Origin of the sequence: Clostridium sp. UBA7791, assembly GCF_002480755.1 — a bacterium.
GTDB lineage: Bacteria > Bacillota > Clostridia > Clostridiales > Clostridiaceae > Clostridium_J > Clostridium_J sulfidigenes.
The window spans coordinates 96,675-283,005 of sequence record NZ_DLCT01000011.1 but is presented as its reverse complement, the minus strand read 5'-3'; the positions used below and the strand labels follow the sequence as shown (position 1 = coordinate 283,005).

The following is a 186,331-nucleotide window of genomic DNA, read 5'->3' as shown; positions in this document are numbered from 1 at the left end:
CAGTTCCGCCACTCCAGCATTTGTGTCATCACCTTTCAGCGACAATATTTATTATATGGTATATTATTAACTATGTCAACAGTATTTATATAGTTTTTTATATTTTTTATTTATTTCTTCTTCACTTATTATAACTAAATGTTAAAAAAGCTAGGGTTTAATTTAACTGACATTAAAATAAATAAGAGTGCTTAAAAAGCACTCTTTAATCCTTTCGGTATAAAGCTTAATTATATCCTTTTCTGCTATATCCTCTACCTTTTCCACCATCTTGGTGTTTTTTAAGATCTTGAAATCTTTCTTCACTATCTTTTAAGAATTTTGACATCCTGTCTTCAAAACTTCCTGAACTTGTAGTTTTAGATTTTTCCTTTTCCCAATCTATATCTACGGGTTTAAAAGATTTTTTTGGTGTACCAGCTTGCTTTATGGATAAGCTCATCTTACCATTATCATCTACAGAAATGACTTTAACTTTAACCACATCATTTTCTTTTAAATGATCATGTACATTCTTAACAAATACATCAGATACTTCCGATATATGAACTAAGCCTGTTTTCCCTTCCACTTCAACAAATGCACCAAAGTTTGTGATATTAACTACTTTACCTTCTATAATGCTTCCAGCCTTTAAGGTCATATTGAAAAGACCCTCCTTAAATTTATAATTTAAATTTATATATACTATAACTAATAATAATTAGTCATAGTAATTTTCACTTTATTTACTGTCTATTACAGGAGATTCTCCTTCTTTAATTAACCCAAGCTTTTCCCTTGCAAGTTTTTCTATATACCGACTATCTTGTGATAGTTTAATCTCATCCTGTAACTTTTGATTCTTTTCTTGTGCTGCTTGTAACTCCGAAGTATAGTTATCAATATCTTTATGTTGTCTAAACATTATTATTTGTTGATTTATAAATGTAAAGCCTACGTAAAGAGCTATAAGTAAAAGACCTATCTTTTTTATGCTGAATTTCTTCATATCGATTTTCCTTCCTTATTACAAATAGTAACATGTCATAGGTTTTATTTTCAAGTAGTCAAATTAACCTATAGCTATATTGTAATTTGAATTTTTATTTTCTTCAACCCTTAATATTATAAATTTTATATTTTTTTTGTTATTTTGCTGAAAATAATTCTTATAGGATAGAATATATAATAAAATATTACTCTAAAAAACGTTAATATGGCATTTAATATGCTTCCGTATGCTAATATAAATATATTACTAAATAGTTTAAAGTATATAAATAATCCAATTAAATTATATACAAACACATTAAAGCTCATGTAAGCATAGTTTGTATACATCATAAAAATAAATACTATAATGCCAGTTAATATCCAGAATAGCATATCCTGTATTGCTGTTATGATGGTTCCTGGCTCTTCAAAACCTCTTATTACTCTATATACATCAAAGAAAATACCAACTAGCATTCCACTAAGTAAGGAGAATATAAACAATGCTATTTGCCTACCCATATCAAATATCATAACTCAATCACCTAAATATTTTAGAAACAATGCTATTTCGCTTCTTTGGTCTCTTTTCTTCACTTGTATATACTACATAAGATATTTTCCCCGTTATTACCACATCTCCATTTTGAACATCTAGCTTGGTCATCTTTAACTCTTCACCTCTGATATCCATATCTCCCAACACAGTTATTATAAGTATCTGTTCATCATTGAAGCTTAATATTTCTAAAACTCCATCTAAAGTCATCTTTTTTCTATTTTCTAACGCAATAAAACTCTTTTTATTTTCTAATGACATATCTTTATTTGGTTCCATAATATCCCCCTTAAACCTAAAAATATATTAGCTTTCTATAAAGATATATTCATTAAAAAATATTTTATGCTTCTATTTATTCCTTATCCTCTTCCCCACTGATTATTTCATACATATTCTTAGCCTCTTCTTTATTAACATGATTAGCAATATTTATAATTCTCGCTTTTAATAATTGATTAGCAAATTGAATTTCTATTATATCATCTTCTTTTATAGTAGTACTTGGTTTTGCTACTTTTCCATTTATGGATACTCTACCATTTTCACATACATCTTTAGCAACAGTTCTTCTTTTAATTATTCTAGAAACCTTTAAATATTTATCTAATCTCATAGTTGCCTCCTTAAACTATATAAAAATTTTAATGAAATTATACTTTATCCTGTATCCCTTTGAATAGAAGAAAAAACCCAGAACATTTCTAGGCTTTTTCAAGTAATTATTTATTTACTATGTCTTTAAATTCTTTTCCAACTTTGAAAACAGGAACTTTAGATGCTGGTATTTGTATTTCTTCTTTTGTTCTTGGATTTCTTCCTACTCTAGCAGCTCTTTCTCTAGTTTCAAAAGTACCAAATCCAACTAGTTGAACTTTCTCTCCACCTTCAAGAGCCTCTTCAACACTCTCTATAAATGCTTTTAATACCGCCTCGTTATCTTTTTTTGTTAGTCCTGACTTTTCAGCCATTTTTGCTATTAATTCTGATTTGTTCACAATAGTACCTCCTTAATGTTAATTTTACGTAATTTATATTTTAATTACATAAAATAATACTTACAATATTCTTACAAGTTACCTAGAATCCTTCTTTTTTTTGAAAAAAATTTATCTTTTTGTTGATAAATTATACTTTTTAGATTCACTCCAAAGGGTTTCCATTTCTTCTAATGTCATTTCTTTCATGTCAATACCCTTTTTAATGCCAGATTCCTCAATAAATTGGAAGCGTTTTATAAATTTATCTATAGTATAATTTACTGCAAATTCTGGGTCAATGTCAAGAAGTCTTGCAATATTTACTGTGGCAAAGATTAAATCTCCTACCTCTTCCTGTATTTTTGACACATCTGAATTTTTATATACATCTTTTATCTCTTGTAATTCTTCTATAACTTTCTCCATAGCTAGTTCTACGTCATCCCAGTCAAACCCTACCTTACCAGCCTTTTTTTGAACCTTTTCTGCTCTAATAAGTCCGGGCATACAACGTGGAACATGTTTTAATTCATCGGTATAGCTAGTAAATTTCTTTTCTTTAACTTTAATTTCATCCCAATTCTCCAATATTTCATCTGTATTTTTAACTCTTACATCTGAAAATATATGTGGATGCCTACGTATCATTTTTTCAGTTATAGCTGCTACTACATCATTTATGTTGAAATAACCCTCCTCCTTACCAATTTGAGCGTGGAATATTACTTGAAAAAGTACATCTCCTAACTCCTCAATAAGTTTATTATCGTCCATTTCGTCTATAGCTTCAATAACTTCATAACATTCCTCAACTAAACCTCTTTTTAAAGATTCATGAGTTTGTTCTAAGTCCCACATACATCCATTTTCACTCCTAAGAGTAGACATCACATTAATTAAATCCTTAAAATCTTTAGGACCTTTAAGATCTTTAGGAATATATATGGAAGTTAAGTAATCAATATCCTCTTGTCTATCTAAATCATATAGTTTAATTTTTCTTATACTTTCTTCTCCTTGTATGCCTGCTGCTCTTACAAAGTATATATCACTATCATCACTATAATATTCACATAGAGCTAACTTCACTTCAGAAGCAATAAATTTGTTATACACCTGGGTTATTATTACTCCTAATCTCTTATCCATAACCTGTTCCCTTATATCAAAGGCATCTATTATTTTTACCCCTTCTATTGGATCAATCCTTAAGCTCTCTATAACTGCATCTACAAAGCTTACTGATGGCATTAATCTAGCTTCTATTCCATTCTCCTTGCAGAGTTCTAATAATATAGTTACAGATTTTTCTGCAACTAAGGGATGACCTGGAACTGCATATACTAAGTCTCCTTCTTGCTGATAAATTTTTATAAGATCCTCTGCAATTGCCTTGTATATATGATCAAAATTATTATATTCTTCATAAAAATTATCATAGGTATTAAACTTTACACCCATAGATTCTAAGTATTTAACATTAGGATGTTTTTCTGTTCTAAAGTATATATTTTTATTACTTTTCAAAATTTCTAGTACACCTATGGTTAAAGCATCTTTAGAACCAGGTCCTAAACCAACCACTGTAATCATTTGAATCTACTCCTCTTTTAGTTTTTAATGAGCTTTCCCTTTATATCTTCAATGGTAAATATTTTAAATACAATCGATAGTATTCCAAATATTACTACACCAAGGAAAATAGCTATTAAGCAAGATATTCCATTACTCTGTGTATAATTATAGACATTATTATATATAAAAACAACAGATATTATCATAATTAATGACACAAATAAAGGTTTTATAACTACTTCATATATGTTTATCTTTACTTTGAGCAATTTTTTAACCTCTTTCAAGTTTAAAATGCTAGTTACTGCATATCCAACTATACTTCCAATTATTGCACCATATATATTAAATCTAGAGTTACTTACTAAAACATAGGTAATGACTACCTTAAATAGACACCCTATAGCAAGATAATATACCGGTTTCATATATCTACCACAACTTTGTAAAAGCGATGTAGTAGTCTGTGTTATTATAATTAATGGTATTGATAAAGATAATAATTTAAGTATTTCATGCCCTGCTACATCCCCCATAAACACTAATCCCATAATAGGTTTTGAAAGATAAAATAACCCTAATGCACTTGGAATACCTATAACAAAAGATAACTTAAATACCATGTTTACCCTTCTGTATAATTCATTTTGATTATGCATAGAATATACCTCTGATATTATAGGTACTAAAGCTGAACATAGAGCAATAGAAAGTGCCAGTGGGATATTTTGAAGAGTCATAGCCTTACCTGTAAATTGACCATATAATATGGCACTTTCTTGAATAGTATAACCTGCTAACAAGAGTCTTTGAGGTACTATTATAGAATCAATTAAAGCCATAATAGTTCCAACTGCAGCTCCTACGGATATAGGAAATGCTGCTTGTACTAAGTTTGATAGTATTTTATTACTCCTTTTCACTTTTAATTTATAAGACTTTGATCTAACAAATAAATATTTTATTACCAAGTAAATGCTTCCCAGCAATCCTCCAGCTACCGTTCCAAATGCGGCTCCTGCTGCTGCATATTCAATTCCTTTAGGAAGTAATAAATATGCACATATAACGCCAAAAACTACCCTACCTATCTGTTCTATAATTTGAGATATTGCAGTATTATTCATATTCTGAAGTCCCTGGAAATATCCTTTAAATGTACACATAATACATACAAATATAGGTGCTGAAGATATAATCATAAAGGATTGATATGACTTATTATCCCACCTTAAGATATTTATAATATTATCTCCAAAGTACAACATTAAAAATGATATTATTATCCCAAGTGGAATCATTATTTTAAGAGTATCCTTAAGTACCTGTTTAACAGCATTGGTATCGTTGCGTGCATTATACTCTGATATTAATTTTGACATAGCAATAGGTACTCCTGATGCTATTGCTACAAAAGTCATATATATAGGGTATGACATCTGATAATATCCCATCCCTTGGTCACCAATTAATCCTTGTATTGGTATTCTAAAAAACAAACCTAAAAATCGTGCAAAAATAGTAGCTATTCCTAAAATCATAGTTCCTTTTAAAAGCGATTGTTTTTTCATACTTCCTCCTAAAATACTTTGTATAGTTAATAAGTATTTTGATGAGAAACATTTTATTACTTAATGCATATAATATATACCTAATATCAATTAACTTTAACTTCTTTAACAATAAAAAATCTGCCATAAGATGTGATTAATATCAATCCTATGGCAATAATTACATATTATACTCTTTATTTAATTTTATCTTATAGATATTTATGCTTTTTAACATTTACTGTTCCATTTGTTTTCCTAAGAATGAAGCTGCTGTTTCCGCAAGCTTTAACTCTAGTTCTCCAAACTTTACATTTTCTTTTGAAACTATAATTACTGTACCTACAGTATCTCCCTCTGCAATTATTGGTGCTACAACTTGTGTTGTATATTCATCTGCTGTCTCTCCATCACATATAGGTATTAGTCCCTGAGAGTTTTTATCTAGAAGAGTAGCCTTACGCATTTCCATAATTTTATCTACTTCATTACTAATCTTTTTATCTAAATAATCTTTCTTTGTCCCACCACTTACAGATATGATTGAGTCTTTATCACAGATTATCACTATATTACCAATAGTTTGATGTAGCGCTTCACTATATTCCTTAGAAAACTCACTCAATTCTTCTATTGGTGAATATTTTTTTAATATAACTCCCCCTTCTCTATCTGTAAATATTTCCAGCGGATCTCCTTCTCTAATTCTTAATGTCCTTCTAATTTCTTTTGGTATTACAACACGACCTAAGTCATCTATTCTTCTTACTATTCCTGTAGCTTTCATTAAATATCCTCCTTATTTATGTAAATAGTATTAATGCTATTATTATCCTTCTTAACTCAAATTTTATACATCCTAGAAATTTTTTCATTAATAAAAAATAAAAAAAGATTAATGCCAAATATGACATCAATCTCTTTCTACCAATTATTAACTTAGTTTATCTTCATATAATTTTATTTTAGCTTCTTCTTGCCAAGCAGTTACTTTTTCTACCCACACATTATATTTATTTTGTTCTAATAGAACATCCTTAATCGCTCCTTTAACATCTTCTAAAGGCTTAACAGGATACTCTTCTTTATCTAAGCACTTTATAACATGAAATCCAAATTGAGTTGATATAGGAGCCTTAGTATATTCCCCTTTCTTAAGACTTATAGCTGCCATTAAGAAAGTTTTATCATACTGATTGCTAGTATATTCAATCCAATCTAAGTCTCCACCTTTGTCCTTTGTAGCATCTGTACCTTTTTCAGTAGCAAGCTTAGCAAAATCTTCACCTTTATCTAATCTTGCAATTACGTCTTTAGCTTCTTCTTCTGTCTTAACTAGTATGTGTGCTGGCCTAACTTTATTAGGACTTTCAGTATATGAATTTGGATTACTATCATAATAAGTCTTTATTTCATCATCTGTAACAGTAACATCTTTAACTACCTCTTCATATACAGCATTAGATATTACTGCTGGTTTTAATTCTTCTAAGAAGCTCTCTTCTGTAACTCCAGCTGTTTTAAGAGCACTTTTATACTCTTCATCAGTTTTAAAGGATTTCTTTATCTCATCAAGTTTCTCTTTAGCCTTAGTCTGAACTTCTTCATCAGAAGGCACTACTCCAAGCTTTTCACCATTATTTTTTATGACAATATCATTAACCATAGTATCTAGTATACTTAATCTTTGCTTCTTTATATATTCCATAGCCTCTGAATTTTCTTTATAATTTTCTCCGTACTGAGCCTTTACTTGCTCATAAACCGTACTTAACCTACTGTCCACTTCTCCTAAGGTTATCTTTTCTTTATAAACCTTAGCAACTACTGTCTTATTAATACCTGCCTCTGTTTTTTCTATCATTCCACACCCCACTGCTGAAAGCATTAGTGTAGACGCCATTAGACCAGCTAAAATCTTCTTTAATTTTATCAATTTATTATCCTCCATTCGGTTTTTTTAGTTATTATTGCTATTCAATTTTACCATAAAAATACTATTAAATAAATAGTAGCTAAATCTATTTACTCATTGTTGATAAATCCTTAATAATATTTATAAGTATATCTAATAGCTCCTTTTTATTAATATCCTTACTCTTATACACTAGAACTGGAACATCTCCCATTTTAAATGTGATTTGTCTCTTATAATTGTCTAGTATATATTTTACCATTTCAGAAGTTAAGTATGACTTGTCTTTAAAGGTTATCTGTACTTGAATTCCAGTATCCTTTATCTCTAAAACCCCAATTTCTCTAGCAATTGCCTTTAAATAAGCTATATTCATTAAATTATAAACACTTTCTGGAATATTAGAGTATCTATCTTCAATCTCCTCAATAACCTCTAACATATGCTCATAGGATTCAATAGATGCAATCTTTTTATATACTTGAATTTTTTGAGTTTCATCCTGTATATAGTTACTAGGAATATATGCATCAATTTTCATATCTACTGTAGTTTCAATAGGTTCCTTATCTACTTCACCTTTTACAATGCTTACTGCATCTTCAAGCATTCTGCAATATAAGTCATATCCAACAGCAGACATATGACCACATTGAGCTGCTCCCATTATATTCCCTGCACCTCTTATTTCTAAATCTCTCATAGCTATCTTTAATCCTGAGCCTAATTCTGTAAAGTCTTTTATTGCCTTTAATCTTTTTTCTGCAACCTCTGTTAAAACCTTATCCTTAGTATAAGTAAAGTAAGCATATGCTATTCTATTGGTTCTCCCTACTCTTCCCCTTAATTGATATAGTTGAGATAATCCCATCTTATCTGCATTTGCTATTATCATAGTATTTGCATTCTGAATGTCTATACCAGTCTCTACTATAGTTGTACTTAAAAGTATATCGTATTTTTTATCTACAAAATCTATAATTACCTTTTCCAATTCTCTTTCGGTCATCTGACCATGACCTATAGCAACTCTAGCTTCTGGGACCAACTTTTGCAAATATGTTGCCATATCACTTATAGTTTCAACCCTATTATATACAAAAAATACTTGTCCTCCCCTGTTCATTTCCCTAATTATTGCATCTCTTATAAGTTGATCATTAAATTCTACAACGTAAGTTTGAATAGGATATCTTTCTTCAGGAGGAGTTTCTATTATACTTATATCCCTAACTCCTGTTAAAGACATGTGTAGGGTTCTAGGAATAGGAGTAGCACTTAAAGTTAATACATCTATGTTTTTCTTTATTTCCTTAATCTTCTCCTTGTGACTAACCCCAAATCTTTGCTCTTCGTCTACAATTAATAAACCTAGATCCTTAAATACCACACTCTTTTGAAGCAACTTATGAGTACCTACTATAATATCTAAATTTCCTTCTCTTAGAGCATTTAAAGTTTCTTTAACTTGAGACGCAGTTCTAAATCTGCTAATCATTCCTATTTTAATAGGAAAATCTGAAAACCTTTTTAACATATTTTTATAGTGTTGCTCTGCTAGTATTGTAGTAGGTACTAATATAGCTACCTGTTTTCCATCCATAACACACTTAAAGGCAGCTCTAAGCGCAACCTCGGTTTTCCCATATCCAACATCCCCACAAAGAAGCCTATCCATAGGTTTATCGCTTTCCATATCTTTTTTAATATCTTCAATTGCAGTTAACTGATCCGGGGTTTCCTCATATGGAAATTCTCCTTCAAACTGACTTTGCCAAGGGGTGTCCTTGGCATATTTATGCCCCTTTAAAGTATTTCTGATAGCATAAAGCTTAACCAAATCTTCAGCAATATCTTCAACAGATTTTTTTACTTTACTTCTAGCCTTTGCCCATTCACTTCCACCTAATTTATTTATTTTGGGTGATTTGCCTTCACTGCCAATATATTTTTGTACTAAATCTAATTGCTCTACAGGGACATATAAAGTATCTCCTGAATTATATTCTAAAACCAAATAATCTTTTTTATTTCCCTGTACATCTAATTGATTAATACCCTTATATACACCAACTCCATGGTTCACATGTACCACATAATCACCAAGCTTTAAATCAGTAAAGCTTTTTATTTTTCCTGCACCTTTTTTAGTAGTTCTTCTTGTGGCTTTCCTCTTAGATTGACCGAAAACTTCGGAGTCTGATATAACACATACCTTTAAATCAGGATACTCAAATCCTTTAATAGAACTTCCAAAGGTCACCACTACTTCCCCTTGCTGAATGCTAGAAACTAGGTCTTTATAAGTAGCTTCTATCCCTCTATCTCTTAAAGTGTCAATTAATCTTTCTCCCCTTGTTCTTGTACCAGATAAAATTAAAGTTCTATATCCTTTTTTCTTTTTCTCTATTATATCTTCAATAAGCATGTCTAACTGTCCATGATAATCATGAATTGTAATCTGAGAAAATGCTATTAAATTTCTTGGTTTTAATGCATTAGAAGCAGTTCCTAAACTCTGTAAAGTTATAGTTTTACTCACTTCTAAAATTTCTCCAATCATTTCTTTAGGTATTAGTAGTTCTCCTTGTTTCGGTAAAATGTTACCTCTACTTAGAAAATTTTCATAATTCTCTTCAAATTCAAAGTATACACTATCCAACTTACCCATAGCCCTATTTACATCATCCACTACAACTAAACTATCCTTAAAGTAGTCTAAAAATGTAGTTTTATTTTTATAAAAATAAGGAATATAGCTATCAATAGTTTCAAAGGTCCAAGTTTCTTCAAGACTCTCCAAATTTGTCTTAACCGTAGAATTTATTCTTTCTAAAGCATCCTTATCTTTAGATTTATTAAATCTTGATATAGCTCCATCTAATTCCTTTCTAATTTCTTCTTTTGCAAGATTTATAACCCCTTCTGTAAGAATTATCTCTTTAGCTGGAAATATTTCTACTTTATCTACTTTATCTATACTTCTTTGATTGTCTTTATTAAAAGTTCTTATGGAATCAACTTCATCATCAAAAAGCTCAATCCTAAATGGCATGCTACTAATAGGAGGATAAACATCTATAATCCCCCCTCTAACTGAAAATTGACCTATGTTTTCTACAACACTACACCTTTCGTAACCACATTGTACAAGTTTTTCGCTCAACTCTCTTATGTCTATGGTACTTTCTAAAGAAATTTCAAATGAAAATTTCTTGAATAGCTCTACAGGAGCATAGGATGCTGCTAAAGCCTCGATAGAAGTTACAACAATACATTTTCCCTCATGAAGAATCTTATTTAATACTTTCAGCCTCTCCCATCTCAAGTCCCCTGATACAGCTTCTACATTGTAAAAAGTTACCTCCCTCGTAGGAAAATAATATACATCATTACAATAAAAGCTAAGATCTTCATATATGTTTTTAGCTTCCATGTCATTATGAGTTAGCACTAGCATACTTTTTTCTATATCTTCATAAACACCATATAGCAAGTAGCTCTTACCAGATTCCGAAAGACCATGTATGCCTAATGGATACTTTTCCTCATTTATATATCTCTTTATATCTCTATATTCACTACTTAACTTTAAAGGTGTCATTACTCCTTTTAGTCTCAAAATATCACCTCTTAAACTATTTACTACTTTCCTGCATTAAAAGAATTAAATTTATTCATTGCTTGATTAATTCCTTCATTTATGATCACTGATACTGCATCCACTGCTGCCTCAAAAGATTTTTCAATAATCTCTCTATCTTCATTAGAGAATCTTCCTGTAACAAACTCAACTAAATCATAGGCTGGCTCTCCAATTCCAACTTTAATCCTTGAAAAACTATCAGTACCTAAATGAGAAATTATATTCTTAATACCATTGTGACCGCCTGCACTTCCTTTTCCCTTTATTCTAAGTCTTCCAACTTCTAGACTAATATCATCGTATATAACTATAATATTTTCTACTGGTATTTTATAAAAGTCTATTATACTTCTAACGCTTTCTCCACTTAAATTCATATAAGTTTGAGGTTTTAAAAATATAACCTTTTCATTGGCTATACTACTCTCACCGTATACTCCTTTAAATTTTGTCCTATTTATACTAAAGTTATACTTTTTTTCACACATATCAACTACATCAAACCCTACATTATGTCTTGTTTTATCATATCTATCTCCCGGATTTCCTAATCCCACAACTAAATACATAATTACCTCCAATATATTCTATAACATAATATCTCTTAACATAAAAATAATCTTCTTTGACTATTATACTAGAAGTTTTACCTAAAATAAAATAAAAGTAGCATCCCTAAATGCTACTTTTTATATATTACTCTGAAATCTTTATTTTAAAGTCAACATAATCACCATTTTTGAATACTTTATATTTTATTGTCTCTCCACTTTTAAATTTACTCATTATAGAATTTATGTCACTGACAGTATTAACTTTCATACCATTCACTTCAACAATTATATCTGTTGGCCTAATTCCAGCTTCATAAGCTAAACCATTTCTTGTAACTTCCTTTGCATATACTCCATCAATACCATTTTCACTTTGGGAAATAGCCTCTTCCCCATAAACTCCCATATGGTTAATAAGAGAATCTTGCTTATCTAAAATTCCATAGGTAATAGGCTCTAGATCCTCTGCGGAAATATAAAAACTATTTTTTAAAAATTCATTGTGATATGTCATAGTAGTATTATTTACTCCTATAAGTTCTCCATCCAAATTACATAAAGCTGCTCCAGTATTGATAAACTTAGGAATAACTGAAGTCTTTATCATTCTTAAAGACTCAGCTACTTTAGTTTCTCTATTTTTAAATACTATATTTTCTCTAGTATTTAACACCGTACTTACCTCTATATTTTCATTAAAAGATTTACCCAGAGGATTTCCTACACTAATAACTCTATCTCCCTTTTCAATCTTAGTAGAATTCTTAGCTATAGTCATAGGTTGTAATGCATCTCCATTTATTTTAATCATAGCAATATCATAAATACTATCAAATCCTATTATAGATGCATTATATACAATGTCATTGTGTAACTTCACTTTAACACTGGTTGCATCCTCAATACCTAAATAGCTAGTTATAACATATTGTCCATTTTCTATGACAACGCCTACTCCTACATTAGTTTCTTTTATACACTTATCATCTGCAATAACCTTAATAACTGAAACAACAGATTGGGCTGCTTTGTGAGCAGCTGATTGAAGCTTTGAATTAGTGGTATTAACTTCTTCGTCTTTATTATTACCTTGAACATAATAATTTTCGTTTTCAGTGTTTACCACTAAAGCTGTAACAGCCCCACCTAAGGAGGCTACAAATAAGCAAAATATAGTAATTGCAACAATTTTACCTTTACGTCTTTTCTTAATTTTGTTAAAGGTTATTTTTGCTTTAACATCCTTATAATCATCATTAAAATTGCTCATAATAGCCTCCTTCCTCTTAGCTTCTTAAGATTATTACATACTCTTCTTTGCTAATTGTAAAGTAAATATAAATTCAACTCCATTTTCTTTATTACACGCCCATATTTCTTCATCATGTAAGCTAACAATCTTTTTAACTATAGAGAGCCCTAATCCTGTACTCACTTTTTGTGTTCTTGATTTATCAACTTTATAGAATCTTTCCCAGATATGTTTAATATCTTCTTCATCTATATTAGATCCCTCATTAAAAATTGATATATTAGCCTTCTTACCTTTTTTTCTACAGGATATTTGTATCAATCCATCTTCTTTTCCATATTTAATAGCATTATCTAAAAGATTAGTTATAACTTGTGTTATTTTATCTCCATCTGTAAGTACCCAGAGTTCACTTCCTTCAAAAAATACCTGTACATCCAAATTTTTATTTCTTATTCTATTTTCATTTCTCAATATGCATATTCTCACTATTTCATTAATGTCCACAGGTACCTTCTCCAGCTTATAAGTACCCGATTCCACTGCTGATAAATCAAGTAAATCATTAATAAGTCTTGTTAATCTTTGTATTTCTTCATAGGCTATATTTAGATAATACTTATGCTTTTCATCAGGAACTACTCCATCTAAAATTCCACCTATAAATCCTTTTATAGATGTCATTGGAGATCTTAACTCATGAGAAACATTTGAAATAAACTCTTTTCTATTTTGTTCTACCTTTTGTAGCGAGTCTGCCATCACATTAAATGCATTTGCAAACTCCTCCATTTCATCATCAGAATGAATTTCAACTCTTTTATCTACATCTCCTTGAGCTATTTTTCTTGCAACCCCACTCATTTCTGATAACGGATTAACTATCATCTTTTGAGAAAAATAATAAATTACGATACAAGAAGCAATTACAGCGAAAACTGCAGATAACCAAATAATTTGATAAACATTAGAAAGTGATTTATCTAAAATATCTGTTGATACACTAAATAAAGTGGCTCCCATAGATTGCCCTTTAGCATCTTTTACAACTTTCATCATAACGTATACTTTCTCATCCATATAAACTCCATACTCATTAAAAGCATCTATATAATCACTATTGTTTATATTTTCCAAATCATCATGAAAAATCTGTTTCCCTATGAGTGGAGTATATTTAATGTTAGTAACTGAATAAACATATCCATTACTATCTACGAGAACTATATCATCATTTATATATGTTGATATAAACTTTATATTTGTAGTTAATTCTTCATATGATGATGCCCCAGTTAAATATTTTGTTGCAATACCTTCAATTATATCTGCCTGTCTAGTAAGATCACTTTGTCTCGTCTTTATAAAATAATCTTGAAACCAAAAGGAAAGAAATGCAGCTAAAATAGTAAAACTTACTGTAATTATAATGGTGTAAGTAACAACCATTTTAGAAAATAAGCTATTTTTCACCATCTATTTCACCTCAAATTTATATCCAACTCCCCAAACAGTTTCTAACTGCCAATTATCTCCTCCTGATACTTTTTCTCTTAATCTCTTCACATGAACATCTACAGTTCTTGAATCTCCTGGATAATCATATCCCCACACTTCACAAAGCAGTTGTTCTCTTGTAAATACTCTGTTTTTATTACTTGCTAAGAAGTGTAATAATTCAAACTCTTTAGGTGGCATTTTAATTTCATGTCCCATGTATGTTACATTATATGAATTTATATCTATAACTAAATTATCAAAGGTTAATGTTTCTTTACTATCACCCTCTGCAGTATATCTTCTTAGAACAGCCTTAACTCTAGCCATAAGTTCCTTAGGTTCAAAGGGTTTTACTATATAATCATCTGCTCCAAGCTCAAGTCCTAAAACTTTATCAAAAGTTTCTCCTTTTGCAGTTATCATTATAACTGGTGTTTCATTATCCCTTCTTATCCACTTTAGCACATCTATGCCATCCAGGTATGGTAACATAACATCTAAAAGCACTAAATCAGGTTTATAACTAGTAAATGCTTCTTGAGCCTCTCTTCCGTCATTGGCCACCTTAACATGGTATCCTGAATTCTCCAAATACATCTTTATTACTTCACATATATTTTTATCATCATCAACAACTAATATCTTTCCTAAATTACCTTCCATTGATATCCCTCCTAAATACTTAAGATATTTTATTTAATTTACGAATATAATTTCTACATAATATCTTTTATAATATTATATAACAATAACTTTAAGTCCAAGTATTTTCTCATTAAAATTAATATTTTTAACAAAATATTTATAAAGTTATGGTGAAAACATTCCTTTTTATACTAAAAATAGGGGAAGAAAAACTTCCTCCCCTAAATAAAACCAAATTACTGTCCAAACTTATTATGAATACATATAATATTTAATATTATTCATCAAAAAGCTTGCTTACAGAAACTTCTTCATATATTCTTCTAATAGCTTCTGCAAATAACGGTGCTATAGATAATATTTTTATCTTATCAAGCATTTTTTCTTGTGGTAGATGAATACTATCAAGCATAACTAGCTCTTTTATCACCGATGCTTCTAGTCTTTCTATGGCTGGACCAGAAAGTACAGCATGTGAACAACAAGCATATACTTCAGTAGCACCCATTTTAACTAAAGCATTAGCACCATTACAAATAGTTCCAGCTGTGTCTATCATATCATCTATTAGTATAACCTTTTTACCTTTTACTTCACCGATTATATTCATAACTTCAGCTACATTAGCCTTTGGTCTTCTCTTATCTATAATAGCTATTGGAGCGTTTAGTTTATCAGCAAACTTTCTTGCTCTTGTAACACTACCAAGATCTGGTGAAACTACAACTACATCATCACAATCTTTAAATCCTTTTTCTATAAAGTAATCACTTAGTATTGGTGAACCCACTAAATTATCAACTGGAATATTGAAATATCCTTGTATTTGAGCTGCATGTAAGTCCATAGTTAAAACTCTATCTGCTCCTGCTGCTGTAATTAAATCAGCAACTAATTTTGCTGTAATTGGATCTCTTGCCTTTGCCTTTCTGTCTTGACGTGCATATCCATAGTAAGGAATAACCGCCGTTATTCTTCCTGCTGATGCTCTCTTAAGTGCATCAATCATAATTAAAAGTTCCATTAAATTATTGTTTACTGGGGCACTAGTTGGCTGTATAACAAATACGTCCAGTCCTCTAACAGTTTCTCCAATATTTACCGCAATCTCACCATCACTAAAAGTAGTAACTTGACTTTCTCCAACAGAAAGCCCTAAGCGGTTTGCAATATCAGCAGCTAATTCTGGATATGAGTTTCCTGCAAAGATTTTAATGTTTCTTCCATGGCTTATCATTTATGTAGTCCTCCTAAAATTTTATTTGTTTTTATTTTTATCATATACCCAGTTCTCTTTATTTATTTGCCTAGCTCTTGCTATAGCTAAGGAGCCCTCTGGTATTTTCTCGGTTATTGTTGATCCAGCTGCAATATAAGTATTATCTTCTACCTCAACTGGTGATACTAAGTTAGTATTACATCCTATAAATACATTGTTTCCAATTGTAGTTTTATATTTTGCTTTTCCATCATAATTTACTACAACAGTTCCACACCCAAAATTACATTTTTCTCCCACTTCTGCATCTCCTATGTAAGTTAAGTGAGATACCTTAGTTCCGTCACCTATTGATGATTTTTTAATTTCAACAAAATCGCCTATCCTTGCATTTTCACCTATAGTTGTTTCTGGTCTTATATACGCAAAAGGTCCAACTGTAGTATTATTTCCAATCTTACTGTTTAATACTACAGAATTTTCTACAGTTACATCATCACCAATTATACTATTAGTTATTCTGTTATTTGAGTATAATACGCAATTTTCACCAACTACCGTAGTTCCTTCTATGATATTCCCTGGATATACAACCGTATCTTGACCTATAATTACATCACATTCTATATAGGTGCTTCTAGGGTCCATAATTATAACACCATTATCCATATGGTTTCTATTTATTCTACTTCTCATTATATCATTAGCAACAGAAAGCTCTACCTTTGAATTTACTGCTGTAATTTCTTCTACATCAACAGCAATAGCTCCAACTTTCTTACCTTCATTTTTTAATATTTCTATTACATCTGTTAAATAGTACTCACCTTGATTATTATTATTATTAAGTTTACCTAAGGTATTTAATAATATGTCTATATCAAAACAATACATCCCTGAGTTAATTTCATTAACTTTTACTTCTTCTTCATTACAATCCTTAAACTCTACAATTTTCTCTACTTCTCCTTGAGAATTTCTAATTATTCTTCCATACTTTAGAGGGTCACTCATTATAGATGTCAATATTGTAGCACTACATTTTTGTTCTTCATGATATTTAGTAAGCTTTGTAACTGTTTCTTCTGTTATTAGAGGCCCATCTCCAACAAATATAGATACTGAACCTTTTTTACCTTTTAAAAATTCTTCTGCACACATTACTGCATGCCCAGTACCTAATTGTTCTTCTTGAACTGAGTAGAAAATATTTCTACTTTCAGTGCCTTTTCTAACTTTATCAGCACCTTTTCCAATAACCACACTTACTTCTTCTACTCCGGACTTTCTTATATTATCTATAACATGGTTTATCATTTCTTTTCCACAAACTTTGTGTAGAACCTTAGGAGTATTAGATTTCATTCTTTTACCTTCGCCAGCAGCAAGGATTATAGCACATTTATACAATTCATACACCTCTTCATTTAAAATGTAATTAGTCTTTCCTGATAAATTATTCTATAATAATTTAAAACTAATATTTATTAAATTTTCAATATTAATCTATCATATTTATTATTTTTATATACTACTTCTATACTATTATATTGAAACTGTTACACTTTTTCAACCAAAGTATATTTTTTACATGAAAATATATATTAACGATATACTATTAACGATACACAAAATAAAAAGGAGTGCTACGCTCCTTTTTATAATTAGACTATTTCATCTTCTACTTGCTCTTCATTTTTTACTTTTTCATACTCGTCAAGTATAGATTTTTGAATTTTCTCTCTTGTTTCTGTATTAATTGGGTGAGCTATATCCTTAAATTCTCCATCAGGAGTTCTTCTACTAGGCATAGCTATAAAATTACCACTTTGACCCTCAATTATCTTGATGTCATGAACCACGAATTCATTATCTAAAGTTATAGATACTATAGCTTTCATTTTTCCTTCTGTGGTAATTTTTCTAATTCTAACGTCTGTAATTATCATGAAATTCCACCTCCAAGATGTGCTTTCATGTATTATTCTACTAATGCATTGTAAATCCTTCTATTTGTCGAAACATTTTCCATATTTTTTTGTAACTTATTCGTTTTTTTCACTAGATGGACTAACAATCGCAATTCCATCTTCTCCAATACCATAAAAATTTACTAATGAAATATAATCATCTACCAGCTTATCCTTAACTTCTACATTATCTATTAAAAAACCACTACCTAATAATTCACTATCAAATTCACTTAAAAGCTCTTTAATTCCCTTTGCAGTTCCTCCACCTCTCATAAAGTCATCTACAAATACACATCTGCTACTTCTCTTCATAGACTTTGTTGATAATGTCATAGTTTGAAGTCTATTGCTTGAACCAGAAGCATAATTTATGCTTACTGTAGTACCTTCTGTATACTTAGTATCATGACGTACTGTAACAAGCTGAACTCCTAATTGTTTTGCAACCTCATAACCTAATGGAATACCTTTAGTTTCTATTGTAACTACATAATCCACGTTCATATCTTTAAATTTACTAGCTAATATTATTGCTGAATTTTGAATAATACTTGGATTATATGCTATATCTGTTATATATAGAAAATTACCCGGAACAACTCTAGATTGCTGTCTTAGTGCTTCACACAAATCTTCTAAAAACTGTTTTCTATCTTCATTTGATTTTTCATTTATAAATCTTATTCCACCTGCAGCACCTGCTACTGTTTCTATCTTTCCCATGGATAAACCTTCTATTACTTCTCTAACTATAACAATATCTTCACTAATAGTAGATTTTGCTGCATTGAATTTCTCTGTAAATAAATTTAAAGTTATAACCTTATTAGGATTTTCTGTTAAAACTTTTGTTATACCAATAACCCTTTGGTTTCTATTAAATTTATGCTTAATTTTCTCCATACAAACTATACCTTTCCGAATTTTATCTTTATTTTTGCCTTTATTATTCACCTTTATTCTATCTGTTTTATTACTATATTACAATTACTTTTTTTATTTTCTTTAATATACTATTTAAAACAATATAAATTCATCTTTTATGTTAATCACAGATTAATTAGCAAAAAAATATCCTCATTGTAAATAAAAAGAGCTACTTCAAAATAAAGATTAAATAAATCTTCATTTTGAAATAGCCTTTAATTTCAATATTATTTTATAATATCTATCAACTACATGCCACCATTTTCGAAGTCAAAGGATTCCTTTTTGTAAATTCATTAGCTTCTTGTATATTTCTAGCTTTAAATAAAAGTTTTCCTCCATTCTTATTTAAAACTCCACCACAAAGCATGTATTTCTGACCACCTATTTCTTTATCATCTTCTAAAAAATTTATACCTTCAAGTCCTTGCCCATCTGCCTTATACTTTAACTCAATGAATAAATCTTTGTTTCCCATTCTTTAACCCCCATATCTGTTCTCATATTTACATGATATCGAACATACGTTCAATTGTCAATATTATTTTATTTCATTACTAAAAATTATTATCAATACCTTTTAATTCACTGCATATCTCTTTATCTTTAAATATGTATATTCAAAAACAAATAAAATATAACTACTATTTTACATATAACATTGATAATATCTCTCCTTTGACTTATACTGAAAACGTATAATACTACTAAGAAGTTACTTGTGGGGTGATTTTATGTTTATTAAAAACTATGAACCTATGAACGAAAACTTATGGCAAGGAAGAATAGACAGTGACGATAATTTTGATGCTTTTAGATGGCATCAATGGATAACACCTCTTGATCTTCGAAGAGATGATCTTGAGCCTCTTGATGGACTAAATTTTGCACTTTTAGGCTTTTGTTGCCATGAAGGTGTAAAAAAAAATAAAGGTCGTATAGGTGCCATGAATGGTCCTATATCCATCAGAAAAGAGCTTTCAAATCTACCTTGTACTTTTAATCAATCGGTAAAAATTTTTGATGCCGGAGATATCATAGTTGAGGACATTTCTCTTGCTGAAGGGCAAAAGCTTTTAAGCGACTGCGTGTCTAAGTTACTAGATCTGAATATTTTTCCTATAGTTCTAGGAGGAGGACATGAGACAGCCTTTGGGAACTATAATGGGGCTCTATCTCATCTGGATAAAATATCTTGTAAACCTCGAATCGGAATTATAAATTTTGATGCTCACTTCGATCTTAGACCATATAATAACGAGGGAAGTTCTGGAACTATGTTTAAACAAATCTCTGATATTTGTCATGATAAAAACATGGATTTCTCCTATTTCTGTATTGGGATACAACAGCACAGCAATACAGTGGATCTATTTAAAACCGCTAAAAAACTAGGTGTTCAATACACCCTTGCGAAAGACATCCTATATAGTGATGGTTGGCAACTTTTAAGAGAGCTAAATACCTTTATGAGAAACCAAGATTATATATATGTAACTATTTGCTCAGATGTATTTTCTGCCTCTTTTGCACCAGGGGTTAGTTCTACGCAAACCTTAGGTCTAAACCCAGAAATAGTTATAAAACTACTTAAACATATTTTAAAGTCAAATAGGGTTATAACCTTTGATATATGTGAAGTGGCACCTAGATTTGATAAAGATAATATCACTTCTAACTTAGCTGGAGTAATCATCTTCTCCATTGTTAATACTCTTTGCAAATTACAAAACTTACAGCACAACTTTTTAACATAATTACATAATAAAAAAAGTCCTTAGTCTAAACTAAGGACTTTTTCACGATTATTATAGGGACTTTAAAATAGATTTGGCAATTTACAAGCTAAATTGCCACAATAAATATTCAAACTCCATACCCATGATATCATTCTCTTCACAAGTATTGAGCATTTTATCCTCTTCTTCACCATTAATATTCAGTTGCCAATTTACATATTCTCTCAGACCAATTGTTAACATTTTAACACACTCCTCCAGAAAATTTCTACTAGCCTTATGGCCTAGTAGTTATTGTAATTGATATTAAATATACATACACTTAGAAAACATCTATTATTTCCACTTAGATACTTAATAAATATAATTAGTTATTATACTTAAAAACCATCTCTAACTTTGTTTTTATTTTAACATATTTATTTCTATCCGAAAAGCCTTTTTCTGAATTTTCTTTTAAATTTTTTGGATATTTTCATTCATTTTTCCTATAGATATATAATTTACGAAGCTTTCTAAAATATATGTGTTTTTTATATAGATTTTTGTATATAATTTATATTAGGTATTCATTTATTTTTATACACATACAATGGTTATTAGGTTGATCTATAACTATGTTTTAATATACAAATTCATGAATGTAGTATTATATTTTATATAGGAGTTGTTATTATATGAGTTTTGATTTTTTACAAGATAAAAATAAAAAAGTTCACTTTATTGGTATTGGTGGCATTAGTATGAGTGGTCTTGCTGAGATTCTACTTAAAAACGGATATACTGTATCTGGTTCAGATATGAAAAATTCAAATATGGTTGAAAAACTTAGAAATAAAGGTGCATATATATATATAGGACACAGTGCAGATAACATACAGGATTCAGATTTAGTAGTATACACTGCTGCTATCAGTGATGATAATCCTGAGTTTCAAAAGGCAATTGAACTAAACCTTCCTATGATGGATAGAGCTGAATTCTTAGGCAGAATTATGCTTGGCCATAAATATAATGTAGCTGTTGCTGGTACTCATGGCAAAACAACCACAACTTCAATGCTTGCCCACATTGTAATTAAAGAACAAGTGGATCCTACCATATTAGTAGGTGGAGAATTAGATGTTATAGAGGGTAATGTTCTTGCTGGAAATAGTGATTACTTTGTTACTGAAGCTTGTGAGTATAAAGGATCTTTCTTAAAATTTCATCCTTATATAGGAATTATATTAAATGTAGATGCAGACCATTTAGATTTTTATAAGGATATAAATCACATAAAAGATACTTTTAATAAATTTATAGATATCATACCAGATGATGGTTTCCTTGTATGCAATAGTGATGATAGTAACGTTTCTGATATATTAAATAATCATAAATGTACTATAATGACTTACGGAATAAATAATGGTGAGTATAAAGCTAAAAATATAACTTATAATTCTCTTGGTTGTGGTTCTTATGATTTATATAAAAATGACCATATGTTATTTCCTATAGCCTTAAATGTGCCTGGAGAACATAATGTGCTTAACTCTTTAGCTGCTATATGTACATCCTTAGCTCTTAACATTTCTAATGAATCTATAATTAAAGGATTATCTAATTTTGGAGGAACTCATAGAAGATTTGAATTTAAGGGTTCTAAAAATGGTGTTACTGTAATAGATGACTATGCTCATCATCCAACAGAAATTCAAGCTACTCTTAGTGCTTGTAAAAATTATCCTCATAAAGATTTATATGTGGTATTTCAACCTCATACCTACACTCGAACTATAACTCTTTTTGATGACTTTGTAAGAACCTTCAATGGAGTAAAGCATTTATTATTAGCAGATATATACGCTGCTCGTGAAAAAGATACTGGAATTGTTAACTCAGTAAAGTTAGGCGATGCTATAAGACTTACAGGAGTTGATGCAATAAACTATCATAGCTTTGAAGAAATAGTTAATCACTTAAAATCAAAGGCCAAAGATGGTGATCTTATTATTACCGTAGGTGCTGGAGATATAAATGTTGTTGGTGAAATGTATCTAGCTAATTAATTTTATCTTATACCAATTAATATAGCTATCCTTTAATTAAGATAGCTATATTTTTAATATATAAACGAGGTGACAAAATGAAATCAAACTTTAATAAAACTGTGTACATAGTTAATGCCTTTACTCACAATGATATGGGTGGAAACAAGGCTGGTGTAGTTATTGATTGTGATGACTTATCCTCTAATGACATGGCAGCTATCGCAAAAGAAGTAAAACTTTCCGAAACTGCCTTTGTGATAAAATCAAAATGTGACGATTATGACTATGAGGTTAGATTTTTTACCCCTTCAACAGAAGTTGATTTATGTGGTCATGCTACCATCGCCACTTTCTATACCTTAGCTAAATTAGGCTTTATCAAACCAAGTACAAGTCCAGTAAAATTAAAACAAAAAACTCTTGCCGGTATTTTAGACATAGAAATTTATTTTGATAATGAAAAAATTGCCTATGTGCTTATGACTCAAACTAATCCTAAGTTCTATTCATATATTGATGATGTAAAAGAACTTTGTGATATATTAGGAATAACCTTAGAAGATGCTGGAATCCAAGGTCATGCATTAAGACCTATGATAATTTCTACAGGGCTTAAAGATATAATGTTCCCAGTTAAATCTCTAAATGCTCTAAAAAGAATAAATCCAGATTTTCAAGGCCTAAAAGAATACACAGATAACTTAAATTTAGTAGGTCTTCATGCCTTCTCTTTAGAAACTGAAAATTCTAAAAGCACTGTTGCAACTAGAAATTTCGGTCCTAGTGTAGGTATCGATGAAGAAAGTGCTACTGGCACATCTAATGGCGCATTATGTGCATACATAATGAAACATAACATACTTGATTTTAAAGATAAACTAACCATATGTTGCGAACAAGGTTATTACATGAATAATCCAAGTGAAATCATCTGCACGGGTGAAGCTATTAATAATGACTATTTAATAAAAGTTGGTGGCATAGGAAGTATAGAAAAAACTATAGAGGTGACTTATAAATAGTCACCCCTTTCTTTTTTTACTTAAATAAAGATTTTAAATTTGATCTCTCCTGTTGTATCTGACTTTTTACATTTGATGATGGATTAAACAAAGAGTCATACCTAAATAGTAATATTCCTTTGTACTTCTTTAACTTTCTTGAAGCTTCCACCTGTCTTTTTAATATATCTGTACTATTTCTCCACTCATCCTTTCCATTACCTGCCCAAGTATCTTCACTACCAACTTTATATACAGATAAACCTATATATAAATTTACTGTAGATTCAGCAACAAGACTATCAAACTCTTCAATAACTTGTTGAAAATTGCTATTATCATTTAAAAAGCCATAATATATTTGTGGACAAATATAATCAATATATCCAGGGTTTTGAATCCACTTCTTCACATCAATAAATTGGCTATTATAGTTATTATCCATAGAGCCTTGTGGACTTATTCCAAAGACTACCTCTGGGCTTATCTCTTTAACAATTGAATAAACCTGCCTTACGAGAATATTAACATTTTCACGTCTCCAACTCTCTAAATCTAAATCTCCTCCTGAACTTGTATACTCGCCATAAGCTTTACTATCTATAGACACATCACTAGATGGATAAAAATAATCATCAAAATGTATTCCATCAACTTCATAGTTCTCCACTATTTCTTTTACTCCATTCACTATAAGTTGCCTAACTTCTTCTTTGGCAGGATTATAATATATTCCACCATTACATTTTATTATATTATCACTACCATCTTTTATCCATTTGCTAGCAGGATTCTCCAAAGACAGTGGCAACTTAACACTATCACTTCTAACTCTATAGGGATTAATCCAAGCCTCTACTCTTATATTTCTTAAATGAGCTTCCTCTATAATAACTTGAAGAGGATCATATCCCGGAGCATTACCTTCTATGCCCGAACAATATATAGACCATGGATAATATTTAGATTGATATAAGGCATCAGAAAAAGGTCTTACATGTACAATTAAAGTATTCAACCCCATAGATTCTACATTATCTATTGCTTGTGATATATTTTTTCTAAATTCATTTTCATTTTTCCCCTTAAGCATAGCTGATAAATCTAAATAAGATAACCAAATTCCCTTTATCTCATCATAATTTATAATTTCTCTTTCTTTATTAATTATTTCATGGCTACTATTATCAATATTATCAAAGCATATAATCCACACTAATCCCAAAATAACTAATATAATTACTCCTAAAGTAGCAAGATTCATTTTATTCATTTATGCTCCCCCTTAATTTAAGAATAATATATACCTATGCTCATAATCTAATCTATAGAATTTAATTATAGTAAATATATCTATTTATACCTGGAAAACTTCTTCCAAAGTTCATCAACTTCACTTTGCTCTAAAAAACTAGATAATATTCTATAATCCCTTTTCCCCACGTAAAATATAATCCCTTTATTATCCCTCATTGCTTTATTTACATCTCTAAAATAAAGAGTTTTTGGTTTTTCATTCATATTGTTATTTATACAAAATTTATCTTTATATACTTTTATATATTTAAGCTCATCAATGCTTCTTACTTTTTTAGTAACAAGACCTGTAACTATTAATCCTACTATAAAAAACACTAATAAAAATCTCCCATAAAAAAGATTGTTCCTTATAAATAATCCTATTGTAATTATGAGTAAAAGACTCGATAAAAGTATACTATTAGACAATTGCTTTCTCATATATCTTTTAGAAGCCTCACTAAACCTATATTCCTTCATCTTTTGTACTCCTCCTTTTTTTAATGACAATAATATTATGTAAATATATATTAAACTTTTTGTATTCAGTAACATCTTTTATTATTTACAATATACTGATTTTATAATACCTTTTATTGGTCTTTTAAAAATAATATATAATATCGCAAAACTTTTTGCATAAAATATGTTGACAACCTATTAAATATATCATATAATAATTTTTGTCGGCGGGGTGTGGCGCAGATGGGAGCGCGCGTGGTTTGGGACCATGAGGTCGCAGGTTCAATCCCTGTCACCCCGACCAAAAGGAACATGAATGTCATGTTCCTTTTTATTTTACTATATATGTTTTTATTTACTATAGGAAGATAGTGTTTTGTAACTAGACCTTAAATCTGCTATAAGAACAATGTCTTTTTTTAATAATATATCATTTGGTGAAAATTATATGCATTACTAAAGAAACAATATATATTAATATTATAGTTGTATGAAACTTTCTTATTTGGCCCCTCTTATCTCTATAAATAAATTTATTTATAATTCCAGTAGCTACCATTATTAAAACACACACAAAGGTTGCAATTCCCCAAAAAGAAAAACTTTCCTTATAATTCATTATTAACATATGAATTATTGAAGAAATAAATGCACCCACTCCAAACACCCCATGGTTTTCTTCTAAAACATTATTTATGTTAATAGTTTTATTTATTATGCCTCTATGTTTTTTCTTTGACAAACCTTTAATAAACTTATTATAAAACCCTAAAGATACTACTCTTGACAATGCTCCTAAAGTAAATATAACCGAAATAACCCCCCAAAACTTACCTAAAAGATCCATAGTTTCCCCCCTTTATTTTACTAATACATTATATGTTTTTAATTTTATTACATTCTTTCTTATTACTTTTTTATTAGTAGTAAAAGGTAGTTTCCACATTATATTCATTACTCTTTACATTAAAAGTTTTATTTGTTATGTTAATATGCGGGGGTGATAATATATGTTTAAAAATATAGACGCTGCAATTTTTGATATGGATGGTACTATAGTTGATTCTATGTGGGTATGGAATAAAATCGATACGGAATACCTAGCTAAACATAATTTAGATGTGCCTCCATCATTAAATAATGACATTGCTCATCTTAGCTTTAATGAAGTAGCTATTTACTTTAAGAATTCCTTTAATTTACCTTATACCTTAGAAGAAATTAAAGAGCATTGGAATGACATGGCTTATGAAGCTTACTGTAATAAAGTGAAACTAAAGCCTGGTGTTAAAGAATTTTTTAACCTACTTAAAGAAAATAATATAAAAATTGCATTGGCTACTAGCAATAACACTTTACTTTTAGAAGCTTGCTTAAAAGCTAATGGAATATATGAATATTTTGATACAATAGCCTTAACTAATGAGGTAAAAAGGGGAAAAGATTTTCCAGATGTATATCTTCTAGCAGCAAATAAATTAGGTGTTTCTCCTGATAAGTGCATGGTTTTTGAAGACTTACTTCCAGCCATTCAAGGTGCTAAAAAAGCTGGTATGAAGGTTATAGGCGTATATGATGAACATTCCCTAGAGCAGCACAATGACATGAAAGCTTTAGCTGATGATTTTATATTAGATTATGTTAGTTTTTCTTTAGCTATATAATAATTAAAGGTAGTCTTAGTAAGAATTAAATTATCTTCTAGGACAACCTTTATTTCTTTTATGTATATTTTAATTCACAATAGGACCGGTTTCAGCATTTATCAGCTGAATTAAATCCCTTGGTCCTATTTCTACTTGAAATCCAATTTTACCACCACTTACAATGATTTTATCTAGATTCAGGGATGAATCATCAATTACAGTATTATAATTTTTCTTCATACCTATAGGCGAGCATCCACCTCTAATATATCCCGTTATCTTAAGCATATCACTAACTTTTATCATTTCTACTGACTTTTCTCCTACACGCTTTGCCGCCGCCTTAAGATTCAGTTCCTTTGCCACAGGAACTACGAATACATAAAAATCTCCACTATGGCCTTTTGTAACAAGAGTCTTAAATACATTCTCTACTGCTACTCCAAGTTTATTGGCTACTGATATTCCATCTACAGCACTATCCTTAACCTCATATGTATATATATTATAATTTATATTACTATTATCTAGTATCCTCATCACATTAGTTTTAGTATTAGCCATTTATTCATCAACTCCTCACATAGAATTATATCACTAAACTTTTACTAGTTTTATTAATATTACTTATTAATTTTACTAAGTCTATTTCATAAATAAAAGGAATATATTTATACTACCAAACTCTTTTATGGAGGTACATTCGTGATAAAAACTTTTTTCATTTATGTCCTACTTCTTACCTCTGGTGGATTAGGAATTTTATATTATCTTTTAAATGATAAATATAACAAACAAAATATTCAAGTAAGGGTTCTAACAAAACAAAATAATAGTTTAACATCTCAATTAAACACTATTAATAAGCCAAATGAAACTTTAAAAGTTTACTCTAGACCTATTAGATTTAATACTGGTGAAACAATAAAACGGTGCTCTCTTTATATCTCACCTCTCAGTAATAGTCCTATACTCCGCTCCATCCCATCTAACTCAAGGGTAGCAATTCTTGATGGAGTTGAAGCTTTAGAAACCTTATGGTACGAAGTACGCCTTATAACCTCTGACACAGTAAATACAAAGGGTTTTGTTAGACAAGAATTGATTAAAGAACTTCAAATTATAGAAACTCACATTATAAAAAATTAAATCTTTCTCTAAAAGAAATCAAATTATTCATAGTATTATTAAAATTTTTAAAAACAAAACGACCAGGATATACTTGGCCGTTTTATTCTTTAAAATTATTTATCCATATATTCTCTTGTAGGTGGTAGATCGTTTTTAGCTCCTTTAGTAAATAGCATTTGATGTAAATCTACAACTCCATTATTAAATGAAGCCGCACAAGAACATAAATATATTTCCCACATTCTTATAAATCTTTCATCTACCAATTTTTTAATTTCATCTATATTATCTTGAAAATTTTTATACCAATAAAGCAATGTTTTCTTGTAATGAAGTCTTAAACTTTCTACATCTATAGTACAAAACTTATGCTCACAAGCAGTATCCATTATTTCTCTTATACTAGGAATTACACCGCCTGGAAAGATGTATTTTTTAATCCATGGGTCTCCTTGAGATTCATGGATACTACTTATATAGTGTAATAAAAACTCACCTTTAGGATTTAATACTTTACTTACATTATCAAAGAATAAACTGTAATTTTCTCTTCCAACATGCTCAATCATACCAACACTAACTACTCTATCAAAGGTCATACCTGAATCCTTTAATTTTCTATAGTCTAAAAGCTTAACTTGTAGATACTCCCTTAGGTTTTCCTTCTCAATTAGCTCTGAAAACCCCTTATATTGTTCTTCACTAAGGGTTATACCAACGCCATGGATTTTATATTTTTTAGCAGCTTCTACTAATAAATACCCCCAACCACATCCAATATCTAATAAGCTCATACCTTCCTTTAAATTAAGCTTATTAAGTATATGATATATTTTATTCATCTGAGCTTCTTCTAATGTATCATTATCATTTTTAAAGTAAGCGCAAGAGTAACTCATGGTTTTATCAAGCCATAACTTATAAAAATCGTTTCCTATATCATAATGAGAACATACCTCCTCCTTTTGATGCTTTAAAGAAGTAGAAGTATGCAGTAGCTTTTTAAGACCTTTTATATCTAAGGTAAACTTATCTATGTTACTTAATAGCGTATCAAGAGCATAGTATAGATCTCCTTCTATTAAATCTATATCTCCATTCATATAAGCTTCTCCTAAAGCGAGAGAAGTACTTTTTAGCAAATCAGTTTTATTAGGTAATTTTCTTATAACTATCTTAAACTTAGGTTCACCTTCACCTATAATAAATTTCCCTTCGTCCTTATATTTTACCGAAAAAGGAACTGTATCAAACTGTTTTAAAAATCCTTCAATTAAACTTTTTTCTATTGCCATAATTTCCTCCACTAATTAACAAAATCTTTTTATATTATGGACAATATTTTCTATAAGAATACAAAGGTTACTTATTGTTCACAAATTCCCTTTTGGGATTCCTTTCTAATTTTTTTAAGTGCTTTTTTAGAACCTCTTTCTATATCATGTTCTAACTTTCTTTCCTTATAAGCTATAAAAATCTGATTTAAGTCATAACCTTCAGGATATAACTCTGTAGCACTAACCTCTAGCTTTAACCTCTTATAATTCACTTCAATAAAATCACCATCTAAAAATACAATTATATTATTAAATTCATCTTTTTCTTTATATACAACCCCTGGTAACTTCTTATCTAGAACAATAACCCTATCACCTTTTTCATAGTTATAGGATTCTTCACTATAATTATCAACTTCTTTATTTCTATTAATCTTGCTATCTCTTAACAATTCATAGTTATAACTTTTAGTTTCAATATATTTTCTTGTTCTATCTATTATTTTATCAGCTATACCCATTTTTTTTGAAATATAAAGGGCATTACTATTTCCACTCTTCCCAATAGAAATCTTATATAGTGGATCTAAGGTCTCTCTTTGGAATTCCATGGCTGCATTTTCAAAATCAGGATGATTCTGAGAAAAGTTCTTAATCTCTCCATAATGAGTAGATGCTATGGTAATGCATCCTTTATGATAAAACTCCTCTAGTATCGCAATAGCAAGTGCTGCTCCTTCATTAGGTTCTGTACCACTTCCTATCTCATCCAAAAGAAGAAGGGTATTTTTATTACTCTCCTTTAAAATTCCACTAAGATTCTTAACATGAGATGAAAATGTACTTAAAGCGTTTTCCACACTTTGATCGTCTCCAATATCCACAAATATTTTCTCAAATATGGCTATTTCGCTTCCTGATTCAGCACCTATATGAAATCCACTTTGCGTAGCTAATGTAAGAAGTCCCACTGTCTTTAACACCACTGTCTTCCCCCCTGCATTAGGTCCAGTTATAATCAAGGTTCTATAATCATCCCCTATATTAAAATCTAGCGGAACGGCATTTTTAATTAATGGATATCTACCCTTAATTATATTTATATATCCATGATTATTTAGAATTGGCTGTATTCCATCTATATCTTTACTATATTTTGCTTTTGCTATAATCATATCATATTCTGCAATGACTTCTATATTTATCTTTAACTCTTTAATCCTCTCAAATATCATATCAGTTAATGTTGCAAGTATTCTATACTCTTCCATGGCCTCTTCTGATTTTAGTGTAGTTAACTCCGTAGTATACTTTGATACAGAACTTGGCTCTATAAATACAGTAGTCCCTTTAGAAGACACTTCTACAATAGATCCTTGAACTTGATTCTTATAGGAAGCTTTTATAGGAATTGTATATCTACCATTCCTTTGACTTATAAAAAATTCTTGAATATATTCTTTATTGGCACTACTTCTTATAAACTTATCTAACCTTTCTTTTATCTTTTCTTCACAACTTTCTATATGTCGTCTAATTCTCTTAAGTTCTTTACTAGCATTAGAATCCACTATGCTTCCTTTAATTGAAGTCTCTATTTCCTCTTCAATATATTTTAATTCTGTGATACTTTTACCATAAGCACTTAAAGTTGGCGCATATCCTTCTTTATCTTCTATAAAAATTTTAACCTTTCTGCATCCACGCAAAAAATTATCTATTGTTGTTAGCTCTGATGGTTCAAGCACTGAGCCTTTTTCAATCTTATCTATCAAAGGAGCAATATTAAATATTCCCTTTAATGGCATGTGATAAGAAGCATCAATAAGGTTTCTACCTTCAGATGTTTCCTCTAACATTCTTTTCACTTGCTTAATATTATTACTAGGTTGAAGTTTATCTAGTAACTCTCTTCCTAATCCACTTACACAATAAGATTTAATAATTTCTTTTATTTTATTATAATGTAATTTTTCCAATGTACTAATATTCATTTTCACGATTCCTTTACTTATTATTAAGTCCATGAAATCCTTCATAGATTTCCAAAATAAAAAAAGCCATGGATACTCCCACAGCTTTAAACTTGCCATTAACAGAGATAGCTATAGCTATCCTAAGGTAAATTTCGTGGACTTGTATCTTTAATAGTTTTAATTAATCCCACAACAAATAAAGGTATATACTACCCAAATTTTTAAGATTAATATTTAATTACTATTTTAAATACTAGACACTCACAAAAATACCTCTCTCTCATTTTCGAAATCTATGTAACTTAATGTTAAAGCATTATTTATAAAAAATCAATACATTTTTTAAATCAAATATATCCATTAATAAAATATTTTCTTTTCCATTGTTTTACTTATATGTAACATATGCTATAATAATTTTATTACTTGTATTTTATTGAAGGAGGGTTAAGTATGTTATCACTTACATTTTTTATATTTATGCTAATATCACTAGGATTTCTAATATACTTTAATTATCATCCTCATGGCTATAAAATGCCTATAGTTAAGACTATTACTAGTCTATTATTTATTGCTATATGCGTATCTAGCTATAAAATTCTTTACTTCAATACCCAATACTTCATATTTATACTTTTTGCATTAATAACATCTTTAATTGGAGATGTATTCCTTGCCTTTAATACTAATAAAGATGATGAAGTAAGCAAAATGTTTGTATATGGATTAATTAGTTTTTCTATTGCTCATATATTCTTTTCTTTAGCCTTTGCTACTCTTACCCCTGTGCTAATTTGGCATGTTCTATTATTTATTCTAATTTCAATAATCTCTATTCTATTTTTAAATCTAATAAAAGGCTTTGATTTTAAGGGAGCCTATAAACTAGTTGTTACTTATTCAATTATAATTAGTTTTATGGTTACAAGGGCATTATCATTAACTCCCTTAATCCATGAAAACTTTTTAAGTACTATACTTATAATTATAGGTGCATGTCTCTTCTTTTTATCTGATTTAATTTTGTGTTTTATATACTTTCATAAAAAATCACCATCTTACATGACAGCATTGAACTTGTTATGTTACTATGTAGGACAAGGTCTTATAGCTCTTAGTTTAGCTCTATAACAGCTTTACAACATAAGCAGTATAAATTCTATAAATAAAAAATAGATATTAGTATAGTTTTATTAATATCTATTCTTTATTTGCTCCAACCTATGTATATATTCTAATTTTCTTTATCCTATTCCTATCTATATCTTCAATTATAAATCTATAATTACTATAAATTATTTCTTCGCTTATATTAGGGAATCTTCCTAGCACACCTATTATAAATCCACCTATGGAATCAAATTCCTCGGACTCAATTTTTGTTCCTATAAGTTCATTTATATCCTCTATTCTAACACTTCCTTCAACTATATACTCATCTTCCTTTACCACATATATTTCTGGTTCTTCATCATCATATTCATCACTTATATCCCCAACTATCTCCTCTATTAAATCTTCAATAGTTACAATTCCAACGGTTCCACCATATTCATCAAGGACTACTACCATATGCTGCCTATTTTTATTCATATCTTTAAATAGCTCTGTAACCTTTCTAAACTCATAGGTATAGGTTATTTCCCTCATATAGTTTTTCAAACTAAATCCCTTAGTATCTTCCATAAATATAATATCCTTAACATTTAATATCCCCACTATATTATCTATAGTATTTGAATATATAGGTATTCTTGAAAACCCTTCTTCCTTTATAACTGAAATAATCTTATCCAAACTTTCCTCTATATCTAAAGCTATTATGTCTACCCTTTGAACCATAACATCCTTTGCATAAAGGTCTCCAAATTGAAATACATTATGAATCATATCCTTTTCCTCTGACTTTAGTATACCTTCCTCTTCACTAACGTCCACCATAGTTTTTAATTCATCTTCTGTTATAAATGGTTTATTACTATCACTTTTCCCTCCAAGTAATTTTATAAAGAACTTTGATATTGTAGTAGTTATGATAACTACTGGTTTAAGCATCTTACTTACAATAAATATTGGATTTGCAACTCTTAGTGATATTTGCTCAGAATTTTGTGAAGCTAAAGTTTTTGGGGTAATCTCACCAAAAATAAGTACTACTATAGTCATTATTATAGTACTTATAGCCACACCTCTACTTCCAATAAGATTAATAGCTAAAACCGTTGCTAAAGAAGATGATGCTATATTCACAACATTATTCCCAACTAAAATTGATGCTAATAAGCTACTAGGATTATCAGTTAATTCCTTAACTCTATTAGATCCCTTTATGTTTTCCTCTACCATATGTCTAACCCTTATCTTACTAATAGACATTAAGGCAGTTTCTGATGCAGAGAAAAAGCTAGATAGTATTATTAATATTATTAATCCTATAATCTGTATATATATTATTGAACTCAAACCTACTCCTCCTCTCACTTAACTAATATCTACTTCAATTGATATTAAACAAAACTTTAAAAGTAGTAATGAAATAAAATATATATCTTAATTATGCTACATTTCACTCTAAAATATTATCTAAAAGGTTTTATAAGAAAAATATATCTTTTAATAAAATATATTTTTAAAAATCATAATAAAGGTGTCACCAATATATTAGAATAATCATAATATGTAGTATGCCTCTAAGGTATTGGAGGGAAATAAATGAGTAATATGTATAGTAACTATAATAATTATAATGATGCTTATGAAGACTATGAGAATTATGAATGTTATCCTAACTATTCTAATTATGAATATGATGCCAATGATAACTATATGAACCACAATAACTGTAGTAATAATTCTAATGACTCTTGTAGACACAAAGAGCAAACCCATGTTCATGAATATACTGGTAGTACAATAATAGCTTCTGAAGATTGTTCAGTTCATAACCATCGATTTGCTGGGGTAACTGGTGAAGCTATTCCTTACCGTAACTCACACGTCCATAAGCTTCAAACAAATACTGATTTCTATGATCACTTTCATGAAATTTGTGATACAACTGGACCAGCTATTCCGGTTGGCAATGGAAGACATGTTCACTTTGTAAAAGGAAGAACTTCTGATGAAGATGACCATACTCATAAATATATGTTTGCGACTTTAATTGAATCACCAACTCTTTGTAACCACAAAAGATAATATATAAAGTTATTTAACTTAAAATAGAATAACTACAACCTAGTAAATTCCAGGTTGTAGTTTAAATAATATTCTCTATACATACTCTAGCTTCATAAGATTCCCTTTTACAATTTGTCCCCCCCAGGTACTTTTAAAGGAATGAAACTAGAGTTTATACAACCCAAAACTTATTAAAATCCCTGTAATATAGTATTGCAGGGATTTTATTATACAGACTATTCATCAATAATCTTTGTACTACATAGGATTTGGGGACTTTATTTATAGCTTCTCTTTATTAATTAACTTATTTATCGAATCCTCTACTCGTTTTTTTCGTGTTTCTTCCTTTTTAGCAGAATCTATATAATCCACATATTTCTTCTGATTAGAGTAAGATAAACTATTCCAAAAATCATATACTTCATTAGATTCTTCAATTCTTATTTTAAAATCTTCAGGAAGATTAATTTTTCTTTCTTCCTCATCCTTTTCAACTGTAACTTTAACATAATCTCCAATATCTTTATTTATCTTTTTTCTTATATCTTTAGTTACACCTATTATGTGGCACTCTGTTCCCATTTTAACAATAGATCCCCTATATGGCACCCCATCAAAAGTAGCTTTAACTTTAACCCTCTTAGCTCCAAAAATTTCTTCTACATTAAAAGGTATCTCTATATATGCTCCACCTTTTCCCATTGCTTCTTTAAGTTGTCCTTCAAACTTCTCCATTATATTATTCTCCTTTATATATGAAATAAAATATTCACTATAACTTCGATATGTTATAACATAATATACTAATTATAATAAAATCTCACTTAGGAAACTATACAAATATTCATATAGGAAACTATTTACATATAAGCCTATTTAACTATATAACTAGTTAACTAGTTGTTTTATTCATGCGGGTTTCTGGGATTTTGCTGTTTTATAACATGGTTAAATCCATGTTATAATAGGGATAATATTTAATACTCTTCTTACCTATTTAACTACTATAAAATAGCCTAGCTAAGATAAATGAAATTATTATTCTACTTATCCTAACTAGGCTTATTAAATTAAAATATTATTTACATAGATCAATAATTACTTGAGTAAATATTTTAGCACTAAGTAGAAGTTCATCTACTACTGCAAACTCATCATCCCCATGTAAATTATTATCAGTACCTGGCATTGTACATCCAAAAGCTACTCCATTATTAATATGGTGAACATAGGTACCTCCTCCTATGGCTATACATTCTCCCTTTTGTCCACTATATTCTTCATAACATTTCAAAAGAGTTTGTATAAACTCGGAGTTTTCATCAACATGATGAGCTGGGAACATATCATCCCTAGATAAGATTATATTATCCTTTGCCATATTGTCTCTTAAAACATCACGCACATTTTCATTAGTTGCACAAAGTGGCGCTCTACAATCAAAGGTTCCGCTTAACTCTGAAGTAGTATATTTAAATATATTTAAAGTTATAGTTAATTCACCAGATAAATCATCACTCATCTTAACACCACAAGCTTCCCCCTTGAAATCTCCATGTGGGAATAACTTACTAACAGCACATAGCTTCTTAAATCCTTCACTATTAGCGCATGGCATAGATGTAAGTAACTGTAACATTCCTGTAAGAGCATTATTTCCATTTTCAGGAGTAGACGCATGTGCTCCTGCTCCCTTGGCCTTAATAACCCAGCTTTCACCGTCTTTATCAAAGGTGAATTTTAAATTTGTGCTTTTTGCTGCATCTATACAATATTTATTTATTTCTTCCTCTGAGAAGCCTTCCACAACTGCAATTGCAGTGTCTGGAACTACATTAACCTTAACTCCACTTGTCATAGAAACTACTCTTGGTAAATTGTTATCTTCTTCAAACTTACTTTCAAAGGGACTATGTAGTCCTCCCTTTTCAATATTTATAACAGGAAAGTCTGCATCAGGTGAAAAGGTCATAGGTGCTTCTTTCTCTTTTTTATAGTAATATGCTATATCAGAACTTCCACATTCCTCATCTGTTCCTAATATAAGACGAACATTTTTACTTAAAGGTATATTTAAATCTTTAACAGCCTTTAAAGCATATAAAGCTGCTAATGCTGGTCCCTTGTCATCAGCTGAACCTCTTCCATATAATTTACCATCTTTCATTATTGGCTCAAAAGGTTTTGTAACTGTCCAATCATCACTAACCGGTACTACATCTAGATGGGCTAAAATATCTAATTGCTTTTCTTTATCATTAAAATCAATAGCTCCTACATAGTTATCATAATTTGTAGTATTAAATCCCATACCTTCTGCTAGCTCTAAAGCAGCCTTAAGAGCCTTTGCTGGGCCCTCTCCAAAAGGCATATCTTCTTTAGCCTCTGATCTATCACTTCTTATTCTTATTAAATCACATATGTCATTTAACATTTCATCCTTATGATTGTGAAAATATTCTTCTATTTGATTTTTATACATCCAAATCCCACCTTTATTTTAAAATTTAACTATAATTCCATTCTAATACTAAAATTGTTTTATTTCCATAGATGTTACAGTTAATTTACGCTTTTCGTTTCTTACAAATTTATTAATATTTATTCTATATCCTATAAATATAAAATATAATATATATAATAAGATATATAAAGTAACTATCTAGATTTTATTATATAGATAGTATTACTTACATTTTAAGTATAAGGAGAATTTAACATGTCAAAGAAATTTTTTAAAAAATTAGCTATGACTATAGGTATTTTAACATGTATATCTATACCTACAACTGCTTTTGCAGATATTCATGGTGAATATCCAAGTGGTGAAATTCTAAGCTTTGGTTCTGATTTAAGTGATAGTCAAGAAGCTCAATTAAGAAAGTACTTTAAAGCTCCAGACAATATTGAAGCTATATATGTAGACAGTAAAATGGCACTAAAACAATTTGGTCTTGATGAAAAAGAATTAGCCAATTTTACAGGTGGATGGTATTCTAGTGCCTATGTTAAGCTATTACAAAAGGAAAATGGCGTAACAGTAAACTCTTCTAACTTAACACTAGTAACTAATGATATGCTTGCAAATGCATTAATTACTTCTGGAATATTGAATGCAGAGGTTACAGCCTCAGCTCCTTTTGAAGTAACTGGAGAATCAGCTCTTGCTGGAATCCTTGCTGGTGCTGAGAATATAATGGGTGGTGAGTTATCTACCTCTAATAAAAAAGCAGCTCAAGAGGAAATAGACGTATCCCTAGACTTAGCTGAAGAGATAGGGGATACAGAAGCTTCTGCAATTATCAACGAAGTTAAAACAGCTGTTATAAAAGACAAGCCTTCTAGCGAAGAGGAAATTAAAGAAATTATTGAAAAAGTTGAAAAAAAATATGATGTAGATATAAGTGCTACCATTCAAAACAATATGGTTGCATTAATGTCTAATATAAATGACCTAGACTTAGATTATTCTAAACTTAAGGATACCTTAGACAAAAGTGCATCTAAATTTAAAGATGAAATGGAAGCTCTAGGAAAAGAACTTAAGGATTCAGGCTTCTTTGATAAACTATTTAGCTGGATTAGCGATTTCTTCAGTTCACTTTTTAACTAAAATAAAGATTTAATTAAAAAAATAAACCGTACCTTTTAGGGTACGGTTTATTTTTTTATAATTTGTTAGTAAACTCTATCATATGATTATATAATTTATCTATGTTATCATGGTTATCCACGTAGAATTTATATAGTTCATTATAGGATACATTTTTTATAGTTTCTTCACAGTTTCTAAATCCTTTTAAATAGTTATAAAACTCAGATGATATTTGTGGTAAAAATCCAGCATCTACTGAGTTGTCTATACTTACACTATATAAATTTTCATTATAAGGCTCGCTTATAGTCACTAAGCATTTACTCATATATTTTCCTAAAAGCTTTATAAAGTTAGTAAATTCCGCCTTAAAATTTCCTTCTGAAGTATCTGGTTTTTCATTATTCCTATCTATAATATTATCTAAGTTTTTTAAAACCTTTGGTATTTCTGATATAACTAATAATAAACTTCCCTTATCAAATTGTGCTCTTTTCATATACACTCACTCCTTACTAATAATTTAAATTTATTGCTTTATTAATGGCAAATTAAAAAACCTCTTAGCTACTAAAACTAAAAGGTCTTAAATCTTATCTATCATAGATTAAATCACACCCTTCCATCTCTCGTAGAATTATAGTGTAAAAAATAGGCAGGTGTTCTGACTCAAGTATCATTATTTTCTTCTGCCTTCCCATAAAAACAGTGGCATATTAGAAGAAAACTCCTCTCTTACAGCGGCGGGACCGTGTGGGATTTTCACCCAGCTTCTCTTTTAATCAGTTATAGGAAAATATAACCGAACCCATCTTCCATAATATTCAATTGTTACTATTATATTATACCCTTCTAATTTTCATGTCAAACCATTAATTATTGCCCTAACCATTGTTTTACCTTCAAATTAGAAGTTTTAGTAGTTCTTTTAATGTTTATTGCTGAATATCTAATTTTAACTAACTATTTCTAATATTATCTAACATATCTTTAATCTTTTTATCACTATATTCTTCTAATTTCAATAGCTCATCATATGGATTTCCATCTAAACCTAAGTGTTTTGCAAAAGCCGGTTCTGTTTTCAATCCATTTTTCTTAAGGATAACAACCTCTTCTCTAGTTCTTTCTCCACCTAATCTAAGTATTCTATCTTCCACTACCATATGCCTATAACCATTCTGTTTACAACTATCCAATGACTGAGCATATATTTCTATTTCAATATCCTCCACATAAAAGTTTACAGTTAATATTGTCTCATTATCTGTACTATTATTACTTATATGAAATTTACTGAACATAGAATACCTATCTTCTACTATCTTCTGAAATTCCTTAAAATCATAAACTTCACATACTATATCTAAATCACTGTTTTCTATATCAATATTAATAGGTATAGTCCCTACTAATATTGGATTAAACTTTCTTAAAACATTAAATATATCTAGCTCCTTAAGTACCTTATATGAATTTTGTTGTTTTCTATTACCATGTTTAAGGTAGTTTATATTTATAAAATCTTTATTGTTCATATTAATCTAATTTTCATCCTTCTCTAGGAACTTTTCACTAATAAAAGTTGCTACACCATCCTCATCATTACTTCCTGTAATATGTGATGCACATTCTAAAATTTCTTCAATTGCATTTGATACTGCTATGCCTTGTCCACAATGTTTTATCATTCCTAGGTCATTAATATCATCACCAAATGCAGCTACCTCTTCTAGGCTTATATTTAAATATTTAACTATTTCGTTAATGGCATTAATTTTTGTTGCCTCTCTATGGGCAAATCTACACCAATCTTCTCCAACGTAAGTTAGAAAACTACATTGTGGATATTTAGAGGCTAGCTCCTCTGCAGCTTTACTCTCGAAAACCTCCACAGTTATTTTATAGGTCATACATTTTAGTGACTTGGAATAATCATTATATTTAGCATGAGTATAATCTTCACCGAATTTATTTATCTCTTCACTATTGGAATAATATCCACTTTCAGTTTCAACAGTTATTTCACCAATATTTGAACTCATCACACAATCTTTAATTAGGGAATCAGATACCTGTGCTGATAACATACATTTATAAATAACTTCATCTTTGCACTTTGCTAATGCTCCCCCATTAGAAATTACAATATCAGGATTAATTAATTTAATATAATTTGCAGCAGCTTGCTCTGAACGGGCTGTAGCTATAGCAATATATACTCCCTGATCCTTACATCTTCTTATAACATCTAAACTATAGTTAGAAATGCTTTTATCCGTCCTTAAAAGGGTTCTATCTAAATCAGTTATAATCAATTTTATCTTCTTCTCCATATTAATCCCCCAACTAAATTAATTTTCTTTATTAATGCTTAAATTATAGTAATTTAAATCCTCTCTTTTCTCCCATCCCATGGATCTCCAAAACCCATTCCCAACTTCATTATTAGTAAATACAACTAGTGCAGCTTTATTTATTCCTTCGCATTTTAAGGCATTAATAACTGAATTGACTAGCTTTTTCCCAATACCTTTTCCTCTGTATCTCATATCTACAGCAGTATGATAAACATATCCTCGTCTACCATCATGTCCACATAATATACTTCCTACTATTTTACCATCTTCTTCAGCTATAAAATTAGTAGTAGGGTTTCTCCTTAGAAATTTATCTATACCTTCTTTAGAATCATCTAAATTTCTTAGACCCATTCCAGGGGTAGAAGTCCATAGTTTAAAAATATCCTGGTAGTTTGAAATTTTCATTTCTACTATTTCCATATTAAGAACCCTCCATATTTTTTTACTACCTTATTTAAATATGTATAATACATCTCAACACTAATTATCTTAATATAGCTTGAATCATATTTCTTTTATCTTGATAATATTCTTTGCTCTCTTTAGACATTTTATTATAGCTTCTTTCAAGTTTGCTTTTAACAAACTCTAACCCATCATCAATATTCAGTTTTCTTTGAACAAATGCCAAATAAAATAGTGATGGCAATGTATCGTAATGAGAAATAGCATCAGCATCAGCAACGCATATTTCTTCCTTAGTTGTTTTTTCTTTTAATACACTTCCACGGTGATTTAATATACATAATTTAACTAACTCAATTTTATCTGTTGGATAATTATATGATTTTAAGATTTTCTCTGCCATATTTGCACCATGAATATGATGATTTTCGTATAACTTATAATCTGTGATTGAAGCTATATCATGCAACCATCCTGCAATTTCGCATACCTCAACATCTGCTTTATATAGTGTAGCTAATTCAACTGCATTATTCGCTACGCTTTCAATATGTTCATAACTTCCAACACCAAAAAAATTATTTGGACTTTCACATCTTCTTTTTACATCTTCCTTTATCTTCTCAATTATATTCCTTTCCATTTTTCCTCCATTCACCAAGCTACATCACTTATTAAAATATAATACTATTCAATTATCAAAAATCTATTTACTTAACCTTATCTACAATTGTAAAATATCTAAATTATCTTCTTGATAATATGAATTATATATAATTCTACTGCTCATTTAAATAATTATAATACATTTTATACATAATTATCTAGTTATTCTAAAATTATCTTTAGTATATTTTATAAACTTAAGACGAAAATTTTTTCAATAGTTATTTTTACAATATGACTAATGCTGCAATAAAACTAACCCAACTCATAATATTTTTTACTTTATGGAAGAACATTTAGAAGATTATAAATATGAAGTATGTTACCCGTCATGAAAAAAGGTACTGGGCAAATATCTACTACTGCTTCTGCTGTAAATGTGCAAAATTATGTAAAGTTATCAGAAGAGAAAATTCATAAAATAATGACAGAGAACCAATACAAACTTAACTTATCAGAAAAACAAAAAATAAGATGGCATAAAAATGCATTTATTTGGTAATAAAGTATTATTTCGTTAAAAAAACGCCGCTAAATTATCTTTAGCGACGTTTCTATTTTTAAAATGTTATTAAAATCCTATTTTACAGCTTCTTTAGAAGATGGAAGAATTACTTCAACCTCAGAATGTGGACGTGGGATTACGTGAACTGATACTAATTCTCCAACACGTTGTGCAGCAGCAGCTCCAGCATCTGTAGCAGCTTTAACAGCTCCAACATCTCCTCTAACCATAACAGTTACAAGTCCGCCTCCAACATATTCTTTACCTATTAAATATACGTTAGCTGCTTTAACCATAGCGTCAGCTGCCTCAATTGATCCTACCAAACCTTTTGTTTCTATCATTCCTAATGCATCGTATTTCATTTTATAATCCTCCTAAATATCTTTTATTTATATTATAATTTTTAATTATAACCACTTATTTTGTTACTTTTTTTACTTTACAATTGTTACTTTTGACTTTGAGTTAATGCCCATTGCATTAGCCTCTTCTATATCAAGATGACATTCAAGTTTTGAAGCATCATTAGCTCTAATAGCTACATTACTATATATTCCGCCTCTTAAATCGTCAAATTTTATACATACTGTATCTCCATCACAAACTCCTAAGTTTTTAGCATCTTCAGGTGTCATGTGAATATGTCTTTGTGCAACTACTAAGCCTTCTTCAATTTGAACAGAGCCTTTTGGTCCTACTAATGTAATCCCAGGAGTTCTGCTTAAATCTCCAGATAGTCTTACATTTGATGCTGCTCCAAGTTTAATGCAATCTCCATTTAATACTTCAACCTGAGTCTTACTTCTTACAGGTCCAAGGATTCTAACTTTCTCGATTGCACCTTTTGGTCCGCAAATTGTTACAAGTTCCTTGCATGCATATTGACCTGGTTGAGATAAGTCTTTAAGTTTTGTAAGACTATAATCTGTACCAAAAAGACTCTCTAAATCCTTTTGTGAAAGATGTACATGTCTATTGGAAACTCCTACTGGAATCTCAGATGAATTTCCCTGAGATGCAGTTTTTTGTCTATCGTTTTTCACAGCTTCTAGTAAAAGCTTTAATACTGCTTCACAATTATCCATTAGTTTGCCCCTTTCATAGCGGCAACTATTTGATTAACTAAATCTAAAAGCTCTTCATTTTTTGTGCTATCAGTATTGCATTCAGTGCAAGTATTAGTATTGTTAACGCAAGCGTTATCTTTATTTAAAGCCGCTGCAGCTGCTGCAATTTGAGCTGGACTCATATTCATAAGTTGATTTTGTACGCTGTGACAATTCTCAGCAGTTTTTATGCAGTTGAAAGTTGGGTCATTAGATGCTAATGTTGCGCAGTCTTTTAGACCATAAGCAACTCTCTTAATGTTTATAAGGTGCTCAGGAGTAACATTTTCAGATACTGAGCTTCCTCCCCATGTACCACAACCTAAAGTGAATGAAGGATTAAGACCTGTGCTTGCACCTGTTCCACCTTGTGTTCCACCAGTGTTAACAAGGATACGAGAAGCTGGCTTTTTAGCAAACTTCATAACTATATCTTTATTTTCAGTATGGATACTCATTGTGTGACCAATTCCATTTTGAAGTAATTCAATACTTAAATCACATGCTTGGTAACAATCTTTTACTGTATAGAATCCAAGAACTGTTGTAAGTTTTTCAAATGATAATGGATTACCTTCGCCTACTCCGTTTTGTCTTCCTATAAGTACTTTAGTTCCTTGAGGAATTTCAATTCCTGCAGCACTTGCAATAACTTGTGGACTTCTTCCTACAAATTTAGCATTCATCGCATGTCCATTTTTGAATAATAATTTACAAACTTTATCAGTTTCTTCTTTAGTCATGAAGTATCCACCATGCTTTTTGAACTCTTGAATAACTGCAGCTTCATTACATTCTTCACAGATTATTGATTGTTCTGATGCACAGATTGTACCATTATCAAAAGTTTTACTTGCCATAATATTTCTAACAGCTTGTTCTATGTTGGCAGTTTTTTCTATGTATGCTGGAGAGTTTCCTGCACCAACACCTAGAGCTGGTTTTCCTGCACTATAAGCAGCTTTAACCATTCCTGGACCACCTGTAGCTATTATTATAGCAACTTCTTTGCTTTTCATTAACTCATTTGTAGCTCCAATTGAAGGTGAAGTTACACATGTTATAACATTCTCTGGTGCACCAGCTTCAACAGCTGCATCGTGCATTAATTGAGCTGCTTTAATTGTACATTTTGCAGCAGATGGGTGTGGTGAGAATACTATAGCATTACGAGATTTAATTGAAATCATAGCTTTGAAAATAGCAGTAGAAGTTGGGTTTGTTGAAGGTACTATACCCATAACTAAACCAACTGGCTCAGCAATCTCTATTATCTTGTTTACCTCATCTTCTCTAATTATATCGATAGTTTTCATATCTTTAATTGATTCATATAGTATAGTAGCTGCTAAATGGTTTTTAAAAGTTTTATCTTCAACTTTACCAAAACCAGTTTCTTCAACTGCCATTTGTGCTAAACAAACTGCATTTTCTTCTGCAATTCTAACCATGTTACGTAAAATTTTATCGATTTGCTCTTCAGTATAATCAGCAATTTTATTAGCTGCTACCTTTCCAAGTCTAGCAAGATCTCTCGCTTCTTGTATTGAACGTAAATCTTTATCAAAGTTCTCCATTGGTCATTACTTCCTTTCGTAAACCTTACAATATCTAATTTTTCTCGTAATACAACTTGAATTTAGCAAGTAATTGATTTTTACCTGCTTTTGAAATTACTCTACCTGTAATTCCAAAATCTTTATATTCACGAGCTAGATTTCTAAGCTTAACTACCTTTAGCTTAGATAATATTAAAACGGTTTTTTCAATACCATTTTTAATAACTAAATTATCTACATCATCTTTATGTAGATTCTCTAAACTTCCTTTATGAAGTTTATCTAAATCATTGTCTAAAGCATCACTATTTTGAATTTCTTCAACTTCTTCAGTTTCTTGAATTTCTTCTACAACTTCTAAGTCTTCTGCATCTTGGATCTGCTGAGTCTCTTGAATCTCTTCAGGTTCTTCAACTTTTTCATCAGATACTAAAGCCTCTTGAGTTTCCACTGAAGATTTAGATCCAATTATGCTTTCCAACTCCTCATGAGGACGTGGAATTACATGTTCTGATACTAAAGCTTCTTCATTAAGATTTTTAACAGCTGCTACTCCAGCTTCTATAGCTGCTTTTACTGCACCTACATCACCTGTAACTGCAATTGTAACAAGACCGCCACCTACATAGGTCTTTTCAATAATACTTACATCTGCGGATTTCACCATTGTGTCAGCTGCCTCAATAGATGCAAGTAATCCTTTTGTTTCTATTAAACCAAGTGCTTGCATAGGTCAATCCCCCTAATTTATAAAAGATCTGCCCAGTTAGCTGGATATGTTGTGTAGAATACCCTTGCTTTATCTGGAGAACCCCAAACTACTTTAGAACCAGATGGAACAAATAGCACATCTCCAGCATGAGCTGTATATGTTTTTCCATTGATTTCAACTGTTAAAGTTCCCTCGATAACATAGTCAATCTCTTCATAAGTTAATTCCCAATCAAATTTTGAATTTTCAATAACTAAAAATCCAGCACTCATTTTTGATTCTTCTTTGCTTACTAACTCTTGAAAATAAGCTTTTGCATTTGGATTTCCAGTGTCGAATACGTCCATTTTTACTGTTTTTCCTCTAACAACTTTAAGTCCATTAGGATCACTTTCAGCTTCAAATAGAAGATTCTTTGGTTTTAAGCATTCAAGCATTTCTTGTAAAAGACCCTTGTCCATCATTGCTCTGAAGAAATTAAGCATCATTTCACTATCCATACCTTCTATGCTTGGGACCTTTTTAGCTTCTAAAGTCTCTACCTTAGGTGCAGGAGCTTCTGTAGTAAATAGTATTTCATTGTTCTTTGCAAGATCCTTAGCTGATGGTGTAATTATTTCACTACCATCTATATAAAATACTTTTTCACCCTTTAATATTAATTGTTCAATATCTTTTGCACAGATTAATTTTTTCATATTTTCACTTCCTTTCAAATAATATTGGTATCTATAAAAAACCTAAAATCCTATGATTATTTTTAAGAAAGATTGTGTTTAACCAAAGTTACAATCATTATCAACTATTCCAACAACAACTGCATCTACAGGTATATTATCATCGCCTAACATTCTACGAGCAGATGATCCAGTACTAACGATAACTCTATCACCAATACCTGCACTGATATTATCAACAACAATAAATCTACGTCCTTCATCTACTCCACCAATTTCCTCAGCAAGCATAAACTTAAGTCCGTTAAGTGATTCAGCTTTTCTAGTTGCCCATACATTATCAATAAGTCTTGCTACTATCATATTGTTTTTCCTTCTTTCATTTTCAGTTTAATCTCATTTATTGCAGATTCAACTGATGATGTGTCGCCAAAAATTCCAATTAAAACCATATGTTGGGGACATGTGCCCTTTATATCTTCAACAGTGACACCAGCACTTTTCTCAGCAATATCTGTAGCATATATCATATCGATAAGTTTGCCTTGAACAAGTCCTATTGCATCAACACCGTCTAATTTGGTTTTACAATTTCCACCAATTCGTCTTATAAGAATATCTTTAGTGCTCTGGGAAGGTGATTTTATAATTCTAAAATCCACTTTTAAACACTCTCCTTATTATTCCATAATATCTTGTGTACAACTTAATGCTATTCCAAGTGGTGTAACAAACATAGGATTCTTAGGTTTGTGAGTATAAACTCCAGTCTGTTTCTGAATAATTTCTTCAATTCCAGTCAAACAACAAGTACCACCAACTAAAGAAATCTCATTCACATCATGATTCTTGATATGCTGGTTAATAATTGATGACACCTTTTCAACTACTGGCTTTAACACAGGTAAAATTTCCTTGTGGTTTTCATTATCTCTTTTAAACTTATCTGCCTCTTTAAAAGGCATTCCATAAGCACCAGAAATAACTAATGAGAAATGAGTACCTCCTGTTGGTTCATCAACAACATAAACAACCTTTCCATCTTTTAAAATTGATATTCCAGTTGTACCACCACCGATATCAACAACTGCACCATTTTCAATTTTAAGTACAGCATTGGCAGCAGTAGGTTCATCTAACAGATTTGTTAATTCAAATCCTGCTGACTGAACTACATTTTTAATTGCTCCAGAATCTAAAGCATCTGTTCCAGGTGGAATTGCAGCAGCTGCATAAAGAAGCTCTGTATTCAATTTTTCCTCAATTTCCTGCTTAAGTTCTCTAACAATTCTTATGGCACCAATATAGTCTACAACCATACCATCACGAACCACATCTGCATACCTATACGCACCAGCCACCGGCTTATAGTTTTCATCTAAAACAGCCAATACTACACAAGCAGTACCTAAGTCCACACCTGTATAATAAACAGAAGAACCGTTAAGGATTGGCTTTTCTATAACCTCTTCAAAATCTTGAACCATCTTATCACAATATTCAAAAGTTAATTTTTTCTTTGACATTCTTTTCCTCCTACTGCTGAACAAATCAATTGAGACAGCGAATTAATTATTGAATTAGTGTTCTCCATAATTCTATTTTTTAAACCGTCATCATCATTTTTGTAGGTATCAATTATATCAAATTGTAATTCTCGCATAGCACAACGTAGTGCGTTCATTTTTAAAATTGCATTGCTTTTTTCAAGCTGCATATGAAATTCTGTTATTTCAAAACAATCATCAAGGTCAGTCATGAAATTTAATGGATTAATTCCAGTGCATTCTTTGCAGCAAATAGACTCAAGAACACCTTTTCCTTCCACAACATTTCTGATGTTTGATATTTTTCTACCTAAATTCATAACATTTTGTGCTAAAATGATATCTTCTCTTAATATTTCACTACTAGTAACAAGAAATACTGCCTCCATAGATTTCAACTTACAACAAAGTTTCTTCAAATATAAATTAGTGTTTCTCTCTGGTTTTACTGCTTCAGTCTTATTTTCTTGAGAAACATTTTTATCTTTTTTAGAATCATTATTATTCATTGTTATTCTCTTATCAGACAAATATTGAGCTGCTCCAGGTGTAAGGCGCTGTCCTTGTTGTAACTTGTAGGTATTAAAAGGTTCTTTTCGATATAAATCTCTCAAATACTCTTCGGTAATAAATTTCATCATTGACCTTTACTCCTCACCTTTTTCAAATAAATACTTTTTCAAAGCATCAATTCCTGTTGCCATTGGAAAACTAATATTAAAATATGGCTTTGATACTCCTATGTTCTTCAACTGTCGTAAACATTTTTCTTCATTTTCAGGTATCAAGTCACATTTTGTAATAACTCCAATCACCGGGCATCTAAAAGACTTTGCAAATCCATGGGAGTATATTTCATTGCAATTAGACTGATCAACCAATATAAGCACATGAGATGCATCTTGAGCTGCTGCTATTATATGCTTGTACATCCATGAATTTTCTAAATAAGCACTTGGAACATCAATAGTGTTTTTACCATAAATTAAATCTGGTGTTCGTTTTAGCGGACCATCATAATTATTTAGGGCATTAACTAATGTGGTTTTACCACATCTTGAAGGTCCAATTACCATTATGCGCTTTTTTCTCATGTCCTTGTAATGGGTGCCGGAGTAAATCCAAGCATATCTCTTAACGTATCGTTTACTGCTCCAAGTGCTGTTTCCACACTTTGAACATCGCCATTTATTACAACAGAACCTGTAAAACGATCAAGAAACCCAATTTCAACATTAGAAGACTTTGTAGCAATATCTGCTGCTATTATTGCAGTTTCATATGGAGAAAGAGTTAAAATCCCTATAGCTCCTTTTTCATCGATTCCAAGACGTTCATATATATCAGACATAGGTGACGCAATGATATGTGCTATTGTAATCTGCTTTCCTGGCACTGACTCTTGTATAACACGCTGTATGTTTCTATCAAGAAAATCTCCCATAAACCTTACCTTCCATCTTATTATCTATTTGAAAATTATTTAATGACGGATTACTTTTACATGTAAATCGTACTTTTTAATCCATCCTTCTATTCTATCTAAATCTTCATTCTTTAAACTTGGATCATCCTTTATAGGATATTCCATTCCTAATTGATTGTATTTATTTACCCCCATTTTATGATATGGAAGTAAGTCAATCCCTTTAAAATTTTTATAATCTTTGTATGGTGTTAAAAACTCCATAGTCTTTTCAATCTCATCTTGAGAATCATTTATACCTTTAAGTAAAGGCATACGAATCTTAACATTATATTTGCGGCGAAGTAGTTCTTGCAGATTTTCTAAAATCTGTTCATTCCTCACACCTGTTAACTGAAAGTGTCTATCAGAATTAATATGTTTAACATCAAATAGGAATAAATCTGTAAACTCCGCAACCTTAAGTACTGATTCAAGTTTTGCATAACCACAAGTTTCAATTGCAGTATTTATTCCTGATTGCTTACATGCCATTAACAGACTGCAAGCTGCTTCAGGCTGCATTAAAACTTCACCACCGCCTAATGTAACACCACCACCAGAAACTTCATAAAAAGTTCTATCTTCCTCTACAATCTCCAAAAGTTCCGAAATAGTTTTTACTTCTCCAACTATTGTTAAAGCAGATTTAAGACAAGCTTCTTTGCACTTACCACATCCGATACAATCAATATCACGATTAACTTCGTGCTTTAAAGTTTCATTAGATATGGTATGTATTCCAACAGGACAAACAGAAACGCAAGCCCCACAATTAACACATGAATTACTTTTAAACATAACTCTATGCTTTTTAACTAGTCCTTCAGGATTTGCACACCATTTACAACGAAGAGGACAACCTTGAAAGAATATTAAAGTTCTTACTCCATCTCCATCATACATGTTATATTTCTGTATATTAAAAATCGTCGCTTTTCGTTCGATTATACCTAAGTTTTCATTACTCATATTTTTCATTCTCCAGTTTCATTACCTTGATTTTTAATATATATCTTATTTATAATCTGTAATCTACAGAACACTGCTGCAGATTACAGATTTTATACAATTTTTTTAATTAAAAGTGTGTAAGCACAGTTCTGCTGATAATTTCATCTTGAACGTCTTTGCATAACTCAACAAAGAATGCACTATATCCAGCAACACGAACAATTAAATCACGGTATTGCTCTGGGTGTTTTTGTGCTTCAAGTAATGTTTTGTTATCTAAATAGTTGAACTGCATTTCTCCAAGCTGAAGGGCACATGCACTACGTAGTAATGTAATGATTCCATTTTCACCTTCAGGTGTATCAAGAAGACCCGCTACTAACTTGAAGTTATGAACCATACCTATATTCATATCCTCGCAAGACATTTTAGAAACAGATTTAATTATAGCAGTAGGTCCTTTAAAGTCAGCTCCTTGAGTTGGACTTATACCATCTGATAAAGGCATCCATGCTCTACGTCCATTTGCTGTAGCTCCTGTAAGTTGTCCAAATGGAGTGTTGTTTGAGATTGATAAAGTACCATGGCTAAGAACTGAATATAATGTCTTATACTTACGATGTTCTTGCTCAGTAAAGTTAATTAAATCCGCAGCAATTAAATCTGCATAATCATCATCGTTACCATACTTAGGTGCTTCTAAACAATCTTTTTTAAGTTGTTCATATCCAACGAAATCAGCTTTTAAAGCTTCGTTCATTTCTTGTAGTGTATATTTTTTATCTTCAAATACTAATTTCTTTATAGCTGCCATAGAGTCTGCATAAGTAGCAAGACCACTCCATACTACTCCTGGTCCGAAGTTATACATAGCTCCGCCTGCTTCTACTCCTCTACCATTTTCCATACATCCTTCATACATCATAGACATAAGTGGTTTTGGTGCAAGGTCTCTGTGAACACGTTGAGAAATTACTGTAGCAACACTTGTCCATTTAGTAATGAATTTAATTTGCTCTTTAACAGCTGCTTCAAATTGCTCGTAAGTTTTGAAGTTGCTTAGATCTCCCATATCTGGGCATACTTGCTTACCATACCATAGTGGTACACCATGGTTAAGAGTAAGTTCTATACATATAGGCCATTGAGTATATCCTGTAGAAGTCCATTGATATAATCTTCCTGACTTCTGTGGCTCAACACATCCCATTAAGCAGTAATCTCTTGCATCTTCTATAGAAACACCTTTAGCTAACATCATTTTTATATGAACGTCATCAAAGTGACATGCTGGGAATCCCATACCTGCACGGATAACATCAACTATCTTTTTAAGATACTTTTGAGGTGATGCTTTGTGTATACGACAAGCTAAAGTTGGTTGATATATCTTAACATGACGAACTGCATCCATTAGAAGGTATGTTAATTCGTTTGTAGCATCTCTTCCCTCTCTAGTAACTCCACCTAAACACATGTTAACGAATGGTTGGTAACCTGCGAAGAATTTAGAAGCTCCTTCACTTGTAAGCCACATCATCTCAGACATTTTTATAAGCATACAACCAGATAACTCAAATGCTTCAAAATCAGTCATACGACCAGCTTCAATATCCGCTTTGTAGAATGGGTACATATATTGGTCAACACGTCCTATAGACATACCTGTTTGGTTTTCTTCAACTACAAGTAATGATTCTATAGTCCAAACTGATTGAATTGCTTCCCAGTAAGTGCTTGGCTTATGAGCTGGAACTCTAGCATTTACTTCTGAAATTTTTAATAACTCAGCTTTACGAGTAGGATTAGTTTCTTTTGCAGCTAATTCTGCAGCATAATCTGACATACGTTTAGCGTATATCATAACACCCTCTGCAGTATCGATTAGAGATTTGTAGAAGTATATTTTTTCCATATCTTCTGGTCTTTCATAGCTAAGGTCAGCTAATTTCTCATTACATTCCTTTACTATGTCAAGCATACCTTTTTTCATTAAGATAACGTCGTATCCTGGGTTAGAGTCTCCTCCTCCATTTAATGCGTGGTATGAACAATCTGATACGAAAGATTCTCCAGAAAGTTCCCATACTCCAGCTTCTCTGTATTGACTCTCACAGTATTCATCAATTGATTTACCTTCCCAGAATGGGAATAATTCTTCACGCATGATCTTCTTATCTTCTTCTGATACGTAGAATGGGTCTTGAGCACGAGTTCCTATTGTATCAAGTTCGTCTCTCATCCATCTCCAAGATATATCAGGAGAGAAAGATCCAGCACGTGGTTGTCCATTTGGTGCACCAACGATAAGTTCATTATCTTGAATTACTAATGGTGCAGTTTCACAGCAACGCTTGAAAGACTTACCACGTAAAATTGCCTTAGGTATACCAGGGTTTTCTTTTGCTATTTGAGTAATAACTCTTGCTTTGTGAGTAGTGATTGTTGGTACATGAGTTAAGTATTTTTCCTTTAACTTAACTAAACGCTCTGTTATTCCATCTGGAATTTGACCATTATTGTCACACACAACACAGCTAGTAGTTGATTCATCCTTTGTTATTTCTTTGGAAACACTAGAAAACATCTTCATTAAACTAGCACGTTCTTCATCAGACATGTTTTGAGTTGCTTCCATAAACTTATTTGAAAATTCACGAATATCCAATTTATTCCCTCACATTCTTTAATATATTTCATACATTTTGTATGACCTATTATTTTAAGTCATTTAAAACTTTTTTCAAAATACTCTCTAATAGCTTAACACTATCAATTTCATTTGCGTTTAATTTATCTTTTAAAACTTCATAGTTGGAATCCTCTTTATTGTCCATCATGCCAACAATTTCATCTGCCTTACGAACCCCATATCCAACTTTACGTACATATATTAGGTTCATAGGTGATACATTATCTGAAGTCATTCCATGCCCTGCAGATCCACTGCCTAGAGTCATTGATGGAAACAAGTTTGTGGTTGCTCCCATACTTCCAAAAGTTCCTGGAGTGTTAACAAGTACTCTTCCAACAGGTTTTTTTAATGCAAATTGACGAATAACCTCTTCATCCTTTGAATGTATAATAAGTGTATGTCCATGTCTCTCACTAAGTAATAATTCTATACACTTTTCACAAGCATGCATCCAGTCATCTTCTATATAAAAAGCTAAAACAGGACAAAGCTTTTCTCTTGAATAAGGATTTTTTTGAGATACAAATTTTTGCTGAGAAATAAGAACTCTTATATTTTCAGGAACACTGAAGCCAGCCTTTTTAGCTAAAAATTGTGGCGTTCTCCCGATCATATCCATGTCAGAACTTCCATCTTTGTAATATAAGATTGATGCCAATTTTTCAGCTTCTTCTTCTGTCATAAAGTATCCACCATTTTTAATAAGTTCTTGTTTTACTTCAGCTACTATACAGCTATCCACAACAATTGATTGCTCAGCAGCAGATACAACTCCATAATCGAAGCTCTTACTATCAATAATATCTTTAGCAGCTTGCTCAATATCAGCAGTACGTTCTATAAATGCTGGACCATTTCCATTGCCACCATAAATTACTGGTTTGCCGGACTTATAAGCTGCATCAAGCATTTGTGGAACCCCTGTATTCATTATTAGTGAAGTATCTTTATGATTCATAAGTTCTAATGAACCACTTGAAGTCACTGTATGCAAATATGCAAGTGCACCTTCTGGAAGCCCTACCCCTTCTCCAGCTCTAATTAAAATATCAATTGTTTTAGAAATTGTATTTTTAGCTCCTGGATGAGGTGAAAATATAATTGCATTTCCTGACTTAATTGCAATTAAGGCTTTATATATTGTTGTAGAAACAGGACTCATTGATGGAGAAAAGGCTATAATAACACCCATTGGTACTCCTATATCCTTTGTCTTGTTCATTTTATCTTCACTAATGACACCTACACAATTCATACCCTTAAGTCTATTTTTCAGATACTTACACACAAAGTGATTTTTAATATGTTTATCTTCCCACTTTCCACATTCAGTTTCCTCATTAGACATTTTTGCAAGTTCTTTTAAATGTTTTTCAATCTCTTCGGTCATACGTTCAACTATCTCATCAAGTTTTTCTTGTGGGAAAGCTGCTAGTTTTCTTTGTGCCTCACGAGCATTTTCAACAAGAATTCTCGCTTCCTGCATGGAGAGTAAATCATTATCAATAATATTCATTTTTCTCTCTCCTTTTTCTTATAAAAAATTTTTCTATTTATTATTCTGTTACAAGATTTGTAATTGCATAACGTTTTATTATTTTTTCTAGATCTTGGTGTGGTCTTGGAATAACTATTGAACTATAAAGGCTTCCACCTTCCATTCCTTCAACTGCTGCAACACCAGCATCTACTGCTGTTTTGCAAGCACCAACATCACCACGAACTAAAACAGATATATAACCTGACGCAACGTTTTCATATCCTATTAGTTCTACATCTGCTGCTTTGCACATAGCGTCTGCTGCTTCTAAAGCAAAAACCAGACCAAAAGTTTCGATTAATCCTAAAGCTTCATATCTTGACATATGTAAATCATTTCCTTTCTATGCTTTATGCGTCGATATCGTGTACTGAAACGATATCTCCAACTTCTTTAATAGGACGTGGCATAACATTGTGTGCTGTTAATTTACCAATTGCTGCCGCTGCTTCAGCACCTGCTTCTACAGCAGATCTTACTGCACCAACATCACCTTTTACCATAATAGTTACAAGTGTTGAACCAACATTTTCATATGAAATCAATTCAACATTAGCTGCCTTAAGCATTTTGTCTGCAGCCTCAAGTGCAGGAACCAATCCTATTGTTTCTACAAGGCCTAAAGCCTCATCTCCATAATATCTCATTACTAATTCCTCCTTCCTATTTTTAGCTCAATATACTTTAGCTTAACTACATAACTTCTATATATTATATTTATGTTTGCATGCATCTTTTGTTTGTTCTTATATATTGATTATATCCCTTACCCTTTGGGGGAAAGTCAATATATTTCTTGCATTAAAATTCTTAAATATTTTTACAAGAAATTATGCTGTTAAGAGTAAAGTCTTTTCTTAATGTTTAATAAGAATAACTATTTTACTAAATTCATAAGAGATTTTTCCTTATAAGCATTACCCTATGGGTAATGTTAAAAATTAATCTCTTATGTATTTGTTAATTGTTGCTGCACCATCTTCATGGGCATGATAATAAACCTTTAATTGGTTGTTTTTATCTAATTCAAATCTTGTTTCCTCAATAAGACCATTTGCTTCTGCTGTCATTAACGCAGTAATTACAGCGTTCTTTTTTAAAGCTTTAAAATTTCCATATTGTCCCTTTAACGCTTCTATAACGTCATCTGCGCAAGCTTCTTCTACTTTAGTGAAATATTTTAATATTGCATAATTAAGCGGCTTCATCTATTTTATCCCCCTCTTTTTTTCCTCTTAATAAATCAAGTGGATTCATAGATATTGTAAGGATACCAAACATCATTATTACAGCTCCAATCCAAGCAACTGAAGGTAATGACCATCCATCCATTCCACCATATACTCCTAATAACAATAAGCAGAATAATGGTCCAAAGAATGAATATGTACCGTTACATGCAGTTCCAAGCCCTGCTCCACACATACTGTTTCCAGCATACCATGTCATAAATGTGATAAATGATAAAAGACCACTTAATGCAAACCAAATCATTGCAGGACCACTTGTAAATGCTTGTATAGCAAGGTCAACAGAAATGTTCATTCCACCAGCCATAATTCCAAAAACAGGAACTAAGATGAATAAATTTGCTATACCTGATGTAACTTGACGAATACAAATACCAATTTCAGGATCGATCATTGATGTACCATATCCAGCTACACAACCTTCAAATCCCCATGCAAGAGCTGCAATAATAGCTATTAAAATACCAATTAAAGTACTTGCTGAAGCTCCACCACTAAAGCCTGTACTACCAATTAAGAAACTAGCAAATACACATACTGCAATACCTAATGCCATACGTTTATTTAATTCCTGCTTATATAAAATTTTACCTAATATAGCAGCAATAGCAGGGCAAAGAGCTGATATTGGAACAACTATTGGTCCAGCCATTTGAAGAGCTATAACATAAGCAGTACCAGCTATAGGTCCTCCAATAAGAGCTGCTAATATCATAATTCGTCCCGGAGTAGTGTTAATGCATCTTACAAAGTCTTTAAATTTACCTTTTACTAATGCAAATGAAATCGCCCAAACTGCACTACATGTATCATTTATTGCATTACCAAGTGCAGCAAGTAAGTATGCTATAACAAATGCTGATAAACCTGCTGAATTAATGCCATACCAGTCACCCCATACTCCTTTTGTCATACCCATAGTCAGAAATGCTGTATATAACCCATAGGTAAGTCCTGAAAATAAAGCTAGAGATATACCCTTTTTGAAGAAATCACTTGATAATTTCTTCTTTGCAGCCATAGCTTGTGGGCTTACTGCTTTTGAAACTTCCTTCATAAAATAAAACTCCTTTCAATTAACCATATCTTTTGTATATTAATAAATAATTATGGCTCATCCCTATGAAACATAAATTATAGCAATGAGCCTTTTAATTAATTAATTCAAAAAATTTTTTTAGTCTTTTATATATTTGTTGATTGTAGCAGCACCATCTTCGTGGGCTCTATAATAAACTCTCAACTCACCATTTTTATCTAATTCAAATCTTGTTTCTTCAATGAGACCATTTGCCTCCGCTGTCATTAACGCCGTAATTACAGCTTTCTTTTTCAAAGCTTTAAAGTTGCCATACTCTACTTTTAGAGCATTTATAACATCATCAGCGCAAGCTTCATTAATTTTTGTAAAATATTTTAATATTGCATAATTAAGCGGCTTCATTATCTTATACCTCCTTCTTTTTAAACAAATCCATTGGATTCATAGCTATTACAAGGATACCGAACATCATTAATACCGCAGAAATCCATACGATTGGAGGTAATGCCCATCCGTCCATACCGCCTATCACTCCAAGAATTATCCAACAGCAGAATGGACCCCAGAAGGAATATGTACCATTACAAGCCATACCAAGAGCAGCACCACACATACTATTACCGTTATACCAACTCATGTATGAAACAAAAGCACAAAGACCACTTAGTGCAAACCATATCATTGCAGGACCACTTGTAAATGCTTGACTAACTAAATTAGTTGAAAATTTAATCCCATCTCCAAATATCATTCCAAATAAAGGTACTAATATTATTAAGTTTGAAAGCCCAGATGTAGCTTGACGAATTGTAATACCAATCTCTGAGTCAATCATAGATGTACCATATCCAGCTACGCAACCTTCAAATCCCCATCCAAGAGCTGCAATAAATGCAATACAAATTCCAAGGAACATTCCAGCTGGAGCATCTCCACCAATACTAGTACTTCCAATCATAAAGCTAGATACAACACAGATGGCAATACCAAGCATCATACGTTTGTCTAGTTTTTGTTTGAATAATATTCTTCCTAAAATAGCACCGATAGCTGGACAAAGAGCTGTAATTGGAATAACAATTGAACCCGCCATTTGTAAAGCCACAACAAAAGCTGTACTTGAAATTGGTCCTCCGATAAGAGCTGCCAATATCATTACAGCACCTGGTTTGGTTTTAAGACATCTGAAGAAATCTCCAAGTTTACCTTTAACAGTTGCATAAATCACTGCCCAAACAGCACTACATGTATCGTTTACGGCACTACCAAGGGCACCAAGCACATATGTAATAACTACTGCTGATAAACCTGCTGTATTAGCACCATACCAGTCACCCCATACTCCTTTAGTCATTCCCAAGGTTAAAAATGCTGAATAAAATCCATACATAAGACCTGAAAAAAGAGCAATTGAAATACCTTTTTTAAGGAAATCAGATGATAATTTGTTTTTTGCAGTAATGGCTTCTAAACTTACCGTTTTCGAAACTTCCTTCATAAAATAAATCCCCTCCACTTAGTTTGATAATAACTTTTAAATTTATATTACTAAATAAAAATTTACAATGAGTACGTTTTGTGATTGTTATAATTTGGGATATTTCATTTTAAAACTATTGAATAACTTTTCATTTGATATCTTGTGGTTATTTTATTAACAATTAAATTATATGCCTTTCCCTATGGGGTAAAGTCAACATGTATTTGTCATCAAAATTCAAAAAAAATTAACACAACTAACTTAATAAATAATTATAAGTTAGTTGTGCCAGTTGTTTTAAGTGCTAAATACTAGTTTCCGTCAATATCATGGAGTAGAAATTTTATTTTATAAAAGAAATATATGTATTTTTTTCAAAAGATATATTTGTATTTTTTTACAAACCGAGTTTTATCGACATTTTATCCCTTACCCTACGGTCAACGTTTTCAGTATTTTCAGTTTAATGAATCTATCTCTTTCTTCTAATTTTAATCAAAATTTCCGTTACAAACTTGTCAGTGTTTTTAGTTGTCCAATAATCTGTTACATATCTTTCATAAGATTCTTCAGAACATATGTAATCATGTTCCTTAGCCCATTCTTTTATTTTTTTATATGTTTCATTAATTGTTTCATGAGTACCTATATGATAGCAAGAAGCTGCTAACCATCCACCAAATTCAATACTTTCTTCGTCCTTACACTTTAAAATAGTCTCTTGCATTATTTTCATCTTACTACATTTCCCATTAATCTTATCCTCAAAAGATGGAAAACATATAATTACAGGACCTGTTATTGCATTATTTATACTATCAATATAATTGTTAAACTCTATGTTAATTATACACTCCATATAATCATAATTAAAATTTTGATTTAAGAATATTAAATTGCGCTCATCAATATATTTTATAGAGACATCACAAACATTATTTTCAATTACCATCTGTGCCTCAACTATAAGTGCATGCCAATCTCTTACAGATCTTATCTTTAAATTTATTTCCTTTTCAAGTTCTCTTAATTCATCAATTTTTGTTCTAAAACTTTTATCAAAAAAATCATAAGTTGTTCCTTGTAAAAAAGCTCTCATTTCTTCTAGCTTAAATCCACTTTGCTTATAATATTTTATTACTGGTACAGATAGTAAGTTTTTCTTGCTGTAATATCTATAGCCACTTTCATCAGCTACTTTATCAGGTGATAATATACCCATTTTATCATAATATCTCAGTGCTTTTTTTGTTATTTTACATATCTCTTCCACTTTTCCTATGGAATATAATTCTTCTCCCATACTAAGTTCACCTCTTTTATAATATTTTTAGCCGTTTTTAAAATCTAAATCATTTTATTCCAAAGATTTTAAAACTTTATTAAAAAGAATTTCCCCCACTAAATGTAAAGAATATAAGGAGGAGTCCTTATAAGCATTAAAAAATAACTTCACCTTTTTAATATTTATAAACATTTTAAATTTATTCTAAGAGCCACGAACTCTTTGCAATTTTCAAAATGTTTATCATAAACTTATATATAATAAAAATCCTAATGAAATTTTAGCTAATTGTTATATCAAACTTTTTGTATAAATAAATGGATATTATTATGATTATGATGAGAATTATAAATACTTAATTATGTGATTTTGAATAAACAGAGTTTGATAATATTCAAAAATAATTGAAGAATAATATTTAACCTTAAAATGAATATTTTACCATGTGAAATTAAAGAAAAAATATATTATTCGTATAAACAATATTACATATTATAGTCAAACTGTAAAGAGGAAATTTATTACATCAAACTAAATGTATAACATTCCATCCTAAATTTAAGGAGTTTAGCAGAACCAATAAAAAAACCACCCATTAATGAGTGGTATAAAATACAAAATTTTATCCAAAAACTTTTTCTAAAATTTTTGATAAATCTTCTCCTGTTACTTCTTTAGGATTTGCTGTTGTACATATGTCATTAAGAGCTGCTTTAATGATTTCTTCTTTTGATGCTTCAGCTAGTTCCATATCAGCACCTTGTTCCTTTAATGTTGTTGGAATCATCAAAGTCTTTTGAAGTTCTACAATACTTTTAATTAAATTATTAACACCAATATTTACATTTGGTGCATGCAACTTCAATAATTTGGCAACTCTTTGATACTTTTTAGATGCTATGTCATATTCTACATTGAAAGCACCCTTATTTAAATTGGCATTATATTCTATTACATAAGGAAGTATCATTGCATTACTTCTTCCATGAGAAATATGTAATTTCCCACCTACAGCATGAGCTAAACTATGAGTAATTCCTAAGCCAGCAGCATTAAAAGCCATTCCAGCAAGACATGATGCATTGTGCAGCTTTTCTCTTGCCACTACATCATTTCCATCAGCATAAGCTAGTGGTAAAAATCTAAAAGCTAAAGTAAGTGCTTTCTCTGCAAGAGCATCTGAAAAATCAGTAGCATTCTTTGAAACATAAGCCTCTAAAGCATGTGTAATAACATCCATTCCTGTATCAGCAGTTATAGCCTTAGGTACAGATTTTACTAGTTCCGGATCAAGAATTGCAACTGTTGGAAGAAGAGATTTATCTGCAAGAGCATACTTTAACCCTTCTTGTTTATTAGTTATTACTGCATATTCAGTTACTTCAGACCCTGTACCACTTGTAGTAGGTATAGCATAGAATTCTTCTATAGAAGAAGCTCCACCAGTAATTTTTTTTGCATATTCTCTCATAGCTTTAGCTCCATCAATTGATGAACCTCCACCAAGAGCTATCATAACCTGAGCATCACAATTTTGTAATTTCTGAATGCCTTCAGCAATAACTTCTACAGATGGATCAGGTACAATATCACTAAATACAGCTACTTGACAATCAACAAGCTTTTGCTTTACTTTCTCAGCCATACCTGATGTTTCCATGAATTTATCACATACAATTAGCACTCTTTTATTCTTGATTTCATTTAGTTTTTCTAAAGAGCCTTGTCCAAAATAGACCTTTGTGTTAATACTAAATTCTTTCATATACAATCTCTCCTATTTTAAAAATATTCAAGATATGAATGAATTAGTTTTCTTTACTTTAAAATAAAATTAACCCACAATTATAACAATCAAAAAAGTTTATAATAAACTTTACTTGATTCATTATATCAATAATAAAATACTATTGCAACAGAAGGTTCGGTCAGTTTCAGTAAAGTAAAGTTTTTCAAGTTAACTTCTTAAAAATATAATAAAAATTATATTTTTTAATTATAAAAATATAAAATACTAACAATTATATTTCTACCACTTAACATTAAAAAACAAACTTTTTTAATTTGTTATTTACTTTACTTAACGTAGATACAAGAATTTTTAGGATACTTGGTAAAAATAAAGAAACTACAAAGCCCACAGCACATAATACAAATATCTTATATTTAATAGCATGTCCAATATAAATTTGATATCCATGGATAGCAGATATAGCTATAGCTGCTATTATTATAATCTTAGATGCAATCCAAGATATTATATTTAATATTTTACATAGAAATATTATTATGGATAATATAACTACCACAGGCATGAGCAATATCTTAAGTGACAATTGAGTAAGGGAAGATTCACTACTCTTTTTATTACTTCCTACTTTTCTACTACTATCCCTTTTACTTTGTTTTTCAGATTTAATATTGTCTCTATCTTCTGTAGACTTCTTTTTAGATTTTTTTTGTTTTCTTATTGATGTACTCTTTGAAGATGATCTCCCCTTTTCTTTACTAACTGTAGATTCTTGTTCATATTCATTAAAACTTTCATAGCTATTACTATCATTTTTATGAAAATTATTATTTAAATCTTTCACTTGATTATCTATAATCACAGTTTGCTGACTTTTATTTTTTTCTCTCTCTTCCTTTATTTTTTCATAAGCTTCATCAAATACTTTTATAAAGGATTTTGCTCTTTTTTCATCTTCTATCTCTTCTTTAAATTTATTTATCCTATCTTCATAAGCCTTTGTTATCTCTTCCATAGATGTATTTTTATCAACACCTAAAATTTTATAATGTTCCATATCTCTCCTTCTCCAACTATAAGTTTAATTTTTTCATTTGTAATCTAATATTTCAAAATCGAAGTAGTCTAAATATTACTTAATTATCTAATACCTTATTTTTAGTTTATTAGTATATTTATAATTCTATCTTCTTTAAATACAGGATTTCTTTTAAAAATCTCTGCCAAGGTGTCTATATTCTCCTCTAAATGTTCAATGTCTTTAGAATATGTATGACTCATATCTACCATATCCTCATCACTAAGCTCTCCACTTTCTATCCACCTTACTACACATAACTGTTTAATCATTAAATAACTCACCACGGCAGTCTTCACTTTAGCAGCCACATCATAATCAAAGACAGCCTTCATAAAGTATCTAAACACAAAATAAACTAATATATTTTCAAACTTATACATATTATCTTTATAAAAATTGTTAAATTCCTTATATTTATCTAGATAAATATCTTTATTCTCAGCACTACTCTTAATATAAGATAACACCTTATCTAAGCCTAAGGGATCATTGTTATTTATATGCTTTAAGCCTTTAAATACATAAAAATACTCTTCTATATCAGTATACCATTGTTCTTTATCTCTAATAGTTTTATTAAGATCATCACTAGTCTTGTTTATAAAGTTTTTATCCATATATCTTTCTTTAATGGTCTTTAAACTAGTTAGATCGTCCTCATCTATCTTATCCTGAACTTCCTTTGCAAAGTCAAGAATTATAGCAGCTCTTATATTTAAATCAATACTACGATTCTGAAGTATATTAAAAATTATACTTCTGCACTGCATAAGGTCGATAAATAGCATGGCATCAATATCGTTATAGGAAGTTATAAACTCATCATTTTCACTTAACTCAAATTCAACCTTATTAGAATCACCTAGTATTATCCTTGCTGCCTCTGGACAGGAAAGTGATATACCTATTTCTCGTAAGTTCCCGAACTCCTCCATATACCTAGGATACTTCTTGCAAGTATAGCAAAGACCATCTTCTCCAAGTTCATTATATATATCACATAATTTGTTTTCATTTAGAAAGGCACAATTTCCTTTTTTCAATACAAATATATTGTCTTCTCCATCATTGACTATCTCACTTCTTAGTCTTTCTCCAAAGCTACCACTAAGATTTTCATAGTAATCATAAGTTTCTTTATCAATAACAATTTCCCAACCAGCACAACATGTATCCTCACACTTGTCTGCTATACATTTGAATTTATTAAGATATTTTGGTACTCTTATTTTCATTTTTCACCTCAAAGTTTTTATTATATATTTAAGGTATCTGAAAATAAATAATAAGTCAAAGATGGGAAGTATATTTTGAGTTAGACAAGGAAACAGGTTCCGCAGATAGTAGCACTATCTAAGGGTTCTGTTGACGCAGTATAACACAAAATAGACGAACATTCTGACTTATTTATTTTTCGAAGATGCCTTATGTTAAATTCTATTTTATCATATTCTCATAATTTTATATTGTAAATATGCTTTTACTTATTCTAACATCATTCTTTTCTTCTCACACTCTTATTTTTTTAAAAAATATACTTTTATCAAAAACTATATGCTTTAACCTGAATTATTCATAGAAAAATAAAAACCATGCATAGCTTGATACCTATATTTATTAACATTTTGCTTTTCACCTAAAAAATGATGAAAATATAGAAAAGGAGTCCCTCCTTTGTTATGGTTAACTTGCAGAAAAACACTTAACAATGGAGAGACTCATATGAATAGTTTAATAGAAAAATATGTGAATTAAACAAGAAAATTAAATTTAATAATCTATAGCGGCTAAGATTGTTACTGGCTGTAGATATATACCATTTAAACTATGCAGTAGTTGTCCTTATATAAATAATTTTAGTGAATAACTCAAGTTAATATATTAAAATATCTTATTAACCGATTAAAAAATAAAGTTATAAATAACTATAACAAATAAAGTACTAAATAATGTTCCAATTAAATAATACTCACCAAATTCTGCATCCTCAGAAATCTTATTATATCTAGCAATTGACTTTGCTGTTAAAATGAATCCTATAGCCGAGTATTGATTACTATATAAAAACATAGCAATTATTATACGTTCTAAAAAACCTATAACTGCGCCATTATTATTACCATTGTTAGCAACGCTGCTATTGATACTATTGTTAACTACCGAATTATTACTAGTAACTAAGTTTCCCTTAGGCTTACATTCTGAAAATATTATTTTAAAAGTTATATTTGCCGGCTTATGCATACATAACACCATCAATGCCCATTTTAAAACCGTTAATCCATCGATACCCAATATATTATATCCAATATACAATGTATCTATTGGATGATATAAATTCTCCCTAAAACAAACTATTACGGCTATAAGTAAAATTATATGTACAACTTGATCAAATATATATACCATCCATGATTTAATATACTTCTTTACTTTATTCTTTTTACATGCAGTATGAAATATTTTTAAATATCCCTTATATAAATAATATTTTACTACATCGATCAATAAATGAGCTAAGCATAATAATAGTATTAATCCTGTTATCTTATAACTTTTCTTAAACAAAAGTAAAATTAAAATAAATGGAATGCTATAGAATACTGAATGTTTAAATACGCCACCTATTTTTTCCTTCTTTAGCTCTGACATTTCATCATCTTGCAAATAATAATCCCCAACCACATGTGCTATCAAGCACAGTACAATAAATTTAATCTGCATATTTATATTCTCCCCACACTTCCATCAAAACTCTATTCAAACTATGTTTTACATAAATATAATTATAATATCCTGAGCTCTTTAATCTCCTTTGTACGCTTGATTGAACTAAATTTAATTCATTAGCAATTTCCCTTTGAGTTTTATTTGAAAACATTATTTTTTCAATAAGCTCTCTTTGCTTATCTGTCCACTTCTCTTCTATAAAGTAACATAAGCATAAATTATTATTAATTAAACTAACTATATCAGTTTTATAAATCGAACTAACCCCTATATCTGTATTATATTGTGATTTACTGTTTGTTTTATTTAATATTTTAATCTCCTCTATCATTTTTCTAGCATAATGATATGCTGGACCGTCAGCCCCTAATGCCATCTCTTTATTTATATTAGTATCAATATTACCAATCCCAACTCCAAATCTAATTTTTATAGGATACATTTTAAACTTAATTTTATCAATAATATCAAATAAATGAATAGGATTACTTAATAAACCTTGAAATTCATCTCCTAATGTAATAATAAATTTTGCAGCAATGTTTCTTTCATATTCAATATTTATATCTTTTAATATATGATTTAATTTTTCCTGAGCTTCATTTCTATTTAATATCTTTTTTGACTCAACTATATCACCTATAATTGCAAAGTACATGCTTATTACCTCATAATTTCTTAAATATTTCTTTAATTTTAACATTTATTAGATACTTTTTCAATGATGATGCATTTACAATAGCATCATCCCTTTTGATGCACTCATAATAGCATCATCACCTTTGATGCACTTATAATAGCATTATTACTTTTGATGTACTTATATTATATTCTACATTTTTCCTTTTTGGGTCCACCAATTTTACTTATTCAATATTTTAAAATTTAAAAAATGAGGTGTAAAATAACACCTCACCTAACAACATAACTTTAAATATGCATTATACAATCTTCGTCGTCCAATCCTCACAGTTCCATATATCTGTTACTACATCTTTATAAAACTCTGGTTCATGGCAAACTAGTAATATAGTTCCTTTATATTCTTGTAATCCTCTCTTTAATTCATCCTTTGCTTCTACATCTAAGTGATTGGTAGGCTCGTCAAGGATTAGTATATTGGTTTCCCTATTTATAAGCTTTGCAAGTCTTACCTTGGCAGCTTCTCCTCCTGATAGTACCATAACCATGCTTTCTATATGCTTAGTAGTTAAACCACACTTAGCTAAGGCTGCACGGACTTCGTATTGAGTGCAGCTAGGGAATTCCTTCCAGTATTCTTCTATACAAGTATTTTTATTTCCTGATGCACCTTCTTGCTCAAAGTATCCTATTTGTTGATAATCACCTAGGGTAACTTCTCCACTTATAGGTTTTATGTCTCCCATAAGGCTCTTAAGTAGAGTTGTTTTTCCAAGTCCATTGGCTCCTACAAGGGCAATCTTTTGTCCTCTTTCCATAGAAATATTAAGAGGCTTTGTTAATGGACTATCATATCCTATAACCAAGTCCTTAGTTTCAAAAATAACCTTACCTGATGCTCTTCCTGTTTTGAAGTTAAATGTTGGCTTTGGCTTTTCCTTAGAAAGCTCTATTCTATCTATTTTATCCAACTTCTTCTGCCTTGATTTAGCCATGTTAGATGTAGCAACATTGGCTTTATTTCTTGCAACAAAATCTTCAAGTTTTGCAATTTCAGCTTGTTGCCTTTCATATGCTCTTTCAAGCTGTTCTTTTTTTGCTTCATATATTCTCTTAAACTCTTCATAGTCTCCTACATATCTACTTAACTTTCTATCTTCCACATGGTATATAAGATTAATTACAGAATTTAAGAAAGGAATATCATGAGATATTAGAATAAATGCATTTTCATAGCTTTGTAGATATCTCTTCAGCCACTCTATATGTGCTTCATCTAAATAGTTTGTAGGCTCGTCTAGAAGTAATATGTCTGGAGTTTCAAGTAGAAGCTTTGCAAGTAAAACCTTAGTTCTTTGGCCTCCACTTAAAGCCGTTACATCTTTATCTAGCCCTACATCTAAAAGTCCTAATCCCTTAGCAACTTCTTCAACCTTTGCATCTATAACATAAAACCCGTTATTATCTAGCATATCTTGAATAATAGCAGTTCTTTCTAATGCCTTATTCATTTGTTCTTCGTCCATTTCACCCATTTTCCCATAAAGTTCATTCATTTCAGTCTCTAAATCAAATAGGTATTTAAATGCATCTCTTAGTACATCTCTTATAGTTAATCCTTGTTCTAAAGCTGCATGTTGATCCATATATCCTACCCTCACATTATTAGACCAAATTACTTGGCCTTCATCAGGCATAAGTTTACTAGTTATTATATTCATAAAAGTAGATTTACCCTCACCATTAGCTCCAATTAAACCTACATGTTCCCCTTTTAATAGTCTAAAGGATACATCTTCAAATATTGCTCTATCCCCAAAACCATGACTTATATTTTTAACTGTAAGTATACTCATACATTTTCCTCCTATATCCTTCTGACTATCACCATTAAATGGTATGCGTTAAAAAAATTCAAACCAAGAATATTATACTTTACTGCCAAAGATTTTTCTATGGTAAAAATTAAATAATTTATTTGCAAAATCCTCTCTATAAATTTATACTATAAGAGGTCTAAATAAAGTTTAGGAAATTTAATTTTTATATAGAACAATTTTAAATTTGACAATATAAATTATTATTAATAATTTATTGTTTTGATAATAGGAGGATGTAAATGGCTTGTAAATTCTATCTACTAAAGGGAAAAGGAAAAAGTGTGGAGAATGGTCACCTTTGGGTTTACTCTACTGATATAGAAGAATATGATGGTGAATATGAAAATGGAGACATTGTAGAAGTATATAATTGCAGAGAGGAATTCATCGGAAAAGGTTATATTAATGATGTTTCTAAAATTACTATAAGAATTATGACTAGAGATATCAATGAAGAAATTGATGAAGAATTTTTTAGAAAAAGACTTAGAGCTGCATGGGAATACAGAAAAAAGATAATAGATACTTCTAGCTGTAGGTTTTTGTTTGGAGAAGCTGATTTTGTACCTGGACTTATAATTGATAAATTAGAAGATTACTACGTTATTCAATCTCTAGCTCTAGGCATTGATAAATATAAAGATATCATTGTAAAAATTCTAGTAGAAGAATATGGTGCTAAAGGTATTTATGAGAGAAGTGACGCTAAGGTTAGAATCCTTGAAGGCATGGAACAGATTAAAGGCTTTTTAACCGAACCCTTTGATACTATGATTCAGATAGTTGAAAATGGCGTTAAGTACTATGTTGATGTTGAAAATGGGCAAAAGACAGGATTTTTCTTAGATCAAAAGGAAAATAGAGCTGCTATACATAAGCTTTGCAAAGATGCCACTGTGCTAGACTGCTTTACTCACACTGGTTCCTTCGCATTAAATGCTGGTGTTGCTGGTGCTAAATCAGTATTAGGAGTAGATATATCAGAGCATGCAGTAGAATTCTGTAGACGTAATGCAGAGCTTAATAATCTACAAGATGTAGTTAAATTTGAATGTCACAACGCCTTTGATGTACTTCGTGAGTGGTCTGATGAAGGCAGAAAATATGATGTGGTTATCCTTGACCCACCAGCCTTTACCAAATCTCGTTCTACTATAAAAAGTGCTACAAGAGGATATAAAGAAATAAACCTTCGAGGAATGAAATTAGTTAATAAAGGTGGTTATTTTATAACATGTTCATGTTCTCACTTTATGAATCCTGAACTGTTTAGAGATACCATTGCCAGTGCAGCTAAAGATGCAAGGGTTACCCTAAGACAAGTAGAATTTAGAACTCAAGCTCCTGATCATCCAATTCTTTGGAATAGTGATGAATCATACTACTTAAAATTTTATATCTTCCAAGTGGTTTAATTATTTATAAAGAGCTATATAATTTATAATCTTATTTGATTTATAAATTATATAGCTCTTATATTTAAATCTTCTTTACTCTTTCTTTTGACTTTGTTTTACTAGTTGGTTAGCATATACACTAGCCCCAGTAACTAAAACACCCTGAATTATTGCATCAGCACTAAAACTGTGCATAACTCCCATAGATAACAGTATGCCTACAGGAAGCAAAATTACTGGTATATATTTATCATTTATCTTCTCTATTCCTTTTAAAATCATACCAATTATATATAGCACTGGTATTAGTATCAATGCATTCTCTGTAATATAACTAAAGAATTCCATAAATATTCCCCCTTTATATATTTTATTCATTTTATCCTTACATGAGTACATTATTTTATATAAATTCAATAAAATTTTAGTTATTTACTACTAGGTATACTTATGCATATCACTTATGATTTCACTTATTTTTACATATTGTAATTTTATTCTTTGATTTTCTTAAATTATAAGGATAATGAGATATAAATTTGTTGTACAGTTTTTATTGAATGTTAGTTCTAAAAGTGTAACAATAATAATATAGTAATATTTGGTAAAAGGTGATGTTATGAAAGGCTTATCCATTCTAAGATTTGTTCAGATTGTTTTTTGTTTCCCTATAATAATATTGTTTGCTACCTCTAAAATGAATGGTATTGAGCAAATTATTTTCATAGCTCTCTTTACCTTATATACTGTAGTATATGAAGTTATATTTTTAACTTTAGCTAAAAGAAAAAGAACTACTAAAAGCAGCAGTTCTTAAAATAGATTTCTAAGCCTCAGTAGGAGTAAAACTCCCTCTGAAGCTTAGAAATCTGTTCATTAATATATCTTTATTTCTCCATCCTTGTATTCTGGAACTATATTTATTAAATCCTTTGAAAGGCAATATCTTAAATCTTCATTATACCTGAGATCCTTCATCCTTTTATAATGAAGTGCATCTTTTACAAAACTTATTATACTAGGATTATTTATATATACATATTCTGAAGTTTTTGCTATATCTGTTAAGGTGCAATGGTTTTTCATTATATCTCTTAAACAGTTGATTATATACCCACTTGTTATAAAGTCATCCATAGAGAACTCTCCATCGGTTCCTGCATTTACAAAGGTTACATCCTTATTTAACTTAGCTAATTTTTCTGCTACTACTCTTCCATTTATTAAAGCACCTATAAATATCTTCTCTGCTTCCTCACTATTTTTAATAGCTCTAGTCCCATTTGTGGTAGTCATTATAAGACTCTTACCTTTTACTATATCCTCAATGTAGTCTAAAGGTGAATTGGAGAAATCAAATTTATCTATTTTTATTCCCCCTCTTTCTCCTCCTAAAAGATATTTATTTTTATCTTTACTTGCAATATCTATAGCTTCTTCTATCTCTTTTACAGGAATTATTTTATCACAACCATTATTTAATGCTGTAACCATTACTGAAGTTGCTCTTAAGACATCAATAACAACCACTATCCTATCTTTAAATTTTTCTGGCTTAATATGTTGTGCAGATATAACTACATCAATATTCATGTACTATTCCCCCCTGATTATACATTTAATTAAATCAATCTTCTTTATAATATTTTCCTTGATATAGGTCTTCAGTGACTAACTTATTATCTATGGCGTTTAAGACTTCCCACTTTTTCAAACTCCACATAGGACCTACTAATAAATTTCTTGGAGCATCTCCTGTAAGTCTATGAATTACTATATCCTGTGGTAACATTGTTATAGCCTTAGTTACAAGTTCAATATATTCATCCATTTCTAGTAATGTAATCTTGCCTTCATCTAACAGCTTTTCTAGCCTTGTATTTTTCATTACATGAAGAAGGTGAATCTTAACTCCTTTTATGGGAAGCTTAGAAATATACTTAACGGTTTTTAACATATCCTCTTTACTTTCTCCTGGAAGTCCAAAGATTATATGTGCCACCACATCTATTTTCCTTTTATGTAGTTCCTCCACTGCTTTTTTAAATATTTCTAACTTATAGCCTCTATTTATAAGGGTAGCTGTAGTATCATTGCTAGTTTGAAGTCCAAGTTCTACCCAAGTATATACCCTTTTTGAATAGTCTTCTAATAATTCTAACACATCTTCTTCTAAACAATCTGGTCTTGTAGCAATGGCAAGTCCAACCACATCCTCTTGTGTTAATGCTTCATCATATTTTTTCTTTAATACTTCTACAGGCGCATAGGTATTTGTATAAGCCTGAAAATAAGCTATATACTTACCATCTTTCCACTTTTTATTCATCATTTCCTTTATATCAACAAACTGCTCAGTTATAGATGATAACCTATCTCCAGCAAAATCTCCTGAGCCACTCTCAGAGCAGAATATACACCCACCTTTTGATAATTTTCCATCTCTATTAGGACATGTAAATCCACCATCTAATGATATTTTAAAAGTTTTTTGTCCATTAAACTTTTTTCTTAAAAAATAATTTAAATTATGATATCTCTTTCCATTAAAATCTTTTCTCATTTCTAATCTTCCTATCCTATTCTTCTGTTATCTATTTTAAATATATCCATATAGTAATCTTCTATATTCAATTATAGTTTAACTCTTTTATCTTTCAAAATCCACTAAGACATCTTCAAAAAATAAACAACTCAGAATGCTTGTCTATTTTGTGTTATACTTCTCATCTTTGACTTATTATTTATTTTCAGATACCTAAATGAAAATTTACTAACAATACTTTAAAAAGTTTTCCACATATTAATAGTTTTCCACATATTCTTGTGTGGACTTCAATATAAATATACAAGCTATCATAATTTGGGGGGATAACTTTGAAGAATCTTAAATTAATTTTTCAAGCTGCCACTGTTTTTATTGGCACCATTGTAGGAGCAGGCCTTGCTTCTGGTCAAGAAATAACTCAATTTTTTTCTACCTATGGGTTTTCAAGTTTTTATGGACTTCTACTCTGTGCAGTATTTTACATAATAATAAGTTCCATTATAGTGTCTATAAGTTTAAAATATGACTTAAATTCTTATACTGATTTTATAACCCTTGTAAGCCCTGGTTTCTTTGGAAAAATAACAGATTATCTTACTAGCTTCTTTTTAATCTCAGGAGCTGCTATAATTCTTGCAGGTAGTGGTGCTTTACTTTATCAACACTTTGGAATTCCAAGACTTGTTGGAGTGTTTGTAATGGCTGGAATTGCACTTATTACCTTATTAAATGACACTAAGGGCCTAATAGCTATTAATTCCATAATAGTACCTAGCCTTACTACTATAATTATTACTATATTTGTCCTTTATCTTCTCTTTTCAAAGGATACTATATCTATGGACTATATGAAACAAGTACCAGTATACAAAAACCTTATTATAGATAAACAGTGGATTATATCATCACTTCTCTATGCAGGATTTAACATGTTATCCTGTAGTGGAGTTCTTGTTCCCATTAGTAAAGAAATCAAAAATAAACGCCTTATTATTTCTGGATTAACCATTGGGGCTCTTGTCCTTACTCTACTTGCTTTCTTAATTAATTCAATGTTAATGGCAAATATACCTGAAATCTTTAAATATGAAATTCCACTACTCTTTGTAGCTAGTAAGTTTATCTCTTTAATGCAAATTCTTCTTTTATGTATTATTTGGTGTGAGATGTTTTCTACAGAAGTTTCAGATATATATAGTGTTGGTAAGACCCTTGAAAATAAATACAACATCCCTTATAAGAGAGGTGTTATACTCATTCTTTTAATAGCCCTTCCTATATCTCAAATAGGCTTTAAACAGCTTATAACTTTCTTATATCCCGGTTTCGGAATAGTTAGCTTAGTATTTATAGCTCAATGCATTGGGTTCTACTTTAAAATGAATAAGGTAAAAAAATAATTAAAACTTATATAGGCTACTTCACTTTTTGCTCCTCTTTAATTATACTGATGTTATATAAGATTAACACTACTATGTTAGTAGTGTTTATTTACTTTCAAATATAAATATAGTATTTGCTATGTTTACTATGTAAGGAGATAATTAATTATGAAAGATTTGACTGCTCTCAATAATTGTAATATATGCCCTCGTAATTGCGGTATAAATCGAAACTCTGCAAAGGTAGGCTTTTGTAAAAGTGGAGCTAAAGTAAAAGTTGCTAAGGCCTATGGTCATATGTGGGAAGAGCCCTGTGTGTCTGGCACTAATGGTTCTGGTACAGTTTTCTTTTCAAATTGTAACCTTAGATGTGTATTTTGCCAAAATCATGATATTAGTCAGTCTGACATAGGTAAGGAAGTTTCTATAGAAAGATTAAGTGAAATATTTTTAGAGCAACAAGCTAAAGGATACCATAATATAAACTTAGTTAACCCTACTCACTATATACCTCAAATAATAATTGCTTTGGATAAAGCTAAAGAAAATGGACTTAATATCCCTGTAGTTTATAATTCCAATGGCTATGAAAACGTAGAGAGCATTAAAGCTCTTAAAGGATACATAGACGTATATATTCCTGATTTAAAGTATTTTAATGATAAATATGCAATAAAGTATTCTTCTGCTCCTAACTATTTCACCATAGCGTCAAAGGTTATTGAGGAAATGGCGGATCAAGTAGGTATTCCAATATTTAATGATGAAGAAATTTTAATTAGAGGTGTTATTATAAGACATCTAATGCTCCCTGGACTTTTATTCGATTCAAAAAAAATAGTAGATTACATATATAAAACCTTTGGAGATTCAATATACTTAAGCCTAATGAATCAGTATACACCTATGTTTAAAGCAGCAGAATATGATGAAATTAATAAACCTCTTAACCCTAGTCATTATGACTCTTTAATAGATTACTGTATAGATTTAGGCTTTAAAAATGCCTTTATCCAAGAATGTGGATCTAACTCAACAGTTTATGTCCCAGATTTCAATCTGCAAGGGATTTAAAACTCTAATATTATAAAGCTCTTTAACCGTAATAAAACTAAACAAATAAAAAGCATTCTTAGGTAAAATCTCATGAACTTTACCTTAAGAATGCTTTTAACATTAATTATACATCTAGTGTACTTCTAAAATATTCTGTAATTCTTTGAACCTCACCTATAGCTTCTGTAAGTTTAATCATTTCATCAGTATAGGTATTTACACTGGCACTAACTTCTTGAGATGATGCAGAATTTTCTTCTGCAATAGCTGCTAATGATTCCACATTGTCATACATTCCTTCTATAGCTTTAACTTCTCTACCTAAATCATTGATTGTAGTAATCATTGATTCTGATACTTTATCAACAGCAGTAGTCGTACCCGCACTTATATCTCTAATTCTTTCTAATCCATCAGTTTGTTTTTCAAGGGCTACATACTGTTCATCTATGCTATCTACAGTATATTTAATATCCTCTGCAAATTCTTTAAGATTTAAATTAATTTCTTCAACAGCATCTTTAGTTTGTTCTGCAAGCTTTCTTACCTCTTCTGCAACAACAGCAAAACCTCTACCATGTTCTCCAGCTCTAGCTGCTTCTATAGAAGCATTTAATGCTAAAAGATTTGTCATGTCGGAAATTTGAGCTACTATTGATACTATATTAGTAATATCACTAGCTTTATTGTTTAACTTTATTCCAGTTTCTTTTACTTCTTGGAACTTGTCTAATGTTTTTTGAATATTATTACTTACAGTCTTTATCTCATCAAACCCAGCAGTAATTTTCGTTATAGTATCTTCCATAGCTAATTTATTTTCATTTTCACTGTTTACTAAGTTATTTAAAGCTCTAATATTATCATTCAATCCTGATGCTACTCTTTCTGTATTGTTGGCTTGGTCCACACTAGTTTCTGACATTTGTTCTACTACTGTAGATATTTCTTTAGATGAGCCTTCCATTACATTTGAAATAGCTTTAACCTTATTAAGATATTCTACCATCTCACTAACATTAGCATCAAACTCTGTCATATCCATTGAAGATATATTAGTTCCTGATTTTATAACTTCATATAATCCTTCAAGCTCATCCTTGGTGCTAATAACATCATATGACCTTTCCTTATCTTCTTTTAATCCAGCGATAGCTTTAACAGGTCTTAATAATAAATATGTACCTATAAAGGTTACTACTGTAGCTACAGCTGTAATTTCTAAAGCTGGAACTATACTTTTAATTCCAAGTATTAATGTTGATCCAATAAGAGTTAATATAAAAGTAAATATGGATGCCTTAACTGATAATGATTTTACAAATCCAAGTGATAAGATTTTATTAAATCCATAACTTTTTTTGCTATTTATTTCTTTTTCAAAAGTCACTTCCACTTTCATCACATCTCCAGACTTTTCTAAAATTTCATACTCTAATTGTTCATTAAAATATTCAAAAGTTCCTTCAAGCATACCTAAGAAATAATCAAACATCTTTCTTTTAGATGAATAAGTCATCACCGCTTTTCTTTTAGATGTCTGAACAATATCTACTGCTGGAGGCTTAGCGCCTGAAATTTTCTTAGTTATTGCTATATGTATATCATTTAGTGATTTTAAAAATTCATATGCACTTCTCTTTTTAAAGTATACTGGATATACATTAACAAAGGATTGTATATTGTCTTTTCCTATATCATTCCATAATTTCTCTTTAGTTAAACCTCTAGCTTCTGATAGCTTTGAAATAAACTTAGCTATTACTTTGTCGTCTACTTCTTCTAGTGGAGAAAATATCTTATTTGTCTCCCATCCAGCATGGTTCATAGCTTCATTTACTTGTGAATCATTATAAAGTTTTCTACAAGTATTTAGCCATATTGATACAACTGTGCCCTTCATAATTAATACCCCTCTTTTCTATGGCTATAGTATATTAGCACTGATTTGGCAATTCAAAATAGAATCTTACACCTCTTTTGGTATTTTCAACTCCACATTTACCTTGGTGCAAATCTACTATATTTTTAACAATTGATAGTCCAAGTCCTGTACCACTATCTTTCCTATTTCTTGACTTATCTATCTTATAAAATTTATCCCATATCTTATCAATTTCTTCCTTATTAATAAGCTCACCTGTATTTTCAAAAGATAACTTAGTCATATTCCCCCGTGGGTACATTTTAACAAATATACTTCCCTCACAGGGAGTATGCCTTATTGCATTCGTAAGAAAATTGGTTATTACTTGTTCTATCTTAAATGCATCCCCATAAATTTGTTTCTCATATAGATTCAAATCTATTTTTACATTCTTATTATCGATACTATGATGTAATTTCTTTACAACATTTTTCACTAAATTATCAATAAAAAATAATTCTTTATTAAGGATTACCTTTCCACTTTCCAAAGATGATATTTGAAGCATATCTCTAACTAAATTACTCATCTTATCAGATTCTTCTATAATTACATTTAATGATGAATTCATATTGTCTTCTAAAAATACGCCATCCTTAATACCTTCTGCATATCCTTTTATTAAAGTAATAGGGGTTTTTAATTCATGAGATACATCTGCTATAAATTCTTTTCTCATAATCTCAATTTCTCTTTCTCTGTGGATATCATTTTGTAGTTTTCTATTAACTTCTTTTAATGAATTTAAAGAATTATCCAAGTTTTGTCCTAAAAAATTTAATGTTTCCCCAAGGTTTCCAATTTCATCTTCATATACCATAGTGCATCTCTGACTAAAATCCAAATTACTCATTCTTACAGCCACTTTATTTATTTCTCTTAATGGCTTTGTAATAAACTTCGAATAAATTAATGCTAATATAACTATTACTACTATAGCCCCTAAGTAAAAATACTTATAAAATATCCCTATAACCCCCATGGCTTCTTTTACATATTGTAAAGATGTAAATCCTACTATTATATTATTCTCATGTAGAAGTGCAGAAGCTAAATATTTAGTGTTCTCGCTGTTCTTAAATGAAATAGTTACCTGTTTTTTATTAATCATCTCGTTTAATAGTTCCGGATCTGTCTTTATAGTTTTAATAACATAATTAAAAATTTCTGTATTTTTACTATCTATAGTTTCTGAGTCAGTTTTAAAGGTCACTATAATATTATTTTCTGTGTTTACCACTCCTATAGATGTGTTATAATTATTCTCAAACTTCTTAATACTCTCTATTATTTCCCTTTCATCCTTTGGATTACTTAGAGTATCCCTAAACTTTATCACATTGCTTTTAATATCATTTTCCTTTTTATCATTATATATCTTTTCAAACAATATTCTCTGACTTAAAAGAGTAATAGTCAAAAATGCTATAAACACCACAGTAGTTACAACAAACATTTTCAATGTAATGCTTCTTTCTATATTTCCCTTTATCTTTTTATAATAGTTAATTATTTTATTCATACTAAACCTCTATCTTATAGCCAAAGCCTCTTACTGTTACTATCACTTTATTCATGTGCTTTAGCTTCTCTCTAAGTCTCTTAATCGTAGTATCAACCACACGTATATCTCCTTCAAAATCATAACCCCATATTTTTGTAAGAATTTGCTCTCTAGTAAGAACTATATTTTTGTTTTTCAGGAAATATATAAGCAAAGAAAATTCTGTTGGTGAAAGATTAATTTCTTCATCACTTACCATAACTCTATGACCTTCTTCATCTATATAAAGATTGCCTATCACAATTCCCGTACTTTTATCTATACTACTTCCATAGCTCCTCTTTATTAATGCTTTAATTTTAGCTACTAAAACCTTTGGACTAAAGGGCTTTGTTTCATAATTATCTGCACCAAATCCCAATGCTAAAAGCTTATCTTCTTCCTCTTCCTTTGCACTAAGCATTATTACTGGTATATTCCATCTATTTCTTATAACCTTTAATGTCTCAAATCCATCCAAAACAGGCATCATTATATCTAGTACCACTAAATTTACTGATTCATTCTCTATAATCTCAATAGCTTCTTTACCATTAGAGCTATGTAATGTTTTAAATCCTTCCTTTTTTAAGTAAGCTTCCAAAAGGTTTCTAATATTTTCTTCATCATCAACTAATAATACCTTTATATTATCCATATCCGTAACTCCTTGTATTTTTCTTCTTATCAATAATTATACCTCATTTTATACTCTATAATTATTTACTTGAATATTTTATTAAAATATTTTCTGCATGTTGTTTTTATACGCAAAAATGAACTCCGAGATAACTTCGAAGTTCATTAATAGATTATATACTCAATTTTTAGGATATTTAATTCTAGGTAAATCCGGTGCATCTTTATATGGCCAATGTGGAACAAAGTATGAATATTCAATTTCTTCCTCATGAACACTTCTTAATTCTGCGATTTTAGTTACTCCTGTATATATAGCCGAAATCTTATACCATGTAGCATAATCTACTTCACCTGTCTGCGGAAGACCAAATACCTGTTGAAATACTTTTACTTGATTGGCAGTTGTAGAACCATACTTTCCATCAATAGCCACTTTAGGTATTAGAGGATAATTTTGTGCTATTCTATTTAAAAAGGTTTGAGTGGTTCTAACTGGCTCTCCACTGGCTCCCTGTCGTAAAGTAAAACCTGGATATGACCTTGGACTTCCAGAAACCTTTTCAGCTCTTTCAAGAACTATATCACTTCCATAGAAATTTCTTAATATATCATATGGAATCCATCCTTGAGCCCCTAAATCCTTACTGCCCCATTGAGTAAGCCATCCTGGGCACTGAACATTTCTACCATCACAGTATTGTGTAAGTAAAGGTTGTTTAGCTCCAGACCTCTTTACATAGGTAGCAAATAAATCATCTACTATCCTACTTATGTTATCAAATATGTTTCTTCCGTAAACAAAAGCTTGATCATAGGCTGTAGAATTTGTTACGTCAAAATTAAACCCCTTACTTCTATACCATTCTGTGTATATTCTATTTAAAGTAAATGAAATGATACAGTATACATTAGCTCTTATAGTTGCCTCTGGCCAAGTTGCATAAATTTCACAGCTTGCTACATTTTTTATATAGTCTGTATATGGAACAGTATAATTTGGTGCTGCTGTATTAGTTGGTGCCCCTGCATGTACGATTATAAACTCTGGTACAACTGGCTCTGGCAAAACTACAAAACCACTTGGTGGAGGTGGCAAAGCTTTATTAGGGTCCTCAGGTATCTTAGGTGGAAAATCACCAAATTGAACATTAGGTGGAATCTCTATAACCCTGACTACCTGTACATCTTCATCCTCTGTGATCTCTCTATTAAGACTTGTTGGAATCAGATTACATATCTGTAACGCTGTTTGTCGCGGCAACACTTGGCATCCTCTTATATTTATTTCATCAAAGCCTTCTGCCGTTACATCTATATCATAAAGGGCATAAGGTATAAGGGTATTATCTGGATTTAATGACCTTTCTATTTCTGGAGTTTCTAATTCTATAGTCTCCGTTTGTCCCTCTGGATTAGTAGTTAGGGTAGTAACTTGCTCTCTAGTTTCTCCATCTGTTCTTGATACCGTAATATTGGCATTACTTATTGGTATAGCTGTATTTACTCTATACACTTGAACCTGCAACCTACCTATGTCTGCCATAAATTTCTCCTTAAAATAATACTTCAATATATATATTATGATGACTATCATAGAAAAGTTACATATTCTTTATAGTAAAATTGTAATTTATTCCTACCTTGAAGCTACTTCATTATTCCATACCCTAAGAGCTCCTGCAAGACATAAAGTACCATATCCCCAACTATTATTAGGATACTGTACATCTACTCTACTTCTATTGGCTCCTTTTAATAAAAAGTATTTTACTCTTTCTCCATACAAATAAGGATCATTTCCTTCTATAATTCCAAATTCCATTAAAAGTCCACATGCCCCTGCCACCTGAGGTGTAGCCATTGATGTTCCTGACCGTGGCTCAAATCCACCTCCCGGAGTAGATGATTCTATATTTTCTCCAGGTGCCACTAAATCAGGTTTTACAGGGTTTAATTCAGCATTTCCTCTTCCAGAGAATGGTGATATAGTAGAGTTTATAAAATTATAACTACCAACGGTTATTACATCTGGTACAGTTCCCGGTATACCTAATGTATTAGCAGTACTAGGTCCTAAGAACCTTGTAGCAATATTTAATCCTTCTGCAATAGGTAACCACATATCATAGCTTCCTAGAACATTTTCATTAGTAGTCATGTTCATAGTCCATATTCCACTAGCTATGGTTTCTTCTCCTACCCCTGAAAGTACAATTATTATTTCGCCATCTATACTAAAAGGTGTTGGCCCTGTATTGAATACAAAATACTCAGTATTACCTATTCTTCCTTGATTTAATGCATTAGTTAATCTTAATTCACCACTACTAGTTCCACTTGGTGATATAAGATTTAAGTTAATATCCTTTAAAAATGATTTAAATAATTGTATTATTAATATTCTCTCATCTATTCCAACATTAAATCGTATTTCTTGTTCTCCAACCAGTTCGCCACCAACATGGTGTGCTCTATCCCCTTCATTTCCTGCTGCTACAACTATGTTAACTCTTTGCACTGTAGAAACTATACCTATATATTGCTCTAACAAACTATTTCCAGTATGTGCTCCATCATTCGTGCTAAAACTTATGTTTATAACCAGGGGCTTATTTAATTCATAAGCTTTATCAATTAAGAATTTAATCCCTCTCATTAACTGGGTACTTTTTGCTCCCTGTCCTCCTATCTCTCTTGTCATTTTAACCATGGCTATAGAACTTCTAGGAGCTACCCCATAAAATCTCCTTGGTATATTCCCTCCAGCACATGCTATACCAGCCACATGAGTACCATGACCTGCTCTATCAACGTGAGGTACTAATGAGTATGGGTCTGGACTTCTTAAAGCTGCATTTATCTCTTCTCTTGTATAAATCCTTCTATTTTCATATAAATCATAAATAAAATCAATCCTTGTATCTCCATTGTCAAGTCTAAATGATTGATTTACATAATCTATTCCAGAATCTATGAATCCTATAAGTACCCCTTCTCCCTCTAATCCATAGTTAGTATTTACTTCTGTTATACATGAAGCTCTATTACTAGGTTCAAAGGATAAATATAAATTTTTAGGTAACTCTATATAGTTGATTTCTCTTATTCCTACTAGCTTTTCAACATCGCCTCTTGGTATAGTTATAATTCCATAACCGAAATCTAAATCTTCAAAGGTACCTCCAATAGCATTTATTTTCTCTTCCATTACCTCTGGAGTCCCACTATAAAGTATAATTAATTCAATGTTAGTTTCTTCAACATCTCCAATTCCATATCCATATATAATCTCATTTCTTATACTCTCTGGTACATTTATAAGTAAATTTAATAATCCATCAGCCTTTTGCACACCCATACCTCCAAATTCTTATATAGTTATAGTATGAATGTATATTAAAAATGTTATTAAATAGATTATAGTTGAACTTCTAATCTATTTAACTTTGCAATAACCTTTACCTCTTTAGGATGAGCTGTTTCTGTACGAACCATATTTTTATTACTTATTATTAAAACTTTATTACTATCTAGCTTCTTTAACTGTCTTATCACTCTTTCTCCATTTACATCCATGAGATATATCTTATTATTTTCTATTTCAGAAGTTAGGTTAGCAAATGCTAAATCTCCTTGACAAATTCTAAATCCTAATAAATCATCGTTTTCAATTTTAATATATAGCACCTTATCCTGAGCATATCCTTCTATTTTATTTGATATAACAGGTAACTCTTTTTTTCCTATAGGCTTGTTTAAATCATAGCTATAAATTCCTACAGACTTAAGAACAGAACTAAATGCATCATTCCATACTTCATTTATAGTTTCTTTTACTTTATTACCCTTCGCTACATTATGTGTCTTTAAATTACTTTCTGAAGATTTTCTTTCTTCATAAGCTATATTATCAAACAGCGTAGTCATTTCTGCAAGATCTCCACCTAAAACCTTACCTACTCTTTCTATAAACTTTTCTTCTACAACTTTTCTTCCATTCTCAACATCATTTATATAGTTTTCTGATACTCCAAGCTTCTTAGCAAGTTGCTTTTGAGTCATTCCCTTAGCATTTCTTCCTTGTTTAATTCTTTCTCCAACAGTACTCATTCTTAATTATCCTCCCTGTATCTCCTTAATCTAAATAGAAATCCTCTAGTCCTAGAGGATTTCTAAATTATTAGACTTAAAAATTATTTTTGATAATATTGTCTCTCTTTTACTAAATGATCTATCAATTCATGAAGAGTCATTTTAACAGAATTGGGTGTAGTAGACGCTAATATTGGTTTTGCACCTAAAACTTCTCTAACCTTTTTAACAGCTTGTTGAAGATAAACACCTAAAAATCCATTAAATATAATAACTTTTTCTTCAGGTAGTTTAGTATCACTATCTGATAAGCTCTCTTCTTTTAATATATGCTCTAAAGTATATTCTCCCATATTTTCATTTATTGATACACATGGTTTTATACATATATCTTTGAATTTTATATTTAGTTTATCTATCTCTTCATCATTAAGCCCATAAGCTATGATTAATCTATCTTTAAGTATATTCATATTAAATACCTTCCATTATAATTTTTCTGGTTCTCCGTAGTTTACATCAAAAGTTTCTACAGTTACAGATTTTATAACTTGATCTTCATATGGTCTATCTCTTCTATCTGTTTGAGAGCTTACTATTTCATCTGCTACATCTTGACCGTCTATTAATTTACCAAAGGCAGCATAGCTTCCATCTAGGTGTGGTGCATCTGCAACCATTATAAAAAATTGAGAACCCGCTGAATCTGGATGTTGAGCTCTAGCCATTGATAAAACACCCTTAGTATGTTTTAAATCATTTTTAAATCCATTTCCACTAAATTCTCCTTTAATTGAATATCCTGGTCCGCCCATTCCTGATTTTTCTGGACAACCGCCCTGAATCATAAAACCTGGTATTACTCTATGGAAAATTAATTCATCATAAAATCCCTTATAAGCTAAGTCTATGAAGTTTTTTACTGTATTGGGAGCTATTTCAGGATATAATTCCGCCTTCATTATTTTTCCGTTTTCCATTTCAAAAGTTACTATTGGATTCATACATCTTCCTCTTTTCTTTCTTTATATTATTTATTCTTTAATTATTTTTATGTAATTTATTATACTGATGATAAACAGAGTTATTTGCTGTTTTTATCTGCATCAAGCAACTTATATGACAATTCTATTAAATTTTTATCATCTTTAGAATTATATATTTTAACAGTACCTTGTTCATTATTAGTATTTAATAAACCTTTTTGATCTAACTTACGCTTCAATTGTTTTACTGTTCCTAAACTACCATCTATAATAGCAACATCATCATTTATAACATTCACTAATGCTTCTTTAATAAATGGATAATGAGTACATCCAAGAACCACAGAGGACACTCTCTCTTTAGGTACATCTTTAAACCTATTTCTTAAATACCCCTCTACAACTTCACCCTTAATATTTCCACCTTCAATAATTTCCACCAGACCATCACATGGCATTGAAATAATGTCAGAAGCCTTATTATATCTTTCTCTTAGTTTACTAAATTTATTCTCAGATAAAGTCATTGGTGTAGCCATTATTACTATTATTCCGTTACCATAATTCTCTACTGCCGGCTTTAAAGCTGGCTCTATTCCAATTATGGGGATTTCTTTATAAATCCTTCTTAATTCATCGATTGCAATACTAGTAGCAGTATTACATGCCACTACTATAGCTTTCACATTCATAGAAATAAGCTTATCTACCATATTAAAGGTTAACTTTCTAACTTCCTCTGGAGTTTTCACTCCATAGGGTGCATTTAAAGAATCTCCTATATATATGTAGTTTTCTTTAGGTAGTAGCTTCACTGCTTCCTTTAGGACACTAATACCTCCAACCCCTGAATCAAAAAATCCTATACTAAAATTAGTTTTGTCCATACTTCATTACACCACACTACTTAGTTTTTAGATATTTCTTCATATATCCTATAACTATAATACTACAGCTAAAAGATTATTAAAAGTATGAGACATGCATTATGTAAAAATATAGTTAAAAAAGAGCATTGTTTATGACTAATTTAGGTCATCTTACAATACCCTTTCTTTAATTAATTTTACAGTATCCTCACTATTGTATTACTTCCTTAATCTTTTCTTTAATATACTCTATTATTTCTATATCTCCAATAGTTGCTTTACCATCCATTAAATCAATCTTTATTCTAAAGAAATTTATAACTAACTTATTTCCTGAGATTATATATTCATCAGAATGTAATGGTGAGAAAATAACTTCTACTTCATCATAATTATGTTTATTTTCTACCTTCTGAAATTCACTTGCTAATGAATCTAAATTTAATACTTTTAGTGGTGCTGCCATTGCATGTGTAAATTCTAAGTCTTCCATCATCCACATATTGTTATTCCAGAACTTCTTTTCTTTTTTAGTCCCATCAAAAGGCTCTCTATTTTTTATAGCGCTTAAAGCACGTCTTACAGATTCTCCATTAAATTCATCATCATAAGCAACAGTTAATCCTGGCATTTTTGCTACATCATAGAAAAATGATTCTGCAATGTTATCCTTTTCAGATGCTGCTTGCCAATAATAAAGCATTGCTTCTACTGCTTCTAAATTTAATCTCACTCTACTTAACATAAAATCTCTCCCTCTCATAATCAGATTAAACCAAACTTCACAGATAATTATACACCATGGCTTAGTAAGTTTCTACGGTTTACATTTTTCTTATTTGCATTACCTAAATGGCTTTTTAATCATATATTATATTAAACTCTTATAATTCAATAAGAATTCATTTTCAAGCGAGGTGAATTTCATGAAAAATGCATCAGTAAAAATCACTTTAAAGCTATTTATCTGTGGTGTGTTGTGGAGTATTCTAACTTTAGCTATATCAGGGATATTTACACCACTAACTAACTTTTTTTTAAAAGATATTATATTTGTAGAAGGCTTAATCATGTTATTAATGTCTATTACATCAGCTATAAACAGTAAATCTTTAGGTATGTCCTATTATATTTTAAATGAAATATATTCTAAATATATGGACAATAAAGCTTTTACAAAAGATAACATTTTTAATACCCTTAATAATATAAATTTCCATCTTTTCTTAAATTGGATTTCTATAGCTATAGGTGGCTTTATAAACATTCTGTTGATCTTTATTTTATAAGTATTATTGAGACTATAAAATAAAAAGGTAGAGTAAACTTAAATAAATTATTTACTCTACCTGTATTTATAAAAAATTTGTTACTATTTTAAGACTTACATAGGTGTTAGCTAGTAGACTTAATTAACCCTACAGCCTTCCCAATAATATAAGCATTATCCTCTTTAATCTCTATAGGATAGTATTTATCATTTTCTGGCATTAATACTGCCTTATTTCCTTTTAACCATAGCCTCTTAAGGGTAGCTTCTCCATCTATACTTACAGCAACTATCTCATTATGATTTGCCATAGTTTGCTTATTTATAACTATATAATCTCCATCTTCAATATTAGCATTAATCATACTATCCCCTTTAACCTTTAATATAAAAGGTTGTTGTACACCTTTAAGCCAATATATAGGAACATTAAATTGACCTTCTATTTCATCATTAATAGAAATAGGTTGCCCCGCAGCAATCTCATTGTACACTGGAACTTTATTTATTTCCTTATCTCCGATTATCTCACTAGTAGTGTTATGGTTTAAAATAACTTCATTATAACTACTAGTATCTATGGCAAAATCATGAGATATATTATGTTTTAAATCTACATATTTATAGGTTTCAATATATTCATTGTTTTTAACCATTTTATCTTCCTTCAACTCTTTATTAATTTGTTCTTCGATAGTTTGTTCTATAACTTTTTTAGTCACTTTTTTCTTTGATACTTTACTGCAATTAATAATCTTATATTTATTACTATCAAAAATAGTAACATCCTTATTTCGTTTAAAGTATTGGAGCCAAGGTTTTGGTGTGTCAATAGGATTAATATTTTTCACCAAAATAAAGTTACTATAAGTAAAATCTTTTAAAAGTCCACGAATAAATTTTACTTCTTCAATGGTTAACTGTTCTACATTATCTATTATTATATGTGCATACTTTAAATCTTTAAGCTTATCTATATTATCATAAACAATTTTAAACTCATCTATATAATCAATTAGTCCATTTTCATCCATGTAGTTACAATACCATAAATATAATTTATAAATAGCTTCTCTACTATTAGAATTCTTCCGTAATGAAAACCCTCTTTTTTTCCTATTTAAATTTTGATATTCTTCAACGGAGCTTATATTCAAATGTTTTATATAGAAAATTTCATCGAATAAAAAATCTATATTTTTTGTTAATATAACTTTATTTATTCTTCTTTCCTTCTGTCGCAATTCTCCAATTCCTTCTAAAATGAAAGCCTTTGTCACATCCTTATTGCAAAACCTTTTACCTTTCAACGGGTTGCTTGATGTTATATACTGGAAACATTTATTTATTAATTGTTTTTTACTGCAGATCTCAACATTATTATTTAAATATGTAAAGAACGTATTATTTCTATTTACATCTAGTTTTGCCTCTTCTAAAGTATCCCCTAAAACCTCATTAGATATAAACAATATATTTTCATTTTCTCTAATGCAATAATTATCTTGTAAAAATATAGCTCTTGATAAAGCTGCTCTAGTTTTCCCTATACCTTCTTTGCCATTGATTATAAAAAATCTATTCTTCTTATCCTCTTTGAATTTACTTAAAGCCTGTTTAATATCCATAAAGTCACCTCCATTCACTGTCTATTCCACTAAAATATATAATTAATATATCTTCTTTTACTACATTTATAATATACCTCATATTATATCATAAACTCTCATATTCTTCCTAAAAAAATAGTAGGTCATCCCTACTTGTTAGACTAAAATGTAATAATGAGTTATAATGTTAAATAATAACATGTATTGGAAGTGATATATTGTCTAAAATCAAACTTAACTATATTAAAGAAGACTCTAAACGAGATAATGAAAGGGTACGTAACTTCAAGTCTATTAGACGGTTATTTGATATCAGACCTAAAACTGAATATTTTCTAGATGAACAAAGTTTCAATGATTTAGATATGAATAGAGTTTATGAAAATTTCGATAGAACCTATAGTAGTGCAGGAGAATCTGCTTTATATTCTATGATAAGGAATATTATTATAGATGAAAAAGAACTTAACAGAAGAAATAATATAATTAGCTTCTTTAAGGATAATGAAGATAAAAAATGCCAGGTTCAAATGCATTTTTTTAATATGGGATTCGATAATAAAGACTGTTTTATAGAAATGCTAGAAACATATCTTAAAGTTAATAAGAGTAAATATTACCTATATACTTTCTTAGGTAAATTTCTTCCTATATTAATAATACTTATATCTATAATGACCAAAAATCCTAAGTATATGTTTGGTTTTGCTATAATTTTATGGGTTAATGCATTTATAAATATGGCTGAAGCTAAAAATATTAAAGATAAAGGATTATTATACCTACGAAAAATAATTGTTGCTGCAAAAAAGTTGAAAAATCTTAATATTTCCGAACTTAAGGACTATAAATTGCAAATAACCAATATCCTAAACAATATAAAATCTATAGATAGGGGAACTAGACTTGTTGGATTTACCACCATGTTTGAAGGTTTCTTTGAGTTCATCTCTGTACCACTTTTATTAGAAGAAGCCGCTTACTATAAACTTAGTAGTGAACTTAAGGAGAAAAAGAATTACCTCTTAGACTTGTATTACATAATTGGAGAAATTGAAGCTTTAGCATCTGTAGCAAGCTACCAAAGTGGACTTGATACACCATATACTAAACCAAAATTTTATCAGGAACTAAAGTTAAATATTTCTGAAGGAATTCATCCCCTTGTTAAGAATCCTGTTGCAAATTCCATTAATATTAATAAACATGGTATCATTCTTACTGGTACAAATATGTCTGGAAAATCAACTTTCTTAAGGATGCTAGGAATTAACATAGTATTTGCACAAAGTTTCAATTTTGTACTAGCTGAAAATTACGAAGCTAGCTTTTTCAATGTTGTATCTTCAATTAGTCCAAGCGATGATGTAAATGCAGGAAAAAGTTATTACATGGCAGAGGCTGAATCCATCCTTAGAATTATAAAAGCTACTGAAAAGCCTCTTCCTATTTTCTGTGCCATAGATGAAATTTTTAGAGGTACAAACCCTGTAGAAAGAATTGCTTCTTCCGCTGAAATTCTAAAATATATTAACTCTAAAAAAGCAATTTCTATAGTTGCTACCCATGATAGGGAACTAGCTGATATTCTTAAAGATTACTATGATTTCTTTTATTTCAGTGAAGATGTAAATAATAGCGAAGGACTTTCCTTTGACTACAAACTGAAACAAGGAGTATCTCAAACAAAAAATGCAATAAAACTTTTAAAATATATTGGATATCCAGATGAAATTATAGAAAATTCCTTTGAAAGAGCAAAACATATAGAAGGTTTTATATAACAATAAAACATGGGAGGACGCTAAAAAGTGACCTCCCATAAAATTTACCTTACTTTATATTTTATGTATATGCTTATTTAATAATTGTAAATCTGCTTATCTTGTCATCTTTCTAACTAAAGTAGATGTCAAAATTCCTATCATTATAATTCCTATAAGTATTTCTACGCTGCTTAGTATAACCCCCATTATATTATATGGCAATAAATCACCATATCCTACTGTAGAAAATGTAACTAAACTAAAGTGAATACAATAAATTATATTTTTAAATAGCATTTTAACAGAAAAATCACCTGCTAATCCACTAATTCCAATTACTCCGCTGGAGCAGTTTATACCAGTAATCATGTATAATAAAGCAAATATCAAAATTATAATTAAAGATAACATAAAGCTTCTATAAGGCTTTTCGCCATAACCACATACTATATTGGCTACAGAAGAATAAAATTTCTTTCTACCTTTAAGCGTCCTATGAAAAGCTAACTTACTTTGATAAAAACACCTACCATATCTTCCGCCTACATGATTTCTTAAATATTGTTCACCAAAATCCATGTAACTAAAACTAATGTTTAGATAATTACAATTACATATGCAATTACTTGATTCTTTATTATTTCTACAGGTATTATTTTTTTTCATATCCTTATAGTTGAATTTTCCTATATAAGAACCATAATTAAGCTTAGTATAAGATTTCTCATTAATAAACTTTATATCCATGGTTCCTTCCATATCTTTTATTATGCAGTCCATTAAATTACAATTATCTATAAATCTAACCTCATCATAACTATTTCTTACAAAATTACAACCTTTCATAAAGCTATTTTTAAAATCAACCTTATATAATGAACATTCCTTTATATATAAAGATGAAAAATTACAATTATTAATATATATTTTGTCTAAAATACAATTATTAAACTCCAAAAAATTTCTTAAATTTATCTTTCCTCTAATAAATCTACAATTTATGAACTTACAATTAATAAATATAACATTTGAAAAGAAATTATTTTCAAAATTCATATTTTTAAATTCACAATTACTATAACTTACATCCTCTAACTTAATATTAATATAATCTAATTTCGTATTCCCATTAAGTTTTAAATTTTCATAATTAAATTTTAAGATTTTATCGTAATCAACGTATTTACTACATTTCACAGTATAATAACTACTCATATATACTCCCACCACAATTTTAATAGTATTATTTTATGGAAATGTATTTATTATATTCTCTAAGATAATAATAAATGTATTAATAATTAATACAATGTTAAAAATATTCTATTATCTATCTAATTTTCATGATATAATTATTCTGTCGATATATATACTTTCTTGGGATACTTGCTCAAATACTTTATTCCAAGTCAATTAAATATATTTTAAAATCAAGTATAGATATGTTAGGTGATTTGTATGAATGATAAATATGTACTCTCCTGCCAAAGAAATAAATTTATATATGTGTTAGTGAATTTAGCTTTAGGCATAGTTATGTCCTTTAACTCTATCACAGTTTTTGCTACGCCATCAAGTGATACTGATCAATCCCTTTTAAAGTATAAAGAGGTATTAATTTTATCTTCTCAAAGTGAAAATGAACTCTGGGAATCTTATCTCCTCGATAATCTCAAAACTTCACTAACTTCAAGCGACTTAAATATTCATACACGAACAGAATTCCTATCTATAACAAATGATGACAAATCCTATTTAGATAAGCAAGCTGACCTTTGGTCATTAAAATATGAAAATACTAAATTTGATTTAATTGTTACTCTTGATGATGAATCTTTAAATTTTGTAGGAAATTATTACAATACTCCCATGTTTAAAAATGTACCTGTGGTATATGGCGGTATTAATGATGTTAGCAAGCTGTCTTCCTATCCATTTAATAATTTTACTGGAGTAATGGAACCAGTTAATGTCCGTACCCTAGTTGATTTGATTTTACATACAAATCCAAATACTTCTGAAATAAATATTTTATTGGATAATACTATAGAATCTAAGTATATAGAAAACCAAGTAAGAGATACTATTCCCTATTATACTAATGTGTTAAGATTTAATTTTATAAAAAGCGATTATATTGATGATTTATGCTATAAATTATCTCAATACCCTAGCAATACACCTTCAATAATTGTTGGTAATTTCAAAGATACTTCCAACATTATAATTTCACCTAAGAACACAACACATATTATAAAAAACTATTCTAATGGTCAATTATATACTTTTAAGGAAACTTATGTTGGAAATGGAGCTATCGGTGGACATATATTATATGCAAAAAATCACAGCAAAATCATTTATGAAACTGCTATTCGTGTACTAAATGGTACAAAACCAAATGATATCCCAAGTATATACGATCCTGGTAGTACCTTGTTATTTGATGCATCAGAAGTAACAACAAATAATATATCTCGTTCTTCTCTTCCCGAGAATGTTGTATTTATAAATGATAGTTGGATAAATAAAGGCGTATCTCTAGGTATAGTATTTCTTTTACTTCTAATTTTGCTAGTATGCATGATAATGTTAGCTATTCAAACAATCCAAAAAACAAATAATGCAAAAAATATGATTGCTGCAAAAAAAAGATATGATGAACTTCTGATAAGTGATAAAATTAAAACTGAATTTTTAGCTAACTTTTCTCATGAAATACGTACTTTGCTTAATGTTATACTATCTGGGTTACAACTTTTAGATATATATAAAGATAACGGCAAACTTACTTTTGCTAATAAAGATGATGAAGTTAAACTAATATATATACGTCAAAATGGATTTCGACTACTTAAGCTTATAAATAATCTAATTGATATGACAAAAATTGATTCTGGGTTTTATCATGTAGAATTTGAAGTTAAGAATATAGTAGAAGTAGTAGAAGATATCACTATGTCTGTACTTGAATATGCATCTGCTAGAGGAATTTCCATAGTATTTGATACTAACGAAGAAGAGGTTTATATGCCACTAGATTCTGAAAAACTAGATAGAATTATATTAAATCTTCTTTCAAATGCTATTAAATTTACCCCTAAAGGAGGATGTATATACGTAACTTTAAAATGTTTAAAACACTCCATATCTGTTTCAGTAAAGGATACTGGAATTGGAATTCCTAAAGATAAGCAAAGAAGCATCTTTGAAAGATTTACTCAAGTTAAAAATGAAAAATCTAAAAGTGAAGAGGGTAGTGGTATAGGTCTCTCTTTGGTAAAATCTCTAGTAGAACTTTTAGATGGTTCCATTATCCTTAAAAGTGAACCAAACAAAGGTTGTGAATTTATATTTACTCTTCCTATAAAGGAAGTTGATAGGGCCGCTTTAGATGTGGAAAATCATATATCACAAAATATTACTAATAATAGCGAGAAACTCATGGTAGAATTTTCTGACATAGACTCTAACATAAACATATAATAATATCATAGATTAAAAAACTCAGTTAACGTAATTATCATTACATTAACTGAGTTTATTTAATTTCAATAATATTTCAAATTACCTTACTCTATTTATAACATCTTGCACTGCAGAAGGATTTATGCCTCCTCCTATCTCGTATACTAAGGATGCTTGTTTTGTACTTAAAACCTGTTTTTGATTGTTACTTAGTTCAGTGTCTACAAGCACTATGGGTGTCTTTAATTTTGCCGCTAATGGACCTGATGTTAATGCATCTGCTAATACGTCTCCCTTAGTAACACTAATCCCAGATTGAACTGAGTTAGTATAAAACTTTTTAATCACAGCTGCATTTGTATCATATCTATTAATACCTGCAACTCTATTTCCACTTACATTTGAAGATGTTATGGAATTCACCTTAGATATTACAGAATCACCTATAATCACTGTACCACCTATAAAATATGCATTTTGAAGTTTCTCTCCTTTTAACCATTCAAAAGAAGAATCTTTTAAAGAATTGGTTTCTGATAAAATTATTGGTTGTCTCTCTTCTCCAGCCTTTGCTGATATAGATAGGGCATCTGCTTCTCCATATCCATAACATATATAAGCTTTATTTGTATCAATTATAGTATCTAATCTTTTTGCTACTAAAAGAGATGTGTCATATCTAGTTGAACCACCTAATCTTTCAACTGTTATGCTAGATTTTATACTTTTGATTTCATTAATTAGCTTATCATAAAGTACTCCTTTTCCACCAATTAGAATTACTTTGGATGGATTTAATCTCTTTAATTCAGTTTTTGTACTTTCAGGTAAAGTGTCCGCACTTGATAAAAGTATTGGAGCTCCATAAGCCGATGCTAATGGAGTTGCTACAAGACCATCAGCATTTGCATAACCATTTACTAATAGCACAGTATTTGCGCTACTCCAACCTTCTTTACTTACCTTTACTGATGTTTCATATCTATTTAAACCCTTAAGTTGTTTATGTGTAACTTTATTTAACTGTTTTAATTTTGATTGAAGTGTACTATTTTCAGATATAAATTTTGCTCTAAAATATATATTTCCATCTACTTCTGAATTAGCTCTACTATAATTTACTTGTTTTTCTATTTGATTAGCTACCTCAGTTTTAGAAACATCATGTCCAATATAAAGTTTAACATTAGTTCCTTTAACTTGCTTTGCCCACCAATCTACAAGGGTTCCATAAGGAGCTGCACTATTTTCAAAAGCCCAATATATTTGTGGATTTATATAGTCAACCCATCCATTCTTTATCCATGCTACAGAATCACAATATATATCATAGTAGCTTTGTCCACCATTTGTAGCTGAACCAGCCGGATCACTAGATGCATTTTTCCATATTCCTCTTGGACTTACTCCAAAGGATACTGATGAGTTTATACTATTAATTTTAGTATATACCTTCTGAATTAATGTATTGACATTAGCACGTCTCCAGTCATCTTTATTAATTCCATTACCATACTTACTGTAGCTAGTATCATCATTAAAAGATTTACTTGGATAGAAGTAATCATCAAAATGGATTCCATCTACCTTGTAATTTTTCACTACTTCAGCTACAGTTTCTACTAAATAATTTACCACCTGTGGATTGCCTGGATCATAATATAATGCATTGTTATAAGCTATAGCCCAGCTAGGGTTCTTCCTAGCCATATTATTTGATGCTAATGCATTTACGTCTGTACCAGAAGTCGTTATTCTATAGGGATTAAACCAAGCATGAAACTCCATTCCTCTTTTATGAGTTTCTTCAATCATAAATGCTAATGGGTCATATCCTGGATTCTTGCCTTGAGTTCCAGTAAGTATGTCAGACCAAGGATTAAGACTAGAATTATACAAAGCATCTCCCTTAGGTCTTACTTGTACTATAACACTATTTAATCCTGTTGCTTGTAGCTTGTCCAATAGTGTTATAAACTCTTGTTTTTGTTGAGCCTGATTATTTCTAGAACCAACAGTTGGCCAATCAAGGTTCCAAACAGTGCTAATCCATGCGCCTCTCATCTCTTTAGTATCTGCAAAAGCAGTTGTGTTCATAACAGCAAATACTAAAAACATGCCTAGTAAACCAGTTAATATCTTTTTCATACTTCCTCCTTTATTCTTATATACAGTTTTTATACTTGTCCATATATTATTATTAACGCCCTTATACTCTTAAAGTTTATATTAATTCCTAAAAAGTAACAGATAATTCATATATAAACAGCTTATGTATATAACATTAGACTTTATAAAAAATACTACCTCTTAATTTTAAAATTAAGAGGTAGTGTTTTTATTTTATTTTAAAAGAACTTTTTAAAGATACTATTCTGTTAAATACAGGTTTATCATCTGTAGAATATTTAAAATCCACATTAAAATATCCATGTCTAAAGAATTGGAAGCTTTCACCTAGTTTTACGCCCCTCATATTATCTTCAACATAACCTTGTAATACTTCTAAGGAATTTGGATTAACACATTCTAGAAAAGTTTTGTTTTCATCAATTTCTTCATCTTTTATTAAAGGTTCATATAATCTAAATTCTGCTGGTATAGCAGAGCTAGCATCTACCCAATGTATTGTACCCTTAACTTTTCTACCTGTAAATCCTGTTCCACTCTTAGTTTCCTTGTCATAAGTACAATGAATCTCAACAACCTTTCCAGATTCATCTTTTATAAAATCATTACACTTTATAAAGTATGCTCCCTTAAGTCTAACTTCATTTCCCGGAAATAGTCTGAAGTATTTTTTAGGTGGCTCTTCCATAAAATCTTCTTCTTCAATATATATTTCTCTAGAGAATTGTACCATTCTTTTTCCCATGGATGGGTCATCTTGATTATTTTCAATCTCTAACATTTCAACTTCACCCTCAGGGTAGTTAGTTATAACCACCTTTAAAGGCCTGATAACTCCCATGGTTCTTGGTGCTTTAGTACTTAAATCTTCTCTAATAAAATGTTCTAATAATTGTTCATCTACAGTACTATCATTTTTTGCTACCCCAATTTCTCTACAGAAGTTTCTTATAGCCTCAGGAGTATAACCACGTCTTCTTAATCCAGCTATAGTTGGCATTCTTGGATCATCCCATCCATCAGCAATACCTTCATCTACTAAAGCTTTAAGTTTTCTTTTACTCATTACTGTATTAGTAATATTTAATCTTGCAAATTCTATTTGTCTCGGAGTACTTTCCATTTCACACGCTTCTACTACCCAATCATAAAGTGGTCTATGATCCTCAAATTCTAAAGTACAGATTGAGTGAGTTATGCCTTCAATAGCATCTTCTAGGGGATGTGCAAAATCATACATTGGATATACACACCATTTATCTCCTGTATTATGATGTGCTGTATGAGATATACGATATATTATAGGATCCCTCATATTTATATTTGGAGAGCTTATATCAATTTTAGCTCTTAAAACCTTCTCACCATCCTTAAACTCACCCTTTCTCATACGATCAAACAAGTCTAAGTTTTCTTCAACGGTTCTATTTCTGTAAGGGCTTTCTTTTCCTGGTTCTTTTAAACTACCTCTATATTCTCTTATTTCATCAGGAGTTAAATCACATACAAAAGCTAATCCTTTTTTAATTAAGAGTACTGCCCTATTATACATTTCCTCAAAATAATCTGATGCAAAGTATAAATCATCCCAGTCAAATCCAAGCCATTTTATATCTTCTTTTATAGATTCAACATATTCAGTATCCTCTTTAGTAGGATTTGTATCGTCAAATCTTAAGTTTGTCTTTCCATTAAACTCATCTGCTAACTCAAAGTTTAAAACTATAGATTTTGCATGTCCTATATGTAAATATCCATTTGGTTCTGGTGGAAAACGAGTAATTATATTGTCATGTTTCTTGCTCTGTAAGTCATCCACCACTATTCTTTTAATAAAATTTGAAGATGTATTTCCTATATTTTCTCCCATAATAATCACTTCCTCTTATTATATTTTATTTAGGTTATTATCAAATAATTTAATATAATGGCATTCATATACCTTCATTATCGAAACATAATTCATATTATCAATAAATTATCTAATTATTTTGACTTACACAACCTTAAATATATCATAATTTGCACTTTTTTTCTATTATCTTTAAAATTATAGTACAATAACTTCTATTTTAAACTATAACCTATTATTCCTTATTGCAACTAGGCTTATACCTATACAAGTAAAGAAGAAAGTGATTCCTTATACATTACATATTGAAGATGTAATGCTCTAGTTAAAGCCACATATAGCAACTTTTTATCTAAGACTTCATTCCTATACATATCTTCATCACAATTATAAACAATGGTTGCGTCAAACTCTAACCCCTTGGTCATATAGCTAGGTATAAGTAAATTATCTATATCTAATTTACTTTGACTCTCTTCTATCAGTTCCCATTTATATTTGGACTCCTTCTTAAGCCTTTTATGTAATTCCTTGCATTCAGTATAGGTTTTGCAAATTATAGCTACAGTTTTTTTATTCTTACTATATATTTCTTCTAATAAAGAATCAATAACTCTTATTTCTTCATCTTCTTTAGCATTAATAACCCTAGGTTCATCTCCATGTCTTAATATAGGAAGAGCTGGTTTTATATTTAACTTTTGCTTTTCTAATACCCTGTTTGCAAACTCTATTATTTCTACTGTAGACCTATAGCTTTGGGATAAAGTTATATAAGTGGCATCTTCGCTAAATACCTTTTCTACTAAGCTTTCCCATGAGTTAATTCCTTTATAATTATAGATTCCTTGCCCTAAATCCCCAACTATAGTCATGGAGTTATTCTTCGATATTTCTTTTAATACATTAAATTGCATAAGACTATAATCTTGTGCTTCATCAATGACAGTATGAATATAATTCTCTCCTACTACTCCTTCTAACTTCAATTGTAAGTATGTTAATGCCGTTAAATCATCGCAGTCTATATTTTTAGTGGCAATATTATTATTTATTTCATCTCTCATATAGTCAGCTAACTTTTTAGGTAAGCAATTATCTGTTACAGATGAAAATGCTTCTTCATCATTATATAGATTTATATAACTATCTACTACACTTATCTTCTTCCAACTACCAAAGAACTCCTTTAATGCCTTACTCCCTTTAGTTTTTAGTCCTGCTATAAGCTCATCTCGTTCATCATAGGTTTTAATTATCTCTTTTCTCTTATCTTCCTCTGATATGTCTTTTCTATCCTTTATATCTTTTATCTTAAAAAAGTATATATTTTCTATCTTTTCTTTAATTTCTTCTATTCGGTTTTTCAACTTACCTTTAAAGTATTTATTTATTTCATCTTTTCTTTTGTTAATAGGTAAATTTTCTAAATCCTTTATATATAGTCTTTTTATTTCCTTTGCTGAAAATAAAATGTATTCATCTACTAATATATCCTCTACTTCAGAACTCTTTCTTTCTAAATATTTTATAAACCTATCCATAATGGTTTTATAGGTCATTGTCCCTTTTATCTTGCTAGATGCAGTAATGTATTTAATTTCTTCCTCATCCTTACATTCCATTATATGTGCAAGCTTTTTATCCTTAGTTATTATTTTATATTTAATGTTTAAAATTGCACTGCAAAGTTCCTCAAAGGTTGACTGTTTTACATTACTAACTCCTAAGTTTGGTAATATATCTGATATATAGTCTAAAAATAATTGGTTTGGTGCAACTACTAGTATGTTTCTATTGTTCATTTCATCTCCATAGGTATACACTAGGTAGGCTAATCTATGTAATGCTACAGTAGTCTTTCCTGACCCTGCGGAACCTTGAATAATTATTGGTTTATTTTTATAGGCTCTAATAATTTCATTTTGTTCCCTCTGAATTGTATTTACTACATCCTTAAGCTTTTTACTCATATTTTCTTCTAGATTTATCTTTAAAAACTCATCTACTAGTTCTTCTCCATCTTCTGATACTGGAACTATTAACTCATTTACTCCCTCATCAAAGATATTTACTATTTTTCCATCTTTAACTTGGAATTTCCTTTTTAATAATAGGTCTCCTTGAATTTCTCCCATGGGGGCAGTATAAGATGCTGCTCCAAAAGTTCCACTATAATATAAATTGGCAAGAGGTGCTCTCCAATCAATGACAACCTCTTCGTTTTTAACTTCATCTATAAGTCCAAACTTACCAATATAAAAGCTTTCTACATCTCTTATCTTTTCCTTGAAATCAATTCTTGCAAAGTATGGATTATCTTTACTTTCATTATACTTATGCAAATCTTTATTTGCGAAGTCTTGAATATTTTGGGCTAAAATTAGCTCTGTACTAAAAGTACCCCTTGAAGATTTTTTAAGAGTTGCTACTTTCTTTTCATACTCTTCACACTTTTTCTCAGTGTTTAAAAGTTGTTCTTCTATCCATTCCTTAGTACTACTGAATTTCATTTCTTCCTTCAAAGTCTCTTCTCTATTAATTGTCATTGTTTTTCACCTCTCACTTCTTATATTTTTGAAAAAATATAGAGGAAAAACCCCTTGGATTCTCCCTCTTTGCTTATAATGTAATATTTTTTGCATTAATCGTATAATTTTCTAAGAGCTTATCATATCATAATGAAATATTTCTTTGTTTATGAGTTGCCTATATATTATACATTAAATTTTTACAAATTCATAGAAGTTTTTAAATATTTGTTATCTATTTAAGTTTAAATGTCTTAGGTGCTAATTTATAAACTAATATTAATGCTATAATCATATATATTACAGTGAATATGATTACTCCTATACTAAACATATAGGAAGAGCTATCAATTCCTGAACACATATAACAAACTACATACATTACTGTATTAATTCCTCTGAATAGTGGACTTTTAACCTCTAAGTTAGCAGTATATGGCTGAATTATATAATATATGGCTAAATGATGTATAGAAAAAAAGCAAGCCAAGGCTATTATACTTAAAAATAAATAACTTAATTCTAATATTGCCTTAGGGTCTCCAGATGCTATTAGTATGAAAATTATACAACAGCAAATTACTAAAGCAGGAAGAATATTAAAAACAACTACCCTTTTTAACCTAGATTTAAAATTAGAAAATATAGCTTCTCTTTGTCTATAGTATCCATATCTAAGTAAGCTTATATCACAATTAAAAAACATAGCCTTACAAATTCTTTCTGTAGTAGATAAAAAGTACATTACAAATATCCAACTAGAAGTTTTATTCTTGAAAAAATCTATAATACCCCCTTTATCACTTGGTTTCCACAATACAAATCCAATGGCAACTATTGTTACTATAAGGCTTCCTATAATTATATATTTTGAAGACTTTGATAAAAGTTTTTTGTATCTTTTGAAAAATATAGCATTAAGATATTCATAGCCTTGCTTATTTTCATAGATATTGGAATTCAAGTCTTCTACTTTTATCTTCTTCTCGTTTATTTCTACATCTTTAAACTGAACATCTTTTACTAATTTCTGTTTCTCTAAAATATTATCCTTAGTGCATATAATTTTACTAATATCCTTAAACCTTTTGTATTTAAAGATATATCTAAGAGATAAAACTGACAATAAAAATAATAGGATAATAATCCTGTAATCATATATCCACCTATGAAGTCCTATATTAACATGAAAAAATAAAGGAACATAGGCTAGTAAAGGACAAATAATCACCAATGTCCCAATAAATATATCCATATTTGATATCATCTTGTTAAACCTACTAAATACAAATAAATGTATAAACTCCCATATGAACCTAATGAGTATAAACTCAAAGGTCAAAATTAATCCCTTTACTGGAGAAAACAGTACCATCATCACGGGAGTAAAATGTATAAAAGCTAAAATTCTGGTATAAACCATTTCACTTATAAAGTACTTTTTAGCATCCACCCTCATTAATCTTATCATGTTGAAAGGTTTTTCATCTCGTGATATTAAAGTAGTATTTATAATGGGTCCTAGAATAAAGCTTAAAATAAAAAATATTTGAAGAGCTACTTCCTGTAAATTTCCGCTTTCCTTTGAGAGGTACAGAGCAGGAAGTGCTATCATCACACCAATATAAACAGCTTTTTTAATAAAGCCAAATAAAAAAGACATTATTTCAAATATAATTCCAAGAGTAATTTTAGCCTTTGTTTTACTGTAAAGACTCTCTGGAACTTTCTTACCTATTAGCGGAATCCTCTTGATGAAATATATGAATGTATTTGCACCTTGTGCAAAGGAGAATTTGTATGTATTAGTAAAAGTTCTAATCATAATTGTCCTCCTTTAAAATTTCCATGATGCTTTCCTCAAACTTTCCACTTTTTATAAGTTCACTTGGAACTTGCTCTAATATTCCATGATTAAGAACTACAATTTCATCACATAAATCCATGGCAAGTTGTAGTATATGGGTTGAAAATATAATTATATGCTCACTCTTTATTTCCTTTAATAAATTTTTAATTTCTAGCGCCACAATTACATCAAAAGAACTTAGTGGTTCATCTAATAAAATTACAGGTGGTCTACTTATTAAAAAGCATAGCATCTGGAGCTTGTTCTTCATTCCGTGAGAATAAGTTTTAATTAATCTATGACTATCAGCCTTAGATATTTTTATAATATTTAAATATTCCTCTACGGTCTTAATGTCATTAATCTTTTCCTTATTTATATCTATATAGAATTTAACAAACTCATAACCTGTTAAAAACTCTGGTAATACTGGATCTGCAAAAACAAATCCTATATTAGAATAATCTAACTCTCCTTCATTACCCAATCCATTCTCTAAGATGACCTCCCCTGAATCTTTGCTTAGCTCTCCACTTATACAATTAAATAAAGTAGTTTTACCTGCACCATTTCTTCCTAATAGGCCATATATCTTTCCTTTTTCAAAGGTAAAAGATGCTCCTTTTAACACCACTTTATTTTCAAAACTTTTTTGTATATCCTTTAATATTAACTCCACTTTTCTCCCCCTAATCTTCTCAAGCCCGCATGGGCAGAACAACTATTTAACTATATAAATATTTATATAGGAAAATTTTTTCATATATCCTATTAACTATTAAATCACATATTTTACAAATTATCTATTTAAAATTGTAGGTTATTATGAAATAATAGGATAAAGGTTATTCTTATATTATAATTTTCTAAGTAATAACTTAGAATCAAGAATAAATGTTAACTAAGCTCGTTTATGAACATTTTACTTTTAAGGAGTTGTATTAAATGGAGAATTTAGAGAAATTTCGAAACTTTATGAAATCTAGCTTTTCAACAGAAGAGGATGAAGGGGAATATGAGTTATCTGATCAACAAAAAAAATTACCTCAACCACCTTTACAAAAACCATATGATGAAAATGATAAAACTATAGACTTGCCTGAGGTAACAGATAAAATTTTAGTTAGATCTAATATCCTAGACATTATAAATCAAAGGGAAAGTCATCGTAAATTTACTGATGATAATCTAAGCTTAGAGGAGCTATCCTTTCTTCTTTGGTGTACACAAGGTGTAAAAAAAGTTACTGCTAATAACTATGCAACCCTTAGAACCGTACCTTCTGGTGGTGCTCGTCATCCCTTTGAGACATACTTAGTAATAAATCACATTAAGGGCATTAAGAAGGGCTTATACAGATACCTTCCCTTACGCCATAAATTACTTCTTATATTAGAAGATTCTACTTTATCATCTCAACTTTCTGATATAGCTTGTGAACAAACCTTTGTTGGCGATAGTGCCGTAACCTTTATATGGAGTTGTATTCCCTATAGAGGCGAATGGAGATATCTAGATGCTGCCCATAAAGTTATGCTACTTGATGCAGGTCATGTATGTCAAAACCTTTATCTTGCTTGCCAAGCCATAGATTGTGGTACCTGTGCTGTAGGAGCCTATGACCAAAAGCTTATAGATAAATTTCTTGGATTAGATGGCGAAAATGAGTTTGTAGTTTATGTAGCTCCCGTTGGTAAAGTAAGTAAATAGTTCAAAAATAGTATACCATATTTAACAAAATCTAAAGGATAGCTTAAGTAAAATTTAAGGTGTCCTTTTTATATAAATCAACCATAATTATTAATCATAATTGACATTTATAAGGTGGCATTAATACTTTCTTTCTACATATAAAATGTATCACAATTTAGTATATTGAAATAATTCTATATTTTCTTTTAATATATTCAAAGATATTTAAATAAAATTCAACTTATATTTGACATAAAATTATTATGATGATAACATTTATTAGTACTAATAAGATTTAAACTGTATTTAAATACATATTTATTATGAAATATTAATTAATTCAGCTTATCTCTCTAGGATCATTATTCACATGAATTTATATATTAATTACCCATTTTAATTTAAAATGGCTAATTTTTCTGCTTGATATATCATAATATTTTTTGTATCATATACAAGGTTAATACATAGGACAAATCCAATTGAGGTATAGGTTAAACCCTTCACTTCAATTGTTAAATAAAATTAAATAAGAATATATAGGGGGACTTTATTATGAACAATCTTATCTATGTTTGTATAGTTGCTGGATTGCTTGCTTTAATCTCTGCCTTTTTACTACTATCAAAAATTAATAAAAGTAGTGAAGGTACAGATAGAATGAAAGAAATCGCTTCAGCTATCAGTGAAGGTGCTACTGCTTTCTTAAAGGCAGAGTACAAAGTATTAATCATTTTCTGTGCTATTATTTTTGTATTAATTGGTGTAGGAATAGGTAGCTGGGTTACAGCTGTTTGCTTCTTAGTTGGAGCATTATTCTCAACTCTAGCAGGTTATGTTGGTATGCATACAGCTACTAAAGCCAATGTAAGAACTGCTGAAGGTGCTAGAACATCTGGTATGAGTAAAGCACTTTCAATTGCATTCTCTGGTGGAGCTGTTATGGGTCTGTGTGTTGTAGGTCTTGGACTACTAGGAGTAAGTGTAGTTTACTTTTTTACAAATAATATAGAAGTACTTACTGGATTTAGTTTAGGAGCTTCTACTCTAGCTCTTTTTGGACGTGTTGGTGGTGGAATATATACTAAGGCTGCTGACGTTGGAGCTGACCTTGTTGGTAAGGTTGAAGCTGGTATACCTGAAGATGATCCACGTAACCCAGCAGTAATCGCTGATAACGTTGGTGATAACGTTGGTGATGTTGCTGGTATGGGTGCAGACTTATTTGAATCATACGTTGGTTCTATCATATCTGCTATTACACTAGGTGTAGTTGCTTTTGGATTAAAGGGAGCTATTTTCCCACTTATAATATCTGCAGCAGGAATTTTCTGTTCTATAATAGGTATTGTGCTTGTAAATAATAGCAAAAGCCAAAATCCACATAAAGCTTTAAATAGTGGAACTTACTTAGCTAGTATATTAGTTGTTATATCTTCTGCTGTACTTAGTAAAAAATTCTTTGGAGATTTCTTACCATTCTTCGCAATAATTTCTGGAATTATAGTTGGTTTATTAATTGGTAAGTTAACAGAAGTATACACTTCAAGTGATTATAGATCAGTTAAGAAAATTGCTGAACAATCTGAAACTGGTTCTGCAACAACAATAATATCTGGACTTGCTGTTGGAATGGAATCTACAGCTCTACCTATAATATTAATTGCTATTGCTATACTAGTTGCTTATTCATTCTCTGGATTATACGGTATTGCTCTTGCAGCTGTTGGAATGTTATCAACTACTGGTATTACTGTAGCAGTTGATGCTTATGGTCCAATTGCTGACAATGCTGGTGGTATTGCAGAAATGTCAGGACTTGATTCATCAGTTCGTAAGATTACAGATAAATTAGACTCTGTAGGTAACACTACAGCTGCTATGGGTAAAGGCTTTGCTATTGGTTCTGCAGCTCTTACTGCATTAGCATTATTCGCTTCTTACTCTCAAGCTGTTGGATTAACTACTATCGATTGTTTAAATCCTAAAGTAATTGTTGGATTATTAGTTGGAGGTATGCTTCCATTCTTATTCTCAGCATTTACAATGGAATCAGTTGGTAAAACAGCTAATAAAATGATTGTTGAAGTTCGTAATCAATTTAAAACTATTCCTGGTATTTTAGAAGGTACAGGAAAACCTGACTATAAAAGATGCGTTGAAATTTCAACAGCTGCAGCATTAAAAGAAATGATGCTTCCTGGAGTTATGGCTGTAGCTTCACCATTAGTAATTGGTATATTACTTGGTACTGAAGCTTTAGGTGGACTTTTAGTAGGATCTCTTGTTTCTGGAGTTATGCTTGCTATCTTCATGTCTAACTCTGGTGGTGCATGGGATAACGCTAAGAAATACATTGAAGAAGGTACTCACGGTGGTAAAGGCAGCGATGCTCATAAAGCTGCTGTTGTTGGAGATACTGTTGGAGATCCATTCAAGGATACATCAGGTCCATCAATCAACATATTAATAAAACTTATGACAATTGTTTCTTTAGTTTTTGCTTCACTATTTGTTTCAATAGGTGGACTTTTATAGAAATCTAATTATAAGTTAAAATATTAAACCTCTTATTCTAGAATTATAATTCTAGAATAAGAGGTTTTTTCAATTAAATATCTTGATTTCTAATCTAAAAATTCTCCATCATATTCTTCTAAGAAAGAATGTTTTTGTCCATCCTTTTGCCAACCTAAAATTGCATCCATATTTACATTTTCAGCAGCCTTAAATATAGATTTATCAACATCTTTAAAATTCTTTTTCATTTCTTTTATCATATCCTTTATTTCATGTCTCTTGTTACCAATCTTCTTTGCTGCGACCATGCATGCACAGTTAAGAGGCCATATACCACTGCTTTGTATAAAGTTTTCTATATAACTTTCCTCAACATAATAAAGAGGACGTATAAGCTCTAATCCTTTAAAGTTGGTTGCTTTAAGTTTGGGAAGCATAGTTTTAAAAGTTCCTCCATAAAGCACATTAAGCATTGTAGTTTCAATAACATCATTAAAGTGATGTCCTAATGCTAGCTTATTGCATCCAAGCCTTTCAGCTTCAGAATATAATGCACCCCTTCTCATCCTAGCACACATATAACAAGGATAATCCTTTGCTATCTCATCTATAATGTCAAATATTTTTGAATCAAAGGTATGTATTGGTATATTTAAATAATTACAATTATCCAATAAAAGCTCTTTAATCTGTGGATGATATCCTGGGTCCATAGCAATAAATTCTAATTCAAAATTTACTTGCCCATGACGTTTTAACTCTTGAAATAACTTAGCCATTATTATACTATCCTTACCTCCAGATATTCCAACAGCTATCTTATCTCCTTCTTCTACTAATTTGTATTCTCTAATAGCCTTAATAAATTTAGACCATACTGATTTTCTATATTTTTTAATTAAACTTCTTTCTATTTCTTCTAATGGCTTTCTTTCATTAAAAGGGACTAATATTTCACAACCTTCTCCTGCTACATCACTCATTTATTTCACCTCGTATATTTTTTAATATATGTACTTTACATATTTCTAATATTAAGTTTATACTTTTACACTATAAACTTACTTTGATATTATAGCACCTTTATAAATTTTTGTCTTGGTACTTCAATTAAATTAAATACCTATGTCTAGGTATAATACAAATATTAGTCAGCTTAAATTTTCATTTTATAAATACATTTTTTTAAATATTAAACTTGTAACTACTTTTAATACTATAGAATACTATAAATAGATAAACAATTTTTAGGAGCTGTAAGTTTATTAATGGGTAACATAAATATGTATAGGCAGGCTAACCCATGTAAAGACGCCTACCTTAGTGAAGATTATATAAGTCTATTTGTTCAATATGATAGAGATCTTGTTAGTGAACTTAATGACATAGAATACGCCTGTGCTTTTAGAGTATCTGATATAGACTATATTGTGTCTGTAAGAACTATTAATTATGATGATTTTATCCGCAACTTTAAGGATAAATTCACCATAGATGTTAGTTTTCCTTATACTTTATCAGCTGTACAACCAATAGATGCTGCTAATATAACACAATTTCATGGAGAAACATTTTTAAATCTTACAGGAAAAGGTACAATAGCTACAATTATAGATACTGGAATAGATTATTTAAACCCTCAATTTCAATATCCTGATGGTACTACAAGAATTGTGGCAATATGGGATCAAACCATTGAAAGTAATGTAGCTAATAATGACCCTATAGCCTTTTTTGGCACTATTTATAGTCGTGAAGATATCAATAGAGCTATTCAGACATCTATTCAAGGTGGAAATCCATATGACATAGTTCCTTCAAGAGATGAGTTAGGTCATGGCACAAATATGGCTGGTTTAGTTGGGGCAAGAGGATTGAATGGCGTAATAGGTGGGGCTCCTGACTGTGAATTTCTAATTATAAAGCTTAAAGAAGCTAAAACTAGCAATCTTAAGTTGGTAGGAGTTAATAATAGAAGAAGTACTCCAATTTTTGAAGGTATCGATATTTATCTTGCCACAAGATTTACTATAAATTATAATGATGTAAACTTATTAAAACCTATGAGTATTTTATTATCTACTGGAACAAATTGGGGTGGTCATGAAGGTTTAACTTCCATAGAGCAGGACATCGATTTTTTTTCAACTAGAAAGGGTCTCGTGTTCGTAACTAATACTGGAAATCAAGGTGCTAGTTTAACTCACGTCTCTGGTAGGTTTTTAAAAAGCAACTCTCTAGAGATTATAGAGTTTATTGTAGGCTTAAATGAGGATAACTTAGTTCTTATGCTCTGGATTCAAAGGCCAGATAAAATATCTATAGCTATAATTTCTCCTAGTGGAGAAATCGCCGAACCAGTACAACCTGAACTAGTAGGTACAGAGTTTGAACAAGTTAACCTAATCCTTGAAAGCAGTGTAATTAATATAGCCTTTACAAGTGCTGAATTTGCTAGTGGAAATGAATCTGTATATATAACTATAACGAATCCTAAAGATGGACTTTGGCAACTACGGCTTAAGGGAGACTATATAGTTAATGGTGTCTACAATATGTGGCTACCTCAAAGACCTCTTATACAGTTAACTACCAGGGTAATTAATCCTAGCCCTTATACTACATTGCAAGCCCCAGCCAACGCAAGAAAATCTATAACAACATCCTTCTACGATCAAAATAATAACACCATAGCTGTAGAATCTGGTAGAGGATTTACTGCTGACAATAGAATTAAGCCTAATTTAACTACTGGTGGTGTTATGGCCTTAACCACTGGACTTAATAATGAAACCATTTTACTTACAGGAGGTTCAGTAGCTGGTGCAGTACTCTGTGGTGCTACTCTTCTTCTGCTAGAGTGGGGAATTGTCCTTGGAAATGACCCTAATATATATGGACCTACTGTTATTTCTTATTTCACCAGAGGTACTAGCAAAAGATCAGGTGATATATATCCTAATCCTCAATGGGGATATGGAATGTTAAATCTTCAGGGCTCCTTTGAAAATCTTAGATCATCTTCCCTGGTTAGAAATTCTAATAAATTCATTACCCCAGGAGAAAATCACCTTCCATTTAACTTTTCTATAAGAATTTCCAAACAATTATATAGAAAAATAGATGAGCTATATAAGGAGGATGTGTAATTTATGGATATTAAGAATTTAAGAGAAACAGCCCCACAAGTAGATATTCCATTACAATACAGTAGATTTACAGTTTACTATAGTGGAGATATAACTAGTGCTACTTCTTCCATTCCTCAAATCAACGTTGTAGTACTAACTCCATATATAGCAGCTATATTTGTAGAGCCTGGATATGAAAATTTACTTATAACTATACCTAATATTAATATAATTGAACCTTTCAATTACTATATACTTACACAACTATCACCCTTAGAAACTTCTAACATAATTCAATTCACCGAAGGCAACCCAATAGATTTAACTGGAACTGATGTAATTGTGGGTACCATAGATACGGGCATCGATTATTTAAATGTAGAATTTACTAGAGAAGACGGTACCTCTAGAATATTATCTATTTGGGATCAAACAGATAATACTGGAACGGCACCATCTGGAATTAATTATGGCAGTGTATATTCACAAGAACAGATAAATGCAGCTATTAAATTAAATAGGGAGGGTGGTAATCCTTATTCCATAGTTCCAATGATAGACACTAATGGACATGGAACTCAATGTGCAGGTATAATTGGAGCTAGAGGTTATGGTGAAATTAAGGGCGCAGCACCTAATTGTGATTTTATAGTAGTTAAACTACTACCGACAAGAGAGTTAACAACTTCAATAGACCCGTCACTACCTACCATTCCAATTTATCGTAGTCCTGATATATCTACAGCTATGCTTTATCTCTTACAGCAACGTTATATATACCAAAAACCCATGGTAATATTTTTACCTATAAGTAGTAATCAAGGTGCTCACAATGGTACCAGTACTCTTGAAGAGCTCATTGACTACTACTCTTTTTCCTCTAATGTCTCCTTTGCCGTAGGCACTGGTAACCAGGGCAATTCAGAAACTCACGCCTCTGGTTACATTAATAACACTGGTGAAACTTCATCTGTTGAATTTTCTGTAGACCCAAATCAAAACGATTTAAATATATCTATATGGTGCACGTATCCAGATAAAATATCTTTGGGGCTAACATCTCCTAGTGGGCAAGTAATTTCTAGAGTTCCTGTAAAAATTGGTCTAACTACAACTCTTAATTTTTTATATGAAAATACCACTACTAGATTAATTTACTATTTCCCTGAAATTATATCTGGAAATCAGCTAATCTTCTTGTCATTTTCTAATATTGCCGCTGGTATATGGACTATAAATCTGTTCGGTGATTATATAGTAAATGGATCTTTTAACGTTTGGCTTGATCAAAGGCCTTTATCCAAGCCTGGTACAGCACTACTAAATCCTGATAATTTTACAACCCTTACCATACCTTCTACGAGTAATCTAGCTATTACTACTGCATTTTATAATCAAAATACCAATACTATAGGTTCAAATTCTGGAGTTGGATTCACCGCAAACAATAAAATAAAACCTGATTTAACCTGTGGTGGAATAAACGTATCAACTACAGGCTTAAACAATACTATCACAACTATTTCAGGTTCCAGTGCAGCCACAGCAGTATTAGCTGGTGCTATAACCCTATTTTACCAATGGGCTGTAACTGATGGAAATATTCCTATATTGTCTTCTGAAAGTATAAAAACTTTTTTAATTAGGGGAACTAGAAAAAGACCTAATGAAGCATATCCCAATGAATTTTGGGGTTATGGTATTCTCGATATGCGAGGAGTCTTTGATGCTATTAGGGGGATTTATGCTCAACAGGATCAACTTGCCCCCCCTATAGTTATAGAACCTAGGCCTGTTAGTCTTTCAAGATACTGTTATGATAATATAGAAACATATCTGCCTTATGATTTATTTAGAAGACTAAACTATACCAAGGAGTTTTTATTTTAATTGTAACTACTTTATATTGTTTAGATTAATATAGATAGATAAACATTTTTAGGAGATGTAATGTTATTTCTTATTAATTTCTCAATAATAGTTCCTAATCAATCATATAGAAGAATAGATGAGTTATATAAGGAGGATGTGTAATTTATGAATCTTAAGGATTTAAGGGAAACAACTCCACAAGTAGATATTCCATTACAATATAGCAGATATATAGTTTACTATAGTGGAGATATAATTAGTGCTACTGCTTCTATTCCTCAAATCAGCGTTGTAATACTAACTCCATATATGGCAGCTGTATTTATAGCTCCTGGATATGAAGATTTACTTATAACTATACCTACTATTAATATAATTGAACCTCCCAACGACTATATACTTACACAATTATCGCCTTTACAAACCTCTAATATAACCCAATTTACTGAAGGTAATCCTATAGATTTAACTGGCACTGGGGTAATTGTAGGTACCATAGATACAGGTATAGATTATTTAAATGTAGAGTTTACTAGAGAAGACGGTACCTCTAGAATATTATCCATTTGGGATCAAACTGACAATAATGGAACTGCCCCACCTGGAATTAATTATGGTAGCGTATATTCACAAGAACAAATAAATGCAGCTATTAACTTAAATAGGGAGGGTGGTGATCCCTATTCCATAGTTCCAAGGATAGACACTAATGGGCATGGAACTCAGTGTGCAGGTATAATTGGAGCTAGAGGTTACGGTGAAATTAAAGGTGCAGCACCTAACTGTGATTTTATAGTAGTTAAGCTAAGGTCTATAAGAGAGTTAACAGATATAACAGATCCGTCACTACCTGGCATTCCAATTTATCGTAATACTGATATGGCTACAGCTATGCTTTATCTCTTACAACAACGTTATATATACCAAAAACCCATGGTAATATTTTTACCACTTAGTAGTAATCTAGGAGCTCATGATGGCACTAGTGCTCTTGAAGAGCTCATTGACTACTACTCTTTTTCTTCTACCGTCTCCTTTGCCATAGGCACTGGTAACCAGGGCAACTCTGAAACTCACACCTCTGGTTACATTAATAATACTGGTGAAACTTCATCTGTTGAATTTTCTGTAGACCCAAATCAAAATGATTTAAATATAGCCCTATGGTGTGCCTATCCAGATAAAATATCTTTAGGGATAACTTCTCCTAGTGGTCAAGTAATTTCTAGGGTTCCTGTGAAAATTGGTCTAACTACAACCCTTAATTTTTTATATGAAAATACCACTACTAGATTAGTTTACTATTTCCCTGAAATTATATCTGGCAATCAGCTAATCTTCTTGTCATTTTCTAATATTGCCGCTGGTATATGGACTATAAATTTGTTCGGTGATTATATAGTAAACGGTTCTTATAACGTTTGGATTGATCAAAGGCCTTTATCTAAGCCTGGTACAGCACTACTAAATCCTAATAATTTTACAACCCTTACCATACCTTCTACTAGTAATCTAGCTATTACTACTGCATTTTATAATCAAAATACCAATACTCTAGGCTCAAATTCTGGAGTTGGATTCACATCAAATAATAAAATCAAACCTGATTTAACCTGCGGTGGTATAAATGTATTAACTACAGGATTAAACAATACCATCACAACTATTTCAGGTTCCAGTGCAGCCACAGCCGTATTAGCTGGTGCTATAACCCTATTTTATCAATGGGGTATAACTGATGGAAATATTCCTGTATTGTCTTCTGAAAGTATAAAAACTTTTTTAATTAGAGGAACTAGAAAAAGACCTAATGAGGCCTATCCTAATGAATTTTGGGGTTATGGTATTCTTGATATGGTTGGAGTGTTTGATGCTATTAGGGGTATTTACGCTCAACAAGATCAAATGGCATCCCCTATAGTTATAGAACCTAGGCCTGTTAGTCCTTCAAGATACTTTGATGATAATGTAGAAACTTTTCTACCAGTAAGTCTATTGAGTAGATTAAAGTATAATGAGTAGGCTCAAATTAATAAAATAATTAGTGTCCATCACTTTTTATTTCCCAGTGAATAACAAAGGTTAGTATAGCTCTAAGTAATATTATTGCAGCTAATATGTACATCTCATCAAAATTTCTTACTATTACAGTTTTTAAAATCTCTGCAGCCAATTTAAACTCAAGTGCAAGTGCTAATGCTTGTGCAAAATCTACCTTTATAGAACAATTAATTGGTTTAAATAAGCTTAGAATATATCTATAAAATGCCTTCATTCCAGCTACTAGAATTACTGTAGTTCCCATTAATTCTAACAATGAAATAACTCTAGGTATTATTATGGCCGTAATAATATGTTCCAATGTTAAAAACCCCCTTATGAATTTACTATTACTTGTATATTATTATATTTATAGTGACTTGTCCATTTATTAATAACTAGTTATGTAACTGTTTGCTATTAACTTGAAAATTTTAGCCCTAGACTCATATAGATTTCTCTATATAGGTCTAGAGCTATTTTTATTTTAAAATATATGGCTTTTTATTAACTTCATATCACCTATTAAAACATATTCACCTAAATATGCTGGTATTAGAAAACTTTCCAAAATAGATATGTCAATAAATTTTCTAAGTCCTTCATCAACAAAGCTAATTTTACCTTTACCTTCTACACAGGTAAATACAAAAAACTTGTTTTTATCACTAGTTTCACTATAGCTTCCTTTTATATTGTATATATCTATATTAAATTTTTCTGAATTCATATGATTTTGTATTACTAAATCATTGTTTATACATAGCCTCTTAGGTGTACCATTAAAATTAACTACATCCAACGCTTTGTCAATATGAAGTTTTCTTCCTCGGTTATAATCATAAACTCTATAGGTAATATCACTATTTTGTTGTATTTCTGCTAGTAATATGCCTTTTCCTATGGAATGAAGTAATCCAGGTTCTATTATAAATAATTCTCCAGGCTTAACTGATATTTTATTCATGCAATCTTCCACAGTATCATTCTTACAACTTCTTTTGAATTCTTCCTTTGTACATCCTGTTGTACCAACAATTATTTCTGCGCCCTCTTCGCAATCTATAATATACCAAGCCTCAACCTTACCATTATCATTTTCTACTCTATGAGCATACTCATCATTGGGATGTACCTGCACAGATAGATTCTCATTAGAATTTATAATCTTTATAAGTAGTGGAAAATCCCTATCTGTAAATTTATCTATATATATCTTATCTCCTAAAATTAAGTTTTTATATTCCTTAATTATCTCAATAAGTGCTTTTCCTTTATATTTTCCATTACTAATAATACTCATTCCATTTTTATGACAGGCAATTTCCCAGCTTTCTCCTATGTTTCCTTTAGGAAGATTTATTCTATAATCTTCTAGCTTTCTTCCTCCCCAAATTTTTTCATAATATAAATTTTCAAATTTAATAGGATACATATTGCCCTCTAATATAAATGTTTATATTTTAAGGTATGCTATGTATCCTAATAAGGTTAATTAAATATTTTTAATAATGAACTCTTATAAGCCAAAATTTAATATTTTTATCACTCCAACCCAAATCCCAAGGCACATCATTTCTATCAGTATTATGACAAGTAACTAAAGCATAACCTCTAGAATCTGCATTGGTTACAGTAGATATATGTTTAATATCACCTTTTTTCTCATAAGCAACAAAATCTCCTGGCATAAGTTGATAGGAAGCTTTATATACCTTATCATAGGTTCCATGAGCTATTACTGAAGCTCTTCCACTATATACCCAATAACTCTTAAATTTATCCGCATTTACCCAAGATGCTGTAGCTTCTCCTTTAGAATAATTCCATGATGAATTTTTCTTAAATTTACCACCCTCATGCAATATCTGTGAAGCAAAGTTAGCACAATCTCCACCTTCAGGATTAAAATTTCTATAATCTTTATTGTATTTATAACCAAATTCTTCTTCAGTAGCTGCTCCACAATATTTATTAGCATATTCTACAGATGCTTTCCTTCTTTCATCTAAATTTGAGAAATCTTTAGGTTCTTGAGCTAAAATAAATTCTTTTACATCATCTACTTTTATTTTTTCTAAATTTAAAGAATCTGCAAAGGGATCTGTATACCACTCCTTATTTATTAAGAAATTGTCCCCTTTATTTATTAAAGTAAGTACATGATAAGTCCCTATCCTAGCTGCATTAACCTCTTCTAGTCTATCTTCATAAACATACCTATATTCTGTAGAACATGTAAAGTTAACTTTGAATCCATTATCCTTTTCACTTATACGATTTACAACTACCTTAGGAAGTATTTCTGTAATTTTAACCCCTTGTTTCTGTTCCCAATTGTGAAGATAAATCATCTTTTTCTCTTCATTTTCATAGGCCCATGTACCATACTTAGTTCCCATATCATAAACGGACTTAATGCTTTCTTCTTCTCCAGTTACGATGGCTCTATTACGCTTTGCAATAGTTTCTTCAATGAAGTTCTTAATTTCTAGTTTTACTTCTTCATCTACATCTTCAGCATTAGCTCTAGAAAAAAAAATATTTGCAATAATAATAGCTAGTAATATTCCAAATATCAACTTCCATGTAAGTATCTTTTTTATGGATCTTATAATGTTCATAAAGGTCCTCCTCATTTTAGCTCTTTAGTTAATTATTAATTTAAAGTTCCTTCAATAATATTAATATAATTATCTATTTTTATATCTCTTGGTACTTCACCAAACCAATCCATATCTTCCTTAAAGGTTTCTCCAAAGTATTTTGCCTTTATTAACACCTCTGGTCTATATTCAAAATGAAGAATATCAAAATGACCCCATTTTCCACCCCATACAAAGTTATTTTTTTCAAAAGTATCTACTAATTCCTTAGGATAAGATAACATCCTCTTTTCTCCAGCATCTCTAGATGCCCACTTCCAATAGTCACTAGGATTACTATTGATATCAATAGCTATTCCATAGGCATGAGGACTCAGCTTTCCTGTACCTGATATAACTCTATAATTAAAAGTTCCATTAATAGGATTTAAAAGAGATGATACAGCTCCATTTCCTAATGATAATTGTTTTAACTCCTCCATAGCCTTCTTTAAACTTTCTGCAGCTCCATTATTTTTATTAAATTGATAGTTTTTATAAGGTGCAGGAACACTTATAAGGTTAGATGATACTTCTCTTTCACTACCTCCATAAACTTCATTTAAAAGATTATAATTTCTAAATCTACCTGGATCTCTATTTATATCTAAAAGCTTATCAGGCATAGTAAGAGGATAAATATCTTCTAGTATATCTTGAAGGTCTGCATTATCCATTTTTCCGTTAAAATCCTTAGATTGTTTATCATCATAGAGTATTTTCTTTCCTGAATCTGTTATTATAAATACCTTTCCTTCTTCACTTTTTTCAACTCCAGTTATGAACTCCGGATATGCCATCATTAAAGTTAGAATATCTTGTTTCATTGTAGTATTATAATTAATTTCATTATTCTCTTCTATATCATCTGCAAATACTTTCATATTATTAATGAAAGTAACTAATATAGTTAAAATTATAATTCCATATAAAAAAAACTTTTTCATATATATCCTCCTAGCAAAGAACCTAACACAAAAACGACTTACGGTCTTATTTAAAATAAAAAATAGGCTAAAAATATCCTTTAGCCTATTTTGTGTAAATATACAATTATTTATGACTGGTAAATTAATGAGTTTTTTTTAATAAATTATCCTTATTATTTTTTTCAAATTCTAAAAGCTTACTTTTTATATCCGTATGATTTCCTGCATATCCTACTAATTTTCCACTTTTTCCAATTACTCTGTGACATGGAATTATTATAGGAAATTCATTTGCTCTATTGGCCCCACCTATAGCTCTTACACCTTTAGGATTTCCAATTGCTATAGCAATATCGCTGTAACTTCTAGTTTCTCCATAGGGTATATTTATAAGCTCCTGCCAAACTTTATTTCTAAATTCTGTAGTCCTTACTGACAATGGTAAGTTAAAATCTTCCCTTTCACCATTAAAATATTCCTTTAATTGAGTTATAGCCCCTAAGCACCTCTCTTTATTATGTTCTAAACTTCCCTTATTAAGGTTATGGTATTCTTCCCATCCATCTTGAAAAAGCTCTATCTTCACAACGCCCTTTTCATCCATAACCACATATATAGTTCCTATAATAGAGTCAAAGTAATCATACCACATAAAATTCCCTCACTTTCGTTATAAACAGAATTCCTAGCTTCTTTGAAGCTTTACTAACAGAATATTCTTAGTGTCAGTATTTTTGATACTTAGAAATCATTGTCCTTTAGGTAAAATCGTTATCCAGGACTAGTCGTCATCAGATAAAATTAAAAGATGTTAATATATATATTAACATCTTTTCAATTACTTTATAACATGTTTTATATTATTATAGTCCTGATTGTAATCTGATTTCTTCTTCTACTTCGGTTTCTATGAGGCATAAATCTAATCTAGAGTTTATATACTCAGTTTTTAATTTCATATAGTTGCCCCAGGTACATATACTACAATCTAAAACATCTATAAGCTCATCTATTAAGCAACCAACTTCCTGTGCTCTTTTAAGGGCATCTTTAATATCCCTTTTGTTAGCAATGGTAATACAGTTCACGCTGCTTGCTGTATCAACTAAGATTTTATAGGAACCTATAAGTCTACATAATTGATCTATAGTAAAACCTAGATCTCTTCCATAACTTTCAATAATTCTTCTCTGTGCCATAAACTCCTACCTTAAAAATGCTTCATTGTAAATATATTATTCCAACCTATAAATTATTATTCTAAATCTCTATTATTTTTAAAATATATTTACTATCCTACTCTATATTCTTCTTTAAGTTTCTAGTAGCCACCACATCTACTCCAGTGCCTAGAATGTCCTTCACTATGATATCTCCCATAGAAATTGGAGCCTCTATTTCTATAGAATTTAATACTTCCATAGCTTTAAAATTTAACTCTTTAGGAATAGGTGTTTTTGTTTTTACTGGTATAACAGGGAGCTCACCATCTTTAACTTTTACTGTGGTAGTTATAACTCTTACAGGATTAGTTACTTCATTTATCCCGTAAATTTCACCTCTTTTGCAAGTGTTTCCTGTAACCTCTTTTGTTTCAGTATTTACCTTTAAATGACATCCCATAGGACAACTTATACAAATTAATTCTTTTATCATATTATTCACCATCCTCTAGAGAAATTGTTATATCTCCTGTAATCTTTTCTAATTGAGTTTTATTAAGTAAAATCTTTTCCATTTCCGATGGTGCTAAGTGATTTCTTTTAAAGCTAGAGATTATATCCTCACCACATCTAACCACAATCCTCTTATTATGATATATATTATTTACCCTCATAAATATGGTTAATTTATCTTCTACAGCCTCTACATTTAATCTTTGGGGAACAGTATAATTAATTCTTTCACCATTTATTATATTTACATAATTCCCCTTGTCATCTTTACCTTTAATATATTTGGCAGCACAAAATCCAGCATGTTTAGATTCTGCACTAACAAAGTCTACTAAATCATGAACATGTACTACATTTCCACAGGCAAATATTCCTTCTACAGAAGTTTCCATGCTTTCATTCACTATAAGTCCATTTGTTCTTCTATCCTTATCAATACCAGCCTTAGAAGATAACTCATTTTCTGGTATTAGTCCTACAGATAATAATAAAGTATCGCAATGAAACTCAATTTCAGAACCTTTTATTGGCTTTTTGTTTTCATCTACTTTAGCAATTACCACTTTTTCTAATCTCTTTCTTCCTACAACTTTAGTTACGGTATGTGATAAATAAAGTGGGATATCATAATCATTTAGGCACTGAACAATATTTCTATTAAGTCCGTTAGAATAAGGCATAAGCTCTACTACAGCCTTAACCTTTGCACCTTCTAAAGTCATTCTTCTTGCCATAATAAGACCTATATCACCTGATCCTAGAATCACAACTTCCTTTCCTGGCATATATCCTTCCATATTGATATATCTTTGAGCAGCTCCTGCTGTAAACACTCCTGAAGGTCTATCCCCTGGCATATTTATAGCTCCTCTAGTTCTTTCTCTACATCCCATAGCAAGAATGATAGCTTTTCCCTTTAGTATTAAATATCCATCTTCCTCATTTATCATATGAATCTCTTTATTTTCTTTTATTTCTAATACCATGGTATTAAGTTTAACTTCAACCCTAGTATCACTTATCATATGGATAAATCTTTCAGCATATTCAGGCCCTGTAAGCTCTTCTTTAAAAGTATGAAGTCCAAAGCCATTATGAATACATTGATTTAGTATTCCTCCAAGCTCTCTATCTCTCTCTACTATTAATATTTTCTCTACTCCATTATTATAAGCTTCATAAGCTGCTGCAAGTCCCGCTGGACCTCCACCTATTACTATTAAATCATACATAAATGTTTCCTCCTACTTAGTTCTTCCAATTAAAATATATGAGCCATCGCTTTCTTGAACTATATCTTCCATTGGAACATTTAACTCTCTTGCAATTATTTCTTGAACTCTAGGACCACAGAAGCCACCTTGGCATCTTCCCATACCTGGTCTACACCTTCTCTTTACTCCATCTAGGGTTACTTTTCCAAAGGATCTCTTTATACTATCTATAATTTCACCTTCTGTTATACTTTCACATCTACAGATTATCTTTCCATATCGACTATCCTTTTTTATAAGTTCTGCCTTTTTTTCACTGGATAATTCCATGAAGTTAATTTGCTTTCTAGTATTTTTAAAATTGTCTTTTAACTCAGCCTTAAGTCCGGAATTTTTTAGAATTTCTACCACATCTAAAGCTACCGCTGGTGCAGAAGACAATCCTGGTGATTTCATTCCTGCCACATCTATAAAGCCTTTAACGTCCTTAGCTTCTCCTACAATAAAATCTCCACAATCTGGATTTGCTCTAAGTCCTGCAAAATTTCTTATACTCTCTCTATAATTAATTTTATCTGTGGTTCTCACAGCAGTATTTTTAATAAACTCTAAGTTTTCAGCTGTAGTTGCAACATTATCTTTATCCTCTACACTTTCTGCATCTGGACCTACTAACAAATTTCCATGAACTGTAGGTGTCACTAATATACCCTTTCCAAATTTTGAAGGACATTGAAATATGGTGTGACTAACTACATCACCTTGGCTCTTGTCCATAACAAAATATTCTCCCTTGATAGGATTTATCTTAAAGGTTTCTTTACAAACTAAATTGTGTATTTTATCAGCATAGACTCCTGATGCATTAATAACATATTTGCTTTCTATAACTTCACCTTCAGCTGTATTTATAATAAAATGTTCTTTCTTTTCTATACCAATTACTTGTTTATTTAATTTAACCTCTCCACCATTTTCTGCTCCATTTTCCACAAGAGCTATTGTATATTCAAAGGGACCAACAATTCCTCCTGTTGGTGCATATAGTGCACCCACAACCTTATCACTTAAATTAACCTCTTTTTCCAGGACTTCCTCTCTATTTAAAATTTGTAGTCCCTTAACACCAATTTTATTTCCATTGTCATATAATTCTTTTATAGTTTCCATATCTTCTTCATCAAATCCAATTACTAAAGAGCCATTTCTTTTAAAAGGTACTGATAACTCATTACAAATTTCTTCAAACATTTCATTACCCTTAAGGTTATACTTTGCCATTAAAGTTCCTACCTTAGGATCATAGCCTGCATGGACAATGGCTGAATTTGCCTTGGTTGTCCCCATGGAAACATCATTTTCCTTATCTATTATTGCTACCTTTAAATCATATCTCATAAGCTCTCTAAATATCGAAGCTCCAATTACTCCAGCACCTATTATAGCTATATCATACATTAAAATTTCCTCCTTTAATCACAAAAAAGACAAGCCAAAATAAGGATATAACTCCTTATTTTGTGCTTGTCTCTAAATCTCTTATCAGCACTAATATTTCATTTACACTTATAGTATATCACTTTTTTAAAAAAGTGTCCATGAAACTGCTCTTTAGTTATTAAACTTAAAGGTCAAATCTATTTTTTATATAACATTTCTACGTGAGGAATATCATCTTCTAAGTACTCCTCTGATACTTGTTTAAACCCAAGACTTCCATAAAATCCTTTTATATAAACTTGACCAGATAATCTAATTTCAGTAGAATTAAGTTTCTCTTCTATAAACTTAATAGCTTCTAACATGATTTTTCTACTTAGACCTTTATTTCTATGAGTCTCCTTAACTAATACCCTTCCAATAGATATCTCATCATAAGAGATTCCCTTATTAACTATTCGCAAGTATCCTACTACTTCATTTCCTTCTTCTACATACAAGTGATATGAATTATAATCCTTATTATCACAATCTTGATAAATACAAGTTTGTTCTACTACGAATACTTCATTCCTTACCCTTAAAATCTTATACAACTCTTCTGTGGTTAATTCATTAAATTTCTTTATTTTAATTTCCATAGCCTACCTCCATAAAATAAATTTAACTAATCTTCTTCCCATTGTCTAGTCCTTGCTACAGCCTTTTCCCATCCAGCATAAAGTTTTTCTGAAGTCTCTTTATCGCAGTTTGGCGTGTAAGTCTTACTAGCAAACCACTTCTCTGCAATTTCTTCTTTACTCTTCCAAAAACCTACTGCAAGACCAGCTAAATATGCAGCCCCTAAGGCCGTAGTTTCAGATATTATTGGTCTAGTAACTTCTTGACATATAATATCTGACTGGAATTGCATCAAAAATCCATTTCTACTTGCTCCTCCATCTACTTTTAGCTTTTCAATTCTATAGCCAGCATCCTCAGACATGGCATCAATAACAGCCTTTGATTGATAGGCTATAGACTCTAAGGCAGCTCTTATAATATGATTTCTATTAGCTCCACGGGTTAATCCAAAGATAGCTCCCCTTGCATACATGTCCCAGTATGGTGCTCCAAGTCCTACAAAAGCAGGAACTACATATACTCCCCCATTATCCTCTACCTTATTAGCAAAGTACTCGGTATCCACAGCATCAGTTATCATTCTTAATTCATCTCGAAGCCATTGGATAACTGCTCCTCCAACAAATACAGAACCTTCAAGAGCATACTGAACCTTTCCATCTATTCCTATGGCAATAGTAGTTATTAATCCATTTTTACTTCTAATTATCTCATCACCTGTATTCATTAATAAGAAGCATCCTGTACCATAAGTATTTTTAGCACTTCCCTTTTCAAAACACGCCTGACCAAATAAAGCTGCCTGTTGATCTCCTGCTATCCCAGCTATAGGAACTCTAATTCCTCCATTTCCACCTAAGTTAGTGTGACCATATACCTCTGAGGAATTTTTAACTTCAGGTAACATAGATTTAGGAATCTGTAATATATCTAATATTTTCTCGTCCCATTTTAATTCCTTGATGTTATAGAGCATAGTCCTTGAAGCATTAGTATAATCTGTAACATGAACTCTCCCATTAGTAAGCTTCCATACTAGCCAAGTATCTACAGTTCCAAATAAAAGTTCTCCTCTTTCAGCCTTTTCTCTAGCTCCGTCCACATTATCTAAAATCCATTTAATCTTTGTTCCAGAAAAATATGCATCAATTAATAATCCTGTATTTTCTTTTATATATTCACTAAAACCTTGATTTACTAACTCATCACATATATGAGCTGTTCTTCTACATTGCCATACAATTGCATTATATATTGGCATCCCTGTGTTTTTATCCCATACAATAGTAGTTTCCCTCTGGTTAGTTATTCCAATAGCAGCTACATCCTTTTGTGATATATTACACTTTGCCATAACCTCTTGAAGCATAGAGTACTGACTACTCCATATCTCCATAGGATCATGTTCTACCCATCCTTCTTTAGGATATATTTGTGTAAATTCCTTTTGACTCACCCCTAATATGTTTTGTTCCTTATCAAAAATTATAGCTCTAGAACTTGTAGTTCCTTGATCTAATGCAATTATATAATCTGCCATTTTAATCCTCCATCCATAAATTACTTAAATATCTATGTTTAAACAGAATTCTTTGCTTCAGAGGGAGTCTTTACTCCCTCTGAAGCTTAGAAATCGTTATCCAGGGACGTAACAGCTCTTTACTCCCACTTTGAAGAAGGTGGGAGTATTAGAGCTGGTAGTCATCGGATAAAATCATTCTTATCAATAATAAAAAGGCACATAAAACTAGCATTCTAGTCTTATGTAGCCTCTCTCATCACTCTTAGCCTACATAGCCCAAATTTCCTCTTTTGTAGTGGATACACAGGTTGCTCCTGATTTTAAAGCTGTAATTATTTCTTCCTTACTTTCAATAAGTCCTCCAGCGACTATAGGTTTATTAGACTTTTCTGCAAGTTTTTCTATAACCTTTGGTATAACCCCTGGTAATATCTCTATAGCATCACAGGCCTCTCCTAGATGCTTTATTGCATTATTTAGTGAAAGAGTATCAAAGATAAATACTCTCTGTATTGCTAATAAGTCATAAGCCTTGGCATATTTAATTACCTGAGGTTTTGTACTTATTACACCTTTAAACTGAGTTTCTTTCTTTAAGTACTTTATTCCAACTTCTCTATTAGTAATACCATCTACTAAATCAATATGAACTATACCTATCTTATTTTTAGAATTTATCTTTTCACTTATTTCTTTAATATTAAGTATATCGCCAAATAGGACAAATATTACCTGAACATCTGAATCTAGTACTATATCTAGTTCACTCTCATTCTTAACTGCTGCTATTATAGGATTTTCCTCTAATAACTTTATTAAATCCATACTTAACTCCCTTTCGGAACTGTTTTAACATGTTTTTTTAATTATTACATGTTTAAATTTTTTTGTCAATTCAGCTAAAATTTTATTTTGATAACCTCAGAAATTATAATTAAAGTCATCATCACTTAATTATATTCATCATTAAGGGGTTCTGTTGCTTTAGAGTTTCTTATACAAACGATATATTGAAAAAAATCTAACATGCTTGCTTCTAGCTCTTTACCATCAATACTATTAAACATTGGTGTTTCTGAAAAAGGTGTATTCTCACCCGTTAATTTATAAATATTTAAATTGCCTTCCAATAAATTATTAGTTTCCTTGATTTGTGGATAAACAACATGGAGCTCATTGGTGGTATAGCCACCATCTCCTGATTTAGCCATTCTCTCACAACTATCATAATTATATATCACTGTCAAAATCTTATCTTTAAATATTGAGTCATCAGAATTTAAATATGCAGCAAACCACATCTTATCTTTTTCTTTACTTTGAAATGTATGGTTAAGTCCCCACTGTCCATAATATTTCCCCTTAGGTAATTCCTTTTGAAGAGTTTGAAAATTTTCATATATCATTTTATCTCTAGTATTATTCCAATCCACTTGATCTTCAATATGATTATCTATATTCACTTTATTTAATATGTTCAAATTTGCAAGGTTAAAACCAGTAAAGTTTTCTCCAAGATACTCTCTATACATATCTTCCTTATTTTCTATATCCTTTTGCAATTCCTTTGAATATTGAGCAAAAGTTTCATCAAATTTATCTAAATCATTAAATGTACTTTTAATCCTATCTATTACTGCTTTTACTTCTTCAGGAGCTTCCTTTTCTGGTAAAATATCTACTATAAACCTATAGGCATTAATTGGTTGATGTTCTATATCCACACCTATAACCTCTATTCTACTCTCTTTAGGTAGAGTATTATTATACTCATATAATTTCTTCCAATGGTTATAACCATCTTTATTCCATCCAAATGTTCCTTTTAGTGGCTTATATATATCTTCTAATATTTTTATATCCCCAGTATCTAAATACTTATTTATAAAATAAGTATCGCTATAGGGAAGTTCACATAAATAGTATTTAAAATCTGTTTTTTCTTTAAAATATTTTAAGAATTTCATGTTTAATTGTCCATTAGTCTTAGTGCCATGAAGCTCTGCAGTAAAAAAGATTTCCTTTCCCTCTATATCTGAATCCATAATGTCTAAATCTTTAAATTCACTTTCATCTTCTAAATCTATAGCACTATAGTTTTCTTTTAAATACTCTTGCATGATTTTTCTATTCTCAGGTGATTGTTCTAAACATTTATCAGAAAATTCAATTGAACGCTCCTCTTTCTTACATCCAGTTAATAATATACCTAGTATTAAGAAAATTGACAGTAATCTTAGACTAATCCTTTTCATAAAATTTTCTACCCCTTCAGTATAACAATTTAATAAGTAATATAATCGTTAATAAACGTATACATTTTAAGCTTAATAGGTTGTTAGGATAAATAATTATACCTTGCCTACTAACACTGGCCAATAATCTAATAGAGCATGTACTAAAATAGGAACTATCAAAGAATTACTCTTTTTATATAATAAAACAAATATTGCCCCAACCGCAGTGTATCCTCCAAAAGTTGATATAATAGCACTGAAAGATTGAATACCTGAATAATTATTTAGAATAATTGGAAGAGTAGCATGCATAGCACCCCACATCATACCACTAATTATGACAGCTAAATAGGTAGGTAGCTCTTTATCTAATTCTGTAAATAAGTATCCCCTAAAAATAAACTCTTCTACAAATCCTATAGTAATTAGAAAAAATAATGGTTTATATATACCTGCTAGTGAGAAATCACCTTTAATAAAAAATATTCCTATATAAATTGCAAATAAAATACAAGCAATTATTTTGCCATTTCTCGTTGTTCCAGTTATATTTAGTGATTGTTTTTTTCTAAGCATAATTGATATAATAATTATTACAATAAGTAAGTTAGCTAGAAAATCACCTAATAATTGTATCCCAACATTTGATATAGTGATGTTTTTAACACCTATAAGTAAATCATTATTATAGAAGTATTTTACTAGGAAAAAGAAATACACCATATATATACCTATAAGAGTTATGGGATATATAATTTTTTTATTAATTTTCATCTAAAGTCTCCCCTTTTTATGTATTTTATAATTTAAGTTGGCTTAATTCCAGTGTTGTCAGTTAAAAATAGCACATAAATTTAAGTTACAGCTTAAGTTGAATTTTTACCATGACATGACTTAAATTTATATGAGATTCAATTATTAGATCTAAATTGCTAAACCCCACCTCAGTTTATTATGGATTTTAAATTATCAACTTTTATAAACTTAAATATGTTTTTAATTAAAAAGTATAATTTTTATAAATTAAGTATATGACTTCCATATAAGAATAGTCAAGGCATCCTCTCATTAACTTCCCTTTGCAATTTTTTCTTATACCCCTTCTCTTATTCTTAGCTTCTCGTCTTCCACATTTCCGGCATCCCACTCCATTTGAACCTTTTATACAACTAGGATTAAGCCTTTTAGATAAAAACTACATTGTAATGTGTATATCTTTTTTATTAGTAACCCATCAATCTCAAAGACCATAGGCTACACCTTTAGATATATGTTATGTTATTTTTTCAATAATAGTAATAAATAACTCTCACTAAAATATATTTATCCCCATATTATATATGGTAAAAATTTTTAAGGAGATATGCTATGGAAGCTAAGAATATATATAAAGTAGATTTACCTTATCCAGAAATAGATTGCACGGATAAAAATAAATCTTATGTACACCTAATACAACTTAACTATGCTGGTGCTATTTCAGAACTAACTTCTGTAAATCAATATATATATCACAGCCTAGCTATGTCTGAAAAATTTGAAGATGTATCCCATTGCTTAAAGGCTATAGCTATGGTAGAACTGGAGCACCTAGAAATCTTGGGGAAACTTATCATAGCTCTTGGTGGAAATCCTAGATTTGAAATCAATAAAGGACATTGGTCACCTAAATTTATTGAATATGGCTCAAATCTAGCCTCCATGCTTCGTGAAGATATAGACGGTGAAAAAGCCACCATTAGACAATATAAAGAAACTATAAAATTAATTAAAGATGAAAAAGTTAGGGAAATACTTGAAAGAATAGTAAAGGACGAGGAAGTTCACATTAAAACTTTAGTTTCACTTTATAATGAGGTCTGTAGAAGAAGGTAGGCTACTGCTCTGAATTAAAAAGAGCCTATTATAGAATGTATATAATCACTCTGTAATAGGTTCTTTTTCATTAATCAAAATACTCTTCTTTTTAATTTCAGCTTATGCTAACCCTATTGCTAGAAAAACAAAATATAGTAATATCAAAACAATTGTATTATTACCAATAAAAATATCCAAGATACTTACTATTATGCAATATAATCCACCATAATTAAATATTTTTTTGGATGTCTCCTCATGTTTTTTCTTACTTATATTTTTATATCCATTTATGTACAACAATTTAACAATTTTTGTAGACATATAAAAAATATTACACCAAAAATTATAAGAAATATTTTAATTCCTATAACCATTTTATTCCTCAGTCTAAAATAATATTAATTTCTATTCATTTTCATTAGAATAATATTTGCAAAATAATTAATGTATTTTGCAAATATCAATGAAGTACCTACTGAAAATAATGCAATACCAATAATCAATGTAATCTGTTTATCTCCTCCAATAAACCCTACAACAATACCAATTATGCCCAATAATATAAGTATTATTGAATAAATCATATATTTTTTAATGCTAGCCTCTTTTACCGCTTCTTTACTTTTAATTCTCAAAATAATAAAATGCGCAATACCACTAAGTGCTATATATAATATTAACATAATTGGCCATGACCATTGAAATTGTATTGCAATACCAACAGATATTATTCCTGGAAGTAATGCTTCAAATATAACTCTGATTACTTTCATGCTATCTCTCCTAGATTCTATAATGTAAAATTGTTAAAATTTAGAGTTGTGTTTGGAAATAATGGGTTGCTGAATGTCTTATTAATCCCGGAATTTTTACTCTACATCCATTAATTAAAAATGCGAATATACATTTTCCAAAACTTCTGGAAAAGCACCTACTGTTTATTTCTTTATTACTGCTTTAGATATTTAGCAAATGCATCTATACTACACATAATTTTGATTATTCCATTGAATAATTAAGGTAAAATCATGTACGCACTTATAAGGGTGGAAATCAAAGAAAAGATAAGTATTGAAAGCACTAAAATTAGTTTTCTCCTAATACTAATTTTTGTTTTCTTTATCTTATATTTTTCCTTCTTATATTTAAAAAACTCTGACAGACTAAGTATTATCAGTAATGTTATGTATGTTTGAACACCTAATACCCTAGCTTCCCATGGAGTAAAAATACAATTCTTAAGATAGCCAAAAATAGTTAAAGAAAAAAAACAAATAAAGCAAAATAAATATACAATTGACATTATATTTTTAAAATATAATACTTCATTGAAAGCATCCTTATTAATATTATCACTATCACATAAGTGTATTGAAAACATAAATTCATTAAAACAGTAGAAGGTAAAAAAACAGGTTAAAATTACAGTAAATCCTGATAAATAATTCATATTATGATTTTCATCCTCCACTTAATCTAATATAAATGAGTCTTTAAAATCACTAAAAGTCTTACCATATATGTAGTAATTTATATTACCAAAACATTATCTTATTCTTTATTACTAGAATATATTACATATGTTATCCCTAGTGACATCCCCAATGCAATTGAAAAGCTTTTAAGAAAATCTACTCCCCCCTGACTTAAATAAATAGTCAGAGCCTATACCAATAATAAAAAAAATCACTAATAACTTTATAAACACAATGATTTTTTTCTTTCACAATTTTATACTCCACTTCATACATAATATTTACTATACTAACTATTTTATTGTTTATAGCTCTATAAATGAAATAAAATATCTATTACCTCTTTAATAATTCCACAACGGCAACTTCTATAAATTCCAATTCCTAACGCTATGGCTCCAACTATTGTTAAAGTTGTTCCTAAAGTAGCACTTACCCCATCTTGAAATGCAAAATAAAAACATCCTATTCCTATGAATATAAACACTAAACAAGCCAGTACTTTTTTCATAATACATACCTCACAAATAAATATATGATTTCACTTATAATATATAAACTCCTTAGATTAACTAAATTTGTGAAATTATCATAATGTAATAATAATATTATAAGACATGGGGTTATATATTATATGAATAAAAAAAGTCAGAAAAGAACTAGACTTAAATACTAATATTTAATAAATAAAAATATTCAAAAAACCCACAAACCCCCACGGTGCCAACAACTAGTTATATAGTTACCTAGGATCATATTTAACTAGTTTCCTATATAAAATTTTGTATATTTAAATAGTTTAATTTTCTTTAATCTTCTCTCGTTGTACGAAAAATGAAGATATTATACTTGTTAACATTCCAACTACAAAAATACCAACGAGTAATCCTGGTACTGGTTTCTGGAATACAACAAATAATAACATTATTGTCAAGACTGTTATTTCTATAGAAAGACCTAACCACATTACTTTTTTCATTATCTTTTTTCCTCCTTTCAAAGGCTAAACTACTAAAATTGAGTTTTTTCTAATATTAAATTTTGTTTTCTTAATTTTATTTTTTATTATCTATACCTAAACAGATAACCCAAAATATTACATATAAAACTGTGAAAAGCCCTATTATTGTAGTACGCATAGTATCTGTAAATGCAGAATTTGAACATACATAAGCCAACACACTATTTCCAAATACTACTGCAACTAAATGCTCTGTACTATCTGTTTTCTTACCATTTTTTAAATGCTTTTTTTATAGAAAATTTGTGATAATAACACAATAATATATGGGATTAACATGATTATTACTAAATCCATGCTTATAACTCCTTTATACATAATTTTAATCATTATAAAACATAAATCAGAGAAAACGGATTTCTTGTAAGTTTCAAATTAAACAATCCTTAACCTCCGACATATCTAGCTAAACTACTAAATCTATCTCCACTTAAAGGGTATTGATTTTAATAACCACATTGTAACCTATAATCAGCTTATTTTATAGAAAAATGCACAAAACGGTATATTCTGTGCATGAAATTCCAATTAAATAACAAAATTGGTGAACAAATAATCTTATTCTGCTACGTAGTCTTCAACAGCTTGAATTATACCTTCTCCCTTTATAGATAATGGAGCTATTACACACTTGTCCTTACTAAAGATAATTTGATAGTTTTCAAATTCGTATATCTTATTACCATTTTCTTCATTTACTAGTTCTAAATGTTTAGTCATATCTTTTAATGATATCTTACCCTTTTCAAATGCATCTTTTATTTCTATTCGATTTGCAAAAAAATCAATAAAATATGCTTCTTCTAATTTATAGGTATATATCTTATAATCATCATAATCTCCAATAAAATCGATACTTTCATTCTCTTCTATACTCATATGCAAATAATTGCCTACGCCTTTATTATTATACTGCTGATGATATGCCGAGGTTAGTGTTATAACTAATCCTGCAAATAACAATGCACATATAACTGCTATTGCAATCAATAACTTAACCATTGTTGAATATTTTTTCTTACATTTTTTAAAATAATGTACTTCCTTGGTATTGTTTTGCTTCTCTTTATCTGAAATAGACATAGGTTTTATCATTTGCTGAAATTCTTTATTACAATCTTTACACTCTTTTAGATGCTCTTCTATATCTCTACATGTTTCATCACTTATCAAATTATCAACATAACTTGGCAATAAATCTTTTACTATATAGCAATCTAATTTCATTTTGTTAACTCTCCTTCCATTAACTTCTTTTTTCCCCTATAGAACATTACCCTTGAATAGTTCTCTGATTTCCCTATTATTTCACCTATTTCTGCAAAAGATAGATCACTCGAAATTCGCAAATAAATAACCTCTTTCATATTATCATCTAATTCCCTCAGCTTCTTATAAAAGGCTAACTTATCAAATCTATTCATAACCTCAGAATTTAGATCATAAGAATCCATTATATCTATTTTTATTTCTTCCATTGAAATAGTTTCATATTTCTTATTCTTTTCAAGGTGTTTGTACCAAACATGTTTAGCAATCTGACAAAGCCATACAGAAGGTTTACAATCCCCACGATATTTATTAATAGTTTTCATAGCCTGATAAAAAGTTTCCTGTGTTAGCTCTTGTGCTAAATTATCATCATGTACCATAGATAATAAATAGTAATACACCTTTTTCCCATGGCTTTTATAGTACACTTCTATATCTTCCACATTTTCACCTCCTATTAGTAAGTCCGTAAAATATTAATTTCGTTACAAAAAAATTAGACGATAAATTCTAGTTCTTACATTATCGTCTAATCTTTTACTTATAAGGATTATAAATTTAATGTTAATTAGCCTTAATATCACTATTTTTTACCTTCATAGAGTTTTGTTCCTGGTAAGATTACCTTAAAACAATCTTCTGCTCTAGAGTTTATAAAGGTCACATTTTTTTTGAAAGGCTTTTTTATCCTTCCAAATCCACCTTCATTGTTTAAAAATCTTTTATTTTCATCTAGTGTTACTAGTTTTTCATAAAGCCACATATTTCTTCTATTATAGTTAATTCTTTTTCCTGTGGAATTGTTCTGTATCATTTGTCCTGGGCTATTAACTATTGTACTATTTCTAGATATCACCACTTCTATAACTCTATCTATGGAAGAATATTCCCTATAAAGCACTGCATTGTTTATTGCCTCAACTATAGCTCCTATAGGATAATTCTTAGGTAATATTTTTCTTAATATATCTTCGCTTTTATCTATCATAGATAAGAGATTACCTTGTACAACATTTACTCGGTCTTTTCCCTTACCTAAATTATTAGTTATTCTAATCATGTTTTGAGGTATACAAAGACTATTGTTATCAGAAAATACTAAAAGACCACCCAAGGTACATTTCTCTTCTCCAGTATCCTTATCTGTATATGATATTCCTGCACTCCTCATAAGAAATTTCTCATTAGAGCTATTAATAACTATACCTTTTTTATGAAAATAGTTTTTTACTATTTCCATATTTATAAGGTTTATATCACTTCTTACCACTTGGGAAGTTTCAATAAAAAAGTCTAAATTCTCCTCAAAGGCTTCTACTAGTTCCTGTTTCCTCATAGTGTCAGTGGTAGAGCCTCTTCTGATATAAAATGCTCCATTTTCCTTAAGTTGATATGGCTTTTGTTCTCCATCATATATTGTAATTATACAAATCCTTTTTTCGCTTATATTATACTCATCTACAGAGATTGGGATTGGTGGCTCACATCTAGAAGATATTATTTGTTGTACTTGTTCTTCTGTGAAAACTTCACTTTCATCTAAGCCTATTAACTCTTTTGTTTTATCCTCAATACCTACAACTATATATCCTCTTCCACCCTTTGAATTAGCAATGGCACAAACATCTTTAGCTAGTTCTTTTTTGCCACTTTCAAAATCTAAGGAAAGCTTTTGTTTAAAATCTAACTTTAATCCTTCTTGCCGTTTTATGATAGACAGTATTTTCTTAGTATCCATGATCTCACCTCAATTCTCTATATTAATATAATATTAAAAAGGATCCATATATGACTTTATAAACAGATAAGATTTAAGGAATATATCTATTAATACTAACGCTTATGGAGCTTAATTTTAATTATATCCTTTATAATATTAATAACCTTTTCCTTACTATCATTATTATCTATAGTAATATGAGCATATTTTTTATAGAGCTTATACCTTTCTTTATGTAAGTCATATATCTTATCTTTTCCTTCTTTTAAAAGAGGTCTATTTGATATATCTAAAGTTTCTATTATTTTTTCCGGTTTTCTATCTATAAATATTATACATCCACTTTTCCCTAATGCATCCATGTTCTCTTTTCTCTTTATAACGCCACCCCCTGTGGCTATAAGAGTATTTTCTAGTTTAGAAACCTGTTTAACTGCTTCTGTTTCCCTATCTCTAAAGTATTCTTCACTAATGTTAAACATTTCCTTTATAGTCATATTGTTTTTTTCTTCTATATATTCATCTAAGTCAATAAAATTTATTTCTTCATCCTTACTAATTATATTACCTAGACATGTTTTCCCACATCCTGAAAGACCTATTAATATGATATTATTCAAAACTCTTCTCCCTTCTAGAATACTTATTGAAGCATCATATCTAAAATAGCAATGGCAGTGACACACTCCACCACTGGCACTGCTCTTTGTACTATACAAGGATCATGTCTTCCCTTAATTTCTAAAATATCATCAGCTTTTGTATCCATGTTTACAGTTTTCTGTGGTAAAGCTATAGATGGCGTTGGTTTAAATGCTACTGAAAATATAACTGGCATTCCACTAGTAATTCCACCTAGAATCCCCCCATTATTATTAGAATAAGTTTTTATGTCCTCACCTTCAATATAGTACTGGTCATTTGCCTCACTACCTCTTAGTGTTGAGATGTTAAATCCTTCTCCAAACTCTACTCCCTTAACTGCTGGAATAGAAAAAAGCATATGGGATAATACACTTTCTACTGAGTGAAACATTGGACTTCCAAGTCCTACTGGTAGGTTAATAACAGCTCCTTCTATAACACCTCCAATAGAATCTCCTAAAGCTTTAACCGCTAAAATTTCTTCTTTCATTTCTTCGGAAATAATCTTATTTAAGGTAGGAAATCTATCCTTCCTCAATTCTTGTAATAATTCTTTTCTTATATTTACTTTGTCAAAGCCATGATCTTTTATCTTTCCAATAGACTTTATATGTGCACCTATATACACATCATATTCCTTTAAAATATCCTTACATATTGCTCCTACAAAGACTAAAAGAGCTGTGAGCCTACCAGAAAAATGTCCACCACCTCTATAGTCATTATACCCTTCATATTTAATCATGGCTGGGTAATCACAGTGACTTGGTCTTAGCTTTACCTTAAGCTCTGAATAATCCCTAGATTTAGTATTGTTATTTTCAATTATGGCTGATAGTGGTGCCCCTGTAGTTCTTTCTTCAAAAATTCCGCTTAAAACCTTAGGTATATCTTTTTCTATTCTAGAAGTAGACAATGAATCTTGACCTGGTGCTCTTCTTCTCATTTCTTCATGAACAAAGTCAAAATTTATCCTATGACCTGCTGGCAACCCATCAATTATAACTCCTATGGTATCACCATGGGATTCCCCAAAAACTGATACTTTTATTTTATTTCCTATAATTGAACTCATCACCTTCACCCCCTAATTTAAAATAATCCTTAAAGAAATTAGGATAAGACTTCTCTACGGCACTAGGATTATTTATGATTACATCACCATTAGCTCTTGTGGCTGCTATGGCCAAGGCCATTACTATTCTATGATCATTGTGAGAATCAACTTCTCCACCCTTTAATTCATTAACACCTGATATTATTAAAGAATCTTCTAACCCTATTATATTTGCTCCTAGTTTATTTAACTCTTTAGTTATAGCATGTAGTCTATCACACTCTTTAATTCTAAGTCTTTTAGCATTTACTATTTTAGTTTCCCCCTCTGAAAGGCTAGCAAGCACCGTAAGAACTGGAACTAAATCGGGACAATTAGAGGCATCTATTTCTATGCCCTTAGTCTTAGAAGGTTTTACTTTTATACCTTCTTCACTTTCTTCCACATTACATCCCATAGCTTCTAAAATATCTAATATGACCTTATCTCCTTGAAGAGAATCCTTATTTAGACCAGAACATACTATAGAAGAACCCAATGCCCCTGCTACTAAAAAAAAGGCTCCCTGAGAATAATCTCCCTCTACATAATAGTTTCTACTATTATATTTTTGGGCTCCTCTAATATTAAACTCTTTATAATTATTATTTTCTATCTCTATGCCAAAATCCTTTAAAGTATCTAAAGTAAGATCTATATATCCCTTAGATTCTAGTTTTGTAGTTATCTGAATTCTAGAATTCCCCTCTAAAATGGGAAGAGAAAACAGTAGCCCTGTTATAAATTGTGAGCTTATATCTCCCCTTACTCTATATGTACCACTAGTAAGTTTTCCGCTTACCTTCAAAGGTAAACCGTCCTCTTCCCTTGAATATTTTATACCCTTTTCTTCAAAGATTTCATAATATGGTTCTAGTGGTCTTGAAATTAACTTTCCTTCTCCATGAAATATATAGTCACCATCTTTGGTTAAAGCTAGTGGAATTAGAAATCTTAGAGTTGAGCCAGATTCTCTGCATCTTAAATCTAGTTTCTTTTCATAGGAAAACATCTTTCTTCCATCAATATATAAGTTTTGATCTTCAATATTAACAACTGCTCCAAGCTCCTTCATTATCTCCATAGTAGCTTCAATATCCTTAGAAAGTTGTATATTATCCACCCTAGATATCCCTCTACTTAGAGCAGCTGCAATTATCCCCCTATGCCCTAAACTTTTAGAAGAAGGAACAACTATATTCCCTTTAAGTAACTTGGGTTTTATTATAATTTTATCCATAGCTTTTCCTCCTAAATAAATTTTTCTAATTCTTCATGAGTAACCTTATGAAGAAAAACCTTACCTATGTCTTCAATAAGAATAAGGTTTATAAAATCTCCTATTGTCTTTTTATCTACTGAAATAGCATTAATAATATCTTCCCTGGTCTTTACTTGGAAATCATAGGGCAAGTTAAATTTATCTAGTAGACTTTTTATTCTGTTAGCAACTCCATCCTTACATATATTTAACTCCTCACATCTAAGGGCTATAGAGTACATCCCTATAGCTACAGCTTCTCCATGAGAAACACCCTTATAATTTTCAAGCTTTTCTATAGCATGGCCTATGGTGTGACCAAAATTTAAAATCATCCTCTCTCCTTTGTCCTTTTCATCCTGCTCTACTACCTGTTTTTTTATACTACAGCATTTATATATTATATCTTCTATATATTCAAATAAAGCTTCATAGCTTTCTATACTTTCAAACTTTTCAAAGAGCTCTTTCTCCTTTATTAATCCATATTTTATAGCTTCACCTAATCCATCATTTACATATCTCTTTTCTAAGGTTTTAAGCACCTGAGGATCAATATATACTGCCCTAGGATGATAAAAATTACCTATTAAGTTTTTTCCCCTAGGTAAATCTATAGCAACCTTACCTCCTATAGATGAATCGATTTGGGCAAGTAGTGATGTTGGAACTTGAACAAATGGAATTCCCCTTAAAAGAGTAGCTGCGCAAAAGCCTGCTAAATCTCCAATGACTCCTCCCCCTAAAGCTATAATTAAATTTCCCCTATTTAGCTTAAAATCTAAAAGTTCATTATATAGCTTCATTAAAGATTCTATTGATTTACTCCTTTCACCAGGTTTCAAAACCACCTTTAAAACTTTAAAATCATTATCCTCTAAAGACTTTTTAACTATATCTCCATAAAATTTATCTACATTTTCATCAGTAATTAAAGCTATTTTATTTCCTTCATATATATTTGAAATCTCTTCACCTATACTGTTTATAATTCCTGATTTAATGAGAATTTCATATTGATTATTGAGAAGGTTTATTTGTAAATTTCTCATAATTATCTTCCTTAAATCCCACTAATACTTTATCTCCATCTATAAGTATAGGTCTCTTTACTAACATTCCATTAGTAGAAAGAAGTTCTATGGCTTCATCCTTTGACATGTCTTTAATCTTATCCTTTAAATTCATTTCCTTATAAAGCTTTCCTGAGGTATTGAAGAATTTCTTAATCTCAAGTCCACTTTTGTCAAGCCATAAAGCTAACTCTTCCTTCGTTGGGTTATTCTCCACTATATGTCTATCCTGAAATTCTATGTTATTTTCAACAAGAAATTTTTTTGCCTTAATGCATGTAGTACACTTTGGATACTGAATAAATAATATGCTCATATATGTTCTCTCCTTTTATTTTAAATAGTTACTTACTGTTATTATAAAATATTTATTACTAATTATTATACATTAATGAATTATATTTTCACATATGAATTCATTAATAGAAACCTATGTATTAAATTACTCCTTTTATATTATATATATTGTGAATTAATATATATAGTGTAAAATATAATATAATGTTACATATACATTACTGTGTATATTTTATAATTTTAATTGGGGGATTCTTATGAAATTTTTTAACACACATTCCGTTATGATTGAGGAAGCAAAAAAAGCTAAACTGAAACACAATCCATTTCTCAACTTACTTATATCCTTAGTTCTTATTTTAGTAAGTCAATTTATACTTGTGATTCCTATGGCAATAATAGGTTTTATAACTGTGATTAAATCCAATGGATTATCTATGACCATAGATAATGAAACTTTAACTCTTATAAATTTATTTGGTACTGGATTTTTAATTATACTCTGTATTTTATATTGCAAGTTTAGTGAAAAAAGAAATCTTCGCTCCATGGGGTTAATAAAAAAAGGTGCTTTTAAAGAATATGTCATTGGATTAATAGTAGGGCTTGTTATGTTTAGTGCTGTTGTATTGATTCTAATGATTTCTGGACACTTATCCTTTGTTAAGGTTACTCTGTCTTCTCTTCCTCTAATTATTATTTTCTTTATTGGTTTTATGATACAAGGTGCCAGTGAAGAATTTCTATGTAGAGGCTTTTTATTAACTTCAATTGCTGCTAAAAATGGAATTATTCTCGGTATTATTTTGAACTCCTGTTTATTTGGGTTTCTCCACATTTTTAATTCAGGATTTTCTATACTACCAATGATTAATATTATTTTAGTTGGTATATTCTTTTCCGTTTATGCCTATCGTACAGATAATATTATTGGAGTATGTGCAATTCATACCATGTGGAACTTTGCTCAAGGTAATATATATGGAATTCTTGTTAGTGGAATGAACATAGGACCTTCTATTTTGAAAGTTAATAGTTTTAGTGACTCTTTACTATCTGGTGGTAACTTCGGAGCTGAGGGTGGTCTTGCTTGTACAATTGTATTAATTATATCTACATTGCTTGTGGTGTTTATTCCCAAAAAATCTATTTCTACATCACCAAGTGAATCATATTAAATTATATTATATTATAAGGAGGCTTTTATGGAGACTTTATTTGCTTTTATTCCTATGTTAATTATTTTACCCATAATTTTATTGTTTTGGGGTTTAGGTATTTATGCACTGGTACTTATCATTAAAGCTTTAAAAATTTATATTAATAAAAACTCATAATGTATCTAAATTATAGAAGACCATATCATAACTATGAAATGGTCTTCTAATTTTTTATTCTTGAGTTGATAACTTCTTATAGTTATTATATCTTTCCATAGCATCTGCTTCTGTCTTTGCAAATAATTCCTCTGCTACTTCTGGAAATACCTTGGCTAAAGATGCATACCTAACCTCACCTAATAAGTAGTCTTTAAAGCTTCCATTTGGTGCTTTTGAATCTAAGGAGAATGGATTCTTAGTTCCTTTTAAATCTGGATTATATCTATATAAAGTCCAATATCCACACTCTACTGCTCTCTTCTGTTCTTCTTGTGAATAAGACATTCCAGCTTTAATACCATGATTAATACATGTAGAGTAAGCTATTATTAATGATGGTCCATCATAAGCTTCAGCTTCTGAAATAGCTTTTATAGTCTGATTTTTATCTGCTCCCATGGATACTTGAGCTACATATACATAACCATAGCTCATAGCCATCATTCCTAAATCCTTCTTCTTAGTTCGTTTTCCTGATGCTGCAAACTTAGCTACCGCAGCCGTTGGAGTTGATTTTGATGATTGACCTCCTGTATTAGAATAAACTTCTGTATCAAAGACTAATACATTTACATTTTCTCCTGATGCCAATACATGGTCAAGGCCACCATATCCTATATCATAAGCCCATCCATCTCCACCAAATAGCCATTGAGATCTCTTAACAAAGAATTCTTTATCTTCTAGTATCTTCTTAGCTATTTCACTATTTTCTTTCTGAAGAACTTGGGTTAACTTAGTTGCTCTATCTCTTGTACCTTCACTCTTATCTATGTTATCTAACCAATCCTGTAACACAGGCTTAGCTACCTCTGAGATATTGCCACTTAGAGCTTCTCTTATATTCTGTGCAATTCTTTCTCTTATGGTTTTAACAGCCATAAACATTCCAAAACCATACTCAGCATTATCTTCAAAGAGTGAGTTAGCCCATGCTGGTCCATAGCCTTCTTTATTAGGTCTATAGGCTGTTGAAGGTCCTCCAGCTGCCCAAATTGATGAACAACCAGTAGCATTAGCTACCATCATTCTATCTCCAAATAATTGAGTTACAAGTTTAGCATATGGAGTTTCTCCACATCCTGCACATGCACCTGAGAATTCAAGGAGAGGTTGCTCAAATTGACTACCCTTCACAGTATTTTTGTTCAATGGATTCTTCTTGTTTGCAACTTTTTCTACAACATAATTCCAGACTTCTATTTGATCATGTTGGCTATCCTGTGGTTTCATAACTAAAGCTTTTTCTTTAGCTGGACAAACCTCTGCACAGTTTCCACATCCAGTGCAATCTAAAGGCGTAACTCCTATATGGAAAAACATTGGAGCTTCTGTTTTAAGACCCTTGGCTTCTAGCAACTTCATATCCTTTGGAGCATTTTCTTTTTCTTTTTCATCTAATAGAAAGGCTCTAATAGTGGCATGTGGACATACATATGAACATTGGTTACATTGAATACAGTTCTCTGAAATCCACTGTGGTACATTTACTGCTATTCCTCTCTTCTCAAAGGCAGTAGTACCTGCCATGAAGGTACCATCATCTACTCCCTCTCTAACCAATGTAGAAACTGGAATATCATCTCCTTCCATCCTATTCATTGGTTCTACAATATCCTTAATAAATGCAGGATAATCCTTCATTATATCTAACTTATCATCCTTAGCATCCTTCCATTTACTTGAAACTTCTATTTTAGCTATAGAATTTATTCCTGAATCAATGGCAGCATGGTTCATATTTACAACTTTTTCACCCTTCTTACCATAGGAAGTTATAACTGCTTCTTTTAAATATTTTACTGCATCTTCAATAGGTATGATATCTGCTATCTTAAAGAAGGCAGCTTGCATTATCATATTTATTCTTCCACCTAACCCAATTTCTTGGGCTATTTTAACTGCATTTATGATGTAGAGCTCTATATTATTTTCTGATATATATCTTTTTAAGTCAGCTGGTAATCTATCTTCCAAATCTTTTTCTGTCCATTGAGTATTTAAAAGGAATTTTCCACCCTTCTTTAATCCTTGTAATAAGTTATAGCTATATACGTAGGATTGGTTATGGCAAGCAACAAAATCTGCCTTGTCAATGGTATAGTGAGATTTAATTGGTTTATTACCAAATCTTAAGTGAGAAACAGTTATTCCACCTGATTTCTTAGAATCATAAGAGAAATATCCTTGAGCATACATATCTGTATGATCTCCAATAATCTTTATAGCACTCTTATTAGCTCCAACGGTACCGTCAGAACCTAATCCCCAGAACTTACACGAGGTTGTGCCTTCTGGCGTAGCATCTATATCCTCCTTTGGCATTAGTGATGAGTTTGTAACATCATCAATTATTCCTATGGTAAATCTATCCTTAGGTTTATCTTCTTTAAGATTTTCAAATACGGCAGCTATATGAGCTGGAATCGGATCCTTTGAACCAAGTCCAAATCTTCCACCTACTACTAATGGAGCATTTGCTTTTCCAAATAGTGCTCTTACTACATCTAGATAAAGAGGTTCCCCTATAGAACCTGGCTCCTTAGTTCTATCAAGTACTGCTATCTTCTTAACTGTACTTGGCATAGCTTTTATAAACTTCTCTATAGAGAAAGGTCTATAAAGTCTTACTTTTACAAGTCCTACCTTTTCTCCCTTATCTCTTAGATAATCTATAGTTTCCTCAACTACTTCAGATACAGAACCCATTGATATGATTATCCTATCCGCATCCGGTGCTCCATAGTAATCAAAACAGTGATATTCTCTTCCTGTTAGTTTTGTTATTTCACTCATATAATTTTCTACTACAGTAGGTATATCTTCATAGTATCTATTAAGTGATTCACACATTTGAAAATACAAATCAGGATTTTGAGCAGTTCCCCTTGTAACTGGATGATCTGGATTTAAAGCATTTTTTCTAAACTCATCAATAGCTTTATAGTCTACTAGTTTTGCAAGTTCCTCCTGCTCTATAACCTCAACCTTTTGTATTTCATGGGAAATTCTAAAGCCATCAAAGAAACTAAGAAATGGCATTCTAGCCTTTATAGCACTTAAATGTGCTACTGCTGCTAAATCCATAACCTCCTGAACAGAGCCTTCTGCAAGCATTGCAAATCCTGTTTGTCTTGTAGCCATAACATCTTGATGGTCACCAAATATACTTAAGGATGACGTAGTAAGAGCTCTAGCTGCAACATGTATAACTCCAGGTAATCTTTCTCCTACCATCCTATACATGTTAGGTATCATAAGTAATAGACCTTGTGATGCTGTATATGTAGATGATAGAGCTCCTGCTTGTAAGGAACCATGTAATGCTCCAGCTGCCCCTGCCTCAGATTGCATCTCTACTACTTTAACAGGATGACCAAATATATTTTTTCTCCCCTTAGCGGCCCATTCATCTACTAGCTCAGCCATAGGTGTAGATGGTGTAATTGGGAATATAGCAGCTACTTCTGTAAATGCATAGGATATATGTGCTGCTGCTGTATTACCATCCATAGTCTTCATTTTTCTCATGTTATTACCTCTTTTCTTACAGTTTAAATATATTGATATGAAGGTATTGAGACATATATCTAATGCCTCAATAGCCTTTTGTTACTTTGCTCTAAGTTATAAATCTTTAATTTTTACTCTTATACCATTTATATGTTGAGCTAAATAAGTGGATATTATGTATAGCATTAAAATTTATTAAAGACTTATTACTTAACTATAAGAAAATGAGGCATTCACAAAACAGAGCTATCTATTTTGTAAAAGCCTCATTGGTAAAACTATATAATTTTTAATACTCTATATTGTAGGTTCAACACTATTCATGGACCAACCATCATTTCTTACGTCATGTATATCTATAAACTCATCCTTCTCTTCTATAGCCTTAAGCCTCTTTACTACTCCATAAGGCTCCTTTAAAGATAATTTATATCCTCTGCCTGATATTATCCATAAAGTTCTATAACCTTTTGGAGTAACCTTTAAGTTATCTTCACCTTTACCATCAGTAAAGTATATAAGTAAGTTAGTGTCAGTGTTATTTATATATTCAAATACAGGAGTAAACTGTGTTCCTCCCCCTTTAGTAACCCTTTCTCTTATATCCTTTACAGACTTAACCCTATATGTTCTTCTAATATTGCTATCACACTCTATTATAGTAACTTCACTATTATAATTTTTTACTATTGAAAGTACTTCTTTCATAGCTTGCATAAACTCAGCATCACTTATACTTCCACTTATATCTATAGCTACAGCAATTTTAGCCCTATGACCTCTTAACTCCCCTTTTAAATCTAATCTATTAGGTTGTCTTCGACTTCTTCTTGTTACAGTTTTCTTCTTACTACTCTCTAAGGTTCCCATTATTTTTTTTAAATAAATATTCCATGGGATTTCATTTTCACTTCCCTTTAAAGTGTTTAGCATAGCTTCTATCTCTATTGGAAGCTTTCCTTTACTAGAAAGCTCTGCAAATTTCTCCGTAAAAGACTTCAGAGTTTTATCATCTATATCATCAGATTCATCCCAGGTATCATGAGTCTTTTTAGGATCATATTCATCCTTAGTATCACCTTTAGAATCATCCTCTTCTCCTTCTTTGTCCTCTTCTAACAAATCCAATTCTCCTTGAATTTCTCTCACATAGTACTCCATAGAATTATATGGTTCTAACTTCAAATTATATTTTGTATTTACCCACTCTAAGGTAGTTGCATAGGCAGGTAAGAAATTAACATATTGATTTGCAACTATGTCCATAGCCATATTAACAGCTAAGGTACTGTATTTTTTTCTTAATTCCTTTGCCCTTACTAAATGTAATGCTAAAATATGATGTATTTCATGTTTTATAGTCCCTTGCATCTGACTCAAATTAAGTTGTAAAAATATAAAAGGATTAAAATAAACAATATATTTAGCTCCCTTAAAACTTATGGCTGTAGGTGTAGCTATATCATATCTTATTTCTCTTTTTACCTGAAATAAAAAGTATCCATAGAAATTTTCCTTCTCTTCCATCATGGCTAGATTTACTCTATCTACTAGTCTATAAAACTCCAACTTTAAGTCTTCTGGCATATCTACTACAAATTTTTCGCCATCTCTTCTGGCTTTAAACATCTCTCCACCATTAACTATATTAGTTACCCTATTATAAAGCTCAACCCTTAATTCTTCAAAATTCTTACTCATGCCTATCTACCCTTTTATCTCAGTATAAGTTGCAAAGTAATTCTCTACAAAGTCTTCATTTTCTAATATGAAATTATATATTTTTTTTTGACTTTCTCTCATATCCTGCATAATTCCAATCATCAAATCTACTGGATAAAAGCTAAGAAACTCTACAAATCTATCTATAACTCTCTTTATAGCTGCTACTTCTAGCTCTTCAACTTTGCTGCTAATATAATTTATCATATTACTTCCTGTTAAATATAATCTAGTGTGGCTCTCATTGGATATCCTAATTTTAACCTGCTCTGATAAAACTTCTTCTTCAAATACTTCTTCTGGAGAAATTAAAGCAGTATTATCCGACTCCATAAAATCCATAAGTTGCTCTGCAATAATTCTTCCAAGATTCCCCCTTAAAACATTTAAAAATACTCTTCTTGGTATACTATCTTTATTTTCTTTATATAACTTATAACTTTTAGACACTCTTTCAAAGCTTCGTGGGGTAGCCCTTATATCATCTTCGTTAATACTGTGTAGATGCTCTGGAAAAGTAGATATGAATTCTATTACTTTTCTATCAACTTTATTTTCCGAAGCCCATTTAATCCAACCCTTTGCATCACTTTCCATGTTAAGCCAAACAAATCGATTTTCTTGGGCAGCATCCATATCTACTACTTGATAATCAAAGTCTGAGCCGTATTTACTGGATGGATTCATTGCAGCTAATATCTTTACTTTATAATGAAGCTTATATCCATTTATCTCTCTATTTAATATCAAATTCATAAGCTCTTGTTGTACACTATGCTCACACCTATTTATTTCATCTATAAATAAAAGTACATCTTTACCTTCTAAAATAAGATTATCTATTTCTCTAAGCTTTGTATGAATAGCATAGATAGTTGTCTTTTTACTTACTACTCTTCCATGTTCATCTTTAATAGTATATTCTTCCACTGTAGGGAGTCCACCTATTTCACCCTCCTTTAAAAGGTTTCCATCTATAACAACTAAACTCCATTCTCTTTGTCTCGCCAAAGTCTTTGCAAGAGCAGTCTTGCCTATTCCACTCTCTCCTACAATAAGAGGTACTTCATTAGTTTCTATTACAAGCTCTACACTTTTTAATGTATCATTAAAGTTCATTTGCATTATCCTCCTACATAATCTTTAGCTTTTCATCTATAGCAACTCTTTTTGCTCTACTACTTCCATACTTATGAATAAATATAATCTTATCCATAGAAATATTATTATACTTTTTATTTATACTTTCACAATTGATAAAATTTCTTACATATCTCTCTTCTATATCTTCACTAGATAATCTTTCTTTTAATACTCCTTCGAGCTCTTCTATAGAAATATCTTTTATAAGATACTTAATTACTAGTATATTTTCTTTTAAAAATTTTATCATCTTTTCTTTATCTAGATTATGAACAAACTTAATAGCAGCTTCATTATTTCTAATGGCAGATATCTCAGCTTTTTCACTAGGATTGTTAATATACCTTAGGGCATCATAGCTAATATTTACAGCCACTAGCTGCACCTCTTCACAAGGATTTTCTATATACTTAATGGAATCATAATTTTTCTCAATAGCCAACCTCTGAAGATAACAGCTAGGATTCTTTATATACTGAATAGCCCATCCCTTTTGTTCAATCCCTAGATTTACTAGTTCTTCACTAGGAGCATCTATATATTTTAAAGTATTCCAGCTTTCCTTTACTGCATACTCTTTCATTTCTAAGGTAGGCTCATCTATAAATTCAATAGCATTTATATTACTCTTCAATGCTTTTATATTCATTTCCTCTGTTGGATTTTTTATGTACTGTAGAGACATTCCATCCTTCTCTACGGCCAAAAGCTTCATTTCTTCTGTTGGGTTCTTTATAGTTTTTATAATAATTGGATTCCTCTTTACCATTTCTATAGCTCTATTATAATCCATAACCATATTCCTCCTAGGTTCATAGCACACATAAGACTTATAAAATCTTATAACTGCATAACCTTCACTAAACAATGACTTTATTAAGTAATAATAATTCTCCATTTAATTATATCATTTTATAGTATATTTAAAAGCGCTTTTTTCAATAACTTTATTATAATTTCTTCAAGGTATATATGATTATTATCAAAAAATGAATATCAAAATTAATTGATATCCATTTTCTATGTTTTTAAATATGTATTTCAACAGAAAGCATATCGTCGTCTGTTTCTATTAAAATATTGCCTTTATTACCACTCACTATTTTTTGAACATTATGTAGTCCATAGCCCCTACTAGAACCCTTAGTTGAATATCCTTCTTTAAACATTGAGGATATATTTATTTTATTCATATCTTTTACAGTGTTTTTTATAGTGATAACATATCTACCGTTGGTAGAATAATCTTCATCTATATATATCTCAACTAATTTATTTGGACTCTCCTTAGCTGCTTCTATAGCGTTATTTAGTAAATTAGTTAATATAATTACCATATCTGATTGACTAATCTTTATATTATTCAAGCTATTTTTAATGTTACACTTTATGCTTACATCGGCTTTTTCTGCTTCACAAATTTTACTATAAATAAGAGCTCTTAAAATTATATTATCTATTGCCATTAGCTTTGTTAAAGTATCTTTATAAGTTATATCTTCTATATACTTCTTTATTACTTTATTAACTTCATCATAATTTCCCACCTGAAGAGTTGAGTATATCACATTTAAATGATTTTTATATTCATGTTCACTAGCCCTTAACTTCTCAATATACTCATTTAAAATCAAATTATATTTATTTTGAATTTCTAATATTTCATTTTCCTTCATAATTTTATATATATCCCTACACAAAATCATGGTTATTACAATGAATACTAACAATGCTGAAAATAATCCAATTCTTAATCCACTGCCTATAAAATGACTATCATTTATAAATATTAATATAGTTAATATTAGAAATAAATTAACTATTCCTGTTATGATAATTTTAGTACTTATCTTAGGTATAGTTGAAATATTCACCTTAATATATTTAGTAAAGTAATATATAGTACCTAAGGTAATTGTAAATACACCCACTAATGTTAAGGTTAAATTTATACTCTCTGTATTAATATCTAATATACCTACTATAATTCCAACAATACTTTCTGCTATCATTAAAACTAATAACGATATAGTTATCTTTATTAGTGATTTATAAAAAGTGTCATTATGTAAAAATTTATTTATGAATGCATATATTATAGTTAAAGCTCCTATAGTAACTACTGGTATTTTTATAACAATACCAAAAACATATGCTAATATAATAGAAATTAAAACATTTTTAATATTAATTTTATCAAATAAAATATTGCAAATCATACCTAATGTAAACAACTCTAAAAAATTATTTATACTCATTTTCATACCCTAAAATTTCAAATACTTTTTCACAGTAACTTATAGATAAGTCAATAATGTCGCTGATGTTAACAAAATGTACTTTCCATAACTTAGTATACATCTTGTCTATTCTTTTTATATATTTAGTGTTTACAATAAAGGATTTATGACATTGTACTATACTATTTGATTCAATCATACTTAAAAGCTTCCCTAGAGATAATTTTGCATAAATTACTCCATTCTTAACTGTTACAATTTTGCACTTCCTTGGTATATACTCAGCAAAAACTATATCATCATGATAGAGTTTATAGGTTATTTTATTTTCTATAGTTATCATACTATACTTTCGATTGTCATTTTTTTTAACATTTTCTTTCATAAACACATCTATGATTCTTTTAATATCTTTTTTACTATAAGGCTTTATTAAGAAATCATAGCAGTGTATATTTTTAAATGCATCTACCATCTGATAACCTTGACTTGTTATAAATACTATTCCTTTTAATTCATAGCCTTCCATAGCTCTAATTTTTTTAGCTATATCTATCCCAGATCCATCTGGTAAGTTAATGTCAATAAAGAATAAGTCAACATTTTTTTCACTAATGACTTTTAATGACTCTTTAAATGAATGTGCCGTTAGGAGCTCCACATTATTATAGCTTTCTTTAATTAGGTTAGATAAATTATCACTTTGAATAATATCATCTTCTATTAACAATAATTGCATCTTCATCACCCCTAACAATTATAGCACATTTTAGATAATTATTACTTTCTTTTTTCTCTTAATTCTAATGGTAATTCAACTTCTCCCCAAAAGAATATAGAAGAAGATTTCAGTGCTGCTTCTCCTACTCCTATACTAGCATTAGTTAATACACCACTCATAAGTTTTCTTAAGTCGAATTTTTTCATTAAATTTTTCATTACAGATTTCCCCCTGTTATTCATATAATATTCATAAATCATATATGTTCCAAATAATAATACAAGATTTATGTACACAGAATCATTTACTACTCTTACTAAAGTATATGTAAATAAATATATGAAGCTTGTCTTTAATTTTAATTTTAAAATTACCTTAGGATCTTCTATTGCTTTAATCTTAGTTCTATATTTAGCAGTAAAAATTGTAGCTATAACAGATACTAATATTAAAACTCTTATGAATCTTGGTATTATTATTATAGAAGATAAAAAATACATACTTAAATATATTCCTGTAGTCTTTATAAAGCATCTTGCAAAGCTTTTACAATGCCCACCTCCAAGTTTAGTTCTAACCCCTAAAATTAATACTGTAATTATGAAAAATTCAGGTAATCTTTTAAGCATAATAGATATTAAAAGTATTATAAAGAATTTGATCCCTTCACTTATAAAAATCTCTACCCCATATCTAATTCTATCAAGATAATATATATCTTCTATATTAGATTCTGTAGCAATAAAATTCACAATTTTTTTTACTAAAATACTAATCATAAAATCCCTTCTTAATTTCAAGTTTTAACAAAATTATACACCATTGCTATATGTTTTATTTTGAATTTTCATGAAATTACTTATTTCATACCTAAAATTCCTTATTTTTCACACTTAAACTTTATTTTACATTAATTCTTAACTTACATGTTCGATATTTAACCTTTCGTTCCAAAAACCACACTACAAGATTATTTTAAGCTATAATCATACATGAATAACACACTTATATAGAGGTGGTTTAATTACAACACCAGTAAAATATTAATAGAAATAATAATCTCAAATTCCTTTCATTAATATATATAAAGCACCTCTATATTCATTTTATACTAAACTTATATTTATATTTATATTTAGAATCTTTTATTGTGAGGTGCTTCTGATGAAATCTATCAGAAAAGATTTAAAATTAGATTTGATAGCTTCTATTATAGCTATATTGATTTTCTTATTTTCAGTACCTAGATTAATAAAGACATCTGACCCTACTACCATTGCATTTTTAGGTATTTGTGTATTACTACTCCTTATATGTAACTTGCGTAAAATTCATAGTAATAATTAGGTTATTATTATAATAGATTATATTCAATAGTTTAACTTAATATATGTAATTAACCAATTTAATTGTAATTGTGACTATAAAGTGTAAAGTCAATGTCCCCTATATAAAAAAGAAAACACAGTAAAGTTTCTAATCTTTTAGCACTTTACCGTGTTTTCCTTTTGTTGATAAATAAAAATAATGAAGCTTTAAATTTAATATATTAGTTTAATAATTAATTACTTTTGAATAAAATATTTTTTTAATAGTCTTTACTACAGAATCACTTTCATTATCTCCTATGATTTGTGAATTATTTTCTTTAACTGTAATAGATGCATTTTCTACTACATATCCTTCATCTGCTACTTCAAGCATAGAACTATCCTGTTCTACACCAGCAAATACAACTACTTTCTCACTTTTAATCATCTCTCTTAACTTTATCAAAGCGCTTCCTCTAGATGTTTTACCACTATACACTTTTAAAATATAGTAATCTTCGTTATATCTTTCATATATAACCTTGATGTTTTTATAATCCCTACATCCTTTAAGCCTATTATGTAGTATTTCTATTTTATCTATCTTGTTAATAACCATGATGCAAATTACGTCTAGCCCTTGTGGTAGTTTACTATATATATAATTTTTCAATGGAAGTACTTTCTCTAAATTATAAAATCTCTTTTCTTCTTCATTAGTAAAATTACCATAATAAATGTGCATCACATTATTAATTATAGTATGAGTAAAGGTATTTATAGATAACTCATCACATATATTTAAGATTCGTTCAGCTATTTCATTATTTATTCCTTCATGGTAAACATAGCTTTTCTTATTAAAATCATATATTGCTGCTCCATTCATTGTAATTACTGGTAACTTAATATCCATACTACTAACTATAGGTGCTACAGTTTCTGGAGTTTTATCTATTACTAATGTCACTAGTGCTCCTTCTTCTATCATTTCCTTTAGTTTTACCTTAGTATAAGCACTAACTTGATTTTTAGAATCCATTAAAGTATTCGTTAGTGTACTTACAAACAAAATTTTGGTATTTCTCTTCTTAGGTAACCTCATAGCATTGACCCCTAACGCTACAAAAATCCCAATTAAAGTGTCTATAATCCTATTAATAGTAAATGCATAAGGAACTACATCATCTCCATGATTTATAGCCACACTTAAAAATACTACACAACTAATATAGGATGCTGTTTGTCTTTCAAGTAATATAGTAGTATATATTAAAGGTATGATAGCTACAGATGTTAATAGATATCTTAGTTGTGGCATAGATTCAGGTATAAATCTTCTTTCTAATAATAACACTATCACTCCAAAGGCACCTCCAATTAAAGTCCCAATGGTACGATTTAAACCAACCTGCTTAGTACTCTCCACACCTTGTTGCATGCATAAAATTGCCGCTATTGCTGAATAGAATGGCATTCCTGTGCCTCTTACTAAATATATTAAAAAACATATAAAGACTGCCACTGCTGATTTTATAATCCTCATTCCTATCCTTGGCATTAAAATCCCCTTCTTTAACTAATAATTTATAATACATTATATCATGAGTATTTATAACTTTTTATATTTAAACGTATTCTAATTTTACATATAAATATTCAAATATTCTTTAAAATCTAATGAATTTTAGTTATTCTGAAGTTTATATACATAATTAATATTGACATTCATCATGTTTTCCATATATAATTATTCCAATTATATGGAATTTGTTGTCATTACCTTTATAAAATAAGTATAAATATAGGATTTTAAGGGGGAGAAACTCATGCTTGAATTTTTTAAACTCATACCTATAATTATTATGATTATATTTCTTTGTCTGGGAATTGGTGTCTTTCTACTTATTAATAAGATATTTAAATGATGTATTTATCTAAGTTTTGATTTGACTTTTATAATGAATAAAGTTATATCTTATAAGATAATATAAATATATAAACTTAATAGGAGGTTCATAAATGAATAGCTTAAATTCTAAAGAAGACCTTTTAAAACTAATTGATACTACGGATTTACTTTTATGCTTCTTTACTGGAAAATGTTTTTGAGGAAATGATGACCTGCTTTGTAAAGTAGATGACTTGCTTACTAATTATCCTAAGGTTAAATCTATAAAAATTAGTATTGATGAATTTCCTTCCTTGTGTGCAGAATTTTCAGTTTTTACAGCACCTACAATTTTACTTTTTACTCAAGGAAAAGAAACCCTAAGAGAATCTAGATTCATTGTCATTAATGAGTTAGATAAAAATATAAATAGATATTATAGTTTAATATTTTAATAATATCCTTTTCAACCTTTTAGTAATTTATATAATAACTAAAAGGTATTTTTTATATCTTCACTTAAAATAATTATTAAAATTATTTTATATTTGTATAAACTTCCTTGACTCTATAGTCCCTATAGGGTTTAACCTTTGAAATATAAAATATTGAATTTAGGAGATGATTTTATGAATAAAGAATATTTAAATGATACTATCAAATTATTATGTGAACGTGCAAGTTGCCGAAGCTTTCTAGACAAGAAAATTCCTGATGAACTATTGAATGAGATTATATCTTGCGGCTTACATGCTGCTACTGGAGGAAATCTTCAACCTTACTCTATAATAAAGATAACTGATGATAATACTAAGGAACGTTTAGTTAATGAATGCGATATGCAATCACTAGTTAAAAATGCACCTGTTAATCTTCTATTCTGTATTGACTGGAGAAGAATTCAACGTTGGTGTGAAGCCTCTGATGCTCCTTTTGTAGCTACCAAGAGTTATAGACATTTTTGGATTGCTCTTCAAGATACAATAATATGTGCTCAAAATATTTGTACTGCTGCTGATTCTATAGGTTTAGGCTCTGTATATATAGGCACAGTAGAAAGTTGCTTTATGGAATTAAAATCTATATTTAATATTCCAGAAGGCGTATTCCCTGTAGTTCTTTTAAGTATTGGATATCCAAATCAACCTTTAATTCCTGCTCCAAAGTTAGGCATAGAAGCCATAGTTCATGAGGAAAGCTATAAAGACTTAACTATAGACACTTTAGTAAAACTACAAAATGAAAAATACAATTCTAAAAAATTTCCCCTTAGTCCAACTAATATGGCATCAATGAAAGAAGTGACTTTAGATATAGGTGGCGAAGATTACAGTAATAAGATTATTACATCTATAGAACAGCAAGGTTATATTAATATGGCCCAAAGATACTTTGGTCTTCACTATAAAGCAAATTGGTCTTGTATAGGAAATAAGAATTTTATAGAAGCTCTTAAGGCATATGGATTTACATGGATTATGGGAGAGGACTTTCCTACTGGTGACAAATAAATTTTAAAATTAAAGGATATAATTAGTCAATAAACTACCAATTATATCCTTTAAATATTTCACGATAATTACTATTTCAATAATAGCTGAATCTGTCTCACCCATTCTTCATTATTATCAGATATGTTTGGCCCTATAATTAATTCTTCTATACCGATTCCTTGTAATTCCATTTTAGAAGATTTTATATGTTTTAATAAGCTATCATAACTTTCTTTTAAACTGTCCCGACTACCTATATGGTCAATGACTCCATAAACACCTTCTTTTAATGTGTATTTATTCTTAGAATCATTTAGCTTTTCTTCTTTGCTAAGAGCCAGATAACTTTTAAGATGAGTTTCTCCTTTATCATTAATATTTATTAACCTTGACGGCTTAAACATAACTTCTACACTAATACTACAATTTCTATCAAAACTTACCAAAGACCTTATTACATTATCTATAGTGCTATTTTCATTTACGTCTATTAAATATCCTTCCCTTCTTTCTAATACCATAATTCTCGGCTCTGTAGAATAATTTCCTTCCCTTAAATCATTTATATTTTTTAATTGCTCTTCTACATAACAAGAAACTTTTTTTAAGTTCTCTATGTTTTCATCAATTACATTCTTCAAATTATTAAACAATTTTTCTGTTTCACATATATCTCCACTTAAAACCTTCATAATTTCACTAAGAGATAATCCCGTAGACTGTAATGCTTTTATTTTCCACAATCTCTGACTAGAAGTACTATCATAATATCGATAACCTGACTTAGAATCTACTTCTACAGGAACTAATAATCCAATATTATGGTAGTATCTTAAAGTTTGTATGTTTATATTATGTAGTTTAGCCATTTCACCTATACTAAATTTCACTTCGTTTTCACCTCATATATTAAATAAAATTAAATTATAACCTTATAAGAAAATAGGAGACATATTACTGCCTCCCATTGTTAACACTGCTCTAAAATAATAGTTCTACTCCGGAATCCAAGCCTCTCATAAAACTTAAGTACATCCTCATTTCCTACAGCTACTCCAATTATTTTTTTATTAACATTGTTATCATCTAGCCATTTAATGGCTCTTTTAATAAGTTCATCACCAATCCCATACGTCCTATATTCAGGCTCTATATATAAAGAACTAACTTCTCCTACAAGACCATTATTTATTGTAGAAATACAATATCCCACATATATTTTTTTATCTTTGTCCTTAACTAGATTAATATTTATATTGTCCTTCTTGTAAATAAGGAATCCATTACTTCTTTCCTTAAATGAGAGCTTCTCATATTTTTCTTTAAAATTTATAGATTTATTTTTATGATGATTATTAAGCTTATCCCACAGTGGACTTACATATTCTAATAGTTCCTTTGAGCCTGAAATAATTTCAATATTTAGCATTTTAGACACCCTCTTTAACTATAATAAATATCTATTTTTTCAAATAAAACTCCATAACATTTTTAACCATAGCTGTTGGTATTCCACTACCGCCTCTACCCTTTACATCTTCTATTATCATAGATATGGCAATTTTAGAATCATCTGTGTTTACAGCTACAAACCATCCATTTTCTTTACCCGATTCATCTTTTTGATCTTTCTTTATCTCTGAAGTTCCAGTTTTACCAGCTATATTAAATCCATTTACTTTTGCAGTGGTAGCTGTTCCATCTGCATCATTTATTACAGCTGAGAAAGCATCTACTAAAGCTGGTACTTTTTCTGCCTTTATAGCATTTTTCAATACTTTTGCTTCTGGATTTTTTCCAATGTTAAGTCTTGGCTGCATTATATCTCCATTGTTTCCTAATGCACTATATGATAATGCAATATCTAATGGTGACATAAGCACCTCACCTTGACCATATCCTGTGTCAGCAAGAAGTATTTCTTTACTTAAAGTATTATCATTACTAATTTGAGAAGTTTCCATTGGGAAATCAAAAGTTATCTCTTCTCCAATACCAAAGTTTTTAGCTCCACTTATAAAGGCATCTGCTCCTATATTCAATGCTACTCTTGCAAAATAAATATTATCCGAGTATTTTGTAGCTTCTTTTAAGTTTATAGCCTTACCAGGATCTTTTACTCTCGTAACCTTATATCCACCCCATGATGAATTATTTTGCCAATCTAATCCCTTAATATCCATAGTTTCTCCTGGATTAAGTGCGCCTGCATCCAATCCTATAGCCGCTGTAACTAGCTTCATTGTAGAGCCTGGTGCGTATACATTATTAAACCTATTGTCAAACTGCTGGCCATCAAGCTTTTTCCACTGCTCACTTAAGGATTTTGTTTTATATGTTACAAATATATTTGGATCATAGGAAGGTGAACTTACCATAGCTAAAACTTCTCCAGTTTTAGGGTCTACTGCAGTAGATGCTCCCTTCTCACCTTTCATTTCACTATATATCTTACTTTGAAGCTCTGGGTCTATTGATAGTTTTATATCCTGACCATTCTTTGCTTCTGTTTTAGCTAAAGTTATTTTTTCTTCTCCCTTTTCAATGTATATTTCTCCACCATCTTGGCCCCTTAATATATCTTCATAAACCTTCTCAAGACCAGCTTTTCCAAGGAGACTTATTTGTGAATAACCCTTATCTTTATTATTTTCTATTTCTTCTGCTGTAATGGCTCCCACATATCCTATTAGATTTCCAAAAGCTTCTCCTCCGGTGTAAACTCTGGAGTTTTTATTGTTTATTTGAACGCCTTCAATAGTGGAAAGCTTATTTAACTTTTCAGAATCAGATTGAAGTACAGATACTATTGGTACAAAATAATCTGGGTTAGTATTAGCTGCTAGCTGTTCTTCTATATATGACTCACTTATGTCTAATATAGTTGCCATAGCTGTTATTTTTTCTGACTTTTTATTTCCAAATTTACTTGGATGAATTCCTACAGACTTTACTATATCATCTTGTGCTAAAAAGTTCCCATTTCTATCTAATATACTTCCACGTTTAGAGTAATAATCTTCTACCCTCACTTTATCATCTGGTTTTTCCATTTGAGGAAATATTAAACTCTCATTCCACTTTACTTTATACCCATCCTCTTCTTTAACTAAAGTTGCTTTATAATCTTTGATATCTACCTTTCCTGCCACTGTATCCATAGTCATAGTAAATGGTATTTCTAATGACTTTTTATCTCTTTCCTTTTCTCCTACTATTTGAATATCCATATTACTAGCTACAATAGCACTATATATATTAGTGTATCTTTCTAAAAATTCTTCCTCGTTTATATATGCTTTTGATTCCACTGAAAGCATATTATACATACTTTTAAAATCTTGCTTAATCCAAGCATTTTTATAAATGTTAAAGGCATCCTTTATTTCATCTTTCTTAAAGCAACCTGTAAATAAAGCTATACCTATAATTATAGTTCCAATAATTAAGCTTAGTTTCTTTAAATTATTTTTCATTACTATCCTCCTTATAAAATGTATTTTCTTACTGGGTACTTCACAGTTTAAATACAAGCTTATCTATTCTACTCAATAAATAAACTACTACATCTATTGTAAGTTTATATATACTTTTATTCAATGAATTTTCTTAAAAATAAAAGTGAATCTTTTACAAATTTTTTAAAATATTAATGTATAATTAAAATAGAAAGGATTGGTGAAATCATGATAGATATTGAAAATGAAAGCAAAATTTATCTTCAACGTGAAGAAAGAACTAAATGGTTCCAAGAAGCTAGATTTGGAATGTTTATACACTGGGGATTATATAGTATACCTGCTGCAGGTGAATGGATTATGACTAACCGACAGATGACTGTTGAAGAATATAAACCATACTTTGCTGAATTTAATCCAACCAAATATAACCCTAGACAATGGGCCAAACTTGCAAAGAAAGCCGGCATGAAGTATGCAGTTATGACTGCTAAACATCACGATGGTTTTTGCTTATTTGATAGTTCTTATACTGACTATAAATCTACTAATACAAAAGCTGGAAGAGATTTAATTAAAGAATACATAGATGCTTTCAGAACAGAAGATATTAAAATTGGTCTTTATTACTCACTTCTTGATTGGCATCATGAAGACTATCCAGCCTATGGTGATAGGCACCATCCAATGAGAAATAACAAAGCCTTTAAAAATAAAATTCATAACTTCGATAATTATGTTAAGTATTTTCATAATCAAGTTAAGGAATTAGTTACTGGCTACGGTAAAATTGATATAATGTGGTTTGACTTTTCTTATGATAATATGACCGGTGAAAAATGGAAAGCTACTGAACTAGTAGATATGATAAGGAAATATCAACCTGATATAATTATTGATAACAGATTAGATGATAAAAAAAGTATTAAAAAAGCTAACCTTTCTACTTATACCGGTGACTTTGACTCACCAGAACAAATTATTCCTCCAAGGGGCGTACTTAATGAAAATAGAAATCCTGTACCTTGGGAAGCTTGTATTACGCTCAATAATAATTGGGGCTATGCTTCTATGGACAAAGATTATAAATCTTCAAAACAAATAATTAGGAGCTTAGTTGAATGTGTTAGCAAAAATGGTAATATGATTTTAAATGTAGGACCTAATGCAAAGGGTGAAATTTCCAAAGAATCTGCAGTGATTCTAGGAGAAATAGGAGAATGGCTTGCAGATAATGGAGATAGTATCTATGGTTGTAAAGGTAGCTACCTACCAAAACCAGAATGGGGAAGATATACCCAAAATGAGAATTTACTTTATGCCCACATTTACGATAGAGGAATCGGTCACACTAATCTAAACAATCTAAGGGGAAAAATAAAAAAAGCTAGATTACTTAAAGACTGTTCAGAAATTAAAGTAGAGTTTCCATGGATGGCAGAAGAATTTGAAGAGGATGCCTTTATAAACTTATCAAGTGCAATTCTTCCTGATGAAAAAGATACAGTAGTAGAGTTAGAACTACTATAAACTCTATTAAAGTTCAAACTTAATCCATGAAAAAACCTCTTTAGTTAAAATCTAAAGAGGTTTTTATCCATAATTTTTCCTATAACTAACTTTGTATGAATATTTACTATAGTTATTAAACTTTTGCTGCACTATTCTAAACTTTGTAATAAATTATCTAAATTACGTTTAAGCTCCTTTGCTTCATCATTAGATATATTCAATTTGCAAAATACTTCTCCTGGCACATCTAAAATCTCACTTTTTAGCTTTAAGCCAGCTTCTGTTAACTCTATTATGACTACTCTATCATCATTTACGTCTCTATGTCTTGTAATTATCCCCATAGATTCTAATTTTTTTAATAATGGAGTTAAAGTACCTGAGTCTAAGTGTAGTCTTTTACCAATGTCCTTAACTGTCATCTTTTCTTCTTCCCATAACACTAACATAGCTAAGTATTGTGTATAAGTAAGATTATGCTTATCAAGAATGGATTTATACAACTTTATTACCTCTCTAGATGCTGCATATAGAGAAAAACATATTTGATTTTCTAGTTTAATACATTCACAATTCTTCATATAAATTCTCCATTTCACAGAATGACTTATTAAAATTAATTCTTAATAAACCACATTGTTTGAGATTATTTTACAATTTTAAAATTTATATGTCAATACAACAAATAATTTGAATAACATTATAAATAATTCATACAAATATCTCTTATTTTACTTTTCCTTTGAATCTACATAGGAAACTGCTGATAATGCAGCCACATTTCCTTCCCCTGCAGACTTTATATATTGATAAGGTCTTCCTACTATATCTCCTGCTGCGAAACAACCTTTTAAGTTCGTTTGCATTAGCCTATCAACCTCTACATGATTGTCTACGATTTTTAATCCCGGAACTAATTGACCTGGAGATATGCTATCTCTTAGTATAAATAAACCATCAGTATTAATTTCTTTATTCTTTAAAACTAGCTTTTCCACTTTACCTTCACCAATTATTTCTACTGGTATATCATTTACTACTTCTATAGATGAATGAACATTTACAAACTCTTTATACATAGGAATATAATATACCTTTGATGCTAAAGTAGCAATAAAGTTTGCCTCTTCCTCTTCTTTTTTACTATAGGCTATTATTGTAACTACTTTATTTCTATAAAGTGGTGCATCACAGGTAGCGCAATATCCAACACCCTTACCTAGAAGTTTTTCTTCACCATGGAATAGTTTACCATATTGAATTCCTGTAGCTAATATTACTGATGTTGCTTCATAGGTTTTATCATTTACCATTAAAGCAAAGTAATCTCCCATAGCATATATATTATTTATTTTTTCTTCTGTTATTTTTATATCCATAGCTCTTAAGTGATTGATAAAGGCTTGTTGTATCTCTTTACCACTTTTACCATGGAAACCTAAATAATTATTAATTTTATTAGCTTTTACTAATTTATTTGAAAGTTCATCATTACCAAATATGATAAAACTCTTATTTCTTATTTTTGCATTTAAAGCGGCTGATATTCCTGCTGGTCCACTACCAACTATTGCAATATCATATCTTTCACTCATAGATTTATCCTCCAAATTTACAGATTAAAAATATAGGAGTAACCTCCTATATTTTTATTATATATAAGCTTCTACAATTTCTTTTATTCTCTCTTTTGGTACAAACCCTACTGTAGTATTTACATTTTTTCCATCTTTAAATACTATTATTGTAGGAATGGATGCTACACTATATTGCATTGATATGTCTGGGCATTGATCCACATCAACTTTTATAAATTTAACCTTGCCTTCCATTTCAGTTGATAATTCTTCAAATATTGGAGCTAACATTTTACAAGGTCCACACCATGTTGCGAAAAAGTCTACTACTACAACACCATCTTTTATTTCATTATTAAATTCAGCTGAATTAACTATCTTTGCCATCTTTTATTCCTCCTAAAATCAATTTACCAAAATATTATTTATCTAAATTAAATTTTGTTCAATTTAATTTGTTAATACTAATTTACATGTTTATATATTAAATGTCAAGTCATTTTAAAAATATTTTTATATAATTACATAATGAAATCTTATGTTTTAAAATTTAATAATAGTAAACCCTCTAATTATATTATTTCATACTTAAATAGGTTTTATTTATTATAATAATATTTTTATTATGAAGTTTTTAACATCTATTTTAATATCTAATAAAAATATATCTCATTTCAAGAAAATATAATTATCTTAAAATGAGATAAAAGTATCAACTTTTCTGTGATATTTACAACATGACTAATAATCTTATAATCCTATTAAAAGTCCTGCAATAGTTGCACTTAAAAGGTTCGCTAAAGTGCCTGCAACCACAGCTTTTAATCCTAATTTTGCAACTTCATGCTTTCTCTTTGGTGCCATTCCTCCAATTCCACCGATTAAAATAGCAATGGAAGATATGTTTGCAAAACCACATAGTGAAAAAGTCATTATAGCTGCAGTTTTTTGCGAAAGGTCACCTATTATAGGTCCTAGTTTACTAAAGGCAACAAATTCATTTAAAATTATCTTTTGTCCTAGAAGAGCTCCAGCCGTTAAAGCCTCATTCCAAGGAACTCCTATAATTGCAACCACTGGTGAGAATATGTATCCAAATATCATTTCTAAGCTTAATCCATCTATTCCAATAAGTCCACCAATAAATCCTATTATTCCATTTACTAAAGCTATAAGAGAAATAAATGCAAGTAACATGGCACCTATGTTTAGCGCTAAACCTAACCCTTCTGATGCTCCCTTCGATGCTGCATCTACCACGTTAACTGAACCATCTTTTCCTAATTCAATTTTATCTTCTAAGGCTTTTGCATCACTTTCTGGAAATATCATTTTAGCCATTATCAGTCCTGCTGGAGCAGCCATAAAGCTTGCTGAGATAAGATATTCTAGTGGAATCCCCATAAGTGAATACCCAACTAAAACAGAACCTGAAACTGAAGCTACACCTCCAACCATTACAGTAAATAATTCTGATGTAGACAGTTTATTGATATATGGTTTTATTAAAAGAGGTGACTCTGTTTGCGATAAAAATATATTTGCAGCTGCTGATAAAGTTTCAAGTTTAGACGTTCCTAGGAGTCTTGCTAAAGCCCCACCTATTATCTTTACAATAAATTGCATTATCCCAAAGTAGTATAATACAGAAACTAAAGATGAAATAAATATAATAACAGTTAATACCTGAAAAGCAAAAACCATTCCTCCATTAGTAGGTATAGCTGCTCCAAACAAAAAATTTATTCCTTCATTTGCATACCCGATAATTGAAGTTGCCATTGTGGCTACCTTCTGTAAGGCTTTCTTCCCAACAGCTGACTTTAAAACTATAACTGCAAAACACAATTGAATTAAAAATCCTATAATAATAGTTCTCCAGTTTATTTTCTTTTTATTATTTGACAGTAAGAATGCTACTATAAAAATAAATATAATACCTATAATGCTATTTAATATGTCCATTGAATCACCTTTATCCTTTGTAATTTTTCTATTATATTGTTATCTTCAATATAATCTACTATTCATTTGTAAAAATATTTAATAATTAACCTCCTACAAAATAAATTAAAAAATAGTTCGCATTAGAACACTCCATTTCCTCCGCAAACTATTTTATGTTGAATCATTAAAGATGTCAATTTATCTTATGGGATAATTAATTTATTTAATAGGTAAGAATATTGAAAATACAGTTCCCTGTTTTTTTGATTTTACTTTAATATATCCACCTTGTTTTGAAATAATTTCCCTTGTTAAATAAAGTCCTATACCAATACCTTCAACATCGCCAACATTCTTTCCTCTATAAAACCTACTAAATATTTTAGGTAGTTCTTCTTCACTAATCCCTATACCATTATCCTCAATATCTATCCTTGCAAATATTTCATAACTTTGTATAGAAATATTAATTACTCCGTTTTCTTTTGTGTACTTTACTGCATTCTCTAGAATGTTAAATACACTCTCTATAGTCCAGTTTCTATCATGTAAAATTGTAACTTTTTCCTTTTCATTAAGCTCTAAAATTATATTTTTAAATTGTGCCTTTTTGCGTATTTGACCTATTGCTAATAATATAGTTTCATTTAAGCTTTCATAACATGGCTTTAACTGAATTACACCACTTTCTAACCTAGACATTTTAATCATACTTTCTACTAAAAAACTTAGCTCATTTAAAGAAACCATAATTGTTTCTTGAAAATCTCTTCTCTCTTCTTCTGTCAAATTATCATATTGAAGAAACTCACCATACATCTTTAAATTTGTTAATGGTGTTTTTAGTTGATGCGCTATATCAGAAATTAATGACTTTATTTCATTCTTATCATCTTCTATTTGCTTATTTTGAGCTTTCAAAATTCTAGTTAACTTAATAGTTTGAGATTGAAGCTTTGAGAAAATTGAATCTTCAACTATAGAAAACACTTCTTTTTCCTTCATATCAGTCATTATGGCTAACATATCCGAAAGTTTTATAATTATTTCTATCATATAACTTTTAAATAGTCCTTCATACATATAAAATCCTAAAATAATTATTATTGAAAAAATAGTTGAGATAATAGTTACGTTTAAATTTTTTACTGAAAAAGTTATAAATGCAGTAAATGCTGAACAAATTAATATAATTAATATTTGAATCATATTTTTCATCTTATAAAAATTACTTTTCATATGCTACTCTCCAAACATATAGCCAATACCAAAAACAGTAATAATATACCTAGGGTTTTTAGAATCTTTTTCTATTTTCTTGCGTATACGTCTTACATTTACACTTAAAGTATTTTCATCTACAAAATTACCATTAACATCCCAAAGCTTTTCTAGAAGCATTTCCTTAGTCATCACCTTACCTTTATTTCTAACAAGTAGTTCTAAAAGCTTATATTCAGTACTAGTTAAATTAATTTCATTTTTTCTTTCAAAAACAGATTTTCTATTAAAATCTACTTTTAAATCTTCATACTGAAAAGTATCTTTAGTTTCTGCTGACTGTCTTCTTAATATGGCATTAATTTTATGCTTTAATATTTCCAAGGAAAAGGGCTTTGTTAAATAATCATCACAACCACTTTCAAAACCTTTAACCATATCCTCCTCTGTATCATTGGCAGTTAAAAATACAATAGGAAAGTTGACACTACCCCTAATATCATCACATAGCTTCAGTCCACTGCCATCAGACAAATTTATATCAAGCAATAAAAAGTCAATATCTTTATTTAAAATTAAATTCTTGCCTTCCTCTTTTGTATAAGCCGAGAGTATATTATATCCCTCTTTTCTTAATGCAAAGGTAACACCCCTATTAAGAATTTTATCATCTTCAATTATTAGAATTGTCCTCATCATACCACCTCTTTTTTCCATTATAACAAAAGTGGCAGATTGTATAAATCTGCCACCTAAAATTAATTTTCTGTTTCTCTTATACGTTCTATTACACTTTTCTTTGAAGATGTTTCAAATACAACGCCAGGTGTAATTAAGCATACTAAAAATATAAATACTACTAAAGTTAATAGTGGCACTGTAGGAAATACAAACTCTGCATAATCTGCAATTTTCTTTGTTAACTCTGCTATTCCGTATATAATTCCTATTCCCAAAGTGAAAATAAATAAAGTAGTTATACTTGCATAATATGCTCCTTCAAAAGTAAGCATCTTTTTAATTTGTTTCTTAGTCATACCCACGCTTTCCATCACCGCAAATTCCTTTAGTCTAACATTAACTCCTGTAATCATTACATTTATAAAGTTTAAAATTCCAATTAATATAAGAATACCAGAAATTCCTCCCCCAAGTATCTTCATTACCATTGATGTACTACTAAATTCTTCTCTAATATCACTTTTGGATTCTAACCATAAACCACGATTGTTAGTTAATGTCTTTAATTCTTGTTTAATTTCAGATTCATATGCATCCTCAACATTTATTTGTAATAAGTAATATACTGCATCTTTATCTAATTTCTCCATAGCTGAATTACTAATATAAATTGTTGGTGCACCCACTACTCCACCTAAGCCATAAGGTAAGTCTCCATTAGCATCACTGATAATTTGTGCTTTATATCTAGCAGTAACCCCTGTATCTTTATCTTTCAGATTGAAATTTTTACCTTTTAATTCAGTATAAAGTGACTTATCCTTTCCATCATAAAATCTTGGCTGAATTAAAGCTAAGCTCCCTTTTTTAAATTCTTCTATATCTATTTTATAATCAGCATATTCATTGTATCTCTCTATAATTTCATCATCTATTCCAAGAATCCAACTAGAATATATATTAGGTTCTTCTTTAATTTTATTTAAAAATGCGTTTAATTCTTCTTGAGATATTCCTCTTTTTATATGTTCTTCTTCAATTAAAGGTAAAAAGAAGTTATTAGTCATGTCTAACTCACCCATACTTACTTTTGTTATAGCTACATTTTTAATTCCTTGCAAACTTTTAATATTATCTACTAAATGTTTATCTAACTTCTCCTTATCAGTATTAATATTTTGAATTTCAAAATCATTTTTATTATACCTATTTATAAAATTATCTACCCCAAGGCTATCTAGAAATGTGTTGATACTGAGAAAAGTTATAATACCCATGAATAATGAAAGAAATACAACTATCGCACGTTTTTTATCACGGAAAACGTTATACCAAGCCATTTTATAAAGCTTTCCTCCATTAGTTGATTTTCTACTTTTCTTTTGTTTCTTTACCTTTGTTCCAGAATATCTTAAAGCTTCCGTTGGCGAAATACTACTAGCAACTTTAGCTGGCTTATTACAACTTAGTATTACTGTTAATAGTGCAAATAGTGCCGCTCCAACAAAAATTAGAGGATTAAAGGATATATTAGCTGGCATTGCGCTTTCATTGTATCTTCCATTCTTAAGAGCACCCATAGCTATTGGTACAATAAAAAAAGAAAATATAGCTCCTAGTATTAAGCCTACAGGAATACCCATTCTAGATAATCTTAAAATTTGCCCCTTAACGATTTTCTTTATTTGTCGTGGTGATGTTCCTATAGTTTTCATAAGTCCATAAAAATTAATATCCTTGATTACGGATATATACATAACATTGTAAATAAGTAAGTATCCACTTAGCACTATAAATAATGCTATTATTATTATTGTAATTACAGTTGCAATTGCAGCACTTGATGATTCTTCACTTATATCATAGCTATATTGGAACTCTTGTCCTTGTTTACACTGAATTTTAGAACTTAAAATATCCGGTGCATTATCCTTTTCACTACTCTTTAAAGTCATAAGAGCAATTCCATCATTCTCCAAGGATAGATTGTTTTTGTTTATAAATTCTTCTGAAACCATTAAATATCCTGTATCTTGAACAATATCATAGTTAGTATAATACCCACTTAACAAAAATTCCGACTCTTTTGCCCCACCCTTTGTTTCATAGGAAACCTTTATTTTGTCCCCTATTTTAGCATCTTTTAAATTCAAAAATTCTAATGCTTTTGTAGATGCCATGATCTGATTTTCTTCATTAGGATATTCTCCTTCAATATCGCTTATACAAGGAGTTATTTGGTTTTCCCAATCTACTTTATCATGATATTCCATATTTATTTTTGTTTTATTCTTCTCTAAAGAATCTGCCTTAACCCTACCTACATTAATTTCATATCCTAAACTTTTAAATATATCTAGTTTCTTTAATTTTTCATATTGGTCATTTGTTGCTCCTTTTAAAGTTGTAGTAGCCGTTGTACCTTGCATACGTAAATTTAGCACCCTATAGTTTTTAGCGAAACTAATGCCTATACTAAAAACTGTGGAAATCATAAAGGTAGTTAAAATTATAGCAGCAATTGCAAATATATTTCTTGTTTTATTAGTTTTAAGAGATCTCTTAGTTATTCTCTTAACTACTTCCTTATTGTTATTTTCAAACATCATTACTTATCACCTCTTACTACTTCCTTACCATCTTCTATTCTAATAATTCTGTCAGCAAGCTGTGCAATCTCTTCATTATGGGTAATCATAACCATGGTTTGATTAAACTTATTACTAGTCATCTTTAAAAGTCCAATAACATCCATACTTGTTTTACTATCAAGATTTCCTGTTGGTTCATCTGCTAATATTATTGCTGGCTTTGTTGCCAATGCCCTTGCAATTGCAACTCTCTGCTGCTGTCCTCCAGATAAGTTATTAGGCATATTAGTAAGTTTTTCTTTTAAACCCAACGTATCAATAATTGAGTCTACATATTCCTTATCAATCTTTACTCCATCTAACTCTATAGTGAGAACTATATTTTCATAAACATTTAAAATTGGAACTAGATTATAGTTTTGAAATATAAATCCTATATTTCTTCTCCTGAAAATTGTAAGTTCTTCATCCTTCATATCACTTAATTTCTTTTCTAATATATAAACATCACCACTAGTAGGTCTATCTAGTCCCCCTAGCATATTAAGCAACGTGGACTTACCACTGCCTGATGTGCCTATTATTGCTATGAATTCCCCTTCATTTATATCTATACTTACATCATCTAGTGCTTTAACTATATTGGGTTCCTCTCCATAAATTTTGATTAGTTTATCTGCTCTTAACATACTCATATTTAATCACTCCATAATAATTATTTCCTATATATTGTATATTAGCATTAACTTCTTACAACCTTCTTACAAAATAGTATTTTTTATCTATGTTTATTTTATATTTTTATGGAAAACATAGTATTATAATTTTAATTTTTACGGAGGTTAATTGAGATCATATGAGAATACCAAATCATATTGGAATAATTCCTGACGGCAACAGACGCTGGGCTTTACTTAATAATCTAACCAAAGATAAAGGATATGAACATGGCATAAATCCTGGTCTTGAAGTATTTAAACTTTGCCAAAAAGAAAATATAAAAGAGTTAACATTTTACGGTTTTACTATAGACAATACCAAACGTCCCTCTGAGCAAAAGCTTGCTTTTATACAAGCTTGTATTGATTCTGTCATGCTTTTAACAAAGGAGGATTGTGAAATCTTGGTTATTGGAAATACTGAATCAAGTGCTTTTCCTAAGGCTTTAATTCCCTTTACAACTAGAAAAAAATTTGGTAATGGTGGTATTAAGGTAAACTTTCTAATCCATTATGGATGGGAGTGGGACTTAAATCTATTAAAAGAATCCAAATCCTCTAATAAACATATTCTACCCTACATACATTCAGAGGATATTTCTAGAATTGATCTAATAATAAGATGGGGAGGTAGAAGAAGACTTAGTGGTTTCTTACCAATTCAGTCTGTTTATTCTGATTTTTACGTAATAGACACCTATTGGCCGGATTTTACTTCTACAGACTTCTACAATGCTTTAGACTGGTACAATGAACAAGATGTTACCCTTGGTGGTTAAAATGAGTTCAATAAAATCATAACTACTGATGGGTGGTATTCATTAAGTAAATCAAATAGATGAAAATATAGAAATAACATATTTTCATCTATTTTAATTAAAAAACGCTCTATATATAAAAACTCGCTCTTCAACTTAATCATTTACACATGTCAACTTTAATCATTATTATCCTGTAACTTAAATTCAATATCTTCATATCATAATAGTGAGATACATCTTTATAAATCATATATATTTATATTAGTGTATTTCAAATTCCTTTTATATTACATACTCCCAAAACATAATCTTAGGAGTAAATATAAAAAGTGAGGTAATATATATGAGTAGTCATAGAAGACGTCATTCTAATTGCAAATGTGATTGCTGCTGTTGTTGTAATATACAGCCATGTTGTGACAGATGTCCAACCTCCTGTTGTACAGGATTTACAAACCGTAATTGTAATTCTAATTTTGGTTGTGATTGTGGTAATAACCAATGGCTAATATGGTTGGTATTATTGGGTTGTGGCGGTTTTGGTGGCTTTGGAAACAACTGCTGTAGACGTGGATTATTCTGGTAGTAACTTAAGGAATTTTCACCCTTGTGGTAATTCATAAATCAATATAAAGAAACACCTGATTAGTTAAAATACTATTCAGGTGTTTTGATTTTTCTCTTTAACATTTTATTTCTGACTAACATCTATTTGTATTTAAAATACATAAATCGAACTTATTAGAATTATCTCATTGTAATAATCTTTATATTCTAATATTATAAATATGGGAATATAAACTAACTTAAAGGAGACATTTATGAAGGAGAATGAAATCACAATTGAAGCGTCCAAAATACTAAGCCTTTCCTTAGATATTGGTGAACATATGCTACGAGTTGGTGGTGAAACTAATCGTGTTGAAAATACAATTATTCGTATTTGTAAGGTTTATGAAATTGACCGTATAGATGTTTTCTCAATAAGATCATTAATTATAGCTACTATAAAAACTAGTGATGAAGAAACTCTAACACAAACACGAAGGATTTACTCCTATGGAACAGACCTTAGTCAACTTGAGAAGCTTAACTCCTTATCTAGATATATATGTCAAACTAAACCTTCTTTCAATGAAATAAAGGGAAAAATACAAGAACTATCAGTAAGTGAGCCCAGTATAAGGTGGAGTTCCTGCCTAGGGTACATACTAGCTTCTAGTGGATTTTCTATCTTTTTTGGTGGTAATCTCATAGATGCTACTGCGGCTGCAATCATTGGTATCCTTATATTCTTTATTGATACTTTTATCAAAAGAGAAAGCATTAATCAATTAATATATACTTTTGTTTGCTCAATTATTACTGGACTAGCTGCAATTTTATTTACTAAAATAAGAATAGGAGCTAATGTTGATAAAATTATTATAGGAGATATTATGCTTCTTATTCCCGGAATTCCATTAATAAATTCCGTTCGTGATATGCTTTGTGGCGATATTATAGCTGGCCTATTACGATTAACTGAATCCATATTAATTGCCATAGCTATTGCCTGTGGTTTTGCAATTTCATTGATTATATTAGGAGGTATATTGCAATAATGAAGTATTTAATTCAAATCATTACTGCTTACATAGGTAGCCTAGGATTTGCCTTATTATTTAATATAAAAAAGGAAAGAATACTCTATGCATCTATTGGAGGTATTATTACTTGGTGTATCTATTTAATTTCTTTTTATTATTGGAATGATATTTTTATATCTAATATGATAGCTTCGATTCTAGGTACAGCATACTCTGAACTCTTAGCTAGAATTCATAAAGCACCTACAACTGTATTTTTATTGCCCTCTATCGTACCTCTTGTACCTGGTGGTAGCTTATACTATTCTATGAGTTATGCTTTAGCGGGAAATAAAATAAAATTTGATTTTTATGCTCTTAATACACTTAAAACCTCCTTAGGGATTGCTGTTGGAATTATTGTGGTTTCAGTTGTTGTCTATCATTTAACCAATTATAAATGTAAGCGCAGTAAAATATAAATTACATACTAAAAATTTTTTAAATAAAAAAGTCTGTTAAAGTTAATTATTTACTTCAACGGACTTTTATGTGTATAGACTTTTTATATTTCTAGTTTGCTGAACTAGCCGCTGCTGAAGTTGCTGCCATAGTTGCTGCAACGGTTGCCATCTGTTGTGCAATAATAATATTAGTAATATTATTAGATATGGTTCCTTCTAATAGATTATTCTTCATATCACCAATATATTGAAGTGCTACAAAATTTGCAGAAAACATAGCACGTTGCACTTTGCTAATGGAAAATGCTCCAAACCCTTTTTTATCTTTTAGGTATTCTGCACCATTCACTAATTCTTCTGCTATAAGGTTCATATCATTAGAAGTCATGGCAAGAACTCCAAGAGTTGACATTGTTCCGTTATAACGTAATTTATACTTTTTATCCTTTAAGTACTTATATAACTGTAAAACCTTATTACATAATTCATCATCGTCATTATCTGCAAGAAGTAACACAAGTGCCAATGCCTGCATATCATTTCCTCCACCAAGAGTTGGCCTTAATCTATCTTCTATTATTACTACACGTCTGATTGCCAATTCCAAATCAATATCTGTCATTGCCACCATTGCAACATAAATATAATCATCTGTACTTGTTAAAAATGGATGTATTTTACGTAATCTATCATAAAATTCCTTCATACGATTAATAATTCTATTGTATTCAGATTCAGTTTTTATTTTAGCAACCTGCATTGCCGCAATGGTAAGATACTCGGAACCCCGAAAATTCTGTTGTTTCATTTTATCATATAAAATTTGAGTTTTCGTAAATAAGCTCTCTGGATTTTCATCTAAAGATAGCATTGTTGCTATTATTGGGAGAGTAGTCCCTTTAAAGCTAGAAAATATTCCTGTATTCTTCTTAATGTATTCTCTCATTTCTTTTATACGATTTGCATCTAATATACGTTCCTCATTAGTATATAGCATTGAGCATAACATATGTGACAGTTTATAATCCCATTTCAGTACTTTACCTAATTGCATTGTATAATCTACAAATATATCTAATCTGTTTTCAATTCTAGTATTCATTATTTTAATCTTCTCCTTTAATTTCTCATATTGACTATAATCCTACTTCCCACTCTATAATAAAATTGTTATAACATTTTTGTAAATAATTACTATATTTCCATATAATTTATTATATCATTTTTAACTCTACTCTTCTATATTTTATTCATAGGTATAACTATAGTAATATATATTCTGTATCTATCTATTGACTTCTATATTTTTCAATGATATGATACATAACATAAAATATCGTATTAGGAGATAAGATTATGAATTTAAAAACGAACCTATCAATTTCAAAATTAAATAATAACTCTTTCTTTAGCTTTTTTAGATAGGTTTGTGTCTATATATCAATTATCATAGATACAAACCACACCAATGGAGTGTTTTGTATCTATGATAGCTAAAGAGTTTATGTTGCAATAAATTTAGCCTCATAGATAAACTATGAGGCCTTTTTATATCCTAGGTTAAGGGTCTCATAGTGTAATCTATGAGTCTTTTTTATTATTATAAATATTTTATATCATATTTCTAGGAGGTAATTAAAATTGCAAAATACTAAAAAAAGAGAAAAATTCTCTAGTAACTTTGGTTTCATTCTTTCATGTGTTGGTGCTGCCGTTGGGTTAGGAAACATATGGATGTTCCCTTATAGATTAGGTGAGAATGGTGGGGCTGCATTCCTAATACCTTATTTTATTTTCGTAGCACTACTAGGAACAGTTGGGTTAATTGCTGAGTTTTCCTTTGGTAGGCAGTTTAGAACAGGGTCAATGGGTGCTCTTCAAAAGATATTTAAAGAAAGAAATATTAAACATGGCTCTATTATATCTATAATTCCAACCTTAGGACTAACTGGTATATTTATGTTCTATACAGTTGTTATTGGTTGGGTATTAAAATACTTTTTCATAAGTTTAACTGGTGAGATATTAACTATAAATATAGAGTCTTACTTCACTACTTTTATAAATAGTAATATTACAGTATTTTGGCATGGTTTAGCTGTTCTTATAACTTTAGTAATAGTTAGTTTTGGGATTTCTAAGGGTATAGAAAAAATAAATAAAATCATTATACCTTTGTTATTTATTATATTTATACTTCTAATTGCCAAATCATTAAGCCTACCCAATTCGATAGAGGGTGTGAAGTATCTCCTTACTCCTGATTGGTCCTACCTTTTAAATCCAAGTACTTGGGTTATGGCTCTAGGACAAGCCTTTTTCACTGTATCCTTAACAGGATGTTGTATGGTTATGTGTGGTAGCTATACAGACGAAAATTTTGATATACCTAATTGTGCTATATCTACAGCATTGTTTGATACTCTTGCAGCTATACTTGCTGCCTTTGTAATAATGCCTGCAGTATTTGCTTTAGATCTAAACCCTACCTCTGGACCTGCTTTACTATTTGTAACTGTACCAAGTATATTCAAGACTATGAAATTAGGACAAGTACTAAGTTCTTTATTTTTCTTAAGTATTATTTTTGCTTCTATTTCATCTTCCATAGCTATGTTAGAGGGACCTGTAGAAGCAATTATGAATTTAACTAAGTGGAGTAGAAAGAAAACCACTTATATTACAGCTATATCGGCTTTTATACTAGCTATACCATTAAGTTTAAGTAGTTCTTTATTTAACAACTTCACAAACTTTATTACCATAGTTCTATCTCCATTGGGGGCATTAATTACTGCTGTTATATTCTTCTACATACTTGATAGAGATGAGACTCTATCTCAGTTAAATTTAGGTTCAAAATGTAAAATTGGTATATGGTTTATGAATTTTGGAAAATATGTTTTTGTGCCAACAACTATTATTGTAATAATTTTAGGATTAATATACGGTGGTATTGGTTAATATATAATATAATAAAGCCTATAGTTTATTTTATTAAAGAAAACTATAGGCTTTATTATAATCTTAGCTAAAATTTATATACTTAATAGTAGATGACCACAAGTCTTTTAAATACCTCATTAATATACAATCATATATCTCTATTCACAAGTAGCTTCATTTGCTTTTATCTCTAGATCTTTTGCTAAATCTCTCATGTCTCTAGCTTTATCTTTTATTTTTTGATCCGTCTTGCTTACGATTACTCTTCCTAACCATAGTTTAGCATTTGTATAATCCCCTATTCTTCTATATAACTCACCTATAATATATTGTAAAGAATAAATATTTAATCCGTATATTGGAGTTCGTTCATTTTCATAAGCAATAACAAATCCTTGAAGTGCTCTTTCTAAAAATGCCTTCTCATCTTCTTTATTTTCTAGAAGTCTATACATCCATGCAATTTTCAAGCAAAGCATTGCCTTTGTACTATCTTTAAATTCTCCTAGCACTGCATTTAGTAATGCAAGTTTATAACGTTCAATTGCGATTTCTTCATTATAAACTTGAGGATATTCTTTACCTTGCCATTGATTGCCTATCTTTACAAGTATAACTTCACGTTTATAGGATTGTATTTTCTGAAAATCACTTTTTAATGCTGCATATCCACATGTTGGACATACCAATACTTCATAAAAGTATGGATTTACCCCCTCATATCTTATAAAAGCATCTGTATCTTTTGATTTTACTTTAGGAACATACGCCTTTACAACTCTACATGTAAAAGCTTTTAAACAAACTGGACAAGTAACCTTCTTATCATAAAGTAATGTATTAATATCAATTTTTGTTGATTTTTTATCCTTTGTTTCTTCATCGTATTTATCTTCTTTTTTTGTATATAACTCTATATCGTCTTCATAATTAAGTCCTAAGCCTTTTAACGAAGAAAAAATTTTAATCATACTAAGTTGCCCCCTACTTTAGTAATGTTCTTCATTTATCATACGCTATAGCATTCTATACTAACAAGTGTATTTAAATATATGTAATTCTACTAACATAACTTCATATTATATCAAACTTATATAAGAAAATAAAGGTTTATTTCAATTTATCATGGATTTAGCAGGTGTTTCTAATCACATTAGGTTCAATAGGTTAGGCTTTCCCCTCTTCAACTATATATCTGCATTTATATTTTCAATTTTCATACAACTCTAGTATAATATATTTAGATGGACAAATAAGGGGGAATATAATGAAGATTAATGCTGAAAGAGAATTTGAACTACTAAAGAAAATCGGTTTTGTAAGAACCAGTGGCTCAGAGGAAGAGTTAAAAGCTGCTAACATTTTATTAGAGGAAATATCCTCAATTGGCTGTGAAGGACACTTAGAGTCTTTCAAAGCTCCTAGCTCTGTAATTAAAAAAGCTACACTAAAGGTTGTAGAGCCCTTTGAAAAAGAATATGAGATTGCACCATATAACTGCTCAATTGGTACATCTGAAGGTGGAATAACTGCAGATTTTGTATACATTGAAGATGGTTTGGATGTAAATTTAGTTGATCTTAAAGGAAAATTTGTACTAATAAATACTCGTCCAAATCCCAAACTTTATAAGAAACTTATGGATGCTGGTATTGCTGGATATATAACTATGTCTGGTACTGCCATGGATGAAGACGATAAAACTGATATTTCTATAGCTAGAATCCGTGAAAAGAATACACAGCATGGAAGAATACCTACAATTAACATGCGTATGAAAGATTGCTTCCATATGGTTAAGAACAAAGCTTCTAAAATCCATGTAGAGCTAATCATGGAAGATGTAGATCTAACTTCTCAAAATGTGGTGGTAACTTTAGAAGGTACTAAATACCCTGAGGAGATAATCTCCTTCGGTGCTCATTATGACAGTGTTCCTTACAGTACTGGAGTATATGACAACGGAGCTGGTTCAGTTATTATAATGGAACTTCTAAGACACTTTAAAGAAAATCCACCAATGAGAACTGTAAAATTTATGTGGTATGGCTCTGAAGAAGTTGGGCTTCTTGGAAGTAAAGCTTACTTAAAAGACCATGAGGAAGAGCTTAAGAAACACCTTCTAATGATTAACGTAGACGTGGCTGGCTCTATTCTTGGAAAAGAAATGGCTCTAGTTACTGCAGAGCAAAGTTTAGTTGATTATATTGATCAAATGGCTAAGATTAAAGGTTTCCCACTTAAAGTAGAACAAGACATATACTCAAGTGATTCTACAGCCTTTGCTGATGAAGGAATTCCATCTCTTACCTTCTGTCGTTTTGCACCACAGGGTGGAGCTTTCATCCACACAAGAAATGATGTTATGGAATATTTAAGTGCTGAAGCCTTAGAATTGACTACTATTATAACTAAAGAATTCAGTGAATCAGTTATAAATTCAGTAGCCTTCCCAATAGAGAAAAAGGTTCCAGAGAACATGAGAAAGAAATTAGATGAATACTTTGATAAAGACCCTAAAAAAGAAGAAACATCTGAAAAGAAATAATAGAGAAAAAAGCTTACATCACGAGATGTAAGCTTCTTTATTTATATAATTTATGTTACTTGTGATATTCTTCACCCCGCGTAAATAACGAGGCAATCTCATCCATCACGTTCTACAAAATATCATTAGTATTTTTTGTTTTCACTTTAATCATTATTTCCTCAAAATCTTATCCATGGATTTTCCTTTTGCTAACTCATCGATGAGCTTATCCAGATAGCGAATTTCCTTCATAATTGGTTCTTCAATATTTTCCACTCGTACACCACAAACCACACCTTTAATTAAAACCCTTTCTGGGTTCAGCTTAGGAGCTTCCATAAAGAAGGTCTCATAGGCTATCTGTTTTTCCAATTGAGCTTCTAACTCTTCCTGGCTATATCCTGTGAGCCAACGGATGATTTCATCTACTTCTGCTTTAGTACGTCCCTTTTTCTCCCCTTTTGTAACCAAAAGAGGATAGATTTTTGCTACACTCATTGTATAGATATTATGTTTACTCATATCGCATACTCCCTTATATAATTTTTTATATTATATCACAAAAAACTCCAACCTATTAAAAGATTGGAGTTACATTTTTACATCATTTATTACTGACTTTTGTAAATTTAGCATTTATTTATGGTACAATTTATCCTATCACACCCAAGTTCAAAATCTATAACTCATCTTATTCTAATAATTATATCTAAAATTTCCTGTCTCATTAGATGTTGATAACTTCTTAGCAACAATAAGAAATCTATGCTCTGTTCCTTCTATATACCCAATTTCATTGAGTTCTCTCTCTACTTTACATAAGTTTTCAAAACAAGTATCAACGGAAAAACTAGGAAACTCCCATTCTATTATCTTTGCAAAGTATACCAACGCTCCTGTATCATAAAAACATATAGGAGTAAAAGCCTCTTCTGACTTAAGAATTTCAAATCCGTTATCTTTAAAAGCTTTAATATTATGCTTCAAGTCATGAGGATGATATGATGGCTTAAAATTATTGATTAACTTTTCTGATAAATCAACATTATTTTTTACACCTACTTGTTGAGTAATAAAATGCCCACCTGTCTTTAAGATCCGGTTAACTTCACTAATATCATAGGATTCATGCCTATTAATTATTATATCGAAAGAATCATCTTCAAAGGGCAATACTGCGTCATCAAATACCTGCCTAACTGTTATACCAAGTGGCTTTAGTTTCTCCTGACAAATTACAACATTAGGTGGATATGCCTCTGTTACAGCCGTGTTATAAACTGGATGGTCCAAAGTAAGTAGGAATTCTCCTCCTCCTGTTCCCATATCTAAAAGCTTATGCTCTGCTTTTAAATAAGATAATAAGATTTTTTTATAATCCCATGGTATATGTTCTCCATCCCATCTACCATCAAGATATGAGAAATCCCATCCCTTAAAACCTTTCTTTTCCTCACTTTTTAAATAGTTTTTAAACTCTCCTCTATTCATTTAACTACTCCTTTTCATAATATACCAAATATGATAATTTAATTTGAAAAGTAATGCAGTTAACTGATAACAAATATCTTATTACCTCAGCACAATCTGCTATCAGATTATATTAACTGCACTGAGTAGTTACCTAGTTTGTTTCTCATAATGAGTCCCACCTCTTCTAAATACTATAAATAATTTTGAAGTTTTAATTTTCTGTAATTCAAGTTGTTTATATAAATTTTATCATGTAAATTATGTTATTACAAACAATTTATAACATAATATTATATAGAATTATAACATCTATTCTGTATTAATTAGTTGCTCTATTTTTAACTACTATTCAATGCAGTAAAGCTTTCAATCTTTTATTCCCTCTCACTAAAAAAATCATCACAAAACTTATCCCACTTTAACTTATATTCTTCATGGGATATTAACTTAAGGTCATATGGGGAATAGATTTTTCTTTTCCTTGCTTCTTCTACAAAGCCCTCTAGGTAATCACCTGATTCTGTCAAATAGCCTTTTACCTTAGAATATCCCTTACTTACTGCATAATAAAGTCTAGTATGTCCATCCAAAGATATAAAAGAATCATTGATTTTTGTTAGAGGAATGATAATATCTTCTTCACTTTTTATGAAAGACTCTATGGCTTTAACTTTGTCTATATCAACGAAAAACTGTGAAGGCTGAATATCCTTAATAGTTATGTGAAATATATTATTGGGGGTAAAAGCTTTTATTAATTCCATATTTTCCTCATAGAAATTAATAATGTGTTCAGAATAAAATCTAAATTCATTTATCAATTGAAATATATCAACTTCCTTATCAAATAATACAATAGCAGAATCTTTATTTATTATCTTAAAACTACATTTATACTTTTCATCAACAATAAAGGCACCATGTTGATTTAAAATAGTTTTATCAAACCTATCATCTCCATAGCTATTAATTCTTTGTATTTTATGGTTCATTTTCTCACTTCCTATCTACTGTTATGTCTACATTTTACACAAAAAATCCTATAATTCCAAAGCATTATAGGATAAAACTATATATGATGAAATCATATATATAATACGACCTCATCTAATCTATAAAAGCATAAATTCCTCCATAACTTCTTCAGCTAATTGGTTTTGATGCAGAAACAGATTATTTTCCTTAACATTTTGTAACCATAGCATATTAATACTATTTTTCTTATTTATAGTAGAGTTCTCAATATCGTTGTACTATCAATTTTTTGAATTAGTATTCTTAAATTTAAATCCTAGCTACAACTCTCACAGGGGATGCTTCCGCTTTTATTTTAAGTGGCAATGCAATAATCTCAAATTCACCTACATTCAATAAACTCCCGAGATTTTTCATATTTTCAATAATAAGGATATCTTTTTCTAGTAGCATTTTATGAACTTGAAAAGGGTATTTATCTGGAGATGGCAAGTCCATGCCAATCATCTTAATATTTCTATCTATAAAAAATTCAGCTAACTCTTTTTCCACTATTGGGTGATTAGTAAAGTAATCATCGCATCCAAATTGGTTTTCAAAGCCGGTATATAGAATCACTATGCTATCCTTTTCTACAATATCTAAATACATCTTTTTCATTTTAATAACATCTTGGTTTCTAACATCAAGTAAACATCCTTTTCCAATAAACTTATCTACTGGATAATCATCTATTAAAACATTACTATCTAACATGTGGCTGACAACATCAATATGAGTTCCAACATGCATACCAGTTTCTAGTTTCGTGTCATTGTATTTGTCTTTAACCAAAAATCTATTTTGATATAACTTTAGCTCTTCATCGTAAGGATGAGTACTTAGTCCATTTTCTATGGTATAACTTAAATCAATATATTTAGCCATCTATCTATTCCCCTTTAAAATTGCTAATATAGAATCTACAAACAAATCTCTAATCTCTTCAACTCCTCTTTGTGTAGCATCAATAAGGTAGTCTTTCCAACGCCCGGTGCGGAGTTTAAAATTATAGCCTTCACTTTACAACATCCTGATAGATAATATTCACTATTTCATTTAAGCTTAATTCTTTATGTATACATACCTCTGGAATCATACCTATTAAATCTTTTTCATTCCACCATTTTCTCATTTCTTTTTCCCCAAATTCATGTGCATTAGGTTTTTGTTTATGACGATTTAAAGTTTCTTCAAAAGGTATATTAAAGTAATATGCAAAAATTTGATTATCAAACTCATTATGTAAATTTTCAAATAGTTTTCTATACCACATTGAATTTAAAATACCTTCTAAAATTACAATATTGCAATGCTTTTTCCCATATAGTACAAGTTCATTTAATAATTTAATTGCTTCTGTGTCAGGGCCATCTTTCACAAACAACATTTCTCTTCTAACAACATCCTGTGATATTAACATGGTACCATGCCCAAATTTCTTTTGTAATGCCTTTGCTGTTGTAGTTTTACCACTTCCTGAATTGCCTCTTAGTATTATTAACTTAACCTCTTTATCCATCTATTACATGCCTTTTCAAGTTGATTAAACTAACATTTTATACTATATATTAAAAATACAGATTGTATAAACATTATTTACTATTAATTATACCATTTTATTGAAAATTGTATATTAAAATAATTTTTCATACTACTTATGATAAGGACTATCTCAAAGTTTTTTAAGATAGCCCTCATAGATTTTAATTTAATTACTTTAGCTTAACATAATTTCCAAGAGGAGTACCAACAGGCATATGAATGTAAGCATCATCAATATGATCAGCGTCTACTACATAAATAAAATGTGCTTCTTTAGTTTCATGTGGTTCAAAATCACACAGCATAAATTCCATTCCTTCATAAAAAGATATATACTCTGCATAATTTTTAAAGCCTAATTTATCAAGCTCTGTTTGATCAATTTCTGATTCTTTAGTTTCTTCATTCTTAAATTTATCAAAATATATTGGTTCTCTAACTGCTGCAAGATCACTAATAAAATCACTATTATTAGTAAAAGCTTCAAGGGTGCCATTTGCTGCTTTAGTCCTAAGCTCAACTTTTGGATCAATAATTTCGTTTATTAACTTTGTATCAGAATGATTTGTCATGATTACAGTTACGTAAGCAAACTTTAATTTTGCTGTTTCAGTAACATTTTTCATTTCATTGCTTTCCCATTTAACAGAAACTCTTTTATAATCCTTTAATGTTCCGTCTTCATTTATCATTTTAGAATACTCATCATAGTTATAGAACTTACTTTTATCTAATGTAGGTAATTTATCCATAATTTCAGCGTCTTTTACAATATAACTTAGCTCACCATTAGCAGACTTTTTACCAGTTATTTCTTGTCCCATAGCACATATTCCATCAGCAGGAATTGGTAGGTCAGTAGTGTCTCCTGTTATATCAATGGTTTCACCAGTAACTGGATTATATTGAACCATGAATTTTCCTGGAATTACTTCATATTTAATGTTTTCTGCTACCTTTTTAAGTTCTTCTAAAGAAATACCATTAAGTCCGCCAACTCTAATAATTTGTCCATCTTCTTCATAACATAAATCAATAGTACTGTCTCCATCTTCGTATGTTGTAATCAGTGCTTTTACACCACCAATAGTGGTTTCTTCTATACTTTTATATTTTGGTGGTTGATAAACATAATCGGATTGATATATTAATATCTCACCACCTCCTGCAGAAGCGTCACCATTAAGGAAATACTTCGAATTGTCTCCTACATATTGCTCATATCCATCTGGAAGATAGCCTGGAGTTATATTTATTAGTGGTATTCCTTTGATAGGAACTTCTGATTGTGCCTCAACAGTAGTAATTCCTGTTTCTTCGTTCCTACTTGTAGTAAATATAATTCCTTTGTTTATTCCATAGGCTGTTACAGATAATGCTAAAGTTGCTGTAATGGCTGCAATAAGTACTATAGTCTTTTTCTTTGTCATTCCTTTCCTCTTTCTATTTGATATAGGAATAGGCTCTATATTTTTTACCTTTTTAATCATTTTCATCTTCTCACCTTCATACTTTTTTGAGAACCCATGTGGTTCTGTAAATTTATCCAATTCTTCCATAGCATCTTCTTCACCTATAAGATACGCCATTCTATCAATATCAATTTTATTATCCATACAATTCATCTCCTATCATTTCTTTTTCCATCAGTTCTTTTAGCAACTTTCTTCCACGTTCATATCTTTTAGCTGCTGCCTTTTCACTGATATTTAATAATAGTGATATTTCCTTATAACTAAGTTCGTAATAACAACGATACCTAATTATCTCACGGTATTTTGGTGGTAAACTAGAAAGTAATTGTACTACGATTTGTCTATCTTCTATTGTTTTTACATAAGCAATTCCTTGTTGATTTTCATTTATCACTGGCTCGTCTACGCCTTTAGCAAATAGTTCAGATTCTTTCCTATTCCTACGATATATATCAATTGCAACATTTTTTATTGTGTATGTTATTAATCGTTTTGTCTCTACACTTGCTACACTATTAATATCTTCAAGGTGTGGAATTAACTTTATAAATGCGTCCTGAACTGCATCTTCTGCTTGACCTTCATTATTTAAAATTGAATATGCAATGCCATACATTTTATATTCGTAAGAATCATAAAGCTGTTCTAACATATTATTTTGAAAATTTTCATCTGACGAAGCTTTCACTTAATCACTCCTTATCCTTTAAGAGTACTCTCAACTAATATAACGAATGAAACTTAAATTTGCGACATTTTTATATTAAAAGTTTTTTTCTGATTTACTATAATTATTACATAACCGTTTATTACATTTCTCATTTAATATTACTTATGATAAAGCATTTAGTCATAAAAAATAGCTTTAGCCAATTTATATCAAAGGCTAAAGCTATTTTTCACATTTATTTATACAGTGTATAAGTTCTGCTAACCAAATTAAAGATCTGGAGCATCACTTACGGTATGGTTCTTAACAACACTCCTAATATAATTTCTTTAATGAAATATCATTCTAACTAATTCTTCTTATATTTTTTCCAACTTCAATACCCAAAAACATTCCTATAGGCGTACATATAAGTGCATTCATTATATAATAACTAGAAATAGCGCCGATTACAAATCCAAGGATCATACCTTCAGACATATAAGTTTCCTTATGGTTTTCCTTCATCACTTTTATTGCTGTAATAACAATAGTACACACCACTATAACTGTAAATATTATTTGAATTATGTGTTTCATTTCTATATATCTGCCTCCTCAATCTAAATTTCTAAATCAATTTAACAATATGATTATATTCCTTTAATAGTAGCGCTTTTTGTAACGAAGGGGTAAGTTCATATCCGTCTATTTTTTTCCAATAATCATTAATTGAGTGGCTCCTGCTAAACCATACTTGTTCATCCATTCCTTCAGGTCTTCAAAACGTTTCTTTATTTCTTCATACCTTGATGACTGCTTTATATTTTCTATCCTTTTCCCAACAGCAGTGTATATTTCTTCAAACTCATCTATATTTGTATTAATCTCATCACTATATTTAAATTCGAAAGCATCAAGAATTTTAATGCCCTGTGATCTTATAATTTCCTTTATTTCTTCTCTTCTATAGGTGTAATTATGATTCATTCGGTTAGTAATCATATCAATATCTGCACCTATATGATGTACATAAACATGTGACATCTGAGCTTCGTTCTGATAATCACAGAACATCTCATTTATAATAAAAATCCCGTTAGTCTTTAATACCCGCTTCATTTCTTCAATTACCTTTGTTTTATCTGATAAATGATGTAGAGTATTTGATAGACAAACTGCATCAAAGCTTTCATCTTCAAAATCCATATTTTCTCCATCCATTTTAATTAACTCAACATTCTTTGTATGAAGCTTTTCCCTAGTTGCATCCAATATTTCTTCATGGCTATCAATTCCAATAATCTTATTATACCCCTTAAGATTTTCAGTCAAAAGTTTGATGAAATCTCCTCGTCCTGTTCCTACATCTAAAATCTTTCCTCCATAAAACTTGCTAAGGTTCTCTTTAATAATTCGCACATTACCACTCCTTTTTCTACCATCTTCATAAATTTATCCTTGAGAATTTTGTTTCAAATATTCATGTACTATTATTTGAACATTCTTATTTAAGTCCTCATCTCCATTTAGCAGAAGTACTTTACAAGGTAACGTATTAGCCCATTGTGCATAAATATAATCATCTATATCAAAATAAGGGAATTTAAGTTTTTCTGCAACCAATTTTCCTAATGTTGTTTTTCCAGAGCCAGATGAACCAAAAATAATAATTCCTCTTGCCATTTATTTTACCTCCTTAACACAAGATTCTTATTTGTCTTACATATAAAAATTATTCTTCCTCTTTAATTGTAACATATTTTGTAAATTAGTATTACTTAGGATACGTTATTTCCACTTGCAAAAATAGCCTTAGGCATTCGTATCAATGCCTAAAGCTATAAACCACACTTGGTCTTAATTGAATATTTATAATCAGGTAGTGTAATTTTTTTGATCTCAAGTTAGAAACTGCTTATTCTTTACGGATTTATTTCGCCGTTTTATTGATAAAATCAATTTCATACTGATGTTCACCGTATTTTTTTTCATTGTCAGTAATCGTACCCTCTGTGAGAGAGATACGCAGAACGATTGAGTTAGGATTGTCTTCGTCGCCAACTTCATCGAACCAATCGAAAGTTTTTTTGAATTTCGCTCTGATTTCCGCATTCTTCTCGTCCTTGACCCAACCGAGATTTTCAGCCGTACCTTGGAACGCATACCAATCTAACCCACAGACAGAAACCTGGTTGTTCTTCTCAATTTGTAGCATTTTACTTTTTTTTGCATCCGTAGAAACATAAAATACACCGTCTTCATAATAAGCGCATACCATACGGACAGCAGGACGAGGATTACCGGCAGCGCTTGAGGATAGTGATATTGTCGCAAGGGCAATAACTTCCTCTTTGCCATTTCCACAACGTTCCTCCATAAGTTTCATTGCATTTTCATACTTGCTCATTTTTTAATTCTCCTTTAAATTTAATTATTCTATGCTGTAATTATAGTAAAGCCACTTTAAAAGTTACCCAAGATTTACAATTCAAGCTTTAGCCACAAAGCAGGACGAACACCGCCTGTACATTTGCCATCACTGATGTTACCTTTCAATATATTGTTGCCTTGTATACCTATATTACCGTCAGTCCCGAAGATGTACACGGCTTTTACATTAACGCGACCGGGTGATCGAAGCCACCACCACCAACTCCCTTCTTTACCCAGAAGTTTTGCTATTCGCTTACTGTTGTTTTCATCTTTTCTTTGAAACCAATATCTTTGATTTTTCCCTCGGTTATACAGTTTTGAAGTGCTATCACCAAAATATTTGCACACTTCCTCAATGCTTAATAAAAATATACTGTCTTCCGTATCTGCTCCGCCCTTTGAACCATACCACTGATTATCAAGATTTTTATTTATTACCGGAATTATCCTTGATTTATCAGTTGCGTTGAATTTGTCATAAAATTCACCATTAAGATATTTTCTTAACGCGCAGTCAGCCCATGTTATATCTTTATAAGCATCATGGTAAGGGCGTTGTTCTATAATATCTTCGGTTATAATCAAAGCCGTATTGTTTTGTATGTCAAGCACACGCCAATTATAACCGACCAATGATAATGCTGAGTCGATTTTAATATCTTCCATTTAAGCACCTCTTTCTTTGTAATAGTTAATCTGCCTTACCCTTAGAACTTATTCTTAAGCCTTCTCCTTAATTGGAAACAGTAAATCAAGCTGTAAATCTTCCATTTTACCTTCCTTTTATGCAAAATTATAAAAATTCAACGTTTCTTCAAATCCTTTCCCCGCAATCGTTTCCACGATGTTCAACGTTGGGAATCCAATCATTATCATATTTATCGCTTGAGTTAACTCATTTTTTAATTAATTTATATTTTCTAAGAATTGATTAATAATTATTATATCTCACATAAATGATTTGGTAAATCATTTAAATAGAAAAATTTCTCAACTATGTTAATAATTAATTTACTTCTACAGCTCGGATTTTATGATTTTAACTTCACCTGTAAAACCATCTAACTGAACTTCATCTCCATCCCTAAAGATGCTCATTGCATTTTCTACATTATATAGCACTGGTATATTCAGCTCCCTAGCAAGGATTCCTATATGCTCAAAAGGCGACCCTACTTCTACAACTATGCCTATTACATGGCCAACTATGGGCTCAAGTTCTCCGCATCTTGTGAATGGAAGTACTAAAATGCTATCTTCATTTAAATAAACAGGCAATCCGATTTTAACCTTTCCTTTAACCTTTTTTCTTAGGCCTGGAATCCCTTTTAAAATAATATCCTGTTCACGTAATTTTCCTATGCCATTTTCATCATTTTGATTTTTATAATCTGCCTTTTCAACAGGCGCTTTTCCGATAATAGGAGGTGCTAACAGCTTTTTTTGATAATTAAATAACCCTTTTCTTTCATTAATAAGCTTATTATAATCCCTTCCTTGTATTAGTCCTTCCTTCAATTCATCTATGGTAAGAAAATACATGTCTCCGCTATGCTGAATTTGTTTATTTCTTAATAATACTTTTTCAGCCCCAGTAATAGCCAATCGAAGATATGATCTTGTCATTCGCTCAAAATAGTAATGATGATTATCTCTTGCTAAATATGCTTTTTCTGCTAATTCAAGCTTACTTAGAAATTCTTGAGAATCTTCTTCTCCTAATTGGCTTAGTATAATGGATTTAATCCTTTTTTTATTTTCTAAAGATCTTTCAATAGACCTTTTAAAGCTGTCACTATTAAACTTTAGAAATCTACGAATGTGTCCTATTACTTTGTACGGCGCTTCCATTAATATAGGCTCTAGATAGTCACTATTGATATCACATTCCAAATTACAAATTCCGTACAAAGCAATATAATCATCTATTAATTTAAGCAGCTTTTTGCTCTCTGGGATATTTTTAAGCCTAGCATACAAAAGTTCATCATGCCTGCAGTCTTTAAAGATTTTATTTAATATGAGATTTGAATTCACCTCATCTGCCATCTCAATATAGAATCCTCGTTCTTTATTTAATATACTGATGTTAAAAACTAAATCATATAACTCCTCTACACTAAGATCATTTTGTATTATTCTGCAGTATTGCATAAAATCCTCTAAATAATCACATCCGTGAGTAACTGGTTGATGCTTTTCTGCTAAGTATTCCATGTACTGTAAGGACTTGTCCAAGAACTCTGCTACTTCCCTTTGAGACAAGTCTCTAAATAAATATTTATCCAGTTCCTCTTTCAATATCAATAATTCCGGCAGTACTACATCTTGGAATATATTTTGATTTTTAACATAAAACTTACTTAATGAACTTAAAAAGCTTTGCTCTTGTACCTTATGATTTGGCATTTCCTTATCTCGATAATACCAATATCCATTATGAATACAGTACTCTGTATAAAATTCTTCAAGTCCAGTGTCATAACATCCTCTATTTAATGCCTCTCCCAGGATTATGTTAATCTCATTGATTAACAATTCCAAAGGTTTTTCCCCTTCTCTATGCCAAGTATAATTACCCTCATTTTTATCAGACCAAATAATTTCAAATTTTTTTTCTTTAAAAGTTGTTATAGGCCTAGCTTGAAGAATATATATCTCTTTATTTCTGATAGTCCATTCGATATCTTGATATTTACCGAAGGTTTTCTCAATTCTTAATGTGCACTCATATAGTTCATTTACTAAATTCTTTGGCAGAACGTTACTGCCCTTCGGAAGCTTCTCTTCAAGTATGGCTCCACATTTTTTATAGATTTTATAAAAAGCTGAATTTACTTTACCGTTAACATAATCTTCGCATAAGCCTTTTACAGCATTAATATGCATTACTTCTTCATCCATATCAATAGTATCCACAGAAAAATTTACTCCAGAATAGCAACCTTCAACGAATTGCTGAATTATTATACACATTTTTAGCTCATCCAAATTTAAATTTTGTTTTATGAAATATGCTATTACCTTATCACTAAACAATGAAGCATAACACTTCTTTATTGCAGTCTTAACTTCTTCAAAAGTATTCAATTTAATAAATGAATCGAACATTCCTGCCATGCTATAGTTATCGCTGTCTTCACACAGAGCAGAGGATCTTACTACATATTTCAGTCCCATGCCTTGTATACAATTAAAAAATTTAAGTAACCCCCTCTCCATATCAGGAGAAAATGAACCTTTTAATATTACTTTGCATATTTCTGCATTATAAGTTAAATAGTCTCCAGCACTATAGGAAAATTTATTATATTCAAGAAACCGCATGAAAAATTCTAAAGATAATGCAAAACCAATTGGAACCTTTTCTCCGCTTCTTATTAACTCTCCTAACGCACTTGCTTTAGCACCATACTGTATCTTGTCACTTTCTCTTAAGTCTGCTAACATTGACAACATAATCAACACCTCAATTTCAATTTACAAATTTCCTAACCAACGAAATTAATTATATTTATTTAGGTTAGTTATTACAAATGTACAAAATACATCCAAATAGGATCCATATATATTATCTACTTAACACTCATTATTTCAAGCTTTTTAACATATTATATTGATAAACCACTGTTTTTTCTATATAATATATTGACTGGTTATGAGATAACTATAATGTAAATCCGATTACAATATGGACTATATATCTTCAATTCTGATTAACGTAGAAAAAGCTACAGATTTTTATACAATCTGTAGCTTCATTTTTTAACCTTATTATACTTTTCATTGCATATCATAAAGGGAATTTCAATACCCTAAACATATATAATATAGAGAGTCATGGTTACTTACGGTACCATTGACCGTAATATTTATGACATTAACCTTTTTATTTGATTTATACACCTAATCTAATGAAATATTATTCTTAGAATTTTTTAGTTTGTTCAGTGCAAAGCCAATATAAATATAAGCTATAGTATGATATACTAACCAATAGAAACTAAAATGTTCTATACTTAAAATTTTCAAGATTGTATTTATTATAAGCGGAGTAGTTAGTGCATAAATGCTTAATCTATACAACTGTCCATATTTCAACTTTGTTTTAAAAATTCCATTGATTATAAGAGCAAATAGAGCTAACAATAGAGCACTTAAGAGTCCACCCAAGAAATATCCAAGAATACTTACAATAAAAATAAATGGTATAATAA

General features: G+C 30.1%; 174 protein-coding genes, 1 tRNA gene and 1 riboswitch (1 of these 176 running past the window's edge). Of the genes, 32 read left to right on the top strand and 143 right to left on the bottom strand.

The window, feature by feature from the left end; genetic code table 11:
* Nucleotides 1-226 precede the first annotated feature (226 nt).
* From B3Z56_RS15180 to B3Z56_RS15085, 20 genes are all read right to left on the bottom strand, one after another.
* Nucleotides 227-643, bottom strand: a complete 417-nt coding sequence (locus B3Z56_RS15180; RefSeq protein ID WP_035132487.1) for a S1 domain-containing RNA-binding protein — start codon at nt 641-643, stop codon at nt 227-229.
* Between the two features lie 81 nt (nt 644-724).
* Complete coding sequence (locus B3Z56_RS15175) at nt 725-991, bottom strand: FtsB family cell division protein (protein ID WP_035132490.1); 267 nt, start codon at nt 989-991, stop codon at nt 725-727.
* A gap of 125 nt (nt 992-1,116) precedes the next feature.
* A complete protein-coding gene (gene yabQ / locus B3Z56_RS15170) occupies nt 1,117-1,509 on the bottom strand; it encodes a spore cortex biosynthesis protein YabQ (protein WP_035132492.1) in 393 nt (130 codons plus the stop codon).
* A 7-nt stretch (nt 1,510-1,516) separates the two neighbouring features.
* Complete coding sequence (yabP, locus tag B3Z56_RS15165) at nt 1,517-1,813, bottom strand: sporulation protein YabP (protein WP_346848846.1); 297 nt, start codon at nt 1,811-1,813, stop codon at nt 1,517-1,519.
* Between the two features lie 76 nt (nt 1,814-1,889).
* Nucleotides 1,890-2,150 carry an RNA-binding S4 domain-containing protein gene (locus B3Z56_RS15160; protein ID WP_346848845.1) on the bottom strand — a complete coding sequence of 87 codons (261 nt, stop codon included), beginning with the start codon at nt 2,148-2,150 and terminating at the stop codon, nt 1,890-1,892.
* Between the two features lie 106 nt (nt 2,151-2,256).
* Nucleotides 2,257-2,532: an HU family DNA-binding protein gene (locus B3Z56_RS15155; RefSeq protein WP_035132498.1), complete on the bottom strand. Its 276-nt coding sequence runs from the start codon at nt 2,530-2,532 to the stop codon at nt 2,257-2,259.
* A gap of 111 nt (nt 2,533-2,643) precedes the next feature.
* Entirely contained in the window at nt 2,644-4,107 is a 1,464-nt protein-coding gene (gene mazG, locus B3Z56_RS15150) for a nucleoside triphosphate pyrophosphohydrolase (RefSeq protein ID WP_346876360.1), read from the bottom strand.
* Nucleotides 4,108-4,124: 17 nt separating this feature from the next.
* Nucleotides 4,125-5,660, bottom strand: a complete 1,536-nt coding sequence (locus B3Z56_RS15145; RefSeq protein ID WP_346879123.1) for a polysaccharide biosynthesis protein — start codon at nt 5,658-5,660, stop codon at nt 4,125-4,127.
* Between the two features lie 217 nt (nt 5,661-5,877).
* Nucleotides 5,878-6,426: a stage V sporulation protein T gene (gene spoVT / locus B3Z56_RS15140; RefSeq protein WP_035132504.1), complete on the bottom strand. Its 549-nt coding sequence runs from the start codon at nt 6,424-6,426 to the stop codon at nt 5,878-5,880.
* Between the two features lie 147 nt (nt 6,427-6,573).
* On the bottom strand, nt 6,574-7,575 hold the full coding sequence (locus B3Z56_RS15135; RefSeq protein WP_346848842.1) for a peptidylprolyl isomerase: 1,002 nt from the start codon (nt 7,573-7,575) through the stop codon (nt 6,574-6,576).
* Nucleotides 7,576-7,660: 85 nt separating this feature from the next.
* Nucleotides 7,661-11,176 (bottom strand): transcription-repair coupling factor, encoded by a 3,516-nt coding sequence (gene mfd, locus B3Z56_RS15130; RefSeq protein ID WP_346876358.1) that lies wholly within the window; start codon nt 11,174-11,176, stop codon nt 7,661-7,663.
* 23 nt (nt 11,177-11,199) lie between these two features.
* Nucleotides 11,200-11,769, bottom strand: a complete 570-nt coding sequence (gene pth / locus B3Z56_RS15125) for an aminoacyl-tRNA hydrolase (protein ID WP_346848840.1) — start codon at nt 11,767-11,769, stop codon at nt 11,200-11,202.
* A gap of 127 nt (nt 11,770-11,896) precedes the next feature.
* Entirely contained in the window at nt 11,897-13,024 is a 1,128-nt protein-coding gene (locus B3Z56_RS15120) for a S1C family serine protease (RefSeq protein WP_346848839.1), read from the bottom strand.
* 33 nt (nt 13,025-13,057) lie between these two features.
* The gene (locus B3Z56_RS15115) at nt 13,058-14,479 is read right to left on the bottom strand and encodes a HAMP domain-containing sensor histidine kinase (RefSeq protein WP_346848874.1); all 1,422 of its coding nucleotides are present in this window, start codon (nt 14,477-14,479) and stop codon (nt 13,058-13,060) included.
* A 3-nt stretch (nt 14,480-14,482) separates the two neighbouring features.
* Nucleotides 14,483-15,169, bottom strand: a complete 687-nt coding sequence (locus tag B3Z56_RS15110) for a response regulator transcription factor (RefSeq protein ID WP_346876357.1) — start codon at nt 15,167-15,169, stop codon at nt 14,483-14,485.
* Between the two features lie 259 nt (nt 15,170-15,428).
* Nucleotides 15,429-16,388, bottom strand: a complete 960-nt coding sequence (locus tag B3Z56_RS15105) for a ribose-phosphate diphosphokinase (RefSeq protein WP_035132514.1) — start codon at nt 16,386-16,388, stop codon at nt 15,429-15,431.
* A gap of 21 nt (nt 16,389-16,409) precedes the next feature.
* Complete coding sequence (gene glmU, locus B3Z56_RS15100; RefSeq protein WP_346876356.1) at nt 16,410-17,780, bottom strand: bifunctional UDP-N-acetylglucosamine diphosphorylase/glucosamine-1-phosphate N-acetyltransferase GlmU; 1,371 nt, start codon at nt 17,778-17,780, stop codon at nt 16,410-16,412.
* Between the two features lie 254 nt (nt 17,781-18,034).
* Complete coding sequence (gene spoVG, locus B3Z56_RS15095; RefSeq protein ID WP_035132518.1) at nt 18,035-18,319, bottom strand: septation regulator SpoVG; 285 nt, start codon at nt 18,317-18,319, stop codon at nt 18,035-18,037.
* 96 nt (nt 18,320-18,415) lie between these two features.
* The gene (purR, locus tag B3Z56_RS15090; protein ID WP_035132520.1) at nt 18,416-19,246 is read right to left on the bottom strand and encodes a pur operon repressor; all 831 of its coding nucleotides are present in this window, start codon (nt 19,244-19,246) and stop codon (nt 18,416-18,418) included.
* Between the two features lie 268 nt (nt 19,247-19,514).
* Nucleotides 19,515-19,748, bottom strand: a complete 234-nt coding sequence (locus tag B3Z56_RS15085; protein WP_346848836.1) for a hypothetical protein — start codon at nt 19,746-19,748, stop codon at nt 19,515-19,517.
* 256 nt (nt 19,749-20,004) lie between these two features.
* Between B3Z56_RS15085 and hutG the strand changes: the two genes are divergently transcribed.
* A complete protein-coding gene (gene hutG / locus B3Z56_RS15080) occupies nt 20,005-21,027 on the top strand; it encodes a formimidoylglutamase (RefSeq protein ID WP_346848835.1) in 1,023 nt (340 codons plus the stop codon).
* Between the two features lie 81 nt (nt 21,028-21,108).
* Here the strand turns inward: hutG and B3Z56_RS15075 are convergent, their stop codons facing one another.
* Nucleotides 21,109-21,252, bottom strand: a complete 144-nt coding sequence (locus tag B3Z56_RS15075) for a hypothetical protein (RefSeq protein WP_156964321.1) — start codon at nt 21,250-21,252, stop codon at nt 21,109-21,111.
* A 434-nt stretch (nt 21,253-21,686) separates the two neighbouring features.
* On the opposite strand from B3Z56_RS15075, the gene murC reads away from it, so the two are divergent.
* Together murC and B3Z56_RS15065 are read left to right on the top strand one after the other, a co-directional pair.
* Complete coding sequence (gene murC, locus B3Z56_RS15070) at nt 21,687-23,063, top strand: UDP-N-acetylmuramate--L-alanine ligase (protein WP_346879122.1); 1,377 nt, start codon at nt 21,687-21,689, stop codon at nt 23,061-23,063.
* Nucleotides 23,064-23,140: 77 nt separating this feature from the next.
* A complete protein-coding gene (locus tag B3Z56_RS15065) occupies nt 23,141-24,067 on the top strand; it encodes a PhzF family phenazine biosynthesis protein (protein ID WP_346876355.1) in 927 nt (308 codons plus the stop codon).
* 16 nt (nt 24,068-24,083) lie between these two features.
* On the opposite strand, the gene B3Z56_RS15060 is transcribed toward B3Z56_RS15065, so the two are convergent.
* Entirely contained in the window at nt 24,084-25,319 is a 1,236-nt protein-coding gene (locus tag B3Z56_RS15060) for a glycoside hydrolase family 10 protein (RefSeq protein WP_346848832.1), read from the bottom strand.
* 80 nt (nt 25,320-25,399) lie between these two features.
* The gene (locus B3Z56_RS15055) at nt 25,400-25,825 is read right to left on the bottom strand and encodes a hypothetical protein (RefSeq protein WP_035132531.1); all 426 of its coding nucleotides are present in this window, start codon (nt 25,823-25,825) and stop codon (nt 25,400-25,402) included.
* A 210-nt stretch (nt 25,826-26,035) separates the two neighbouring features.
* Here B3Z56_RS15055 and B3Z56_RS15050 point away from each other — a divergent pair.
* Nucleotides 26,036-26,111 (top strand) — tRNA-Pro (locus B3Z56_RS15050).
* Nucleotides 26,112-26,237: 126 nt separating this feature from the next.
* On the opposite strand, the gene B3Z56_RS15045 is transcribed toward B3Z56_RS15050, so the two are convergent.
* Nucleotides 26,238-26,654 carry a hypothetical protein gene (locus tag B3Z56_RS15045; RefSeq protein ID WP_346848830.1) on the bottom strand — a complete coding sequence of 139 codons (417 nt, stop codon included), beginning with the start codon at nt 26,652-26,654 and terminating at the stop codon, nt 26,238-26,240.
* Between the two features lie 163 nt (nt 26,655-26,817).
* Here B3Z56_RS15045 and B3Z56_RS15040 point away from each other — a divergent pair, with 163 nt between their 5' ends.
* Nucleotides 26,818-27,471 (top strand): HAD family phosphatase, encoded by a 654-nt coding sequence (locus B3Z56_RS15040; RefSeq protein ID WP_346848829.1) that lies wholly within the window; start codon nt 26,818-26,820, stop codon nt 27,469-27,471.
* 69 nt (nt 27,472-27,540) lie between these two features.
* Here the strand turns inward: B3Z56_RS15040 and ybaK are convergent, their stop codons facing one another.
* The gene (gene ybaK, locus B3Z56_RS15035) at nt 27,541-28,017 is read right to left on the bottom strand and encodes a Cys-tRNA(Pro) deacylase (RefSeq protein WP_346876353.1); all 477 of its coding nucleotides are present in this window, start codon (nt 28,015-28,017) and stop codon (nt 27,541-27,543) included.
* A 141-nt stretch (nt 28,018-28,158) separates the two neighbouring features.
* Here ybaK and B3Z56_RS15030 point away from each other — a divergent pair, with 141 nt between their 5' ends.
* Complete coding sequence (locus B3Z56_RS15030) at nt 28,159-28,602, top strand: hypothetical protein (RefSeq protein WP_346848827.1); 444 nt, start codon at nt 28,159-28,161, stop codon at nt 28,600-28,602.
* 95 nt (nt 28,603-28,697) lie between these two features.
* Here B3Z56_RS15030 and B3Z56_RS15025 read toward each other — a convergent pair whose 3' ends face one another.
* Together B3Z56_RS15025 and B3Z56_RS15020 are read right to left on the bottom strand one after the other, a co-directional pair.
* Nucleotides 28,698-29,879 (bottom strand): cyclopropane-fatty-acyl-phospholipid synthase family protein, encoded by a 1,182-nt coding sequence (locus B3Z56_RS15025; protein WP_346848826.1) that lies wholly within the window; start codon nt 29,877-29,879, stop codon nt 28,698-28,700.
* Nucleotides 29,880-29,950: 71 nt separating this feature from the next.
* The gene (locus B3Z56_RS15020; RefSeq protein WP_346848873.1) at nt 29,951-31,855 is read right to left on the bottom strand and encodes an endonuclease MutS2; all 1,905 of its coding nucleotides are present in this window, start codon (nt 31,853-31,855) and stop codon (nt 29,951-29,953) included.
* 435 nt (nt 31,856-32,290) lie between these two features.
* On the opposite strand from B3Z56_RS15020, the gene B3Z56_RS15015 reads away from it, so the two are divergent.
* Nucleotides 32,291-32,971 (top strand): lysoplasmalogenase, encoded by a 681-nt coding sequence (locus B3Z56_RS15015; RefSeq protein WP_346848825.1) that lies wholly within the window; start codon nt 32,291-32,293, stop codon nt 32,969-32,971.
* 90 nt (nt 32,972-33,061) lie between these two features.
* Here B3Z56_RS15015 and B3Z56_RS15010 read toward each other — a convergent pair whose 3' ends face one another.
* Nucleotides 33,062-34,303, bottom strand: coding sequence for a hemolysin family protein (locus B3Z56_RS15010; RefSeq protein ID WP_346848824.1), 1,242 nt, complete (start codon nt 34,301-34,303; stop codon nt 33,062-33,064).
* A gap of 363 nt (nt 34,304-34,666) precedes the next feature.
* On the opposite strand from B3Z56_RS15010, the gene B3Z56_RS15005 reads away from it, so the two are divergent.
* A complete protein-coding gene (locus B3Z56_RS15005) occupies nt 34,667-35,038 on the top strand; it encodes a YmaF family protein (protein ID WP_346848872.1) in 372 nt (123 codons plus the stop codon).
* 264 nt (nt 35,039-35,302) lie between these two features.
* Here the strand turns inward: B3Z56_RS15005 and B3Z56_RS15000 are convergent, their stop codons facing one another.
* Nucleotides 35,303-35,758, bottom strand: coding sequence for a YdeI/OmpD-associated family protein (locus B3Z56_RS15000; RefSeq protein WP_346848823.1), 456 nt, complete (start codon nt 35,756-35,758; stop codon nt 35,303-35,305).
* Between the two features lie 343 nt (nt 35,759-36,101).
* A complete protein-coding gene (pepV, locus tag B3Z56_RS14995) occupies nt 36,102-37,505 on the bottom strand; it encodes a dipeptidase PepV (protein WP_346848822.1) in 1,404 nt (467 codons plus the stop codon).
* Nucleotides 37,506-37,742: 237 nt separating this feature from the next.
* Here pepV and B3Z56_RS14990 point away from each other — a divergent pair, with 237 nt between their 5' ends.
* A complete protein-coding gene (locus B3Z56_RS14990; RefSeq protein WP_346848821.1) occupies nt 37,743-38,636 on the top strand; it encodes a DUF1002 domain-containing protein in 894 nt (297 codons plus the stop codon).
* 55 nt (nt 38,637-38,691) lie between these two features.
* On the opposite strand, the gene B3Z56_RS14985 is transcribed toward B3Z56_RS14990, so the two are convergent.
* The 5 genes from B3Z56_RS14985 to B3Z56_RS14965 all read right to left on the bottom strand — a co-directional run bounded on the left by B3Z56_RS14985 (nt 38,692) and on the right by B3Z56_RS14965 (nt 42,029).
* Entirely contained in the window at nt 38,692-39,117 is a 426-nt protein-coding gene (locus B3Z56_RS14985) for a hypothetical protein (RefSeq protein ID WP_346879121.1), read from the bottom strand.
* A 138-nt stretch (nt 39,118-39,255) separates the two neighbouring features.
* Nucleotides 39,256-39,445: riboswitch (cobalamin riboswitch) on the bottom strand.
* Between the two features lie 132 nt (nt 39,446-39,577).
* Entirely contained in the window at nt 39,578-40,156 is a 579-nt protein-coding gene (locus B3Z56_RS14980) for a DUF4269 domain-containing protein (protein WP_346879120.1), read from the bottom strand.
* A gap of 6 nt (nt 40,157-40,162) precedes the next feature.
* The gene (locus B3Z56_RS14975; protein ID WP_346879119.1) at nt 40,163-40,954 is read right to left on the bottom strand and encodes an HAD family hydrolase; all 792 of its coding nucleotides are present in this window, start codon (nt 40,952-40,954) and stop codon (nt 40,163-40,165) included.
* Between the two features lie 18 nt (nt 40,955-40,972).
* Nucleotides 40,973-41,401 carry a GNAT family N-acetyltransferase gene (locus B3Z56_RS14970; protein ID WP_346848817.1) on the bottom strand — a complete coding sequence of 143 codons (429 nt, stop codon included), beginning with the start codon at nt 41,399-41,401 and terminating at the stop codon, nt 40,973-40,975.
* A 64-nt stretch (nt 41,402-41,465) separates the two neighbouring features.
* Entirely contained in the window at nt 41,466-42,029 is a 564-nt protein-coding gene (locus tag B3Z56_RS14965; protein WP_346848816.1) for an HD domain-containing protein, read from the bottom strand.
* 354 nt (nt 42,030-42,383) lie between these two features.
* Between B3Z56_RS14965 and B3Z56_RS14960 the strand changes: the two genes are divergently transcribed.
* A complete protein-coding gene (locus B3Z56_RS14960) occupies nt 42,384-42,554 on the top strand; it encodes a hypothetical protein (RefSeq protein ID WP_346848815.1) in 171 nt (56 codons plus the stop codon).
* 77 nt (nt 42,555-42,631) lie between these two features.
* On the opposite strand, the gene eutM is transcribed toward B3Z56_RS14960, so the two are convergent.
* The 27 genes from eutM to B3Z56_RS14825 form a co-directional block, all read right to left on the bottom strand.
* Nucleotides 42,632-42,922 (bottom strand): ethanolamine utilization microcompartment protein EutM, encoded by a 291-nt coding sequence (gene eutM / locus B3Z56_RS14955; protein WP_346848814.1) that lies wholly within the window; start codon nt 42,920-42,922, stop codon nt 42,632-42,634.
* A gap of 72 nt (nt 42,923-42,994) precedes the next feature.
* Entirely contained in the window at nt 42,995-43,645 is a 651-nt protein-coding gene (locus tag B3Z56_RS14950) for a phosphate propanoyltransferase (RefSeq protein WP_346879118.1), read from the bottom strand.
* Entirely contained in the window at nt 43,645-45,243 is a 1,599-nt protein-coding gene (locus B3Z56_RS14945; RefSeq protein ID WP_346879117.1) for an acetaldehyde dehydrogenase (acetylating), read from the bottom strand. The genes B3Z56_RS14950 and B3Z56_RS14945 overlap by 1 nt, the downstream gene beginning before the upstream one ends.
* A gap of 34 nt (nt 45,244-45,277) precedes the next feature.
* Complete coding sequence (locus tag B3Z56_RS14940; RefSeq protein WP_346848811.1) at nt 45,278-45,955, bottom strand: BMC domain-containing protein; 678 nt, start codon at nt 45,953-45,955, stop codon at nt 45,278-45,280.
* A gap of 17 nt (nt 45,956-45,972) precedes the next feature.
* A complete protein-coding gene (locus B3Z56_RS14935; RefSeq protein ID WP_150843642.1) occupies nt 45,973-46,635 on the bottom strand; it encodes a cupin domain-containing protein in 663 nt (220 codons plus the stop codon).
* Nucleotides 46,636-46,713: 78 nt separating this feature from the next.
* Nucleotides 46,714-46,977 (bottom strand): EutN/CcmL family microcompartment protein, encoded by a 264-nt coding sequence (locus tag B3Z56_RS14930; protein ID WP_035134869.1) that lies wholly within the window; start codon nt 46,975-46,977, stop codon nt 46,714-46,716.
* The gene (locus tag B3Z56_RS14925) at nt 46,974-47,276 is read right to left on the bottom strand and encodes a BMC domain-containing protein (protein ID WP_035134867.1); all 303 of its coding nucleotides are present in this window, start codon (nt 47,274-47,276) and stop codon (nt 46,974-46,976) included. Before B3Z56_RS14925 ends, B3Z56_RS14930 begins: the two co-directional genes overlap by 4 nt.
* An 18-nt stretch (nt 47,277-47,294) precedes the next feature.
* On the bottom strand, nt 47,295-48,140 hold the full coding sequence (gene eutJ / locus B3Z56_RS14920; RefSeq protein WP_346848810.1) for an ethanolamine utilization protein EutJ: 846 nt from the start codon (nt 48,138-48,140) through the stop codon (nt 47,295-47,297).
* Nucleotides 48,122-48,802 (bottom strand): cobalamin adenosyltransferase, encoded by a 681-nt coding sequence (locus B3Z56_RS14915; protein ID WP_346848809.1) that lies wholly within the window; start codon nt 48,800-48,802, stop codon nt 48,122-48,124. Before B3Z56_RS14915 ends, eutJ begins: the two co-directional genes overlap by 19 nt.
* A gap of 6 nt (nt 48,803-48,808) precedes the next feature.
* On the bottom strand, nt 48,809-49,255 hold the full coding sequence (locus B3Z56_RS14910) for a EutP/PduV family microcompartment system protein (protein ID WP_346848808.1): 447 nt from the start codon (nt 49,253-49,255) through the stop codon (nt 48,809-48,811).
* Nucleotides 49,252-49,605: a BMC domain-containing protein gene (locus B3Z56_RS14905; protein WP_035134859.1), complete on the bottom strand. Its 354-nt coding sequence runs from the start codon at nt 49,603-49,605 to the stop codon at nt 49,252-49,254. The genes B3Z56_RS14910 and B3Z56_RS14905 overlap by 4 nt, the downstream gene beginning before the upstream one ends.
* Before the next feature lie 39 nt (nt 49,606-49,644).
* On the bottom strand, nt 49,645-50,598 hold the full coding sequence (gene cutD, locus B3Z56_RS14900) for a choline TMA-lyase-activating enzyme (RefSeq protein WP_346848807.1): 954 nt from the start codon (nt 50,596-50,598) through the stop codon (nt 49,645-49,647).
* A gap of 109 nt (nt 50,599-50,707) precedes the next feature.
* Nucleotides 50,708-53,248: a choline trimethylamine-lyase gene (gene cutC / locus B3Z56_RS14895; protein WP_346879116.1), complete on the bottom strand. Its 2,541-nt coding sequence runs from the start codon at nt 53,246-53,248 to the stop codon at nt 50,708-50,710.
* 49 nt (nt 53,249-53,297) lie between these two features.
* Nucleotides 53,298-54,791: an aldehyde dehydrogenase family protein gene (locus B3Z56_RS14890; RefSeq protein ID WP_346879115.1), complete on the bottom strand. Its 1,494-nt coding sequence runs from the start codon at nt 54,789-54,791 to the stop codon at nt 53,298-53,300.
* Between the two features lie 40 nt (nt 54,792-54,831).
* Nucleotides 54,832-55,140, bottom strand: a complete 309-nt coding sequence (locus tag B3Z56_RS14885; protein WP_035134854.1) for a BMC domain-containing protein — start codon at nt 55,138-55,140, stop codon at nt 54,832-54,834.
* 25 nt (nt 55,141-55,165) lie between these two features.
* A complete protein-coding gene (locus tag B3Z56_RS14880) occupies nt 55,166-55,462 on the bottom strand; it encodes a BMC domain-containing protein (protein WP_035134852.1) in 297 nt (98 codons plus the stop codon).
* Between the two features lie 294 nt (nt 55,463-55,756).
* On the bottom strand, nt 55,757-56,023 hold the full coding sequence (locus tag B3Z56_RS14875; protein ID WP_346848804.1) for a hypothetical protein: 267 nt from the start codon (nt 56,021-56,023) through the stop codon (nt 55,757-55,759).
* Entirely contained in the window at nt 56,010-57,122 is a 1,113-nt protein-coding gene (locus B3Z56_RS14870; protein WP_035134848.1) for a membrane protein, read from the bottom strand. Before B3Z56_RS14870 ends, B3Z56_RS14875 begins: the two co-directional genes overlap by 14 nt.
* Nucleotides 57,123-57,242: 120 nt before the next feature.
* On the bottom strand, nt 57,243-57,509 hold the full coding sequence (locus tag B3Z56_RS14865) for a hypothetical protein (protein ID WP_346848803.1): 267 nt from the start codon (nt 57,507-57,509) through the stop codon (nt 57,243-57,245).
* Between the two features lie 4 nt (nt 57,510-57,513).
* A complete protein-coding gene (locus B3Z56_RS14860) occupies nt 57,514-58,605 on the bottom strand; it encodes a hypothetical protein (protein ID WP_150843634.1) in 1,092 nt (363 codons plus the stop codon).
* 454 nt (nt 58,606-59,059) lie between these two features.
* The gene (locus tag B3Z56_RS14855; protein WP_035134842.1) at nt 59,060-59,890 is read right to left on the bottom strand and encodes a MerR family transcriptional regulator; all 831 of its coding nucleotides are present in this window, start codon (nt 59,888-59,890) and stop codon (nt 59,060-59,062) included.
* Nucleotides 59,891-60,494: 604 nt separating this feature from the next.
* Nucleotides 60,495-61,637 carry a 1-propanol dehydrogenase PduQ gene (locus B3Z56_RS14850; protein ID WP_346848802.1) on the bottom strand — a complete coding sequence of 381 codons (1,143 nt, stop codon included), beginning with the start codon at nt 61,635-61,637 and terminating at the stop codon, nt 60,495-60,497.
* A gap of 277 nt (nt 61,638-61,914) precedes the next feature.
* The gene (locus tag B3Z56_RS14845; RefSeq protein ID WP_346879114.1) at nt 61,915-62,679 is read right to left on the bottom strand and encodes a molecular chaperone DnaJ; all 765 of its coding nucleotides are present in this window, start codon (nt 62,677-62,679) and stop codon (nt 61,915-61,917) included.
* 101 nt (nt 62,680-62,780) lie between these two features.
* Nucleotides 62,781-63,938 (bottom strand): flagellin lysine-N-methylase, encoded by a 1,158-nt coding sequence (fliB, locus tag B3Z56_RS14840; protein ID WP_346879113.1) that lies wholly within the window; start codon nt 63,936-63,938, stop codon nt 62,781-62,783.
* Nucleotides 63,939-64,605: 667 nt separating this feature from the next.
* Nucleotides 64,606-65,427, bottom strand: coding sequence for a DUF3307 domain-containing protein (locus B3Z56_RS14835; RefSeq protein ID WP_346876342.1), 822 nt, complete (start codon nt 65,425-65,427; stop codon nt 64,606-64,608).
* Nucleotides 65,417-66,091 (bottom strand): SatD family protein, encoded by a 675-nt coding sequence (locus B3Z56_RS14830; RefSeq protein ID WP_346876341.1) that lies wholly within the window; start codon nt 66,089-66,091, stop codon nt 65,417-65,419. Before B3Z56_RS14830 ends, B3Z56_RS14835 begins: the two co-directional genes overlap by 11 nt.
* Nucleotides 66,092-66,374: 283 nt before the next feature.
* Nucleotides 66,375-67,931, bottom strand: a complete 1,557-nt coding sequence (locus tag B3Z56_RS14825) for an ABC-F family ATP-binding cassette domain-containing protein (RefSeq protein ID WP_346879112.1) — start codon at nt 67,929-67,931, stop codon at nt 66,375-66,377.
* Between the two features lie 263 nt (nt 67,932-68,194).
* Between B3Z56_RS14825 and B3Z56_RS14820 the strand changes: the two genes are divergently transcribed.
* On the top strand, nt 68,195-69,370 hold the full coding sequence (locus B3Z56_RS14820; protein WP_346876339.1) for a class I SAM-dependent rRNA methyltransferase: 1,176 nt from the start codon (nt 68,195-68,197) through the stop codon (nt 69,368-69,370).
* Between the two features lie 75 nt (nt 69,371-69,445).
* On the opposite strand, the gene B3Z56_RS14815 is transcribed toward B3Z56_RS14820, so the two are convergent.
* The 3 genes from B3Z56_RS14815 to B3Z56_RS14805 all read right to left on the bottom strand — a co-directional run bounded on the left by B3Z56_RS14815 (nt 69,446) and on the right by B3Z56_RS14805 (nt 71,915).
* Nucleotides 69,446-69,700 carry a phage holin family protein gene (locus B3Z56_RS14815; protein WP_035134826.1) on the bottom strand — a complete coding sequence of 85 codons (255 nt, stop codon included), beginning with the start codon at nt 69,698-69,700 and terminating at the stop codon, nt 69,446-69,448.
* Between the two features lie 528 nt (nt 69,701-70,228).
* Complete coding sequence (locus B3Z56_RS14810) at nt 70,229-70,945, bottom strand: 2-phosphosulfolactate phosphatase (protein WP_150845450.1); 717 nt, start codon at nt 70,943-70,945, stop codon at nt 70,229-70,231.
* Between the two features lie 34 nt (nt 70,946-70,979).
* A complete protein-coding gene (locus B3Z56_RS14805; RefSeq protein WP_346876337.1) occupies nt 70,980-71,915 on the bottom strand; it encodes a TIGR01212 family radical SAM protein in 936 nt (311 codons plus the stop codon).
* A 308-nt stretch (nt 71,916-72,223) separates the two neighbouring features.
* On the opposite strand from B3Z56_RS14805, the gene B3Z56_RS14800 reads away from it, so the two are divergent.
* The gene (locus B3Z56_RS14800; protein ID WP_414632262.1) at nt 72,224-73,300 is read left to right on the top strand and encodes a transporter; all 1,077 of its coding nucleotides are present in this window, start codon (nt 72,224-72,226) and stop codon (nt 73,298-73,300) included.
* A 159-nt stretch (nt 73,301-73,459) separates the two neighbouring features.
* A complete protein-coding gene (locus tag B3Z56_RS14795) occupies nt 73,460-74,356 on the top strand; it encodes a radical SAM protein (RefSeq protein WP_346879132.1) in 897 nt (298 codons plus the stop codon).
* 106 nt (nt 74,357-74,462) lie between these two features.
* On the opposite strand, the gene B3Z56_RS14790 is transcribed toward B3Z56_RS14795, so the two are convergent.
* The 10 genes from B3Z56_RS14790 to B3Z56_RS14745 form a co-directional block, all read right to left on the bottom strand.
* Complete coding sequence (locus tag B3Z56_RS14790; protein WP_346848793.1) at nt 74,463-76,241, bottom strand: heme NO-binding domain-containing protein; 1,779 nt, start codon at nt 76,239-76,241, stop codon at nt 74,463-74,465.
* Nucleotides 76,242-76,275: 34 nt separating this feature from the next.
* The gene (locus B3Z56_RS14785) at nt 76,276-77,787 is read right to left on the bottom strand and encodes a HAMP domain-containing sensor histidine kinase (RefSeq protein ID WP_346848792.1); all 1,512 of its coding nucleotides are present in this window, start codon (nt 77,785-77,787) and stop codon (nt 76,276-76,278) included.
* A 1-nt stretch (nt 77,788) separates the two neighbouring features.
* Entirely contained in the window at nt 77,789-78,466 is a 678-nt protein-coding gene (locus B3Z56_RS14780; RefSeq protein WP_346879111.1) for a response regulator transcription factor, read from the bottom strand.
* 162 nt (nt 78,467-78,628) lie between these two features.
* Nucleotides 78,629-79,993 (bottom strand): peptidoglycan-binding protein, encoded by a 1,365-nt coding sequence (locus B3Z56_RS14775; protein ID WP_346876335.1) that lies wholly within the window; start codon nt 79,991-79,993, stop codon nt 78,629-78,631.
* Nucleotides 79,994-80,086: 93 nt separating this feature from the next.
* The gene (locus B3Z56_RS14770) at nt 80,087-81,802 is read right to left on the bottom strand and encodes a S8 family peptidase (RefSeq protein ID WP_346879110.1); all 1,716 of its coding nucleotides are present in this window, start codon (nt 81,800-81,802) and stop codon (nt 80,087-80,089) included.
* A 65-nt stretch (nt 81,803-81,867) separates the two neighbouring features.
* The gene (locus B3Z56_RS14765; RefSeq protein ID WP_346848788.1) at nt 81,868-82,560 is read right to left on the bottom strand and encodes a helix-turn-helix domain-containing protein; all 693 of its coding nucleotides are present in this window, start codon (nt 82,558-82,560) and stop codon (nt 81,868-81,870) included.
* A gap of 83 nt (nt 82,561-82,643) precedes the next feature.
* On the bottom strand, nt 82,644-83,015 hold the full coding sequence (locus B3Z56_RS14760) for a DUF3783 domain-containing protein (protein ID WP_035134810.1): 372 nt from the start codon (nt 83,013-83,015) through the stop codon (nt 82,644-82,646).
* Between the two features lie 15 nt (nt 83,016-83,030).
* Nucleotides 83,031-83,546 (bottom strand): peptidylprolyl isomerase, encoded by a 516-nt coding sequence (locus B3Z56_RS14755; protein WP_346848787.1) that lies wholly within the window; start codon nt 83,544-83,546, stop codon nt 83,031-83,033.
* A gap of 80 nt (nt 83,547-83,626) precedes the next feature.
* Nucleotides 83,627-84,415, bottom strand: coding sequence for a glutamate racemase (gene murI, locus B3Z56_RS14750; protein ID WP_346848786.1), 789 nt, complete (start codon nt 84,413-84,415; stop codon nt 83,627-83,629).
* A gap of 193 nt (nt 84,416-84,608) precedes the next feature.
* Nucleotides 84,609-85,142 (bottom strand): hypothetical protein, encoded by a 534-nt coding sequence (locus B3Z56_RS14745; protein ID WP_346848785.1) that lies wholly within the window; start codon nt 85,140-85,142, stop codon nt 84,609-84,611.
* Between the two features lie 181 nt (nt 85,143-85,323).
* Between B3Z56_RS14745 and B3Z56_RS14740 the strand changes: the two genes are divergently transcribed.
* Nucleotides 85,324-85,686: a hypothetical protein gene (locus B3Z56_RS14740; RefSeq protein WP_346879109.1), complete on the top strand. Its 363-nt coding sequence runs from the start codon at nt 85,324-85,326 to the stop codon at nt 85,684-85,686.
* Between the two features lie 106 nt (nt 85,687-85,792).
* Here the strand turns inward: B3Z56_RS14740 and lexA are convergent, their stop codons facing one another.
* Nucleotides 85,793-87,295, bottom strand: coding sequence for a transcriptional repressor LexA (gene lexA, locus B3Z56_RS14735; RefSeq protein ID WP_346879108.1), 1,503 nt, complete (start codon nt 87,293-87,295; stop codon nt 85,793-85,795).
* A gap of 197 nt (nt 87,296-87,492) precedes the next feature.
* Here lexA and B3Z56_RS14730 point away from each other — a divergent pair, with 197 nt between their 5' ends.
* Nucleotides 87,493-89,061 (top strand): MutS-related protein, encoded by a 1,569-nt coding sequence (locus tag B3Z56_RS14730; RefSeq protein WP_346879131.1) that lies wholly within the window; start codon nt 87,493-87,495, stop codon nt 89,059-89,061.
* 96 nt (nt 89,062-89,157) lie between these two features.
* Here the strand turns inward: B3Z56_RS14730 and B3Z56_RS14725 are convergent, their stop codons facing one another.
* Nucleotides 89,158-90,258 (bottom strand): ion channel, encoded by a 1,101-nt coding sequence (locus B3Z56_RS14725; protein ID WP_346848782.1) that lies wholly within the window; start codon nt 90,256-90,258, stop codon nt 89,158-89,160.
* 243 nt (nt 90,259-90,501) lie between these two features.
* Between B3Z56_RS14725 and B3Z56_RS14720 the strand changes: the two genes are divergently transcribed.
* Nucleotides 90,502-92,529: a HAMP domain-containing sensor histidine kinase gene (locus B3Z56_RS14720; protein ID WP_346848781.1), complete on the top strand. Its 2,028-nt coding sequence runs from the start codon at nt 90,502-90,504 to the stop codon at nt 92,527-92,529.
* Nucleotides 92,530-92,610: 81 nt separating this feature from the next.
* On the opposite strand, the gene B3Z56_RS14715 is transcribed toward B3Z56_RS14720, so the two are convergent.
* The 5 genes from B3Z56_RS14715 to B3Z56_RS14695 form a co-directional block, all read right to left on the bottom strand.
* Nucleotides 92,611-94,659, bottom strand: coding sequence for a family 10 glycosylhydrolase (locus B3Z56_RS14715; RefSeq protein WP_346879107.1), 2,049 nt, complete (start codon nt 94,657-94,659; stop codon nt 92,611-92,613).
* Between the two features lie 190 nt (nt 94,660-94,849).
* Nucleotides 94,850-96,511, bottom strand: a complete 1,662-nt coding sequence (locus B3Z56_RS14710; protein ID WP_346879106.1) for a glutamine--tRNA ligase/YqeY domain fusion protein — start codon at nt 96,509-96,511, stop codon at nt 94,850-94,852.
* A 245-nt stretch (nt 96,512-96,756) separates the two neighbouring features.
* Entirely contained in the window at nt 96,757-99,042 is a 2,286-nt protein-coding gene (gene helD, locus B3Z56_RS14705; RefSeq protein ID WP_346848778.1) for an RNA polymerase recycling motor HelD, read from the bottom strand.
* A gap of 217 nt (nt 99,043-99,259) precedes the next feature.
* Nucleotides 99,260-100,849, bottom strand: a complete 1,590-nt coding sequence (locus tag B3Z56_RS14700; RefSeq protein WP_346879105.1) for a hypothetical protein — start codon at nt 100,847-100,849, stop codon at nt 99,260-99,262.
* On the bottom strand, nt 100,842-101,552 hold the full coding sequence (locus B3Z56_RS14695) for an ABC transporter ATP-binding protein (RefSeq protein WP_346879104.1): 711 nt from the start codon (nt 101,550-101,552) through the stop codon (nt 100,842-100,844). Before B3Z56_RS14695 ends, B3Z56_RS14700 begins: the two co-directional genes overlap by 8 nt.
* A gap of 266 nt (nt 101,553-101,818) precedes the next feature.
* On the opposite strand from B3Z56_RS14695, the gene B3Z56_RS14690 reads away from it, so the two are divergent.
* Both B3Z56_RS14690 and B3Z56_RS14685 read left to right on the top strand, forming a co-directional pair.
* Complete coding sequence (locus B3Z56_RS14690) at nt 101,819-102,583, top strand: SagB/ThcOx family dehydrogenase (RefSeq protein ID WP_346848775.1); 765 nt, start codon at nt 101,819-101,821, stop codon at nt 102,581-102,583.
* 537 nt (nt 102,584-103,120) lie between these two features.
* The gene (locus B3Z56_RS14685; protein WP_346848774.1) at nt 103,121-105,103 is read left to right on the top strand and encodes a sodium-translocating pyrophosphatase; all 1,983 of its coding nucleotides are present in this window, start codon (nt 103,121-103,123) and stop codon (nt 105,101-105,103) included.
* Between the two features lie 89 nt (nt 105,104-105,192).
* On the opposite strand, the gene B3Z56_RS14680 is transcribed toward B3Z56_RS14685, so the two are convergent.
* A complete protein-coding gene (locus tag B3Z56_RS14680) occupies nt 105,193-106,068 on the bottom strand; it encodes a tRNA 2-thiocytidine biosynthesis TtcA family protein (RefSeq protein ID WP_346879103.1) in 876 nt (291 codons plus the stop codon).
* A 285-nt stretch (nt 106,069-106,353) separates the two neighbouring features.
* Here B3Z56_RS14680 and B3Z56_RS14675 point away from each other — a divergent pair, with 285 nt between their 5' ends.
* From B3Z56_RS14675 to B3Z56_RS14665, 3 genes are all read left to right on the top strand, one after another.
* Nucleotides 106,354-108,234 carry a S8 family peptidase gene (locus tag B3Z56_RS14675; protein ID WP_346848772.1) on the top strand — a complete coding sequence of 627 codons (1,881 nt, stop codon included), beginning with the start codon at nt 106,354-106,356 and terminating at the stop codon, nt 108,232-108,234.
* A gap of 3 nt (nt 108,235-108,237) precedes the next feature.
* Nucleotides 108,238-110,106, top strand: a complete 1,869-nt coding sequence (locus tag B3Z56_RS14670; protein WP_346879102.1) for a S8 family peptidase — start codon at nt 108,238-108,240, stop codon at nt 110,104-110,106.
* Between the two features lie 147 nt (nt 110,107-110,253).
* On the top strand, nt 110,254-112,110 hold the full coding sequence (locus B3Z56_RS14665) for a S8 family peptidase (RefSeq protein ID WP_346879101.1): 1,857 nt from the start codon (nt 110,254-110,256) through the stop codon (nt 112,108-112,110).
* A 19-nt stretch (nt 112,111-112,129) separates the two neighbouring features.
* Here B3Z56_RS14665 and B3Z56_RS14660 read toward each other — a convergent pair whose 3' ends face one another.
* The 14 genes from B3Z56_RS14660 to B3Z56_RS14595 form a co-directional block, all read right to left on the bottom strand.
* Nucleotides 112,130-112,450 carry a DUF1622 domain-containing protein gene (locus B3Z56_RS14660; RefSeq protein WP_346848769.1) on the bottom strand — a complete coding sequence of 107 codons (321 nt, stop codon included), beginning with the start codon at nt 112,448-112,450 and terminating at the stop codon, nt 112,130-112,132.
* Nucleotides 112,451-112,615: 165 nt separating this feature from the next.
* On the bottom strand, nt 112,616-113,563 hold the full coding sequence (locus B3Z56_RS14655; protein ID WP_346879100.1) for a type I phosphomannose isomerase catalytic subunit: 948 nt from the start codon (nt 113,561-113,563) through the stop codon (nt 112,616-112,618).
* Nucleotides 113,564-113,633: 70 nt separating this feature from the next.
* Nucleotides 113,634-114,752: an amidase domain-containing protein gene (locus B3Z56_RS14650; protein WP_346879099.1), complete on the bottom strand. Its 1,119-nt coding sequence runs from the start codon at nt 114,750-114,752 to the stop codon at nt 113,634-113,636.
* A 35-nt stretch (nt 114,753-114,787) separates the two neighbouring features.
* A complete protein-coding gene (locus B3Z56_RS14645) occupies nt 114,788-115,720 on the bottom strand; it encodes a M15 family metallopeptidase (protein WP_346879098.1) in 933 nt (310 codons plus the stop codon).
* 124 nt (nt 115,721-115,844) lie between these two features.
* Complete coding sequence (locus tag B3Z56_RS14640; RefSeq protein WP_346879097.1) at nt 115,845-116,354, bottom strand: methylated-DNA--[protein]-cysteine S-methyltransferase; 510 nt, start codon at nt 116,352-116,354, stop codon at nt 115,845-115,847.
* 211 nt (nt 116,355-116,565) lie between these two features.
* Nucleotides 116,566-116,901: a hypothetical protein gene (locus B3Z56_RS14635; protein WP_346848764.1), complete on the bottom strand. Its 336-nt coding sequence runs from the start codon at nt 116,899-116,901 to the stop codon at nt 116,566-116,568.
* Nucleotides 116,902-116,998: 97 nt separating this feature from the next.
* Nucleotides 116,999-117,358 carry a DUF1667 domain-containing protein gene (locus B3Z56_RS14630; protein WP_035134767.1) on the bottom strand — a complete coding sequence of 120 codons (360 nt, stop codon included), beginning with the start codon at nt 117,356-117,358 and terminating at the stop codon, nt 116,999-117,001.
* Between the two features lies 1 nt (nt 117,359).
* Nucleotides 117,360-118,610 (bottom strand): FAD/NAD(P)-binding oxidoreductase, encoded by a 1,251-nt coding sequence (locus B3Z56_RS14625; protein WP_346848763.1) that lies wholly within the window; start codon nt 118,608-118,610, stop codon nt 117,360-117,362.
* Nucleotides 118,611-118,622: 12 nt separating this feature from the next.
* Nucleotides 118,623-120,050: an NAD(P)/FAD-dependent oxidoreductase gene (locus tag B3Z56_RS14620; protein WP_346879096.1), complete on the bottom strand. Its 1,428-nt coding sequence runs from the start codon at nt 120,048-120,050 to the stop codon at nt 118,623-118,625.
* A gap of 179 nt (nt 120,051-120,229) precedes the next feature.
* Nucleotides 120,230-120,673, bottom strand: a complete 444-nt coding sequence (locus tag B3Z56_RS14615) for a GNAT family N-acetyltransferase (RefSeq protein ID WP_346848761.1) — start codon at nt 120,671-120,673, stop codon at nt 120,230-120,232.
* Between the two features lie 26 nt (nt 120,674-120,699).
* On the bottom strand, nt 120,700-122,196 hold the full coding sequence (glpK, locus tag B3Z56_RS14610) for a glycerol kinase GlpK (RefSeq protein ID WP_346848760.1): 1,497 nt from the start codon (nt 122,194-122,196) through the stop codon (nt 120,700-120,702).
* Between the two features lie 249 nt (nt 122,197-122,445).
* On the bottom strand, nt 122,446-123,003 hold the full coding sequence (locus B3Z56_RS14605; protein WP_150845407.1) for a glycerol-3-phosphate responsive antiterminator: 558 nt from the start codon (nt 123,001-123,003) through the stop codon (nt 122,446-122,448).
* Between the two features lie 125 nt (nt 123,004-123,128).
* Nucleotides 123,129-124,433, bottom strand: a complete 1,305-nt coding sequence (locus B3Z56_RS14600; RefSeq protein WP_346879095.1) for a hypothetical protein — start codon at nt 124,431-124,433, stop codon at nt 123,129-123,131.
* 96 nt (nt 124,434-124,529) lie between these two features.
* On the bottom strand, nt 124,530-125,189 hold the full coding sequence (locus tag B3Z56_RS14595) for a CPBP family intramembrane glutamic endopeptidase (protein WP_346879094.1): 660 nt from the start codon (nt 125,187-125,189) through the stop codon (nt 124,530-124,532).
* A gap of 594 nt (nt 125,190-125,783) precedes the next feature.
* On the opposite strand from B3Z56_RS14595, the gene B3Z56_RS14590 reads away from it, so the two are divergent.
* Entirely contained in the window at nt 125,784-126,290 is a 507-nt protein-coding gene (locus B3Z56_RS14590) for a ferritin-like domain-containing protein (RefSeq protein ID WP_346879093.1), read from the top strand.
* A 383-nt stretch (nt 126,291-126,673) separates the two neighbouring features.
* On the opposite strand, the gene B3Z56_RS14585 is transcribed toward B3Z56_RS14590, so the two are convergent.
* The 11 genes from B3Z56_RS14585 to B3Z56_RS14535 form a co-directional block, all read right to left on the bottom strand.
* Nucleotides 126,674-127,048, bottom strand: a complete 375-nt coding sequence (locus B3Z56_RS14585) for a hypothetical protein (protein WP_346848754.1) — start codon at nt 127,046-127,048, stop codon at nt 126,674-126,676.
* A gap of 1,015 nt (nt 127,049-128,063) precedes the next feature.
* The gene (locus tag B3Z56_RS14580; RefSeq protein ID WP_346876312.1) at nt 128,064-128,261 is read right to left on the bottom strand and encodes a hypothetical protein; all 198 of its coding nucleotides are present in this window, start codon (nt 128,259-128,261) and stop codon (nt 128,064-128,066) included.
* A 288-nt stretch (nt 128,262-128,549) separates the two neighbouring features.
* Nucleotides 128,550-128,729 carry a hypothetical protein gene (locus B3Z56_RS14575; RefSeq protein ID WP_346848750.1) on the bottom strand — a complete coding sequence of 60 codons (180 nt, stop codon included), beginning with the start codon at nt 128,727-128,729 and terminating at the stop codon, nt 128,550-128,552.
* A 600-nt stretch (nt 128,730-129,329) separates the two neighbouring features.
* On the bottom strand, nt 129,330-129,998 hold the full coding sequence (locus tag B3Z56_RS14570) for a zf-HC2 domain-containing protein (protein ID WP_346879092.1): 669 nt from the start codon (nt 129,996-129,998) through the stop codon (nt 129,330-129,332).
* Nucleotides 129,995-130,486 carry a sigma-70 family RNA polymerase sigma factor gene (locus B3Z56_RS14565; protein ID WP_346879091.1) on the bottom strand — a complete coding sequence of 164 codons (492 nt, stop codon included), beginning with the start codon at nt 130,484-130,486 and terminating at the stop codon, nt 129,995-129,997. The genes B3Z56_RS14570 and B3Z56_RS14565 overlap by 4 nt, the downstream gene beginning before the upstream one ends.
* A 140-nt stretch (nt 130,487-130,626) precedes the next feature.
* Nucleotides 130,627-131,781, bottom strand: coding sequence for a helix-turn-helix domain-containing protein (locus tag B3Z56_RS14560; protein ID WP_035134744.1), 1,155 nt, complete (start codon nt 131,779-131,781; stop codon nt 130,627-130,629).
* 95 nt (nt 131,782-131,876) lie between these two features.
* Nucleotides 131,877-132,383, bottom strand: a complete 507-nt coding sequence (locus tag B3Z56_RS14555) for a shikimate kinase (protein WP_035134743.1) — start codon at nt 132,381-132,383, stop codon at nt 131,877-131,879.
* Nucleotides 132,384-132,406: 23 nt separating this feature from the next.
* Nucleotides 132,407-133,483: a chorismate synthase gene (gene aroC / locus B3Z56_RS14550; RefSeq protein WP_346879090.1), complete on the bottom strand. Its 1,077-nt coding sequence runs from the start codon at nt 133,481-133,483 to the stop codon at nt 132,407-132,409.
* Complete coding sequence (aroA, locus tag B3Z56_RS14545; RefSeq protein WP_346879089.1) at nt 133,461-134,744, bottom strand: 3-phosphoshikimate 1-carboxyvinyltransferase; 1,284 nt, start codon at nt 134,742-134,744, stop codon at nt 133,461-133,463. The genes aroC and aroA overlap by 23 nt, the downstream gene beginning before the upstream one ends.
* Nucleotides 134,745-134,755: 11 nt before the next feature.
* The gene (gene aroB, locus B3Z56_RS14540) at nt 134,756-135,817 is read right to left on the bottom strand and encodes a 3-dehydroquinate synthase (protein WP_346876305.1); all 1,062 of its coding nucleotides are present in this window, start codon (nt 135,815-135,817) and stop codon (nt 134,756-134,758) included.
* Complete coding sequence (locus B3Z56_RS14535; protein ID WP_346879088.1) at nt 135,786-136,154, bottom strand: arsenate reductase family protein; 369 nt, start codon at nt 136,152-136,154, stop codon at nt 135,786-135,788. The genes aroB and B3Z56_RS14535 overlap by 32 nt, the downstream gene beginning before the upstream one ends.
* A gap of 238 nt (nt 136,155-136,392) precedes the next feature.
* Here B3Z56_RS14535 and B3Z56_RS14530 point away from each other — a divergent pair, with 238 nt between their 5' ends.
* The gene (locus B3Z56_RS14530; protein WP_346879087.1) at nt 136,393-137,313 is read left to right on the top strand and encodes a type II CAAX endopeptidase family protein; all 921 of its coding nucleotides are present in this window, start codon (nt 136,393-136,395) and stop codon (nt 137,311-137,313) included.
* A 213-nt stretch (nt 137,314-137,526) separates the two neighbouring features.
* Here B3Z56_RS14530 and nifJ read toward each other — a convergent pair whose 3' ends face one another.
* From nifJ to B3Z56_RS14495, 7 genes are all read right to left on the bottom strand, one after another.
* Complete coding sequence (nifJ, locus tag B3Z56_RS14525; protein ID WP_346876302.1) at nt 137,527-141,045, bottom strand: pyruvate:ferredoxin (flavodoxin) oxidoreductase; 3,519 nt, start codon at nt 141,043-141,045, stop codon at nt 137,527-137,529.
* Between the two features lie 279 nt (nt 141,046-141,324).
* Nucleotides 141,325-142,728, bottom strand: coding sequence for a VWA-like domain-containing protein (locus B3Z56_RS14520; RefSeq protein ID WP_346876301.1), 1,404 nt, complete (start codon nt 142,726-142,728; stop codon nt 141,325-141,327).
* Between the two features lie 6 nt (nt 142,729-142,734).
* Nucleotides 142,735-143,868 (bottom strand): ATP-binding protein, encoded by a 1,134-nt coding sequence (locus tag B3Z56_RS14515; RefSeq protein ID WP_346876300.1) that lies wholly within the window; start codon nt 143,866-143,868, stop codon nt 142,735-142,737.
* Nucleotides 143,869-143,881: 13 nt separating this feature from the next.
* Entirely contained in the window at nt 143,882-144,685 is an 804-nt protein-coding gene (locus B3Z56_RS14510) for a hypothetical protein (RefSeq protein WP_346848739.1), read from the bottom strand.
* 235 nt (nt 144,686-144,920) lie between these two features.
* Nucleotides 144,921-146,150 carry a sensor histidine kinase gene (locus B3Z56_RS14505; protein ID WP_346876299.1) on the bottom strand — a complete coding sequence of 410 codons (1,230 nt, stop codon included), beginning with the start codon at nt 146,148-146,150 and terminating at the stop codon, nt 144,921-144,923.
* Nucleotides 146,137-146,871, bottom strand: a complete 735-nt coding sequence (locus tag B3Z56_RS14500) for a LytTR family DNA-binding domain-containing protein (protein ID WP_346848737.1) — start codon at nt 146,869-146,871, stop codon at nt 146,137-146,139. The genes B3Z56_RS14505 and B3Z56_RS14500 overlap by 14 nt, the downstream gene beginning before the upstream one ends.
* 41 nt (nt 146,872-146,912) lie before the next feature.
* Nucleotides 146,913-147,632, bottom strand: a complete 720-nt coding sequence (locus tag B3Z56_RS14495) for an accessory gene regulator B family protein (protein ID WP_346876298.1) — start codon at nt 147,630-147,632, stop codon at nt 146,913-146,915.
* A 385-nt stretch (nt 147,633-148,017) separates the two neighbouring features.
* On the opposite strand from B3Z56_RS14495, the gene B3Z56_RS14490 reads away from it, so the two are divergent.
* Complete coding sequence (locus B3Z56_RS14490) at nt 148,018-148,200, top strand: hypothetical protein (RefSeq protein ID WP_150845295.1); 183 nt, start codon at nt 148,018-148,020, stop codon at nt 148,198-148,200.
* 207 nt (nt 148,201-148,407) lie between these two features.
* On the opposite strand, the gene B3Z56_RS14485 is transcribed toward B3Z56_RS14490, so the two are convergent.
* On the bottom strand, nt 148,408-149,724 hold the full coding sequence (locus tag B3Z56_RS14485; RefSeq protein ID WP_346876297.1) for an HAD hydrolase family protein: 1,317 nt from the start codon (nt 149,722-149,724) through the stop codon (nt 148,408-148,410).
* A 959-nt stretch (nt 149,725-150,683) separates the two neighbouring features.
* Here B3Z56_RS14485 and B3Z56_RS14480 point away from each other — a divergent pair.
* Entirely contained in the window at nt 150,684-151,565 is an 882-nt protein-coding gene (locus tag B3Z56_RS14480) for a nitroreductase family protein (RefSeq protein ID WP_346848733.1), read from the top strand.
* 71 nt (nt 151,566-151,636) lie between these two features.
* On the opposite strand, the gene B3Z56_RS14475 is transcribed toward B3Z56_RS14480, so the two are convergent.
* From B3Z56_RS14475 to B3Z56_RS14465, 3 genes are all read right to left on the bottom strand, one after another.
* The gene (locus B3Z56_RS14475) at nt 151,637-152,437 is read right to left on the bottom strand and encodes a MerR family transcriptional regulator (protein ID WP_346848732.1); all 801 of its coding nucleotides are present in this window, start codon (nt 152,435-152,437) and stop codon (nt 151,637-151,639) included.
* A gap of 80 nt (nt 152,438-152,517) precedes the next feature.
* Complete coding sequence (locus tag B3Z56_RS14470) at nt 152,518-152,976, bottom strand: GNAT family N-acetyltransferase (protein ID WP_346848731.1); 459 nt, start codon at nt 152,974-152,976, stop codon at nt 152,518-152,520.
* A gap of 31 nt (nt 152,977-153,007) precedes the next feature.
* Nucleotides 153,008-155,023 carry a penicillin-binding transpeptidase domain-containing protein gene (locus B3Z56_RS14465; protein WP_346879086.1) on the bottom strand — a complete coding sequence of 672 codons (2,016 nt, stop codon included), beginning with the start codon at nt 155,021-155,023 and terminating at the stop codon, nt 153,008-153,010.
* 210 nt (nt 155,024-155,233) lie between these two features.
* On the opposite strand from B3Z56_RS14465, the gene B3Z56_RS14460 reads away from it, so the two are divergent.
* Nucleotides 155,234-156,535: an alpha-L-fucosidase gene (locus B3Z56_RS14460; protein WP_346848729.1), complete on the top strand. Its 1,302-nt coding sequence runs from the start codon at nt 155,234-155,236 to the stop codon at nt 156,533-156,535.
* Nucleotides 156,536-156,666: 131 nt separating this feature from the next.
* Here B3Z56_RS14460 and B3Z56_RS14455 read toward each other — a convergent pair whose 3' ends face one another.
* The 8 genes from B3Z56_RS14455 to B3Z56_RS14420 all read right to left on the bottom strand — a co-directional run bounded on the left by B3Z56_RS14455 (nt 156,667) and on the right by B3Z56_RS14420 (nt 165,229).
* Entirely contained in the window at nt 156,667-157,098 is a 432-nt protein-coding gene (locus B3Z56_RS14455) for a MarR family transcriptional regulator (protein ID WP_346848728.1), read from the bottom strand.
* Between the two features lie 150 nt (nt 157,099-157,248).
* Nucleotides 157,249-158,112, bottom strand: coding sequence for an NAD(P)/FAD-dependent oxidoreductase (locus B3Z56_RS14450; RefSeq protein ID WP_346879085.1), 864 nt, complete (start codon nt 158,110-158,112; stop codon nt 157,249-157,251).
* A 57-nt stretch (nt 158,113-158,169) separates the two neighbouring features.
* Nucleotides 158,170-158,481, bottom strand: coding sequence for a thioredoxin (trxA, locus tag B3Z56_RS14445; RefSeq protein ID WP_035134706.1), 312 nt, complete (start codon nt 158,479-158,481; stop codon nt 158,170-158,172).
* A gap of 363 nt (nt 158,482-158,844) precedes the next feature.
* Nucleotides 158,845-160,059: a NupC/NupG family nucleoside CNT transporter gene (locus B3Z56_RS14440; protein WP_346879084.1), complete on the bottom strand. Its 1,215-nt coding sequence runs from the start codon at nt 160,057-160,059 to the stop codon at nt 158,845-158,847.
* 201 nt (nt 160,060-160,260) lie between these two features.
* Nucleotides 160,261-161,280: a HAMP domain-containing sensor histidine kinase gene (locus B3Z56_RS14435; RefSeq protein WP_346876291.1), complete on the bottom strand. Its 1,020-nt coding sequence runs from the start codon at nt 161,278-161,280 to the stop codon at nt 160,261-160,263.
* Between the two features lie 3 nt (nt 161,281-161,283).
* Complete coding sequence (locus B3Z56_RS14430; protein ID WP_346879083.1) at nt 161,284-161,979, bottom strand: response regulator transcription factor; 696 nt, start codon at nt 161,977-161,979, stop codon at nt 161,284-161,286.
* A gap of 41 nt (nt 161,980-162,020) precedes the next feature.
* Nucleotides 162,021-164,552 (bottom strand): ABC transporter permease, encoded by a 2,532-nt coding sequence (locus B3Z56_RS14425; RefSeq protein ID WP_346879082.1) that lies wholly within the window; start codon nt 164,550-164,552, stop codon nt 162,021-162,023.
* Nucleotides 164,552-165,229, bottom strand: coding sequence for an ABC transporter ATP-binding protein (locus B3Z56_RS14420; protein ID WP_346848721.1), 678 nt, complete (start codon nt 165,227-165,229; stop codon nt 164,552-164,554). Before B3Z56_RS14420 ends, B3Z56_RS14425 begins: the two co-directional genes overlap by 1 nt.
* A 161-nt stretch (nt 165,230-165,390) precedes the next feature.
* On the opposite strand from B3Z56_RS14420, the gene B3Z56_RS14415 reads away from it, so the two are divergent.
* From B3Z56_RS14415 to B3Z56_RS14400, 4 genes are all read left to right on the top strand, one after another.
* Complete coding sequence (locus B3Z56_RS14415) at nt 165,391-166,032, top strand: undecaprenyl diphosphate synthase family protein (protein WP_035134702.1); 642 nt, start codon at nt 165,391-165,393, stop codon at nt 166,030-166,032.
* A gap of 325 nt (nt 166,033-166,357) precedes the next feature.
* Nucleotides 166,358-166,600 carry a hypothetical protein gene (locus B3Z56_RS14410; protein ID WP_346848720.1) on the top strand — a complete coding sequence of 81 codons (243 nt, stop codon included), beginning with the start codon at nt 166,358-166,360 and terminating at the stop codon, nt 166,598-166,600.
* A 235-nt stretch (nt 166,601-166,835) separates the two neighbouring features.
* On the top strand, nt 166,836-167,618 hold the full coding sequence (locus B3Z56_RS14405; protein WP_346879081.1) for a threonine/serine exporter family protein: 783 nt from the start codon (nt 166,836-166,838) through the stop codon (nt 167,616-167,618).
* Complete coding sequence (locus B3Z56_RS14400) at nt 167,618-168,064, top strand: threonine/serine exporter family protein (protein WP_346879080.1); 447 nt, start codon at nt 167,618-167,620, stop codon at nt 168,062-168,064. Before B3Z56_RS14405 ends, B3Z56_RS14400 begins: the two co-directional genes overlap by 1 nt.
* A gap of 91 nt (nt 168,065-168,155) precedes the next feature.
* Here the strand turns inward: B3Z56_RS14400 and B3Z56_RS14395 are convergent, their stop codons facing one another.
* Nucleotides 168,156-169,148, bottom strand: a complete 993-nt coding sequence (locus B3Z56_RS14395; protein WP_346848717.1) for a DUF4003 family protein — start codon at nt 169,146-169,148, stop codon at nt 168,156-168,158.
* 539 nt (nt 169,149-169,687) lie between these two features.
* On the opposite strand from B3Z56_RS14395, the gene B3Z56_RS14390 reads away from it, so the two are divergent.
* Nucleotides 169,688-171,010, top strand: coding sequence for a sodium-dependent transporter (locus B3Z56_RS14390; RefSeq protein WP_346848716.1), 1,323 nt, complete (start codon nt 169,688-169,690; stop codon nt 171,008-171,010).
* Nucleotides 171,011-171,150: 140 nt separating this feature from the next.
* On the opposite strand, the gene B3Z56_RS14385 is transcribed toward B3Z56_RS14390, so the two are convergent.
* The gene (locus B3Z56_RS14385; RefSeq protein WP_084178197.1) at nt 171,151-171,963 is read right to left on the bottom strand and encodes a DUF2225 domain-containing protein; all 813 of its coding nucleotides are present in this window, start codon (nt 171,961-171,963) and stop codon (nt 171,151-171,153) included.
* A 296-nt stretch (nt 171,964-172,259) separates the two neighbouring features.
* On the opposite strand from B3Z56_RS14385, the gene B3Z56_RS14380 reads away from it, so the two are divergent.
* On the top strand, nt 172,260-173,540 hold the full coding sequence (locus B3Z56_RS14380; RefSeq protein WP_346848715.1) for a M28 family metallopeptidase: 1,281 nt from the start codon (nt 172,260-172,262) through the stop codon (nt 173,538-173,540).
* Between the two features lie 153 nt (nt 173,541-173,693).
* On the opposite strand, the gene B3Z56_RS14375 is transcribed toward B3Z56_RS14380, so the two are convergent.
* The 14 genes from B3Z56_RS14375 to B3Z56_RS14310 all read right to left on the bottom strand — a co-directional run.
* Nucleotides 173,694-174,044: a DUF2200 domain-containing protein gene (locus B3Z56_RS14375; protein ID WP_346876287.1), complete on the bottom strand. Its 351-nt coding sequence runs from the start codon at nt 174,042-174,044 to the stop codon at nt 173,694-173,696.
* Nucleotides 174,045-174,218: 174 nt separating this feature from the next.
* Nucleotides 174,219-175,013, bottom strand: a complete 795-nt coding sequence (locus B3Z56_RS14370) for a class I SAM-dependent methyltransferase (protein WP_346879079.1) — start codon at nt 175,011-175,013, stop codon at nt 174,219-174,221.
* 356 nt (nt 175,014-175,369) lie between these two features.
* Entirely contained in the window at nt 175,370-175,987 is a 618-nt protein-coding gene (locus tag B3Z56_RS14365) for a hypothetical protein (protein WP_346848712.1), read from the bottom strand.
* Nucleotides 175,988-176,279: 292 nt separating this feature from the next.
* Entirely contained in the window at nt 176,280-176,897 is a 618-nt protein-coding gene (locus tag B3Z56_RS14360; protein WP_346848711.1) for a cyclase family protein, read from the bottom strand.
* Nucleotides 176,898-177,027: 130 nt separating this feature from the next.
* Nucleotides 177,028-177,531, bottom strand: a complete 504-nt coding sequence (locus tag B3Z56_RS14355) for a kinase (RefSeq protein ID WP_346848710.1) — start codon at nt 177,529-177,531, stop codon at nt 177,028-177,030.
* A 193-nt stretch (nt 177,532-177,724) separates the two neighbouring features.
* Nucleotides 177,725-179,170 carry a hypothetical protein gene (locus B3Z56_RS14350; protein WP_346848709.1) on the bottom strand — a complete coding sequence of 482 codons (1,446 nt, stop codon included), beginning with the start codon at nt 179,168-179,170 and terminating at the stop codon, nt 177,725-177,727.
* On the bottom strand, nt 179,163-179,717 hold the full coding sequence (locus B3Z56_RS14345; protein ID WP_346848708.1) for a sigma-70 family RNA polymerase sigma factor: 555 nt from the start codon (nt 179,715-179,717) through the stop codon (nt 179,163-179,165). Before B3Z56_RS14345 ends, B3Z56_RS14350 begins: the two co-directional genes overlap by 8 nt.
* A gap of 327 nt (nt 179,718-180,044) precedes the next feature.
* On the bottom strand, nt 180,045-180,278 hold the full coding sequence (locus B3Z56_RS14340) for a hypothetical protein (protein ID WP_346879078.1): 234 nt from the start codon (nt 180,276-180,278) through the stop codon (nt 180,045-180,047).
* Between the two features lie 108 nt (nt 180,279-180,386).
* Nucleotides 180,387-181,100: a class I SAM-dependent methyltransferase gene (locus B3Z56_RS14335; protein ID WP_346848706.1), complete on the bottom strand. Its 714-nt coding sequence runs from the start codon at nt 181,098-181,100 to the stop codon at nt 180,387-180,389.
* A 33-nt stretch (nt 181,101-181,133) separates the two neighbouring features.
* Nucleotides 181,134-181,364 (bottom strand): shikimate kinase, encoded by a 231-nt coding sequence (locus tag B3Z56_RS14330; protein WP_346848705.1) that lies wholly within the window; start codon nt 181,362-181,364, stop codon nt 181,134-181,136.
* A 247-nt stretch (nt 181,365-181,611) separates the two neighbouring features.
* Nucleotides 181,612-182,088, bottom strand: a complete 477-nt coding sequence (locus B3Z56_RS14325; RefSeq protein ID WP_346848704.1) for a pyridoxamine 5'-phosphate oxidase family protein — start codon at nt 182,086-182,088, stop codon at nt 181,612-181,614.
* Between the two features lie 74 nt (nt 182,089-182,162).
* Nucleotides 182,163-182,780 (bottom strand): DUF6273 domain-containing protein, encoded by a 618-nt coding sequence (locus B3Z56_RS14320; protein ID WP_346848703.1) that lies wholly within the window; start codon nt 182,778-182,780, stop codon nt 182,163-182,165.
* A 351-nt stretch (nt 182,781-183,131) separates the two neighbouring features.
* On the bottom strand, nt 183,132-185,573 hold the full coding sequence (locus B3Z56_RS14315; protein ID WP_346879077.1) for a PEP/pyruvate-binding domain-containing protein: 2,442 nt from the start codon (nt 185,571-185,573) through the stop codon (nt 183,132-183,134).
* 447 nt (nt 185,574-186,020) lie between these two features.
* Nucleotides 186,021-186,331 carry the end of a DUF1189 domain-containing protein gene (locus B3Z56_RS14310; RefSeq protein WP_346879076.1) on the bottom strand. The gene runs 496 nt beyond the window's last position, so the window shows 311 of its 807 coding nt (coding positions 497-807); its start codon lies beyond the right edge, outside the window; its stop codon occupies nt 186,021-186,023.

Bases quoted from the DNA above. Each gene is read 5' to 3' on its own strand.
- B3Z56_RS15180 (WP_035132487.1), bottom strand. From the start codon at position 643: ATGACCTTAAAGGCTGGAAGCATTATAGAAGGTAAAGTAGTTAATATC.
- B3Z56_RS15175 (WP_035132490.1), bottom strand. From the start codon at position 991: ATGAAGAAATTCAGCATAAAAAAGATAGGTCTTTTACTTATAGCTCTT.
- yabQ (WP_035132492.1), bottom strand. From the start codon at position 1,509: ATGATATTTGATATGGGTAGGCAAATAGCATTGTTTATATTCTCCTTA.
- yabP (WP_346848846.1), bottom strand. From the start codon at position 1,813: ATGGAACCAAATAAAGATATGTCATTAGAAAATAAAAAGAGTTTTATT.
- B3Z56_RS15160 (WP_346848845.1), bottom strand. From the start codon at position 2,150: ATGAGATTAGATAAATATTTAAAGGTTTCTAGAATAATTAAAAGAAGA.
- mazG (WP_346876360.1), bottom strand. From the start codon at position 4,107: ATGATTACAGTGGTTGGTTTAGGACCTGGTTCTAAAGATGCTTTAACC.
- B3Z56_RS15145 (WP_346879123.1), bottom strand. From the start codon at position 5,660: ATGAAAAAACAATCGCTTTTAAAAGGAACTATGATTTTAGGAATAGCT.
- spoVT (WP_035132504.1), bottom strand. From the start codon at position 6,426: ATGAAAGCTACAGGAATAGTAAGAAGAATAGATGACTTAGGTCGTGTT.
- pth (WP_346848840.1), bottom strand. From the start codon at position 11,769: ATGTATTTAGTTGTGGGATTAGGAAATCCGGGAGATAGATATGATAAA.
- B3Z56_RS15120 (WP_346848839.1), bottom strand. From the start codon at position 13,024: ATGAGCAATTTTAATGATGATTATAAGGATGTTAAAGCAAAAATAACC.
- B3Z56_RS15110 (WP_346876357.1), bottom strand. From the start codon at position 15,169: ATGGAAGGTAATTTAGGAAAGATATTAGTTGTTGATGATGATAAAAAT.
- B3Z56_RS15105 (WP_035132514.1), bottom strand. From the start codon at position 16,388: ATGATAAGCCATGGAAGAAACATTAAAATCTTTGCAGGAAACTCATAT.
- spoVG (WP_035132518.1), bottom strand. From the start codon at position 18,319: ATGATAATTACAGACGTTAGAATTAGAAAAATTACCACAGAAGGAAAA.
- purR (WP_035132520.1), bottom strand. From the start codon at position 19,246: ATGGAGAAAATTAAGCATAAATTTAATAGAAACCAAAGGGTTATTGGT.
- B3Z56_RS15085 (WP_346848836.1), bottom strand. From the start codon at position 19,748: ATGGGAAACAAAGATTTATTCATTGAGTTAAAGTATAAGGCAGATGGG.
- hutG (WP_346848835.1), top strand. From the start codon at position 20,005: ATGTTTATTAAAAACTATGAACCTATGAACGAAAACTTATGGCAAGGA.
- B3Z56_RS15075 (WP_156964321.1), bottom strand. From the start codon at position 21,252: ATGTTAACAATTGGTCTGAGAGAATATGTAAATTGGCAACTGAATATT.
- murC (WP_346879122.1), top strand. From the start codon at position 21,687: ATGAGTTTTGATTTTTTACAAGATAAAAATAAAAAAGTTCACTTTATT.
- B3Z56_RS15065 (WP_346876355.1), top strand. From the start codon at position 23,141: ATGAAATCAAACTTTAATAAAACTGTGTACATAGTTAATGCCTTTACT.
- B3Z56_RS15060 (WP_346848832.1), bottom strand. From the start codon at position 25,319: ATGAATAAAATGAATCTTGCTACTTTAGGAGTAATTATATTAGTTATT.
- B3Z56_RS15055 (WP_035132531.1), bottom strand. From the start codon at position 25,825: ATGAAGGAATATAGGTTTAGTGAGGCTTCTAAAAGATATATGAGAAAG.
- B3Z56_RS15045 (WP_346848830.1), bottom strand. From the start codon at position 26,654: ATGGATCTTTTAGGTAAGTTTTGGGGGGTTATTTCGGTTATATTTACT.
- B3Z56_RS15040 (WP_346848829.1), top strand. From the start codon at position 26,818: ATGTTTAAAAATATAGACGCTGCAATTTTTGATATGGATGGTACTATA.
- ybaK (WP_346876353.1), bottom strand. From the start codon at position 28,017: ATGGCTAATACTAAAACTAATGTGATGAGGATACTAGATAATAGTAAT.
- B3Z56_RS15025 (WP_346848826.1), bottom strand. From the start codon at position 29,879: ATGGCAATAGAAAAAAGTTTAATTGAAGGATTTTTAAAACAGTTTGAT.
- B3Z56_RS15020 (WP_346848873.1), bottom strand. From the start codon at position 31,855: ATGAATATTAGTACATTGGAAAAATTACATTATAATAAAATAAAAGAA.
- B3Z56_RS15015 (WP_346848825.1), top strand. From the start codon at position 32,291: ATGTTATCACTTACATTTTTTATATTTATGCTAATATCACTAGGATTT.
- B3Z56_RS15005 (WP_346848872.1), top strand. From the start codon at position 34,667: ATGAACCACAATAACTGTAGTAATAATTCTAATGACTCTTGTAGACAC.
- B3Z56_RS15000 (WP_346848823.1), bottom strand. From the start codon at position 35,758: ATGGAGAAGTTTGAAGGACAACTTAAAGAAGCAATGGGAAAAGGTGGA.
- pepV (WP_346848822.1), bottom strand. From the start codon at position 37,505: ATGTATAAAAATCAAATAGAAGAATATTTTCACAATCATAAGGATGAA.
- B3Z56_RS14990 (WP_346848821.1), top strand. From the start codon at position 37,743: ATGTCAAAGAAATTTTTTAAAAAATTAGCTATGACTATAGGTATTTTA.
- B3Z56_RS14985 (WP_346879121.1), bottom strand. From the start codon at position 39,117: ATGAAAAGAGCACAATTTGATAAGGGAAGTTTATTATTAGTTATATCA.
- B3Z56_RS14980 (WP_346879120.1), bottom strand. From the start codon at position 40,156: ATGAACAATAAAGATTTTATAAATATAAACTACCTTAAACATGGTAAT.
- B3Z56_RS14975 (WP_346879119.1), bottom strand. From the start codon at position 40,954: ATGGAGAAGAAGATAAAATTGATTATAACTGATTTAGATAGAACCCTT.
- B3Z56_RS14970 (WP_346848817.1), bottom strand. From the start codon at position 41,401: ATGGAAATAGTAGAAATGAAAATTTCAAACTACCAGGATATTTTTAAA.
- B3Z56_RS14965 (WP_346848816.1), bottom strand. From the start codon at position 42,029: ATGGAAAGGAATATAATTGAGAAGATAAAGGAAGATGTAAAAAGAAGA.
- B3Z56_RS14960 (WP_346848815.1), top strand. From the start codon at position 42,384: ATGAAAAAAGGTACTGGGCAAATATCTACTACTGCTTCTGCTGTAAAT.
- eutM (WP_346848814.1), bottom strand. From the start codon at position 42,922: ATGAAATACGATGCATTAGGAATGATAGAAACAAAAGGTTTGGTAGGA.
- B3Z56_RS14950 (WP_346879118.1), bottom strand. From the start codon at position 43,645: ATGGATAATTGTGAAGCAGTATTAAAGCTTTTACTAGAAGCTGTGAAA.
- B3Z56_RS14945 (WP_346879117.1), bottom strand. From the start codon at position 45,243: ATGGAGAACTTTGATAAAGATTTACGTTCAATACAAGAAGCGAGAGAT.
- B3Z56_RS14940 (WP_346848811.1), bottom strand. From the start codon at position 45,955: ATGCAAGCACTTGGTTTAATAGAAACAAAAGGATTACTTGCATCTATT.
- B3Z56_RS14935 (WP_150843642.1), bottom strand. From the start codon at position 46,635: ATGAAAAAATTAATCTGTGCAAAAGATATTGAACAATTAATATTAAAG.
- B3Z56_RS14930 (WP_035134869.1), bottom strand. From the start codon at position 46,977: ATGATAGTAGCAAGACTTATTGATAATGTATGGGCAACTAGAAAAGCT.
- eutJ (WP_346848810.1), bottom strand. From the start codon at position 48,140: ATGTCAAAGAAAAAATTAACTTTTGAATATTGTGATAAGATGGTTCAA.
- B3Z56_RS14915 (WP_346848809.1), bottom strand. From the start codon at position 48,802: ATGATGAAATTTATTACCGAAGAGTATTTGAGAGATTTATATCGAAAA.
- B3Z56_RS14910 (WP_346848808.1), bottom strand. From the start codon at position 49,255: ATGAGAAAAAAGCGCATAATGGTAATTGGACCTTCAAGATGTGGTAAA.
- B3Z56_RS14905 (WP_035134859.1), bottom strand. From the start codon at position 49,605: ATGGGAGATTTTCTTGATAGAAACATACAGCGTGTTATACAAGAGTCA.
- cutD (WP_346848807.1), bottom strand. From the start codon at position 50,598: ATGAGTAATGAAAACTTAGGTATAATCGAACGAAAAGCGACGATTTTT.
- B3Z56_RS14890 (WP_346879115.1), bottom strand. From the start codon at position 54,791: ATGAATATTATTGATAATGATTTACTCTCCATGCAGGAAGCGAGAATT.
- B3Z56_RS14885 (WP_035134854.1), bottom strand. From the start codon at position 55,140: ATGTCAAGATATGAAGCTTTAGGATTAATCGAAACTTTTGGTCTGGTT.
- B3Z56_RS14880 (WP_035134852.1), bottom strand. From the start codon at position 55,462: ATGAGATATTATGGAGATGAGGCTTTAGGCCTTGTAGAAACAATAGGA.
- B3Z56_RS14875 (WP_346848804.1), bottom strand. From the start codon at position 56,023: ATGAAGCCGCTTAATTATGCAATATTAAAATATTTCACTAAAGTAGAA.
- B3Z56_RS14870 (WP_035134848.1), bottom strand. From the start codon at position 57,122: ATGAAGGAAGTTTCAAAAGCAGTAAGCCCACAAGCTATGGCTGCAAAG.
- B3Z56_RS14865 (WP_346848803.1), bottom strand. From the start codon at position 57,509: ATGAAGCCGCTTAATTATGCAATATTAAAATATTTTACAAAAATTAAT.
- B3Z56_RS14860 (WP_150843634.1), bottom strand. From the start codon at position 58,605: ATGAAGGAAGTTTCGAAAACGGTAAGTTTAGAAGCCATTACTGCAAAA.
- B3Z56_RS14855 (WP_035134842.1), bottom strand. From the start codon at position 59,890: ATGGGAGAAGAATTATATTCCATAGGAAAAGTGGAAGAGATATGTAAA.
- B3Z56_RS14850 (WP_346848802.1), bottom strand. From the start codon at position 61,637: ATGAAAGAATTTAGTATTAACACAAAGGTCTATTTTGGACAAGGCTCT.
- B3Z56_RS14845 (WP_346879114.1), bottom strand. From the start codon at position 62,679: ATGGAACATTATAAAATTTTAGGTGTTGATAAAAATACATCTATGGAA.
- fliB (WP_346879113.1), bottom strand. From the start codon at position 63,938: ATGAAAATAAGAGTACCAAAATATCTTAATAAATTCAAATGTATAGCA.
- B3Z56_RS14835 (WP_346876342.1), bottom strand. From the start codon at position 65,427: ATGCAGATTAAATTTATTGTACTGTGCTTGATAGCACATGTGGTTGGG.
- B3Z56_RS14830 (WP_346876341.1), bottom strand. From the start codon at position 66,091: ATGTACTTTGCAATTATAGGTGATATAGTTGAGTCAAAAAAGATATTA.
- B3Z56_RS14825 (WP_346879112.1), bottom strand. From the start codon at position 67,931: ATGAGTATACTTACAGTTAAAAATATAAGTCATGGTTTTGGGGATAGA.
- B3Z56_RS14820 (WP_346876339.1), top strand. From the start codon at position 68,195: ATGGCTTGTAAATTCTATCTACTAAAGGGAAAAGGAAAAAGTGTGGAG.
- B3Z56_RS14815 (WP_035134826.1), bottom strand. From the start codon at position 69,700: ATGGAATTCTTTAGTTATATTACAGAGAATGCATTGATACTAATACCA.
- B3Z56_RS14810 (WP_150845450.1), bottom strand. From the start codon at position 70,945: ATGAATATTGATGTAGTTATATCTGCACAACATATTAAGCCAGAAAAA.
- B3Z56_RS14805 (WP_346876337.1), bottom strand. From the start codon at position 71,915: ATGAGAAAAGATTTTAATGGAAAGAGATATCATAATTTAAATTATTTT.
- B3Z56_RS14790 (WP_346848793.1), bottom strand. From the start codon at position 76,241: ATGAAGGGCACAGTTGTATCAATATGGCTAAATACTTGTAGAAAACTT.
- B3Z56_RS14785 (WP_346848792.1), bottom strand. From the start codon at position 77,787: ATGAATAAAATAATTAACTATTATAAAAAGATAAAGGGAAATATAGAA.
- B3Z56_RS14780 (WP_346879111.1), bottom strand. From the start codon at position 78,466: ATGGATAATATAAAGGTATTATTAGTTGATGATGAAGAAAATATTAGA.
- B3Z56_RS14775 (WP_346876335.1), bottom strand. From the start codon at position 79,993: ATGGCAGACATAGGTAGGTTGCAGGTTCAAGTGTATAGAGTAAATACA.
- B3Z56_RS14765 (WP_346848788.1), bottom strand. From the start codon at position 82,560: ATGAGTACTGTTGGAGAAAGAATTAAACAAGGAAGAAATGCTAAGGGA.
- B3Z56_RS14760 (WP_035134810.1), bottom strand. From the start codon at position 83,015: ATGAATATACTTAAAGATAGATTAATCATAGCTTATGGGCTTAATGAT.
- B3Z56_RS14755 (WP_346848787.1), bottom strand. From the start codon at position 83,546: ATGAATCCAATAGTAACTTTTGAAATGGAAAACGGAAAAATAATGAAG.
- murI (WP_346848786.1), bottom strand. From the start codon at position 84,415: ATGGACAAAACTAATTTTAGTATAGGATTTTTTGATTCAGGGGTTGGA.
- B3Z56_RS14745 (WP_346848785.1), bottom strand. From the start codon at position 85,142: ATGTTAAGTAGAGTGAGATTAAATTTAGAAGCAGTAGAAGCAATGCTT.
- B3Z56_RS14740 (WP_346879109.1), top strand. From the start codon at position 85,324: ATGAAAAATGCATCAGTAAAAATCACTTTAAAGCTATTTATCTGTGGT.
- lexA (WP_346879108.1), bottom strand. From the start codon at position 87,295: ATGGATATTAAACAGGCTTTAAGTAAATTCAAAGAGGATAAGAAGAAT.
- B3Z56_RS14725 (WP_346848782.1), bottom strand. From the start codon at position 90,258: ATGAGTAGTTATTATACTGTGAAATGTAGTAAATACGTTGATTACGAT.
- B3Z56_RS14720 (WP_346848781.1), top strand. From the start codon at position 90,502: ATGAATGATAAATATGTACTCTCCTGCCAAAGAAATAAATTTATATAT.
- B3Z56_RS14715 (WP_346879107.1), bottom strand. From the start codon at position 94,659: ATGAAAAAGATATTAACTGGTTTACTAGGCATGTTTTTAGTATTTGCT.
- B3Z56_RS14710 (WP_346879106.1), bottom strand. From the start codon at position 96,511: ATGGGAGAAAATATAGGAAATACATCTTCAAATTTTATTAAAAGAATA.
- helD (WP_346848778.1), bottom strand. From the start codon at position 99,042: ATGACAATTAATAGAGAAGAGACTTTGAAGGAAGAAATGAAATTCAGT.
- B3Z56_RS14700 (WP_346879105.1), bottom strand. From the start codon at position 100,849: ATGATTAGAACTTTTACTAATACATACAAATTCTCCTTTGCACAAGGT.
- B3Z56_RS14690 (WP_346848775.1), top strand. From the start codon at position 101,819: ATGGAGAATTTAGAGAAATTTCGAAACTTTATGAAATCTAGCTTTTCA.
- B3Z56_RS14685 (WP_346848774.1), top strand. From the start codon at position 103,121: ATGAACAATCTTATCTATGTTTGTATAGTTGCTGGATTGCTTGCTTTA.
- B3Z56_RS14680 (WP_346879103.1), bottom strand. From the start codon at position 106,068: ATGAGTGATGTAGCAGGAGAAGGTTGTGAAATATTAGTCCCTTTTAAT.
- B3Z56_RS14675 (WP_346848772.1), top strand. From the start codon at position 106,354: ATGGGTAACATAAATATGTATAGGCAGGCTAACCCATGTAAAGACGCC.
- B3Z56_RS14670 (WP_346879102.1), top strand. From the start codon at position 108,238: ATGGATATTAAGAATTTAAGAGAAACAGCCCCACAAGTAGATATTCCA.
- B3Z56_RS14665 (WP_346879101.1), top strand. From the start codon at position 110,254: ATGAATCTTAAGGATTTAAGGGAAACAACTCCACAAGTAGATATTCCA.
- B3Z56_RS14655 (WP_346879100.1), bottom strand. From the start codon at position 113,563: ATGTATCCTATTAAATTTGAAAATTTATATTATGAAAAAATTTGGGGA.
- B3Z56_RS14650 (WP_346879099.1), bottom strand. From the start codon at position 114,752: ATGAACATTATAAGATCCATAAAAAAGATACTTACATGGAAGTTGATA.
- B3Z56_RS14645 (WP_346879098.1), bottom strand. From the start codon at position 115,720: ATGAAAAAGTTTTTTTTATATGGAATTATAATTTTAACTATATTAGTT.
- B3Z56_RS14640 (WP_346879097.1), bottom strand. From the start codon at position 116,354: ATGTGGTATGATTACTTTGACTCTATTATAGGAACTATATATGTGGTT.
- B3Z56_RS14635 (WP_346848764.1), bottom strand. From the start codon at position 116,901: ATGGCACAGAGAAGAATTATTGAAAGTTATGGAAGAGATCTAGGTTTT.
- B3Z56_RS14630 (WP_035134767.1), bottom strand. From the start codon at position 117,358: ATGATAAAAGAATTAATTTGTATAAGTTGTCCTATGGGATGTCATTTA.
- B3Z56_RS14625 (WP_346848763.1), bottom strand. From the start codon at position 118,610: ATGTATGATTTAATAGTAATAGGTGGAGGTCCAGCGGGACTTGCAGCA.
- B3Z56_RS14620 (WP_346879096.1), bottom strand. From the start codon at position 120,050: ATGTATGATATAGCTATAATAGGTGCTGGAGTAATTGGAGCTTCGATA.
- B3Z56_RS14615 (WP_346848761.1), bottom strand. From the start codon at position 120,673: ATGGAAATTAAAATAAAGAAATTTAATGAATTAACCACAGAAGAGTTG.
- glpK (WP_346848760.1), bottom strand. From the start codon at position 122,196: ATGGCAGATTATATAATTGCATTAGATCAAGGAACTACAAGTTCTAGA.
- B3Z56_RS14605 (WP_150845407.1), bottom strand. From the start codon at position 123,003: ATGGATTTAATAAAGTTATTAGAGGAAAATCCTATAATAGCAGCAGTT.
- B3Z56_RS14600 (WP_346879095.1), bottom strand. From the start codon at position 124,433: ATGAAAAGGATTAGTCTAAGATTACTGTCAATTTTCTTAATACTAGGT.
- B3Z56_RS14595 (WP_346879094.1), bottom strand. From the start codon at position 125,189: ATGAAAATTAATAAAAAAATTATATATCCCATAACTCTTATAGGTATA.
- B3Z56_RS14590 (WP_346879093.1), top strand. From the start codon at position 125,784: ATGGAAGCTAAGAATATATATAAAGTAGATTTACCTTATCCAGAAATA.
- B3Z56_RS14585 (WP_346848754.1), bottom strand. From the start codon at position 127,048: ATGAAAGTAATCAGAGTTATATTTGAAGCATTACTTCCAGGAATAATA.
- B3Z56_RS14580 (WP_346876312.1), bottom strand. From the start codon at position 128,261: ATGAAAAAAGTACTGGCTTGTTTAGTGTTTATATTCATAGGAATAGGA.
- B3Z56_RS14575 (WP_346848750.1), bottom strand. From the start codon at position 128,729: ATGAAAAAAGTAATGTGGTTAGGTCTTTCTATAGAAATAACAGTCTTG.
- B3Z56_RS14570 (WP_346879092.1), bottom strand. From the start codon at position 129,998: ATGAAATTAGATTGCTATATAGTAAAAGATTTATTGCCAAGTTATGTT.
- B3Z56_RS14560 (WP_035134744.1), bottom strand. From the start codon at position 131,781: ATGGATACTAAGAAAATACTGTCTATCATAAAACGGCAAGAAGGATTA.
- aroC (WP_346879090.1), bottom strand. From the start codon at position 133,483: ATGAGTTCAATTATAGGAAATAAAATAAAAGTATCAGTTTTTGGGGAA.
- aroA (WP_346879089.1), bottom strand. From the start codon at position 134,744: ATGGATAAAATTATAATAAAACCCAAGTTACTTAAAGGGAATATAGTT.
- aroB (WP_346876305.1), bottom strand. From the start codon at position 135,817: ATGAGAAATTTACAAATAAACCTTCTCAATAATCAATATGAAATTCTC.
- B3Z56_RS14535 (WP_346879088.1), bottom strand. From the start codon at position 136,154: ATGAGCATATTATTTATTCAGTATCCAAAGTGTACTACATGCATTAAG.
- B3Z56_RS14530 (WP_346879087.1), top strand. From the start codon at position 136,393: ATGAAATTTTTTAACACACATTCCGTTATGATTGAGGAAGCAAAAAAA.
- nifJ (WP_346876302.1), bottom strand. From the start codon at position 141,045: ATGAGAAAAATGAAGACTATGGATGGTAATACAGCAGCAGCACATATA.
- B3Z56_RS14520 (WP_346876301.1), bottom strand. From the start codon at position 142,728: ATGAGTAAGAATTTTGAAGAATTAAGGGTTGAGCTTTATAATAGGGTA.
- B3Z56_RS14515 (WP_346876300.1), bottom strand. From the start codon at position 143,868: ATGAACTTTAATGATACATTAAAAAGTGTAGAGCTTGTAATAGAAACT.
- B3Z56_RS14510 (WP_346848739.1), bottom strand. From the start codon at position 144,685: ATGGATTATAATAGAGCTATAGAAATGGTAAAGAGGAATCCAATTATT.
- B3Z56_RS14505 (WP_346876299.1), bottom strand. From the start codon at position 146,150: ATGAGTATAAATAATTTTTTAGAGTTGTTTACATTAGGTATGATTTGC.
- B3Z56_RS14500 (WP_346848737.1), bottom strand. From the start codon at position 146,871: ATGCAATTATTGTTAATAGAAGATGATATTATTCAAAGTGATAATTTA.
- B3Z56_RS14495 (WP_346876298.1), bottom strand. From the start codon at position 147,632: ATGATTAGTATTTTAGTAAAAAAAATTGTGAATTTTATTGCTACAGAA.
- B3Z56_RS14490 (WP_150845295.1), top strand. From the start codon at position 148,018: ATGAAATCTATCAGAAAAGATTTAAAATTAGATTTGATAGCTTCTATT.
- B3Z56_RS14485 (WP_346876297.1), bottom strand. From the start codon at position 149,724: ATGCCAAGGATAGGAATGAGGATTATAAAATCAGCAGTGGCAGTCTTT.
- B3Z56_RS14480 (WP_346848733.1), top strand. From the start codon at position 150,684: ATGAATAAAGAATATTTAAATGATACTATCAAATTATTATGTGAACGT.
- B3Z56_RS14470 (WP_346848731.1), bottom strand. From the start codon at position 152,976: ATGCTAAATATTGAAATTATTTCAGGCTCAAAGGAACTATTAGAATAT.
- B3Z56_RS14465 (WP_346879086.1), bottom strand. From the start codon at position 155,023: ATGAAAAATAATTTAAAGAAACTAAGCTTAATTATTGGAACTATAATT.
- B3Z56_RS14460 (WP_346848729.1), top strand. From the start codon at position 155,234: ATGATAGATATTGAAAATGAAAGCAAAATTTATCTTCAACGTGAAGAA.
- B3Z56_RS14455 (WP_346848728.1), bottom strand. From the start codon at position 157,098: ATGAAGAATTGTGAATGTATTAAACTAGAAAATCAAATATGTTTTTCT.
- B3Z56_RS14450 (WP_346879085.1), bottom strand. From the start codon at position 158,112: ATGAGTGAAAGATATGATATTGCAATAGTTGGTAGTGGACCAGCAGGA.
- trxA (WP_035134706.1), bottom strand. From the start codon at position 158,481: ATGGCAAAGATAGTTAATTCAGCTGAATTTAATAATGAAATAAAAGAT.
- B3Z56_RS14440 (WP_346879084.1), bottom strand. From the start codon at position 160,059: ATGGACATATTAAATAGCATTATAGGTATTATATTTATTTTTATAGTA.
- B3Z56_RS14435 (WP_346876291.1), bottom strand. From the start codon at position 161,280: ATGAAAAGTAATTTTTATAAGATGAAAAATATGATTCAAATATTAATT.
- B3Z56_RS14430 (WP_346879083.1), bottom strand. From the start codon at position 161,979: ATGGAAAAAAGAGGTGGTATGATGAGGACAATTCTAATAATTGAAGAT.
- B3Z56_RS14425 (WP_346879082.1), bottom strand. From the start codon at position 164,552: ATGATGTTTGAAAATAACAATAAGGAAGTAGTTAAGAGAATAACTAAG.
- B3Z56_RS14420 (WP_346848721.1), bottom strand. From the start codon at position 165,229: ATGAGTATGTTAAGAGCAGATAAACTAATCAAAATTTATGGAGAGGAA.
- B3Z56_RS14415 (WP_035134702.1), top strand. From the start codon at position 165,391: ATGAGAATACCAAATCATATTGGAATAATTCCTGACGGCAACAGACGC.
- B3Z56_RS14410 (WP_346848720.1), top strand. From the start codon at position 166,358: ATGAGTAGTCATAGAAGACGTCATTCTAATTGCAAATGTGATTGCTGC.
- B3Z56_RS14405 (WP_346879081.1), top strand. From the start codon at position 166,836: ATGAAGGAGAATGAAATCACAATTGAAGCGTCCAAAATACTAAGCCTT.
- B3Z56_RS14400 (WP_346879080.1), top strand. From the start codon at position 167,618: ATGAAGTATTTAATTCAAATCATTACTGCTTACATAGGTAGCCTAGGA.
- B3Z56_RS14395 (WP_346848717.1), bottom strand. From the start codon at position 169,148: ATGAATACTAGAATTGAAAACAGATTAGATATATTTGTAGATTATACA.
- B3Z56_RS14385 (WP_084178197.1), bottom strand. From the start codon at position 171,963: ATGATTAAAATTTTTTCTTCGTTAAAAGGCTTAGGACTTAATTATGAA.
- B3Z56_RS14380 (WP_346848715.1), top strand. From the start codon at position 172,260: ATGAAGATTAATGCTGAAAGAGAATTTGAACTACTAAAGAAAATCGGT.
- B3Z56_RS14375 (WP_346876287.1), bottom strand. From the start codon at position 174,044: ATGAGTAAACATAATATCTATACAATGAGTGTAGCAAAAATCTATCCT.
- B3Z56_RS14370 (WP_346879079.1), bottom strand. From the start codon at position 175,013: ATGAATAGAGGAGAGTTTAAAAACTATTTAAAAAGTGAGGAAAAGAAA.
- B3Z56_RS14365 (WP_346848712.1), bottom strand. From the start codon at position 175,987: ATGAACCATAAAATACAAAGAATTAATAGCTATGGAGATGATAGGTTT.
- B3Z56_RS14360 (WP_346848711.1), bottom strand. From the start codon at position 176,897: ATGGCTAAATATATTGATTTAAGTTATACCATAGAAAATGGACTAAGT.
- B3Z56_RS14355 (WP_346848710.1), bottom strand. From the start codon at position 177,531: ATGGATAAAGAGGTTAAGTTAATAATACTAAGAGGCAATTCAGGAAGT.
- B3Z56_RS14350 (WP_346848709.1), bottom strand. From the start codon at position 179,170: ATGGATAATAAAATTGATATTGATAGAATGGCGTATCTTATAGGTGAA.
- B3Z56_RS14340 (WP_346879078.1), bottom strand. From the start codon at position 180,278: ATGAAACACATAATTCAAATAATATTTACAGTTATAGTGGTGTGTACT.
- B3Z56_RS14330 (WP_346848705.1), bottom strand. From the start codon at position 181,364: ATGGCAAGAGGAATTATTATTTTTGGTTCATCTGGCTCTGGAAAAACA.
- B3Z56_RS14325 (WP_346848704.1), bottom strand. From the start codon at position 182,088: ATGAGCAAGTATGAAAATGCAATGAAACTTATGGAGGAACGTTGTGGA.
- B3Z56_RS14320 (WP_346848703.1), bottom strand. From the start codon at position 182,780: ATGGAAGATATTAAAATCGACTCAGCATTATCATTGGTCGGTTATAAT.
- B3Z56_RS14315 (WP_346879077.1), bottom strand. From the start codon at position 185,573: ATGTTGTCAATGTTAGCAGACTTAAGAGAAAGTGACAAGATACAGTAT.